This is a genomic window from Pseudomonas sp. GW823-FHT06E10 (genome assembly GCF_058794995.1).
This window is the reverse complement of sequence record NZ_JBXAHJ010000003.1, coordinates 169,451-393,623: the sequence shown is the minus strand read 5'-3', so window position 1 is coordinate 393,623 and position 224,173 is coordinate 169,451. Positions and strand designations below refer to the sequence as shown.

Below are 224,173 nucleotides of genomic sequence, written 5' to 3'. Positions count from 1 at the left end.
GCAACTGCCTGCCGTACTTCAAGCGCGCCGAGAGCTACGAATCGGGCGGCGACAGCTACCGCGGGCAAACCGGGCCGCTGCACACCACCAACGGCAACCACATGAAAAACCCGCTGTACGGTGCCTGGGTCGAAGCCGGCGCGGAAGCTGGCTACATCAAGACCGAAGACTGCAACGGCTACATGCAGGAAGGTTTCGGTGCCATGCACATGACTGTGAAGAATGGCGTGCGCTGCTCCACCGCCAACGCGTACCTGCGCCCGGCCATGGGCCGTCCGAACCTGACGGTGATCACCCATGCGATGACCCGGCAGGTCATCCTCGAAGGCAAGCGTGCGGTGGGGGTCATGTATGACCACGGCGGCCAGACCCACCAGGTGTATTGCAACCGCGAAGTGCTGATCTCGTCCGGGCCGATCGGTTCGCCGCACCTGCTGCAACGCTCGGGCATCGGCCCGGCGGACGTCCTGCGCAAGGCCGGGATCGGCGTGCGCCATGACCTGCCGGGAGTAGGGGAGAACCTGCAGGATCACGCCGAGGTGTACATCCAGTTCGGCTGCAAGGAACCGGTGACCCTCAACAGCAAGATGGACCCGCTGAGCAAACTGATGATCGGTCTGCGCTGGCTGCTGTTCAAGGACGGCCTGGGCGCCACCAACCATTTCGAGGCCGGTGGTTTCATTCGCTCCGAGAAGGGCCTGCGCTGGCCGGACATCCAGTTCCACTTCCTGCCGGCGGCGATGCGCTACGACGGCAACAAGCCGATCAAGGGCCATGGCTTCATGGTGCTGACCGGGCCGAACAAACCGAAAAGTCGTGGTTATGTGCGCGTGCGCTCGGCTGATCCGTACGAGCATCCGGAAATCCGCTTCAACTATCTGGAGCGGGAAGAGGACCGCGAAGGTTTCCGCCGCTGCATTCGCCTGACCCGCGAGATCATCGGCCAGAAAGCCATGGACCGCTTCCGCGACGGCGAGATCGCCCCGGGCGCCCAGGTGACCAGCGACGAAGACCTCGACGCCTTCGTGCGTGACAACCTGGAAAGCACCTACCATCCGTGCGGTTCGTGCCGCATGGGCGAGGACGACATGGCGGTGGTCGATTCCGAATTGCGCGTGCGTGGTATCGCCGGTCTGCGGGTGATCGATTCGTCGGTGTTCCCGACCGAGCCGAACGGCAACCTCAATGCGCCGACCATCATGCTCGCCGAACGGGCATCCGACCTGGTGCGTGGCGTGCAAATGCTGCCGTCGGCGGATGTGCCGGTGGGGCTGGTCGAGGGCTGGGAAAGCAGCCAGCGTACTTCGCTGCCGGGGCGTAATGTGCGGGTCTGACCGCAATCCGCGATCCAATGTGGAAATCTAATGTGGGAGCGAGCTTGCTCGCGATGGCGGAGTGTCAGGCAGCGTCAATGTCGACTGATCCACCGCCATCGCGAGCAAGCTCGCTCCCACAGTGGACGGCGGTGCTTTCAGAAAATTTTACGTCGCTGTTGCCTCGCCATTGCTAGTCTGTAATTCCTTGAGACCGCAATGGAGCACCCTCATGGCTATTCAGGCCCTGCGCGCCGACGCATCGCACATCGACCAGATCGCCCCTTTGTTTGACGCCTACCGGATGTTCTACCAGCAGCCGTCGAACCTTTCGCAATCGCGCGCTTTCATCGCCGAGCGCCTCGCCCGGGATGAATCGGTGATTTTTCTTGCCCGGGACAGCGATGGTGAAAACCTCGGCTTCGTCCAGCTGTTCCCGACCTTTTCCTCGATCGACGCCCATCGCACCTGGCTGCTCGGTGACCTGTTCACCACGCCCGCCGCCCGGGGCAAAGGCGTCGGCACCGTGCTGATGAACACAGCCCGGGATTTTGCGAAGCTGGCCGGTGGCAAAGGCATGACCCTGGAAACCGCCACCGACAACTTCACCGCCCAGCGCCTGTATGAATCCCTGGGCTGGGTGCGCGACCCCGGTTACTACACTTATTGCCTGGATCTGCAAAAAGGCTGACTCAGCGCGCCTGCTCGCCAAACACCGGCCGCATGAATGAACGCTCGTAGCTGAGGATGAATTTCTTCTCCTCGGCGTACTTGAAGGCTGCGATGCACTCTGGATCGTTCATCGACTGCTGCCGGTAATGTTCGTACGCCGCCAGGCTGGGGAAGGTGAACAGCGCCAGGGCGATATTGTTGGCACCCTCCGATGGCAAAAAGTAGCCGTGGTGCTGGCCGCCGAACTTTTCCACCAGGGGAATCCACATCTTGCCGTAGTGCTCGAAAGCGTCGAGCTGGTAGGGGTCGAGCACGTATTTCAGGTAGCAAGTGACCATTGTTTCTCTCCTTGATAAAGCTTCTGACTATCCGCTGATTGCAGCTGTCGCCACAGCAATGTATGCGCCATAGACCGGTAAATTTGCGCCAACTGAACACTATTGCTGTGGTCAGCTTCAAGGGTGATATCAATGAGGCATCATTTTCGCTAGGATGCGCACCGCCCGAGAATTGATCTCGGGCGTTCCCCCTCTGGAGTTGTTCAGTGAAATACCTCAGTAAAGTGGCTGCCGTTACCCTGTTCGGTCTGGTACTGGCCGGTTGCAACAGTGCCCCGATGAATACCCAGCATTACGACAGCAGTCAGTACACCGTGCTGGGCCACAGTGAAGCGAGCGCCACCGGCCTGTTGTTGTTTGGCATCATCCCGATCCGTCAGAACAGTCGTTTTGTGCGCGCACAGGACGAGGCAATCAAGGCCAAAGGCGGCGATGCCATGATCAACACACAGGTGCAGGAGCGCTGGTTCTGGGCGTGGGTCCTGACGGGTTACACCACCAAGATTTCCGGTGATGTGGTTAAGCTGAAGAACGTTCAATAAACGCAATACCTGTCGCCTTGACGTGAAAAGCCCGGTCGAGCCGGGCTTTTTTTCGCCCGCGGGAACCCCGCCGCCACACTATTGGTTCAATCAATAGTCACCATCAAGAATCGCAAGTTCTGTTTTGTGCGCAAAGGCGGAAAATTGCCTGCATTGAACACGCTGCTCAAGGAACCTGCGCGATGAAAATCTTGACCCGACTGGCTGTGATTGCCCTGTTGCTGGGCAGTGTTGCGTCCACCGCATCGGCCTTTGCCGAAGATGCACGCGCCTGCCATCTGCCGCCGATCACTGGCGGTCACAGCGGGCTGCAATACGGTCAGACGGTCGGGGTGCTCTACAGCGACAACACTGTGGAAAACCTGCAATACCTTGAGCAATACCACTCGGTGGCCGTCAACGGTGCGAAGAACGCACTGGATACGCGGATTCGCCAGGCGTTCGTCAACAGTTCCGATCCGGACCTGGCCATCGACTGGCTGATGGGTTCGTTGCACCACACTTTTCTGTCGGTGACGGTCTACGACAATCTCGAGGCCCTGGTGCAGGCCCATCCCGATGTGGTGGTGATGCTCGATACCCACAACCAGTTGCTGACCCAGCGTAACGACCGGGTCGAGGCGCGTTTCGCCGCGCGATTCTACGACGCCAACCTGCAGTACATCGGCAAGGCCGAAGGCGCGGTGGAAAAACAACTGCCGTCGGTATGGGTGCATGACAAGACCGCGCCCGAGATCGCCGCGCAAATCGAACAGCAACGCGACCTGCAACTGACCGCGCTGAAACAGTTCGATGCGTCGTTGAAGGCGCTGGTAACCGCCGGATTGACCGCAACAACAAATTAACAAGCCCGACGTCCATTGAACGGCGGGCAACCCGATCCACCGTGGATCTCTATTCAGGACCTGATACATGCGCACTGTTTTTGCCCCGAGCCTGGCCTTCGCTTCGCTGCTGCTGGCCGGTTGTGCCACGCCGAACGATCCGACCATGACCTTGCAGACCAGCAAGTCGCCGGAGGAGTACACCCATTGCGTGGTGCCGAAGTTGCAGCACGATGCGCTCAACCCAACGGTGTCGCAGACCCAGCGCAGCTACCGGATCGTCGTATCAAGCAAAGTGTCTGCGGACAACGTGCTTGAAACCTATAAAGCCTCGAACGGCGGCAAGGTGTTCCTGTACGAGCGCAAGCTGCTGGCGTCGACCTTCGTGCCGTCGACGTTCGAGCGTGCGGCGCAGGAGTGTTTGTAAGGGCAATTTCAGGCAAAAAAAAGCTGCCGGGACTGGCAGCGGAAAGTTAAAGCACGCATTGGATGGACTGAGTATGGCGCTCGGTTCATGACGATTCGATGACAGCTTCATGGCCATCCATCAGGATGCCGAAAATCCTGCCACTGTTGTGGCGTGGGTCAGAACTCCAGGCCTGTCATCCGGGTGTCATCGAAGCAATGGCAAGATCCTCGCAATCCGTCTTGAGTGACTGGCGGCCGTCAGTCCGCCGGCAGATGAATGTGCAAGGAACCCCATATGAAAGACGCCCCGCTGTTTGCCGCCATCGACCTGGGTTCCAATGCGTTTCGCCTGATGATTGGCCAGTCGGTGAGACGGAACCAGCAGATGGTCATCCAGGAAGTGAAAACCCTGCGTGAACCGGTGCGTCTGGCCGAGGGCCTGCAGGGCGGGGCGCTCGATGAATTGGCGCTGGACCGTGGCTGGCAGGCGCTGGCGCGATTCGGCAAGAAACTGCGCGGCTTCGAGGCCGGGCGCGTGCGGGCGGTGGCCACCAGCGCGGTACGCGAAGCGGACAATGCGCCGCTGTTCCTGGCCAGTGCCGAGCGGCACCTGGGCTTTCGCATCGACGTCATTTCCGGTCACGAAGAGGCGCAACTGGTCTACGCCGGCGTCGCCCACACCTTGCCGGCGCAAACCACGCGGCTGGTGGTGGATATCGGCGGTGGCTCCACGGAAATGATCATCGGCCGTGGCGACCAGTTGCTGGTCACCGAGAGCATTGCCATCGGCAGCGGCACCTTCGGTGCGCATTACTTCCACGGCGGGCGGATCGTGGCCGAAGCGCTGCTGGAGGCCGAACGTGCAGCCACCGTGCAATTCGAACGCATTGCCCGCCGCTATCGCGCCATGGGTTGGCAGCAGGCGATCGGTTCTTCAGGGACGGCGCGGATGCTGGCCAAGGTGCTCAAGGCCAATGGCCTCAATGATGACGGCCAAGGCGGCATCACCTACGGTGGCCTGTTGCGCCTGTCGTTGCGCCTGCTGGAAGTCAAACATGTGAAACACCTCAAGTTGGCCGGTTTGCCCATCCACCGCCTGAGCATTCTGCCCGGCGGTCTGGTGGTGATGCTGGCGGCATTCAAGGTGTTCGGGATCACGCACATGATTGCGTCTGAACCGGGTCTGCGGTTCGGCGTTCTGCATGGATTGATGAGCAAACACTAAAAACCTGCCAGCCGAGGTAAACCCATGACCGACCCCCGTCGCGTGCTGTTCGTCTGCGCCCGAAACGATGTCCGCTCACCCATGGCTGAAGCCCTGCTTCGCCACACCGATCCTGCCGATTTCCAGGCCTTCAGCGCCGGGCTTGAGGCCAGCGAGATCGACCCGCGCACATTCGAATCCCTCGATCACATCGGTGTCGATGCCAGCGGCTTGCGCAGCAAGTCCCTCGAAGATTTCGAAGGTCAGGAATTCGACTACGTCATCACCCTGTGCGACAAGTCTTGCGAAGAGGCCTCACGCATGCCGTTTACCGGTGAAGTGATGGTCTGGAGCTTCGAAGACCCGACCACCAGCGAAAGACACGACCCGTTCCGCCATACCCTCCAGGAAATCGGCGACCGCATCAAAATGTTCGTCACCGTGAAAACCCGCCCCGTGCCCCAGGCGCCGTCAGTCAGTGATTCCTGACAAGCCTCGAACACCGTCTACCCTCATCGGTCACAACCATCATGATGAGCACAGGCCCCCTGTGGGAGCGGGCTTGCTCGCGAAGAGGCCTTCACATTCAACATCGTAGGTGGCTGGACTACCGCTTTCGCGAGCAAGCCCGCTCCCACAGGGATTGCGTCCATTTGACCACTTGGGATATCCCCGGCCCGCATGTTCCAATATCCATCCGGCAACACCCGACTGGAAACGGAACATGAAGAAACTCGCAGCACTGACCCTCGCCTCGGCGCTCATCGCGGGCCTGTTCAGCACACCCACTCTTGCTGCGGGCGATGTCCAGGCCGGGGAGAAAGTGTACAAGCGCCTCTGCAGTGGCTGCCATCAGATCGGAGAATCGGCTCGTGCCTTCTTTGGCCCGCAACTCAATGGCGTGATCGGTCGCCATTCCGCCGTCACCACGGACTACGTGTATTCCGACGCGATGAAATCCGCCAACCTGGTCTGGGACCGCGAAACCCTGATCGCCTACCTTGAGGCGCCGAAAAAAGTCGTCCCCGGCACCCGCATGATTTTCTGGGGCCTCAGTGACCCGGAAAAGATCGAAGACCTGTTGGCCTACCTGCAAACTTTCCCGGCGCAATGATCACGCCGCGGTCTGCTGCTCGGCCGCCAGGTTGTCGACCAGCCACTGGGTAAAAGCCCGGGCCATCGGGATGTTCTCGCTGTCACGGTGGGTCAGCAGCGCCCAGTTCGGGCCGCGGATGGTTTGCTCCACCATCGGCTGCAACAGCCCGGTGGCCCGTGCCTGCCGACTCAGCAACTGGCTCACCAGCGCAATGCCCAGTCCGGTACAGGCTGCGTCCAGCAGCAAACCCGGATCGGAAAAATTCAGCCCCTGATCCATCTGCCCCACATCTATGCCCGATTCCACCGCCCAGTGGCTCCAGTCCATTTCCCGCTCGCCATGCAAGGTGGTGCGCTGTTCCACGGGCACGGCCAACAGGCTCGGGTGACACGCCGGGTAGAGGCGGTCGGCGTGCAGCACCTTGAAACTGCATTCGGCCTGGGAGCTGATGTCGTCGCGCACCGCCAGGTCGATGGTCTGGCTGGCCATGTCCGGCACTTCATCGGTGCTGAAAATCCACAGATCGACCTGCGGATGCTGTCGGCGGAAATCCCCCAACCGTGGCAACAACCAGTGCCGGGCAAACGCCGGTGTGGTGTTGAGCACCAGTTGATTGGGCTTCTGGTATTGCCCCAAGCGGCGAATGCCCACCGCCAGTTGCTGCAACAACGCCTGGGTGGTGCTGAGCAAGTCGTGACCGGCATCGGTCAGGCTGACGCTGCGCCCGCTGCGATGGAACAACGGTTGCTCCAAGTACGCCTCAAGGCTGCGGATCTGCTGGCTGATCGCCGATTGGGTGAGGTGCAACTCGTCGGCAGCCTTGTGAAAACTGCCCAACCGGGCGGCGGCTTCGAAGCCGCGCAGGGTGCTCAGGGGCGGCCAGTGTTTGAGCATATCGATAAGCTCCTCTAATCAGTTGTCTGGAAAATCCATCGTTTGTTTGCCTGTTTTTCCAGCCGTAGCATGCATGCCAAGACCGCCAAGGCCGTTTTCATTGAACACAATGACTTAACTCAGAGGTGCTTGTCATGCAGCAGAACGTAATTCAAAACAGCGGTTGGACGATGCCGGCCGAGTGGGTCACTCACGCCGCCACCTGGATGGTCTGGCCGCACAACAAGACCCTGTGGGAGTCAGGCTGGCGGGTGACACTGCCACAGGTTCAAGAAGATTTCGCCCGGGTGGCCAACGCCATCGCCCGCTTCGAACCGGTGAAACTGGTGGTCGATCCTTCAGCTGTCGCCAGCGCCAAGGCGTTGTGCGGGCCGAACATCGAGTTGATCGAACTGGCGGTCAACGACAGCTGGTGCCGCGACTCCGGCCCGAGCTTCGTCTGCCACCCGCAGCGAGGCCTGGCCGGTGTGAGCTGGCGCTTCAATGCGTGGGGCGGCAAGTCGGCCCACGATCTGGACGAAAGCCTGGCCCGCCGTGCGCTCAATCATTTGGGGCTGGAGTGTTTTGGTACGGCGCTGAGCAACGAGGGCGGCGCGATTCATGTGGACGGCGAGGGCACACTGATCACTACTGAATCGGTGTTGCTCAACCCCAATCGCAACCCGGGCGTGACCAAGGCCGAGATCGAAGAGATCTTCACCCGCCTGCTGGGTGTGAAGAAAACCATCTGGCTGCCGGGCGATCCCGACTATGTGACCGGCGACATGACCGACGGCCACGTCGATGGCGTGTGCGCCTTTGCCCGTCCCGGCGTGTTGCTGGTGGACGCCACCCACGACAAGCAATCGGTGTACGCCGAAGTGGCCCGGGAGAACCGCCGCGCCCTTGAACTGGCCACCGACGCCCAGGGCCGCCAGTTCGAACTGATCGAACTGTTCGAAGCCACCGATGCGGTGGACACCGAGGCCGAAGTGTTCTGCGCCTCCTACACCAATTTCTATATCGCCAACGGCGCGATCATCATGCCGGCCTACGGCATCGATGCCGACAAGGTCGCTGCCGAAGTGCTGGCGCAGGCGTTCCCCGGTCGTGAAGTGGTGCCGGTGCGGATCAACCATCTGGCCCATGGCGGTGGTGGTGTGCATTGCATCACCCAGCAACAGCCGGCCTGGCCGGTGCGGGGTTGATGCCATGACACTGCTGACCATCGCCACCACCCAGATGCCCTGCACCTGGGACCTGAAACACAACCTCGACCAGGCCGAGCAACTGGTCCGCGAAGCGGCGACCAAGGGCGCGCAGGTCATCCTGTTGCAGGAGCTGTTCGCCACGCCGTATTTCTGCATCGAGCAACACCACAAACACCTGGCACTGGCCGAGGAGTATCGCGAAAGCCACGTGCTCCAGCGCTTCGCCGCATTGGCGAAAGAGTTGGGCGTGGTGCTGCCGCTGAGCTGGTATGAGAAGGCCGGCAACGCCTACTTCAACTCACTGAGCGTGGCCGACGCCGACGGGCGCCTGTTGGGTGTGTACCGCAAGACCCACATCCCCAACGCCATCGGCTATCAGGAGAAAGAATACTTCAGCCCCGGCGACAGCGGTTTCCGGGTCTGGGACACCGCGTTCGGGCGCATCGGCCTGGGCATCTGCTGGGATCAGTGGTTCCCCGAAACCGCTCGCTGCCTGGCGTTGATGGGGGCCGAAGTGCTGCTGTTCCCGACGGCCATCGGCTCCGAACCGGGTTGTGCCACTCTCGATTCCCGGGATCACTGGCAGATGACCATGCGCGGCCACGCCGCCGCCAACCTGCTGCCGGTGGTGGCGGCCAACCGGGTCGGCCGGGAAGCGGCGACCACCGACCCGACTCTGCAAATGAGCTTCTATGGCTCGTCGTTCATCTGCAACCACAAGGGCAAGTTGCTCGCCGAAGCCGACCGTGACAGCACCGGCGTGCTGGTCCACAGCCTGGACCTGGCGGCCATGCGCGAGGACCGCCTGACCTGGGGTATCTACCGCGATCGCCGTCCGGAAATGTACGGCGCCTTGTTGACCCAGGACGGTCGTCAGATCCATTCACGCTGGGCAACCCAAGGGGTGTGACATGAACACGATCAACAAGCTGTGCCTGGCCATGGGGCTGGCGCTGAGCTGTGCGGTGCCTGCGTTGCACGCCGAGGAGAAAACCCTGCGGCTGTACAACTGGGCCGACTATTTCGCCGAGAACACCTTGAGCAAGTTCACCGCCGAAACCGGGATCAAAGTGATCTACGACGTGATGGACGGCAGTGAAACCCTGGAAGCGAAAATGCTCGCTGGCGGCAGCGGCTACGACCTGATCTTCCCCGGTGACACCGTGGCCGAACGCCTGATGCGCGCCGGCAGTTTGCAGCCCTTGGATCAGTCAAAACTTACTGCTCTGAACGACGTCGAGCCGGGGTTGCAGAAATTGCGCTCGCACTATGAGCAGTCGCGCCAGGCCACGGTCCCGTACACCTGGGGCACCATCGGCCTGACCTACAACGCCGGGCAGATCGCCCAGCGTGCGCCGGATGCGCCGGTCGACAGCCTGGACATGCTGTTCAAACCGGAACTGGCGGCGAAATTCGCCGACTGCGGCATCTCGATGATCGACTCGCCGGACGAAGTGCTGGCCGTGGTGCTCAATTACCTGGGCCGCGACCCGCGGAGCGCCAAACCGGCGGACCTGGCGGCGGCCAGTGACTTGCTGATGAAACTGCGGCCGTACATTCGCAAATTCCAGTCGCAACCGGTGACCGACCTGGTCAACGGCAACCTGTGCATGTCCCTCGGCTACAGCGGTGACATGACACAGGCGCAACGCACGTCTGACAGTGCCGGCAAGAAAACCGCCTTCCACTACCGCATCCCCCGCGAAGGCACCACGGTGTGGATGGACACCATGGCCATTCCCGTCGACGCCCGGCATCCGGAGTACGCCTACGCGTTCATCAACTTCGTGATGCGCCCGCAAAACATGGCAGCCATCAGCAACTTCACCGGCTACCCGACCTCCAACGCCAAGGCACGACCGGATGTCGATGCCGCGATGCGCAACAACCCGGACATCTACCTCGATGATGCCACCTACGCGCGGCTGATTCCCGGTAAGGACATTCCCCAGGCCGACATGCGGGCACGCATGCGCACCTGGACCAAGTTCAAGACCGCTACAGTCAAATGATCATCGGCCGGCCCGAGGGCCGGCCAAACCTCGATTTCAGGAAATCACATGCCGACACGTCGAACATTCATCAAGCAGGTATCGGTCGCTGCCGGACTGGGCGCGCTGGCGTCCATAGGATTGGGCTTTGCCTCCCTGCCGGTGCGAGCGGCCGGCAAAGGCAACTGGTACATGCCCGATGAAGGGGACAAACACCAGCGGGCCTTCATCGCCTTCGGGGCACAGGCCGCGATCTGGGAGGACTTCACGCCCCACGTGCAAGACGCCCTTGGCCGGATCGCCCGCAGCATTGCCCAATACGAGCCGGTCACCGTGTTCTGTCGCCAGAGCGAACGGCGCCTGGCCGAAGCCAAATGCGGCAGCCACAACACGACCTTCGTGATCACCGAACTGGATGACATCTGGATGCGCGACATCGGCGCCAATTTTGTCGTCGACGGAAGCGGCGGCCTTGCTGCCGTGGACTTCAACTTCAACGGCTGGGGCAACAAACAGCAGCATGCGGACGATGCGCAACTGGCCGCCCTGGTCGCCGAAAACGCCAAGGCGGATTACCAGCGAAGCGAACTGGTGGGCGAGGGCGGTGGCATCGAAGTGGATGGCCACGGCACAGGGATAATGACCGAAAGCAGCTGGATCAACCGCAATCGCAATCCGGACTGGAGCAAGGCTGAGGTCGAAGAGGAACTGAAAGAACGGCTGGGCCTGCGCAAAATCATCTGGCTGCCGGGCATCAAGGGCAAGGACATCACCGACGCCCACGTCGACTTCTATGCGCGCTTCGTCAAGCCCGGCGTGGTCATCGCCAACCTCGACAACGACCCCGAGTCCTACGACTACAAGGTCACTCGCGCCCATCTGCAGATCCTGGAAAACGCCACGGATGCCGATGGCCGCAAGTTGCAGGTGCATACCGTGTCGCCGCCGCTCAACCCGCGCAACAGCCGGTTCAGCAACGACAACCCGGATTTCGCCGCCGGCTACATCAACTACTTCGTGATCAATGGCGCGATCATCGCTCCGCAATTCGGCGACGAAGAAGCCGATGCCAAAGCCTTCGACCTGCTGTCCGAACTCTACCCGCAGCGCAAGGTGGTGCAACTCGACATCGACGCGATCTCCGCAGGCGGTGGCGGCATTCACTGCGTGACCAGTCACCAGCCGATGGTGTGATGACTTCCGGTTTTACACAAAACCTGTAGGAGCGAGCTTGCTCGCGATGGACTCAAGAGCGCCGCGTTTAGCCAGCAAGCACGCGTTTTCGTTGACGACCATCGCGAGCAGGCTCGCTCCTACAGGGGGGGGGGGATCAGGACATCAGGCCTTGCTGGCCTTCAGGTAAGCCCCCAACCGCCGCCCCATTTCCTCACCCAGCGCCTGCAAGCCACTGAGCGGCCGCACCATCACTTCAAACTCGACAATCTTGCCCTGTTCGTTGAAGCGGATCATGTCGATGCCCTTCAGCTCTTTCTCGCCGACCCTGGCGCTGAATTCGAGAATCACGTTCAAGCCATCCGCCGTCGCCAGCTCACGGTGATAGGCAAAATCCTCGAACACGTCCATGACCGTATTGAGGATCATCGACACCACCGGCGCTCCCGGATACGGCGTGTGCGCCATCGGCGAACGGAACACCGCCTGCGGATCGAGCATTTCGGGCAAACCGCTCAAGTCGCGATTGTCGAGCATCGCGTGCCACTGCTTCAGGGACGCTGCGACATTGGGGTTCAGTTTCAGCTCAGACATCTTCAACTCCTGTTTTTATTGTTGTGGTGCGAAAGCGTTGGTCGATCACCCTGGCGGCATCGTCGGCCCATTGACGATAAAGCATCGGCCCCGGATGAAAACCATCGCTGGCCATCAATCCCGGTTCGGGCGCCAGCGGGGTGGTCAGCATCGTACATTGATCCAGGCGTGCGGCCAGATCCGCAAGATGTGCATTGAACCGCCGCGCCCTGAAACCCAGAAACCAGCGCAGCGGCTGGGGCAGCGCGGGGAACAAATGCATCGGCGGAAGCGGCGACACCACGATCTGCCTCACCGCGTATTTATCGCACAGCAGCGCCATCAAGCGCCGTTGCCGAGCGAGCCACTGATCCAGGGTGAGAGAGCTGGTGACATCGTTGACGCCAATCGACAACAGCGCCACATCGAACGGCTCGGGGGCGTGCTGTTCGAGCAGCTCCAGCAACCCTTGTGAATCCAGCCCCGAGTGCGCCCAGAGTTTCCACGACAACTGGTAATCATCGGCCAGGCGCGCGACCAGCCGACCACTGAGGGCTTCACCTTGAGTCGCCGCACCCACCCCCGCTGCGGCGCTGTCGCCGACAATCAACAAGCGCAGCACGTCACCGCTGCCGGCCTCGCCCTGGCGGTCACCTTCGGCCTCCGGCAACTTGGGCGTCACCCGCCGCGTATACAGGCCCTGCGCCAGCAACAACGGGCCGAGCAGGATTTTGGCGAGGGTTTCAATGTGGCTCATTTGACGTTATCGCCCTGCAATACACAGCTCCCCGGTCGCACGAATCATCGCCTGGCCATGCAAATAATCCTTGATCAGCGCGGAACGTTCGGTGGCCAGCCATTGCGGGCAGTTCGGGTCGTTGCGGTAGGGCAGGAACGCGGCGTACTGCGTGAGCAGCAGGTTCAGCAGGTTGTCGAGCTTGGGCCGGATGTCGTTGCCCAGGTCTGGCCGTGGCGTGTCCGGTGCCTTGTGCGCCGCTTGCCATTGTGCGAGCCGGCCGTATTGCACCAGTTTGCTGGCTTCAATCTGGGCGGCGATCAGGACGGCGACATCGTCGGGGTCAAGCTGGCGTTCAGCCGCCTGCTTCCTGGCGTTGGCGATGACTTGCGCTTCCCGGGTGTTGTCCTGGACCGGTTTGCCGCTGTCCCACTTGGTCAGCGCCACCAGTTCGCTGATGTTCAACCGCTCATTCATCGTCGCCAGCAAGGGCTGCAAGGCATCGGGCGCCGGGGGTGTCGTGCCGGCCTGGGCGCTGCCAGCGAGCAAACCGAGCAGGGTGCAGGCCAGCCAGTGCGGCAGGCGCAGGGAACGGGGCATGGGCAGAACCTCCTTGGACGCGAAAATCACTCCGGCTTGTGTATCACAAGTGCGGCCAGGGAACGACAGGTTGCGAAAGATTCAGGCCAGCAGCCGTTCAATCTGCGCCAGCTCCCAGGTGCTGAGCAAACTCACCGGGTCGGTGCCGAAGCGCTGCCCGTTGTCGAACACATATTCTCGGCCATCGGGGCTTTGGCCGTGCAGGCAGTGGCGCAGGTGACCGGCGTCGACGTCGAGCGTCAGGCGCCAGCCGTCGATGTCGACCTGTACATGGTCAGGCTCGCAGGCGTCGTCGACTCGCTTGAAGGTGCAGATGCCTTGAGCGGCATCGCGCAACGGCTGGTAAACCTCGCGGGCGGTGAGGACGGGCACTGGCGTCTCCGGGGCTGAATCGGGGAGGCACAGGATAGATCATCAGCCTGCAAAAAAGCCCGGAAACGCCAAATAACCTTGCTCGCGATTAGGCCGGACATCCAACATCAATGGCGCCTGACACACCGCCATCGCGAGCAAGCTCGCTCCCACAGGTTAATCAGCACTCGCCTATTTCCTGTCCAACGCCGCCTCCGCCGCGGCAATTTCAGCCTGGCGCTTGACGATCATGTCGCCCACCGGTGGCCCCTGGAAGCGCCGGGCTTCAAAACCGAACCAGACGATGGCCGTCAGGATCAGGAAACCGATGGTGATGTACAGCGCCCAATCGTTCGGTGGCTGGATGCCGATGACGAAAATGATGATCATCGCCAGGATCGAGAGGATGGCGAACACCGAGTACCAGAAACGCCCCATGTTCCACGGCCCCATGGTCGGCCACTTCGACGTACCAAAGGTAAACAGGCCGAGCGCGATGGGAATGGCGAAGGAGAAGAACAGGAAGATCACCGTGCAGGACACCACGATGGTATAGACCGGCGTTGTCCCGATCGAGATCACCGACGATCCCCAGACGAACAACACCGCTAGGGTGGCGCCGGTCCAGATGGCCGCTACCGGGCTGCGATGGGTCGATGAGACCGAGGACAGCGCTTTTGAGCAGGGCAGGCCTCCGTCCCGGGAGAACGCGAAGATCATCCGTGAAACCGAGGTGACGGTGGCCAGCCCGCAGAGCACCTGCGAAATGAAGATCGCCACGAAAAGCACCAGTTTCAGTGTCGGGTCGACCTGGGTGTTCATGGCCCAGAAAAACACGTTCCAGCCTTGCTTGGCCGCCTCGTCCATGTTCGGCAGCATCAGCACGAACGCGCTGAGCATCAGCCAGCCGAACAGCAACGACCAGACCACCGACATGACCATGCCGCGCGGCACCGACATGGCCGCGTTGCGGGTTTCCTCGGAGGTATGCGCAGAGGCGTCATAGCCGGTGATGGTGTAGATCGGCAACAACAGGCCGAGCATGAACACCCAGCCGTTGGAGACCTGCGGCCAGACGCTGCCACCCGCTTCGCCGGAATAATTGCCGAAGGTCCACAGCCGTGCGAATTCATAGCTGGGTGCCGATATCAGGCAGACGATGGTCAGGGCCAGCGCCGTGGCGAAGATCAGGTAACCTGAGAAGTCAGTGAGCTTGGCGGTCAGGCCGATCCCCAAGTGGTTGCACAAGGCCTGCAGGCCGGTGAGGATCGCCAGGAAAATCACCCTGACCGTGGTCGTGTCTTCCATGCCCAGTGCCGGCCCGAAGGCACCGAAAAAGAAGTAATAGGTACCGACGTTGATCGCGCCCAGCACCGTGACCAGCCCCAGCAGGTTGAACCACGCGGTCAGCCATCCGGTGAAGCGGTTACCGAGGATCGAGCCCCAGTGGTACAGGCCGCCAGCGGTGGGGTAGGCCGAGGAAATCTGCGCCATGGCCATGGCGAATACCCCGGAGATCAGGCAACCGATTGGCCAGCCGATCCCGATGGATGCCCCGCCCGCGCCCGAGGTGCCCTGGGCCAGGGAGTTGATGCCACCCGAGAGGATGCAGATGATCGAAAAGGAAATGGCGAAGTTGGAGAAAACCCCCATTCGTCGTGAGAGTTGCTGGGCATAGCCCATGCTGTGCAGCACCTTGACGTCATCGTCGTGCGTTTCGGTGCCCGGCTGGCTTGCTGGGTTCATGATGTGTGCCCCTTTTCAGGTTTTGGACAGGCCGAACTAAGCCGCCGTAGGCTCGACCTTGGTTTTCTGTAGGAGCGAGCTTGCTCGCGATGAACGTCAACGATGACGCGGGGAGCCTGCCCCCCCGCGTCATCCTCAAGTCCATCGCGAGCAGGCTCGCTCCTACAGACGGCCGTGAAGTGCCGCGTCGAAAATCTTTGCCACGCCGTCCCGGGTCAATGGCAGCGGGTTGCCGCCAGCGGAAGGGTCGACAATCGCCATGTCGGCGATCAGGTCGGCCTGCCGGTCATCCACGCCCAGTTCAACCAGGGTATGGGGCACGCCGATGTCCTTGCGCAGCTTGAGGACGAAGGCCAGGAAACTGTCGAACCCCGGGGAGGGCAGGCGCAGGTACGCCGCCAGGCGGGTGATGCGCTCCTCGATGGCCGAGCGATTGAAGTGCAGGACATAGGGCATGAAGGTGGCATTGGTCATGCCGTGATGGGTGTCGTACAACGCACCCACCGGATGGGAGAGCGCATGCATCCCGCCCAGGCCTTTCTGGAATGCCGTGGCGCCCATGGCCGCCGCCGCGAGCATTTGTGCGCGGGCCTCAAGGTCCGACGGCGTGTGTACCGCCTTCACCAGTGAGTTGGCCACCAGGCGCATGCCTTCCACGGCAATGCCATCGGCCAGGGGGTGAAAGCCGGGGGCGCAGTACGCTTCCAGGCAATGGGACAGCGCGTCCATGCCGGTGCCTGCGGTGATTTTGGCGGGCATGCCGACGGTGAGGGCCGGATCGCTGATCACCACGCGGGGCATCATTTTCGGGTGGAAGATGATGCGTTTGGTGTGGGTGCGCTCGTCGATGATCACCGCCGCACGGCCGACTTCGGAACCGGTTCCCGCCGTGGTCGGCACGGCAATGACCGGGGCGATGCGGCTGTCGTCGGCGCGGGTCCAGTAGTCGCCGATGTCTTCGAAGTCCCAGACCGGACGGGTCTGGCCGCTCATGAAGGCAATGAGCTTGCCCATGTCCAGGCCACTGCCGCCACCGAACGCGATCACGCCATCGTGCTGGCCGGCACGCCAGGCATCGAGCCCGCCGGCGAGGTTGGCTTCCACCGGATTGGGCTTGAGGTCACAAAACAGCGCCACGCCAAGACCGGCGGCGCGCAATGCGTCCAGTGCCGCCGTGGTGATCGGTGCGCGCGCCAGGCCGCTGTCGGTCACAAGTAAAGGTCGCTGGATACCCTGGCTGCGACAGACCTCGGCCAGTTCGGCGATGCGCCCGACACCGAAACGAACGCTCGTGGGGTAGTTCCAGTTTCCTGTCAGGTTCATGGTCTACACCTCGTGACGCAGATGAAAGGATTTGGCCCGGGTCAGGTGCTCGTAGCCCAGTGGCGACAGGGTGACGCCGCGACCGCTGTTCTTCACGCCGGTCCAGGCCAGTGCCGGGTCCAGGTAGTCGCAGCGGTTCATGAACACCGTGCCGGTGGCGATCTCGTTGCCCAGGCGTTCGGCCGCTGCGAGATCCCGGGTCCAGATGGAAGCGCTGAGCCCGAACTCACTGTCATTCATCAAGGCGATGGCTTCTTCATCGCTGGCCACCGGCATGATGCCGACCACCGGGCCAAAGCTTTCGTCGCGCATGACCGACATTTGATGGTTCACGTCCACCAGCACTTGCGGTGCCAGGTAGGCGCTGCCCGGCACGTCGGCGGGAAAGGACTTCGGATCGATCAGCGCTTTGGCGCCCTGGGCCAGCGCATCGGCAATCTGGCCGCGAACGAAGAATGCGGCGCCCGGTGTCACCAGCGGACCGAGGGTGGTGGCTTCATCCAGTGGGTTGCCCAGCACGTACTGGCGGGTCAGTTCGGCGAAGCGCTCGACAAACACCGGGTAGATTTTCTGGTCGACGTAGATGCGTTCCACGGCGCAGCAACTCTGCCCGGAATTGAAGAAACTGCCGTCCACCAGATTTTCCACCGCCTGTTCAAGGTAGGCGTCTGCCCGTACATAGGCCGGGTCTTTTCCGCCGAGCTCCAGGCCCATACCGAGAAATTGTCCGCTGGCGACGCTTTCCATGACTTTTCCAGCCTCCACGGAACCGGTGAAGTTCACTTGCTGCACGCGCCCGCAAGCAATGATCGCCCCGGTCGACACATGGTCGAGCAGCAGATTCTGGAACAACCCCTCGGGCAGTTTTGCGCGACGCATGGCCTCGGCGAAACGCTCGCCCACCAGCAGCGTTTGCGAAGCATGCTTGAGGATCACGCTGTTGCCGGCCATCAGCGCCGGGATAATCGTGTTCACCGCCGTCAGATAGGGGTAATTCCACGGAGCGACCACCAGCACCGTGCCCAGCGGCTCGCGCTTGATATAGCGGCGAAATCCCGTGACAGGCTCGGGTTCTACCCGGCCAAGGACCTGCGGTGCGATAGCGATCATGTGCCGGGCGCGTTCGGCGAAACCGCGCAGTTCGCCGGCGCCATAACGCACCGGGCGGCCCATCTGCCAGGCCAGCTCCGGCACGATGTCGGCCTGCATCGACAGCATTGCGTCCACCGCGGCAGTGCAAAACGCCGCGCGTTCGCTCAGTGAGCGGCGTTGCCATGCCGCCTGTGCGCTGGCAGCGGCCGTCAGCGCCTGCTCGATCTGCGCCGCATCGGCCACCTCGCGCTCGGCGTACACCCGGCCATCGACCGGGGAGATCAATTGAACCTTCGCAGTCATGATGTTCTCAATAGCGCTCGAAACCGCGCTGCAATTCCCAGTCGGTGATTCGCCGGTCGTACTCTTTCTGCTCCCACTCGGCGGTGTGCACGTAATGATCGACCACCTCATCGCCGAACGCCTTGCGCAACATGCCGGAGGCCTTGAGTGCGGCGCTCGCCTCGCGCAGTGTCTTGGACACTTCCGGCAAATGCTCATCCAGGTAGGCGTCGCCTTCGAACGGCGGCGCCAGATCGAGCTTCTCGTCGATACCGGCCAGGCCCGCCGCGATCAATGCGGCGAAGGCCAGATAGGGGTTGAGGTCGGCTCCACCGATGCGGCATTCGATGCGGATGGCCTTGCTGCCTTCGGCACACAGGCGAAAGCCGGCGGTGCGATTGTCGCGGCTCCAGACCGCCCGCGTCGGCGCAAAAGTGCCAGCCTGGAAGCGCTTGTAGGAATTGATGTAGGGCGCGAGAAAACAGGTGATGTCGTTGGCGTACTTGAGCTGGCCGGCGACCCAGGAACGCATCAGTTTCGACATGCCGAACTCGGCTTTCGCGTCGAAGAACAGCGGCTTCTTGGCGTTCTTGTCCCACAGCGAATTATGGATGTGACTGCTGGAGCCGGCAGCGTCGTAGCGCCACTTGGCCATGAAGGTGATCGCCTTGCCCTGCAATTGCGCGATCTCTTTGCAGGCGTGCTTGATGATGACGTGGTGGTCGGCCATGGTCAGGGCATCGGCGTAGCGGATGTTGATCTCTTCCTGGCCGGGGCCCCATTCCCCCTTGGAGTTTTCCACGGGAATGCCCGAGGCCTGCAAGTGCTTGCGAATCGCCCGCAGCACCGGCTCTTCGCGGGTGGTCTGGAGGATGTTGTAGTCTTCGATGTAATGGCCGGCGGTTTTCGGTTTTTGATAGTTGCGCTTGTGGATCGCCTCGTAACTCTCATCGAACAGATAGAACTCGAGCTCCGAGGCAAACATGCCGGTGTAACCACGCTCGCGCAGGCGCTCGACCTGTTTTTTCAGAATGGCCCTTGGGCTGTGGGGCAGGTCCTGGCGATGGTGATGATCGAGCACGTCGCACAGCACCAGCGCCGTGCACTCAAGCCAGGGCACGCGCCGCAGGGTGGACATGTCGGGCTTGAGCACGAAATCGCCGTAACCCTTGCTCCAACTGGCCGCGGCGTAACCCGGCACCGGCTCCATGTCGATGTCATCGGCCAGCAGATAGTTGCAGCAGTGGGTTTCTTCGTGGCCGCTGTCGATGAAAAACTCGACCTGGAATCGCTTGCCGACCAGGCGTCCCTGCATGTCGACCATGCAGACCAGTACGGTATCGATTTCGCCGGCAGCCGCGGCGCGCTTGAGTGCATCAAAGCTGAGGAGGGGCTCTGTCATCACGGCAATCCTGCGTGAAAGGTTTGGGCCAGTCTGGAATAGCTGTTGCAGACGCTCTCCAGAAAAACCCAAAACCTGCAGAACCGAGCATCATGAGCAACGAGTTGATCAAAGCTTAGCCTACGTTGTAGGAGCGAGCTTGCTCGCGATGAACTTGAAGACACCGCGTTTAATCAGAAAACCCGCGTCATCGTTGACGACCATCGCGAGCAAGCTCGCTCCTACAGGGTGGTCGTCTTCACTCCGGTAGCCCGGCCAGCCGCAGTCCATCGACGAAACGGGCGAAATCCTCAGGCCGTTGAATGGGCAGCCAATCCTTGAGGGTGCACAGACGCAAAGAAGGATCCAGCTTTTGCAGACGCTGCATCGCCAGATTCGCTTTTTCCATTCGACCGCCGAGCGCATCACTGGCCGCCACCAGCGCCGCCGCGACCAGCAGACTGGGCAGGTTACCCAGGGCCTTTTCCGCCCACTGCGCAGCGGCATCGAAGTGCCCGGCGAAGAAATGCGCGAGCGCCATCCCCACCTGCATCCTGAACATTTCCGGATCCAGCGGACTCAAGCGAACGGCATGGTTCAAATGCTCGATGGCGGCGTCTGTTTCACCGTGCAGTGCCCGCAGGATACCGCCCAGAAACCAGGCGGGGGCGAGGTTGGGATTGAGCAGGCGCGCCCTGTCGAGCAGCGCAATCCCGCCGTCGACTTCGCCGGCGAGATGAGCAAGCGCATGTCCGCCCCGGGTCAACGCGACGGCATCGTCGCGGCCGAGGGTCACCGCCAGACGCGCCAGGCGTATGCCCTCGGCGATTTCTGCGGGTCGATCGCTCATCCAGCCATTGAGCTTGCGCCAGAAGTGGCACCAGGCGGCCATGCCATAGGCCGAAGCAAATTCCGCATCGAGTTCGATGGCCTGGTAGAACATCGGCAGCGCCTGCTCGATGGCTTCCCGGCTGCCGCTGTGCAGTTTTGCCATGGCCCGCAGGTAGTAGTCGTAGGCGTCCAGGCTTTCCGTCGGCTTGCGCTTGGCGCGTTCGATTTCTGCCCGCTCCAGTTGCGGTGCGATGGCACCGACGACGCTTTCGGTGATTTGGTCCTGCAGCTCGAAGAGGTCGTCGAGCAGGCCTTCGAAGCGCTCCGCCCAGATATGCGTCCCGCTTGTCGCGTCGATCAGTTGCCCGGTAATGCGCAGCCGGTTCCCGCACTTGCGCACGCTGCCTTCGAGCACATAGCGCACGCCCAGTTCCTGGCCGACGCCCTGGGCGTCCACGACCTGGCCCTTGTAGGTGAAGCTCGAATTGCGCGCAATGACGAACAGCCAGCGGATACGCGACAGGGCCGCGATGATGTCCTCCACGACGCCATCGGCGAAATACTCCTGCTCCGGATCGCCGCTCAGGTTCTGGAAGGGCAGGACGGTAATCGAGGGTTTGTCCGGCAGGACGAGCGTAGGGGAGGGGATTTGTTTCGGGGCAGCGCTTGCGCGTTCGTCGAGGTCAGGCTGTGGTGGTGTTTGCCCGCTCAAGTCGTCGTTGATCCGACCAACGAAGCGGTAGCCCTTGCGGGGGACGGTGCGCACCAGGCGCTGCTCCTCACCGGTATCACCAATGGCCTTGCGCACCGCATTGATGTGGCTGGTGATCGTCGATTCCGAAACGATCCGGTCGCCCCACACCGCCTTGAGCAACTCGTCCTTGCTGACGACTCGGTCGGGATTGTTGACGAACAGCAGCAACAGATCGAAAACCTGCGGTCCGACGGCCACGATTTGCCCGCGCAGGGTCAGCTCCCGGCGCTCCTGATCGAGTACGTAGTCTTCAAACGTGAATGGCAAATTGAGCATCCCCTGGCGAAGCGCCCTCAACTCCGTGTCCCAGGCGGCTGGCGGTTGGTAACTGAGGCAGATGATACGGCAGCTCGACACCCGCTGCACCGTCTGCGGCAAGGGCGGCTGGACGAACGTCAATAGCTTTGGACATAAATCCAAGCACTCGCCAAGGCAAACCCAAGCCCGGCGCAAGGACTTGCCTGGTGCGCGCAGGCACTCTTTCTACACCGACGCAATGGTTGCAGTCGACAAGTGGAGAAAAGTCATGAAGATCGTCGTCATCGGAGGCTCCGGCCTCATCGGATCGAAACTTGTGAACACCCTGCGCGAGCGCGGCCATGATGCGCTCGCCGCCAGCCCCAGCACGGGCGTGAACAGCATCACCCGCGAAGGCCTGGCCGAAGCGATGGATGGTGCTGATGTGGTGGTCGACGTGGCGAACGCGCCGTCGTGGGAAGACCAGGCCGTTCTCGATTTCTTTGAAACGTCGAGCCGTAACCTGCTGGCCGCCGAAGCCGCTGCCGGGGTTCGTCATCACGTAGCCTTGTCGATTGTCGGCAGCGAACGGCTTCCCGATACCGGCTATTTCCGGGCCAAGGTCGCGCAGGAAGCCCTTATCAAGGCATCCGGCGTTCCTTACACCATTCTACGTGCCACGCAGTTCTCCGAGTTTGCCGGCGGCATTGTCCAGTCGTTCGCCGTTGGCGAGGAAATTCATGCTTCGCCGGCGCTGATCCAGCCGATAGCGTCCGACGACGTGGTAGCGGCGCTGGCCGATGTCGTGCTGGCAGCACCGGTCAATGGCACCGTTGAAGTCGGCGGCCCGGAAACCATGCCGATCGACGAACTGGCCAGGCGTTATCTGCGGGCGACCCAGGACAACCGCAAGGTCGTGCCGGATGTACATGCCCGTTACTTCGGCGCCGTGCTCGACGATCAATCGCTGGTCACCGGCAAGAACGCACGCCTGGGGGCGATCCGCTTCGACGACTGGCTGGCCCGGTCGACAGCGCAGTAACGAATCGCACCCGCACATTACCCTACGAATCCAGGAGAAAGCCCATGGTTACCCGTTTGCTAATGGCCGCTGTCTTCGCAGCGCTCTCGATCAGCGCCGCATCAGCCGCCGAGCCGCCCCCCGGCAAGGTGACGGTGGTGTTCGACCGTCCCATTCCCAACATCCCTGGCAAGAGCATGAGGGGCGTGGTCGTCGAGTATGGGCCGGGTGCCGCGTCGCCGGCCCACACCCATCCGAAAACGGCCTTCATCTATGCAACGGTGCTGGAGGGTTCGTTCCGCATCCAGGTCAAAGGCCAGCCGGAAAAGATCTACAACGTCGGCGAAAACTTCGTAGAGGAGCCGGGCTCCGTGCACCTGGTCAGCGCCAACGCCAGTGACACCCAACCTGCACGCCTGTTGGCGGTGTTCGTCCTCGACACCGAGGAAAAGGTACTCGTAACGCCTATCAAACAGTGAGCCGATCACGCGCTCATGAAGGCTCGACCGCCGGGCGGCAGACCACTGTCGCCCAGTGGCTGAGTCAGTTCTTGGCACTGAACAGGAAATGAAAAAATGAACTCGCTCCTGGACAAGGCCGCCATTGCCACCAGCGCAAGTAGCGGCACGCCTGTGGTCGTGGTGCGGCGAAGCAAGCGCAAGACCATCGGCCTGTTGCTGTGCGTCGCGGCCTTGATGGTCGTGGCGGTTTGGGGAGCCATGGCGTTTTCAGGTGGCGTGACCTCGACCGACAACGCGTATGTCCGCGGGGACGTCACCTCACTGGCCGCCAAGGTCGCCGGCTATGTCACGGCGGTCGAGGTCCGGGACAACCAGGCCGTGCGTGCCGGTGATGTGCTGTTTCGAATCGATGACCGCGACTACCGCGCCAAACTTGCGCAAGCCGAGGCCAATGTCAGCGCCGCCCAGGCGCGCCTGACCCATGTCGACGCACAGATCCAGCTCCAGCATGCGCTGATCAGGCAGGCCGAAGCTCAAAGGCGTTCAGCCTCCGCCGACATGAGCCTGGCGGCCAAGACCCACGACCGCAGCCGCAAACTGATCGTCAGCAATGCGGTGAGCCAGGCCCTGGTCGATGAAACCGGCACCGCGCAATCCAGAGCCGCGGCCTCGGTTTCGGCCGCTTCGGCAACGGTCGAGGCGCAACAGCAGCGCATCACGGTGTTTGTAGCCGAGCGCGAGGCTGGCGTGGCCGCTGTGAGTCAGGCAGAGGCCGCACGTGACCTCGCCCGGATCGATCTCGAGCACACCGTGGTACACGCCCCTGTGGATGGCGTGGTCGGTAACCGTCAGGTTCGCCTCGGTCGTTTCGTCACACCGGGCGTTTCCTTGCTCGATATCGTGCCGGTCAATGATGTATGGGTCGTGGCGAACTTCAAGGAAACCCAACTGGAACATATTCGCCCCGGTCAGCCGGTGCGCGTCACGGTCGATGGCTACCCCGATGCGGCACTCGATGGCGTGGTCGACAGCTTTGCACCAGGCAGTGGCTCGGCGTTCAGCCTGCTGCCGCCCGACAACGCCACCGGGAACTTTGTGCGTGTCGTGCAGCGCGTCCCGGTGAAGATCCGCCTGGCTGAAAACCCCCTGCCGGGGCGCATCGTGCCGGGCCTGTCCGCGCGGGTGGAAGTTGCACAAGGGGCAGGCTCATGAGCCGCGTTGCCTGCGCCACGCCGAGCAGCGCCAGGACAATGAACGGCGTCCTGCTCATGGTGGGCATCGTGCTGGCGACGTTGACGGAAGCGATCGCCAGCACCGTGCTGGCCCTCGGTCGCGGCGACATCATCGGCGACACCTATGCCACGCCTGACGAGTTCGCCTGGCTGGATGTCGGCTACATCGCGTTCAAGCTGATCGGGTTCATGCTCGCCCCTTGGCTGATGCAGCGATTTTCTGCGCGCAACGTGATCATCGGCGCCACCCTGGTCATGGGCCTGGCGTGCTGCGTGGCTGCCGTTACCGCCTGGCTGGAACTGCTGATCGCATTACGCATCCTGCAAGGCTTCGCGGGAGGTGCTTTGCTGGTGGCGGGCCAGGCGATCATCTTTCGCGGCTATCGGCGCGCGCTTCAGCCGATCCTGCAAGCCCTGTTCGCCATGGCGGCGGTGGTCGCGTCGGCGACCCTCGCGCCAGCCCTGCAAGGGTGGTTGATCGACAGCCAGTCCTGGACCTGGATTTTCTTCAGCGTGGTGCCGCTGGCCCTGGCGGCGACCGGCCTCTTGCTCATCGCCGACCACCCCATGCCCGCCAGGGTCCGGCAACATTCGTTCGACTGGCTCGGGTTCTCGCTGCTCTCTGCGGCCCTGTTCTGTTTCACCTACGTGCTCAGCCAGGGCAGCCGCTGGGACTGGTTCGAGGAACCGCGCATCCTGGCACTGACGGTGATCGGTGCCGCCGCGCTGCTGGCCTTTCTCGGTCAACAGGTGTTGGCCAACGGCCAGGGGTTGCTCGATTTCAGCCTGTTCAAAACAAGCGATTTCACCTTTGCCTTTATCGTCAGTTTCGTCGCCGGTGCCGCCCTGTTCGGCAGCGCCTACCTGATCCCGGCGTTCGCCCTGTCGGTACTCGCGTTCACGCCGACCGATGCCGGCCTGCTCCTGTTGCCCAGTGGCGGTTTTTTTGTCGGTTCGCTGCTCATCGCCGCCTATCTGTTCAGCGTGCGTCGCGTGCCGCCGGTGGCGACCGTGCCGTTGGGTATCCTGCTGATCATGGGGGCGATGTGGATGCTGTCCGGCTCCAACAGCGAAAGCGGCACCGACGACATGATGGCGGCCATCCTGTTGCGCGGCCTGGGCCTTGGTTTCCTGTTTCTGTCGATCACGCTGATTGCTTTCAGCCACCTCAACAGCCGCAACCTGGCCAGCGGCATCGGCCTGTTCAACACAGGGCGCCAGTTGGGAGGCTTGATGGGCGTCGCCGGGCTGCAGACCTTGATTGACCATCAGGTTGTCAGCAATGGCGTGGTCCTCGGCGCCAACGTCACCCCAGGGGGACACGCGGTCATCGAACGGCTGATGACCACAACCGCGATGCTGGCAGGGAAGGGCATGGATCAGGTGGCCGCTGGCCGGGCAACCACGAGCCTGCTGGGCAAGGCGGTATCAGGTCAGGCCACGGTGATTGCTTTCGATACGGCGTTCTTCGCCGTGGCCCTGCTGTTCGTCTTTGCCGCGCCCGTGCTAGTCGGCATCAAGATTGGCCTCTCGCGATCCGCGAAAGTGCATGAACAACGGGCGAATTGATAACCCCCACGAAAAAGCCCGGCTGATGAGGCCGGGCTTTTCGTTGAGTCCTGCGGTCAAGCACTGCATTCAGACAGCGCGGCTTTCGATCAAACGATCCGAACCACCTTCAGCGACGCGGTTTTGCAGGAGCTTGTCGGAGCCACCTTCAGCGACGCGGTTTTGCAGGAGCTTGTCGGAACCACCTTCAGCGACGCGGTTTTGCAAGAGCTTGTCGGAACCGCCTTCGGCGACGCGGTTTTGCAGGAGCTTATCGGAACCGCCTTCGGCAACACGGTTTTGCATCAACTTGTCGGAGCCACCCTCGGCGACGCGGTTTTCGATCAGGCGATCGGAACCACCCTCGGCCACACGGCTTTCAATCAGACGATCCGAGCCGCCTTCAGCGACCACAGGTTGAGCAGAGGTAGCGGCGAAAGCGTTAACTGCGAAAACCGAGAAAGCGATGCTGAGGAGGGTTTGGCGTTTCATGATGGTGTGCTCCGGAGTGCTTATGGGTTGGTATGGAGCAGATGTTACGCCGGGGAATTTTTAAGAGAACTTCATTGAAATGATGGTGACTATCGATGCGCTCAATGGATCGCAGATCCCACAGGTTTTCATGTGCCTGACAACGGGGCTCAAGCCTCACTGATCTGACTGACACTGGTGATCTGCCCATTCCAGACCATCTCGTAATGCGCCGTCTGCACAATCGACGAAACCGGCCTCGGCGTCATCAACGCCCAGCAATGACTGCCCGGCATCCGCACCGAGTGATAACGCAAACCGGGGCAACCGGCATCGCGCACCGCCTGCCCCAACACACGGGAGTGGCTGTAGTCGTCCGGCGCATACACCGGATCGCTCATCGGCAGGGCCGTGGCGTCCTTCATCCCGCCATCGCCAAATGCACAGGCCAATCCACGAAACACAAAGCGCTCATAGTTCAGGCTCGGCACCCTCGACCAATACAGCGCCTGGTGATGCCGCACCTCGGCCAGCGCCGCGTCCATCGACTCCGCCAGGTACAACACCCCAAAACGGCCATCGCTGAAACGCGAGCCCGCCGGGTTGACGTGGGTAAACGGCGCAATGGCGTAGGAGCAACCCGGAATGCCGAACGGGATCTCGCGGCGCGCAATCAACTCCAGCTGACCCACCTCATTCTTCAACCGCGGATTGGTCAGCGCCTGAATCTCGAACAACACCTCGAACTCAGCCGCATCCGCCACATCATCAAACAACGCAATGGGCGGAAACTTCGAATTGACCAGGCGATAAGCCTGCAACGACTGACCGGCAAACACCGCCAGCTCACTCGCCATCACCATTGCGCACCCCGCAGCATGTCGATGCGGCGGAAGGTTTCGTACAGCGAAATCATGTCGCCCTGGGCCATGATCTCCAGCGGCGAACGCCCGTTGAAAAACTCGTTGTCATTGGCCATCGAGGCAAAGCCGTACACGTTATCCGGGTTGTCGAACACCAGCCGCAACGTCGCGTGAATGTTCAACACAAAACTGATGCGCTGCATCTGGTCCGCATCCAGCGCCACCGCCCAGTCCGGGTCCCGCTGCCGGGCGCGGGTGTAGGTGCTGCGGGAAATACGCAGGATGCGACAGGCCTGGTCACTGTTGGCCTTCCACTTTTCCAGAATGCTCACGGCGGCACGCAGGCCGGTGACGCATTGGTTTTTGCTGAAGGATTGGGGTTGCAGGGGGACGGCCATGATCAATACCTATCTTGACTCCATAGACTCAAAGATAGGTTTGTTGAGTCTGTAGAGCAAATCGGTTCGACCAACGGAAAACTTCTCCCGTCGAGCATCATTGATGAAACGTCCGCCCCAACGCATCCAGCCGGGTCGCAATGGGCGGCAAGCGCCGACTGCTCAGCGCCAGTGTCTCCACATCATCCGCCGTGTTTTGCGCAATGCTCTGCACCGACTGCAAGCGCCCGACAATCTCGAAACTTGCCGAGGACTGTTCGCGGGTCGTCGTGACGATCCGCCCATTGAGCTCATCGATCTGCGAGATGTCGCTGCCGACGGCCTGCAACATTGCAGCGGCCACCTGACTGTCCTCGACGCAGCGCACTACACCTTCGCGGCTGTCCTGCATGGCCTCCACGGCTTTGCGGCTGCCTTGCTGCAAGGCTTCGATGATGGTGCGGATTTCCTTGGTGGACACCGCCGTGCGTTGCGCCAGGCTGCGCACCTCATCGGCCACCACCGCAAAGCCCCGGCCTTGCTCGCCGGCGCGCGCCGCTTCAATCGCCGCGTTGAGTGCCAGCAAGTTGGTCTGTTCGGCAATGCTGCTGATCACCTCCAGCACCGTACCGATCTGCTGCGCCTGCCCGGCCAGTACCTGCACGGTCTGGTTGGTGCCTTCCAGGCGTGAGGCCAGTTGAGTGATTTCCTGCCGCGCACGGTTCACGCTTTCCTGGCCGCGAGTGACTTGCGCGCTGGCCTGGCCGGCATGGACAACGGCATGCTCGACATGCACCACGATGTGCTCCATCGCATCGCCCATGCGCTGCATCGACCCGGTCATCTGCGCGATTTCCGTCAACTGATGCTTCGCGCCTTTCTCCAGCGTATTACTGGCCTTGGCCAACTCCTGCCCCAACTGACCCAAACCCTGAGAGTCACGCACCACCCCGTCCACCAAGGCGGTGATCTGCATCAAAAACTGATCGAAGCGCTGTGCCAGCGACACATGCACTCGCGCCTTGTCACCCTGGCCGGCACCCGCGGTGAACTGGGATGTGGTAGCGAGCATCTTGTCCAGCATGTCCTGGCTCTCCACCGCATCGGCCTGGCTGTGCACCGCCAGATAGAGCAGCGCGACCGTCTCCATCACCACATAAAAAGCGTGAACGAACACCATCGTCCAGCCACCGTGATGGGCCATCACAAACACCGGAAAACCCTGATGCTGCAGCGCATGAAACACCACGTGATGCAGCGCAATCGTCACCGCCGCCACCAGAATCGGCAGCCAGTCCCGATAAAACGTCAGCACTGCCAACAACGCAAAAATCCCGAAGTGCGACTCAATGACCCCCTCGGCCTGATTGATATGCAACGCCGCCATCACCATCAAACCCACGCCCAGCAGACAACGCATCAACCGCGTTCCGCCGATGGCTCGATACAACAACGTCAACAACACACTGGTGCCACCGCCCACTAGCAGCGCCTGCTTCAACGTGTCGTGCCAGAACGCCAGGCCGATAGCGAACGCGAACATCAGCCAGATCAGGCCCAGCATGATGCGGTCGGCTTTGCGGTAGTGGTCGAGGAAACGAGGGGGGAAGGGCATGTACGCTTACTCCATGTAAATGAGCCAGAAAAAGCAGGGTTTATGGCAACACGGGACATCGCGAAGGCTTGGGTTCGTTAAGGGGCAGACGTTTTCAGAGTCAGGGATGCGAATCTGTTGGCGGCATGGTCGAGCTGTATTTGAGATGCCGTGGAGAGCGTAGCGTTTGGCCATCATTCTAGGCAGCTACGACGTCGCTCTTGGAAAACAATGTCCGATATAGAGGCAAGTAATGCTGAAGTGACGGGGGAGTGCGACAGACTCCGTTGCAAAGCCTGTCGTACACCCGAGGCAATTACGACTTCTTCGGCGGATAGTTACCGCGCAAGCCACCGGACTTGTTGCCGGTTTTGCCCGGCAGGTTCGGCACCAGCGGACGGGATCTGGGCTGGGGGTTGGAGCGGCTTTGGGGTTGCGGTTGTTTGCTCATGTTCGCCTCCTGAGTTTTCAGGGATTCGCGAAGTGGTATTACTGATGAAGTTTAGCTAATCGACTGTCGGTCGCTTCGTTTAGCACTTGCGCATATTTATGGCCGTAGAAATGCGTAGCCCGCCCCCGACCGCGACCCGCGCTACTCTGCTGCCGTTCGGCATCGGTGCCGCCCTGGCACTGATAATCTTTGCCGCCGCCGCCATAGTCGTCCGACTGCTCTAGTCTCTTGTCTTCAGCCCTGATGGCTGGGGCGTCTTGTTGATTCATGCGAATTGAATCGAGCAGACGAAAAAAAGCCCGCGATGGGGAGAGCGGGCTGGAAATCACAAAGGAGCTGGATCCACCGTATGCCAATGGATGTGAAAATACTGTGATGGATGGCTGATTACTTGCTCGCGCAGAAATCGGGATTTCGTCTGGCGAATGTCATTTTGGAAGTTGCTCGCAGGCAAATCGTCAAGCGCTGCAAGGCTCGGCGCTGTTCCTGACCAATCTGGTGCGAGCTTGGGTTTGCGCTGCCTTAGAAGCGATACTTCGCCGAAGCTGTGATGCTGCGCGGCGCACCATATGTGAGGGCACCATAGGCATCGAAGATGTCGAAGTACTTCTCGTCGGTGACATTGTCGGCATTCACCTGTGCCGAGAGGTTTTCGGTGATCTCGTAGCGAGCCATCAGGTTGACCAGGGCATAGGCATCCTGCTGGATCTTCTCGGAGTTGCCTGCCGGGTTGATGGCGTAGGTGTAGATCGAGTCCTGCCAGTTAACCCCGCCGCCAATGGTCAGCTTGTTGAAAGCACCGGGCAGACGGTAGGTGGTAAAGGTACGCAGCAGCTTGGTTGGGTACAGGGTGTTTACGTCGTCGCCCTTGGCATCTTCGGCGGTGAACTGGGTGTAGCCCACTGTTGCATTCCAATCGGTCGCGAGCTCGCCGGACACTTCCAGCTCGAAGCCCTTGCTGGTTGCGCCTTCACTGGCCTCGTAGGCGTAACCGCCGACGGGGTTCGAAGGATCGATCAGCACGCCGGTGCTTTGACCCAGATTATCCTGCTTGATCTGGAAAATCGCAGCGGAGGCGTTCAAACGGCCACCGAAGTACTCACCCTTCAAACCGATTTCACTGCTCTGGCCAACGATGGGCTCCAATTGCTGGCCACTGCTGTCGCGTACCGACTGCGGCAGGAAGATTTCGGTGTAGCTGGCATAGGCCGAGAGGTTATCGGTGAGGTCGTAGACGACGCCTGCATAAGGGGTAAGTTCGTGATCGACATCGATCTTGCTCACCTCCGAGTAGATGTCATCGCTGGTCTTCTCGTACCAGCTCTCACGTGCACCAAGAATCACTTTCAAATCGTCGGTCACATTCAAGCGAGTGGCGGCGTAAAGCCCTTTCTGCCGGGTTTCGCTGTAGCCGTAGTCTGTCCGCGGGCCCCAGATCGGTTCCGGGAAATCGCCGTTGTAGGCATCGAAATTGGCAACACCGTCAAAGCCGGTTTGCGCATTGAGTGCATCGGCGTCGAATTTCTGCTTGCTGTCTACATAACCGAAGGCCGCTTCATGCTCACGGCCCAACAGCGAGAACGGGCCATTGAAGCGGATGCCGTAGTCGTCCTGGGTGGTCTTGGTCTTGTAGGTCGCCGGGAACGAAGACATACCGGCACTACCGTTCTGGCCTGGATTGCCAGAAAGGTACAGCAGGGAAGAGTCGCCGGTTCGCTCGCCACGGTTGTAGCTGAGGTTGACTTGCCAGTCGTTGGCGAAGGTGTGATCGAGATTGACGAAGTAGGTATCGTAGGTGGTGTCCCACTTGCTCCATTTGGCGGAGGTTGTCTTCGAGCGGCTCCAGTTTGTGCGGCTACCGTCTGCGTACCAGACCGGCAGGCCGCCCCACATCGGCGAGTCGGCGTTGTTTTCCTGGTGGCTCAAGCCGAACCACAGCGTGGTGTCGGGTGTCAGGTCGATATCCATCGTGCCGTAGAGCGTCTGGCGCTTGTTGGAGTTCATGTCGATCCAGGTATCGCCTTCGTTGGTTTCCCCGACCAGCCGCGCGCGAATGGTGCCTTCCTCATTCAACGCCGTGGACACATCGGCCTCGACGCCATAGGTGTCCCATGTGCCGGCGCTCAGTTCTACTGACCCCTTCAAGTCAGTGCTGTAGGCGCGCTTGCGTACCATGTTGATGGATGCGGAAGGGTCGCCCGCGCCGGTCATCAAGCCGTTGGCGCCACGGACCACTTCAACGCAGTCGTACATGGCCAGGCTGCTGAAAACCTCCCCCGAACTCCAAGGCTGCTCAAAGATGGTAGGTACACCGTCGATCATCAGCGAGTTGAGCTCAAAGCCGCGGGCGTTGAACTGTGCCCGGCTGGTCTCGTAGCGGTTGACCGACACACCCGTGGCATTGTTGACCACATCGAGGATCGTACGCAGATCCTGGTCCTGAATGCGCTGCTGGGTGACGACACTGACTGACTGCGGGGTTTCGCGCAGCGACATGCTCAACGGTGTCGCCGTGCGCGCAGCGTCAGTGGTGTAAGAGTGGGTGTCTTCGGTGACGCCGGTTCGCGCTTGAGTGGCGGTCTCCGTGATAGCGATAGGCGCCAGGGTCAAAGAACTTTCAGTCTCACTCTGATCAGCCTGTTCCGCCGCCTGTAGAGGTGGAGCAGCGACAGTGATACCGACTGCAAGCATGTGCACTGCGAGGGCCAGAGGCCGGAGTGCCAGGGGCGAGCGCGGGGTAACGGTGTTTTGTGCACACGGGAGGGCTAGGGCGGACATGCGGACTCACATAGGATCTGGTGTTATTGAGAATAACTATCATACGCAAGTGTTACTAGGTGTGGAATGGGTTTCATACGCATTTGAGAGTGTTTATCATGTGTGATAGCTTCCGGCACATCCCCTCACAAGATCGTTTCCCGCTGATGGCCTCCTGTAAATCCCCGACACTGACCCAGCTGGTAGAGAGATCCACTACGAGGAACTCAAGGCCTATATCCAGCGCAGAGCGGGCTCATCGTTCATTGCGTCGGATATCGTTCAAGAGACGTGGCTACGCGCTGCCAGGCACTCGACGAAGCAGCCGGACAAGCCACGGGCCTGGGGCGATGTACAGCTTTTCCAAAGAGGATCATGTGTTTGTGAATGCGTACTTCGAACAGGACGTCGAGAATCGTCCTGAAGGTAGTCGTGTGCAAGTGCGGTATGTCCATCACTTTTAAGACCGCCACAGTCATTGTGCTCCATAGCTTCGATTACTTTGGTCTTCTGCCTGCCCCTGGGGGGCGGGCTTTTTTTGGGGTCCCTCTACCGGGACCCTTTCTTATTGCGCAATGGTTTGGAGGTCACTTCATTTTCGACTCGGACGCGGTCTCGTGCAGGAGCTGGCTCATACAGTTTCCCGGGATTGGATGAAGAACCTTTTTTTTCCTTTTCGGGACCTTCAGCCATGTCGGCATCTCCTGCTGCTTCTGACCATGTTGATTGCCCTGGTTGCAGAAGAGCGTCGCCTGCAAAGCACATTGTCACGAATAGGGACGACTGGGGCGTCGTAGAACAGCAGGTGGTTGAGCTTGCCCGGTTGATCCAGGGCGAAACCCTGCGCCTCGAACGTCGACGCGATGAAACCGACTTGTCGGTGACCGCCCTCAGCGAATTGGGCTCCACCCTTCAGGAAGTTGCCAGCAACGTTCAGGCCGCCCATCCAGACAAACCAATCTACTGGCTGTGAACGCGGCTATTGAAGCAGCTCGCGCCGGCGAAGCGGGCAGGGGGGCAGTGTCGTTGCCGACGAGGTACGGCAACTGGCAACTCGGACTCAGGAAGGATTGGCGAGGATCTGCTCGTTCAGGCCAAAGCGCTACGGCATTTGGCAGATCGTTTTGATCGCCGAGAGTTCGACGGTGGGGTATTGATCAGCAGCGTCGGTGGATGAGGAAAAAGCACAGGAATATCTGGTCTGCACCAGATATTCCTCATGCAATCTCAATGCTTGGAATTGCTCTCGATGAATTTTTCGTAATACATCTGGAACCGCTCAATCTTCTGATCGCTGAACCAGGTTTTAACCGCTTCGACCATCGGCGGGGGACCGCACAGGTAAATGTCGAATGGATTGGCTTCGAACGACTGGCGGTCGAAGTGATCAGGAATCCAGCCGGTTTTACCTTTCCAGTGTTCTGATGGTTTCGACACCACCAGATGATAATCAAAGTTCGCGATTTTATCGCGATAATCAGCCAGGCGTTGAGTTTCGCAGAGGTCATTATCCTGCGTGACGCCATAGAACAGTTGGATCGGGTGTCCGCAACCACCTTTTTCAGCAATGGTATCCAGCATTCCGAGGAAGGCCGAAAGGCCGGTTCCTCCTGCCACCAGGACGAGAGGCTTACTGACCTGGCGTAGATAAAAACTACCCAAAGGCGCCTCGAACTCGAGCACTTCTCCGGGGCGGCAATGCTCACGGATGAAGTTGCTCATCACTCCATCAGGCAACAGCCTGATGAGAAACTGAAGCTGGTTATCGGGGTTGGGTCGGTTGGCGAATGAGTAGGAGCGCCACTCATCGGTGCCAGGTACATGCAGTCGAGCGTATTGCCCCGGAAGAAAATCCAATTGCCGGGGGTGGGAGCAAGCGTCCAGATGAAGGATCGCCGTGGTGGCCGAAACCTGCTCCACACCGGTAATCACCGCTTGCAACAATTGAGTTGCCCCAGCGTTGCACAAGCTCGAATCGAAATCGAAATAGAACGACGCATCCGATTGCACGCGGGTCTGGCAAGAGAGCATCTTGCGTTGCGCCAGATCCTGTTCGGACAGGGCCTCGTCATCGACGTAATCTTGAGTGTATCGGCCTGATTCGCAGCGCCCCTGGCAGGTCCCGCAAACTCCTTCGCGACAGTCCAGCGGGATGTTCACGCCATTGCGCAGCGCGGCGTCGAGCAGCAACTCGTTTGGCTTGACCTCGAAGAACGAGGTCTTGCCATCGGCGAAGCTGAAAGCGACTTTATGATTCATGACAGCGTGCTCCACAGCTCACAGGTGATAGAAATCAAGCACCGAGTTGATGGTGTCGTTGAGCAATACGATGTGCTTGCGAGTGATCTTCCAGCTGTCCGCGACGGGTCTGAGGTGGTAGGTCACATGGCCGTAGAACTGCTCGGACAACCCTTGTCGCGTGAAGAGCGTGACCCAGGCTGCCTTGACTTCAAGCAGTCCGTTATCGAGTTCGTTGATGCGCACATTGCTGATTTGATGCAAGGTGCGCGGCATCGGCGTTGAAGCAGCCGACTTACCCGTGCGCAAACGAAACACGCGATCTTCCAGGCCGGAGCGGTTCGAGTAGTAAATCAGCGACATGCTGCGCTTGGGGTCGGTGGTGTACACATGCTCCGACTCCCATTGCGGCAGGTGGAACTCACTCTGCTCATCAAACAGGGCGATATAGGCGTCCCAGTCCTGTTGATCACACAGCTCGGCTTTACGGTAGAGAAATTGTTCGATGGAATACTGTAGTGCGCTCATTTCACACCTCCTTCAACTTCAGGGCTTTTTGTTCCAGACCTTGCAAAAGGAAGCGCTGCCAGGATCCGTGCTGATTGATGTAGAGCCCTTCATGGGTGAACTCGGTGCCGGTCAGTACTGGGTTGATACCCAGAACCTCGCTGTTGGGGGTGGGACCTTCGACCCACTTTTCACTGCCGCGAGACACTTCGTTCCAGCGCTCGAGGCGCGCCTGGAATCCGCGCTGGGCTTCGCGAAACTCAACCAGGTCGTCCGGGGTTCCCATGCCGGAAACGTTGAAGAAGTCCTCGAACTGGCGAATCCGGTTTTCCCGGTCGGCGTCGGATTCACCCTTGACGCCGATGCACTGGCTGGTGATCTCTGTCTTGTTCCAGGCCACCGGGCGCACGATACGCAGCTGTGAACTGATTTGATCCATGAAGAACAGGCTTGGATAGATGTTGAGGTTGCGCAGGCGGTGCATCATCCACTCGGCTTGCTGCTGGCCATACTCCTCGATCAGACGCGGCATGACGGTGGCATAACCGGCGCGCACCGTTGGATTAGGCATGTCGCTGAACAAGAGGCTGTGGCCATTTTTGAACGAGAACCAGCCGTCGTCGGTTTCTGCATCGCCGGCGCCCAGTTTGCTGTAGTCCAGGGTGTCGGAGACGCCGCCATTGGCGGCATTGACTTGCTGGCGATGTTGTACCGTGGAGACGTAGTTGTAGTGCACGGTGCTGACGTGATAGCCGTCCAGACCGTTTTCGTGCTGCAGCTTCCAGTTACCGTCGTAGCTGTAGGTCGACTTGCCGGGCAATATTTCCAACTCGCCCGTAGGGGATTGCGCGACCATCATGTCGAAGAACACTTTGGCATCGCCCAGGTAGTTTTCCAGCGAATCGCTGCCATTGACGTCCAGGCTAATGAACACGAAGCCTTTGTAGCTTTCGATCCGGGCCTTCTTCAGGCCGCGGGTTGCCTTGTCGAAGCCTTCCGGATATTCGCCCGGGGCCTTGACCTTGACCAGGCGGCCATCACTTTTGTAGCACCAGGCATGGAACGGACAGGTGAAGGTCGACTGATTGCCTTTGCTGACGCGAGTCAGGGTCGCGCCCCGGTGCTGGCAAGCATTGATCAGCGCGTGGAGCTGATTGTTGCCATCGCGGGTGATGATCATGGGCTGACGACCTGCACGTATCGTCAGAAAGTCATTGGGGTTGGCGATTTCACTCTCGTGGCAGGCGTAGATCCAGTTCTTCTCGAAGATCAGTTCCATCTCCAGGTCGAACAGTTCCGGCTCGGTGAACATGTCACGGGCGACGCGGTAAATACCTTCGGCCGGCCGGAAATCCAGACAGCCTTGAATGTATTCCTGCCACTGAGTAATGCTTTTAGCGCTGTTCATCAGGTACACCCTTTTGTAGTTTTAGGCTCACCCCGATTGAAAGCCTTTCCGGGCGGTGCATCTATCCGGATTCGAGGCGATATCTATCCGTTTCTGAGGAGGGCGGGGCGTGCTTTTTCCGAGGGCCATACGGCGAGGTGTTTTTGTGCGTTTTCTTGATCATTACTGCATTATGCGGATAGCAGTCCCGAGGCCTGGGAAGTACGTTTGTAGCCAATCCGTAACCATTGTGGTGCTGCGATGAATCTGCAAACTCATGCGGGGACCGATGTTGAATTTCAAGACATCCATGCAGTGCGTCATGACCTGCAGAGTGCGCAGGCCTGGATGTCGAACATTTGCGGCCCCCACGAGCTCAAGGCCTCGTACCCCCAACGCATGCATTTTCAACATGCCGGAAATGTCTTGAAGTCGATGTCCACGGTGATCGGGTATATCGAATATGGTACCGATGTCACTATCGATATTGATGCGTCGGTGCTCAATAGCTATAGCATCAGTCTACCCATCAGTGGCGAACAGGAACTGCGAAAATCAAATGGCTTACTGATGTCCGATAGCGATAACGGATTGATCGTATCGCCTTATGATCAGCAAGAGCTTTCTATTACCGGTAATTGTCGAAAAATTCAGGTCGCAATAAAATGTGCAGCGATGCGCCAAGTGTTGGAGGAACTGTTACAGCGTCCGACCCAACAACCAATTGTCTTCGAAACGAGAGTAGGTGCAAGTGAGGGCGCGCCCGCAGCCTGGTGGCGGCTGGTCAAATACCTGCTAGCGGAGATGGAGCAGGCGCGTAACTTTTTTGGTCATATTTCCATGGCTCGCGATATTGAAAAAGCGCTAATCAAGGGTTTTATATTATCGCAGCCTAATAATTACTCGGACGAGTTGGTTGGTCTTTCGCAAAGTCGGTGTCCTGAGTATTTATTTAAAGCCAAACAATTTATACATGAGCATGCCTGCGATGAAGTCGACTTGGACGAATTAGGTCGCGCGGTCGGAGTGTCCCGCTTCAAACTATATGAAGACTTCAAGAAATACTTTGGCCTTACGCCAACTCTGTATTTGAAGCGTTTTCGGCTTGAGGCCGTAAGGCAAGCGTTGCTGGAGGGGGGCTCCAACGAAAATATTACTGCAGTGGCAATGCGCTGGGGGTTTAATCACTTGGGGCGTTTCTCATCCGATTACAAAAAAATGTTTTTAGAAGTGCCATCGAAGACGGTTGAGCGAAGTCGAAAGCTTTAATTTCAAGCAAGCACCGTGTACGCGGTTTTACCATTGAAGCGTGTTGATACACGATTTCAACAGATTCCTATATTTAATTTTTTATTTTAACGAATTTACTGTTTGTCTTTTTTATGCCGATTCAAGCGCCCGGCAGCGGATGCTTGCATTAAACAAAAACAAGAGAGAGCCATTATGAAGACGGTTGCGCAGCTGCTTTGTATAAAACCCGAATATAACCGGAATGTTCACACCATTGCACCGGAACAGATGGTTCTGGAGGCAGTCAGGACCATGGCTGAACGGAATGTTGGTGTACTACCTGTCGTAGAGGACGGAGTCGTAGTTGGTGTTATCAGTGAGCGAGATTACGCGCGCAAGATGGTACTGAAAGGGCGCTCCTCGGCGGGTACACCCGTTAGGGATATTATGAGCTCGCCAGTGATAACGGTGGACTCTCGTCAGAGCATTGAGGATTGCATGGGTATTATGACCGATAATCATCTTCGTCATCTGCCAGTTGTAGAAAACGAAAAGCTGCTTGGGTTGCTATCGATAGGCGACCTGGTGAAGTCAGCTATTGCAGAACAAGCTGATCTGATATTGCAACTTGAACGGTATATTCGCGGCCATTAGTTCTTGTTCCGCGTCTGGTACGGTCTGTCCCAGTCCGGGGCATAAGATGCTGGGACGGCTCATCGCTTCGGTCTCGTCAGACAAAAAAACGGGCAGACGTAAGATCCGTGTTGATGAAACTTCAGACCTTTCACCTCACGTCGCTGGAAATATAAACACAGACCTGAGATGTTCACGGCCCCTTGGATTCAGCCACCCACGCTATCCTTAATCATCGCTCCGGCCGTCGAGATGGACCTTCCCGAATGCAGACCCCAAACCCCCAACGCCCCCTCTGGAAAACCTACCTGCTGTTCCTCGCCCCCATGGTCCTGTCGAACTTCCTGCAATCCATGTCCGGCACGGTCAACAGCATCTACATCGGCCAGATGCTCGGCACCCAGGCCCTGGCGGCGGTGTCGGGGATGTTCCCCATCGTGTTTTTCTTCATCGCCCTGGTGATCGGCCTCGGTGCCGGCGCGGGGGTGTTGATCGGGCAGGCGTGGGGGGCACGGGAGACGCATCTGGTGAAGGCGATTGCCGGGGCGACGTTGTTGTTGGGGGTGTTGATCGGGTTGGTGGCGGCGGTGGTGGGGAGCGTGTTTGCGCGGTCGGCGCTGGTGGGGTTGGGGACGCCGGCGGATGTGCTGGACGATGCGGTGGCGTATGCCCATGTGATGTTGTGGATCATGCCGTCGCTGTTGGTGTTCGTGTTGTTCACGCAGTTGCTGCGCGGGGTGAGCGATACGTTGTCGCCGTTGTTGGCGCTGGTGGTGTCGACCTGTGTGGGGCTGGCGCTGACGCCGGCGTTGATTCGCGGGTGGCTGGGTTTTGCACCGATTGGGATTCAGAGTGCGGCGATTGCCGGGTTGGTGGGTAACCTGGTGGCGATGGGGTTGCTGGCATGGCGCTTGATCGGCAAGGGCCATCCGCTGGCGCCGGATCGCGAGTTCTTTGCGGCGATGAAGCTGGACGTGGCGATCCTCGGCAAGGTGCTGCGCATCGGTTTCCCCACCGGGTTGCAGATGGTGGTGTTGTCGCTGTCGGAGTTGGTGATTCTGGCGCTGGTGAACCAGCACGGGTCCCAGGCGACGGCGGCGTATGGCGCGGTGACGCAGATCGTCAATTACGTGCAGTTCCCGGCGCTGTCGATTGCGATCACCGCGTCGATCCTTGGGGCCCAGGCGATCGGGGCGGGGCGCATCGAACGCATCGGGCCGATCCTGAAGACCGGGCTGATGATCAACGTGTGTTTGACCGGTGGTCTGGTGGTGCTCGGGTACTTGTTGTCGAGCTGGTTGCTGGCGTCGTTCCTCACTGAGGAGGCGACACTTGGCATGGCCGAGCACTTGTTGCACATCATGCTCTGGAGCCTGCTGGTGTTTGGTTTCCAGGCGATTATCGGCGGCATCATGCGCGCCAGCGGTACGGTGATGGTGCCGGTGGCGATTTCCATTGTGTGCGTGGTGGGCGTGCAGTTGCCGGCGGCGTATCTGCTGGATGCGAAGTTTGGATTGCAAGGGGTGTGGATGGCGTTTCCGGTGGCGTATCTGGGGATGCTGGTGTTGCAGACGCTGTATTACAAACTGGTGTGGCAGCATCAGAAGATTGAGCGGTTGGTGTAGGCGGAACGCTGAGGGAGGGGCATGCTGTTCACAGGTCCCTTGCCACAAAGCCCCTCGCCACAAAAGGACGGTGTGACTGAAAAAGACAGGCGCCATCGCCTGGGGAGGTTTTCAAATGAGCCCCTTGTCCCATTCCATCCTGCAAGACCGACCAGCAGCCGGGCGGCGTTTGATTGAGCCGTTGCTGCCTTACGCCAATCGCCCCGACGTCATCGTTCTGGCCTTGCCCCGTGGCGGCGTGCCGGTGGCTTATGAGGTGGCCACGGCGCTGAAGGTTCGCCTGGACCTGATGCTGGTGCGCAAGCTCGGCGTGCCTTCCCACCCGGAGTACGCCATGGGCGCGATTGCCAGCGGTGGTATCCAGATTCGTAATGAAGAGGCGCTGCGGGTGCACCCGATTGATCGCGCCGCTTTCGACGCCGTGGTCGAACGGGAAAGCCGCGAGTTGCTACGCCGCGAGCAGGTCTACCGAGGCACGCGACCGGCGGTGCAGCTCAAGGATCAGGTGGTGATCCTGATCGACGACGGCCTGGCCACCGGGGCTTCGATGAGGGCGGCGATCCAGGCGCTGCGGGCGCAGGCCCCATCACGCATCGTGGTGGCGGTGCCGGTGGCGCCGATCGAAACGGTGGAGGCGTTGCGCAGCGAGGTGGATGAGTTGATCTGTCCGCTGATGCCCGAGTGGTTCACATCGATTGGTCATTGGTACATGGATTTTTCCCAAACCTCGGATGCCGAGGTGATCGACCTGTTGCGGCGGGCGTGGCAACGCGTGGAGTGCGGGTAGCGCTGGCGGCCAGCGGCAGGTGGTCGCAAATCAACGGGTGAGGTGGAATAAACGCCGGTTGTTTGCTTTAGTCCATCTGATACCACCCGACTTGTGCGGCACGCCAACTCAGGACGGGATCCCTCCCGGAGAGCGTCATGAACCTTCGATCCGCGCGTTGCGTCGCTCTGGCCGGCACGTTGGTGTTCGGCCTGGTGCCGTTTGCTGGAGCCGTGGAATACAAGGATGTGAACGCCAGGGCCAGCACTTTGAGTTTCACCTATGAGCAGATGGGGTCGAGAGCCTACGGCACCTTTGGCAAGTTCAAGGCCAAACTGGACTTCGACACCGATAACCCCGGCGCCGCCCGTGCCTCGCTGACCATCGACCTGAACAGCATCGACGCCGGCAGCAGCGACGCCAACACCGAGCTGCAAAAACCGGCGTGGTTCGACACGGCGACTTATCCGGTGGCGACCTTCGAATCGACATCCATCAAGGCCCTGGGCAATAACCGCTACACCATCACCGGCAAGCTTTCCCTGCGGGGGCTTACTCGGGAAGTGAGTGTACCGGTGCTGCTCAAATCCGAGAGCGCCATCGGCATCTTCGAGGGCCAACTGGTGCTCAAGCGTGACGACTTCAAGATCGGCGAGGGCGAGTGGGCGGACAGTGTGGTGTCCAACGAGATCAATATCCGCTTCCGGATGGTGGCGCCGCAGCGGTGACTGGGACCCCATCGATAGTTCGTCGGCCAATCATGTGACCATGCTGCTGGGGGGATGGAATGTGGTTTGTCTGATAGACCGAGGTGCCGCCATCGCGGGCAAGCCCGCTCCCACAAGGATCTTCAGCGAGCCTGTAAATTATGCTCGACGCAGACCCCCTGTGGGAGCGGGCTTGCCCGCGATGGCGGTGTAACAGTCAATACAAAGGCTGAGATCCATCAGGCACTTTGCGGATAGAGCGGACAGTCAACAAAACCCACCTCGGTCCCACCGCACGCTGCACAAAAGAAAAACGCCCGATCCACATTGCATGGGCCGGGCGTCGATCAATCCGCTCTAGTTCGCCTTTATCGGCACCGTCACGGTTTTGCCGAAGGCCGATTTGATGGTCGCCGTCGGGCTAGGCGAGGGGCCGCTGCCGGCGGTCGTCACCGCTATGTTCCAGCGTGCGCCTGTCGGTGTCAGCGTCAGGACGGCGGCGCCAAGGTTCACCGTACCGGTTGTGGTCGTGGCCGTTGCCGTGATGGTATTGCCCGTGCCACGGGAGGTGGTGCCGGACAGGACCCAATACCAGCGGCTGTTGCTGCGGGCGGTGACGGTGGCGCTGGTGACGATCAGGCTCTCGTTGACCGGTGCCGAGACCGCCACGGACACCGTCGCCGGTGCCGACTCGGCGCCCTTGGCATCGGCGGCCCTATAGGTAAAGGTCGCGGTGAACGGCGCGGGGACCGTGGCCGGTGGTGTGTAGGTCACGCGCAGGCCATCGGTGCTGACCACGCCCTTGCCGGAGTCCGGTTGCTCCAGGCCCACCACTTTGAGTGGCACGTTACCGTCAGGGTCGCTGTCGTTGGCCAGCACGTTGATGATCACCGGTTGGCCGGTGTTACTGATGGCGCTGTCGGCGTTGGCGACCGGTTTTTGGTTATCGGGGTCCTCGACACGTTTATCGCCAGTGCGGAAGGTCGGCAGCGCGGCGGAATTGACGTAGGTGACGCCGTCCCAGCCGGGCAGGGGGGTTGGCATCAACTGGAACTGGCCCGGATTCTCGACATCCCAGCGCAGGAGCATGGAGGTGTCCTCGTGCTGGGTGTTGTGGCAGTGCTCCATGTAGGTCCCGGCGAATTCGCGGAAGCGGATCGCTATCTCCACGTCCACCGAACTGTCGACTTCTTGACCAATCCGATAGACGTCCTTGCGCGCCCATTTTTCCCATTCCGGCGGTGCCTTGCCGTCGCGCTTGAGGACGATGCCTTCTTCAAAGTGCACGTGCACCGGGTGGCTCCAGCCGTTGCCGCCGTTGATGATTTTCCACACTTCCAGGGTGCCGTCGCCGGAGAAGCCGGCAGCGGTCGGGCCGGTGGCCAGTTGCGGAGCGGCGCTGATGATCCGAGGGTCCATCTGGTAGCCGAAACCGCCGTCGGTCTTGATGGTCCAGGGTTCTTCGTCGGTGCCGTCGGAGCGGCCGAAGGTGAACTCGCGATGGCGCGCCGCCTTGAGCGTGGCTTGCACCGTCGGGTCGTCACGGTTGAGGGTCAGCGGGATCATGCTTTTACCCACCGGCTGGCCTGGCTTGGCGGGTTCGTAGTCGGCGGGGTTCATGCTCACGTCCTGGCCGGCATAAGTCTGCACCACCATCTGCATGAACTTGCCCACCACTGGATCGCCGTTCTCCCATTCCAGCCCTTTGCTGCCCAGCTTGAGCACTGCCTTGTACCTGCCGGACAAGACATCGGCCAGGCTCTGCGATGCAACCTCCGGCCCCTTGCCGTCGTGGTGCTCCATCAGGTTGACGAAGTACAGCTTGTCGCCGGTCTTGATCCCGTGTTTCGAGAAGTTGACGATGATGTCGTAACGCTCGGCGATGGCCAGGGTGGGCAGGATGGCGTTGTGGTCCTGCACATCGCCGTCGGCGTCCAGGTCCATGCTGCCGTCGAACGGCACGGCGTGTTCCATGAGATTGCCGTCGTTGGCGATCATATGGAACGGCACGCGGGTATAGGACAGGCCGGAACCTGTCGGGCCGGGGAATTCGCCACCGGTGCCGGCGATCTCACGCACCAGCGCGATCTTGAAGTAGCGCGACACCGAGCCATTGAGAATGCGGAAGCGATAGCTGCGCGCCCGCACGTTCAGGCGTGGCTGGTACTGCCAGTTGACGAGGATCTGGTCGCCGAGAAAACCATCGGTGTTGAACGGGTTGAACCACAGCTGGCCATTGGTATCCCAGGCCTTGTCGGCAATCATCAGGTTGACGTCATAGTCGCGGTTGCCCCAGGGCAATGCCGAACCGCTGGGCAGACGCAGGTTGACGCCGTCTTGCAGCGCTTCGTTGCCACGATCCATGGCGCTGTAGTAGTTCATCATCACCGCATTGCCCTTGTAGACGTTCTGCGCGGTGAAATCGAGCATGTGGTCGTGGAACCAGTGGGTGCTCATGGCTTCGCGCCAGTCGCCACGGATCTTGATGCTGCCGTTGTCGCAGGTCTTGAAGCCCGGCGTGGCATCGTTGACGAACAGGGTTTCACCCGGCGCGCAGGGGAACGCCGCGCGCGGATCCTGAGCGCTGGTGTTGATGGAGTCGTAACCGGCCAACTGGATCGGCCAGCGATAGTCGTAGTACTGCCCCGGAAAGAAAAACGCATTGGAATAGCCGTCGCTTTCGGCCGGGGAGTGGCCGTTGTGTTCGTGGGTGCTGAGGGTGTGCAGGCCGAACCCCATGTTGGCCGACGGATCGATCGGCAGGGCGTTGTAGTGGCGCATCAGCACCGGTTGGCCGTACCGCACCATCAGCAGTTTTGGCGGAAAGGTGCCGTCGAAAGTCCAGAGCGCCTTGTGGTTCTGAATCGGCATGTTGGGGTGAAAGCGGGTGTCGATGCCTTTGGTGGTGCCCGCGATGATCGGGGTGTCCGAGGTCTGGTTGTAGAGCCCGCCCGGCCCGAACTCACCGACGGCGTAGTTGTGCAACTGCCGGCGGTCGCGCATGCCGCCGTTGAGCTTGGCGCCGGCTTGAGCGGTCTTGAAGGCGACCTGTGGGTAGAACTCGTTCCAGCGCTGGTGCGACCAGCCTTTTCCTGGCGGACGACCTTCGGCCGGCGAGCCGACCGGATGGCGGTTGAGGAAGGCTTCGATCTGCGCTTTCCACGGGTTGCGGTCCAGCACGTTGGAATACTGCGCCGGAAACGGGTACAGCCCCGGCTGGCGCATGAAGGCTTCCAGCGCCGCGGCCGAAGGGCCGCTGCGGGCGATGTTGTTCGGGTCCTGCGTGGGCGCAGGGCCGACGATCGGAACCGGGAAAGTCAGGGGCGGTGCCGGCAGTGTCGGGTCGAGTTTTTCCGTGCCGAATTCTTCGAACAGCAGCAGTTGCTGAGTGTACGGCTGGGCCCCGAACAACGGGCTGGGCTTGCCGTTGGTGGGGATTTTGAAGGATGTCTGCAGGGCTGGCGGCAGCACGTTGTCGGTCGTTGGCGTGGTGCGGGTGCCGTACACACCATTGGGCAGGGCGTAGGAGCCCTGGTTGGTGGGAGGCATGGTCTCTATGGCATCCAGCGCGCCCTGGGGGTCGGCCGGCGGGTTGGTATACGCCGACGGATCTGTCGGCGGCGGCGGGCTGACATCGTCGAGCGGTGCTGCATTGACGATGCCGAGGCTGACGTTGATCAGCATCACAGCGGCGATGCCCGGTTTGCTGAAAAAGCCGAGCGATTTGAGGTCAGTTTTGTTTTTCATCTTGTTTCCTCGGGACGCGTCGGTGTGGCTGACGTTTGCAAAAACGCTCGATGCAATAGGTGCGCCAATCGCGGGGAAATTTGGGGGAAACAAAAACCTGTTTGATATCAAAAGGCTGGCGGTTTGGGTTTTGGTCCTGATGGCGCAGTAGGTGGGAATCCTCAACGTTGGGGGCTTTCACCCACCCGTTCTCCCCCGTTCATACCCGAGGTCGGTGTGGTGGTAACCGCTTTCGCGAGCAGGCGAGCTCCCACAGCAGATTGAGGTGTGGGCAATACCGCTGTCCCCTGAAGGAGCGGGCCTGATCGCGAAGAGGCAAGTTCATCCAGCACAATGTGTGCCGGACTCACTGTTGTCGGCCTTGAAAATGATGCGCATGGCTCAAGGAGGGTGGATGTCTGTCCATCACCTTCGGACCGGACGTGCCGGGCGCGCTATGATAGGCGGCCCTTGCCTCCCGGAGCCTGTCACCGCAATGCCCCTGATCAGCCATTTCAAGACCCCGTGCCCCGAGCACATCAATAGCCAGATCCTGCAGATGGTGGTCGACAACCTGACCGACATCAGCATGGTCGCGATCCCGCCCAGCAACCTGCTGTACAACCTCTATCAATACGCGATCGGCTATGAGGTGCACCTGTATCTGGAAGCGCTGAACGGTGAAAAAGGCATTGCCGTGGAGTTGATCGTCGCCACGGACGAAGACGACCCGCAAAAGGTAACGGGCTTTGTGCTGTACCTGCCGGTGCAGGACGACCCCGAGGCCTGCGGCGTGGCGTACATGGCGGTGCAGGCCGAGTATCGGCGCCAGGGCGTGGCCCGGCGGATGCTGCGGGATATGGTCGGTCGCTACCCCCATGCCGAGCTGACGTGCGCGGTGGCCAAGGTGCCGTATTTCGAGGCGATGGGCTTTGAGGTGGTGGGTGTGCGTGCGACCCAGGTGTTGATGAACACTCGCGACCACGCTACCGCTGGCTTGATGGCGCTGCTGGATGTGGCGTCGATCTACAGCTCGCTGGAAGTGCGGCAGATTCATACCTACCTGCTGCAAAAGCATGGCAAGCGGGCCATGACCGACGCGGAAAAACAGCGCGACCGGCATCTGGACCAGTTGACGCGCAAGGCCCAGGCGTTTGTGCGGGGGCGGTTGGGTGACGATGCGGTGCCGGCCGCTGGCCCTCGATTGCGCCTGGTCTGATCGCACTCTCCTGAACCCCCACAAATCCCCCTGTGGGAGCGAGCTTGCTCGCGATAAGGCCGGGTCAGTCGACATTTACTGTGGCTGACCCCACCGCTATCGCGAGCAAGCTCGCTTCCACAATGAACAGTGTTGGTTTTCAGAGGTAAAAAAAGAGCCTCAAAGCTCTTGATGGGGAGGAAGTGGAGCCGTGAGGCTCAAGATGCGCATGAAACAAGTGGTGAGCTTGGTAGGGGTTCAGTTCACTCACCACCTACGCAGCGGCTTGCGCAAGCAAGCGGCTGCGTAAGTTCATCCTAAAAAGACCGAGTGTTTCACTCAAGTACCGCTAGTCGCATCCCCCGGCCAGCCGGCGCGGCGCAACGCCTTGAGCAAGGTTTCGGCATCCAGCCCCTGCACCCCATGCCCGTTGCCTTCGGCGGTGTCGGCGGCGAGCAGGGCATTGATGATGGCTTCTTCCACGGCTTCGGTGGCGGCCAGGAACAACTCGCTGATGTGGTCGTTGTTGACCATGCTCAGGTTGTGGGTGGTCGGTGCTTTCTTGCTCTCGTAGGCAGCCGGTGGCACGTGATCGTTACCGGTGGCGAAGGCGATGAAGATGTCGCCGCTGTGGTCTTCATTGCCGCCGCCGGTGCGGGCCAGGCCGAGGCTGGCGCGCTGGGCCAGGCGTGTGCACTGGTGCGGCAGCAACGGCGCATCGGTGGCCAGGCAGACCACGATCGAACCCATGCCCGGATGGGGCAACGAGGCCTTGAGGAACGGCGAATCGACCTGTTCCATGTAGCGCCCGACCGGGTAGCCATCGACGCGCAACTCATTGCGAATGCCGTGGTTGGCCTGGACAATCGCCCCCACCGTCCAGCCGCCCTGGGCACTGTTCAAGCGGCGCGACGCGGTGCCGATGCCGCCCTTGAATTCGTGGCAGATCATGCCGCTGCCACCGCCGACATTGCCTTCGGCCACCGGACCGCCCGCCGCCGAACGCACAGCCTGGGCCACGTGTTCAGGTTTCACGTGAAAACCGTTGATGTCGTTGAGCAGGCCGTCGAAGGTTTCCAGCACCACTGGCATATTCCAGTAGAGGCGCCCGTCATCCGGCTGCTGCTCGCGGTCGAGCACGATCAGCGCGTCGCGCACCACGCCCAGGCTGTGTGTGTTGGTGAAGGCGATGGGGCTGGTCAGCAAGCCTGCCTCGCGTATCCACTCCAGCCCCGTGGCATCGCCGTTGCCGTTGAGCACATGCACGCCGGCAAAGCAGGGTTGCTGACTGGTGGAACCGGCGCGCGGTTCGATGACGGTGACGCCAGTGAGGATGTCGCGGCCATTGGCCGTGCGGCCTCGTACGTCGCTGTGGCCGACCCGTACGCCGGGGACGTCGGTGATGGCATTGAGCGGGCCGGGTTGCAGTTGGCCGATCGGGATGTTCAGGTCGCGGGCGCGTGGTTTCATGGTTTTTCTCATCTTCGATTCGTGGCAGAAAAAATATTCTTTGGACACCACGGACACTGTGGGAGCGAGCTTGCTCGCGATGGGGTCGCTAAATTCAGCATCCATGGCGACTGATCCACCGCTATCGCGAGCAAGCTCGCTCCCACAGGGTTTTGTGGTGTCCGGTCATTGACCGTTTTTGACCTTGCTCCAGATCCGCGTGCGCACGCGCTCGGTAGCGGGTGGCAGTGGCTGGAGGGTGAACAAGGTGGCCATGGCTTCGGCGGGCGGATAGACGGCCGGGTTGCTGCGGGTCGCTTCGGCCACCAGTGTGGTGGCGCTGCGGTTGCCGTTGGGGTAGTTGAGGTGGTCACTGACCGGGGCGATGACTTCGGCGCGCATCAGGTAGTCGATGAAGGCCATGCCTTGTTCCGGGTGCGGAGCGTCCTTGAGCAGCACCAGGGTATCGAACCATACCGGCGCGCCTTCCTTCGGCAAGCTGTAGGCGATCTTCACGCCGTTGCCAGCCTGCTCGGCGGTGGATTTGGCTTCGAGCATCGCGCCGGACCAGCCCACCGCCACGCAGATGTTGCCGTTGGACAGGTCGCTGATGAACTTCGACGAGTTGAAGTAGGCGATGTGCGGACGCAGTTTCAGCAGCAGCGCTTCGGCCTTCTTGTAGTCCTCGGGGTTGGTGCTGTTGGGCGGCAGGCCGAGGTAGTGCAGGGCAACCGGCAGCATCTCCGACGGCGAGTCGAGCATGGCCACGCCGCACTCGCCGAGTTTCGCCAGGTTCTCCTCCTTGAACACCAGGTCCCAGGAATCCACCGGCGCCTTGTCACCCAGCAGCGCGCGCACTTTGTCGATGTTGTAGCCGATACCGTTGGTGCCCCACAGGTAGGGTACGGCGTACTGGTTGCCCGGATCGTTGTTGGCCAGTTTCGCCAGCAGTTCGGTGTCCATGTTCTTGAAGTCCGGCATCTGCGCACGGGGCAGGGGGGCGAGGGCGCCGGCCTTGATCAGCGTGGGCAAACTGAAGTTGCTGGCCACCACCACGTCGTAGCCGCTGCGGCTGGTGAGCAACTTGCCTTCGAGCACTTCGGCGCTGTCGAAGGTGTCGTAGACCGGTGCAATCCCGGTGTCACGCTTGAAGTCCTGCAGGGTGGTGGGACCGATGTAGTCGTACCAGTTGTACACGTGCACCGTCGGGGCTTCGACCGCAAAAGCCGACAGCGAAACCGCCAGACAGGCACCCAACCCCAGATTGAAATACAAGCGGTGACGACTCATGATGCGGCACTCCTGGCCTGTTGCGGCCGGTGGTAATCAGGAGTTTGCAGCGTATCGACCAGGGTGGCCTTCACCCATTCCCATCATGGGTTACTCAAAAGGGGTAGTGCGTGGACGCGTTGTTGAAAGAGTTGCCGGTGCATCAGGGGCTGGCGCGGGTCTTTACGGCGGTCGGGCAGGACAGTTTCTGGCGTGCGCTGGTCGATACCCTGCGCTTGCTGGTGCCGCTGGATAACGCGCTGGTGGCGCTGATGCGTCCGGGGCATGTGCCGCGCCTGCTGATTGACTTCGATGCCAAGGGCAACAGTGATGAGCAGGAAGAACTGGCGGACTACCGCGCCGGCATGTACCTGCTTGATCCGTTCTATCAAGCCGCTTGCGCCGGCATCGCCGACGGTTTGCACAGCCTTGATTCGGTGGCCCCCGACCAGTTCCAGCACAGTGAGTACTACCTGAGTTACTTCAGCACCGTGGTCGGTGGGGATGAATTGCAGTTCATGGTCAACGTCGATGGCGCCGTGCTCGGCCTGTCCCTGGGGCGTTCGACACGCTTCAGCCTCGAGGAGCAGGGCTGTCTGCTGTGCGTGCGTGACTGGGTGCTGGCGGCGATGCGCCGACACCTGGATTTGCTGCCACTGGAAGGGCCGGTCGCCGAACCACCGGCCGGCGATCTGGCGACCTTGCTCGATCGCTTCGACGCACGCCTGACCCTGCGGGAAATCGAAACCGCGCGCCTGATTCTCCAGGGGTTCTCCAGCAAGGCCATCGCCCAGCAAATGGGCATCTCCCCGGAGACGGTGAAGGTGCATCGGCGCAACCTCTATCACAAGCTCAACGTGAACGGGCATGGCGAGTTGTTTGCACTGGTGTTGCGGCCGCGTTGAACGGTCATGCAGCGGGCTGTTGCCAATGCGCCTTGAGGTATTGGATGAACACTTTCACCTTGCGCGTATTGCGCCGGTGGGCCAGGTACAGCACGTAGACCCACGGCCCGAACGCGCTGGGTTCACGCCAGTACTGGGGCATCAACTCGACCAGCTCACCGCGCGCCAGATAGGGCGCGGCACTCCACTGTGGGATGAACTGCAAGCCCTGGCCATCGAGCAGGCAGGCCAGCAGGAAGTCGTAGTTGTCACTGGCCACCCGTGGCGTCGGCTGTGTCAGGCGTATCCGTTGCTCGCCTTGCTTGACCCACCAGAAATGCCGATTCAGTAGCGGATGGCGGAATATCAGCCAGTCATGCTGCTGATAATTTTCCAGTGAAACATCCTCGCCTTTGCGCGCCAGGTACGTCGGGCTGGCGCACAGCAACATCTGGTTTTCCACTACCGGCTGCGCGATCACCCCGGGCAGGTCGATGGGGCCGTCGCGCAGGGCGAGGTCGTAGCCGCCGTCCACCGGGTCTTCGAAGTTATCGCTCAGGTCCACTTCCAGTTTGACCTGCGGATGCGCGGTCAAAAAGCGACAGCACACCTGATTGAGAAACGCCGGCGCGAACGAGGGCGGGGCGGTGATCCGCAAGTCACCGCGCAGTTCATGTTGCAACTGCTCCACGTCTTCGGTGGCCAGTTGCAGTTGCATCAGCGCCTGGCGTGCACCTTCCAGGTAGATGCGGCCCGCTTCGGTCAGCGCCATGCGCCGGGTGGTGCGGTCGAACAGGCGCGTGCCGAGTTCTTCCTCCAGTTGGGCCACGGCCTTGGTCAGGGCCGAAGGGGTTTTGCCGAGCAGGTCGGCGGCGCGGCTGAAATTACCCTGTTCGGCGGTGGCGACGAACATGGTCAGGGCACTCATTTTGTCCATTTATCTATTCCTGATAGGCACAGAAGTTGTGCGGGAGCAGGCATTCAGTTCCCGATTCGGCTTGGATAGTCTTGGCTGCAGCCCAACAAAAATAAAGAGTCATCCCATGAAACAGATTCTGACCTTGGCCGCGTCACTTGTTCTGGCCTGTTCCTCGATGGAAAGTATGGCCTCTGTCGATCTCATCCTGCACAACGCCCGGGTGTACACCGCCGAACCTGGCGAGCCCTTGCAGCAGGCCATTGCGGTCGAGAACGGCAAGGTCTCGGCGGTGGGTTCCGATGCACAAGTGCTGCGGCTCAAACAGCCGGACACGCGCATCATCGACCTGGGCGGCAAGGTGCTGATGCCAGGGTTTATCGACTCGCACTCGCACACGGTGAAGGGCGGCCTGCAATTGCGTCAGGCCAATCTGGACGGCGAGTTGCTGCCGCTCGATGAGCTGGAAAAGCGCCTGCGTCAATGGCGCGAAGACGGCAAGGCCAAACGCGGTGATGTCCTCAGTGTCGGCGGCTTGCCATCGACTTACTGGAACCGGATCGAGGCGCTTGAGCAGCGCTTCAATCAGGGGGAATGGGCGGATACACCCATTCTCTTTCTGGGCTGGGACCTGCACACGGGGTGGGCCAACCGGGCCATGCTCCAGCGTGCCGGCGTCGATGCCGCGCGGGTCAAGGCGCTGAAGGACGAGGAGCAGGCCACGATAGGGCATCACTCCGATGGGCGTCCGAATGGCTTCCTGGTCGACGCCGGCCTGTATCCGGTGCAGGCCTTGCTAGCAGCCCCGACCACCGAGGAGTTGATGGCGGGCGGGCGCGCAGCACTGGACTACTACAAGAGCCTGGGCATCACTGGCTGGATGGACCCGATCGCCAATGAAATCCCCGGCGGCGATGTGAACAATCAGTCGGTGGGGGTGCTGCCCATCTACAAAGCGCTGGCCGAACGCGGGGAGCTGACCGCTCATGTGGCCGCACTGCTGATGGCGGACTCGAAAGCCACGCCGGCCGATCTCGATGAGCTGGACAAGGTGCGTCAGCAGTTTCTCGGCGTGCCCAACCTGACCCTGCCGGGGATCAAGGTGTTTGCCGACGGCGTGGCGGAAGTTCCGGCACAAAGCGCCGCCATGCTGGAGCCCTACAAGAACTCGAAGAAATCCGGCGAGTTGCTGATCGACCCGGCGCACTTCGGCGAACTTGTCAGCGCCGCCGACGCCCGCGGCTGGCTGGTGCACATCCATGCGATTGGCGACCGCGCAGTGCGTGAGTCGCTCAACGGCATCGAGCAAGCGCGCAAGGACCGGAAAAGCGGGATTGCCCATTCCATCACGCACGTGCAGATGGTCAATCCGAAGGAATTCGCCCGCTTCAAAACCCTCAACGTGATTGCCTCGATGCAGCTGTATTGGGCCATGGCCGATGAGTCGAGCGTGGACCTGGTCAAGCCCTATGTCAGCGCCATGGCCTTCATGTATTCGTACCCGGCCCGCTCACTGCTGAAGAACGGCGCGACCATTGCCGGTGCCAGCGACTGGCCGATCACCACGCCGGATCCGTGGAAGGCGATCTACCAGGCGGTCAGCCGCAAAGGTCCCAAAGGCGTGCTCAACGCTGACGAAGACATCGACCGCCAGACCATGTTCCAGGCCTACACCCTCAACGCCGCCCGCACTTTGCGCCTCGAGGATCAGATCGGGTCGCTCAAGCCGGGCAAACAGGCCGACATGATCGTCCTCGACCGTGATGTCTTCACGGTCAAGCCAGAGGCCCTGCGCGATACCCGGGTGCTGCAGACCTGGTTCGCCGGCCGCGAAATTTTCGCCCGTAAATCCTGACCCCCCCCACAACCCGGAACCTGTAGGAGCGAGCCTGCTCGCGATGACGTCATCACATCCAACATTGATGTCGACTGACCCACCGCTATCGCGAGCAAGCTCGCACCCACAGGCTGAATGCCAACGCAAAAAAAGGACCACCGCTCGTGAAACTGCATTGCTTCGTCACCGACACCCAAAACCCGCAAGTCCGAGGCCAGCAAATTGGCGAAACCTGGGGCGCACAGATCGGCAAGACGGTGGCGCTCTATCTCGATTTTTTCAATCAGGTCGGTGTTACGCCCGAGCAGGTGCGCTCGATCGGCGAAGCCAGCCTGCAAGCACTCACCGACTGGAGCCCAAGCCTGGCCCGGGAGCTGGAGGCCACGGCCGAAGGTGCCGGGATTGCCCTGTGGCAACTGGCGAGCCTGAATGCCCGTACGGAAATTCTTGCGGTGATGCCAGCCTCGCTCGAAGGTGAATGTTCGACGGCGGTGCATGCGCCAGCGGGGGCTGATGCGCCCAGGACCATCCAGACCTGGGACTGGCACGATTCCCTGGTGCCCCACGGCATGCTGTTGCAACTCACGGCCAGCTCCGGACTCACCGTCAAGCTGTTCACCGAGTTCGGCATGCTCGGCAAGATCGGCGTGAACAGCGCAGGCATCGGGCTGCACTTCAACATCCTGCACCACGCCAGTGACAACGCCGTGGCCGGGGTGCCAGTGCATGCGATTGCCCGGCGGATTCTGGAAGAGGCCACCAGCGTAGAAGAGGCGATTGCCCTGGCGCGATCGGCGCGGGTCAGTGCCTCGACGGTGCTGACGGTGTTCTCCCGCAGCGATGCATCGCCACGTGCGGCGAGCATTGAAATGTCCGCCGCCGGCACCGCCGTGGTCCTGCCCGGTGAGGACGGCTGGATCACCCACACCAACCACTTTCTCGACGCGGCACTCAGCCTTGGCGAGCGGACGCCGGACGCTTCGACCACCTACGCACGCCTGGCTCATGTCAACGCAGCGCGGGTCGACATGAGCCATGGCGACTTGAATCGCCGGGCGGCGGCCATGTGCGGTGCCGCCGGCGACGAGGCGCCGATCTGTTTCCATCCGGACCTGAGCATGCCGGCCACCGAGCGCTGGGAAACCCTGCTGACCATCGGCATCGACAGCGAACACGGCGTCCTCGAATACGCTGCCGGCAACCCGATGCAACTGGCCCGCGACGGCTTTCAGCGGTTCTGAACCGGCGTCCTCCATAACAACAAAAAGAGCACTCGATATGGCTAGTAACGGTCATTCCACGGCGGGTTCGCAATCCGCCCTCAGAACCTTCTTCGTCTCCGGCATGGGTACCGCGCTGGAGTTCTATGACTTCGTCATCTACGGCACGGCGGCGGCGCTGGTATTTCCCAAGGTGTTCTTTCCGCAGATGGACCCACTCACCGCCACGTTGTTTGCCTTCGCGGCCTTTGGCGCGGGCTTTTTTGCCCGTCCGTTGGGCGGCATGATCTTCGGGCACTACGGTGACAAGATCGGCCGGCAGAAAATGCTGGTGATCACCCTGTTGCTGATGGGCCTGAGCACCTTTTTGATCGGCTGTCTGCCGGGCTATTCGTCGATAGGCCTGGCAGCACCGGCACTCCTGGTGCTGCTGCGGTTGATACAAGGCTTCGCCGCTGGCGGCGAGTGGGGCGGGGCGGCGCTGTTCGGCATCGAATCGGCACCACCCGGTCGACGAGGACTGTGGGGCAGTTTCACCAGCATGGGCATCGGCATCGGTGGCATCCTGGGGGCGGCGGTGTTCGGCATCGTCAGTGTCGCCTCGAACGATAACCTTGCCGATTTCGCCTGGCGCATCCCGTTCTGGCTCGGTGGTGTGCTGGTGTTGATCGGGCTCTATGCGCGGCTGCAAAAACCGGTGGCACAGCCAGTCGAACACAAAACGCAGGCACGCATTCCCTTGGTCGCGGCACTGCGGGCACGCCCGAAGGAAATGCTGCTGTGCACCGGGATCGCGTTTGGCTACGTGACCATCGCCTACATCGGCAGCACGTTCTTTTTGTCGTATGCCACCCAACTCGGCTACAGCAGCACGGACGCGCTGATCTTCGACTTTTCGTTGTCGGTGGCCATCGTGGTGACAGCTCCGCTGTTTGCCCTGCTGTCCGACCGGGTCGGCCGACGCAAAGTCATGATCCTCGGCGCAATCATCATGGCCATCGGGTTCTTTGCCTTCTTCCCGTTGGTCGGCATGAAAAGCCTGTGGGTATCGACCCTGGCGTACATCGCGGTCGGTGCATTCATGGGGGCGACCCAGGGGCCGATTCCAGCCTTTCTCGCAGAGCAGTTCCCCCGGGATATGCGCTATTCGGGGATGTCCGCCGCCTACCAGATCGGCGCTGCTCTGGGCGGCGGTACGGCGTCGAGCGTGGCCACGGCGATCCTGATTGCCACCAACCACAATGCAGTCGGGGTTGCAGTGTATGGCTCGGTGGCGCTGGCGATCGTGGCGGTTTGCTCGTTCTTCCTGAGGGAAACGGCACACTTGAGCATGGCGCAGATTGATGAAGTGTCGAGGGATGAGGGCGTGCTGCCCGCAGCAACGACGGTCAGTCGGTCAGGCGCTGCTTGAACACCAACGCCTTCAACCCACACTCGACATCCGCATCCGGAAACTCCGGCGGGTTCTCCAGCCGTTGTTCGAACCGCAGGCTTGGCGCTTCGCGGGTCACGCCGTCGATCAGGAAGTCGGCACCGAACGCCGGGTCGTTCATGCACGCCAGCACGGTACCCTGGGGGCTGAGCAATTCCGGCAATCGGCGCAACACTCGCTGGTAGTCCTTGGTCAGCAAAAAGCTGCCTTTCTGGAACGACGGCGGGTCGATGATCACCAGGTCGTACGGGCCTTTGCCGATCACCTTGCCCCAGGACTTGAACAGGTCGTGGCCGAGGAAACCGACCTTGCTCATGTCGTGGCCGTTGAGCCGGTGGTTGTCACGGCCACGGTTCAAGGCCGGGCTCGACATGTCGAGGTTGACCACGAGGCTCGCGCCGCCTTCGATGGCCGCCACCGAAAAACCGCAGGTGTAGGCGAACAGGTTCAACACCCGCTTGCCCTCGGCATTGGCCCGCACCCAGTCGCGACCGTAGCGCATGTCGAGGAACAGCCCGGTGTTCTGTTTGCGGCCCAGGTCCACCCGGTACTTCAGGCCACCCTCGGTGATGGTCATTTCCTCGATGACGTCCCCCAGCAGCCACTCGGTGGTGCTTTGCAGCAGGTAGCGATGTTGCAGCAACAGGGTGTGGGCGCCGGACTGGGCCCATTGCGCTGACTCGGTGATCGCCATCAGCAACTGCTTCAGGTCTTCCAGCTGCGCCGCTTCCGGTTCCTTGAACAGCGCCACGAGCACGACGCCCTGCAACCAGTCCACGGTCACTTGCTCCAGCCCTGGCCAGCAGCGGCCACGGCCGTGGAACAGGCGGCGGGTTTCGGTGGGGGCTGCCGCGAGGGCGGTCAGCAGGTGCTGGTTGAGAGTGGCGAGGGCTTCAGGGTTCATCGGGTCGGTTCGGTGGCGTGAAAGGGGCAGCATTCTAAACCCAATTGCCCCCTCAACGAACCGTTAGCGCAAGCGTTTACCAGTCCACCGAATAGCTGACGGCCAATCGACGTCCTTCGGCATTCGGGTATGGCGCGGCTGCATTGGCTTGCATGTAGAGCGTTTGATAGTTGCGGTCGCTCAGGTTGTAGATGCCCAGGTCCAGTTTGCCGACCGGTAGCGCCACGCCAGCCAACAGATCGACCGTGGTGTAGCCTTCGATTTTACGACCGTTCCCGTCCTGGAATCCGGCGTCGTAGCTTTCCAGGCGAAGGGCCTGCAATCGCAGGTTGTAGTCGCTCTGCTCATAGGCGATGAAGGCCGTGGTTTTGGCGGGTGAGATGCGGGTGGCCGGCAGGTCGCGCCATTCGCCGTTCTGATGGGTTTCACCTTTGGTCCAGGCATAGGTTCCGCCCAGCGACCAGGCATCGTCCAGGTGATAGGCAAGACTGGTCTCGATGCCACGCACGCGTTCTTTCTGGTCGATAAGACGCTGCGCACGTGTGACGGAATCGTAGTACTGAGTCACGTCGGAACGGTTTTCGAACACGGTGATGTTGCCTTGCAGCGAGTCCCAATCCCCACGCCAGCCCAGTTCGTAACTGTCAACCTTGATGGCCTGGGCGTTGAGGTCCTGGATGTCATAGCTGCCGCGAACATCACGCAGGAAACGCTGGACATCGGGCAACGAGAAACCCTGGCTGAAATTGACGAAAACATCCTGCGCACTGCTGATGTGATAGACCGCGCCAAGGTTGTAGAGGGTGTCTTCGTACTTCAGCGTGCCGCCCGGCAGCACCTCGGTCACCCCCGCTTGCCAGATGCCGCCAAAGGCAATGCTGTCGGCGACGTCGCTGTGAATCCATTCATGCCGTGCACCGCCGCGCAGTGTCCAGTCGCCGATGTCCCAGCTCGACTGGGCAAAGAGCGCGGTGGTGTTGGTTTCGATGTCGGGGCCAAATGCATAGCGCTGACCCGTCGGCGTATAGACCAACCCATCGACGCTGTAGCGGTCGCCGTGCTGGCTGATGCGTTCATTCTCGAAGTCGGCACCCCAGACCAGGCTGCCGGTGGCGCTGCCAATCGAGGGCAACGCACTGTCCACGGCGGTGCGCACGCCATAGACATCGGCCTGGCTTTCGGAGGCGACGACCCCGGCATTGGCGCCCCAGTTGTAAGGGAAGAAACGTGCCTCTTGTTTGCGCCAGTAGCTTTCCACCTGCAATTGCTGGCCGAACAGATCCTGATCGCTGTAATTGAAGTTCACCGCCTGATTATGGGTAAACGGCTGATCACTCAGCTGCAAGCCCTTGACCGCCACTGACTCACCATTGCGAACGCCGGCCACGTAACCGGTGTCTTGCTTGTCCTCGTATTCCTGCAAGGAAAGGCTCAGGCGTCGATCGTCATCCAGATCAAAGCCGAATCTGGCGTGCAGGTCATGGCTTTCGGTGTCCATGTTGCTGCCCTGAAAAGCTTCCTGGGCGATGCGATTACCGTTGCCGTCGAATTGATCGTTGCGTTGCAACAGGTCGGCCGACAGGTACCAGTCGAAGGCTTTCTCACGCCCGGTCACGCTCTGGAAGACATCGTAGGCAAAGCCTTTGCTATTGAAATTGTCGGCGCTGCTGATGCCCACGCGACTGCTCAATGCCAAGGGTTGTCCTTCGTTGCGTTTGGTGATGACGTTGATGATCCCCCCGGAAGCGCCGGCACCGTAAAGGCTGCTGGCGCCTGAGACCACTTCGATGCGCTCGATGCTCGATGGCGCGATGCTGTTGAGTTGGCGTGACACATCGCGACTGGCGTTCTGGGATACACCATCGATCAGCACCAGCACGTTACGTCCGCGTATGGTCTGGCCATAGTTGCTCATGGTCCCGGAGGAGGGCGCCAAACCCGGGACCAGCGTACCGAGAATGTCGGCCACGTTGCGCCCGGCAGCGGACTGTTGCGCAATGTCTTTTTGCGATATCAGCTGCACGGTGCCGGGAATCGAGGCGATGCTGGCTTCGCTGCGGGTGGCGGAAACCACCGTGTCGGACAACGCCAGCGGACCGTTACCCAGTTCCATCGGTGCCGGCGCCGGTTGCAGGATGACGCTGTTGTCCCCGCTGAAGCGCCATTGCAGGCCGCTGTCGCGTAGCACGGCATTGAGCGCCTGTTCAACGTTGTAGTCACCTTGCAGCGACGGCGCCGATTTGCCACGCAGCAGTGCCGCGTCGACACCGATGGAGAGCCCGGTTTGAGTGGCCAGCGCCGTCAGCGCGGTTTCCAGCGGCTGGCTCGCCAGCTCGAAGTGCCAGGTGTCTGTCGCGGTGTCGGCGAAGGCCGGTGCGGCGCAGCTCAAGGCCAGTGCCAGAGCGCTCAGGCGAAAGAGGGAAAAGGTCTGGTTGGTCATTGTTGTTGCCCATGGAATCGACTGTATTAACTCCAATGACCGGGCTGAAATGAAATCGGGCAGTTGTCTTGAAGATTTTTTTCGAGGCTCTTTCCAGAGACTCAGCGTTTGCGCACCTGGATTAGCAATTGGCTGTAACTCTCGACGCGTATCGGCAAGGCCGCCTGCAACAACGCCAGTGCGGCATCGCTGTCTTGTGCCGGCAGCACGCCCGTAAAGCGCAGGGCCTGCAATTGCGCATCCGACACCCAGATAATGCCCCGACGATGCCGTTCAATTTCGGCCAGTACCTCGGGCAATGGCCTGTCATGGAAGATCAGTTGGGCGCGGGGCGACATCGGTGCCTGCGTGCCGGGCGCGATCCAGGTTTGCACCGGCAGGAACTGGGCGAGGGCGATTGCCGCCGGTAACACCAGTGCTGCGCCAATCAGGCGAGTGCGACGAGGCCGGGTTTTCGCGGGCGGTGACAGCGATTGCCACAGTTGCTGGAGTTGTTCGAACAGTTGCGCATGGCGTGCATCCGCGTCCCGCCAGGCGTTAAATTCGGCCAGTTCGGCAGTCGTCGGGTTCTCGTCCAGACGCACCAGCCACAGTGCCGCCTGCTCGCGGATCTGCTCCTGAACAAGGCCGTCAGTCATCGTTCAATCCATCGGGCAGGGCGTCGAACAGACGGGCGTGGCAGTGCGCAAGCGACTTGGCCAGGTACTGCTTGACGCTGCTTTCTGAGACCTTGAGATGCCTGGCGATCTGGGCATAAGAACAGCCATCGACACGCGCCATCAGGAACGCCTGGCGCGGTTTCTCCTCCAGTTCTTCCAGCAAGAGCAGCAGGACTTTACCGAGCAACTGGTTTATCGCATTGATCCGTTCCGGGCCTTGCTGGGTCTGTTGATCAAGCAGGACAGCCATGCTGCGCAGGGTTTCCGCTTCGACCTGGCGGCGATGGTACTGATTGATCAACAGGCGATTGGCCGCCACCAGCAGATAGGCCCGCGGCTCCTGCAACGTCGGCAGCACGTCCAGGCCCAGCAATTTGACGAAGGTGTCATGGGCCACGTCAGCCGCGTTTTCGGGACAACCGAGCTTTTTACGCAGCCAGCCGAAAAGCCAGCCGTGATGCCCACGGTAAAGCTCGGAAAGGGACGAAGCGGACTGGCCCGACACGACGAAACCTCGAATGAAGATAATTCGCAAATGGGAAGTTGTTGCAGTTGCGAATGCTGTCATGTCGCAACGCGCCGTTCAAGTCCGTTGATGACGAGGTTGATTGTCGGGAGGCAGAAAGCGGGGCGCGTGTCCCGAGAGTTATCACGTTTAATTTAACTTTGCGTGAGGATTTGGCGATCTTCCGGCTTCCATACTCGGCTCCAACGAACAACAACAAACGGGAGCCGGACATGTCGCAGACAACTGCTTCACCCAAGGCCAGCCATCCACGCTGGCTGCGGCTGACCCATTGGCTCAACGCCCTGGCGGTGCTGGTGATGGTCACCAGCGGTTGGCGCATCTATAACGCCTCGCCGCTCTACGATTTCAGCTTTCCCAATTCGATCACCCTTGGCGGCTGGCTGGCAGGCGCGCTGCAATGGCACTTCGCGGCGATGTGGTTCCTGGCGATCAACGGTCTGATTTACCTGGCCTTCAACCTGTTCAGCGGGCGCCTGAAGCGGCGTTTCTTCCCGGTGTCGCCCAAAGGCGTGTTGCACGACCTGTGGGCCGCCTCGCGGGGAAAACTCGGGCACGCCGACCTCAATCATTACAACCAGGTGCAGCGTTTTGCATACCTGTTCGTGATGGTCGACATCCTCCTGCTGGTGCTCTCCGGGCTGGTGTTGTGGAAGTCGGTGCAGTTTCCGCTGCTGCGTGAGTTGCTGTTCGGCTACGAGGGCGCACGCCGCGTGCACTTCTTCGCCATGGCATTGCTGGTGGCCTTCGTGGCGGTGCATCTGGTGATGGTCGCACTGGTTCCAAAAACGCTGTGGGCCATGATCGTCGGCCGCAAGGAGCAGGTATGAAAAAGCGCATTCAGGTAGCCGGGCTGGACGAGGATTCGATCCTCACCGATGCCCGCAAGATCCTCGCGCCACAGATCGAGGACCGCTCGCGCCGCTCGTTCCTGTTGCGCGGCCTGACCCTTGGCGGCGTGGCGATGCTGTCCGGCTGCAACATCACTGACAACGACAGTGTTGAGACTGCGCTGTCGTCCATGTCGCGCTTCAACGACCGGGTGCAAGGCTGGCTGTTCAACCCCAACGCGATGGCGCCGACCTATCCCGAATCGATGATCACCCGGCCGTTTCCCTTCAATGCCTTCTACGGCATCGACGAAGCGCCGACGGTGGAGGAGGAGGGCTATCGCCTGGAAGTCACCGGCCTGGTCGCCGACAAGCGCAGCTGGCGCCTCGAAGAGCTAAGGGCCATGGCCCAGACCGAGCAGATCACCCGGCACATTTGCGTCGAAGGCTGGAGCGCGATCGGGCGTTGGGGCGGCGTGCGCTTCAGCGATTTCCTCAAGCGCATCGGCGCCGACACCGATGCCAAATACGTCGGTTTCAAATGCGCCGACGACTACTACACCAGCATCGACATGGCCACCGCGCTGCATGCGCAAACCCTGTTGGCGCTGACCTGGGACGGCGCGGTGCTGCCGCGCGAATACGGCTTCCCGATGAAGCTGCGCATGCCCACCAAGCTTGGCTACAAGAACCCCAAACACATTCAGGCGATTTTCGTCAGCAACACCTACAGCGGCGGCTACTGGGAAGACCAGGGCTACAACTGGTTCGGTGGCAGCTGATGAACGTCCGAAACATTCACCGTCCGCAAACCCGTGCTCCAAGGAGATCCATCATGAAAAAGTTGACCACTGTTGTTCTGTCCATGTGCCTGGCCGTTGGTGCTGCCTCTGTGTTTGCCGCTACTGCTGTTGATAACGGCAGCATGAGCAAGGACAGCATGAGCAAGGACTCGATGTCCAAAGACGCCATGTCCAAGGATGCGATGAAGAAGACCGATTCGATGTCCAGGGACGCCATGTCCAAAGACGGCATGTCCAAGGATGCAATGTCCAAGGACGCGATGAAGAAAGATGCCATGTCCAAGGACAGCATGAGCAAAGACGGCATGTCGCAATAATCAAAGGCAACACAAAACCTGTGGGAGCGAGCTTGCTCGCGATGAGGGCCTGACAGTCGAATCCCTGTTGACTGGCACGCCGCCATCGCGAGCAAGCTCGCTCCCACAGGTTTTCCTATTGTCGATCTGCTGTATCAAAAATGAATTTCCACCGATTCCGCTGCTCATACCTTTTAGGTGGCGGATCAGAACCCGCGAAATCATCGAGGCAATCAGGGAGCGGCACGGTCATGAGTCGAGTACCGACGGCGGGTGGGGATCTTCCTGGCGGGTTGATTCTGGTGGTTGAGGACGACCCGCTGATCCTGGAGTTTCTCTGTGAAATTCTTCAGGAGGAAGGTTTTGTCGTCGAGCCGCAAATCAGCGCGGACGCGGCAGCGATTTATCTGGAACAGCATGCGCCACAGGTGGGCATGCTGCTGACAGACATCACCATGCCCGGCACGCTCAACGGCGCGGACCTGGCCAACCAGTTCGGCGATCGCTGGCCGGACAAGCCGATCATGATCATGTCCGGTTTCGAAACCCCTGAAAGCGCAGGCGTGCGGCACGCGGTCTCGTTCATCAAGAAACCCTGGATGATTGGCGGGCTGCTCGATTGCGTGGACCAGACCTTCAAGTCCAAACGACTCAACTGACCAGCGCGCAGATGCTACATTGCCGGGCAAATCCGTCCGGCACCTGCGAGGTTCTTTTCCTTGTCCGATCACTCTGTATTCAACTCGACTTACCGAGCCTTTCTGTTCGATATGGACGGCACCGTCCTGACGTCCATTGCCGCCGCCGAGCGGGTCTGGACCACCTGGGCCGTGCGCCATGGTGTCGATGTCGACAGCTTCCTGCCGACCATTCACGGTGCCCGCGCCATCGATACCATCAGGCGCCTGGATTTGCCCGGGGTGGATGCCGAGGCCGAAGCCGCGTGGATTACCGAAGCGGAGGTCGTCGACGTCGACGGGGTATTGGAAGTGGCTGGCGCGGCAAAATTCTTGCGGTCCTTGCCAGCCGGCCAATGGGCCATCGTCACTTCCGCCCCGCGGGAACTGGCGTTGCGGAGGATGGCGGCGGCGGGGATACCGGAGCCTGACGTCATGATTACGGCCGAGGACGTCACGGTCGGCAAACCCGATCCGGCGGGGTACAAACTCGCGGCCCGGCGCTTGGGCGTCGAGCCTGAGCAGTGCCTGGTTTTTGAGGACGCCACGGTGGGGATTCTGGCGGCCGAGGCGGCGGGGGCTGACTTGATGATTGTCACGGCGACCCATGAGCAGCCGATCGAGACGTTGCATGCGACGTTGGCGAGTTATGAATCTGTGCGGGTTCTGGTGGATGCCGAAGGTCTGCATCTGCACGCCGTCTAATGTGGGAGCGAGCTTGCTCGCGATAGCAATTTTCCAGTCAAATCAATAGCAAACAGGTAGACGCTATCGCGAGCAAGCTCGCTCCCACAGGGGCCTGCGTTTCTTCAGTAAAGCCCGGGGATCAATCGCCAGGAGCGGGCGCAATAGGCCTCGTATTCGCTGCCGAACTGCGCCCTCAGCAAGGCCTCTTCCGAGTGAATGCGCGCAATCAGCGGGATCAGCGTCAGCGCCACCAATATCAGCCCGACACCAGAACGAAAGGCCAGTGCCCAACCGATGCCGATGACCATCATCCCCAGATAACTGGGGTTGCGCAGGTTGCGGTAGATTCCCTCGGTGACCAGTCGATGGCCCGGCTGAATGGCCACCAGCCCACTGAAGCGCTTGCCCAGCACAAACACCGGCCACAACCGCAGCGCGCCGCCGACGATGAACAACAGCGCCCCAAGCCAGCGCACGCCTTCACCGCCAAAGGTCCAGAAATCGATGCGGTCGGTATAGGCCGGCAGAAAGCCGCTCAGCAACCCGATCACCCCGAAGGCCGGAATGACCCAGCGATTGGCCCGGTCTTCGCGTTCCCCCGAACTCAGGTTGACCTCGGTGAACAGAGACGCGACAGCCATGATCAGGGTGGCCAGGGCAATGACGAGCAGTGAACCGTGGCTGAAATAAGCCGCGAATCCACCGATTCCCCAGATCGCCAGGCCAAGGTAGGCGAGGGTGCTGACCACGGCGAAAAACGCCAGTATGGCCGAGATTTTCATAAGTGACTCACACGCGAAAGTGCCTCCCTTCATTGTAGGAGCTGGCTTGCCAGCGAAGGCGCTTGAAGACTCGACACAGGCTTCAGAGGCAATCGCCAGCAAGCCGGCGCCTACACAAACTCCTCCGCTCTCGCATTGCGCCGAATCACCTGTGGCGGTTGACCGAACACCCGCAGGAACGTTTCGCGCATGCGACGGCGGTCTGTGAACCCGGTTTCCTGGGCGATCTGGTCGAGGGTCAGGCGTCCGCGTTCAAGCATCTGTCGCGCCGCTTCCAGACGCAGGTTCTCGATGGCCTTGGCCGGGGACTGCCCGGTTTCGGCGCGAAATGCCCGGCTGAATTGCCGGGGGCTGAGGTTGGCCACTTGCGCCAGTTGCTCCACCGAAAGAGGCTGGGCGAGGTGTTCCCGGGCGTAGCCGAGCACGGTTTGAATACGATCGGATTTCGGCGCCAGCTCCAGCAGCGCCGAGTGCTGCGACTGGCCGCCGGCGCGGCGGTGGTACATCACCAGTTTCTGCGCCACGGCCCGGGCCAGCTCGGCGCCGTGGTCCTTTTCCACCATGGCCAGGGCGAGGTCGATGCCCGCCGTCATGCCGGCGGAGGTCCAGATCGAACCGTCGATCACATAGATGCGATCAGGCTCGACCTTGATCGCCGGAAACCGTGCCTGCAGTTCCCGGGCGTAGGCCCAGTGGGTGGTGGCCCGCCGTCCGTCGAGCAAGCCGGCCTGGGCCATGACGAACGCCCCGGAGCAGATCGACGCCGTGCGGCGTGCCGAATTGATACTGGCCCGCAGGTAATCCAGCACGGCTTCGGGCGCCTGTTCGATGATCGAGTCGCCGCCGACCACGATCACCGTGTCGAACACGCGCTCGTCGAATGCCTCGGTGCCGACGCTCAAACCGCCGGAGGCACGCAGGGTGTGACCGTTTTCGGACAGCACGCGCACGTCATACAGCGTCTCTGCGGCACTGAAATTGGCGTACTCGAACACCGGCATGGCGGCCAGCGCCATGGACTGGAAACCCTCGAAAACCACGAACGCCACGTTGATCATGGGGCTGCCCTCAAATGCTCATGTCCGAAAAACGTACTTTAAACGTCATTTGAGACAGTCGTAAGTCCCTTTATAACGGTCTGCACCCGGCGAATCTCTCGCCTCACCGTAGAGGAATTGCACCATGGCGCTCTCATCCAAAGGTACTGCACTGATCACCGGCGCTTCTTCGGGCATTGGCGCGGTGTATGCCGATCGTCTCGCCCGGCAGGGTTACGACCTGATTCTGGTGGCGCGCAGCCGGGCCAGGCTCAATGCCCTGGCCAATCATTTGAGCGACCAGACCGGGCGCACCGTGGAAGTGGTTGTCGCGGACCTGAAGAACAAGGCGGATTCGCTGCGGATCGAACAGATCCTGCGCGGCGATGCCAGCATCACCCTGTTGGTCAACAACGCCGGAGTCGGTGGCGTCATGTCGCTGCTAGGAAGTCCCGTGGACGACATGGAAGCGATGATCAACCTCAACGTGACAGCATTGATGCGCCTGGCGTATGCCGTGGTGCCGGGCTTCGTCGCCCGGGGCACTGGCACCGTGATCAATATCGCCTCCATCGTCGCCATCGCCCCGGAAATCCTCAACGGCGTGTACGGCGGTACCAAGGCGTTCGTCTTGAGCCTGAGCCAGTCGATGCAGCATGAACTGGCGGACAAAGGCGTGCGCATCCAGGCTGTGTTGCCGGGGGCAACCGCCACTGATTTCTGGAGCGAGGCCGGCAACCCGGTGGAAAACCTGCCGCAGGAAATCGTGATGTCGGCCGAAGACATGGTCGATGCCGCGCTCGTTGGCCTGGCGGCCGGCGAAGTGGTGACCATTCCCGGCCTGCACGATGCCAGCCAGTGGGACCGTTACGAAGCCCAGCGGCAGACGCTGTCCGGGTTGTTTGGCAACTCCGTGGCGGCGCCGCGCTATCGCTGAGGCGGTCGCCCCGAGGTCGGGTGAACTAAGCTTGGGAGAGAGGACCGTTCACCACCGGCTCGTGCAAGCTCGACGGGCCGGTGGCGTGTAACAGGAGCCCATATGCTTCACATCCGAACGCCTTTGATCCTGCACCCTGGCCTGTCGACCCCGACCCGCCGCATCTGGCTGAAACTGGAAAACCTGCAACCTGGCGGCTCGTTCAAAATACGCGGCATTGGCTTGCTGTGCAGCCGGGCGGCGCAGCAGGGCAAGCGCAAGGTGGTCTGTCCCTCCGGCGGTAACGCGGGACTGGCCACGGCCATGGCCGCTGCATGCCTGGGGCTCAAGGCATGCATCGTGGTGCCGCACACCACCCCTCAGAGTACCCGGGCGCGGATCAGCAATACCGGCGCCGAGGTGATCGTGCACGGCAAGGTCTGGGACGAAGCCAATCAACGGGCGCGGGAACTCGCCCAGGACCCGCGCACTGAATTTGTGCCGGCCTTCGACCACCCGGTGTTGTGGGAAGGGCACAGCACCATGGTCGATGAAATCCTTGAAGACTGCCCGCCAGTGGATGTGCTGGTGACATCGGTGGGCGGCGGTGGCTTGCTGGCGGGGCTGCTCACCGGCCTGATTCGTCATCGGCGCACCGATTGCCGCATCGTTGCCTGCGAAACCGAAGGCGCGGCATCATTCGCCGCGGCGGTGGCGGCCGGGCATCCGGTCAGACTGCCGAAAATCGACACTGTCGCCACGTCCCTGGGCGCCGCACAAGTGGCCACCTGGCCGGTCAAGCACATCGGCGAATTCCCCCATGAGTGCGTGGTGCTCAGTGATGATGAGGCGATCATGGGCGTAGTGCGTTACGCCAATGATTTGCGTCAGCTGGTCGAACCTGCGTGCGGGGTTTCATTGGCGATTGCCTACCTGGATCACCCGGCGATTGCCGACGCCAATGACGTGGTGATCGTGGTGTGCGGCGGGGTGAGTATCAACGCCCAAATCGTGGCCGGGTGGGCACGTTTGTCCACTGGCACGCACGCCAGGTAGGGCTGGAAACGCTATCCCGGTGTCACAAGCCCCACCGCTGGCGATGACGATCTTCAGTGATCGGTGGCAACGCCGTCCTGGACGAGAATGGCGCGGGCCAGGTCTTCGTCGCTTGCATTGTTGAGGGCGGGATTGTCCTGGCGGACCTTTTTCAACAGTGCCTCCAGGTAAGCACCACGAATCGCACCGCCGCTGGCGACGAAGCTGGAAGCGTCATCCCGGGCGGGAATCATGAGTTTGTCGTCTTTGAACGTCGAGTACAGCGAGGCGGAAACCCCGGCGGAAGTGGCGACGTCACCCGCATCCACATCGGCCAGAGCCGAGCCGAAGGGTAAACAAAGTACCAGGGAAGAAATGATAAATATGCGGCGCATGACGGTGTCCTCCGACAGCATGAAGCATAAGGTAAGTACCACATAGTTTAGGATGCGTGACGGTCGCCGAGAGTTCCCTGGCATTAGCGAGGAACGGGGTGAGAGGGAGGCAAGGTCGTTGAACGTCGATATTCAAAGCGTGGTGATCGGGGCCGGCGTGGTCGGCCTGGCGGTGGCCAGGGCCCTGGCCAGGAACGGGCGGGAAGTGCTGGTGGTCGAGGCGAGTGAGGGGATCGGCACGGGCATCAGTTCGCGTAATTCAGAAGTGATTCACGCCGGCATCTATTATCCGGACGGCAGCCTCAAGGCGCGGCTGTGCGTGGAGGGTAAGCAGCGTCTCTACGCCTATTGCGATGAGCACGGTGTCGATTACCGGCGCGTGGGCAAGCTGATAGTGGCCACCGACGAGCAGCAGCACGCGGCTTTGCAGCGCCTGTTGCAGCAGGGGCGTGCCAATGGTGTCGATGACCTGCAATGGCTGGATGGCCCGCAGGCCCGGGAGCTTGAACCGGCGTTGTCCTGCGTCGCGTCGCTGTGGTCGCCGTCTACCGGCATTGTCGACTCCCACGGGCTGATGCTGGCGCTCCAGGGCGATGCCCAGAGGTTCGGCGCCACGCTGGCCTTGCACACGCCGCTGCTGTCTGCCCGTTGCATCGAACAGGGTTTCGAGCTGCACATGGGCGGCAGTCAACCCATGACGCTGTGCTGCCGCGAACTGATCAACTGCGCGGGGCTGTCCGCTCCCGAGGTGGCGAGCAGCATCGTCGGACTGCCTGGGGCATTCATTCCCCGGGCGCATTTGTGCAAGGGCAGTTATTTCAGTTTCAGCGGCCGGGCGCCGTTTCGCCACCTGGTGTATCCGGCTCCGCAGAGCGCGGGACTGGGTGTGCACATGACCCTGGACCTGGGCGGGCAGGCGCGCTTCGGGCCGGATGTTGAATGGGTTGAGCACATTGATTACCTCGTCGAGCCCAATCGGGCCGAGGGGTTTTATCAGGCGATCCGCCGCTATTGGCCGGGGTTGCCGGACAACAGCCTGCAACCGGCCTACAGCGGCATTCGCCCGAAAATCAGCGGGCCGACAGAGCCGAGCGCCGACTTTCTCATCAGCGCTCGCGCCGAACATGGCGTGCCGGGGCTGGTGAATCTGTTCGGCATCGAGTCACCGGGGCTGACCAGTTGCCTGGCGCTCGCCGAGTTGGTGGTGAAACACCTGGACGACCGATGATCAGGGCTGGCGCTGCTTTGTGGCCATCGGGTCTATGCTAGGGGATGCGCTTACTGCCATCGGAGAACTCTGATGATCACCGTACGCACTGCCTGCCTGCTGGCCGATTACAAGCGCTGGGCCAATCAGCGCCTCTTTGACAGCCTCGCGGCGCTCCCTCCGGGCGAAGTCAAAAAAGAACGGGTGTCGGTGTTCAAAAACATGATTGGCACCCTCAATCACGTGTACGTGGTCGATTGCATCTGGCAGGCGCACCTCGAAGGCCGGGGGCATGGCTTCAAGACTTCACACGACCTGCTGCATGCCGATCTGTCCGAACTGCGCATGGCGCAAAAAAACATCGATCGCTGGTACTGCGACTGGAGTGCCCGGCAAACCGATGCCTCCCTGGACAAGCCCCTGGAATTCACCTTTGTCTCAGGCGAAAGCGGCACCATGAGCGCCGGCGCGATGCTGATGCACGTGGTCAACCACGCCAGCTATCACCGTGGCTGGGTGGTGCAGATGTACTTCGAGATTCCGGCCATGCCACCGGTGACCGACATGCCGGTGTACCTGCGCGAGTCCGAACCGGTGCTCCTGCAGTCGATCAATGCCCCGATAGTGGCGCCGCCATGTGCTGTGCAATTTTCGAGCGCAACCAGCGTTCTGCCGGATCGTTATCGTTGACCCCGTTCCAGACCATCGACAGTTCGGACAGGTTGATATCAAACGGTGCATCGTCCGCCCGTAACTGACTGCTGCCTTCGATCAACGCATTGGCCGCGTAATCCGGCACGGTGGCGAGCATGTCGGTGCCCGCCAGCAAGGCCCGCAACCCCGCGAACTGTGGCACCGCCAGCACCACCCGGCGCGAACGGCCGATCCGCGCCAGGTCATTGTCGATGGCACCGCTCAGGTCCCCGGAAAACGACACCAGCGCGTGAGGGCGTTCGCAGAACTCGTCCAGGGTCAACGGGCCGGGGCGGTCATCGCCACGCAGGATCTTCACGCTCAAGTCGCGCAATTTCTTGCGCTTGGCATTGGCCGGCAATTCCGTGGTGTAGCTGATGCCGACGGAAATCTCGCCGCTGGCCAGCATCGATGGCATCAGCAGAAAATTCACTCGGCGCACCACCACGACCACGTTCTGCGCTTCTTCACGAATCTGCTTGAGCAGTGGCGGAAACAGTCCGAATTCGGCGTCGTCGGACAGTCCGATACGAAACACATCGCGGCTGGTGGAGGGTTCGAAATCCTTGGCCCGGCTGACCGCCCCGGAAATGGTGTCCATCGCCGGCTGCAATTCCTTGAGAATCTGCAATGCCCGCAGGGTCGGCTCCAGGGTGCGTCCATTGCGCACCAGCAACGGATCGTCGAACAGATCGCGCAATTTTGCCAGCGATGCGCTGACGGCAGGCTGGCCGAGGAACAGCTTTTCCCCGGCCCGGGTCAGGTTCTTCTCGAACATCAGGGTTTCGAAAATCACCAGCAGGTTCATGTCCACGCGGCGCAGGTCGTTGCGGTTCATGGTGATGGCTCGGTGGGGTTGGGTTTTTTCAGTAAAGCACCAAACCCTGTAGGAGCGAGCTTGCTCGCGATAGCGGTGTGTCAGCTACATAAATGTTGAATGTGCTGCCGCCATCGCGAGCAAGCTCGCTCCTACAGGTACAGCGTTGTATCTCCAGTTTCTGCAGAGCATCGAACCCGTCGTTGATCCAATTCTGGAAAAATGGCCCGTCCGGCGTGGCACGTTAATAAATCAACCAATTGGTGAGTGGTGCATTTTTCATTTAGATGGCTGCAAGGGTTAGTTCAAAAAGTGCGCCTCTCTAATGGACTGTATGCGAGCTTTTAATTCGTCATGGCGAGGGTTTTTTATATTATGAAGTTCATGCCAGTATGCATTTGCGGATTCAGGAGTTGGTAGTTTGGAGTGCGGTATTGATGGGCTGAAGTTTCCTTTGCGAGCTTCAAGTAGGTTTTTCCAATGGATGGGGCCGGGCTGGTCGATGGTTGCTCCGTACTTGTTTATATCTATGTACTCAAGTAATTTGTGTCGTTCGCTTGTGGCGTCGATGTTCTTTAGGGAAGATTTTAAGCCGGGCGGAAGTGGGAGTTTGTCTATGGGGTATGATTTTGATTGAAGATGTTCAGTTGTGATTTTTTGTAGATTTAGTCTGTTGTTTCTAAGGGCTTTCAGTTCTTTTAGGTATTCCATGTTTTGGTAGGTCTCATGCAAACTGGCAAGCGATAATTTATCCATGTCATTGATGGCTTTAATTGCTTGCGTTGTCGAGATTCCCGGTTTTAAATTAAATGTGTGTGGAAGGTAGTCTGCTATTTGAGTAGTTATGGTCCTGGCTGCCGAAGCTAAGATTTTTACTGGCGTGAAATGGCCGGTAGGGTCGCTTCGATTTATCGGGTTTCCCCCACAATACGCATATGCATTAAACCCACCTTTCCCAAAAGGACTCCAACTGTCCGGACTATTAAATCGCATCAACACCGGATTAAAAGCCCGATACCCGTTCCCCAATAAATAATGCCCGGTCACCGGGTCGGGTCGTTCACCATTGAACCCCAAAAGACTAAGCCAGCCATTTTCAGGGTGGCGATGGCCGTAGGGCGAATAGGTGATGGGTTTTGAGTGAAGGTTCGCATCGAGTGTGTTTATAACTGAACGCTGTTGGTCAGTAGCCAGCAAGTGGGCATTGCGTTCATTACCTTCGCGCTGTTGCTGTGCAAGCAGCAAGTCGCCGTGCTGAATGATGGAATGCTGTATCGCGCCCTGTATTTCGGTCGCAAGGCGGCTTTTACAGTAGAAGCGCTGAAGTTGTGGTGTTTGCTGTGGACTACTTTCGATCAACCGGTCGAGGGCATCGTAGCGATACTGGCAGAGTACGGTTTTGTGTGGCGATAGCATGGGTGGGTGCTCCGAGGGACCGAAGTGCAGGCGTTCAGTATTGGCGGTTATGCAACCGGTTGGAACTATCAGAACTGATAGGTAGGCTTTGTGGTGCGTAGGGATTTGTTGACGGTAGCCTGCTTCAATCCCGCTGGGCAGCAGTCGCAAGTTTGGCCCGAGAGATGACCAGGACAGTCAGGAAGTGCGCGCAACCTGTGGGAGCGAGCCTGCTCGCGATAGCGGTGTGTCAGTCACTTAAATGTTGGATGTGCTGCCGCCATCGCGAGCAAGCTCGCTCCCACACGTACGGAGCTTTACTCAGGCGGATCAAGTCGATCCAGCGCCCGGTTCACCGCCAATTCACCCAGCATGATGACCTGTGCAATACCCAGCAGCGTGTTGCGGTGCGAGCCCTCAAGAAAACCCGCCAGATCGTTGGTCATCACATTGGCTGAGGCCAGCGACTCACAGGCGTGGGCCAGCAGGGTTTCGGTGTCGATGTCGGGGTTGATGGTGAACATCGTGGACGGTTTGTGGGGCGTGGCCATGATGTTGGCGGCGGGGTTGAGGTAGTGATTGAGGGCGCGTTCGGCGGCTTCGTGGAATTGCTTTGAGTCGGGGCTTTCGTAGGGGGAGGCGGGATCTGTTACCGGGGGGTTGGGTGTTGGTTTGATCATCGATAGAACTCCAGTACTGTAAAAATTGGAGCCATCACTTTCGCTACCAAACGAAGGGCGGTGGCCATGCACAGGTTGGTAGACCGGAGTACTGGAACCGGCGCCCCCGAAGAGGCCCTGCGCATGACAACCATAAAAGCAGCAACTGCTTGAAGTGGCGCTACGCGCAGTACTCCGGGCTACCAAACCCGATCGCTGTTTTTCAGCGACCGGCTAACGATAATGCCCGGACTCAAGGCGCGTAAGCCGGCGGATTCTGGCGTAACCGTAGGCAATGGCGCAAGGCGTTGTAGCTTTCATCAAGTTACGCTGACAGCCGTTAAACATGTGCTTTAAACAGGCACCGCCATCGCGAGCAGGCTCGCTCCCACACTGGATTCCAGTGAGCAAAAATGCTGCGTACGACATCAATCAACTGTGGGAGCGAGCTTGCTCGCGATAGCGTAGTGTCAGGCGAATCATCATTGCCTGACGGATCGCCATCGCGAGCAAGCTCGCTCCCACAGGTTTTGTGTCAGTTCAGGCAGATTTTTATCAGGCCGGGGGAATCAGACTCTCCCGACAATCAAGCACCAGCCGCGCGCCACCCAGTTCGCTGCTGCCCACTTCCAGGGTAAACCCATGCAGACTGACAATCGCCGCGACGATGGATAGCCCCAGCCCGAAGCCGCTTTTGTGATTGCCCGCCTCGGCGCGATAGAAGCGCTGGAACACCGCTTCACGTTCCGCTTCGGGAATGCCCGGGCCGGAGTCGAGTACTTCGATTCGCGTGTGCCCGCCATCATTGATCCCCCGCAGGATCACTGCGCCGCCGGGCGGGGTGAATTTGATCGAGTTGCTGAGCAGGTTCGCCACCGCTTCGAACATCAGCGCGCGGTCGCCATTAAGGGGCGGCAATGACGCGGGCAGGTGAAGTTGGAACACCAGATCGTCGTCTTCCGCCAGGGGCAGGTAGAACTCATGCAGTTCTTGCAGCAACGCCACCGGGTCCACTTGGACGAAACCGGAGCGACGCTGACGATCTTCCAGCTCGGAGATCCGCAGCAAGCCTCGGAAACGTGCCATCAGCGTATCGGCCTCGGCCAGCACCAGGTCCAGTTGCATGGCCTGCGGCGAGCCTTCGCCGGCTTGTTGCTGCATGCGGTAAAGCTGCGCGCGCAGACGGGTCAGGGGCGTGCGCAGGTCATGGGCGATGTTGTCGCACACGCCCTTGACCTCGTTCATCAAGCGCTCGATGCGTTCGAGCATGGCGTTGACGATGGCGGCGAGCATGTCCAGTTCGTCACGCCGATTGGACAGTGGCAAGCGTCGGCTCAGGTCGCCGGCGACGATGGCCTCGGCACTGGCCTGAATCCCGCGAATGCGCCGCAATGGGCGGCGGCGCAGCAAATACCAGCCGACGATGCCCGGCACGATAGTCAGGGTCACACCCCAGAACAAGGCGTGAAGGATGATCCGGGTCACGGCAAACAACGAACCGTTGTCGCGCACCAGCACCAGCCAGCGGCCGTCGAGGGTGCGGGTCGCCACGGCGTCACAACTGTCGGCGGGCAGCGTCTGCTCGTCGCTGTCGTCGGAGGCATCGCAATCGCGCAGCATGTGGATCTTGCCATCGAGTGGCAAGCCGTTCGGAATGTAGCGCAGGGCGCCGCTGAGGTAATGGTGCCGGGCATCGAACAGGCCGTAGGCGTCGATGCCGCGGATGTCGAAGGTCATGCTGACGGCGAGGGCGTCCACCAGTTGCTCGCCGGAGAAGCGTGAAAACAGGTGCTGGCGTTGCATCAGCGAATGCTTGGCCAGGTTGTCCAGGTAAGCGGAAACCTCGTAGTACATGACCCCCATGAGAATCCCGCTCCAGATCACGAACAGCGAACTGTAGAGCGCCAGCAGACGGCTGCTGGAAGAGCGCCAGCCTTTAGACGGGTTCGGCAATGACATATCCCGAGCCTCGCACGGTCCGAATCAGTGGGGCATTGCCAGGCGGGTCGATCTTCTTGCGCAGACGGCCGATGTGTACGTCGATCAGGTTGGTGCCGGGATCGAAGTGGTAACCCCAGACCTCTTCGAAAATCATCATCCGCGAGAGGATTTGCCCGGTGTTGCGCATCAGGAATTCCAGCAGTTTGTACTCGGTGGGCAACAGCGTCAGCAGCTGACCGTCGCGACTGGCTTCGTGGCTGATCAGGTTCAGTTCCAGATCCGCCACCCGCAAAGTGGTGGCCTGGGCAGTCACGGTGTTCTGCCGGCGCAGCAGGACTTCAACCCGGGCGGCCATTTCATCGGTGGCGAAGGGTTTGGTCAGGTAGTCGTCGCCGCCGGCGCGCAGGCCGCGCACGCGCTCATCGACGTCGGACAGCGCGCTGATCATCAGGATCGGCGTGGCCACGCCCATGGTCCGCAGCGTGGTGACGATCGCCAGGCCATCGAGCTCGGGCAACATGCGGTCGAGGGTGATCAGGTCGTAGTTGCCGCTGACCGCACGCTCCAGCCCTTCGCGGCCATTGTCGACCCAGTCGACGTCCAGGCCGTGGCTACTCAGTTCGGCGACAATCTCCCGGGCGGTCACGGCGTCGTCTTCGATGGTCAAGATGCGGGTCATAGGGCTGGCCTGATAAGCAGTTCAATACGAAGTTGCGAGCATTTTGCCAAGAATTGCCCGCGACTTAATAAATTAACTTTCATCTAGCTCGCGATAGCGGGCTGACAGGCAATTCATGTGTCGACTGACACGACGCCATCGCGAGCAAGCTCGCTCCCACAACGGATTGATGTCGAACACAAAGCCCGCGTACGAAGAAAATTACTGTGGGAGCGAGCCTGCTCGCGATGACGGCAGATCAGGCAAAACGAATCTGTCAGTCAATCGGCGTACTGACAAACACCTCTAGTTCCTCGGCATACTTCGTGAACGCTGCGATCCGCGGAAACTGCGCCGCACTCACCTGGTCCGGCACCACCAGATTGGTGAAGCTCCAGGCCACCGCCAGCGTGATGCCGTCCTGCTCAATCGGACCGTCAGTCTTCAGCGGCTGCTTTTCCAGCTCCCGCTCCAGCGCTGAATAGGCCGCCGTCAGCTGTCCTTCGACCCGCTGCACCCAGGGTTCGAATTGAATCTCTGCCGGCCGCAGGTTGCGCTCGTAGTAAAGCTGCACGGACTTTTCGCTGGCGGCCAACGCCAGGCCGATCAGGCGCAGCGCGCGCAGGCGTTGACCCGGTTCGGCGGGCATCAGGCTTTTTTGGGCCAGGGTTTCCAGGTAGTCGATGATGAGTGTCGAGTCCATCAACACTTCACCGTCATCCAGCACCAGGGTGGGCGCCTTGACCACCGGGTTGATCTGCTGGAATTGTTCGAAGTGGCGGAACACCGAGACCGATTGATGCTCCAGCGTGATTCCCAGGCATTTGGCAGAAATGGCGGCGCGCCGTACATAGGGCGAATCCAGCATACCGATCAGCTTCATGGTCCTTTCCTTTATATGGCCATTTCGGGAGGGACAACCTTAGCTGAGGTTCGCAGCCCTGCAAATGACAGTGAAAAATGCCCGGTCCAGGCCGTTTGTCATCTATATACAGCCGCTCGATTGAATTTCTTGCTATAAACGCACTCCGATTACCGCCTCAAAGCCTGCCGTAGAGCATTTTCAGGGCTTTGTCGGACAAATTCGCTGTCTTTTCAGTTGCTGAGGCCTCAAGTCGGCCTTAGACTGCCGCCCCTCGTAAATTGAGTGCCGGGTGGCGCTTGGAACAAACGGCGCCTTTCCGATGGCCTGCCCAGGCCTGCCGGAACGCTCCCTTATTCGCCTTAATGCACGTTTTTTTATAGAGATATCAATGACAAAGGACAAGTTGCTGGCCATGCCGGCGGATGACTACATGAATGCCGAGCAACATGCTTTTTTCTCCGAGCTGTTGCAGAACATGAAAGTCGAAACCCATGAGCGCATCGAACAGAACCGCATCGCCATCGAAAGCCTGGACACCCCGGCCGATCCGGCAGACGCGGCTTCGGTCGAAGAAGAGCGCACCTGGCTGGTGAATGCGATCGATCGCGATCAGCGCATGCTGCCTCAGTTGGAACAAGCCCTTGAGCGTATCAAGGAAGACAGCTTCGGCTGGTGCGACGACAGCGGCGAGCCGATTGGCCTCAAGCGCCTGCTGATCAGCCCGACCACCAAGTACTGCATCGAAGCTCAGGAACGTCACGAGCAAATCGACAAGCACCAGCGTCAGGCCTGATTCTGTGGGGCAGCCCCGTTAATCCGGGCTGCCTTGAAAAGATCGCAGCCTGCGGCAGCTCCTACGCAATTGAAGTAGGGCGCTGTTGCAGGCTGCGATCTTTGTTTTCTGCCGCCTTCGATTTCCCGGTTCTTCTATTGATCTGCTGCAACGTTCGCGACTAAAGGCTCATGGATAATGGCTTTATGGTGGCGTTTAATGCGAAGACAACAATTAGAAGCTTTACGGGGTGACGATGATGACGCAAGACGGGTCTCTGGTTGCGGCAGTGCCCGCACCCGTGCTGTTGCCGAAAAACCGCTGGCTGATGCCAACGCTGCAAAGCATCGCCCTGATGCTGTTGTTAAGTGGCATGACACTGGGCGACGGGTCGCTCTACCTTGGCCTGCCCCTGGCCATATTGATTATCTGGCTGCCTCGTTTGCGTTCGCGCGCGACCCCGCAGGCGGCTTGCCCCGACAACCCCGATGCCATCGGCGCGTTGACTCGCGATCTTTCCTGCACCACCAGCCATAACGCACTGTCGGCCGCCGGTGTGGCGTTTTCGGTTCGGCAACTGGCGGACAAACTGCAATCGCAGCTCACGTCGGCGGCACAGATCGTCAGCAATGCCGAGGTCATGATCACCACCGAACAGGCCACCTCGACACTCAGTCGCCAGGCGCTCAGTGCCGCCAGCGAGGCCCATCAAAGCGGAGTGGTCGGGCGTACGGAATTGATCGAGTCCATTTCGCGCATGCATCAGCTCAGCCAGCGCGCCAGCAACAGCCGTGAACTGATCGAAGCCTTGAGCCTGCGCAGCGACGATATCCAGCGAGTGACCCTGGTGATTCAATCCATCGCCAGCCAGACCAATCTGCTGGCATTGAACGCTGCGATAGAAGCGGCGCGGGCAGGGGAGCACGGTCGCGGGTTTGCAGTGGTGGCCGACGAGGTTCGCGGGCTCGCCGCACGCACGGCGACCGCCACGGGGGAGGTGGGCGAGATGGTGGCCGACATCCAGCATCGCACGGCGCAGGTGGTGGAGCAGATCCGCCAGCTGTCCAGCGACCTTGACTCCGGTGTGGAGCAGGTAGAGCGGACGGGGCAACATCTGGAGAACATTGCCCGTCTCGCGGCCAGTGTCGAGTCCCAGGTCGGGGAGATCGCCCAAGGGGCAGACACCAACCGCGAACAACTCGACAGCCTGTTTCACGCCATCGAACAGATGCGCAGCGATCTGGTGGTCAGCGACCAGCAGACTCAGCGCCTGGCCCATGCGGCGGTGCAAATGGAAGGGCAAGCCGAAACCATCAGTGAGCGTCTTGCCGAAGTGGGGCTGGATGACTATCACCAGCGGATCTATGACCTGGCCCGAGACGCCGCGAGCCAGATTGCAGCGCGTTTCGAAGCGGATATCGATGCCGGTCGAATCAGTCTCGACGATCTGTTCGACCGTAATTACCAGATCATCCCCAATACCAGCCCGGCCAAGTACCAGACGCGTTTCGACCGTTACACCGATCAGGTTTTGCCAGCGATTCAAGAACCGTTGTTACCGCGTCACGAAGGATTGGTGTTCGCCATCGCCTGCACCCAACAGGGTTATGTGCCGACCCATAACAAGGTGTTCAGCCAGCCGCTGACGGGGGAGGCGCAGGTCGATGCCTTGCAGAACCGGACCAAACGCAAATTCGCTGACCGCACCGGGATTCGCTGCGGCAGCCATCAGAAGGCCGTGCTGCTGCAAACCTATACCCGTGATACCGGAGAGTTGATGCACGATCTTTCGGTGCCGATCATGCTCAAGGGCCGGCATTGGGGTGGTTTGCGCCTGGGTTACAAGCCGGAAAAACCGCGCTAGAAACGCCGTACTGCCGGGTGATTGTTGCAAGTTCTGCAATTAACCTGTGCAGGGTTTTGCTGTTTCCTCGCTGAAAAACTAATTAACATACCTACTAATTAGGTTGCTAATGAAGTTCGGGGGCAGCATGCAAGGCAAAGTTGATGTCGCGGTCATGATCGGCAGCGGAGTACCTGCCAGTCTTCGTTCCATGGGACGCAAGGTTTGCTGGGTAGTGTTGCTCAATGGCGAGCGCCGGGGCACGGCGTTCTCCAGTCGCGACGAAGCGGAGGAGTGCAAGGCTGCCTGGCTGGCGCAATTGAGCGCCGAAAATCCTGGCAGCCTGCATTGAAGTTGTCAGTGGGTCTGATGCATGCGCAGGTTCAGGTCGTCGACCACCCGCGCCCAGTCAGCGTCTTCGCGCAATTGTTCCTTGAGGAAGCCGGCCTGTTGCGGTGACCAGAACTCGGCGTCGATGAGTTTCTTGTCGTCAGGCAGGGAATGGCCTGCAATGAAGTCGTCGATCGCTTTCTGGCTGGAGTCCAGGCCGAGTTGGTCGAACAGGCCTTTCAAGTCATGGGTCGGTGATTCCATCTTCATCTCCTTGCAGGTCATCGGTCGGGTCGAGGGACGAGGCGCACCCTGGATTCGAGGGCGCCGCACCGGTGGAGTTCGATCGCAATGTTCAAGTGCAACAATGAGCATAGACCGCCAACCCGACCATCAGGCTTTCAATGCGCCCGCATCGACCGCGGCCTTGAGTTCCCTGGCCGATTCCTGGGCCGCGATGGCGGCGACATCCGGGGTTTTGAACCAGCGATCCTTTTCGACCTGGTGATACGTCACGGTCTTGAGCGGTGGTTTGGCCCGCATGACAATCACGGCCTGGAACTCACCCTCGACTTCTCTGGCTTCACCCCGGATAAAAAACTCGCCGATATCAAATTCCGTCACGTTGCCGACTTCCCTTGGAAATACATTGTTGTTGTCAACGCACCCGATTTTCTGCGGATCCGTTTTATTGGGCGGGCAGTATGGCAGTAGTTGCCCGTCGACGGCTGAGATAAGTCGACGGGCAGACGAAACGTCGATGGAAGCGAGTGCAGTGGGCTAGTCAACCGTGTGATTCAAGAAACCGGGCGAGGGCACAGGCTTCGTTATGATTGGCTCGGAAACCTCTTACGCAGCCTGTAGAAATATCCTTTATGTGAAAGAAGGCAATGCCCGCCATTACCACCTGAAATCGCGGGCGGGTCGAGGCATCGGGAGCTGGTTCATGGAGGCAGAACCGTGTCGGGTGCGGGGTTGGTGCTGTTTTCGAGTCAGGCACCAAGGGATAGGCAAAGTGGGTCAGCGTGCACATATGAAGTCCTTTTCATTGTTTACCGACGTATGTACGTCGTTTTGGCTAGTCTCCAAGAGCATCGCTGCTCTAGAATCACCCTCACTGGTGGGTGAATGACGTTTATCTAAAGCAATTTTTTGCGGACGATATGTAGGAAAAGTTTTTTTCTTGATGAGATTTTTCCCCGAAGTTGATAGTCCATAATTTTCTGGCAGCAGGAAGGGTGTTTTCCTTCAACCTGTGACGAACGCCAGTCAGGACGACGTGAGTGACGTTCCAGTAGTCTTCTCAAGCTTCGTGATGAATGAGTGCACTGCTCATTCAGGACCTCAACCCGGGTTCTTTGGCTACACCTTCGGCATTGCCGCTTTTTTGGCTGTGCGTTCATTTTTCGCGCACGGCACCATTATTCAGATGTGGGGATGTTTCCTTGGCAGTAAGTAATCTCGATATGCATGCTTTGTTCGTGCTGGGTGATTTGCGTGCAAAGCTGGTCAAGCAGTTTCAGTCACGTTTCGTTTACATCACCGAACAGAACGCAGAAGGCATTTACATTGCCGAAATCGACACCGAGTCAGCCCTGGTTGTGGACGACAAGCCCGGACTCAAGCTCAAGGTCGGCGATCATTTCAGCGCGTCCGTGCTGCCCAGTCGCGAAGGCGGCAAGCTGGACATCAGGTTCCGCGACATCAAGCTGACGGTCTACGGAATAGGCGATTACGCCTTCGTGACCACGGCCGACGGTCAGGGGATCGTGTTCAAGGAAGGTCACAGCGTGGTGATGGTGTTCGCTGCCCATCAACAGTTGCAGGAAGGCCTGACCAAGACCCTCAAGGCCGTGACCGCCAAAGCGGCCAAGTGGCGCAAGGGCGAGCTGGTGACCTTCAAGGCCAGCGAGTGATGACCCTGACCCGCGCCGATTTCCACGAACAGAACCTGGCCAGTGCTCAAGACGAAGCGCGGCGGCTGTTCGGGCAGAAGACCGTTCTGCAGGGAGCCTGGCTGAATTGGGTGGCGTCACAGCTTTACCAACTGCAACCGGCACCCTACGCCAGCATGGTCAGACGAGAGCTGATGCGTTTGCAGGAAACCTGCGAAAACTGACCCATGCACCTCGAAAGCAGGAACCTCTACTACAGTCAATGGACTGAGTATTCAGAGGCTTCGCGGTCTACTGCCAGGCCACCCTGCTATTGCTGTGAACAGCACGAGGTGCAAAAGCATGAACGGATTTCGACGGTTGCTGGCTGCGGTCCTGGCCACTTTCGGTTTGCTGGCGACGCCCGCCCCGGTGTCTGCCGCCCAGGCACCGATCCACTTTGCCGACCTGAACTGGGAAAGCGGCAGCCTGATTACCGATGTCCTGCGCATCATTGTCGAGAAGGGCTACGGGCTGCCGACCGATACGTTGCCGGGCACCACCATCACTCTGGAAACCGCGCTGGCCAACAATGACATCCAGGTCATTGGCGAAGAGTGGGCCGGTCGCAGCCCGGTGTGGGTCAAGGCGGAAGCCGAAGGCAAGGTCGTCAGCCTCGGCGATACGGTCAAGGGGGCTACCGAAGGTTGGTGGGTGCCGGAATATGTGATCAAGGGCGACCCGGCCAAGGGCATCAAGCCGCTGGCGCCGGACCTGCGCAGTGTCAGCGACCTGCCGCGTTACAAAGACGTGTTCAAGGATCCGGAAGCCCCGACCAAGGGACGTTTCCTCAACAGCCCTATCGGCTGGACCTCGGAAGTGGTCAACAAGCAGAAACTCAAGGCGTATGGGCTGGACGACAGCTACGTGAATTTCCGCAGCGGTTCGGGCGCGGCACTGGATGCGGAGATCAGTTCGTCCATTCATCGTGGCAAGCCGGTGCTGTTTTACTACTGGTCGCCCACGCCGTTGCTCGGCCGCTTCAAGCTGATTCAACTCGAAGAGCCACCGTTCGACGCCGAAGCCTGGAAGACCCTGACCGACGCCGACAACCCCAATCCCAAGCCGACCCGTTCCCTGGCCTCCAAGCTGTCGATCGGTGTGTCCACCCCCTTCCAGAAGCAATATCCGCAGATTGCCGAGTTCTTTGCCAAGGTCGACTTTCCGATCGACCCGCTGAACAAGGCACTGGCCGAGATGAGCGAGAAACATACACCGCCGCGCCAGGCGGCAGAGGCGTTCATGAAGGCCCATCCGGACGTCTGGCGGGCCTGGCTGCCCAAGGACGTGGCAGATAAAGTCTCCGCCGCCCTGTAGGCGCTGCCGCAGGTCGGGATCTTTTGATCTTTGTCATGGAAATGCAAAATCAAAACATCGCAGCCTGCGGTAGCTCCTACAATGTTCAGTTCATTTCCCTTTCAAGGATCTCTGAACCATGACCCTGGTGTTGGCTCAATCGCTGGTGACGATCTTCGCCGCGATCAGTCTGGTGCATGTGTATTGGGCGTTGGGTGGCGAGTGGGCGGCGGTGGCGGCGGTCCCGCAAGTCCCGCAGGCGGGCAGCGCGCAACTGCGACCGGCATTTAAACCGCGAGGCTGGATCACGCTGGTGGTGGCCGGGCTGTTGCTGTTGATTGCCGTGTTGGTGTGCTTGCGGGTGGGTTGGTGCCTGCCACCCTTGCATCACTGGTCGTTGCAGTGGGTGCTCAGTGCGATTGCGATCTTGCTGTTTGCCCGGGCCATTGGCGATTCGGATCTGGTGGGCTTTTTCAAAGAGGTCAAAGGCTCGAAATTTGCCCGGCTCGACACCTGGGTTTACTCGCCGTTGTGTGTGGTGCTGGGGGCGGGGTTGTTGGCGGTGGCCTGGGTCTGATCAAGCGACGTTTCTGTAGTGAAAATACTGGCCTCATCGCGAGCAAGCTCGCTCCCACAGGGATTGCGCTGAACCCTGTGGGAGCGAGCTTGCTCGCGATGAGGCAACACAAATCTTTGCTCTAACTACCGCTCTCCGTCCGCCGGCTGCTCACCTCAGCCGGCACATCATCCCCGGCCATGCGTTTACGAAACAGCGCCGCCCGGGCCAACAGCAAGGTGGTCACCGGCACGGTAATCGCCAGCAGGATCGGAATCAGCCAGGCGTGCAATACCGGCGCGGACTTGAGCGCCGAAAAATAGATGATCGAAGCCAGCGCCACGCACCAGGTCCCGAGCGTCGAGGCCAGGGCCGGTGGGTGCATGCGCTGGAAGTAGTCCTTCATGCGCAGCAGGCCCGTGGCGCCGATCAAGGCAAACAGACTGCCGAGCACCAGCAGGATCGCCACCGGGATCTCCACCCACATCGACATTGGCGTATTCATTCGATCACCTCACCACGCAGCAGGAATTTCGCCAGGGCGAACGAGCCGACGAAACCGAACAGGGCGATCAGCAACGCCGCCTCGAAGTAGGTGTCACTGGCATAACGTATACCCAGCGCCAGCATCATCAGCATCGCGACGATGTACAGGTAGTCCAGCGCCAGAACCCGATCCTGGGCCGACGGCCCCTTGAACAGGCGGATCAGGGTCAGGATCATCGCCAGGGAAAAGAAGAACAGGCTCAGCAGGATCGCGTTCGACAGCAAGGGGCTCATTCGAAGATCTCCATCAGCGGACGTTCGTAGGTCGCCTTGAAGTGCTGGATGAACAGCGCCTCATCGTCCAGGTCGAAGACGTGCAACAGCAGAATGCTGCGGTCCAGCGCCAGCTCCGACCAGACTGTACCGGGCACCACCGTGGTGATCATCGACAGCGCGGCCAGGCCGTTGGCGTCACGCAAGTCCAGCGGCACCTTGATGAATTGCGAGCGAGGCGGGCGGCGACCGGCATTGAGCACGCTCCAGGCCACGGCGAGGTTGGACACCAGCACATCGCGCCCGACCACCAGGATCAGGCGCAGGACTACCCAGGGACGACGGATGCGCACCGGCAGCGGACGCAGCCTGCGCATCATCAATGGCGCACAGAATCCCAGCGCGGCACCCAGCAGCAGGTTGCCGGGGCTGATCGACAGGTTCAGCAACAGCCACAGCAGCCACAATGCCAGCGATAGCAGCGGTGCCGGAAACTGGCGCTTCATGGCTGCACCTCCTGCGGGGCCGCTACGGCCGACGGGTTCGGTACGACGCGTGTGTCGAGCACCGCCATCACGTATTGCTGCGGGTTGTACAGGGCTTCGGCGGCGGCCTGGGTGTAGCGCAGCAGCGGATCGGCCTTGAAGGTCAGCGCAATGCTCAGGCCCAGCAGGGCGAAGATCGGTACGCATTCAAGGCGTCGCAACAGGGGCGATGGTCGTTCCGCAGGCGTCCAGAAACGCTGGATGCCCAGGCGCGAGAACGCGATCAGCGATGCCAGCCCAGACACGATCAACAACACCAACAGGCCCCACGCGGCGTTGGAAACCGGTGTGTCGCCGCTGTTGCCCAGGCCTAGCGGATTGAGCAGGGCGCCGATCAACCCGAGTTTGCCGATAAAGCCAGAGAGCGGCGGCATGCCGATGATCAGCAAGGCGCAGGCGATGAAGCTCAGACCGAGAAACGCCATGGTCCAGGGAATCACCTGGCCGACCACGGCTTTCTGGTCGTCGTCGAGGTTGGTGCCTTTGGGCGGATACAGGGATTCCAGTGGCCGCGGCAGCAGTTCGGCTTCATCTTCGAGCAGGACTTCGTTGGCCGAGCGCGAGCGCTCGATCAGCTCGGCCAGCAGGAACAGGGCGCTCAACGCCAGGGTCGAGCTGAACAGATAGAACAGCGCAGCGCCGACCAGGTTCGGCTGGGCGAAGCCGATGGTCGACAACAGAATGCCCGCCGACACCAGGATGCTCAGGCTGGCCATGCGCTCCAGGCGTTGCGCGGCGAGGATCGCAATGGCAGCGCAGACGATGGTCGCCATCCCGCCGTAGATCAGCCAGTCGCCGCCAAAGAACGCCGATGCCCCGGCCTGGGCGGAGAACAGCAGCGTCCACAGGCGCAGCAAGGTGTACACGCCGACCTTGGTCATGATCGCGAACATCGCCGCCACCGGCGCGCTGGCCGAGGAGTAGGCCGGCACCAGCCAGAAGTTCAGCGGCCACATGCCGGCCTTGGCCAGGAACGCGATGGCCAGGATCCCCGCGCCAGCGTGCAGCAAACCGCGATCAGCTTCGGACACCAGCGGGATTTTCACCGCCAGGTCGGCCATGTTCAGCGTGCCGGTGACCCCATAGATCAGCGCCGCGCCAATCAGGAACAGAGACGAGGCCAGCAGGTTGATCGAGATGTAATGCAGCCCCGACGACACCCGAGCCCGGCCAGAACCGTGGAGCATCAAGCCGTAGGACGCGGCCAGCAGCACCTCGAAGAACACGAACAGGTTGAACAGGTCCGCGGTGAGGAACGCGCCGTAAAGGCCCATCAACTGGATCTGGAACAGCGCGTGAAAACTCGAACCGGCGCTGTCCCAGCGGGCCATGGCGAACAGCAGGGCACTGACGCCGATGATGCCGGTCAGCACCAGCATCAGCGCCGACAGGCGATCGACCACCAGTACCAGGCCGAACGGTACTTGCCAGTTGCTCGGCAGATACACACCGATGGAGCCGGGCACGCCGGTGGTCTGTGTCCATTGCAACAACGCCACGGCAATGCCCAGCCCGAGCAGGCTGGAGAACAGATTGATCCTGGCCTTGAGCGGCCGGTGCTTCTCGCCGAGCATCAGCATGATCGCGGCGGTCAGCAGCGGCAGCAGAATGGGTGCGACGATCAGGTGAGTCATCGCCATCATTCTTTGGGCTCCCGGCCATCCACATGGTCGGTGCCGGTCAGGCCCCGGGAAGCCAGCAGCACCACCAGGAACAGCGCGGTCATGGCAAAGCTGATGACGATCGCCGTCAACACCAGTGCCTGCGGCAGCGGGTCGGTGTAGTGCAACAGGTCCTGCGGCACGCCGTCCTTGATGATCGGTTCCTTGCCGATGAACAGGCTGCCCATGCTGAAGATGAACAGATTGACCCCGTAGGACAGCAGGCACAGGCCCATGACCACCTGGAACGTCCGTGGGCGCAGGATCAGCCAGACGCCGGACGCGGCCAGTACGCCGATGGCGATTGCGATGACTTCTTCCATCAGACGGCTCCTTTGGCGGCAACGGATCTGGGCTGGGCGGCGGTTTTGTGGCCGCGCACCGATTGGTGGGCGAGGGCGGTGAGGATCAACAGGGTCGAGCCGACCACCACTCCGTACACACCGATGTCGAAGAACAGCGCGCTGGCCAGGTGAATGTCACCCAGCAGCGGCAACGAGAAATGCCAGGTGTGGGTGGTCAGGAACGGATAGCCGACGACCATCGCGCCCAGGCCCGTGGCCGTGGCAATCATCAGTCCCGTGCCCATCCAGCGCAGTGGCCGCAGGCTCATTTGCGCCTCAACCCACTGCGTGCCGGCGACCATGTATTGCAGGATGAACGCCACCGACATCACCAGCCCGGCGACAAAACCGCCACCCGGTTGATTGTGCCCGCGCATGAACAGGTAGAACGAGACCACCAGCGCCACCGGCAACAGCAGGCGCACCAGCACCGCCGGCACCATCATGAAACCGAGCGCGGTGTCGCTGGCGTGACGCGGGTTGACCAGGTCGGTCACCACATCCGGCGCGAGCAAGCGTTGCTGGGCCGGCAGTTGCAGGCTTTCTTTGGGCGGGCGGAAGCGGCGCAGCAGGGCGAACACGGTCAGGGCCACGGCCACCAGCACGGTGATTTCACCGAGGGTGTCGAAACCACGGAAGTCCACCAGCATCACGTTGACCACGTTGCTGCCGCCGCCTTCAGGCAAGGCGCGACTGAGATAGAACGAGGAAATATCGTTGGGGGTCTGGCGCGTCAGCATGGCGTAGGCCAGCAACGCCATGCCGACACCGACCGAGGTCGACAGCAGCAAGTCGCGGATACGCCGCACCCGCGCCCGGCGCAGGCTGCCCGGCAACGGCGAGACCTCCTCGATCCGTCGTGGCAGCCAGCGCAGGCCCAGCAGGATCAGCACCGTGGTCACCACTTCGACCGCCAGTTGGGTCAGGGCCAGGTCCGGCGCGGAAAACCAGACGAAGGTAACGCAGGTCATCAGGCCGCAGACGCTGACCATGGTCAGGGCCGCGAGACGGTGGTACTTGGCCTGATAGGCCGCGCCAAGGGCGCAGGCGATGGCCAGCAACCACAAGGTGACGAAGACGATCGACCCCGGGATTTTCGGCCGGTCACCCCAGTGAAGGCTGCTGTGCAGCATGGGAATCAACCCGGCCAGCACGGCAGCAAGCACTACCAGGAACAACTGCATCTGCAGGCGCCGGGTACCAATCCGGGGCTCCAGGCGACGGGCCAAGCGCATGATGGCGACCAGTCCGTATTCGAACAGGCGCTTGCCGTCCAGGCGACCGATGACGGGCGGACGGTTGAAGTTTCCGCGCTTGAATTGATTGCGCAGCAGCAGATAGAGCACGGTGCCGCAGGACAAGGCGATCAGGCTCATGATCATCGGTGCGTTCAGGCCGTGCCAGATGGCCAGGCTGTACTCGGGCAGCGTGCCGCCGACCACCGGTTGCGCCGCCGCCGCGAGCAGCGGGCCGACTATCTGGGCCGGGAAAATTCCCACCAGCAGGCAGGCGAACACCAGCAACTCGACCGGCGCGCGCATCCAGCGTGGTGGCTCGTGGGGTGTGTGTGGCAGGTCGGTTGCGGGCGGGCCGAAAAACACGTCCACAGTGAAACGCAGGGAGTAAGCCACGCTGAAGGTACCGGCAATGGTTGCCACGATCGGCAAGCTCAGTTCGATCCAGCGCGTGGCATTGATGAACACGGTTTCGGCGAAGAACATTTCCTTGGACAGGAAGCCATTGAGCAACGGCACGCCGGCCATCGAGGCGCTGGCGACCATGGCCAGGGTGGCGGTAAACGGCATCAGCTTGTACAGGCCGCTGAGTTTGCGGATATCGCGGGTACCGCTTTCGTGGTCGATGATGCCGGCGGCCATGAACAACGAGGCCTTGAAAGTCGCATGGTTGAGGATGTGGAACACCGCGGCGACGGCGGCCAGCGGGCTGTTCAAGCCAAGCAACAGGGTGATCAGGCCCAGGTGGCTGATGGTCGAGTAGGCCAGCAATCCCTTGAGGTCGTTCTGGAACATCGCGCAATACGCCCCGAGCAACAGGGTGCAGGCGCCGGCGCCACTGACGATGTAGAACCATTCTTCACTGCCCGAAAGCGAAGGCCATAGCCGTGCGAGCAGGAAAACCCCGGCCTTGACCATGGTCGCCGAGTGCAGGTACGCCGATACGGGCGTCGGCGCGGCCATGGCGTGGGGCAGCCAGAAATGGAAGGGGAACTGTGCGCTTTTGCTCAAGGCGCCGATCAGGATCAGGGGTAATAGAATCGGGTAGAGGGCATGGGCGCGAATCAGGTCGCCGGCGGCCAGGACCTTGTCCAGGTCATAGCTGCCGACCACATGGCCGAGCAGCATGACCCCCGCCAGCAGGCACAAACCGCCCGCACCGGTCACCATCAGTGCCATGTAGGCGCCGCGCCGGGCATCGGCGCGATGGTGCCAGTAGCCAATCAACAGGAACGAGAAGAGGCTGGTCAGCTCCCAGAAAAACACGATCTGGATCAGGTTGCCGGAGATCACCAGCCCGAGCATGGCGCCCATGAAGGCCAGGAAAAACGCGAAGAATCGCGGCACCGGATCGTTCGGCGACATGTAGTAGCGCGCGTACAGCGAAACCAGGGTGCCGATGCCCAGCACCAGCATGGAGAACAGCCAGGCGAAACCGTCCATGCGCAGGACGAAGTTCAGGCCCAGGCTGGGTAGCCATGAAAACTCTTCGCGAATGACGCCGCCATCGGCGATCTGCGGGTACAGGAAGGCGACCTGAACGGTGCCGATCAGGGCGATCAGGCCAGCCAGCAGGGATTCGGCGTTACGGGCATTGTGCGGCAACACGGCCGCCAAACAGCTGCCTATGAAAGGCAGAAGCAGTAGAACTATCAGGGACATAGGCTTCTAATCTGCGGAAGTTTGTGAAGCATCATACGTGCCAGCTCCCGGATCACCAAACGCCAAGCTGTCGCAGAATCCTACACGGTAGACGGAAACGCCCTGATTCACGTGGTTTCAGAGAGAGGTCGGGGAGCCAGTTCCGGCCTCTCGCGAGCTAGCTCGCTCCCACAGGGTATGAAGGTGTACACACAATCTTGTGTTCAACCCAAGACACTGTGGGAGCGAGCTTGCTCGCGATGGCGGCCTATCCGGCAATGCAAAGTTTGCGACTTATCACTGTGTTTCCCGCTCCAGCTCTTCCTCAGGCGCCGCAGCCTTACCCTTGGTCTTCAACTCACTGACAATCACCGCCGCCACAATCAACCCGGCCCCGACCAAGGCAATCGCCGGCAAGCGTTCCCCGGCAATGCGCCCGACAATCCCGGCCCATACCGGCTCACCGGCATAGATCAGCGTGGCGCGGGTCGGTGACACGCTTTTCTGTGCCCAGTTCATCGCCACCTGAATCGCCGCGCTCGCCGCCCCGAGCCCCAGCGCGCTGCACAACAGCAACCAGGAGAAGTCCGGAATCGTCTCGTTGGTCGGCACCACCATCAGGAACGACAGCACCGAAGTGACCGCCAGTTGCACCACCGTCACCCGGCGCACATCGACCTGGCCGGCATAGGTGCTGATCAGGATGATCTCGGCCGCAATGGCCACGGCGCTGATCAAGGTGGCGATTTCACCGGGACTGAAATTGAACGACGCACCTGACGGCCCGGACAGCAGCATCAACCCGGTAAAGGCCAGCATGATGCCGATGCTCGGCATCAACCCCGGACGCCGCCCCAGCACCAGCCATTGCAGCAACGGCACAAACGGGACGTACAGCGCGGTAATGAATGCCGATTGGCTGCTGGGAATGCTCTGCAACCCGACCGTCTGCAAGCCATAGCCGAGCATGATCGCCACGCCGATGAACGACCCGGCCTTGAGTTCGAACAGGGTCAGGTCGCGCAGGTGACGCCAGGAAAACAGGGCGACGATGCTCGCGGCGGCGGCAAAGCGCAGGCCGACGAAAAACATCGGGCCGCTGACGGTCATCGCATGCTGTACCAGCAGGAAGGTACCGCCCCAGACCATCGTGATCAGTACCAGCACGCATTCGGCCTTGCTGAACCTTGTAAAACGGGAGGAAGCCTTTGGGGAATTCACCGACGTCATGACCTTGCACGCTACTGGAGGGGGACGCACAATGCGTCGAATGTTGCGCAGTATACTGCCCAACCCCACTCAGTGAGCAATATAGTGCACAAAGATTCTACCCAGCGGGCTTCGGTCCTCCAGCACGTCAGTCAAAACGTCCGTCGTTTACGTCATGCCGCCGACCTGAGCCAGACCGCGCTGGCCGAAAAGTCCGGAGTCAGCCGTCGAATGCTGGTGGCGATCGAGGCAGGGGAAAAGAACGTCAGCCTGACCACCCTCGACCGGGTGGCCGAAGCCCTGGACGTTGCCTTCAGTGATTTGATCCAGGCCCCCGACGCCCGCGATCCCAGCCGTATCAATGAGCTGGCCTGGACCGGCACGATCCCTGGCAGCAGGGCGGTGTTGCTTTCCAAGGCCCAGGCCAGTCGTGAAGTCGAGCAGTGGGAATGGTGCCTGCAACCGGGCGAGGTGTATCCGTCGGAGCCGGACGCCGATGGCTGGAGCGAGCAGATTTATGTCTTCGAAGGGTGCCTGACCGTTATGCTCGGCGACCAGCCACAGCATATCGCGGCGGGTGAATTCTTTATGTTTGCCAGCAACCAGCCACACTGTTATCGCAACGACGGGGTGGTAGCGGCGAAGTTTGTACGTAATGTGGTGATCTGAACAGGGAGTGCATGGATGGGCCAGACCTTGAACAATGACGCCGACATCCTGATTGTCGGTGGCGGCCTCAGTGGCGCGATGTTGGCGGCGCAGTTGATGCGTTTGCCGGGCCGGCGCCGGGTGCTGGTGATCGAGCCCCGGGCCGGGTTGGGGCGGGGTGAAGCCTATAGCGCGGTGGAACTGGGTCATACGCTCAACGGCAATGCGGCGCGGATGAGTGTTGACCCGGACAACGCCGACGACCTGACCCAATGGCTGACCGAGTACATCAAGGCGGGCGGCTGGCCGGAATCGGATCAGCAGCATGTGCCGATCAGCGAGTTGTTTCCGCCTCGGGGCGTTTTCGGCCTGTACGCCCGGCAGCGCCTGGCAGAAGCGCAGGCGGTGGGCGCCTTGGTCGGTTCGACGGTCGAGCATGTGCAGGCCGAAGTGGTCGATTTGCAAACCGATGCAGACGCCGTGCGCTTGACCTTGAGCGATGGCCGATGCTTGCAGGGCGCTTTTGCGGTGCTGGCCACCGGGATGTTTCCCGCCGCGCGCACCCCGCAAACCCGGTCCAGCGGCTTGAATGCGGCCGCTCTCGATCCGTGGGACGTGGCGGCGATGCGGCAACTCGATCCGCAATCGACGGTCATGATCATCGGCTCGGGCCTGACCATGGTCGATGCCGTGGTGTCCCTGGAACAGGCCGGGCATCGTGGGCCGATCGAAGTGTTTTCCCGCCATGGGCTGCTGCCCCATGTGCGTCGCCAGCCACCGGCCTGGGTGGATTTTCTCGCGCAGGATCAGAGCATCCGCACACCTCGCCAGTTGATGCGCGAACTGCGTCGGCACTGCCGGGACGCCATCGCCCAAGGTATCGACTGGCAGGCGCCGCTGGACACGGTGCGGGCACACATCGGCCGCTTGTGGCATCAGGCGACCGACGTGCAGCGTCGGCAGTTCGTGCGGCATGTGCGGCCGTGGTGGGAAAGCCATCATCACCGCTCGCCACCCTTGAGTGCCGAGCTGGTTGAGCGCTTGTATAAAGAAGGGCGGTTACGTATTCACGCAGCCTCTTACCAGGGCCTCGAGCCATCGCTGAATGGCGAGGTGAGTATTCGCCTTCGACGGCGGGGCGAGGCGCAGACCTGTGTGGTCAGTGGTGTCGCCCTGATCAACTCCAGCGGTATCGAATACGACTGGCGCCGGGTCGCGCGACCGCTGCCCCGGCAACTGCTCGCCCGAGGCCTGGTCCGGCCCGGGCCGTTGGCCTTGGGCATCGCGGCAGAGGTCGATGGTGCGGTTCTGAACGCCGAGGGTCAGCCCGCCAGCCGGTTGTTTGCCATGGGTCCGCCGTTGCGCGGTATGTGGTGGGAAAGTACCGCCGTCACCGATGTGGCGAGCCAGGCCAAGGCGTTGGCCGAGCGGCTGTCGATCAGGTTGGGGGGCTGAGTACATATCCGTTGCTGCGGTAATGGCGGCTGGCGGTTTCGCCCTTACGGCGAGTCCCTTTTGGCAAACGCCCCAAAAGGAACCAAAAGGTCTCGCCCCTTACGTACGGCCCCTCGCTTAGGCTCGGCGTTCCTTCGCTCCGGTATTCATCCGGGGGCATCGCCCTCCGGTTGGCTTCGCTGGCACCTACATGCGATGTGTTCGACTGCGTCGAACGGCGCTGCGCGCCAATCCCCGGATGAACACCTCCACTCAGCCTTCCGAGGGGGCGGGTGGATCAAGATCAAAAGCTGCAGGCGAGCTAACGCTCGGCCTGATGAGTGGTGAAGAGCGTGGTGTACGCCGCTCTGTCTTTGCTCTTCTGTGGGAGCGAGCTTGCTCGCGATGGCGGCCTGCCAGCCGACCGAAATCTTTCAGATGTACTGAGTACCTGTGGGAGCGAGCTTGCTCGCGATGGTGGTCTGCCAGCCGACCGAGATCTTTCAGATGTACTGAATACCTGTGGGAGTGAGCCTGGTCCGGGCACCGCTCCAGTGATGGCAACCAGACTACCGCTGGATTGCTCCCATCAATGCACCCGGCAAAAAACCGCGGCCCCCCACCCGAGGTCGCGGTTTTCCATAGGGTTGAAGCCGGCCCCATCAACCTGCGTGGCTAATGGGGCGCGGGCTCAGTTGGCGATCACCGGCACCGTGCGTACGGAGCCTTGGGACGAGGTGATCGTGGCGGTCGGGTTCGCCGACGGAACGACCGTGGTGGTGTTGTTCACGGTCAACCGCCAGCGTCCATTCGCCGGTACGGCGGTGGTGCCCAGGGTGACCAGCCCGGTCGCAGTGGTGACCTTGATGGTGATGGTGTTGCCGGTGGTCACCGATGAGGTGCCGGCAAAGTCCCAGGTGAAGCGGTTGTTGGAGCGGGCTCTCACCGTTGCGGTGGTCACGGCGAAGGTTTCCGCAGCAGGCCGTGGCGAGACCTGCACCGTGACTGTGGCTGGCGACGTCGATTGGGCGCCGAAGCTGTCCCGGACAAAGTAGGTGAAGGTCGTGGTGAAGGCCGTGGTGACGGTGGCCGGTGGGGTGTAGGTGAGCACCGTGCCGTTACTGCTGACGGTGCCGCGACCTGCCAGCGGTTGAGTGAAGCCGGCGACGGCTAGCGGCACATTGCCTTCAGGATCGGTGTCGTTGGCCAGCACGTTGATTGGAATCGCCACACCCAGTGTCGTGACGGCATCGGCGACGGCCACCGGAGGCCGGTTAGGCGCCACGGTCATGCTCACGGTTGCCGCTGTCGTCGAGGCCAGGCCTTTGACGTCCTGGGCCTTGTAGGTGAAGGTCGTGGTCAACGGCGCGTTGACGACAGCAGGAGGGGTGTAGACCACCGCCGTAGTGCCGCTCAATGCCACCGTGCCCTGGCTGGCGGCCGGTTGGGTCAGCGCGGTAATGCTCAGCGGCGTATTGCCGTCCGGGTCCCTGTCGTTGGCCAGCAGGTTAAGGGTGATCGGCACGCCGAAGCTGGTGCTGCCGGTATCGGCGACGGAGATCGGTGCCTGGTTCGCGCCGGTGTCCGGTGCAGTGCCGACGACTACGACCGGCTCGATGTCACTGCCGCCGGCAGCGGATTTGACCGTCACGGTTGCAGGGGGTTGGGTCAAGTCAGCCACCGTCAGGCGTTGCAGGATTCCGGTTTTCGACAGCCGCCCGTAACCCTGGGCGACCATGTCCGGTACCACCACTTCGTCTGTGGAAGTGGCCTCGATCAGCAGACTGTGGTTGCTCCAGCTGTAACGGGCGGTCTGGATTTTCACCACGTCCGATAGCTTGCTCGACACCGCAGTCGGGCGGGTGGTCCCGGCGGGGTTGGTGGCGGTGACCACCACGACCGGCGGCACCGTTGCGTTGGCCAGCAGATTCTGGGCGAAGAACACGCCGTTGTTATCGCTCACCATGTTGGTCTGGCAAGGTGACACAGGCGGGCCGGGGACCAGGGCGATGCTTTCGCGAAAGCACAGGGTCGAACCGTTGGCGGCTTTGGCAAACACTTCGACCCGGGTGGTGTTGCTGCCCGTGCCGGCTATGCGGCGGTAAGTGGCACGGGTCATGTCCACCGCGGTCTGCGCGCGGTTGTCGAGCACCTTGCCGGACAGGGTGAAGAGGTTGGTCTGGATGGTCCCGGCCGGACCCTGGATGCGCACGAAGTTGGTGTTGTTGGGGCTGCCGGTCACGGCTTCGGTGAGGTTGGGGTCGCCGACGAAGGTTTCGATGGCGCCGGTGTCCGGGTTCACCTCGGTGTAGGGGCCGTTGACGCTGCGCAGGAACGGCCCGATCGCACCGTTGACCGCACCGCTGAAAACCCCCGGCGCACCGATGCCGACGTCCCGGGTGATGTTGATCGCCCGGCGCCCGGTGGTGGTGACGTTGACCGTTTCCACGCCATAGGGGTGGGTGATGGTGTAGGTCCCGGCAACGGGAATGTTCACCCGCAGACGAATCCGCGCGAAGCTGATCTGGTCGCCATCGAGCGGGTTGCCACCGGCAAATGCAGCCTCGATCCCGGCGACATAGACGTCCATGCCATAGCCGGCGGTGTTGTTGGGGATGCTGGTCTCGGCAAGGAACCAGAAGGCTTCGTCTGGCCAGTTATCCGGGAACACCATTGGCAGGGTGTCGTCGAAAATGCCCGGTGTCGGCAGCAGGGTGCACATGTAGGCCGGTGGCACGCTGGCTGCCACCCGCGAGCTGGCGGCGCGGGACTGGCACAGCTCCATCGACAGTTGATTCTTGTCCTGATACCAGATCGGGAATTTCCCGGTGGCAAAGGTGTAAGGACCGGGATCGACGGCGGCGAGTTGCGCGAAAGCACTGCCGGTCAGCGACAGAGTCAGTCCCAGGGCGTTGAGCGCCAGGCGTGGCCATTTGTTCATGATGCCTCCTGATGAGGATCCGGGCATGTGGGCGTTCATTGCACGATGACCACTTCTTCGGTATCGCTGCCGCCATTGGAGGACGACACACGAACCTGGGCTGGCGGAATCGGCGAGATGCCGGTGGCCAGGCTTTTCACGGCGCCATCACCACTCAGGGCGCCGATGGCGATACCGGTGCCGGAGGTGGCGGTGAGCACCGGTGGCGACGTTTCATCGCTGGTCGAAGCCACGATGGTGATTTGCCCGGTGCTCAGGCTGTACTCGGCGCGTGAGATCGTCACCAGGTCGGTCAACGGCATGGGCAATATGGTCGGCGCGCTGCTGGCGATGGCCAGGTGGTTGTCGGCGGTCACCTGCAAGGTGCTCGGCAACGTCGGATTGTTCGGCGACTGTGCATACCAGTGGCCGGTGGTATTGGCTTCGGTGAAGTTCAGCAGCGGATTGTTGCTGTCCAGGGTCACGGTGGCGGGTGGCGGCGGGGCCATCACGAACACGTCCTGCTGGGCCACCGGGGCGCTGGTGCCGGCCTGTCGCGAGTAGGTGCTGCGCTCGGCGATCACCGGGGTCGGACGGACCACCGACGACAACTTGCCGGAAACAGCGAAGAGGTTGGTGCGCAAGTCCAGGCCATTGGGGCCCTCGATGCGCACGTAGTTGGTGTTGAACGGGCTGCCGGTGACGGCTTCGGTGAGGTTCGGATCGCCGACGAATTGTTCGGCCTGGCCCGTGCTCGGGTTGGTCTCGGTGTAGGGGCCATTGACGCTGCGCAGGAACGGCCCGACGTCGCCCTTGAGCGCGCCGTTGTAGGTTTTTGGCGCGCCGATGCCAATATCCCGGGTCATGTTGATCGCCCGACGGCCGGGGGTCTCGACGTTGAACACTTCGACGCCGTAAGGGTGGGTGATGACATAAGTGCCGGCGGTGGCCACGTCGATGCGAACACGGATACGGGCGAAGCTGATCTGGTCGCCCTCCAGTGGATCCCCACCACTGAAGGCTGCTTCGAGCGCCGAGACATAGGTCAGGTCGATGCCTCGGGCGGCATCGACGATGGTTGTTTCGCCTGTTGCCCAGAACGCTTCGTCGGGGAAATTGGTCGGGAAGACCAACGGTTGCGTGTCATCGAAAATGCCGGGATTAGGGATCAGCGAGCACATGTAAGTCGGGGCGCCCGGCGCGCTGGCAACCCTGGAACTGACAGCCTTTGATAAACACAGGTCAAGGGTTCGGCCGTGGCTGTCTTGATACCAGGCGGCGAAATTGCCATTGGCTGGCAGGTAGGGGCCGGGGTCTACGGCAAACAGCGCGGCCTGGGCAATACCTTGGGCTAGAGCAGTCACAACCAGGGCGGACGCGGTTTTGCACAGTAACGGGTGCATGAGTGTTCCCTCTGTCGAAGTACCTGCCCCTTGGGGATGGGGCAGTTGGCAGGGAGTTCGGCAACTTCCATACCAATCGGCGAAAACGCCCGTGAGACGCCCGCAGTAAAGGTGTTGGCGCGGTCGCAGGCGGCAGGCCGGGAAGTTATGGCACGGGCAGCTATCCCCGACTTTGGGGGTGACGGGGCCGCGGGGCGGGTGGGGTATCGCAGTCCCCAGGCTCGGTCAAACGGCCATGGCTGGGCTATAAACCTATAGGGGGTTTCCGGGAACCGTGTCCATGACCACAATCGCCAAAGTACTTGCGACCGACAGCGAAGTTCGCTTGAACACGCGCAAGGAGCCCTTCAATCTGCTGCGCTGGTTTTCACTGGTCAGCATGCTGGTGATCGGCACGGTGGCGGTGGCGCTGGGGGCGGTATCCACGCGCTTCGTGATTACCGAAAGCGTGCAGCGCGATGCGCTATTGACCTCACAATTCATTCAGGCGATTGCCTCGGCCGAAGTGCACCATGTGTCGATTCCCAACGTCAGGACCATGGGCGAGTTGCTCGACCCACGAAAAGACATGGACTTTCCTGATGTCGACCCTCTGTCCCGTGCCAATGCCCGTGGTGAATTCCTCGACCATATCGCAAACTTGCCGGACGTGATTCTGGTCAACATCTACGCCCTCGACCGCATGGTGATCTGGTCGACCAACCCGGCCTTGATGGGCATTACGATCCATGGCAATGAAGACCTCGATCGGGCATTCAACTCGAAAATTTCCGTGTCGACCGCTTACCACGGTGTGGATAGATCCCGCATGGAGCAGAAGTTCCTGGAACCACCCAAATACGCCTTCATCGAAAACTACATTCCCTTGTTCGACGCCGATGGCAGCACCGTCACGGCGATGGTCGAGATCTACAAGGAACCCCAGGACCTGATCAACCGCATGGAGCGCGGCCTGGTGCTGATCTGGCTGGCAACCGCCCTGGGCGGCGGTCTCATTTACCTGGGGCTGTACTGGATCGTGCGGCGGGCGGCGATCCTGCTGGCGACGCAGCAGAAGCAATTGATCACCAACGAAACCTTTGTGGCTCTGGGGGAGGTGTCCTCGGCGGTCGCCCACAGTCTGCGCAATCCGTTGGCGAACATCCGTTCAAGCGCCGAGCTGGCGATAGAGTTCGACAGCGGTCCGGCACACGGGAACATCAACGACATCATTGGTCAGGTCGATCGCATGTCGAAATGGGTACGGGAGTTGCTCCAGTCCCTGCGACCGCTCAATGACGAGGCCGAACCTGTGAACCTGGTGGCGGCCCTGCATGACAGCCTGATGGCTTACGAGCATCAGATCAACAAGGCCAAGGTCAACGTGGTGTTCGAGCCGGACCAGACGCCCATGGTGCTGAGCCAGCACGTACAACTGACCCAGCTCCTCAGCAGCCTGCTGTCCAATGCGGTGGAAGCCATGGACGGCGGCGGCACCCTGACCATCCAGATCGAACCGCGCGATGCCCAGCACGTCAGTGTGAGGGTGAGCGATACCGGCAAAGGCATGAGCGAAGAAGAGCGCACTATGGCCTTCCGGCCGTTCTTCACCACCAAACAGGGCGGGCTGGGAGTCGGGCTGGTGCTGGTCGAGCGGATCATGGAGCGATTTGGCGGTGCGGTGACCCTCGACAGCAGTGAAGGCGAGGGCACCACTGTGCGCCTGTCCTTTGTTCTGGCCCCCTGAAAACGGGGATGATCTACCCCCAATAACGGGTATTAATCCCCGGTCATTTGCCCGGTCGTTGCACATTGATTTTGATAAATCACTGTTTTGTCGAGTGTTAGTACGTTTTTATAAAAAAACACATGATTGGCGAGGTCCTTGCAAAACCACCATAACCCCCCTTCACCACATCGAGGCGGCTGGTGATGGAAAAAAAAGAGATGCATTCACCACGCTCGCGAGCCCTGGGCATGCACCTGGTGCTGATGCTGGTGACCGGTTTGCTGGCCAGCCAGTTGCTGGTCGCCAGCCAGCCGACGTCGACGCCTGCACCTGCTCCGGCATCCACTGCCGAACCCGCTGTCGTTGAAGCCGTCACCCCGTGGGGTGCCGACTATTTCCCCAACACCCTGCTGACCGACCAGGACGGACAGCAGCTGCGTTTTTTCGATGACTTGATCAAAGACAAGGTGGTGGTGATCAACTTCATCTTCACCTCGTGCAGTGACTCCTGCCCCCTGGAAACCGCGCGCATGCGCCAGGTGCAGAAACTGCTGGGGGATCGGGTCGGCAAGGACATCTTCTTCTACTCCATCAGCATCGACCCCTTGAGTGATACCCCCGAGGTGCTCAAGGCCTATGCGCAACGCTTCCAGGTCGGGCCCGGGTGGAAATTCCTCACCGGGGAATTCGCCGACGTCACTGACCTGCGCAAAAAACTGGGGCTGTTCATCGAAGGCGTCGATAACGGGCGCAACAAGGACCACAACCTGAGCCTGATCGTCGGCAACCAGGCAACGGGCCGCTGGATGAAAGCCTCGCCGTTCGAAAACCCGTGGATTCTGGCCGACCAACTGGCCAATACCCTGCATAACTGGAAACAGCCAAGTGTGGAGGAAAGCTACGTCGAGGCCCCCGAAATCCGTCCGCCGAGCAATGGCGAAGAGCTGTTTCGCACCCGCTGCGCGTCTTGCCACAGCCTCGGTCCGCTGGACGGGCAGGGCATCGGCCTGCGCAGCATCGGCCCGGACCTGATCGGCGTGACCTATCAGCGCGATCCGGCCTGGCTCAACCGCTGGATCCGCGAACCTGACCGCATGCTCGCGGAAAAGGACCCGATTGCGATGGAGCTGTTCGAGCGCTACAACAGGATCTCGATGCCCAACTTGCGGCTGGATGCGCGTTCCGCCCAGTCCCTCATCGATTTCCTGAAAGAAGAAACCGACCGTCAACATCCGCCAGCGGCGCCATTGGCCAGTGGTAACGAAGAGCCTGAACAACATCATTCGGTCGCGCACCCCGAGACACCCCGGTTGCAATAGTGTCAAAAAAATTACGCGGGCCAGTCGGTGGCTATCAATGCCACCTACACTGATCCTGAAAGCGGCTGAACAGGCTCGATTTCAAGTACCCAGGACACAGCCATGCAGATACTCGAACAACAAAAAGTAGCTGCGCCGCAGAATCCGGCAGCACAACGCAAGGGGTGGCGACCGCAGTTCAATTTGCTGCGCTGGTTCTCCCTGGCGAGCTTTCTGATCATCGCTGTGGTGGCGCTGGGGCTGGGTTACATCTCCACCCGCTTTGTTGTCGATGAAAGTATCGAGCGTGATTCGATGCTGACCGCGCAGTTCATCCAGTCCATTGGCGAGGCCGAAATCCGGCATGCCGGCATTGCCCCGGGGCGAACCATGGGTGAAATGCTCGACCCGCGCATGGACGATGCCTACCCCGACGTCAACCCCGTATCCCGGGCCGCCGCGCGCGTTGAGTTTCTTGACCATGTGAAGCATCTGCCGGACATCCTGCTGGCGACGGTGTACTCCCTGGACCGCACCGTGGTCTGGTCGACCAACCCCGAGTTGATCGGCGTGCGTATCGAAGGCGACTTTGAGCTGGACGAATCCTTCGAAATGAAATCGCCGGTGTCCACCAGTTACCACGAAATCGATGAGGAGCGTCCCGAGCAGCGCTTGCTGCGCGAACCGGAGTACCTGTTCGTCGAGAACTACATTCCGATGTTCAACGCCGACAGAAGCAAAGTGATTGCCATGGTGGAAATCTACAAGGAGCCGGTGGATCTGGTGGCGCGCATCCAGCGTGGCTTCAAGGCAATCTGGCTGGCCACGCTGATCGGCGGGGCAGCCATTTACCTGGGGCTGTTCTGGATCGTGCGACGCGCGGCGACGCTGTTGCAGAGCCAGCAGAAACAACTGATCGCCAACGAGACCTTTGTCGCCCTTGGCGAGATGTCCTCGGCGGTCGCCCACAGCTTGCGCAACCCGCTGGCCAATATCCGTTCCAGCGCCGAACTGGCCCAGGACATAGCCAGCCAGACCGCACAGAAAAACATCGGCGACATCATCAGTCAGGTCGACCGCATGTCGCGTTGGGTCCGTGAATTGCTGGTGTCGTTGCGGCCGATGAATGACGACTGTGAAACGGTCGACCTGGTGCTGGCCCTCGAAGACACCCTGAGTGCCTTTGAGTCCCTGATCAAGCGTTCGGACGTTGAAGTGCGCTTCTCCCCTGTCAGCGTGCCACCGGTCGTCAGCCAGCAGGTGCTGCTCACGCAAATACTCAATAGCCTGTTTGCTAATGCACTGGAAGCCATGCCCAAGGGTGGCGTGCTGACGATCGAGATCGATTCCTCGGTGTCCGGCGACGTGAGAATGACATTGACCGACACCGGCAAGGGCATGTCCAAACAACAGCAGCAAATGGTCTTCAAGCCGTTTTTTACCACCAAACAAGGTGGATTGGGTGTGGGCCTGGCCCTGGTCAAACGAATAATGGAGCGTTTTGACGGCTCGGTCGAACTGACCAGCCGGGAGCAGGAAGGAACCCGTGTTTGTCTCAATTTCAAAGTGGCAACGGGAGGGGTATATGGAGCACAGCATTCTGCTGGTCGAGGATGACGAAATCCTCGCCGAGAATATTCAGACTTACCTGGAGCGCAAGGACTTCGAGGTGACCGTCTGCCACTCGGCTGAAGATGCACTGGAGCAATTGGGTTCTTTCGCGCCTGACGTGGTACTGACCGACAACTCGTTGCCGGGCATGAGTGGTCACGACCTGATCCAGAAGCTGCGCATCAGCGCTCCGGATCTGAAAGTGATCATGATGACCGGCTACGGCAATGTCGAAGACGCCGTGGTGGCGATGAAAGAGGGCGCCTTTCACTACGTCACCAAACCGGTGGCCCTGCCAGAGCTCAAGTTGCTGCTGGACAAGGCCCTGGCCACTGACCGCATGGAGCGTACGCTGTCGTTTTACCAGGAGCGCGAGGCCCAGAAGTCGGGAGTGCAGGCACTGATTGGCGAGTCGGCACCGATGGCGTACCTCAAGGGCACCATCACCCAGTTGCTCGACGCCGAACGGCGCATGGCCAACAGCGATCTGCCGCCGGTGCTGGTGGAAGGCGAGACGGGCACCGGCAAGGAACTGGTGGCCCGGGCCTTGCACTTCGATGGCCCGCGCGCCAAAGGCCCATTCATTGAATTCAACTGTGCTTCGATCCCGTCCAATCTGGTGGAGTCGGAACTGTTCGGCCACGAGAAGGGCGCCTTCACCGACGCCAAGGATCGTCGCATGGGGCTGGTGGAAGCGGCCGATGGCGGCACGCTGTTCCTCGATGAAATCGGTGAGATGGACTTGCTGCTGCAAGCCAAGCTGCTGAAACTACTGGAAGACCGGACCATTCGCCGGGTCGGTTCAGTGAAGGAGCGCAAGGTCGACCTGCGGGTGATCAGCGCCACCAACTGCAATCTCGAACAGATGGTCCAGCAAGGCAAATTCCGTCGTGACCTGTTCTTCCGCCTGCGCATCATTTCCATCAAGGTGCCGCGACTGTATACCCGTGGCGCCGATATCCTGCTGCTGGCCCGGCACTTCCTGGGGCTACATGGCAAACGCTACGGCAAGCCGAACCTGCATTTCAGCAACCAGGCCGAAGAATTGCTGCTCAGCTACAGCTGGCCGGGCAACGTGCGTGAATTGCGCAACATGCTGGAGCAAACCGTGTTGCTGGCGCAAAGCGACACTATCGCCGCCCATCAGTTGAACGTCTGCCTGAGCCTGATGGATGAGCCACCGATGTTTCATCACGAGCCGTCACACTTCAGCGAACCGCGTCCGTCCTTCAGCGGCAGCGACTCCATGAACCTGCCGGAAGTGGAGCGCGACATGGTGCGCAAGATGCTCGACAAGACCGACTGGAACGTCACCAAGTCGGCACGCCTGCTGGGTCTGAGCCGTGACATGTTGCGCTACCGGATCGAAAAACTCGGCCTCGCCCGTCCGGACAAGCGCCAGTGGTAAGGCTCACTGCAACACCGGGCCCTGCCTCAGACAGGACAGCATGCAGCTGGGGTTCTCGACTTCCTGGTTCACGTACACACCACGCTCCGGATCGTAGGAGCGGATAAACACCCGAACCGTGGCGTCGGCCACTGTCGGCAGGCGCGAATCGGAAAACACGTGCTCACTTGAAACCGGAATGAATTCCCTGGGCGCGGTCGGGATGTACGAACCCGGTGGCACAATGTTCATCGACGGTGGTACGGGGTGCGCGAAGGGTTGGTCGGCGCCGTAATAGTTGAATTCGCTGCTGTAGTTGGTGGTCGGCATGTCGTCCGCGTGGACGACAGCGGTTGCGCCCAGGCAGACGGCGAGCAAAAGCGTCAGGTCGGTCTTTTTCATGGCAACACCTGCTAAATCGGTTTAACCACATTCCTCCCAAGGTCTTTAACTATAGCTGGCGCCGTGCACAGCCGTCGCTGCCGCGCGGATTACAAGTTCGCAACACCTGCCAGGATGGGGTTGATCTAGACTTCGCCGGTCAAATCGACGACCCGGACCCTGGAGCGTGCAATGGAACTGCCGACAAAAGAACAAGCCATCGCCAGTAACCGCGAGGCATGGAATGACTCCGCTCGTCACCACAAGGACTCCAGCGAATGGCAAGCCTTGTTGAAGGGCGTGGAACACGCGGATTTTTCCTGCCTGGACGACACCCTGACCGCCTTGCTGACCCAGACAGGTATCGACGGCAAGGACGTGGTGCAACTAGGCTGCAACAACGGTCGTGAAAGCCTGTCGCTGTTCGCCATGGGCGCGCACAGCGTGGTGGGCGTCGACCAGTCTGAAGCCTTTCTCGGGCAGGCACGGGAACTGGCGTCCCGATCGCCCCACGCGCCGCAATTCATCGAAGCGGACATTCACCACTTGCCGGCCGGACTGCAGGAGCGCTTTGACCTGGCGCTGATCACCATCGGGGTCTTGAACTGGATGCCGGACATCGGCGAATTCTTCCGCCATGTGGCGCGCACGCTGAAGCCGGGTGGGGCGCTGGTGGTGTACGAAACCCATCCGTTCCTGGAAATGTTCGACCCCGAGGCAGCCGATCCTTTTCGCCCGGCCAGCTCATACTTCCGCCGCGAACCGTTCGTGCAGCACGAACCGATCGTCTACGAAGGCAGGATCGAACAGCCGGCCGCGCCGTCCTACTGGTTCGTCCACACCCTGGGCGACCTCTTCAGCGCCGCCATTGCGGCAGGGCTGCAGATCCGTCACTTCAGGGAATACCCACACTCCAACCGCGAAGAGCTCTATGACCGCTATCAGCAGCAGGCAGCGCAGTTGCCGTTGTGTTTTACGTGGGTGGTGGTGAAACCAGCCACATGACGCGGAAAAATCAGTTATAGATTTGAGTGATTGACGGTGTGTCCTGGTTGCGCGCAGAGATCTATGCCCAGGGCATGAATGACCTTCAGGACCGTATCGAAACGAGGTTTTGCTCCCGGCGCGAAGGCCTTGTAGAGGCTTTCGCGACCCATTCCAGAGTCTTTGGCTATCTGTGTCATGCCACGGGCTTTCACCACATAGCCGATAGCGCGCAGAAACTCCTCATTGTCACCGTCTGCCAGTACCTGAGAGAGATACTCGCTAATGGCTTCATCACTGTCGAGCAGCGCCGCCATGTCGAAAGTCGTCAAAGTCTGGCTCATGGTTAAACCTCCTTTGCCATTTTTTTTGCGCGTTTGATATCGGCGGTTTGAGATGACTTGTCACCTCCGGCCAGCAGGACAATGACGGCACCGCCTCGCATCGTAAAGTAAACCCGGTATCCGGCACCTACGTCCACGCGCATTTCAGAAACGCCATCACCGACAGGCTTGTAGTCGCCAAGATTACCCGCAGATGCGCGGTCAATGCGACGAGCGATAGCTAGCCTGGCTCGCAAGTCGCGAACCGAGGCGTGCCATGCTGCGAAAGTAGCGGTTTGCTGGACAAGATAATTCATTGCTCGAATGTATCCAAATGGATACGGATGAGCAGTCAGACATTTCCGCGATCAGAGGGTTTTTTCCGAGGAAGATGTAGGCAACCCCATCGCGAGCAGGCTCTCTCCAACAAGTGCGGGGTGAGCTATTCCAGAACGGCCTGCGCACGGCGAGGTGCGGCGTCTCCCGCAGCGGTATAGGCCACCCGCGGCACACCCGGCAAACGCTGTTCCAGCAACGCGCTCAATGACTCTCCCGGTTCCAGGTAGGCATCGCCGAAGTCGGCGCCGAGCTGGTTCGGGTGGGCGACGATTTCCAGCAATCCATCGGGTGGCGGCTCGGCGTTGCGCAGATCCACCGGGGTGCACACGTAGTCGGCGGTGGCACCGGCCAGATTGCTCAGGCGACGGTTGAGCAGGTCCTTGAACACGCGCTTGGGCAGGCTGAGGTTTTGCCCCAGATTGCGCGCCAGACGCACCGGCACCCCCTGGCGGGCGGCGAAGCGCGCGACGATCTCGCCGATCGGCCAGATATTGTGCACGTGTTGATGGGAGTCCAGGTGGGTGGGGCGCAGGCCGTTGTCCAGGCAGCGCTGCCACTGGGCTTCGAGTTCTTCCAGTACGGCGTTGCGATCCCGGCGCCCGAGCCAGAGGTGGGTGCGGGGCAGGTTGAGGTCGAACACGCCGGCCCCGTCGCAAAACGTCGGGCGCTGCGCAATGCTCTGGCTCAACGGACGGCCGTAGGTCAGGTTGAAGTGCAGGCCGATTCGGCCTTCGAGCAATGGATGCCGGGCCAGGACGCAGGCCGCTTCGAACGCCGGCATGTTGGCCATGGCGGTGGCGGAGCTGATGAGCCCGGCCTGGAACGCGCCAAGGATCACCGCGTTTTCGCAGGCACTGAGGCCGAAATCGTCAGCGTTGACTATCACTTGCCGAGGCATGTGCACCCTCCTTGAGTTTTTCCGTAGGCGCAGGCGTGTGGACCGCGGGTGTTGCGACTGCGGCCGCCGCGCGTCGGGTGCGCCATTGCTGCAATCGGGGTTTGAAGCGTTGCCAGACCCGCAAGGCCAGCCCCAGCACCAGACCGCCTGGACGCCAGGAGTAAAAACTCCAGCGCCAGTGTTCCAGTTGCCCGGTCATGCGTTCGTGCAGTTGATGGCTGGAGTTTTCCAGGCTGACCCGCGACGCATCGATCCAGCACCAGTTGTCTTCCAGGCCCCAGCGAATCCACTCTTCGAGCAGCACCCGGCCGCTGCCAAGGTCGGCATATTGCGGCAGGAACGCCAGATTGTAGTCGTACAATCGACCCTGTTCCAGCAAGCCAAGGCGATAGCTGATGCAGCGCCCCTCCAGCTCCAGCACCACCACGCGCACCAGGCCTCGGGCCGCCAGGGCGGTGAAGGCGCGGTCCATCCACTGGCGATGGCGCGCATCGGAAAAGATCCCGACGCCTTCATCGCCTTTCCAGCTCACCGCTTCGACCTCACTGATTTCCTGCAACAGCGGCCCCATGGTCAGGGCGTCGGGAGTAATCCGCCGCACCTGGGCACCGCACGCGGCGATGCGTTTGCGTGCGCGGCGCAGTTTGTAGCGCGGGTCGCCGGAGACCTCCTGATGGTCGGCCTCGCTGATCAGGTGCACCGGTACTCGACAGCTCAGGCGATGTTCGGCGGTCGAACTCAGCGCCTGCCACGGTGTCAGGGCCTGTACCTGGGCCGTGGAACCGGCCAGTTCGTTGAGTTGCAGCACGGCATGGGGCAGGCGTTGACGGATCAACGTCAGCGCCTTGCGTAAATTGTCGTCGTCCAGCCTCGTCAGCAGTGCGAGGCGGTCGGCGAGGGGATAGCCCAAATGATGCAGGACCCGAAACGGCAAACGCGCAAAGCGCTCCATGGACGCCACCAGCGGCAGGCACAGCGCCAGTTCGTCACCCTGCCAGCCGAGCAGCACGTGCAACTGCTCGCCGGGTTTGAGTGCCAGTTCCGAGGCGTATAGCCAGGCCAGGGTGTTGAACGGCGTGTGGTCCGTTACGCGCTGGCGCAACGCTTCGTAAGCCTCTACCGGAAAGTCGTGGGTGCACAGCGAAGTGCGCCATTCGAATCGTGCAGACATAAGATCAGCTCGCCTCGGCTGGAACAGGAGAGGGTGCCGGTTTGCGCAAGGCATCCAGGCGTGAACCGCTGTAGCGGGTTTCGCGGAACAAGCGCCAGCCGAACAGGTGGTAGATGTTCATGATCCGCCCTTGCTCGCGATACCCCATGCGGATGTGCAGCTTGAGCGCGGGAATGTTGTGGGACTCGCAGATATCCACCACTTTGTTGCAGCCCTGATCAGCCATGGCTTTCCACAGGTTCAGCTGGAAATCGACCGACAGCGTGGTGCCCCGGTAGGCAGGAATCTGCTCGAGAGCGAACTCGAAGAACTCGCCTGGCTTCACCGGAAACATGCAGCCGTAGTAATGACGGTCGAGATAATCGCGTGTGCTGCCCCAGATAAAGGCCACGGTATCGCCGTTTTCATCCAGGTACATGTGCCCGGTGTACCCTTCGGACGCCAACTCGGCCATGGTGCCCACGCGATCACCGAAGTGCCTGGCGAACGCTACGGCGTTTTGTGGGGTGATGGTTTCCAGTCGCAGCGGTGAATAGGGCCGAAGCTTGTGTGGCGGTACCGGGCTCACCAGGTCGCGTTCCATCCACAACAGTTCTTCGTGGAAAAACACGTAGTGTTTCCACAACTTGCCGACGGTGGCGCGCAGGCCTTTTTGCTTGATGTGATCGCTGAGCTTTTTCAGAGCATTCATGTTTTTGACTCCCGACGGTGTTGGCCGTGAGTGGCGTGACTCAATGCGCGACGAATCGTCCACGCGGTAAAAAATCAATGGCGTTCATGAGGTGCTCCAGCTGAGGGAAAACAGGGTTTCTCCTGGTAAATCGAAGCTGATGCGACCCTCCAGGCATTTGAAGGATGCGTCGCGACTGCGGTTGTCGGCGCCGAAATAGCGCAATGATCCATGGGGCAATGGACATTGCGCGCCAGCCAGGCTCACACGCTGCAAGCGTGATCCTTTATTGACGCCCAGCAGGTTGCGTTGGTGCCCGGCAGACATGGCCAGCACGTCAACCTCGAAGGCGTCGTTCTCCAGGCGCATGACATCGCGTAGCCAATGCTGGCGGATAAATTGCTGCGCCAGGCCCACGGGCTTGAGCTCGAACTCATCCTTGCCGAGCACGCGCAACATACCCTTGGGATACTCAGGTTCGTCGGCAGCCTGGAACCAGCCGAGCATATCGAGCAAGCCGTCCTGGGAAGCATTGATGATGACCGAGGCCCACCATAACGAGGCGTAGTGGGTTTCCTGATCGTAAGGGCTGAGGCTGGCCCCGCTGGACATGTTGGTCTGGTCCAGCAACAAGGCTTTGCGCGGTCGTCCCTGGGCGTCGAACCCCACCAGCTCTGCCGCTTTGCGTACGCTATCGCGGTAGACACGGGTCGCCAGCAGGTCGCGGACCATCCATTCGTGCCAGGCCAGCGCATCGATCTTGTCGCCGGACTCGGCCAGCAGGCGTCGGGCCCAGTCGATGCCGCGCTTGTCGGCGGCATGGTCGACGAACGGACCATTGACGAACCGGGAGCTGGCCGGCATGGCGATGCGTACGCCGGCTTTGGCGTTATCCGGGTTGCTGCGCACTTGCCAGGCCATGCTGTTGAAGATGCGCTTGTAGCTGGCGTAGTCCGGGTAGTTGAGGTTCGGTTCGTCGGCAAAACCGATGTAGTGTGTGCCCTTGCCGCCGAGTGCGCGTGTGGCGGCGAGCCAGGCGTCGAGGCCGGCGTTGCTGGTGGTGTCGGCGCGCAGGTAGGCCAGGCGCTGTCTGCCGGCCAGCAGGGTGATGTCCTGAGTGATGCCCAAGCGATCCTGATACAGCCGGCGGAACACGTCTTCGTAATGCGGCCGCGTCGCCATGATGTCGACCAGGCTGTAATAGGTTCCGGCCTGTGGTTGCAGGGCATCGAGCACGGCGAAACCGGAATCCGGCAGTTGCGCATAGGGCAGGGCGATACCCAGGTTCGGGGTCTTGCCGAGCACGTCGTTGTGCAGCGTCAGCCGTGTCTGGCCTTCGTCTTCGCGCAAGGGCTTGAGCTGTTGCGGGTTCTGGGCGAACAGGTTGGCCGTGCCATCGAGCCAGAATGCGACCTTGCCACTACCGCGCAGGTGCAGGCGCCAGACTTGATCGGTAGTTGCAACGGGCAACTCGACTTTGTCGAACTGCCAATAGACGGGGTACGGCTTTAGAGAAAGTGAAAGTTGTTGGCCGTCACTCACGCGTTGCGCTTGCAACGCGCCGACGCCGCCGTGGAATTTACCGGCCAGCACCGCGTGCTCACCGGCCGCGACCTTGAAATACAACTCGTCACCGTCCCGGGGCTCGGCGCTGAAATGCACCTTGGCCGGGGCGAACAGTGCGACGGTGCGGTCGTCGTGCTCAACCGTATAACGGCGGAAGCTGTAGCCAGGAATTTCCAGTCGATAACTGGCGGCGTCCGGCGCCAGGTTCCAGCGTTGACTACCGCGGGGCTCATTGGCGGCAATCAGTCGTTCGCTCTGGAGTTTGCCCCGGCCGTCGAGCAAGTAGAGGTGTTCTTCGTTGGCTTCAGCCTGCCACACCGGGGTCCAGAGCACGGTCAGGGTGTCGGGGCGGTCCGTTTGCAGGTACAGGCTGCCGTCGCGGATATCGGCCCAACGCATGGGCGCAGCTTCGGCGCTCAGCCCGAGTCCAAGACTCACCAGCAATAACAGGTGTTTCATGCCGATTTCCGTTGCAGCATCAGCAGCATCGGCGCGATGTCGCCGGGCAGGACGATGAGCGTTTGCCAGACCGGCACGTGGCTCAACCGGCAATACACCACCAACAGCGCCAGGGTCACGGCCAGGTACGCGATAGAGGACGCCGCTGCTGCGCCGACGATGCCGTAGGTCGGGATCAGCAGCACATTGAGCGCCAGGTTGAGCAGGGCGCTGAGGCCCATCAACAACGAAATCGTGCCGGGCCGGTTTTTGCCCAGCAGGTCCAGGCGCAGAATGCTCGCATAGCACAGGCCCAACAGGCCTGGCAGCAGCGCCAGCAACGCCGGGTATGCAGGCTGGTAGGCCTCGCCAAACAGCGTCACGATCAACCATTCACCCACCACAGCCATGCTCAGGCAAGCGCCGATCATCACCGTAGCGGTCAAGCGCAAGGCCAGTGGCGTGACTTTTTCGATGCCTTCTTCCTGTTGCAGCAGGCGCTTCATCAGCGGTGTGGTCACTGCTTCCGGAACGATCAGCAGCAACTCGGCGGCTGCGCTGGCCATGGCGTAGTGACCCAGTGCCGTGGTGCCGAGCAGGGCGCCGATGATCAGGTAGTCGGAGCGCAGGATCACTTGCTGGAACAGCAGGTCCGGATGGCTACGGGCGCTGTAGCGCAGCAATTCGTTTTGACAGGCGCGGTCCCATTGCAGGCTCAACGGATGCTCACGCTTGAGCCAGACCCAACCGGCCAGCACCACCAGGCTGATCCCCGTCAGCCAACTGATCAACGCCGCTTCCAGGGCCGCGCTTTTCCACATCCAGAACAGGGCAAGGAACATCAGCAGCGGCGCCAGCGACTCGATCAGGCGCAAGGCATTGAAGGCGACCACGCCGCCCGAGGCGTTGTGCAGGGTCAGCAAACCGCTTTTGAGCACGGTCAGCGGCACCGCCAGCAGCAACAGCCAGGCGAGCAGGCCCAATTGCGTAGTGATCTCCAGTTCACTGCCGAACTCGCGGGTCAGCGCCACCACCGCCAAGGTCAGCAACGCCGCCAGCAGACAACCGAACAGCAGCACCTGGCTGAGCAGCAAGCCCATCGGTCGTTGCTTGGCCGCCTGATAGCCTACCGCTGAATTCAAGCCGCCGCTGGTGGCCGCGCTGATCAGGTCGGGCAGGGCGCTGAGCAAGGCAAACAACCCCCGTTCGCTGGGGCCGAGAATTCGCGCCAGCAACACGTTGCGCAGCAAGCGCAGGGCGATCATCGCCAGTTTGGTGCCCATGCTCAGGGCCAGGTGCTTGAGGTAGTTGTTGCCGCTCATGGGCGTGCACCACGGTAGATGCGCCAGGACAGCAACCCGGGATTGCGTGCGGTACGCTGGCTGACGCCGAAGCGTGGCAGGGCCAGTGGATCTTCGGCCCCTCGATAAATGCCGGTGCCGGTACCCAGGGCAAACGGGAAGTCATGCCTGGCCACCTGTTGGCGCACCCGCGCATCGTTGTCGCCATTGGGGTAGCAGTAAACCGGCAATGGCTGGTTGCAGCCGTGGAGCAGCGCCTGGCGACTGCGGCTCAGCTCTTCATCCAGGCGTTGATCGTCGAGACCGGTGAGGATGGCATGGCTGGCACCGTGGGGGCCGAAGCGTACCAGGCCGGATGCTTCCAGGTGGCGCACTTGCTGCCAGTCCAGCGCCTGGGGCAACGACTCGTGCGGGCAGTCGTCGGTCAGGCGATTGAGGTCCAGCGGCGACAGGGTTTTCAGGCTCTGCAAAAAGTTCAGCAACGCCAGGCTGCGGCGTTGCCGATCCGGGTCATCGCACCGTGTCGGCAACGGGCGCCCCAGGTGCTGCAAGCGTTCGATCAGTTTCTGCCGTGCCTGTTCGCCATGGCTGTTCCACAGGGTTTCGCCGATGCTTTCCCACCAGAACCGCTGGCGGCTGCCAATGAAGTCGGTGGACAGAAAGATGCTCGCCGGCACCTGGTGTTTTTGCAGCAGCGGGAAGGCATTCAGCGCGTTGTCGCGCCAGCCGTCGTCGAAGGTCAGCGCCACTTTCGGTCGCTCCGAGCGCGCACCCGGTTGCAGAATGTCCATCAGTGGCACGCAGTCGAAGTGTTTTTTCAACCACACCAGCAAATGTTCAAACGCTTTTGGCCCGACGCACAGTTCATTGCGGTGGGGCAGTTCGGCGGCCTGGTCGCTGGCCAGCACCCGGTGCAACATCAGGATCACACCGGCGCCGTGCAGTTGCTTGCGCCCCACCGGGGAGTTGAGGTACAGCCAGCCACTGGTGCGTTTCAACAGTTGTTTGATCGCCACGGCACGCACCTCTCATCGATTTTGCTCGGGATTCCATTGGGCGTAACGCTGACCGCGCAGGAACTGCCACAGGCCGATGCTCATCCCGGCAAGGGTCACCAGGAGGAACGCGGCCAGGCGAAAGGGTTTGGGCAAGCGGTGTTGCGAATCCAGCAGGCCGGCAATGGCCATCGTGTAACCGAGCAGTTGTGCGATCAGGCTCAGGCGATAAAAGCCGTGATCCTCCCACAGCCAGAAATTGCTCAGCAGCAACGGCAGCAACAGGATCGGCGCCAGCCGCCGGATCAGCTTGTGGCTGATCAAGGCAATCGCATACAGGCCGTGGGTCAGCGGATTCAGCAACTCCCGGCGCTGGGCCAGGCTTTGCAGGCCACCCACCGTGACCCGCTGACGGCGACGGAATTGCTTGTCGGCTTCGTCCACACCCTGGTCGATTACCCGGGCCTGGGGCACGTAGACAATCCGCTTGAACGCGACCGGCGCGCAGGTGCTGATAAAAAAATCGTCGTTGACCTCCGCCGGAACGTTCTGGAACAACTCGCGGCGCAAGGCGAGCAATGCGCCGTCGGCGGAGACCATGCAGCCGGTGCGATTTTCCACGTAGCGCAGCCAGCCTTCATAGTGCCGATACAGGCTGTCGCCAACGCTCAAACCCTTGCCGGTCACCGGGATCACCATGTGCCCGGCGCAGCCACCGACCTGCGGGTCGTTGAGCGGCGCGAGCAAATGGCCGAGGGTGTCGGTGGACCACTGGTTGTCGGCGTCGGTGAACACCAGGATCGCGCCGCTGCTGATCGCGACCCCGGCATTGAGCGTCGCCGCCTTGCCCTGGCGGGGCAGATCGAGCACGGTGATGCGCGGGTCCTCGACCCGGTGCGCGCAGGCCACTGTGTCATCGGTCGAGCCGTCACTGGCGAGGATGATTTGCAGTGAGCGGGCCTGATAATCCTGAGCCAGCACAGTGCGCAGTTTTTCTTCGATATGCCGCGCTTCGTTGTGCGCGGCAATCACGATGCTCACGTCCATCGGTTGTGCCGGTCCTTGGCGCGGTGCCGGGTAAAACGGTGCCAGCAACGTCAATAACAGGGGATAACCGAGGTAGGCGTAAACCGGTAGCAACAGGCACAACCAGAAAATGAATTCAGCCACGGGCGGGCCTCCTGGCATTCCAATGACAAAGGCTGAGGATGAGCCCGGCGCCCGCCAGGTGCAGGCGTACCCAGTGCAGGCCCCAGAGTTGCAGGGTCAGGAGCGTGTCGCGGTGCCTGGCGCTCTGACGCAGGCTCAGTGCCAGGGCGGGCAGGACGGTCAGCAGCAGCATCAGCAGCGAATGATGGGGGAACCCGTCGAACAGGGCGGAAATGGCCATGAAATCGATCAACCAGGCGGCAATCGACAGCAGCGGAAAACGCAGCAAGCGCAGGCTCGGGCCATGGGTGCGCAGAAGTTGCAGATGACTGCCCTGACGCCACAATTCCTTGCCCATCCATTCCCGCCAACTGCTTTCGTAACCCCAATGCAGCGCCACGCTTTGGTTGACCGCGACTAGTTTCGCGCCCGCGTCGACCAGGCGCATGGTCAGTTCCTTGTCCTCGCCGGTGCGCAGTTGTTCATTGAAACCACCGACCTTGTCGAACCAGCGACGGCGCATCAGCAGGTTGCAAGTGGGCAGCCATTGCACGACATGCAGCGGCTGCGTATCGGGACGCAAGGTGCGCCGCTGCCAGGCGTCGGCGTACCACGGCGCTTCGGCCGGGGTGTGCAGGTCAAGGCCGATGACATCGGCCTGGCCGCCGGACTCGAGGTCGAACAACAGCTTGAGCCAGTTCTCGGGCATCTCGACGTCAGCATCGATAAAGGCCAGCCATTCGCCGCTGGTGATCGCCGCTCCGCGATTGCGCAATGCACCGATGAGCAGGCCGGGCAGGACCAGCACCTGGGCGCCGAACTGTCGGGCAATGTCCGGGCCCTGGTCATCGGAGCCGTTGTCGACCACGATCAACTCGCATTCGACGTTGGCCGCCTCGGCGGCATGTCGTGCCGCTTGCAGGGTCCGGGCGATGTGCCGGGCCTCGTTGTACATCGGGATGATGATGCTGATGCGGTTCATGCCCTGACCTCCGTCGGCGGGGGTTCTTCGGCTTTAGTGCGCAGCACGCTGGTCAACGCGAGCATGATCCACAGGTACTTGTGATTCGGTGCGCTGAGGAACATCAGGAACAACGTCAACGACAGAAAGCTCATGCTCAGGTGGGTCATCAGATCAGCCTGATGCCCAGTTCCTCGCAATAGCCAGGCGCGGCGGGCGCGGATCAGGTTGTACAAACCCAGGGCGAGCATGCCGACGAACATCAGGCCGGCGGGAATCCCCAGTTCACTGAAGATCTCCAGGTAGGTGTTGTGGGCGCGACGGTACAGGTCATCGGTCTTGCCGGTCATGGCAAAGGTCTTGGCATAACCGGTGGTAGCGTAGTGCAGCGGGAACGTGCCGGGGCCGGTGCCAAGCAAGGGGTTCTCGGCGATCATGGCGCTGCCGACCACAATGTAGGAGGCACGACGGCCCAGTGACGGGTCCTGACTCTTGGCCCCGGAGCTGAGGATGCTCAGCGACTGGATGCGTTCCACGTAACCGGCCGGCATCGCATAGAGCCCCAGCGAAATCACAATCGCCAGGCCGAGCATGGCAAAGCCCAGGTAGCGTGGACGAATATGTGGCAACTGCGCGCGGTAGTGCCACGCGCCGATCAACAGGCTGAGGAGCAACACCACCAGCCCCGAACGGGATTCGGTCTTGGTCATGCCGCCCAGCAGCAAGAGGGTACAGCCCCCCCAGAACAACCGGTGCAACCGGTTCGGGCTGCGGACCACCAGCAACAGCGCCATGGGTACGGCGAAGGCGATCATCAGGGCAAAGTCGTTCGGGTCATTGAGCATCCCGGATGCACGGCCATCGTCCTGGTATTTGGCAGAGAACATCGCCATGGCGCAGGTCGCCGCGACACTGATGGCAACCAGTTTGGCGAACATGTCGAGGTTCAACTCACGCCCGACCAGCAGGGTGATGACAAACAGAATCAGGCCGACGCTCAATTCGCGCAGGTGGCCCAGGGAGAAGCCCATGTCGTCGGTGTTCAACAGGCTCAGCAGGTACAGCACCATAAACCCGACCAGGAAACGCCAGATATTGCTGCGCAGGCGCTCGCTCGGCAGTTGGTGAGTCGCCAGTTGCAGCATCAGGATCAGCGCCAGCGAAGCCCCGAGGAATTTGGAGCCCGACAGTGAGCTGTCCTTGAACAGACCTTCGAAAGGCAGGATGGCGACAATGCCCAACAGGCCCCAGGCCGGCTTGCGGTACAGCACCGCGACACCCACCAGGCCCAGTACCGCTCCCGGCGCCAGATACGGATAAGGGCTGGCCAGCAAACCGAGGCAGACCAGGCCGAGCAAACTGACGATCGAGAGCGGAACAATCACGGGTGTGCCTCTCGTGCAGTCCGGATGTAAAGCTGCGACCAGCGTTCGGCCAGGACCTTGAGGTCGTAGCGATCCCGTTGCGTACGTTTTGCGTTGTCGATCAACTCCCCGGCCAGGGCCGGGTCACCCAGCAGCGTGCCGATCTGGCGGGCGAGGGCGGTACTGTCGGTGGGCGTGGCCAGCAGGCCGTTGTGGCGGTCCTGCAAGACATCGGGAATCCCGCCGACGCCGAAGGCCACCACCGGCACTCCGGCCTGCATCGCTTCGAGCAGAATCATGGGCGTGCCTTCGGTGCGCGAGCTGATCACCAACGCATCGAGTTGCCGCCACCAGGCACGCATATCGGTCTGGTAGCCCGGCAGTGTGATGCGCGCCTGCAAGCCTGCCTCGTCGATCCGCGTCTGCAGGCTTTCGCGCTCCGGCCCGTCGCCGAGCATCACTGCATCAAGTTGCGGGTACTGCTGACACAACGGGATCAGCGCATCGAGAAACAGGTCAGGGCCTTTTTCGCTACTCAGGCGCCCGACGTAACCAGCCAGCCAGCGTTGATGCTCGCCACTGTGCGGCAGCAAATCGTGGGCCGCTGGCAGGCCGTTGGGGATCACCTGCAGTTTGTCCGCGCGCACATTGGCCTGACGGTGCAGCGCGGCAATGCTTTCGGCGACACACACCACCCGGTTCACCGAGGCCGTGCGGCACAGTTGCAGGCTCAGCCAGGTGTAGAACTTCTGCTTGCGACTGCGCGGGGTGAAGCCGTGCTGGGTGATCACCAGTGGCAGGCGCAACAGCGTAGCGCCGATCCAGCCGAACAACAGGCCCTTGAAGTTGTGCGTATTGATCAGTGGCCGCTGGTTCCGTCGCTGGCGCAAATGCCCCAGCAACGCGACCAGGCCTGCACAGCCGAGGCAATCGACACCGGCCTCGCGAAATCGCGCGATCAGTTCTGGCGGCGCATCGAGAAACAGCACCTGGTGCTGCCCCGGTGTCGCCAGGCAATGATCCAGCAGCATCCGCTCGGCCCCATAGAAGCCGCCGCTGCTGAGCAAATGAATGATCGGCAGGTCGTGGGTGGTGCCGAGCGGCGCGTTCAATTGCGCACCCAATGTACGAGGGCCGGTACGCTCCAGCTCTTGTGCGGATTGTTTGGCAGGGTGCTTTGATCATTGATCACCAGCAGCACCGGCAAGCCCAGTTCATGGGTGATTTGCGCAGGGTGCTTGAAGCGGTGGTCGAAGAACTCACGCACATAGACCAGGGCAATCGCCAGCAGCAAACCGGTGAACACTCCGAACGGAATGATCAGCATCGGCTTGGGGAACGCCGCTTCGGTCGGCTCGAACGGCGGGCTGAGTACCCGTGCGTTGGACAGGTCGTTGTCCAGTGCGCGCGCGGTGCTGCTTTCGGCGAAGCGCTGGGCATAGGTGGCGAACGCCTTGTGCAGCGCGTTGATTTCGGTGTCCATCTGCCGCAGCTTGCTCCGGGTTTCCTGCAACTGGTGGATACGATTCTTGAACTCGGCAATGCGCGCGGTTTTCTGCTCGATGACCGAGCTGATCGTCGCCAGGTCGCTGGTGCGCTCCTGAATCCGGTTGCTGACAATCTTCAGGAATTGCCCACGGGCCCGGATGATTTGCTCGCGGGTCATTTGCATCGGCTCACTGCCGGGCTGAAAGACCGCCAGGTCGTCCATATAGCGGCTGACCAGGGTCGTCAGTTGCTCACCCAGTTGCTTGATCTCGCGGTCTTCGAAAGCGACGCTGTCGACCGTGGTGGTGAAGGTGTAGGGGAAGGTGTAGTCGGTGAATCTGGCGTTGTTGGCGGTCGCCAGGCTGGTTTTCAGGTAATCGAGCCAGCGCTGGCTTTGCAGCAGTCGGTCCTGATACAGGTTGAGCGCCTGCTCCTCGGTGTTGATCGCGTTGAGGCGGAACGTGATTTCTTCCTTGGGGTCGGACGAACCGATGCTTTCGAGCAAGGCCAGGCGATTGGCTTCCAGGCCATCGAGACGCACCTGGTACTGCAACTTCTTGGTTTCGTAGAAGCTCTGCGGCAGGTCGATCGATTGCATTTCCTGGCGGCTGACCAGGTAGTTCTGCAGCAGGGCGGTGACGAACCGGGTGCCCTGGGCCGGGTCAGGGAAGCGGTAGACGATCGAGATCACGTTGGAGCCGGGCAAGGTTTCCACCTTCAGGGCAGAGGACGCTTGCTGCGTGAGGGCATCGAGCACGGTGTCGCGTACCGGATCGGTCTGCAGTCCGAGCAGGTTGCGAACCGGGTTGGTCACGTGTTCGCGAACGGGATTGGTGACAAACCGTTTGAACGGCTGCACCAGCAGTTTGTTGAAGGCGCTCACGGGTAGCGTGTACTCACCCTTTTCGCGCAACTCGCTGATGGTCTGGCGGATCAAGGCCGGCGAACGCAGGATGTTGCTCTCGGTCTCCATGTCCGCCAGCGACGGTGGAATGAAGGAAGCGTTTTCCTGATTGAGGGTGCTGGTGGCATCCCCCTGGGAGATTTTCTTGGACTGCACGATCACCTGGGCGGTGATATCGAAACTCTGCTTGAGCAACAGCGGCAAGACCACGGCGATCACGGCAAAGACCAGGAAAACTCGCTTCACCAGCTGCTTGTTGGCGAAGAAGATCCTGAAGAACTCATGCAGGTAGTTTTCCTTTGGATTCATTGGCCACCTGAGAGTTAGTTGCTGTTGTCGTCTTTGTTGTCGACGCGGTAGCTGAAGCTGAGGCCCATGCCCTGGAACAACACGACGTCCGCCAGTTGCCGCGCGAGCTCACCGGCGCTGGCCAGTTTGGTCTTGGGCACGTACAGCATGTCGTCCGCTTGCAGGTAGGCGATCTGGGTGGCGTCGCCGGACAAGGCTTTTTCCACGTCGTAACGATGCGCGACCACCTGGTTGCCGTTGCGCCGCATGATCATTACCGAGTCCAGGCGTGCCTTGACGTTGGAACCGCGGGCCAAGGTCAGGGCTTCGAGCACCGACACCGGGCGGCGGATAGGGTAGGAGCCCGGCTGGCCGACTTCACCCAGTACATAGATTTCGTTGCCGGCGGTGGCCTTGAGCAGCACGTCCACGGTCATGCGCCCCGGCAGGGTGGCGTAGCGTTTATTGAGGTAGGCCTCCAGCTGGTTGATGGTCATGCCTTGCAGCGGTACGGCACCGATTTCCGGGAAGCTGGCGTAGCCGTCGGTGCCCACGGTGATTTCCCGACTCATGCCGGTGCCGGGGTGGTTGAGCACGGACTTGAGGTTCCACTCATTGGCCAGCGGGCTCACTACCATCACTGACAGCTGATTGCGGTTGGGCTGGAACAGCTGTTTGCGATCGTAGGCGCGCTGAATCGCGTCCCGTGCTTCATCGCGGGTCAGGCCCTCGATTTTCACCGTGGTGTGGGCCCCCGGCAGTTCGATGGTGCCATCGGGCAGCACCAACTGGTTGCCGTTGAACTGGCTGGCGGCGGTGAAGTTCAGCGCGATCGTGTCCCCGGACTGCACGCGATAGGCAGCCGAGCCACTGGTGCTGATGTGGAAGATCACGTCCAGCACATCCTGTGGGCGCAGGGTCTGCTCGACCTTGGGCACGTCAGTGGCCTGGGCGTTCGCCGGTGGGGCCGTGAGGATTTGCACCGGCATGCTTTGGGATTCGTCGGAGGAAGTGCTGGAGCAACCTGCAAGGGGCAGCAAAAGCAGGACAAGCATCTTGGCGTTCATGGCGTCATCCTTGTCTGACTGCTCACAGGTTTCTGTACAGCCATTCGGGCATGTAGTACTTGCGTCGGTTGAACACGCTGCCGACCAGCTTCGCTCCCGCCTGGCTCAAGCGCTGGGCCGCGGCCTGGGCCACCTCCCAGCGGGTGTCTTCCGAGCGCACGACCAGGACCACGCCGTCCACCTGGGTGCTGATGACCAGGGTGTCGGAGGCCGAATACACCGCGTCGCCGTCGATCACCACGAAGCGGTACCGGATGCCGAGTTGATCGAGCAGCGGGCTCAGGCGCTCGGGTGTCAGGTGTTCGTTGCCACGGGAGTAGCGGCCGAATGGCAGAACGTGAAAGGGCAGGCTGGAGACGTCCACCACGCAGTCCTGCAACAAGGGCGGGCTCTGGGTGTTGAACAACAAGTCGCGAAACCCCCGTTCCTTGCTCAGCCCCAACTGTTGCGTGAGGTTGGTCGCCGACTGGCTGGCATCCACCAGCAGCACCAGGCCGCTGCTCATCTTCGCCAGTTGACTGGCCAGCGCCAGGGCGCTGGTGGTGGTGCCTGCGCCGGGGTTGGCGGCGGTCAGGAAAAGGATCCGCAGGTTCTGGTCGAGCACGGTCGATGTCAGATTGGACTCGCTCGGGCTGGCAATGCTGAGGCTTTTAGCCGTTGAGCCGTCCATTTAACTCGCTCCGTGTCCGCTGAAAACTTTTAAAGGGGTTTTCAACAGAATCCTCAAATCAAGCAGCGGGCTCTGCTGGGAGATGTAGGTGAGATCCAACTCAACGCGCTGGTCGAAATCGATATTGCTGCGCCCGGAGATTTGCCACAGGCCGGTCATGCCGGGGTAGATGCTCAGGCGCACAAGGTGTTTGTTCTTGTAGCGGTAGGCATTGAACGAAGTCGGCCTGGGGCCTACCAGGCGCATGTCGCCGGTCACCACGTTGAACAGGTTCGGCAGCTCATCGAGACTGGTGCGCCGCAGGAAGCCGCCGATACCGGTGATGCGCGGGTCCTTGTCGATCTTGAAATCGATGGCGTCGGTGCCGTGCTTGTTCAGGTGCCGCAGGGACTCCTTGAGTTCCTCGGCGTTGGTGACCATGGTGCGGAATTTGTACATGCCGAACATGCGGCCGCGGTAACCGGTGCGCTTTTGCACGAACATCACCGGCCCCGGGCTGGTGAGTTTGATGGCCAGCGCCAGCCCCAGCAGCACCGGGGAAATCAGCACCAGGATCAGCAGCGCGCCGAAGCAGGCCAGGACGCGGTTGGTGCGCGACAGGGTCCATGGCCGGCCACCTTCGCGACCGGTTATCCAGCCACAACCCTGCATGTGGATCGCGGCATCCATGCGCATGCGCTGTTCGGGGTCCAGGCGCTTTTCTCTACGCAAATTGCCAAGTGGCACACTTTTTTCGTGTTCAGACATAAATTCTCCGCAGAGTTCAGCCGTGTGCGGTATGGGGGACGCAGTCAGTAGTAAGAGCGGAACCAGGCAACGAAGCGCCTCAGTCCCTCGTCCAGTTCGATACGCGGTTGGAAATCGGTAGCGCGGGCCAGCTCACTGGCATCGGCGCAGGTGTTGAGGACATCGCCGGGTTGCAGGGGCAGCAGTTCGATCCGGACTTTTTGCCCCATGTGTTTTTCCAGCAATGCCAGATAGTCCTTGAGCTCTACCGGGTGCTGGCCGCCGATGTTGAAAATCCGCCAGGGTGCCATGCTCGTGGCCGGGTCTGGCTGTTCGCGGTCCCATTGAGCGTTGGCTTGCGGTGGGCGGTCGATCAGGCGTGTGATGCTCTCGATAATGTCGTCGATGTAGGTGAAGTCCCGCTGGTGCTTGCCGTAGTTGAACAGCTTCAGTGGCCGTTCTTCGGCGATGGCCCGGGCGAACTGGATCGGCGACATGTCAGGCCGTCCCCAGGGGCCGTACACCGTGAAAAAGCGCAGCCCGGTGCAGGGAATACCGAACAGGTGGCTGTAACTGTGGGCCATCAATTCGTTGGACTTCTTGGTCGCGGCGTACAGCGACAGCGGATGATCCACACCATCGTGCACCGAGTACGGTGTGTGCTGGTTGGCGCCATACACCGAACTGGACGAAGCGTAGATCAAGTGTTTGACCGGGTGGTTGCGGCAGCTTTCGAGGATGTTCAGGAACCCGCTCAAGTTGCTGTCCAGGTAGGCCCGGGGATTTTCCAGGGAATAACGCACCCCGGCCTGGGCCGCGAGGTGGATCACGATCTCCGGTTTTTCCCTGGCAAACAGTGCCTCGATGGCCGGTGTATCGGCCAGGTCAACCATTGAGAGCGGGAAAGGGCGTGCCTGCTCCTGCACCCAACGGACGCGATCGTGCTTGAGTTGCGGATCGTAGTAGCTGTTGAAGTTGTCGAGGCCGAACACCTGGTGTCCATCGCGCAACAGTCGCAGCACGCAATGGGCACCAATGAAGCCGGCTGCTCCGGTGACGAGAATCTTCATGGACGGACGGCCTCGGGCGTGATGCGGCGCAAGCCGATGCCACTGTAATGCAGGCCGGCGGCCGCCACCTGTTCCGGGCTGTACAGGTTGCGTCCGTCCACGATCACCCGTTTTCGCAGTTTGCTCGCCAGCCTGTCGAAGTCGACCACGCGAAAGTTCTTCCACTCGGTGCAGATCACCAGGGCATCGGCGTCTTCGAGTGTGTCATCGCGGGTGGCGCACAGATGCAGGTCGTCGCGGTAGCCGTAAATACGCCGGCATTCGGACATGGCTTCCGGGTCGTAGGCTTGCACGCTCGCACCTTCGGCCCAGAGCGCCTCCATCAGATTGCGGCTCGGTGCTTCGCGCATGTCATCGGTGTTGGGTTTGAACGCCAGGCCCCACACGGCGATGGACTTGCCGGCCAGTCCACCGGGAAATTGCGCCTTGAGTTTGCTGAACAGGATATGCCGCTGGTGGTCGTTGACGTCGGTCACGCTACGCAGCAACTTCAGTGACATTCCGGCGCGTTCGGCGGTGTGCAGCAGAGCGCGCAGGTCCTTGGGGAAGCAGGAACCGCCGAAGCCGCAACCGGGGTAGATGAAGTGGTAACCGATGCGCGGGTCCGAACCGATGCCTTTGCGCACGGCTTCGATATCTGCTCCCAGTAACTCGGTGAGGTTGGCCAGTTCGTTCATGAAACTGATGCGCGTGGCCAGCATCGCGTTCGCTGCGTACTTGGTCAACTCGGCGCTGCGGTTGTCCATGAACATCAATTTGTCGTGGTTGCGGCAGAACGGCGCGTAGAGCTCGCTCATCTGGCTGCGGGCTTCATCGTCAGCGGTACCGACGATGATCCGGTCCGGGCGCATGCAATCGGCCAGGGCACTGCCTTCCTTGAGAAACTCCGGGTTGGACACCACCCGTATCTTCAGCGAACCTTTGCCGCTGCGCTGCAACTCTTCAATGGCAGTGGCACTGACCTGGTCCGCCGTGCCTACCGGCACCGTGGATTTGATGATCAGGGTGCGGTCGGCCTTCATGAAACTGGCAATCTGCCGGGCCACGTTCAGCACATGGCTGAGGTCGGCCGAACCGTCTTCGTCGGCGGGCGTACCAACGGCGATGAAGATCAGCTCGGCGTGCTCTACCGCATCGCTGGCCTGGGTGGTGAAGAGCAGGCGACCAGCCTTGATGTTTTCTTCAAGGGTGCCGCAAAGCCCCGGCTCACTGATCGGTGGCACGGCCTGTTGCAGTTGTCGGATCTTGTTCGGATCGATGTCGACACACAGGACGCGATGTCCGACATCGGCCAATGCAGCTGCTTGTATCAGGCCAACATAGCCCGTACCAAATACGCTCACGTCCATATCAGCGTGCCTCGTAAAACGGTGGAGAGTTGCAAAACAAGACTGTCAAAAGGGGGTATAGACCAGCCTCGGCAAACCGTGTCAGCGAACCAGTATGTTAAAGGGGCAAGACGCCCCCAAATGTGGGGCTATTGCCATCACTATTGGGTTTCACCCCTCCCGATTTTGACTGTTTGGCGAAAATCCAAAGAAAGCAACAGCCTGCCGCAAGCCTTGAAATACAAGGGTTGTAGCTGCTTGGGGGTGTCAGGTTTGAGCCACCGGTTTAATGACGACTGTTCACCGCGTCTGACAGTTCTTACGCACAGATGGCGCAATGCGAATGTTAAAAAATGTCCAACAATCTATTGAGCAAGTGCCTGTCGAGTCATAGCAAATTCAATGATGCTGTCTTTGTCAGCCAGCCGCCTGTGAGCGGCTACGGGCGTTCATTCAATGGGCCGCCTAGGGTTCGCACGCGTGTGGTTTTTTATCGACCTTGCCGGGTTCGCCAGGCACCCGGTGCGCACCCCAGCCACCGCAGGCAGGCACGATTGAAGCTTTGCACATCGCTGTAGCCCAGGCGGTCGGAAATCTCCACCAGCTCCAGGTCCGTTCCCTGCAAAAAGTCTTCGGCCCGGTAGCGACGGTATTCGTCGAGCAACTCTGAAAAACTCCAGCCCAACGCCTTCAAGCGTCGGGCGGCGGTGCGCTCGAGCACGTGCTGGGTGGTACAGAATTGCTGCCAGTTGGCTTCGGCGAGGTTGCCGATCAAATGGTCGCAGACTTGCTCCAGCAAGGTCGGTTCGCTGTTGCGTCGGGTCTGCTCCAGCAGCTCGATCAGCGTGTGTTCCAGTTCATGATTGCCCGGCGTCAACGGGATGACGAACAGCTGTGGATCGAGGTGGATCGAGTGCTGCGCCTGCCCCCATTGCACCGGTGCGCGAAAGGCTTGTTGATGTTCCTGCGCATTGGTCGTGCAAGCGCCGACCAGCCCGACGCCCAGAACCGGATCACGCTCCAGGCCGCTGGCGAGGAATTTGCGTCGCAACATGCTGCACAGGCTGATGAGAATGTAATCGGCGGTTGCCGCGCTGGTTTTCACACTGCCGCAATCGAGCAGGTGCAATTGGACGCTGTCGTCGCCGCGCACGATCCGCGCCTGGAAGTGCCCGTTGAAAAACGGAAAGAAACGCACGAAATACTGGCAGGCGCTGTCCAGTGAGTCAGCCACGTCGAACAGGTACGTCAGGCCATTGGTAGCGGTGGAAACGAAACGCCGGCCAGCCGCCAGGCCGATCAGCGGGTCGCCGGTCTGCTCCAGGGCAAACGCCCAGAAGCGCCGCGACATGAACAGCGGAATGCGCATGAACGGCGTGCGCAACTCGAACAGGCTGCGACGAAACAGGCCTTCGATACTGTCCCGGTCCACGCCACGGGCCAGCAACTCTTCGATGGCCGGCAGCAGAGTCGGCGCATAGAACGCATTGGGTATCGATTGATCGCGCAGTGGCTGATCGCTTTTTGTCATGTAGGGCTCACAGCTTGTTCCGCAACACTGGTTAGGCTGCCCGACGTTAAGCGATTTGCCGGAGCAAGACCATGCTTGATTTACGCCAGCTCGATTTGAACCTGTTGCTTGCCTTCGATGCGATTTATCAGCAGCGCAGCGTCACCCGTGCGGCCGAGGTGATGTGCCTGTCGCAACCGGCCATGAGCAATGCGTTGCGTCGCCTGCGCGAGTTGTGCGGCGACCCGCTGTTCATCAAGAGTCGCCTGGGGGTGACGCCGACACTGGTCGCCCATCGTCTGGCCGACTACGTGCGTGCAGCGCTGGAGTCACTGCGCGATGGCTTGCGCATGATTCCCGCCGCGCGGCAGAACAATCCACTGCTGCGCGTCAGTTGTCTGGATTGCCTGCAACCGGTGTTGCTCGATGCCTTGCTCGAGTCGCCCCACGCCGATTGGCAGGTGCGTTATTTCCAGCCCCGGCGCCGCGACGCCTTGCAGGACCTGGCCAGCGGCAAGCTGGATATCCTGATCGACCTCGACCAACCGCTGGCCGGGCTTGCCGGCCTGCACAAACAGGCATTGCCCGCCGACCATTATGTGTTCGCCTATGGCGCCGCGCTCAAGGAGCCGCCGCGCACCCTGCAGGAGTATCTGGAGCAGCCGCAGATCCAGGTGTCGAGCCGCCGCGACGGGCTCAGCCCGGTGGACTTGCAGCTTGGCTTGAAAGGCCTGCGCCGGAATGTGGCGATGAGCACCCAAAGCACCCTGGCCGCGAAGCTGATCGCCGATCGCCAGCCGTTCGGCATCAGCCTGCCAAGCCGGGTCGCCAACGTGCTGGGCCTGCAACACGTGCCGCTGCCCCTGGACGAACCCGTGGAATTGAAACTGGCGCTGTACATCGAGTCGCGCTATCGCTTCGAGCGCAGCCGCGAGGAGGCGATGCACTGCCTGCTGCGCGCCCTCGGTGAGCCCCGGGCCTTGCAGTCGCTGGCGCGGCGTGCGTGATCTACCCCTGTAGGAGCGAGCTTGCTCGCGATGGAGTGTCATTCACCGCTGTGTCGACTGATACACCATCGCGAGCAAGCTCGCTCCTACAGGGATTTGTGTGTGTTTCAGATGCGCCTAGTTCGACGCCAGCAAACGTTGGTCGACCGTCAGCACAGCATCGACCATCGCCAGCGCGGCCGGTGTCAGGGAATGCCCGGCACGGCTGACGATGCCGTAATGCAATTGCAGGCCGGGATCCTCCTTGGGCACGTCGGTAAACTCCAGCAGCCGGATCAGGCCCTGGTCCACCAGTTCGGCCAAGGCCTCCATGGTGGCTATACCCACCGCATCGGAGCGCATCACCACGCGGCGGATCGCATCGAATTGCGCGCACTCCACGCTCGGGTTGAAGTCCGCCTCGCCCTGCACGTCGGCGAGGATCTTGCGGATCATCGGCGGTATTCGCGTGCCGACCACCGCGTAGTCGAGCAGGGCGCGCAGGGACAGGTTCTGCTGCTGCACCAAGGGATGTCCGACACGGCAAAAGAACCGCCCACGTCGAGGGCGCAACAGCTGAACCTGGTATTGCGGGTCGCCAGTGAAGTACCGCGCGTCGGCCACGAGGAATTCGATCTGCTGTTCGCGAAGCCAGACCGCCAGTTGCTCCCAGTCGCCCTGGTGGAAGCTGATGCGGATCGCCGGGTGAGCCTGGATGAATTCCGCCAGCGCCTCGGGCACCAGCACCTGGGCCGGGTACGGGCCACAGCCGAAGTGCAACTCGCCACCGGTCAGGCCGTTGTATTGCGTCAGTTCGTTTTGCAGGGCCTGGCTGCCGGCGAGCAGGCGCCGGGCATGTTGCAGTACCAGTTCACCCTGGCCAGTCAGACGGAATTCGCGGCTGCTGCGTTCTACCAGCGCGCAGTCGAGGTCGCGCTCCAGGGTCTGGATGCTGCGACTGAAGGCGGGTTGGCTGAGGTTGATCGCCTCGGCGGCACGGCCGAAGTTGCGGTAATCGGCCAAGGCGACAAGGTGGCGGAGTTGTCGTAGGTCCATCATGCGTCTCCTGCATTTGTCGGATACTTTTAATGCATTGGATCGATATCACAGGGGCTGGCATAAGTACACGCCTGTCTTCTCGCCGTAACCTGCCATGACCAGCCAACCGTTCATTTCCAGCGCCTTCACCCGTACCATTCTCAGCCATGCCCGGCAGTCCGGACTGTGCCAGGACCAACTGCTGCAACGGGCCGGCATCTGCCAGTCGTTGCTCGAAGGGCAGGACCTGCACGTGCCCGCGCACCTGGTCGAACGCCTGTGGAATGAATGCGAACGTGCGGGCGCCGGGGTGTCGTTTGGCTGCGAACTGGTCAATGGCATGGCGACTACCACGTTACGGGGTTTGAACATTCTGCTGGACTCCGCCGCGACCCTTCGCGCGAGCCTGGCGTGTTTCACTGATTTCCTGCCGCGCGTGACCAACTACGTAGTGGCGGAACTGGAGGAGGGTGACGGGCAGGCTCGCTTGCATTTGCGCAGTGTTGACCAGCCGCCGCATTTTTTTGGTCTCGATGCGGCGACCCTGACGTTGGTGCGCAACATCGCCCGACGTTTGGGGCGCGCGCCGGCCGAGGTGTTCGTTGCGGTCCACTTGACGCCGCAACAGGCTGCCGGGAAGTGGCTGCGTAGCATGGGTGTCGAGGTGCTGGAGGGTTCACATCCGTGTCTGAGCCTGCCAGCGGCCAGTCTCGATGAGCCTTTGCTGGGGGCCAATGGGTTTTTGCATCAGAGCATGTTGCGGCACTGGCAGACTGCTGCGGCGCAACACAACCGTAGCGATAGCCTGGAGTTGGCGCGGCACTGGTTGACGGCGGGGGATCAGCCGATTGAGCGGATTGCCGAGCGGTTGGGGTATCGGCAGCCGAGCAATTTCATTCGGGCGTTTCGCAAGCAGTTCGGGATTACGCCTAAGCAGTTTCGCCTTGGTTTGTAGTCTTGGTTGAGTGCATATCCGTTATTTAGGTAACGGCGGCCTATGGTTTCGCCCTTACGGCGAGTCCCTTTTGGCAAACGCCCCAAAAGGAACCAAAAGGTCTCGCCCCGAACGTACGGCCCCTCGCTGAGGCTCGGGGTTCCTTCGCTCCGGCATTCATCCGGGGGCATCGCCCTCCGGTTGGCTTCGCTGGCACCTACATGCGATGTGTTCGACTGCGTCGAACGGCGCTGCGCGCCAATCCCCGGATAAACACCTCCGCTCAGCCTTCCGAGGGGGCGGGTGGATCAAGATCAAGAGCTGCAGGCGAGCTAACGCTCGGCCTGATGAGTGGTGAAGAGCGTGGTGTACGCCGCTCTGTCTTTGCTCTTCTGTGGGAGCGAGCTTGCTCGCGAAGGCGGCCTCACAGTCGACCGAAATCTTGCGGATGTACTCAGTACCTGTGGGAGCGAGCTTGCTCGCGATAGCGGCCTGCCAGCCGACCAGGTACATCACAGACGAACGACCCCAGCAAACAGGCCGGCCGGTAGGCCGCCTCGGGCGCTGTTGCGGTACACGCCCCCTCGTGAGGCCGAGCGGAGGTTCTGCGCAGTGGGCAACCCGGCATGGATGCCGGGTTAGCCGCCGCCGGCCATGGATGGCCGATGGCGGCGGGCCCACGGAGCAGGACCGGAGCGAGGGCATGCCGAGCCACGGCGAGGCACCGAACGTAAGGGGCAGAGCGCTTTGGTTACTTTCGCGCTCTTCGAAAGTGACCCGCCGTCAGGGCGGAACCAATAGTGGCCGTTACCGCAGAAACGGATATGTACACCCTCAAAAATCCATGTCGCCGGCCACGCAACCACCCCGATGATTATTTTTTGTCGGCCATCGCTTGCGTGTCGGGGCCGATAGTTGGGCACCGTGTCCGGGCTGAGCAAACCTGACCGGAGCCTAATAATGATAAAAAAACGCTCGGCCACAGCCGGAGTCCGCCAACGGCTTCACCGGCTTGGCCACACTCGCCCGCAACCCCTTGCGCTGGCGATTTTTGCCGTACTGACGGGGCCAACCTACGCCACCACATTTGACCTCAACGAAGACTGGAGCCTGTCGACCAAGACCAGCCTGAGCCTGGGCAGCAGCTGGTCGACACAAAACCCCGACAAGAGCCTGATGACCCGCGCCAACGCCCTGCAGGCCCAGGGCGTAAATGCCAATGGCACCAGCGTCAGCGCCGACGACAACCGGCTGAACTTCAAGAAGGGCGACCCCATCTCGCAACTCTTCAAGGGGCTCACCGATATCAGTCTCGATGGCCAGGGCCAGGGCGCGTTCATTCGCTTCAAGTACTGGTACGACCATGCCTATGAAACCGGCAATGGCCGCTTCAAGGATTTCGACGATTCGGGCTGGGACGACCTGTCAAAATTCAAGGGCTTCGAGGTGCTCGATGCCTACGTCTGGAAAGACTTCCAGGTGGCCGAACATCCGCTGAACGTAAAGGTCGGTAACCAGGTGTTGTCCTGGGGCGAAGCGCTGCTGATCCAGAACGGCATCAACGTGATCAACCCGTTGGACATCTCGGCGTTCAACCGTCCCGGTGTGGAGATCAAGGAAGGCCAGTTGCCGGTGGAGATGGTCTCCTTCAGCTTCGGCCTGACCGACACCACCAACCTCGAAGGTTTTTACCAGTACAACTGGCGCCCCAGCGTACTCGACGGTTGCGGCACCTTCTTCGCCAGCAGTGATGTGATCCAGCCGGGTTGCGGGCCGCTGTACCTGAGCCAGGTGCAGACCGATCAACAGATGCAGGCCGCTGGTTTGTTCGCTACGTCCCGGGGCAACGAATCGCCGTCCGACAACGGCCAGTTCGGCTTCGCCTTGCGCCAGATGATCCCGGCGCTCAACGATGCGGAAGCGGCGATCTACTACATCAACTATCACTCGCGGTTGCCGTACTTCACCATTAACGCCAGGAACACCGCCTTGCCCGGTACCTTCCCCGGTGGTATCCAGGGGCCGAGCTATGCGGCGGCCTTCCCGGAAAACATTCGCCTGTACGGCATCAGCCTCAACGGCGTCGAGCCTGTCACCGGGATCTCCCTGGCCGGTGAGTTGAGCTACCGGCCGAACATGCCGATCGCGATCAACGCGCCCGACGTCAACGTTGCGGTGATTTCCGGACCGGGGGGCAGTTCCTGGTTGCAGTTGCCGCCCGGCTTCAGCACCACCAATGGCAGCCAGTTCGATGCGTGGGAGCGCAAGGGCGTCTGGCAGTTGACCGGTTCGGCCACCCAGGCCATCGACAACGTGCTGGGCGCCACGCGCCTGAGCCTGTTCGGTGAGGCCGGTGTCGTGCACATCGACGATCTGGGGGACGAGCGCCTGGGCCGTAACGCCGCGTTCGGCCGCAGCGCCCCGCGCAACGGCACGCTGTGCAACACGGTGGCTTCAGGTGTGACCAACCAATACTGCACCGACAAGGGCTTTGCCACCGATTGGTCGTGGGGGTATCGCCTGCGCGCCAGCCTCGAATACAGCGATGTGTTGCCAGGCATCAACCTGATTCCGGCCGTCAACTGGCGGCATGACGTCTCGGGCTATTCCTACGATCCGCAAGGGCCGTTCCAGGAAGGCCAGCAAGCGCTGGGCGTGAGCCTGACCGGCGTCTACATGAACGATTACAGCGTGGAACTGGCCTACAACACGTTCTTCGGTTCCAACGACTACAGCACCCTCGACGACCGCGATTTTGCATCCGTCAGCTTCAAGGCAGACTTCTAAGGAGAACCGTTATGCGTATGCAATTGTGCGTGCTGGCCCTGGCCTGCACCGTCGGCCTGGCCCAGGCCAAAGGCACCGATTCGGCGGCACTGGGCAAGACCCTGACCCCCATGGGCTCGGAAATGGCGGCCAATGCCGACGGTAGCATTCCGGCCTGGACCGGTGGTCTGGCGAGCAACGCCGGCACCGTCGACAGTAAGGGCGGCTACAGCGATCCGTATGCCGCCGAGAAGCCGTTGTTCACCGTCACAGCGCAGAACCTGACGCAATACCAGAAGTTTCTCAGCCCCGGGCAAATCGCGTTGTTCAAGCGTTTTCCCGACACCTACAAGATGAACATCTACCCGAGCCATCGCAGCGCCAACCTGCCCAAGGAGGTACTGGCGGTCAGTCGTGAGAACGTCGCCAAGACCAGCATGGCCGACGGCGGCAACGGCTTGCACGACTATGCCAGGGGCATTCCGTTTCCGTTGCCCACCGAAGGCCTGGAGGTGATGTGGAACCACATGACCCGTTATCGCGGTGGCAGTTACGAGCGCATCAGCAGCGCCGCACTGGTGCGTGAAAATGGCGCCACCAGCTACGTGCGCAACCAGTCTTTGATCAACTTTGCCGACACCGTGGGCGGGCTGGAACCGGGCTCGAACATCCTGTTCATGTTCAAGAGCCGGGTGCTGGAACCGGCGCGTCTGTCCGGTGAGGCGGTGCTGGTGCACGAGCCGATCGACCAGGTCGCCGAGCCGCGTTCGGCCTGGCAATACCTGCCAGGGCAACGTCGCGTGCGCCGTGCGCCGATGATCGCCTACGACAACAGCGCCCGTTACAGCAACGGCCTGATCACCGCCGACAACATCGACGGCTACAACGGCGCGCCGGACCGTTTCGACTGGAAACTGGTGGGCAAGCAAGAGCTGTTCATCCCTTACAACAGCTACAAGATCGGCAGCCGCGACCTCAAGTACGACACCGTGATCAAGCCCAACCACGTCAATCAGGACCTGGCCCGCTACGAGAAGCACCGCGTGTGGGTGGTCGAAGCGACCCTCAAGCCCGGTGCCCGGCACATCTACGCCAAACGTCGCTTCTATGTGGACGAAGACAGCTGGCAGATCGCCCAGTCGGACCAGTACGACAGCCGCGGTGAACTGTGGCGCAGCGGTGAACTGCACGCGATCCAGCAGTACGACCACGGCTTCACCTACAACGTGCTGGAAACTTCGTACGACCTGATCTCCGGACGCTACTACGCCGGTGGCCTGGCCAACGAAGAGACCGAGCCGATGCGCGTGGGCTTCGCCGCCAAGACCGACGACTACACCCCGTCGGACCTGCGGCGTTGGGCCAAGTAAACCGGGAGGCACCGTAAATCCCTTGTGGGAGCGAGCTTGCTCGCGATGGCGGCGTGTCAGACGACATCAATGTTGGATGTTCCGGCTTCATCGCGAGCAAGCTCGCTCCCACAGGGATCAGTGTGTGTTGATATTTATCTACCAGGAGATCTGCCATGCGCTACTGGATATCCGCTCTGGCCCTGGGCGCGAGCCTGGGTACTGTTCACGCCGCAACCCTCGACCAACAGCAAGCCAAAGACCTGGCGCAGGAGGCCTACGTGTTCGCCTACGCCACCGTCGAACACGACAAAGTGCTCAGCGCCATCGCCGCGAAACTGCCGTTCAACCGTCTCTACAGCGAACCGCGCCTGCTCGGCCCGCAAGACAACAAAGTGGTGTCGCCCAACAACGACACCTTCTATTCCCGTGCCTTGCTGGACTTGCGCAGCGAACCTGTGGTGCTTGACGTACCGGCCGTGCAAGGTCGCTACTACAGTTTCCAGCTGGTGGACATGCGCACCGACAACCTCGACTACATCGGCACTCGCGCCACGGGTGACAAGGCGGGGCGCTACCTGATTGTCGGGCCGGACTGGAAGGGGCCCGCGCCATCGGGGTTCAGCGCGGTGATTCGCTCACCGAGCCGGCTGGTCTTCCTGTTGGGACGGACCGAGGTCAAGGGCGAAGCGGATCAGAAAGACGCCGCGCAAGTGCTGAGGGGCTACGCCTTGCAACCGCTGTCCAAAGTCAATGGCAGCGCGCCCCCTGAACCCCTGGCACCGCTGCAACTGCCAGCGTACACGGACACCAGGCACGGGCCGGCGCAGGTGTTGTTCAGCACCTTCAACGCGCTGGCCCCCTTGCATCAATGGACCGCCGGCGAACAAAAGAAACTGGCCCGTTTCGCCGCCATCGGGGTGAAGCCGGGGGCCGGATTCCAGGCCCCGGCGGACTTGAACGAAGCCGTCGCACAGGGCGCCGAAGCCGGTCGCGAACAGGTCCGCGCAGCCTCCAGCCAACTATCGGTGGAACAGCAGGGCTGGTTGCCGTCGCCGCCCAACGTCGGCAAGTTTGGTGACGATGACCTGACCCGTGCCGCAGTCGCCTGGCGCTACATCTACGCCAACGATGCGGTGGAAGCGCTGTACCCGATGGCGTTGCACGATGCAAAGGGGCAGGAGCTCAACGGCCAACACGCCTATCGCCTGCATTTTCCCGCCGGGCAATTGCCGCCGGTGAATGCGTTCTGGTCGCTGACCCTGTATGACGGCAAAACCCAGTTGCTGGTGGCCAATCCGATCCAGCGTTACGCCCTGGGCGACCGCAGCCCTGGTCTACAATACGATGCCGACGGCGGCTTGACCCTGATCCTGCAAGCCGATGCGCCCAAGGCTGCGCCGCAGGGCAACTGGCTGCCGACGCCGCAAGGTCCGTTCAACCTGCTGTTGCGCCTGTACCTGCCCAAGGGCGGGGCATTGGACGGGAGTTATCAGTTGCCGACGATTGCGAGGATCGAATCATGAACCTGATTTTCAGTCGCCGCCGGTTGCTGGGCGGCATGGGGGTGTTGGGAGCAAGTCTGATGTTTCCACGCCGGCTGCTGGCCGGTGATTCCGATGACCCTCGACAGATTGCCAAAGAGGCGTGGATTTACGCGTACCCCATGCTCATGCATTACCAGACCATGGAAAAACAGGCGCTCAACCCGGACGTGCCGGAGTACGTCGGCGGCTTCAACCGCTTTCGCCATTACAGCGAGTTGTTTACCCCGAACAACCGCGACATCGTCACGCCGAACAACGACACGCCGTACTCCTGGGCGTGGCTTGACCTGCGCAGCGAGCCGCAGGTGTTGAGTGTGCCGGCCGTGCCTGACGACCGCTATTACGTGCTTCAACTGGTCGACCAGTACACCCACAACTTTGCCTATGTCGGCGTGCTCAGCACCGGTCGCGATGCGGGGAATTACCTGATCGCCGGACCCCACTGGCAAGGCCCGACACCGGACGGCGTCAAGGCTGTGCTGCGCAGTGAAACCGAAATCGTCATGGTGCTTGGGAGAACGGGCCTGAAAAACGCCGGGGACCTGCCGGCGGTGCGTGCCTTGCAGCAGCAATACGGTTTGCGTTCGTTGCATGAATACATCGGCAGTGCGCCGCCTGTGGCTGCGCCAGCCATTGACTGGCGCCCCTGGGACAGCAAGACCGGGTTGGGGCTGGAGTTTATCCCGGCGCTGAACCAGATCCTCAGCCTGTGCCCCACGCAACCGTCCGAACAAGCCTTGCGCGCGCGCTTTGCACGGATCGGCATCGTGCCCGCCCAGGGTTTCGACCCGGTGACGTTGCCGCCAGCAACGCGCCAGGCACTGCTCGCCGGGATTCAAGACGCCCAGGTGCAACTGCAAACCGCGGTGAGCCAGGTACGCACCACCCTCGGGCTGTTCGGCACTCGCGAAGCGCTGAACGGCAATTACCTCAACCGTGCTGTCGCGGCGAATGTCGGCATCTACGGCAACAGCGTGGAAGAGGCCTTCTACACTGGCACTCGCCTGGATAATCAGGGGCAACCTTTGCAGGGTGGGCGAAGCTATCGCCTGCGTTTCGCACCGGATCAATTGCCGCCGGCCAGCGAGTTCTGGTCGCTGACGCTGTATGACTTGCCGGACCGGCAACTGGTGGCCAACCCGATCAATCGCTACTGCCTGAGCAGCCGGGATCAGTTGCAGGAAGATGCGGATGGTGGGTTGACGTTGATCCTGCAGAACGTCGCTCCGCCGGAGCAGAGCAACTGGTTGCCGACGCCTGCAAGCGGAGCGTTCACCCTGGTCCTGCGCCTGTATGGACCTGGGCAGCAGGTGGTCAATCAACGCTGGCGAATGCCGGTGGTTGAAGTGGTGTCTGCCTGAACCGCATCGCGAGCAAGCTCGCTCCCACAGAGGATCTGTGTCGTTCACAAATGCTGTGAACAACCCGGCCCCCTGTGGGAGCGAGCTTGCTCGCGATGGCGACCTGACAGTCAATCAGGTACTCACAGACGAACGAACCCGGCAAACAGGCCGGCCGGTAGGCCGCCTCGGGCGCTGTTGCGGTGCACGCCCCCTCGTGAGGCCGAGTGGAGGTTCTGCGCAGTGGGCAACCCGGCATGGATGCCGGGTTAGCCGCCCCCGGCCATGGATGGCCGATGGCGGCGGGCCCACGGAGCAGGACCGGAGCGAGGGCATGCCGAGCCTAGGCGAGGCACCGAACGTCAGGGGCAAGAGCCCTTGGTTACTTGGGGCCGGGCGGCGCTCCGCTTTTCCAAGTGACCCGCCGTAAGGGCGGAACCCTGAGTGGCCGTGACCGCAGCAAGGGATATGTACACCCACAAAACAATCATCGCCTGACACAAAGCCATCGCGAGCAAGCTCGCTCCCACAGGGGATCGGGTTGTTCACAGCATTTGTGAATGGCACAGATCCAGTGTAGGAGCGAGCCTGCTCGCGATGAAGGCGACGCGGTTTCCCGCGTCATCCGGTCAAGGCGTGACGATATTGAACTGCGGCGCAAACGTATCGAGGCTGCTCATCAACTCCCCAAGCTTCTTGCCATTGCCTTGCAACTTGATCAGACCTTTCTGGATTGCCGTCGGAATATCCAGCTGCTTGAGGCTGATCTGTTCCAGGGTGGCCTTGCTCATGGTCACGCTGGCATCCGCCTGAGCATTGAGCCCTGCACGGTGGGTCAGCACGCCATTGCGCAGGGTCAGGTTGAAGTCCTTGCTCAGGTCATCGAAGGTCCAGTTCAGGGTCAGGTCATGGCCTACGGCCTTTTCACTGTCCAGGCGCACCGCCAGGAAGTCGAAGAACATCTGCGGGCTCATCGCCCGCACCATGTCCACCGATACCGAAGTGCCCGCATGGGGTGGCACGCCGTTGCGCAGTTCCATGGCACCGGTCAGGTACATGTTGCGCCAGGTGGCGTTTTCACTTTGATAGCCCATTTGCTCCAACGCCTGGGCCTGGGCTTTGCGGGCGTCACCGTTGTCCGGGTTGGCGAACAGCACCTGATTGCCCAGTTGCGCGGCCCAGCGGTATTCACCCTTGGCCATCGCCGCCTGCATTTTCTCAAGCACTGCCGTTTCGCCGCCCATGGCCTCGACCGAACGCTTGGCCGTTTCTACCGGCGGCAGCGGATTGAGGTTGGCCGGGTTACCGTCATAGAAACCCATGTAGCGCTGATACACCGCCCGGGTGTTGAAACTCAGTGAGCCGTAGTAGCCACGGGTGTACCACTTCTGGTCGAGGTTGCCGGGCAGTTTCTTGATCGAATCGGCGATTTCCAGCGGCGTCAGGCCCTGGTTCAGCAGGTGCAGGGTGCGGTCATTGAGGAAGGCGTACATGTCGCGCTGGTCGGCGAGGAAGGTGCGGATGCGTTCGCCACCCCAGGTCGGCCAGTTGTGCTGGGCGAACAACACGTCGCTCTTGTCGCCGTAACGCGCCAGGCTGGCGTCGAGGTACTCGGCCCAGGCCTTGGCGTCACGCACTTGCGCGCCGCGGGGGGTAAGGATGTTGTGCATCATTTGCGTGGCGTTTTCCGCCATGCACAAGGCGCGCAATTGCGGCAGGTACAGGTTCATCTCTGCCGGCGCCTCGGTGCCCGGGGTCAACTGGAACTCTACCTCGAGACCGGCGATGGTGCGGGTTTGCAGTTCCTTGTCGATCAGGTCGGTGGGCGGGATCAGGGTGACAGTGCCGCCGCTCGGTGTGCTCTTGCCCAGGCCGGCGTCGACCTGGCCTTTTTCGCCACGGGGCAGCAGGCTGCCGAACTGGAACTGTGCGCGGCGGCTCATGGCATTGCCGGCGTAGACGTTCTCGCTCATCACGTGTTCCATGAACCCGACGGGGGCGAACACCTTGACCTTGCCGGCCTTGACGTCGGCTTCGTCGATGACCCCGCGCACGCCACCGAAGTGGTCGACGTGGGTGTGGCTGTAGATCACCGCCACCACCGGTTTGCGCGGACGGTTCTGGTAGTACAGGTCCAGTGCCGCCTTGGCGGTTTCGGCCATGGTCAGCGGGTCGATGATGATCAGCCCGTCGTCGCCTTCGATGATGGTCATGTTGGCCAGGTCGAGGCCGCGCACCTGATACAGCCGTGGGCTGACTTCGAACAATCCGGCATGGGCGCTGAGTTGGGCCAGGCGCCAGAGGCTCGGGTTGACCGACTCCGGGGCCTGGTCTTTGGCGAGGAAGTCATAGGCCTGGATATCCCAGATGACCTTGCCCGAGGCGTCCTTGACCTGGCCCTTGAACGGCGCGATCAGACCCTTGGTGACCGACTCGTAGTCGGTGCGGTCGGTGAAGGGCAGTTGTTGCAGCACGGCGGCGTTACTGGCCGTGGTTTGCGGGCTGGCTGCGACCGGTTCATCGGCGGCGACCACCGATTGCGCAAGGCAGGCAGTGATCAGGCAAGCGAGCAGCCCACGAGGGCTCAAGGTGAAACGAGGCATGGCGTCTCCGTTTTTTATCGTTATGGTTAGACCAGCTTCGAGGGTAGGGCGGGGCGCGGGCGGGGCGATCATCAGCAACGGACAAAAAACATTCAGGACCGCTATCCTTGAGCCACGCCTATCCAGCAGGTTGACCCATGCTTGAAGTCCATGGTGTTTTCAAAAGCTACGCCACGCCGCAGGGGCCGCTGCCGGTGCTGCAAGGCGTCGACCTGACGCTCAGGCCCGGCAGCAGCCTGGCGCTGATGGGCGAGTCGGGCAGTGGCAAAAGCACCTTGCTGCACCTGATCGCCGGGCTGGACAAGGTCGATCGCGGCAGCATCCGCAGTGGCGCACATCGCCTGGAACAGATGAATGAAGGGCAACTGGCGAACTGGCGCCGTACGGAAATCGGCCTGGTGTTCCAGCAGTTCAACCTGATCGGCAGCCTGCGGGTCGAAGACAACCTGGCGATTCAGGCGCGGCTGGCGGGGCGTCATGACCCACGCTGGCAGGCGCACCTGGTGCGACGCCTGGGCCTGGGCGAGCTGCTGCGGCGCTACCCCGAGCAGCTGTCCGGCGGCCAGCAGCAACGGGTCGCGCTGGGCCGGGCGCTGGCGTCGCGTCCGCCATTGTTGCTGGCCGACGAGCCCACCGGCAGCCTCGATGAAACCACCGGTGCCGAGGTGTTGCAGTTGCTGCTGGAATTGCTCGACGACAGCCCCACCAGCCTGTTGATGGTCACCCACAGTCCCGGCGTCGCGGCACGGCTGGCGGAAAAAGCCCTGCTGTGCGGCGGTCGCCTGGCCGCTGCGGGCGAGCGCTGACATGCGCATCTTTGGCGAAACCCTGCGCGCACTGCTCAGCCACTGGCGGCAGCATCCGGTGCAGTTTTTCAGTGTGCTGACCGGGTTGTGGCTGGCCACCAGTCTGTTGACGGGCGTCCAGGCACTCAACAGCCAGGCCCGCGACAGCTATGCCCGCGCCAGTCAGTTGATCGGCGGCGAACCTCAGGCCAGCCTCGGTGCGCCCGGTGGCGGCACGTTCCCCCAGCAATGGTTTATCGATCTGCGGCGCGCGGGGTGGCCGGTGTCACCGGTGCTGCAAGGCCGGGTCACGCTCAAGGAGCATGAAGAGCAGCGCTTGCAGTTGATGGGCATCGAGCCGGTGTCGCTGCCGACGGGCGCAGCGGTGGTCGGGCAGGCCTTGGCGATTGAACAGGTGGTCGGCTTTTTCAGTCCGCCGGGCAGCACCTGGATATCGTCGCAGACCTTGCAGGCACTGGGTTTGCGCGAGGGTGACCGGCCACTGAACCTGGTGGGCGTGGCCCTGCCGCCGCTGCATGTGCAGGCCGATATGGCGCCCGGCGTGCTGCTGGTGGACATCGGTTTTGCCCAGCAGATTCTGGGGTTGCCGGAGCAACTGTCGCGGCTGCTGTTACCGAAGGATTTCACCGCGCCGTTGCCGGAGCCGTTCAAGGGCCAGTTGCAACTCAAGCGCGCCGGCGAAGAAAACAACCTGAGGCGCCTGACCGAAAGCTTTCACCTGAACCTCGATGCCCTGGGGGTGCTGTCGTTCGTGGTCGGCCTGTTTATCGTGCATGCCGCCATCGGGCTGGCGCTGGAGCAACGGCGAAGCTTGCTCCGAACCCTGCGTGCCTGCGGTGTGAGTGCGCGGATGCTGATGGCCTGTCTTGCCGTCGAATTGGGTGGATTGGCCCTGATCGGTGGTGTGGCCGGGGTGGTCAGCGGCTACCTGCTGGCCGGCGTGCTGTTACCCGATGTCGCCGCCAGCCTGCGTGGCTTGTATGGCGCCGAAGTGGCGGGGCAGTTGAGCCTTGGTCTGTCGTGGTGGTTCAGTGGTATCGGCTTGAGTCTGATCGGCGCGTTGCTGGCCGGGGCCAACAGCCTGCTGCGGGCGGCGCGTCTGCCATTGCTGGCGCTGGCTGATCCGCAGGCCTGGCATCAAGCCCATGCGCACTGGTTGCGACGCCAGGGTTGGGTGGCGGCCATGGCCGGGATGATCGCGTTGCTGGCGTTGATCCTCGGCGACAGCCTGATCAGTGGCTTCGTATTGATGGCGGCGCTGTTGATCGGTGCCGCGCTGGCCTTGCCGGTGGTGCTCAGCGCGCTGCTCAGTCTCGTTTCGCAGCGCAGTCGCTCGGTGCTCGGCCAGTGGTTTGTTGCCGATTGCCGCCAGCAACTGCCGGCGTTGAGCCTGGCCTTGATGGCGCTGCTGTTGGCCATGGCGGCGAACATCGGTGCCGGCAGCATGACCGCAGGGTTTCGCCAGACCTTCAGCAACTGGCTTGAGCAGCGGCTGACGGCCGAGCTTTACCTCAATCCACAAAACCCGGCCCAGGCTCGGGAGCTGCACAGCTGGCTCAACCAGCAGCCGCAACTGGCGGCCGTGCTGCCCAACTGGCAGGTTTCGATTCAATTGCAGGGCTGGCCGACGGACCTGTCCGGGATCATCGACCATCCGACCTATCGCCAGCACTGGCCACTGCTCGAAGCCTTGGGCGACAACCCTTGGGAGCGACTGGCCAAGGACGATGCGGTGATGCTCAGCGAACAACTGGCCCGGCGCCTGCGAGTGCAACTGGGCGATCACCTGACGCTGCCGACGCCCACCGGCCCGTGGTCGCCACGGATCGTCGGGATCTACGCCGACTACGGCAATCCCAAGGGCCACATTCTGGTGAACATCCGCCACCTGTTGCGCGGTTGGCCGCAACTGACTCCGAACCGCTTCAACCTGCGCATCGAGCCGGCGTCGATCCCGGTGTTCGTCGCGGCATTGCAGGCGCGATTTACCCTGGACGACAGCCGCATCGTCGATCAGGCGCGGCTCAAGGGCTGGTCCACGCAAGTCTTCGAGCGCACCTTTGCTGCCACCGCCGCACTCAACAGCCTGACGCTGTGCGTGGCGGGGGTGGCGCTGTTCATCAGCCTGTTGACCCAAAGCCAGAGCCGTCTCGGGCAACTGGCGCCATTGTGGGCGTTGGGCGTGACGCGTCGGCATTTGATGTTGCTCAACCTCGGGCAAACCTGGCTGCTGGCGATATTGACCCTGGTGCTGGCGTTGCCGCTGGGCATCGCCCTGGCGTGGTGCCTGGACGCGGTGATCAACGTGCAGGCCTTTGGCTGGCGACTGCCGTTGCGAGTGTTTCCATTGCAACTGTTGCAATTGATGGGGCTGGCGCTGGTGGCGACGTTACTGGCCTCGGCCTGGCCGTTGTACCGTTTGTACCGCACACAACCGGCGGACCTGCTGCGGACGTTTGCCCATGAAGATTAAAGTCGGCGTGTTGCTCCTGGCGCTGCTGGCGAGCGGTTGCGATCAACCGGCACCGGTGGAAAAAGGCTTTGCCGGGTTGGGCAACCAGGCCGCTGCGTTCACCCCGGTGGTGCCCGGTCGGGTGTTCAGCTTCCCGGCGGATCACGGCCCGCACGACGGCTTTCGCATCGAATGGTGGTACGTCACGGCCAACCTGAAGGACGATCAGGGGCATGAGTTTGGCGCGCAATGGACCTTGTTCCGCAGTGCCTTGAAAGCCGCCCCCGAGGTGCTGGGCTGGCAGAATCAGACGATCTGGCTCGGCCACGCGGCGGTGACATCGGCGACGGCGCATCACGCGGCCGAACGTTATGCCCGTGGCGGCGTCGGTCAAGCCGGTGTCAGCGTCGCGCCGTTCAACGCGTGGATCGATGACTGGCAATTGAGTAGCCAGACGACTGCCGACGACCCGTTGGCCGACCTGCAGCTCAGTGCCAGCGACCGGCGTTTCAGCTATCGGCTGCGGTTGACTTCGACAGGTCCGCTGGTGCTTCAGGGGGACCGGGGCTTCAGCCAGAAATCCGAACAGGGTCAGGCCTCTTATTACTACAGCCAGCCGTTTTTCCGGGCCAGCGGCACCCTGGACATCGACGGCAAGACCTTTCAGGTCAGTGGCCCGGCCTGGCTCGACCGGGAATGGAGCAGCCAGCCCCTGACGAGCAACCAGACCGGTTGGGACTGGCTCTCCCTGCATCTGGACAGCGGCGAGCAGGTGATGCTGTATCGCATGCGGCAAAAGGACGGCGAGCCTTACCTCACCGGCACCTGGATCGACGCCCGGGGCCAGACACAATTGCTGCACGCCCGCGACATCAGTCTCACGCCGCAAGACACCGCCCGGGTTGCCGGGCGTGAGATGCCCATTCGCTGGTCGATCAAAATCCCTGCAAGACACCTCGATATAACCATTGCCGCGCTCAATCCCCAGGCCTGGATGGACTTGCGCATTCCGTACTGGGAAGGCCCGGTGCGCCTCAGTGGCAGCCATGCAGGGCAGGGCTATCTGGAAATGACCGGGTACTAGGCGCTCGTGTCAGGAAAATCACCGCTGCGGCGCGACCACTCGCTGAACAGCGTCTATGCTCACTCGCACACATGGCGTTGAGCCCGGTTTCAACGCCGTCTGTTGCCATCTATCACAGGGAATGTTCTGCCTATGAAACGCCACGCACTGAGCAAAGCCATCACCCTCGCAACCTTGCTGTCTGTCGCCAGTTTTGGCGCGGTTGCCGCCGAACTCCCGTTGTCCGAAGTTGTGGTGGTTGACCAGGTCACCACCAAAGTCGTTTCGGTAGATACCGCGAACCATTCCGTGGTCCTTAAAGGCCCGCAGGGTAATGAGTTCCCTGTGCAGTTGACCGACAAGGCGAAAAACCTCGACAACCTCAAGGCGGGCGATACGGTCGACATCAGGGTTACCAGCGCCGTTGCAGCCTTCCTCGACACCGATGTCGACAAAGGCCTGCCCGGCACCGCCGAAGCCACCGGCGAAATGCGCACAGCGCCAGGTAGCCCCAACCCCGGCGGCGAAGCGTACCGTCAGGTGAAAGTGCAGCTGAAAATCACCAGCATTGACCTGAAGAAAAACCAGGTGACCTTCGAAAACCCGGAAGGCAAGTCCAAGACCGTCGACGTCAAACGACCTGAAGTCCAGGCCAAACTCAAGGACTTGAAAGTCGGACAAAGCGTCAACGTGGTTTATACCGACATATTGACGGTGACCAGCAAGCACTAATATTGAGTATTGGTGTTATACGGGCCGATTGTTTTTGTGCAAGTTTTGTATAGAAATAATCAGCTCGTAATGGTCGAACTGGTGAGTTTGAGATGCCGTGTTGCATAGTATTTAAATCGACATCTTGTTAAACATTGTGTCGATAAATTTCATTTTTGCGTACGGACATATTAATCCGCTTCTACTAAAATACGTTCCGTTCGCCCAGTGTCAGGGCTCTTTACCAGTGCATGGATTGCCGAGGCCATTGCACTGGGCGAACACTTTATTTGCTGTATAGAACGTTTCGGATATAAAAAAACGGGCGACCTGTAGGTCGCCCGTTTTTATTGAGTTGTGACAAATCATTCAATCATGTTTTTTATTGACTTGACGCAACATCGGCCAACGCGGCGAAACACTGTTCGATCGAACGCCGCTGGCTCTCGGCGTACAGTTCCAGCTCATCGATCGTCGAACGCCCCAGGGCCTGTTCGAACGCTTGCTGGTTGGCATGGGCGCCGTAACGGGTTTGCGCCGCGTCCCCCAGGTTTGACTGAAAAATCCCCGCCGCGCTGACGGGCAGGAAGTCTTCGTACACCAAGGGTTCTACCCGCAGGTAACCGTCGCTGAGCAGGTCTTCCAGGGGCGCGTTTTTCAGGTCGCCCGCCGCCAGGCCCTTTTCCGTCACGAAGTAGCGAAAGTAAGCCAGGCCCTGTTGGCGCATGCCTTCCCAGGTGTCAGGGAACTCGCTGAAATGCTGCGCCATGAGGGCGTTATAGCGCGCAGCGTTGGCTTCGTTGGGGAAGTCCTTGAGTTCGTCCCGCGCGGCATTGAGCAAACGGTCGTAGAGTGCGCGGCCTTTGGGCGTGAGGGCGGCACCGCGTTGTTCGATCTCGCCGAACCGGGCACTGTGGCTGCCGCGAGCCTCGCTTTGATCGGTGAAGGCAATCGGCTCGTCCAGAGCCTTGAAGCTGGTCTGGCGCAGCAGGATCGGGCACTGGCGGCGAGGCGGGCCTTCGATCACCGCTTTGGGGGTGATGCCATGGGCTGGCATCTGCGCCTGGACGATGTCGATGTCCAGGGTCCGTGGTGTCAGGTGGTTGATGTGCGGGCCCTTGAACGCCACCACGTCGGCGATCAGACGATGCTGGGCGCTGAGCTGTTGATACTGTTCGGCGGTGACGGTGGCGCTGTGGTGCCAGCGAAACGTTTCCAGTGCCTGCTCGACGAAGTCCAGGGCTTGCTGCTCGGTCAGGCCACCCCGGGATTCGGCGAGTTCGATGAGCGTGAGGGCCGTGGGGGTGAAGATCGAACGCTGGTCGAGCATCGACTGGGCGAACGCTCGCAGCTCCAGGTCTTCGATCAATTCCAGGCGCAATAGCGACGTGAACACCCGGAACGGGCTGACCTGCAACGACGCTTCATGCACCGCGCGAAACGCCGTGGAATGCACCGGCACGCCGGCCGGTGTCAGGTCGTAGTAACCCACCGGTTGCATGCCCATCACCGCGAACAGGCGGGCGAGGGTCGCCAGTTCATCGGCCGTACCAACGCGAATCGCCCCATGACGTTCCAGGTCCAGGCGTTCGATTTCGCCGGTGCTGGTGAGCTGCCGCAGGATTTGCGCATCGTTGTCCAGCACGTGACGGTTAGTCTGTTCCACCAGTTCCATCAACGCGCCGTACAACGGCACTTCCTCGCGGTACATGTCGGACATCGCTTTGGAGAAGCGTTGGCGGATCAGGTCAGGGCTGACGAAGTTCGGGTGGTTCATGAACAGGATTCCTGGCGCGGTGACGTAAAGGATGGACGAAAGATCGCAGCCTTCAGCGACGCCGACAAACGAAGTTTCTGACGAACTTCATTCTGTTAAGGACTACATACCTAATGCAGTCGTTGATCCTGTGGGCTCTCCGAGCGCAGCGATGCCAAAAACTCGCGATACAGGCGCGCCGAACCGTATGGCGCTTCCACCATGGGCATGTGCCCGATGGCGTCCCAGATATGCACGCGCAGGTCGGCGATGCCCTTGCTCCAGACCGCCACGCTGCTGACGTCGATCAGCCGGTCCTTGCGCCCCCACAGCAACAGCGCCGGGGCGGTGATGTCAGGCAGGTGCGGTTCCATCGGCGGGCTGGCACGGAATTCGCGGAAGATTTCCTCCAGTTCTTCGCGGGACTGTTCATAGCGCTGGGCGACGGCATCGAGCACCAGCTTCGGTACCCAGGGTGGCGAAGCCATGGTCATGGCGTAGAAACGCCGGAATTCTTCGCGCGAGTGAATCAGAAACGGATTGTGGCCCTTGGCCAAATGCCGCTCAAGGTCACTGGGCTCGGGGGCGGTGACCCCGGCCGGGTCGACCAGGGCCACGGACACAATGCGTTCCGGGTAAGTGGCCGCGAGCCACGCCGCCATGTAGCCGCCCATGGAGTTGCCGATGACATGGACTTTCTCCACCCCGCAAACGTCCAGCAGCTGGATCATGCGTTTGGCCTGCAGCGGGATGTCGTAGCCGCCGCCCGCCTTGAAGCCGGTTTCGCCATGGCCGGCGATGTCCGGGATGATCACCCGATGGCTGCCGACAAAGTGCCGGGCGAAACGCAGCCAGAGGTTTTTGTCGGCGCTGAAGCCATGGAGCATCAACACACTGCTGGTGGCCTCGTACGGCCCGCCTTGCCAGGTCGAGACGGTCATTTCGGGGATGGGCACGACGATCTTGTGCAGCCGGTACAACTTGGCCTCGGCCGCCATGCTCAAGTCATAGAGCCAGTAGCCGATGGCCGGGTAGGTCAGCCAGCTCCAGGCAACGAACACTGCGAGAACGACGAACAACAAAAGCATCACGCGTCTCCCTTCTATCTGCTCAGGACAAAATGTGATCGGCGGGTTTCAGCGCTCGGGTCAAGCGATGAAAGCTGAAGCTGAATCCCGGAAACATGGCAATCACATGACCGCTCTTGCTTTGATACCAACTGTGGCAACCACCGGATTTCCACACGGTGCGTTCCATTTCCCGGTGGATCATTTCAGTGTAGGTACGTTCCGCCTCATGGCGAACTTCGATGCTGCGTAAACCTTGAGTCTTCAAGGTGCGAATGCAATCGAGGATGTAATTCATCTGGGATTCGATGATGAACAGTGCCGAGGTGTGACCGATCCCGGTGTTCGGTCCAGTGACGATGAACAGGTTGGGAAAGTCGGGCAGGGCGGTGCCGAGGTAGGCCCGTGGGTACTGCGCCCAGACTTCCTTGAGACGGGTGCCTTTTTTGCCCGTTACCGGGTAAGAAATCACCCCGTCGGTGGCATCGTAGCCAGTGGACCAGACGATCAGGTCCAGGTCGATGTGCTGGCCGTCCAGTGTCACGATACCGGTCTCGTCGATGGACGCGATGCCTTGCTCGCGGCTGTGCAGCGTCACGTTGTCGCGCGCCAGTGCCGGGTACAGCGTGCTGGACAGAATCACCCGTTTGCAGCCGATGGTGTAGTCCGGCGTCAGTTGGCGCCGCAGTTCGGCATCCGGCACCTGGCGTTTGAGAAAACGCAGGGCCTGGCGCTGGACCATGTGCACCGCCGGTTTCGAATACTTGAAGGCAATCACCCGGGTTTCGAATTGCCAGTAGATCCCCCAGCGCAGCAGCTTGTAGGCCGGCTTGAACCCCAGCAGCCAGCGCTGGAAACGGCCAAAGCTGCGGTCAGCCCGGGGCAGGACCCAGTGGGGCGTGCGCTGGAATACATGCAAGTGCCCGACGTCCGGGGCGATGGCCGGAATGACCTGGGCCGCACTGGCGCCGCTGCCGACGATGGCCACGCGTTTTTGCCGGTAGTCGTAGTGATGATCCCAGTTGTTGGTGTGAAACGCTTTACCTTGAAAACGCTCCTGTCCGTCGAAGCGCGGAACAACCGGTTGACTCAGCGGCCCGGTCGCGTTGATCAGGAACTGTGCGCAAAACGTGCCTTTGCCGGTGGTGTACACCGTCCAGCGTTTGTGGGCGTCGTCCCATTCGACGCGCTCGACATTGGCGCCCAGTTCCACTTTGTCCCGCAGGCCGAAGTGCTCCACCACGTGGCGGGTGTAACGGTGCAGTTCGGCCTGTTCGGCGAACATTTGCGTCCAGCGATACGGCGCAAAAGACAGGGAGTACAGCGGCGAGGGCACGTCGACTGCCGCGCCGGGGTAGGTGTTCTGGCACCAGGTGCCGCCGAAGAAATCACGCCGCTCCAGCAGGCGAAAATCGTCGATGTCGGCCTTGAGCAAATTGATTGCTGCACATTGGCCGCCAAACCCGCTGCCGATGATCAATACTTGAAAGGTCTGCATGGGCCTCCTCTTATGGTCATTGATCAACCCCTTCTTTCATGTATAGCCGTTAATGGGGGGAGGCTTTTGCTTTTATGTGAGCCTGATGTCGCGATTTTCAGCCCGTTAGTCGGTGATGGCTATTTAATGCCACCCTGATAGACTCCAGCGCATAGGCACAGGCTGTAATCGCATTCCGTGGAGTGGCAAAGAGGTCCTATGGCAAAAGCGGGAGGAAAGGGATCTTCATTGGCCAGGAGGCTCTATACATCGCGGATCCTGGGGTTGGCCCTGGGGCTGGTGTGTGTGAGCGCGGCAATGTATCCACTCGATCCTGCACCTTGGGTCTGGGGCTTCATGTGGTTCAATGGCCTGGTCTGGCCGCACCTGGCTTACCAATGGGCGCGCCGGGCCAAGACGCCCTATCATGCCGAACACCGCAATCTGCTGATCGATGCCTTTCTCGGCGGCTTCTGGATTGCCGCGATGCAATTCAATCCACTGCCCAGCGCGACCACCATTTCCATGATGGCCATGAACAACGTGGCCATAGGCGGCTCGCGCTTTCTACTGGCCGGGACAGCCTCGCAAATCCTGGGCGTGGGCGTTGGCATGCTGATTTTCGCCCCGGCGTTCATTCCTGCCACCAGCGCGGTGCAGCTCTATGCCTGTTTGCCGTTGCTGTGCCTGTATCCGCTGGCGCTGGGCTGGATCTGCTTCCGCCAGGCTCATACTCTGGGCTGTCAGAAGCGTGAACTGCTGGCACTGAGCCGCACCGACAGCCTGACAGGCCTGCTGAACCATGGCACCTGGAAGGACCAACTGGAGATCGAGTTCCAGCGTTGCAATAGCCAGCAAAAAGGCGGAGCGATCGCCCTGATCGACATCGACCATTTCAAAGCCATCAACGACACCTACGGCCATGTTGCCGGCGACATCGTCTTGCGTCAGTTGAGCAAAATGCTCAAGCAGAACCTGCGAGCGACCGATGTGGCAGGGCGCTACGGCGGCGACGAGTTCTGCGTGATCCTTCCGGACCTGCCCCTGAACCGCGCCGCTGCCATCATGGATGCCCTGCGCGCTCGCTTCGCCATCTTGGGCTACGAGCAGAACCCGGCGCTGAAAGTCAGCCTGAGCATTGGCCTGGCGTCATTCAACCCAGCCCATGCCGACGCGATGCTTTGGCTCAATGATGCCGATCATGCGTTGTACGAAGCCAAGACCACCGGGCGTAATCGGGTGATCTGCTGCGGTAACGGGAAACCCCATCGCGAACTGCTCGACTCGGTGTGACCCTTCACCGCAAAACCTGTGGGAGCGAGCCTGCTCGCGATGGCGGCGTGTCAGGCGGCAGGGATGTTGGCTGTGATGGCCTCATCGCGAGCAAGCTCGCTCCCACGGGATTCCGGGTGAATACAAGATTTGTGTTCAACAGAAATCCACTGTGGGAGCGAGCTTGCTCGCGATGGCGGCGTGTCAGGCGGCAGGGATGTTGGATGTGATGGCCTCATCGCGAGCAAGCTCGCTCCCACAGGGACTCCGGGTGAAAACAAGATTTGTGTTCAACAGAAATCCACTGTGGGAGCGAGCTTGCTCGCGATGGCGGCGGGTCGGTTTAAACCGTCATTCCTTCACGCTCATGAACTCCTCCGCGAAGCGGATGTATTCCTCGGGTTGCGTATAGGTGTGCGTCAGCTCGGTGGCGCTCAGGTCCGACGTCTGGGTGAGGATCTGGCGTTGTTCGCGCAGGCTGTCGTAGGTCGCCTTGATCGCGGCGAAGTACGCGCCATGGCCGTCGATGGTCACGCGCACACCCAGTTCGGCCAGGCGTTTGTCATCGCGCAGCAGCGGGTTGCCATAGGTCACCAGCATCAGCGGCACGCTCAGGTGCTCGGCGATCTGCTCCAGATGGTCGAAGTCCTTGATGCCCACCATGCAGATCCCGTCGGCGCCGGCGCTCTGGTATTGCCGGGTGCGGCTGATGATTTCCTGCACCGGCAGAATCCCGGCATGGGTGCGGGCGATGATTGCCATTTCCGAATCGCAGCGGGCTTCGAGCGCCGCGCGGATCTTGCCGACGCCTTCGGCGACCGTGATCAGGTCGGTGGATTTACGGCCGAACTGCGCGGGCAGCAGGGTGTCTTCGATGGTCAGCGCAGCCACGCCCGCACGTTCGAGTTCGACGATGGTGCGCATGACGTTGAGCGCGTTGCCGTAGCCGTGGTCGGCGTCGGCAATCACCGGCAACTGGGCGACACGGCCGATGCGGGTGGCCTGTTCAGCGAATTCGCTGAGGGTGATCAAGGCAAAGTCGGGGGCGCCCAGCACTTGCAGCGATGCGACCGAACCCCCGAGGATCCCGACTTCGAAGCCCAGGTCGGCGGCGATGCGGGCCGACATCGGGTCGAAAACCGAGGCCGTGTGGTAGCAGGTGTTGGAGGCGAACAGTTGGCGAAAATTGCGGCGCAAATCTTGATGGGAAAGCCTGGACATATGAGTTCCACCAATGGAATGGAAGGGCTTGAGCAAAAGTGTCAACGCCGAAGAAATAAAAGGCTATCACGCGCGCAAGGGGAGAATGATGACGAATTTGCTGGGTCAGGCCGATTGACATCGCCGCGATGGAACTGATAGGTCACGCCGCCACGGCCTGTTGCCGCTGGTCAAGCAGCGGCACGGCGCGCACCGAGTCTCCGGGTTGCAGTTGCAAGCGCTTGGCGGTCAGGCGATCAACCACCAGGCTGTTGCCCACCTGTCGGGCCGGGGCGCAGGTAATGCGACAGTTTTCCCGGCGGCGGTTGTGAATCAGCCAGAGGGGCGCTTTATCGTCCGGCGAGCCGATGGCCAGTGACAGCTGTCGGCTGTCGCGCACGGTGCGGATTCCGGAAACCGGGGCTTCGATGACCGGCCCGCCGTCAAAAATATCGATGTAGCCCTGGTGGGCAAAGCCCTCGGCGCTGAGGATTTTCAGGGCCGGCTCGGTATTGGGGTGGGCCTTGCCGATCACCGCCTGGGCCTGTTCGGTGAGCAGGCAGGTGTACAGCGGCTGGCGCGGCATCAGTTCGGCGATGAACGATTTGTTGCCCAGCCCGGACAAGTGATCGGCGTGGCTGAAATCCATCTTGAAAAAGTGCCGGCCGAGGCTGTCCCAGAACGGCGAGCCACCTCGTTCATCAGCGCTACCGCGTAATTCGGCGATGAGCCGGTTGCCGAACAGCTGGGTAAACTCGGCCACAAACAACAAGCGCCCGAGGGAAAGCAAACGGCCGTTGCTGCCCTGGCGCTGATCGGGGCGCAGGTACAACGAGCAGACTTCCGATTGCCCGGTCAATTCATTGCTCAGGAACAGGGTCTGGATCTGGCGCTGGATACCCAGGTCCGCCGAAGCGCTGACCGTCAGTCCGACCCGGTAGTTGTACCAGGGCTCGCGCAGACCGACGCCCCCCGTCAGGGCGCTGACGCCCACCACTTGCTGCTCGTCATCCTCGAGCACGAACAGGTAATCGGCATCGGCCCGGTCGACCTGTCCGGCGAAGGTGCGTTGGGCCCAGCGAATCCGGTAGGCCAGGCGTTCTTCATCGGCCGGCAGGCTGGTAAGCCCCGGAATGGCCTGCCGCACCAGCGTGAACAAGGCGGGCAGGTCGGTGATCTGGACCGGACGGACAATCATGGGGCGGTTCCTTGTGCGCGGGTGCTCGGGCGTTGAATCTGGCGGGTGTTCACAGGGCCACCAGCCGGACGGGGCTGCCCTCGGTCACCTTCAGCGCCGTGCACATGGCGGCGTCAAGGGTCACGGGTTGTCCGGGGATGTAATCAAGATCGGCGACGATGGCTCGGTAATCCTTCAAGGACTCGTTGCTCACCAGAAAGCGGCCGCGGGTGTCGATCACCGGGCCAGGCTGCGTTATGCCGCACTGGCTGTGGGCGATGGAGCGAATACCCGAGGTACGCGCATAGAGCGTCGGGCCTCCATCGAACAGATCGATGTAACTGTTGGTTTCGAAGCCTTCCCGTTCGAGGATATCGAAGGCTTCCTGGCCATCGGGGTGGATGCTGCCGATGCAGTCCTGTGCCGCCTGGGGCAGCATGGGCACGTAGATCGGATACTGCGGCATCAGTTCGGCGAGAAAGGTGCGGCTCTGCAGACCGCAAAGCCGTTCGGCCTCGACGTAGGGCAAGTCGAAGAAATGCTTGCCCACGGCGTCCCAAAATGGCGAGTGGCCTTCATCACTGCTGTAGCCGACAATCTCGGTGATCACCGTTTCGGAAAAACGCCGGGCGTGGGCGGCGATGAACAACAGGCGCGCCCGCGACAGCAGTTCGGAATGCGCGCTGCGCACTCGCGCGGCATCGATATGAAAGCCCCGCAGCAAGGTGTGACCACTTAGGTCGTGACACAACGACAAGGCCGGTACACCGTGCTCGATGTTCAGTTCCCGCGAGGCACTGGTGAAGTGCCGGTTGCGCAGGCTGTAGAACGGCTCGTTGTAACCCGCCGTGGCGAGGATTTCCGAGCAGCCGGCCAGGTGCCGTGTCGTCAGGTCTTCGAGTACAAAGAAGTAGTTTTCCGGGCCATGAGCCTGCACGTCCTTTTCGAACGAGGCACAGGAATCGAGGATTTTTCCGCGCAACCGTTCGCTATCGTCGGGCAGGGACGTGACGCCCACGAGGCTTTCACGGGCCAGCCTCTGCAACTGGGGCAGGTCGGCCAACTCGACTGGACGCAAGACCAGCATGGAGACACTCCTGTATCAAACGATTCGGCGGCTTGAGCCGAACCTGACTATCACTGTCGGTTTTTCCACACATTAAATCGGTGGTCATCTGAACGTTGTCAGGCGCCACGCTTTTTCTTATCGGATGTTTCTTGGGATGGACCGCATTAAACGAGGAGCAGGCGGTTCGGTCGGAGGTGGTGCCTGGCCAGGCGCGTTGATCGGGTGTTCGAGTAAAGGCATCCGGGCTCCTGCTGGATGAGTGTGGCACGTGTTTTAACAATCCGTTGAAAGGAGTATTTAATCATCGCGTACTGCCTGTCTAGTGAATTTTCGCGTGGTCTGCTCGTGCCCGAAAAAGGTGCGAAGTGCCTGTACTACGGGGCTACGCCGATGTCGTAAAGTCTTGTAGGCGATTGCCTGCATTGCGGTCAGCCATGACAGAAAGTCTTGCAGGAAATGACTGAAGGAATCCGTTTCAAACAGGAAAATTAAACACCACCCGGGCCTGCTTTCTTGCGGCACAATTGCGCGATGGCGGTCACCTGACGCCGTCGTTCCTTTCCATCCCTGGAGTGATTGCTGGTGCAGGCAACCCGTTTAACCCTGATTTGCCACGCTCGAACCGTCGCACAGAAATTGGCGCGCTTTCCTCTGGACGAGCCTCTGGAGATGGATTGGCAAGCGCTCAGGCTTTCCCGTCGCAATCAGTTCAAGGGCGCTCCACGCCTTGTCTGTGGTCCGGAGTTGCGCACCCGGCAAACCGCTGGACTGTTCGCCAGCGCGCCGCAGATTGTCGACGCCTTGAGGGACTGCGATTTCGGGCGCTGGGGCGGTGAGCGCATCGGTGATCTGCAAAAAACCGAAGCCCAGGCGCTCCAGCATTGGCTGGACGACCCGGCTTCGGCCCCCCACGGTGGTGAGTCGCTGGTGCAACTGGGCGAGCGTGTGGGCGCCTGGCTGACAACCTTGCAATCGACGCCGGGGCACATCGTTGCCGTTACCCATCCCTTTGTCATCCGCGCCGCGCTGACGCAAGTGTTGCAGGGGGGCGCGTCCAACCTGATTGATGTCGAACCCCTGTCGGCCGTCGAGTTGAGGTTCCATGACCGCTGGCGACTGCGCTTTCCGGGCATCGATCCCGAGGAGCTGTTGTGATGAAAAAACTCCTGGTCATCGGCATCGGTGCCGGCAACCCCGACTACATCACGATGCAGGCCGTGAAGGCGCTGAATCAGGTCGATGTTTTTTTTCTCATGGACAAGGGCCAGAGCAAAGACAAACTCATCGATCTGCGCCGCGAAATCTGCGAGCGCTACATCACCGGCCACGACTACCGTTTTGTCGAAGCCCACAGCCCCGAGCGTGAGCGCGGTGAGGTGGACTACAAGAGCTGTGTCGACGACTTGAACCTGGCCAAACAACAGACCTTCGAACGGTTGATCAATGAAGAGCTGTCCGACAGCCAGTGTGGTGGTTTTCTGGTGTGGGGCGACCCTGCGCTGTACGACAGCACCATCCGTATCCTTCAGGCGATCCAGGCGTCGGGCGCCTGTGGGTTCGAGTTCGAGGTGATTCCCGGGATTACCAGCGTCCAGGCATTGGCGGCACAACACAAGGTGCCGCTCAACCAGATTGGCCGCTCCGTTGAAATCACCACCGGCCGACGCCTGGCGGCAGGGCAGGTGAGCGATGCCGACAGCCTGGTGGTGATGCTCGATGCCCAGGATGCTTTCCATCAGGTGGTGGATCAGGACACCGAGATTTACTGGGGGGCCTATCTGGGGACGCCGGATGAAATCCTGATCAGCGGCAAGCTCAAGGATGTCGCGGATGAAATCGAACGGGTGCGCAAGGCGGCGCGGTTGGCCAATGGCTGGATCATGGATACCTATCTGCTGCGAAAGCCGTGATCAGTCGTTGACCGGGCTGACGCCTTCGCGAGCAAGCCCGCTCCCACAGTGGATCTTCAGTGTTCACACCATCGGTGTGGGAGCGAGCCTGCTCGCGATTGGGCCTTGAAGGTCAACCGAAGGTAAAGTGTTACCCCCACGCCCAAACCGCTCCCGATACACCGAAGGCGGCACGCCAACCACCGTTCGAAACGCAACCCGGAAACTTTCCACCGAGCGATAACCACAGCGTTCGGCAATCTGCTCGGTGTTCTGGTCGCTGCTTTCCAGCAGTTCACGGGCGCGGCCCAGACGTTCGTGCTGCAACCAGGTTTTCGGTGACTGGCCGCTGGCTTCGGTGAAGCGGCGCAGGAAGGTGCGTTCGCTCATGGCGGCTTCGCTGGCCAGGTCGCGCACCTCCAGCGGCTCGTGCAAACGCTCACGTGCCCACTGCATGACGCGGGAAAGATCGTTGCGTGGTGCAGGACTGACCGGCGTCGGAATGAATTGCGCCTGACCACCGCTGCGTTGCGGCGACATGACCAGGCGCCGCGCCACGGAGTTGGCCACCTGGGTGCCGAAATCCCGCGCCACCAGGTGCAGGCAGGCATCGATGCCTGCCGCGCTGCCGGCGGAGGTGATCAATTGGCCGGAATCGACATACAGCACGTCCGGGTCCACGAGGATGCCGGGAAACCGCTCGGCCAGTTCCGAGGTATAGCGCCAGTGCGTGGTCGCACCGTGCCCGTCGAGCAACCCGGTGGCGGCGAGGACGAAAACACCGGAGCAGATCGACAGCAACCGCGCCCCCCGGGCATGGGCCTGGCGCAAAGCAGCGATCAGTTCTGCTGGCACCGTGGCGCTGCGGTCGCGCCAACCGGGGATGATGATGGTGCGGGCATCGGCGAGCAATTCCATGCCGCCATCGGCCAGTACCTGGATGCCGCCCATGGCCCGCATCGGACCTTGATCGACCGCGACAATACGATGCTCGTACCACGGAAAATCGAATTCAGGTCGTGGCAGGCCGAAGATCTCCACGGCAATGCCGAACTCGAACGTGCACAGGCCGTCGTAGACCAGAATCGCGACCATTCCTGGGGTGGGTTGCATTTGGCGGAAAATTCCCGGTGAGTGTCTTGTACGCCACTGTAGCCGCAAGTCGCTGGCGGATAAAGTCTTTCCACACCCACCATCTCTTTGGAGTACAGCCCATGACCAGCCTGGTTCGCGAAATTCCCGCCGCCCCATCGGCCATCGCCCTGATGCATTTCAGTAACCGTCTGACGTTCGAAACCGATTGTTCAGACGTCTACGGCAGCCAGCAGGCTGGCGAAGTCGATTTCATTCTGGTGGATGTTCGGGGGCCGCTGGCGTTCGACCGCGGGCATGTACCGGGAGCGATCAACATTCCCGGGCGCTTGCTGAACGCCGAAGGTTTGGCGGGTTATCCGAAAAACAGCCTGTTTGTGGTCTATTGCGCCGGGCCTCACTGCAACGGCGCCAACAAGGCGGCGGTGAAACTGGCGGCCCTGGGTTATCCGGTCAAGGAGATGATCGGCGGCGTGACAGGGTGGCTCGATGAAGGGTTTGAGTTGAGTGTCGGGGTGCCGCGGCCGGTGAAGGCTGTGATCGGTTGTGAATGCTGATATCCAAACAGCATTGATCATTGTGGCGAGGGGGCTTGCCCCCGTCGGGTTGCGCAGCAACCCCGGAATCTCTGAAATAGTCGAGAGTGTCGGGAGCGCTTCGCACTCCAACGGGGGCAAGCCCCCTCACCACAGGTATGTATTTCAGCGCAAGGAAGCGGCCGCCCACCACTCATCCAGTGTCGCCTGCAACCACGCCAGCACATCGGCGTAGGCCGCATCGTCCTGCGGCCCTCGGGGCAACGGCGACTCATCGCCAAAATGCGCATTGAGCAGGGTCACCGACTCGGCGTTCCACTCCGGATGAAACTGCAGACCCAGCCGCGCCGGCCCGGCTCGGTACATCTGCTGCACACAGTGCTCGCTGCTGGCCAACAGCTGCGCCGCAGGCGGCAGGTCGATGGCGTCTTCGTGCCACTCCAGCACCTTCAGCGTTTTCCCATCGATAAAGGTCACGGTGGTCCATCCGGTTTCGGTCCGGTCCATCCGCCGTACATTCCCGCCCAGGCTCAGCGCCAGCAACTGTGCCCCCAGGCATATGGCGAACACGGCCGCGTCCTGATCCAGCGTGCCTCTGAGCCATTGCCGTTCGGCTTCCAGCCAGGCCGGGCCGGCATCGGATTCATAAGGCCCGCCCAACAGGATCACGGGATCGGCGCTGACGGGCGGCAATTGGCCGAGGTCGGCGCGAAACACCTTCAGCGTCAGCCCTCGGGATTCGGCCCAGATGGCGATGGCGCCCGGACCTTCGGCGCAGTGGTGCTGGATCAGGTTCAACGTGGGCATCACGCTACTCTCGATGGGACGCAAGGGCGCTCAATGTGCCGCAAAACACCGGGCATCGCCAGCCGTCCCGTTCTGTCGGATGGAGCCGGAAAACCTGTAGGTTTGCTCTGAAAACGCGGTATGTCTGACAGACTTTGCACCGTCATGGCGCGTTCACCTCGATGCCTCTCTCCGGGTGCCACTTTTCTATAAATATTTGTCGCCTTGGCGTAATTTACCCTCCTGTAGCCGCTCTAGACTGCCGGCCACTTCGGTTTCCGCTCACGAAGCGATGACCGAACGCTGCCAATCGAAGCTGCCAATAAAAGCCTCCGCACACAGGAGTTATAAATGAAGAAGCTAGTGATGTTCGGTGCCCTGGCACTGTCGATGTTGTCCCTGACCGCCGTGGCCGAAGACGCCAAGCCGATTCGCATCGGTATCGAAGCCGGCTACCCGCCATTCTCGATGAAAACCCCTGACGGCAAACTCACCGGTTTCGACGTGGATATCGGCGATGCGCTGTGCGAGCAGATGAAAGCCAAGTGCACCTGGGTCGAACAAGAGTTCGACGGCCTGATCCCAGCGCTGAAGGTCAAGAAAATCGACGCCATCCTGTCGTCCATGACCATCACTGACGACCGCAAGAAGAACGTCGATTTCACCATCAAGTACTACCACACCCCGGCGCGCTTCGTGATGAAGGAAGGCAGCGACGTCAAGGACCCGCTGACCGAACTCAAGGGCAAGAAAGTCGGTGTGCTGCGCGCCAGTACCCACGACCGCTTCGCCACTGAAGTGCTGCAACCGGCGGGGATTGTCCTGGTGCGCTACGGCTCCCAGCAGGAAGCCAACCTGGACATGGTTTCCGGCCGCATTGATGCGCTGCTGGCCGACTCGGTCAACCTGGACGACGGTTTCCTGAAAACCGACGCCGGTAAAGGTTTTGCCTTCGTCGGCCCTGAGTACAACGATCCGAAATACTTCGGCGGCGGAGCAGGCATTGCCGTGCGCAAGGGCGATAAGGAACTGGCGGACAAGTTCAACACCGCCATCACCGAAATCCGCGCCAACGGCAAGTACAAGCAAGTGCAGGACAAGTACTTCAAGTTTGACGTTTACGGCGAGTAAGCGAGCCGTTCAAGAAAGTGGTAGCCGTTGACGCGGCTGCCACTTTTTTTGTGCAATTTTTTCAGCGAAGAAGATACCTGTGGGAGCGAGCTTGCTCGCGATAGCGGTGGGTCAGGCAAAATGGCTTCGACTGAATGAACGCCATCGCGAGCAAGCTCGCTCCCACAGGTTTCTCTGTTTTCAGGAGTTTATATGCAACGCATCGACCACCAACTGCCCTGGAGCCACCTGGGCAGCGAGCGCACCCTGAGCGTGTTTCGTTATGGCGCGGGCACGCGCAAGGTGTACATCCAGGCCAGCCTGCACGCCGACGAATTGCCGGGCATGCGCACCGCCTGGGAGTTGAAAAAACGCCTGGCCGAACTTGAACAACAGGGACAATTGAAGGGTGTGATCGAACTGGTGCCGGTGGCCAATCCCATTGGCCTCGACCAGCACTTGCAAGGCAGCCACATGGGGCGTTTCGAGCTCGGCAGCGGCAAGAATTTCAACCGCTCGTTCGTCGAACTCAGTGCGCCGGTGGCCGCGTTGATCGGTGATCGTCTCGGCAGCGATGCCCAGGCCAACATTGCGTTGATTCGCCAGACCATGGGCCAGGTCCTCGACAGCTTGCCGGCAGCGGCATCGCAGCTGGAAGCCATGCACCGCCTGTTGCTGCGCCATGCCTGCGACGCCGACATCACCCTCGACCTGCATTGCGATTTCGATGCGGCGATCCACATCTACGCGTTGCCGCAGCACTGGCCGCAGTGGCAATCCCTGGCGGCGCGTTTGCAGGCCAGCGTGGCGTTGTTGTGTGAAGACTCCGGCGGCAGTTCGTTCGATGAATCCTGTTCTTCGCCATGGTTGCGCCTGGCCAGGGCGTTCCCGGCGGCAGCGATTCCACCGGCCAACCTGGCGACCACCCTGGAACTGGGCAGCATGGGAGACACCCGCGTCAATCAGGCCCAGGCCAATTGCGAGGCCATTCTCGGGTTCCTCGCCGAGCAGGGATTCATCTCCGGCACCTGGCCGGCGGCACCGGCCGAATGCTGTGAAGGCATGCCATTCGAAGGCACCCAATACCTGTTCGCCCCGCATCACGGCGTGGTCAGCTTCCTGCGCGAGGCCGGGGAGTGGGTGGAGAAGGGCGATGCACTGTTCGAGGTGGTCGACCCGTTGAACGACAAGGTCACCACCGTGCAGGCCGGCACCAGCGGTGTGCTGTTCGCCATCGACCGTGGGCGCTACACCCAGCCAGGCAGCTGGCAGGCGAAGGTCGCCGGGCGCGAGCCGATTCGGGTGGGCAAGTTGATCAACGACTGAGCCAGGTACTTCGCCGTCTGTTCTGGCCTCTTCGCGAGCAAGCCCGCTCCCACAGGGTTTACGCGTTCCCTGTGGGAGCGGGCTTGCTCGCGAAGGCGGCATCGGCCACGCCTGAGATGTTCCTGTCTACTGCACAGTGTTAGGCTCTTGCGCGAATCCTGCATTCAGTGAAGGAAGACCCATGTTGAAGATTCTCGCGCTGCTCACGCTCCTGGTATCCACCGCTGTCCACGCCCAAACCCCGCTGCAAACCGACTTGCCGCTCAAGTATCTGGAGCAGGCCAACGCCGATTCGAACCATCAACCCCTGGTGATTTTCCTCCACGGTTACGGCAGTAACGAGCAGGACCTGTTCGGCATCAAGGATGACTTGCCCGCGTCCTACACCTACCTGTCGGTGCGGGCACCCTTGGTGATGGAGGCGGGGAGCTATCAGTGGTTTCGCAAGAAGGGCGAAGGGGCCTACAACGGCGAGACCGATGATCTGAAGTCCAGCGGCCAGTTGTTGCTGGATTTCGTCGCACAGGCCACGAAGAAATATCACACCGAACCGGAGAAGGTGTTCCTGGTCGGTTTCAGCCAGGGCGCGATCATGACCTACGAAACAGGCCTGCGGCATCCCGAGGCGCTAGGCGGGATCGCTGCGTTGAGCGGACGGATTCTGCCGGTGCTCAAGTCCGAGCTCCAGCCGGATGAAAAACGCCAGTCACTGGCTATTTTCATCGGGCATGGCGAGCAGGACAAACGCCTTCCCTACAGCGACGGTACTGAAGCCAACAGCCTGCTGCAGAGCGTGTCACTCGAACCCGAGTTCCACGGCTACCCCGGTGTCGGTCACAGCATCAGCGCCGACGAGATACAGGACTTGAGCGCCTGGTTGCAGCGTCTCAACCCCTGACATTCATTTTCCGCTGACGATCTGCTTGACCAGGGTTTCGTGGGCCGCCATGTCGCCGGGGCGGGAAATCACCTGGATTACCGCCATGCGTGTGCCGGAGGCGGCCATTAGCGTGGTGGTGAGGGTCATGCCACCGCCCTGCGTGGCGGTGCCGTCGATCTGGCGCAGGCCCAGCCCGGTTTTCTGGGTCAGGGCTTTCTCGCTGAGCTTGTTGTAGTCGGGCAGGGATTTGTGTTGCGCCGCATCGAAATCGGCCACGGTGCCGTCGAGGAACCCGCCGTCGTTGTCCTTGACGCTGATACCGTTGGGTAGAGTGTTTTCAGCGGCGATCACCACGGTCTTGGTGGTTTCATTGCTGTAGAGGGTGCCGCTGGCACCGTCCGGGCTGGCCGGCAGCGGGTTGGCGACGAAACCCTTGGGCAGGTTGAAGGTGAACTTGCTGCCGAGCATGGAGACTTTATGGGCGGGCGCATCGCTGGATGTGGCCTTGGCGGCCTGCGCATTCAAAGCCCCAAGGCCGGTAGCGGCTGCCAGCAGCAGTACAAGGGCTTTTTTACTCAACAATGACATCGGAATCTCCAGGGATGTGCGCGCGGTGGGGCGCGATCATCCCATGGAGGTTGCGATGCATTCCAGTGTGCTCTACCCAGCGGTCACCTTGGCTGAACACCCACCTATGCTGAGGGCCGCTCGATGAGCTGAGGCAGCTTAGCGTTTGATGGCTGCTCTTTGAGTGTCAGTCGCCGGGCCGGCTGGCCGCGCCAGCAGGCGTTTGGTCACGCCCAACATGGCCACCGACACTGCGACGCCCAGCACAAAAGCGTTCATTCCCATCGTCGGCAGGGCCAGGGCCAACACCAGGCAGAAGGCGGCGAACGAGTACATGCCGGTGGCGGTGGCGCGCAGCAGCGCGGCGGTAAAGGCCGGGCCACGGGTTTGCTGGGAGAACACCGCCATCACGCTGCCCAATACGGGGAACACTGCCAGCAGGCCGCTCCAGCGGTCACCGACGGTGCTGGCCAGCAGTGTCACAACCAGGGTGAGCAATGCACCGGCCACCATGCGCAACAGAAGCTTGTCGGATTTCGGCGCCGGGCCACTGAGCACGGGTTGCACAGTGGGGAACAGGTACGGTGCGGCGAGCAGCGCGGTGGCGGCGGCGCACACCGAAAACACCAGGGAGGCCGGGATCAACGACAGGACAACCGCCACCAGTGCCCAGACCGACAGCGAGATCAACAGCGTCAGCGGCCATCCGGCCCGTTGTGCGACCTGGGCGTAGCTCACGCAAAACGCAATCATCGCGAACATGGCTGACAGCGCGGCGGTGGCCGATTGTGCAGCGAACGCCTGGCCTTGTTCGAGGGCGAGGAACAACAGGATCGGCCCGACCACCACCGGCAACCCCGATAACCAACCTGCCACGCTCGGCCCCCAGCGTTTGCCAGCCAGGGAAATCAGCAGCAGGAAGCCTGGGATCACCAGCAGTTTGAGGATCAACACGCGCACGTCTCCGACCTTGTGAGGTGGCAACGGTAACATTGCAGCGGGTAGATTGCTTTATGTGCATGTAAGTTTTGTATACAAAATAGAGATTTTCTCGAGTTCTACGAAAGGCTCTTTTGCGCAAACGTTTTATCAAGGCATCCCACGATGAGGACAGCTCACCTTGAAACGCCAACGTTCACCCCTGCGCCATGGTCTGTGGCTGCTTGTCCTGATGAGCTGCCAGGCCCTGGCCAATTGGCAGGACTCGCTGCCTGGTGCGCAAATCCTCGGCAGTGGTGAGTTTCGCAAGTACGGCTTCGATGTCTACAGCGCACGGCTCTGGAGTACTTCGCGACCCCTGGCGAGCGATCAGCCGTTCGCCCTGGAGCTGATCTACCAGCGCAGCATTTCCCGTGATGACCTGGTGAATGCCAGCGTCAGGGAAATCAAGCGACTCGCCGGCACTTCGGTCAGTGCCGAGCAACTGGCGTCCTGGCAGGTGCAGATGCAACAGTCGTTCGTCGACGTACAGGCCGGCACGCGGCTGACCGGTGTCTATCTGCCGGGGCAGGGCGCGCGGTTTTTTCTCGGCCAGCAGCTGCTGCGTGATGTGAAGGACCTGCAATTCGCCAAGGCGTTTTTTGCCATCTGGCTCGATCCGCGTACCGGCAACCCCGAGTTGCGTCAGCAGTTGTTGGGCGTGGCGCCGTAAACTTTGCGATGATCCGGGCCTCATCGCGAGCAAGCTCGCTCCCAGAGTGTTTGGCGGTGTGGCTCCATTTTTTGAACAGTACAAAAACCTGTGGGAGCGAGCTTGCTCGCGATGAACGATAACGCGGTCCATCTGAAAAAACGCAGGCAAAAAAGAACCCGGTGCGACTTGCATCGCACCGGGTGTTTTTCCAGGCGGTCACGGATCTTCGTGGGTCCCCGCGCCGTCTGTTGAACGCTGTTGGCTTAAGCCCGTTCGAGCGCCAGTGCCACGCCCTGACCACCACCGATACACAGGGTGGCGAGGCCTTTCCTGGCGTCACGCTTGAGCATTTCATGCAGCAGGGTCACCAGCACGCGGCAACCCGAGGCACCGATCGGGTGACCCAGGGCGATGGCGCCGCCGTTGACGTTGACCTTGTTCAAGTCCCATTCCAGGTCCTTGGCCACGGCCAGCGATTGCGCGGCGAAGGCTTCGTTGGCTTCGATCAGGTCCAGCTGGTCGATGGACCAGCCGGCCTTGTCCAGGCAGCGGCGGGTGGCCGACACCGGGCCGATGCCCATGATCGCCGGGTCGACGCCTGCGTTGGCGTAGGCGGCGATTTTTGCAAGGACTGGCAGACCCAGGGCCTTGGCCTTTTCGGCGCTCATCAGGATCACGGCCGCGGCACCGTCGTTCAGCGACGAAGCGTTACCGGCGGTCACCGAACCGTCCTTCTTGAAGGCAGCTTTGAGTTTGCCCAGGGATTCGGCGGTGGTGCCGGCCCGTGGCTGCTCGTCGGTGGCGAAGGACAGCGGATCGCCCTTGCGCTGCGGGATCAGGATCGGCGTGATTTCATCGACGAAGCGCCCGGCTTCGATGGCGGCCACGGCTTTCTGCTGCGAGGCGGCGGCGAACGCGTCCTGCTGCTCGCGGCTCAGGCTGTATTTCTCGGCCAGATTCTCGGCGGTGATACCCATGTGGTAATCGTTGAACGCATCCCACAGGCCATCGCTGATCATGGTGTCGACGATTTGTGCGTGCCCCATACGCAGGCCGGTGCGGGCACCGGGCATGACGTAGTTGGCCAGGCTCATGTTTTCCTGGCCACCGGCAATGATCACCTCGGCATCGCCGCAGCGAATCGCCTGGGCACCCAGGTGCAGGGCCTTGAGACCGGAGCCGCAGACCTTGTTCAGGGTCATGGCCGGCACGGCGAAGGGCAGGCCGGCCTTGATGGCGGCCTGGCGCGCAGGGTTTTGCCCGGCGCCGGCGGTCAGCACCTGGCCCATGATCACTTCATCGACTTGCGCAGGATCCAGGCCGGTTTGCGCCAGCAATTGGCGGATCACCGCAGCGCCCAGGTCGACGGCGGACACATTGGCCAGCGCCCCCTGGAAACTGCCGATCGCGGTGCGCGTGGCGGCAACAATGACGACTTCTTGCATGGAATGATTCCTCACTGGGCAGCGAACTGCATTTCCGGCACGTGGTCCGGCACGATCAGTTTACCTGCGGTCTTGGCGACGATCTCCTCGACGCTGACGCCCGGCGCACGTTCTTTGAGAATGAACGCGCCGTTTTCGATTTCCAGGTAGGCCAGGTCGGTCAGTACACGCTTGATGCACCCGGCGCCGGTCAGCGGCAGGCTGCATTGGGACAGCAGCTTGGACTCACCGTCCTTGGATGCGTGGGTCATGATGACGATGATGTTGTCTGCGCCGGCGACCAGGTCCATCGCGCCGCCCATGCCCTTGACCAGTTTGCCGGGGATCATCCACGAGGCGATGTTGCCTTGCACGTCCACTTCAAAGGCGCCCAGCACGGTCAGGTCGACATGACCACCGCGGATCATCGCGAAAGACTCGGCCGAGGAAAAGATCGAAGCACCGATGCGTGCGGTCACGGTTTGCTTGCCGGCGTTGATCATGTCGGCATCGATGGTGTCTTCAGTAGGAAAAGGACCCATGCCCAGCAAGCCGTTTTCCGACTGCAGCATGACTTCCATGCCTTCAGGGATGTAGTTGGCGACCAGGGTCGGAATGCCGATGCCCAGGTTCACGTAGAAGCCGTCCTGCATTTCGCGGGCGACGCGTTGAGCCATTTGTTCGCGGGAAAGTGCCATTGTTTTTATTCCTTCATTCGGTCCGGGGGCAGGGGATCACTTACGCACGGTGCGCTGTTCGATGCGCTTCTCGAACGTGCCGCAGATGATCCGGTCGACGTAGATGCCAGGGGTGTGGATCTGCGCCGGGTCCAGCTCGCCGGGTTCGACGATTTCTTCGACTTCGACCACGGTGATCTTGCCGGCGGTGGCCGCCAGCGGGTTGAAGTTCTGGGCGGTGTGGCGATAGATCACGTTACCGAAATGGTCGGCTTTCCAGCCTTTGACGATGGCGAAGTCGCCGGTGATGGATTCTTCCATCAGGTACTTGCGACCATGGAATTCGCGGACTTCCTTGCCGTCGGCGACAGGCGTGCCAACGCCGGTGGCGGTGAAGAACGCCGGGATGCCGGCGCCGCCTGCGCGCATTTTTTCCGCGAGGGTGCCTTGGGGGGTCAGGGTGACTTCGATTTCGCCCTTGAGCAGTTGCTCTTCGAACAGCTTGTTTTCGCCGACGTAGGACGCGACCACTTTGCTGATCTGGCGGTCGGTCAGCAGTACGCCAAGGCCGAAACCGTCGACGCCGCAGTTGTTGGAAACCACGGTGAGATCGCGGGTGCCCTTGCGCTTGATCTCGTTGATCAGGTTTTCCGGGATCCCGCACAGGCCGAAGCCGCCGGCGATCACGGTCATGCCGTCTTCAAGACCTGCCAGAGCTTCCTCGTAGGAACTCACGCGCTTGTCGAAACCTGCCATATGCACCTCTTTTATTCTTTGTGGGCGGCTGGCTAGCCGAATGGGATGGAGTGTCTCGCTGTCAGATTAATTTGTTAAGTTGTTTTTTAGAGCGGATTGATTGATAAAGCTCAATAATGTGCTGTCCAGTCTCTTGCAGCTTAGAACCTGTAGCTTACAACCGGAGCGTTGCCCCATGACCGTCAAGCAGATCCGCGCCTTTCTGGCCGTGGCCCAGAGCCTGAGCTTTGCCGTGGCCTGCGAGCGCCTGCACCTGTCGCAATCGGCCCTGAGCCTGACCATCAAGGCGCTGGAGGAGGGCCTGGGCGGGCGCTTGTTCACCCGCAACACGCGTAACGTGGCGCTCACCGCCGAAGGCGAATCCCTGGTGCCGCTGGCGCGCCGGTTGATCGCTGACTGGGACAATGCCGAGGATGAACTGCGTCAACGCTTCACCCTGCAGCGCGGTCGCGTGACCCTGGCGGCGATGCCGTCGTTCGCCGGCAACCTGCTGCCACCGATCCTCAAGACCTTCCGCGCCCGTTATCCGAATGTCAACGTGACGGTCAATGACGTGATCAACGAGCAGGTGCTGGAAATGGTCCGTGACCGCCAGGTGGAGCTGGGAGTGGCCTTTGAACCGACCCAGAGTTCGTCGCTGCAATTCACGCCGTTGTACATCGACCGTTTCGTCGCGGTGGTGCCTCTGGATTCGGCACTGGCCGAACTCGATGACATCGACTGGCAGACCCTGCTCAAGGAGCCGTTCATTACCTTGCAGCGTCCGTCCACTGTGCGAGTAATGCTTGAAGAGCATCTGCAGGCCCGCGGCATGAAGCTGCCGGTGGAATTTGAAAGCCATCAACTGGCGACGGTCGGGCGCATGGTCGCCAGTGGCCTGGGCGTGAGCGCGGTGCCGGCCTTGTGCGCGGGGCAGATGCGTGAACTGGGGGCGCGTTGCATCACCTTGCGCGACCCGGTGGTGGAGCGGGCGCTGGGGGTGTTGACGTTGCCGGGGGGCGAGTTGTCGGCGGCGGCGCAGGCGATGTTTGATGTGCTGAAAGCGGAAAACCTTGGGCAGCGATTTTCGTGAGTTGTATGGGGGACCTTGTGGGAGCGAGCTTGCTCGCGATGAGGTCAGCACATCCAGACAGTTTATTGGCTGATCCACCGTCATCGCGAGCAAGCTCGCTCCCACAGGGATAGGGTTTCGTCAGTTGCCAAGTAGCTTCGCCAATGTTGGTAACAGCTGCTCGCACGACCCTTCGATCTTCAAATCCAGAATCTCGTCCGCCCGGGTCTTGCCCAGGTTGATCGCAATCAACGGCTTGCCCTGATCCACCACCGCCCGGCACAAGCGAAACGCCGAGTAAGCCATCAGCGACGAGCCGATCACCAACAGCCCGGCAGCCTGTTCGACGGCGGCCATCGCTTTCGCCGCCGTGGCCTGTGCGACGTTCTCGCCAAAAAACACCACATCCGGCTTCATCCGTTCCCCGGCGCAATGCGGGCAGTGCGGGACCTGGAAGCGTGCCTCAAAGGCCGGGTCGAGCAAGGTGTCGCCGTCCGGCGCTTGCACCGCGTCGACGCCGGCCAGGTAGGGGTTCTGTGTTTCCATCAAGTGCTGGATCGAATCGCGCCCGCTGTGCCGGCCGCAATCCAGGCACAACACCCGGTGCAGGCTGCCGTGGAGTTCGATCACGTCACGGCTGCCGGCCTGGTCGTGCAGGGTGTCGACGTTCTGGGTGATCAGCCCTCTGATCTGTCGCGTGTCTTGCAAGCGAGCCAGGGTGTCGTGGGCTTCGTTCGGCTGCGCCAGACGCACCCTCGGCCAGCCGAGCATCGCCCGCGCCCAGTAGCGTCGCCGGGACTCCGGGGCCGAGAGAAACTCCTGGTACATCATCGGCTGCCGGCCCCGTCGCACGCCCTGGCTGTCGCGATAATCCGGAATGCCCGAAGGCGTGCTGATGCCGGCCCCGGTCAGCACGGCAAACGGCTGCTCCGCCATGAGCTGATGGAGGCGATCGAGCTGTTCATGGATCAGATTGTCGAACATGCTGTGCAGGCCTGTAGGAGCGAGCTTGCTCGCGATGGTCGTCAATGATAACACTGTAAGCCTGACACCCCGCGGCGTGATCGCGTTTATCGCGAGCAAGCTCGCTCCTACAAAAAGCAGACAGTATTTATTTACGCGCCTCCAGGATCAGGTTGAACGGTGTTTCCGTGGCCCGCCGGAAACGGGTGAAACCGGCCTCGCTGAACACCTTGCGCAAACGCGCTTCACCGGCCTGGGCACCGAGGCCGAGGCCGACTTCCTGGGACAGCGAATTGGGCGTGCAGATGAAGGTCGACGCCGCGTAGAACAGGCGTCCGATCGGGTTGACGTTGTCGTCGAGCAAGTCGTTGGCGTAGGGCTCGACCAGCAGCACCGTACCGTCGTCCTTCAACGACTCATAGGCATGCTTGGCTGCGCCCACCGGGTCGCCCATGTCATGCAGGCAATCGAAGTAGCAGATCAGGTCGTAGTCGCTGCCGGGGTAGCTTTTGGCAGTGCCCTGGAAGAACCTGGCCCGGCTGGATACGCCCCCTTCTTCGGCCCGTTGGGTGGCAACGGTAACGGACGGCGCGTGGTAGTCGAAACCGACGAAGCGCGAATCCGGAAACGCCTGGGCCATGATCACCGTCGAGGCACCATGGCCGCAGCCGATGTCCGCCACTTTGGCCCCGGCTTCCAGTTTGGCCACTACGCCGTCGAGGGCCGGCAACCATTCGGCGACCAGATGAGCTTTGTAGCCGGGGCGGAAGAAGCGTTCGGTCCCGCTGAACATGCACGGATGGTGATCGCCCCAGGGCAGGGCGCCGTTGCCGCGCATGGCGTTGACCAGTTTGTCCTTGTCATGGAAAAACGACGCGACCACGCCGATCCCGCCCGCCACATAAACCGGTGAGTCTTCTTTTGCCAAAGCCATGGCTTGTTCTTCGGGCAGGCGGAACTGGCCGTCCTGGTGTTCCATGTAGCCTGAGGCGGCGTGAGCACTGAGCCATTCGCGCAGCAGGCGGGTGTTGCAGCCGGTTTTCTCGGCAAGGGTTTCAGGGGTGATGGGCTGACTGTCGGCCATCGCCCGGTACAGGCCGAGTTCTTCGCCGAGGATGACGTTGGCGAGCATCGCCGCGCCGCCCATGTCATTAACCAGTTTGCCCATGAAATCGTTGAGTCTGGCCTCGTCCATCATGTGTGCTCCTTCAGCAGGATCACGGTCCAGAGGCGTTGTCTGGCGAGGGGATCGCCACTGGGCGGTGGTCGTGGGAATGTACAGGGCACCAAGCGGGCCCTGTGTGCAGTAAGTTTAGTTCGGGCCTTGTACCGCGCGGTCTGGCGCGACGAAAGCAACGTTTTTTCTGCCGGTACACGACCCTGTGGGAGCGGGCGTGTATCCCACTGTATCCAGACCCCTTTTCGACACAGTGACCTCTAATTCCGGCCCCAGCCGAACACAGTCCTGATACACCCCTTCGATTAACTCTGTCTCATGGCGGGCACCGGCTCGCGTCCTTGAACATCTTGTGAGATCGACACCATGCAGACCTCCATTCCCCCCGTAGCCAAGGCCAGCGCAGGGCTTGGCCTGCGTCGCGGTTTACTCAAAGACCTCCAGGCCGCACCAGCAGGCGATTTCGACTTTCTGGAAATCGCACCGGAAAACTGGATCGGCATCGGCGGTGCCCACGGCGCGGCATTGCGGGCCCTGGCGGAACGCTATCCATTGTCCTGTCACGGTTTGTCCCTGTCCCTCGGTGGGCCGTCGGCGCTGGACGTCGGTTTTTTGCAGGAAGTCCGGGGTTTTCTCGATCACTACAACGTGCCGCTGTACAGCGAGCATTTGAGCTATTGCAGCGATGACGGTCACCTGTACGACCTGTTGCCGTTGCCTTTTACCGAAGAGGCGGTGCACCACGTCGCCGCGCGTATCCGTCAGGCCCAGGACATTCTCGGGCGACGCCTGGCGGTGGAAAACGTCTCTTACTATGCCGCGCCTCAACAGGACATGGACGAGGTGACCTTCACCAATGCCGTGCTGCGCGAGGCCGATTGCGACCTGTTGCTGGACGTCAACAACGTGTACGTCAATTCGATCAACCACGGCTTCGATCCGCAGGTGTTCCTGGCTGGCATCGATTCGGGGCGGGTGGTGGCGATGCACATTGCCGGGCATTTCGATGAGTCTGACACCTTGAAGATCGACACCCATGGCGCTTCGGTCAAACCGGCGGTGTGGTCGTTGCTGGCCCAGGCTTATGCCCGGTTCGGTGCGCAACCGACCTTGCTGGAGCGGGATTTCAACTTTCCCGTCTTCGCTGAACTGGTGGCGGAATTGCAGACCATTCGCCGCCTGCAACAGGAGGGCGTGAACCGTGGGTAAGTCGAGTCTTTTGCATCAGCAAACCACCATGGGCCTGTACCTGCGCGACCCTGAACGCAACGGGCCACCCACGGAAATGGACCCGGCGCGGGCCCTGGTTTATCGCGACCTGGTGTTCGCCAACCTGTCTTCGCTGCTCAGTGGCACCTTTCCGGTGTTGGTGAAGATTCTGGGTGACGAGCACTGGCGTTCGCTGGTGCGGATCTTTCTGCGGGACTACCGCGCCCGCACGCCGAAATTCGGTGAGATCGCCCAGGAGTTTGTCGAGTTTCTCGCGGCTGGGCCTCAGGCGTTGAGTGATGGGCCGTGGCCGCCGTTCATGGTGGAGCTGGCGCATTACGAGTGGGTGGAAATGGCGCTGCAACAGTCTGACGCCGAGCTTCAGGTGGGTGGTGATGCCGCGTTGCTGCTGGATCGGCCCTTGCGGGTGTCGCCGCTGGCCTGGCCGTTGGCGTATGCCTGGCCGGTGCAAAGGGTGGGGCCGGATTACCAGCCTGATGTGGCGCCTGCTCAGCCGACCTTGTTGCTGGTGCGTCGCGCCGAGGACTGGAGTGTGAGGTTTTCTGAATTGAGTCCGTTGGCGTGGCGGTTGTTGCTGCGAATTGGCGAGTTTCCCGAGTTGACCGGGCGTGAGCAGTTGCAAGGATTGGCGATCGAGGCGGGGGCGGTGAGGGCTTCGGAGTTTCTGGAGGGTGGGGTGGTGTTGTTGCGGCAGTTGCATGGGGAGGGGGTTGTTGGTGTTGGTTGATATTCTTTGACCTTGGCGGCCTTTGGGCCGACCAGGTTCTTGGTTGATTGAGTACATATCCGTTGCTGCGGTAACGGCGGCTGGCGGTTTCGCCCTTACGGCGAGTCCCTTTTGGCAAACGCCCCAAAAGGAACCAAAAGGTCTCGCCCCTTACGTACGGCCCCTCGCCAAGGCTCGGGGTTCCTTCGCTCCGGCATTCATCCGGGGGCATCGCCCTCCGGTTGGCTTCGCTGGCACCTACATGCGATGTGTTCGACTGCCTCGAACGGCGCTGCGCGCCAATCCCCGGATAAACGCCTCCACTCAGCCTGCCGAGGGGGCGGGTGGATCAAGATCAAGAGCTGCAGGCGAGCTAACGCTCGGCCTGATGAGTGGTGAGAAGCGTCTGTGTACGCCGATCTGTTTTTGCTCTTCTGTGGGAGCGAGCTTGCTCGCGAAGGCGGCCAGCCAGCCGACCGAAATCTTGCAGATGTACTCGATACCTGTGGGAGCGAGCTTGCTCGCGATGACGGCCTGACAGCTGACCAATGTCTCAAAGGTGCACCCGATCCCCTGTGGGAGGCTCGCTCCCACAATGAATCGCTTTTCAGGGTTGGCCGCCACTGGCACTCACGCGTGGTTGCTCGTTTGTTGCATTCACCCCCTTGTCCCAAAGAGCAACCAACCCACCGAAAGTCCCGACATAGGCCGTGCCGTCCGGCGCCAGTGTGATCGGCGACCAGTTGTTGTCGAAGGCCTGGCCGACCCCGCTCAGCGCCTTGAATCGGGTCTGGCCGCTGTCGAAATCCAGCGCCATCAGGTACCAGGCGTTCTCGCCGTCGGGCTGCGGCTCGAAGGTGTAGAAGTACAGCAGACCGTTGCTCACCGAGAGTTTGGGGACCACCGATGGCGAACGTTCCTTCGATTCCCAGATTCGGTCGCAGCCCGACTCATCGGTGCGGATGTCGATGCGGCTGATGCCGCCGTGCACGGCCTGCCAGTCCTTCTGCGCGAAGGCGCTGGTGTAGCCGGCGTTGTTCTCGAGGATGATCGAGCGACCCCAGCCGATGGCCGAGTTGTCGGTGGCCGAGGCGTTGTTGTCGAACACCGGCAGCTTGCAGATCAGGCGATTGCCGGCGTAGTCCTGCTCGCGACGGTAGACCAGCAGGTTGATGCGTCCGTCGCTGTTGTCGGTGATGGTGACGTAGCGCTCGCCGAGCAGGGTCGGGGTGGTACCGCTGCCCTGATTGATCGCGCCGACCTTGCGCCCGGTGCCGCGGTCATAGACTTCGCGCCAGCCTTGCACGGGCTTGCCCTCGGCATCGGCGACGAAGCGGTACATGGCGTGGTCGGACACCAGGTAGACACCATCGGCCGCCACCGACATGCCGTTCTGGATTTCTTCGTGGGCCAGTTGAATGCCCTGGACCTTGCCGGTGTCGGGGTTCAGGGTGCCGATGCGGCCGCGCCGGGTGATCCACCAGATCAAGCCCCGGTGATCGGGCATGACCCCGGTGACGGGGTCGCATTCGCCTTTGGGGAACCAGTTGGCAGGCTTCACACAATCGTGGGGGACCTTGTCGCTCAGGTCCCAGTTGTCGACCGCTTCGAACGACCACGCACCGGACTCATCCTGACGATGCACGACGCGCTGGATGTGCTGCTCGGCATCGGCGATGACCACGCGATTCTGTTCGTCGACATAGAAATAGGCGCCGGAGGTGTCGGCCATGATCTTGTCCGGGTCCAGGGTAATCAGCGCGTGGAAAGTCGACGGACGCGGCGGCAGCGGATAGCGGGCCAGCAGCTTGAGGGTGCGTGGTTCGAGCAATTGCAGTTCGAACTGCATCAGGTTGGCGCACAACACCACCAGGCGACCCTGCTGATCGAAGGTATGAATCGGGCACATGCCGCCGGGCTTGCGGCTGCCATCGCGACTGTTCACCTGAACATCCCGGCCCAACGGACCGGGCCCCGGGTGCGTGTCGGAGCTGTAGCCATCGGAATGCATGTAGCTGCTGCCGTTGCTGGTCATGTAGGGGTTGGCGGGAATCGTACCGTTCAGCGGTTGCGCGACAGCGGCGCTACCGATCAAGGGTGTGGCGCTGCCGTTGCTGGCCAGCGGTTGCGGTTCATAGGGTTCGGAACAGGCACTGAGCAGGCCGAGCAGGGGCAGGGCAAGCAGGAGTGGAGCACGCATCGAAGCCTCGCGATCTTGTTATTGGTGTGTTGCGCAATAGGCAGCAACGAGGCTGCCCGGGCATCGGCTGTTTGGACTAACCTCGGTGAAAGGCCTCGCACCGCTGATCAAAGCGGACATGTATTTTGGCCATTTCGATCTCCTTTTGGCCTGCCTCACGCTGTGAACCGGCGACGCCGTCAGCAAGAATCAGACGCGGGTGGCTGAGTCGGCAACCCAAGGTGAAAACCACAACCAGACGCTTCACTTCCTTGCCCTTGGCTGTTTTCAAGGCTGCTGCCGTGTACAGAACATAAAAACCATCGAACTCACGCCACACTTGGGGAAATGATCCATGGACTCAATGAAACGCATACTGGGCGCCACCGTTTGCGGACTGTCGCTGCTGGCCAGCGCGGTGCATGCCGAACAGCGCGAATTGCGGGTGTACAACTGGGCGGACTACATCCTGCCGTCCGTGCCCAAGGATTTCGCCAAGGACACCGGGATCAAGGTGACCTGGGACACCTTCGACACCAACGAGTCCCTGGAAGCCAAGCTGCTGACCGGCAACTCGGGCTACGACCTGGTGGTGCCGTCGAACCAGTTCATCGAAACCCAGATCAAGGCGGGCGTGTTCCAGAAACTCGACAAGTCCAGGTTGCCGAACTGGTCGCACCAGGACCCTGCATTGCTCAAGTTGCTGGACAAGAACGACCCGGGCAACCTGTACGGCGTGCCCTACATGTACGGCACTGTGTTGATCGGTTTCAACCCGGCCAAGGTCAAGGCGGCGCTGGGCGAGAATGCACCGGTGGACAGCTGGGACCTGGTGTTCAAGCCCGAGAACATGGAGAAGCTCAAGGCCTGTGGCGTAGCGATGCTCGACTCACCGTCGGAGATCCTGCCGCTGGCCCTGCATTACCTGGGGCTGGATCCGAACAGCCAGAACCCCGATGACTACGAAAAAGCCAAGGCATTGATGCTCAAGGTTCGCCCCTACGTCACCTATTTCAACTCCGCCAAGTACATGACCGACATCGCCAACGGCGATATCTGCGTGGCCATCGGTTACTCCGGCAGCTTCTATCAATTCGGCAATCGCGCCAAAGAGGCGGGCAACGGCGTGGTCGTCGACTGGCGCCTGCCGAAAGAAGGCGCGCCGATCTGGTTCGACACCTTCGCCATCCCGAAAAGCGCGAAGAACGTCGCCGAGGCCCACGAATTCCTCAACCACCTGCTGGACCCGAAAGTCATCGCGCCGATCAGCGACTTCCTCGGTTACCCGAATGCCAACAAGGACTCGCTGGCGCTGATCAACAAGGACATCACCGGCAACCCGAACCTGACACCGACCAGCGAGGCATTGAAGACGCTGTACGTCGTGCAGCCACTGCCGCAAAAGCTTGAGCGGGTCCGTACCCGGGTCTGGACCAGTATCAAGTCCGATCAGTAACACCGGGATATTTATGTGAAATCCCTGTAGGAGCGAGCCTGCTCGCGATAGCGACCTGACAGTCAATGCAGGTGTCGACTGACCCGGCGCCATCGCGAGCAAGCTCGCTCCCACAGGTTTTTATGTCGAGCACAGGTTTTGTGTATACCCATGGCCCCTGTGGGAGCGAGCTTGCTCGCGATGGCGGACTGACAGGCAACAGAGGTGTACGGTGTTGGACTCAGCGAAAAAACTCCCCCGGTGTTTCGCCGAACTGCTGGCGGAAGGCAGCGATAAACGCTGACGTCGAATCGTAGCCGCAGGCCAACGCGACGTCGGTCACTCGCTCGCCCTGTTCCAGTGGCGTCAGGGCGCCGAGCAGACGCAAGCGCTGGCGCCAGGCGCGAAAGGTCAGGCCGGTGTCGCGCAGGAACAGGCGACTGAGGGTTTTTTCGGTGACGCCGAATTGGTCGCTCCAGTGGCTGAGCGTGGTCTGTTGCTCCGGGTGCGACTCCAGGCTTTGCGCGATTTGCCGCAATCGACTGTCCTGGGGCAGCGGCAGCATCAAGTCGATCTGTGGCGCCTCGGCCAACTGATCCAGAATCACCTGGGCCAACCGACCATGCGGCCCGTCCTGATCGTATTCCACCGGAACCTGACTGAAGGCGCGGATCAACTCGCGCAACAAATCACTGACCCCCAGTACATGACAGCCCGGCGGCGCCCACGTCGAGACACTGCAATCGATGTACAGGCTGCGCATTTCCGTGCGTGGCGAACTGAACACCCGGTGCGGCATGCCCGCCGGAATCCACACCGCACGCTCCGGCGGGGCCACGAAACGCCCGACGCCGGTCTGTATTTCGAGCACGCCCGCAATCGCGTAGGAAAGCTGCACCCACGGGTGGCTGTGGCGCCGGGTCAGTGCGCGATTGGGCAGCGATTCGGTACGGCCGTAGAGCGGTCGTGGCAGGCTGGACAGCCCGGGAATACTGCGTCGAACACTCTTGTCATGTCCTTTAGGCGGCATCAGCTGGCTCATCGGCGTTAGTCGGTAATTCCCGGTCACGTTAGAGTCACTTTCATGTACTGGCAACCCCCGGATGATCAACCCCATGACTCGCCCCCGTTTGTTACCCGACAACTTCACCCTGACCCTGATCGGCGTAGTGACGCTCGCCAGCCTGCTGCCCGCCAGCGGCCAGGTCGCGCTCGGTTTTGGCTGGCTGACCAACATCGCCATCGCGCTGCTGTTTTTCCTGCATGGCGCCAAGCTGTCCCGCGAGTCGATCATTGCCGGTGCCGGGCACTGGCGCCTGCATTTGCTGGTGTTCAGCCTGACCTTCGTGCTGTTTCCGTTGCTCGGTCTGGCGCTCAAGCCGCTGCTGTCGCCGCTGATCGGCAATGACCTGTACATGGGCATGCTCTACCTGTGCGCGCTGCCCGCCACGGTGCAGTCGGCGATTGCCTTTACTTCCCTGGCGCGGGGCAACATCCCGGCGGCGATTTGCAGCGCGGCGGCGTCCAGCCTGTTCGGGATTTTTCTCACGCCGTTGCTGGTGACCCTGCTGCTGAATGTCCACGGCGAAGGCGCCTCGACCCTTGACGCCATCCTCAAGATCAGCGTGCAGTTGCTGCTGCCGTTCATTGCCGGGCAGATCGCGCGGCGCTGGATCGGCAACTGGGTGGCGCGCAACAAGAGCTGGTTGAAGTTCGTCGACCAGGGTTCGATTCTGCTGGTGGTCTACGGCGCGTTCAGCGAAGCGGTGATCGAAGGCCTCTGGCAGCAGATTCCGTTGTTGGATCTGCTTGGGCTGGTGCTGGTCTGCTGCATCGTTCTGGCGCTGGTGTTGGTGGCCTCGACCGTACTGGGCAAGGCATTCGGCTTCAACCAGGAAGACCGCATCACCATTCTCTTCTGCGGTTCGAAGAAAAGCCTGGCGACCGGCGTGCCGATGGCGCAGGTGCTGTTTGCCGGTAGCACCATTGGCTTGCTGATCTTGCCGCTGATGTTGTTCCACCAGATTCAACTGATGGTCTGTGCGGTGCTGGCACAGCGTTATGCCAAGCGGCCGGAATCGATTCCCGAGCTGATGGCCCAGGTTGATCCCTGATGATCCCGGGAAACTGTAGGGGCCGGCTTGCCGGCGATGGACTCAAGTGCGTCGCGTTCATCCAGCTCAAACGCGTCATCGTTAACGACCATCGCTGGCAAGCCAGCTCCCACATTACCGCTTGTCAGCGACCAATGGCGGGGTACGCGGCGGGATCATGCGTTTGCTGCCGGTCGATTCGAACGCCGACGCCAGCTGCAGCAGCGACGAGTCGTCATAGGCGCGCCCGGCAAACGTCAGGCCGACCGGCATGCCGATGTCCGGCATCACGCCCATCGGTACGGTGACCGTCGGCACACCGAGATGACGGATGGCGAGGTTGCCATTGGCGACCCATACGCCGTTGCTCCAGGCGATATCCGCCGATTGCGGATCGACATCGGCATTCGCCGGACCCACATCGGCCACCGTCGGGAACAGCACCGCGTCGAGGCCCAGGCGATCCATCCAGTCTTCCAGATCGATCTTGCGGGTCTTTTCCAGGCCGCGCAGGCCGTCCGGCACCGTGCTGATCTGATCCCACGGCGTGATGCCGCGTTCGGCCATGCGCACGTATTCGTCCATGCCGGCGGCCAGGTCACCCTCGCGATTGGGCAGGGTGCCCGGGTCATGAGGGAAGATCTGCGGGCCGTCGACATCGACGAGGCGATTCAGTTTGGGATCGCCGTTCGCTTGCAGGAAATCATCGAAGGCCCAGGCGGACAGGTCCCACAGTTCATGGTGCAAAAATTCCTTGGAGACGATGCCGCGATTGAACACGGTCGGCGCACCAGGACGATCGCCCTCGCAATTGGAGACCAGCGGGAAGTCGACTTCGAGCACTTCGGCGCCCGCGGCTTCGAGGGCCTTGCGCGCCTGTTCCCAGAGCCCGATCACCGAAGGACGGGTGTTGATGCGTTGGCCAGTCGGGCCACCGATGCCCGGTGCTTCGGAGGTGCCGGCTTCAGGGTCGGCGTTGATGTACATGCGCGGGATGCCGAATTTCTTGCCTTTGAGCGCATCGCTATTCGCGGCCAGCGCGGCATAGGACTCAGGGCGTACCGAAGAAGATTTCGGGATCGGTACCCAGGGCTGCAGGCGCCACAGGTCGCCACGGGTGTCCGGGTCATCGGCCACCACTACGTCGAGCACTTCGAGCAGGTCGGCCATGGTCCGGGCAAACGGCACGACCACATCCATGGTCGGGGTCAACGGCCAGTTGCCGCGCACCGAGATCACGCCGCGCGAAGGGGTGTAGGCGCACAAGCCATTGTTCGAGGCCGGTCCACGGCCGCTCGACCAGGTTTCTTCCGCCAGGCCGAAGGCCGAGAAACTGGCCGCGGTCGCCGTGCCGGCACCGTTCGACGAGCCGGAGGCGAAAGGGGCCGTGAGGTAGTCAGCGTTGTACGGGCTCTCGGCGCGGCCGTAGACACCACGCTGCATCCCGCCGTTGGCCATTGGCGGCATGTTGGTCTTGCCCAGGCAGATGGCCCCGGCGGCGCGCAGGCGTTCGATGGTGAACGCATCGCGATAGGCGACCAGGTCCTTGAAGGCCGGGCTGCCGGAAGCGGCGGTGAGGCCCTTGACCAGATAGCTGTCCTTGGCGGTGTAGGGGATCCCGTCCAGAGCTCCCAGCGTCTGGCCCTTGGCGCGACGAGCGTCGGACGCCTGGGCTTCGGCGAGCACCTCGGGGTTGCGAACCACGACCGCGTTCAGCGCGGTAGGCGTTTCGGGGCCGTCAAAGGCGTCGATCCGCGCAAGATAAGCCTGGACCAGTTCAACCGAGGTGGTCTGGCCGGATTCGAGCGCGGCGCGCAGCTCGGCAATGGAAACTTCGGTAACTTCGATCATGCTGCCACCGCCGCTTGCAGGTGGAGGGTCCCAAACACTTCACTTTTCTCGAAATGGACTTTCATATCGTTATTCTCGTTGCACTGTGTGGCACGACAGGGTCGGGCGTTAAAAATACTGAGCACTATTTAGCATTAAACCGTGATTTTAGGAATCCGTTGTCCAATTTATCTTACAGATGACAGAAAAAAGGTTCTTCATGCAATCTCGGGGGAAACTGTAGGAGCCGGCTTGCCGGCGATGGACTCAAGTGCGCCGCGTTTATCCATCTCACACGCGTTATCGTTAACGACCATCGCTGGCAAGCCAGCTCCTACAAGAGACCGCGTCCAGGTCGAAAATGATCTGAACTCCAAACCAGAGAACGAACCAGAAAAAAGGCCACCACAACCCGACGTTGTGGTGGCCCGAGGGTGACTCATTATAGTGGCCCGCGCGCGCAGGCCAATGGATCAGTGAGCGCCGGCGGCCTTGTTCAGGTCGCTTTCGGCCCATTCGGTGTAGACGCAGGCATCCGCGGTAGCCCAGCGCACCCGCACCGGGTCACCGGACTTGAGCGGCATGCCGGCGGCGGACAGCGCCTTGACCGTCATCGAGGTGCCGCCAGCGGTGACCACGCTGCACGTCTGGCTTTCACCCAGAAACAGCACTTCCACGACCTTGGCCGAGACTTCGTTCCAGCCGGCAGCCAAGGGTTCGGCAACGGCCTGTTCATTGCTCAGGGCCAGGGCTTTTTCCGGACGCACCATCAGCAACACGTTCTGATCAGTTTGCAGGCCGGCCGTGAGTCGGATCGACAGCGGTTGCCCTTCGAAGGTCGCCACCGCATTACCCTGGGCCTTGAGTTTGAGGAAGTTGGAGTTGCCAAGGAACGAGGCGACAAAAGCATTCGGCGGATTCTGGTACAGGTCATAGCCGCTGCCCAGGCCGACGATCTTGCCGTGGCTGAAAATCGCGATGCGCTGGGACAGGCGCATGGCTTCTTCCTGATCGTGGGTCACGTAGACGATGGTGATGCCCAGGCGCCGATGCAGCTGACGCAGTTCATCCTGCAAGTCTTCGCGCAGTTTCTTGTCCAGTGCACCGAGGGGTTCGTCCATCAGCAGGATGCGTGGCTCATAGACCAGCGCCCGTGCAATGGCGACTCGTTGCTGCTGGCCACCGGACAATTGCGAAGGGCGGCGATGGGCAAACTGCTCAAGCTGCACCAGCTTGAGCATTGCATCGACCCGGCGTTCGCGTTCGGCGGCGGCCAGTTTGCGGATGGCCAACGGGAAGGCGATGTTGTCGCGTACCGACAGGTGCGGGAACAGCGAATAGCGCTGGAACACCATGCCGATATCGCGTTTGTGCGGCGGCACATTCACCAGCGACTGGCCGTTGACCAGGATCTCGCCGCTGCTCGGGGTTTCGAAACCGGCGAGCATCGACAGCGTGGTGCTTTTGCCCGAGCCGCTGGAACCGAGGAAGGTGAGGAATTCACCGTCCTTGATGTCCAGCGAGATGTCGTCCACGGCGGCAAAGTCGCCGTAGTATTTGTTCAGGTTGCGCAGGCTCACCAGGGGCTTGTCATTTTGCTGCGCGGAATCTTTGATCACTGCACTCATGTCGTACTCCTGCGCGCTCAGGCGCTGATTTCATTGCGCCGGCGCAGTGCGGCGGCGATCACCATGACCAATACCGAGAGGCCGATCAGCAGCGTCGAGGCGACGGCGATCACGGGCGTCAGGTCCTGGCGCAGGGTGGTCCACATTTTCACGGGAAGGGTTTGCAGGGTCGGGCTGGCCATCATCACGCTCAGCACCACTTCATCCCAGGAGACGAGGAAGGCGAAGAGGGCGCCGGCCACCATGCCCGGACGAATCGCCGGGAAGGTCACCTTGAACACCGCTTGCAGGCGCGAGGCGCCGCAGATCACCGCTGCATCCTCGATCGACTGATCGAACAGCTTCAGCGAATTGATGATCGAGATGATGGTGAACGGCAGCGCGACGATGACGTGGCTGACCACGAACGCGAACATGGTCCCGGTGTAGCCCAGTTTCAGGAACAGCGCGTACACCGCCACGGCGATGATCACCAGCGGCACGATCATTGGCAGAGTGAACAGACCGTAGAGCATTTCCCGGCCGGGGAAGCGGCCACGCACCAGGGCGAAAGCTGTGGGCAGACCCAGCGCGACGGCGAAGAACGTGGTCAGCACCGCGACCTTGAGGCTGGCCATGGCCGCGCTCATCCAGTCGGCGTTGGAGAAGAACTGGCCGTACCATTTCAGCGTCCAGCCCGGTGGCGGGAACACCAGCCATTGCGACGAGCCGAACGACAGCAGCACGATGAACACAATCGGCAGCAGCAGGAACAGACCGATCAGCCCGGTGGTGGCATACAGGCCGAAGCGCATGCGCCGGCTCATGGCATTGGGGGTCAGGAGCATGACGGCTTACCTCGCGTTGCTGGCGCCAACCGGGGATTCCGGCTGGAGCTTCAGGTAGAAGTAGAACAACACCAGCGTGATCACGATCAGCAGCGCGGCGCCGGCGCTGGCCAGGCCCCAGTTGAGGAACGACTGCACCTGCTGAATGATGAACTCGGGCAGCATCATGTTCTGCGCACCGCCCAGCAGCGCCGGGGTCACGTAGTAACCGAGGGACATCACGAAGACCATCAGGCCGCCGGAGAACAGCCCCGGCCGGCACAGCGGCAGGAACACCCGGAAGAAGTTGGTCCACGGACTGGCGCCGCAGATCGAGCCGGCCTGCAGGATCATCGGGTCGATGGCCTGCATGGTCGCCTGCAACGGCAGCACGATGAACGGGATCATGATGTAGCTCATGCCGATCACCACGCCGGTGAGGTTGTGCACCATCTCCAGCGGTTGATCGATGATGCCCATGGCCATCAACGCCTTGTTGATCACCCCGGAGGCTTGCAGCAACACCAGCCAGGAGTAGGTGCGGGCGAGCAGGCTGGTCCACATCGACAGCAGCACGATATTCAGGATCCAGCGCCCCCAGCCGCGCGGCACCAGGGTGATCGCCCAAGCCAGCGGGAAGCCCAGCAACAGGCTGAACAGCGTCACCAGGCCGGCCACCGAGAAGGTGTTGAGCAACACCCGCGCATAGGCCGAGTTGGCGAACAGTTGCTCATAGTTGCCCAGGCCCGGCACCGGTTCCAGCACGCCGCGCAACAGCAGGCCAATCAGCGGCGCGAGAAAGAACAGGCCGAGGAACAGCAGGGCGGGGATCAGGTTGCTCGATCCGCGCCAGCGTTGCGCCAGGGTAGGGGATTGCGTCATCGCAGCCGCCTTGCCGACAGCGCCGGAGGCGCTCCCGACTGGCGTGGATGGACGGGACGCGGTTACCGTCATTTTCATTTGACCAGCCATTCGTTCCACCGTGTCGCGATGGCCGGACCGTTCTTGGCCCAGTACGCGAAATCAAGAGTGATCTGATCCTTTGCGTAGGCGGTCGGCAGGTTCGGGGCCAGCGCCGAATCCAGGCGCGCCACACTGTCGACGTTGACCGGTGCGTAGGCGGTCAGGTTGGAGAAGTCCGCCTGGCCCTTGGCACTGCTGGCGTTGGCCAGGAACTTCATCGCCGCGTCCTTGTTTTTCGAACCCTTGGGGATGACCAGGATGTCGGCCATGACCAGGTTCTGCTTCCAGCTTACGCCGACCGGGGCGCCGTCTTCCTGCAGGGCATGGATCCGGCCGTTCCAGAACTGGCCCATGCTCGCCTCACCGGAGGCCAGCAGTTGCTGCGACTGCGCGCCGCCGCCCCACCAGACGATGTCTTTCTTGATGGTGTCGAGTTTCTTGAAGGCGCGGTCCAGGTCTAGCGGATAGAGCTTGTCCGCCGCTACACCGTCGGCCAGCAGCGCCAGTTCAAGCACGCCTGGGCTTGGCCATTTGTAGAGGGCGCGTTTGCCGGGGTAGGTCTTGGTGTCGAACAGTGCGGACCAGTCCTGAGGCTTGTTGGCGCCGAGCTTGCCTTCGTTGTAGCCGAGGACGAAGGAGAAGAAGAACGAGCCGACGCCGTGATCGCTGACGAAGCGCGGGTCGATCTTGTCGCGTTCAATGACTTTGAAATCGAGGGGTTCGAGCAAGCCTTCGGCGGCGGCGCGCAAGGCGAAGTCGGCTTCGACGTCGACCACGTCCCACTGCACGTTGCCGCTCTCGACCATGGCCTTGAGTTTGCCGTAGTCGGTCGGGCCATCCTGCACGACGGTAATGCCGCTGGCCTTGCTGAACGGGTCGGCCCAGGCCTGCTTCTGCGCATCCTGGGTGCTGCCGCCCCAACTCACGAAGTTGACGCTTTCAGCCGCCAGCAATGCCTGGCTGGTCACGCTCAGCAGTCCCGCAAAAAGAACTGCGGTCGCACGTTTGTTCAACACCATTTTCACGCCCTCATTGTTGTGTTTATGAGCGGGGCTTTGGAGTGCCCGCCTATCGGGAGCAGTAGGTCCGTCGAGTCAGTGCTGACTGTCCGGTCTATGGAATATCATATTATGGTATTCCAAACTTTGTGCAAGCATTTTGCCGTACCGGCTATCAGCCAAAAGGTGTTTTTTCTGTGGATCTGAACTTCGTCCGGCGACGCAATCCCCTGTGGGAGCGGGCTTGCTCGCGAAAGCGGTGTGTCAGACAACTTTGGGTCGACTGACACTCCCTCTTCGCGAGCAAGCCCGCTCCCACAGGGAATTGTGTTAAACCAAGAGTCACTCGGTGAAAGGAATACTCTCCACCACTTCCAGGTCATACCCGGTCAAACCGGCATATTTCAGCGGCGGCCCGAGATGGCGCAGCTTGCCGACACCCAGGTTCTGCAGGATCTGCGCACCGGTGCCCACCTCCGAATAAATCCGCGACTGCGAACGGCTGAACTGTCGGGGCGTCTGGGTCAATTGCGGTACGCGTTCGAGCAACGCCTGGGAGGATTCGTGATTGGCCAGCACCACCACCACGCCGTGACCTTCGGCGGCGACACGCTGCAAGGCGGCCCACAAGGTCCAGTTGGTCGGCCCGCTGTACTCGGCACCGACCAGATCGCGCAACGGGTCAATCACATGCACGCGCACCAGCGTCGGCTCATCACGGCGCAGATCGCCCATGACCATGGCCATGTGGACACCGCCTTCGATGCGATCCTCAAAGGTGATCAGACGAAAGGTGCCGTGTACGGTGGGCAGATCACGTTCACCGATGCGCACGATGGTGTGTTCGGTGCTAAGGCGGTAGTGGATCAGGTCGGCGATGGTGCCGATCTTGATCCCGTGCTTGCGCGCAAACACTTCCAGGTCAGGGCGCCGGGCCATGGTGCCGTCGTCGTTCATCACTTCGACGATCACCGAGGCCGGGGTATGGCCGGCCAGGCGGGCCAGGTCGCAACCGGCCTCGGTATGACCGGCGCGGGTAAGCACGCCGCCTTCCCGGGCACGCAACGGGAAGATATGGCCGGGTTGCACGATGTCGGCAGGGCCGGCGTTGGCAGCGACGGCGGCGGCCACGGTGCAGGCACGATCGGCGGCGGAGATACCGGTGGTCACCCCGACGGCGGCCTCGATGGACACGGTGAAGGCGGTGCTGAACACGCTGCCGTTGCTCGGCACCATCTGCTCCAGGCCCAGGCGCTTGCAGTGCTCGTCGGTCAAGGTCAGGCAGATCAGGCCACGGGCTTCGCGGGCCATGAAACTGATCGCCTCGGGCGTGCAGCAGTCGGCGGCCAGCAACAGGTCGCCTTCGTTTTCCCGGTCTTCGTCGTCGACCAGCAGGACCATTTTGCCGAGGCGGTAATCTTCGATGATTTCTTCGATGCTGTTGAAGGCCATGCTGGAGTCTCAGTGTTTGTTGGATGAGTATTGTGGTATACCATAATACAAAACAAACCGAGAGGTCACTATGAAGGCGTACTGGATTGCTCATGTGGATGTCACCGACCCCGATCAATACAGCCAATACACCCAGCGGGCGCCGAAGGCGTTTGCTCAGTATGGCGGTCGGATTCTCGCGCGGGGCGGGCGCAGCGAGGCGATGGAAGGCCGGCCTACGCCGCAACGCAGTGTGGTGATCGAGTTTGATTCCTATGAGCAGGCGGTGGCTTGCTATCACTCGGCGTTGTATCAGGAGGCCAGGGGACATCGCGAAGGCGTGGCGAAGGCAGAGGTCATTATCGTCGAGGGCATGGCGCCGCTCTGACCAACACCGCTTGACCCTGTAGGAGCGAGCCTGCTCGCGAAAAACGTTAGAGCAACGCGTTCGGTCAGTCAGCACGCGTCATCGTTGACGACCATCGCGAGCAGGCTCGCTCCTACAGGGGGAATGGGGTTTTTTCAGCGAATGAAGTGAATCTTCCCGCTGTCGTCATTGCCCATGTAGATGCCATAAACCCCGGCCTGACGCTCCTCGATATAGCGCTCAAGGATCTGCCGGATCGCCGGATAGTAGATGCTGTCCCAGGGAATGTCCTCGGGCGCGAAGAACTTGTAGTCGAGGGTTTCCGGGCCGTACTGCCCGGTAATCTCCAGCGCGATGGCGCGGAAGATGATGTACACCTCGCTGATCTTCGGCACGCTGAAGATCGAATAGGGCGAGACGATTTCGGCACGCACGCCGCTTTCTTCCCAGACTTCGCGCAAGGCCGCCTGTTCGGTGGTCTCGCCACTTTCCATGAAGCCTGCCGGCAGGGTCCAGGTGCCCGGACGCGGCGGAATCGCGCGTTGGCACAGCAAATACTTGCCGTCCTGCTCGATGATGCAGCCGGCTATGATTTTCGGATTGACGTAATGGATGTAGCCGCAACCGCGGCACATCAGGCGCTCGTGCGTATCGCCCGGCGGCAACTGTGACCTGAGGTCTGCGCTGCCGCACTTGGGGCAAAAGCTCGGGCTGAACATTTCAGCGACCTATGCGCGGTTCTTTCAGCGCGATGGGCAAGGTAATCGCCGGGATGTCGCCGGTTTCTTCCTGCTTGCGCTTGAGGTAGTCCAGGGCCACGGCAGCGGCCGCACGCACGTGGTCGACGCAAGCCTGGTGGGCGGCCAGCGGATCACCGCCCTTGATCGCCTCGACCATGCGTTCCATTTCCTGGTTACTGGCGCCGCGACGGTTTTCCTGGGACACCGAGGTCGCGCGCAGGTAGCTGATGCGTGCCTGCAACTGGCGCAATTGAGTGGCCGCGACATGGTTGCCCGAGCCTTCGAGCAGCACATCGTAGAAACCTTGCACCGAGTCGATGACCTGTTGCAGCTCACCGTCCTTGAGCGCCTTGCGATTTTCTTCGAGGGCTTTTTCCAGGGCCTTGATGTCCTTGGCCTTGGCGCGCAGGGTGAACAGTTGCACGATCAGCCCTTCGAGTACGCAGCGCAACTCGTAGATGTCCACGGCATCGGCCAGGGTGATGATCGCGACACGCGGGCCCTTGGCGTCGGCGAATTCCACCAGGCCTTCGGATTCCAGGTGACGCAAGGCTTCGCGCACGGAGGTACGGCTGACGCCCAGGCGATCGCACAGATCGCGTTCGACCAGACGGTCTCCCGGCAGGAGCTGGAAGTTCATGATGGCGCTTCGCAGTTTATCCAGCACGATTTCGCGCAGGGTAACGGGGTTGCGATTGACCTTGAAGCTGTCGTCGAGTGGCAGGCGTTTCATGGGGTCCGCTCTGATTGTGGCTGTCCATGCAAAAAAGAGCACTTCGATTACGGGAATCTGGGTGCCCGGTCAGATCAAACAGCCAAGGGTTAACTGGAGGCCTCGGCATCGGCTTCGGCGAAGGCTTCACGGGCGAGCCGGAAACTGTCTACGGCAGCGGGGACACCGCAATAAATGCCGACCTGAAGCAATATTTCGCGTATTTGCTCACGACTCAGGCCGTTACGCAAGGCGCCGCGTACATGCAGTTTGAGTTCATGGGGCCGGTTGAGGGCCGAGATCATCGCCAGGTTGATCATGCTGCGCTCCTTGAGCGACAAACCCTCACGACCCCAGACATGACCCCAACAATACTCGGTGACCATTTCCTGCAACGGTCGGGTGAAGTCGTCGGCGTTCTCGATGGAACGATTGACGTAGGCCTCACCCAGCACCTGGGTACGGATCTTCAGGCCTTTTTCATACTTTTCGTTGTTCATTTGCGTAGCTCCCGCGGGCTCAAAGGCCGCCCATCAAGGTGTATTTGAGTTCCAGGTAATCCTCGATGCCGTACTTCGACCCTTCACGGCCCAGCCCTGAGGACTTGATCCCGCCGAATGGCGCGACCTCAGTGGAAATCAGCCCTTCGTTGATCCCGACCATGCCGTACTCCAGCGCCTCGCTCATGCGCCAGGCGCGGCCCAGGTCGCGGGTGTAGCAGTAGGCGGCGAGGCCGAATTCGGTGTCGTTGGCCATCTCGACGGCCTGGGCCTCGGTGTCGAAACGGAACACGGCGGCCAACGGGCCAAAGGTTTCATCCCGGGCGACTTTCATCCGGGTGGTGACGCCGATGAGAACGGTCGGCTGGAAGAATCCATTGCCCAGCGCATGGCGTTCGCCGCCGCACAGCAGTTGTGCTCCGTGGGCCAGAGCGTCTTGCACGTGTTCTTCGACCTTGGCCACGGCGCGCTCGTTGATCAGTGGCCCTTGGGTGACGCCATCATCGAAACCGCTGCCGACCTTGAGTTGCGAAACCCGATCGGCCAGGCGTGCGACAAAGGCGTCGTGGATGCCGGCCTGCACCAGGAAGCGATTGACGCAGACGCAGGTCTGCCCGGCGTTGCGGAATTTGGCGATCAGCGCGCCGTCGACGGCGCGTTCCAGATCGGCATCGTCGAAGACAATGAACGGCGCGTTGCCGCCCAGCTCCAGCGAGACTTTTTTCAGGGTCGGCGCGCACTGGGCCATCAGCAGTTTGCCGATGGCGGTGGAGCCGGTGAACGAGAGTTTGCGCACAAGGCTGCTGCCGGTCAGCTCGCCACCGATGGCGATGGCATCGCCGGTGATCACGTTGAAAATGCCCGCCGGAATCCCGGCCTGTTCCGCCAGCGCAGCCATGGCCAGTGCCGAGAACGGAGTTTCCGGAGCCGGCTTGACGATGCACGGGCAACCGGCCGCCAGTGCCGGGCCGGCCTTGCGGGTGATCATCGCCGCCGGGAAGTTCCACGGCGTGATGGCCGCGACGACGCCAATCGGCTCCTTGCTGACCACGATGCGCGCATCGCCCTTGTGGCTGGGAATGGTGTCGCCGTAGATGCGTTTGGCCTCTTCGGCGAACCACTCGATGAAGCTCGCGGCGTAGAGGATTTCGCCTTTGGCTTCGGCCAGTGGCTTGCCTTGTTCGAGGGTGAGGATGTGTGCCAGGGCGTCGGCGTTTTCCAGCATCAAGGCATGCCAGCGCTTGAGCGTATTGCTGCGCTCCTTGGCGGTCAGCGCGCGCCAGGCCGGCCAGGCCTTGTTGGCGGCCTCGATAGCCAGGCGCGCATGCTCGGCACCGAGGTTCGGCACCTGGCCGATCAGTTCACCGGTGGCCGGGTTGAAGATGTCCTGACAGGCGCCATCCGGCGCGTCCAGCCACTGGCCGTTGATGTAGGCCTGTTGGCGGAACAGTTGCGAGGCTGCTGGGCTCATGCCGGCTCCTGGAAAGAATGAAGACTTAACTGTCTGGTGCAGTACCTGTGGGAGCGAGCTTGCTCGCGATAGCGGACTGACATTCAACATCCATGTCGACTGATACACCGTCATCGCGAGCAAGCTCGCTCCCACAGAAAAGCAGTGTCAGGCCAGGGTGGGCAGGGGGCCCAGTTTGCCTTTGTGGTAGATCATCGGCGTCACCGGTTGGTCGGGCAGGATCAGGTTCTTCACCGCGCCGACGATGATCGCGTGATCGCCGCCGTCGTATTCGCGCCACAGTTCGCACTCGATGATCGCCGTGGCCTTGGCCAGGATCGGGTTACCCCGTTCGCTCAAGTGCCACTCGATCCCTTTGGCCTTGTCCTTGCCTTTACCGGCGAAGGCATAGGCCTCGGCGGTCTGGTCGGCGGACAGCAGGTGAATTGCGAACTGCTTGCTGTCGCGCAGCACCGGGTAGGTGTCGGAGCCGTAGTTGGGGCAGAACAGCACCAGTGCCGGGTCGATCGACAGCGCACTGAAGGCGCTGGCGGTGATGCCGACGATGCCGCCGTCCGGGTCCAGGGTGGTGACCACCGTGACCCCGGACGGGAACGAGCTCATCACGTCTTTGTAAATGCCGGGTTCGATCATTTTCCAGGACTCCTAGCGCATCACGAAGGGATCAGGCATCGGTGCCTGGGACAGGTTGATCCACACCGTTTTCAGCTCGGTGTAGGCCAGCACCGAATCGATGCCGCTTTCGCGTCCATAGCCGCTGTTCTTGAAGCCGCCGATCGGCGCCATGGCCGAGACCGCGCGGTAGGTGTTGACCCAGATGATCCCCGAACGCACGTCCCGGGCCAGGCGATGGGCGCGGCCCAGGTCGCGGGTCCAGATGCCGGCGGCGAGGCCGAACTGCGAGTCGTTGGCAATTGCCAGCGCTTGGGCTTCGTCCTTGAAACGGATGACCGAAGCCACCGGACCAAAGACTTCTTCCTGCATGATCTTCATCGAATTGCGGTCGCACTCGAACAGCGTCGGTTCGTAGAACCAGCCGTCACCCAGATTCTCTGGACGCTTGCCGCCCAGGCGCAGGCGCGCGCCTTCGGCGATGGCATCGGCCACCAGGCCTTCGACCACGGCCAGTTGCTGTGCGGTGGCCATCGGGCCCATTTCGCTGCTGTCGTCCTGCGGGTTGCCAATGCGGATGCGCTTGGCGCGTTCCACCAGACGACCGACGAACTCATCGTAGATTTCGTCCTGCACCAGCAAGCGCGAACCGGAGACGCAGCTTTGCCCGGAGGCGGCATAGATCCCGGCGATGGCGCCGTTGATCGCGCTGTCGAGGTCGGCATCGGCGAAGATGATGTTCGGCGATTTGCCCCCCAGTTCCAGCGACAGCTTGGCAAAGTTCTCGGCACTGCTGCGCACCACATGCCGAGCCGTCGCCGCGCCGCCGGTGAAGGCGATCTTGCGGATCAGCGGATGGCGGGTGAGGGCGGCGCCGGTGCTTGGGCCGTAACCGGTGACGACGTTGACCACCCCCGGCGGAATCCCGGCTTCCAGTGCCAGGCGCGCCAGTTCAAGAATCGTTGCCGAAGCGTGTTCCGACGGCTTGATCACGATGGTGTTGCCCGCGGCAAGCGCCGGGGCGAGTTTGATCGCGGTCAGGTACAGCGGGCTGTTCCACGGAATGATCGCGGCAACCACACCCATGGCTTCGTGCACGGTGTAGGCAAACAGATCCGGCTTGTCCAGCGGCAGGGTGCCGCCTTCGAGCTTGTCCGCCAGGCCTGCGGTGTAGTGGAAGAACTCCGGCAAATAGCCGACCTGGCCACGGGTTTCGCGGATCAGCTTGCCGTTGTCGCGGCTTTCGAGCTGCGCCAGTTGTTCTTTGTTCTCGGCGATCAGGTCGCCCAGGCGTCGCAGCAATTTGCCGCGAGCGGTGGCCGTCAAACCGCGCCATGCCGGGCTGTCGAAAGCCGTCTGCGCAGCCTGCACGGCACGCTCGACATCGGCTTCGTCGGCATCGGGCAGTTCAGCCCAGGGTTCGGCCAACGCCGGGTTGAGGCTTTCGAAGGTCTTGCCGGACAGGGCATCGACCCATTCACCGCCGATGCACATCTGGAAGCGTGCGAGTGTCATGCAACGATCCCCTTGATCTGGTTTTGTTTGGAGTGCGCGGTCTGCAGAAACTCCAGCAACAGCTGGTTGACCAGGCGTGGCGACTCTACCGGCATCATATGCCGTTGCTCGGCGAGTACGGCAACGGTCGCGCCGGGAATGCGTTCGGCCAGTTGCCGGGCCATTTCCGGGGTTGAGCCGGGGTCCAGTTCGCCGGTGGCGATCAGCGTCGGCACCTGGATGCTGGCCAGGTCGTCGGCGCGGTACATGTCCTGGGTGGCGAACAGTTCATATGTGGTCAGGTAACCCTGGGGATCATTGCCGGCCAGGGTCTGGCGAATCGCGGCGATCTGCGCCGGGTTCGCGGCCTGGTATTCACGGCTGAACCAGCGCGACAGTGCGGCTTCGGCATTGGCGTCCGGTCCGTGTTCGGCAGCCTGGCTGGTGCGGGCGATGACCCCGGCACGCTGTTCGGCACTGCGGTTGAACACGCTGTTGAGCACCACCAGGCCTTCCAGGCGTTGCGGGTAGTGCAGGGCAAAGGCCCGCGCCACCAGCCCGCCCATGGAAAAACCGATCACCGTTGCCTTGGGCAATTGCAGGTGGTCGAGCAGCTCCAGCAACTGGTCGGCATAGCCGAGCAGTTGCGTACCGTTCTCCGGTCGCGGGCTGGCGCCATGGCCGAGCATGTCGTAGGCGATGACGCGGTACTTCGTGGCCAGGCCAACGATCTGGCCGCCCCACATTTCTTTGTTCAGGCCCACGCCGTGGATCAAGACCACGGGCTGGCCTTGGCCGGTCGCCAGGTAACTGGTGCCAGCCGGGGTGAGTTCAGCGGTGAGCCGAATCATGGAGCGCTCCTGCAATGCCTTCTTGTTGTCGTTCTGCTGGCCGGTTACTGGGCTTTTTCGGCAGCCAGTTCTTCCAGGTCGATGTAGCGGTTGCCGATGCGCGGGTGCAGGCGGCCGCCGTCGGCGCAACCCAGGACCACGACGATTTCGTCGGCACGCGGCGCGTCTTCGATCTGCATTTCCAGGGTGATGTAGTGCGAGCGCAGGCCTTCGTCGTCCTTGTGCATCATCGGGATCTGAATCGAGGTGCCCGGGCCGCCGCGCTTGTTGGTGAAGCTCAGGTAGCTCTTGGCCTTGACCGCCTCGCGGTAATGGTTGCCGAAGCGCAGGGTGTGGATCACCGCCGAAGCGTGTTCGATTTCGCCATCGGCGCCGACCACCGCAGCCTTGCCGTACGCCTCGATTTTCTCGGCGCCGCCAATGATGCCCACCAGACGCTCGACCATCAGTGCGCCGAGGTCGGAGCAGTTGGCGCGGATCTGTGGTTTCAGGTCTTCGACGAAACCGTTGCCCAGCCAGGGGTTCTTCATCACCACGGCCAGACCGACCATGGTCACAGGCTTATCGGTGGCTTTGCCGCCTTCAATAAAGGTTTCTTCGACATAGCTGACGATCTTGCGGATTTCGAAACTCATGAGCTGCTCCGTAGAGGTTTGGGTGTCTGTGCGTCTGATGGTATACCATAATACCGGAAGCACAAGTCCCCGAACGGAGTTTCTGGCTGGATGGCGATAAAAGGGGGGCGGGCGAGGCGCTATGCGTGGCGGGAAGGACTTATAAAAGACGTAAAAAAACCCGGCTGATGAGGCCGGGTTTTTCGTCGAGTCCTGCGGTAAAGCACTGCATTCAGACAGCGCGACTTTCGATCAGACGATCCGAACCGCCTTCGGCTACACGGTTTTGCAGCAGTTTGTCGGAACCGCCTTCAGCGACGCGGTTTTGCAGGAGTTTGTCGGAGCCGCCTTCAGCGACGCGGTTTTGCAGGAGCTTGTCGGAGCCGCCTTCGGCAACACGTTTTTCCAGCAGGCGATCCGAACCACCTTCGGCGACACGATTCTCGATCAGGCGATCGGAACCACCCTCGGCCACACGGCTTTCAATCAGACGATCCGAGCCGCCTTCAGCGACCACAGGTTGAGCGGCGGTAGCGGCGAAAGCGTTAACTGCGAAAACCGAGAAAGCGATGCCGAGAAGGGTTTGGCGTTTCATGATGGTGTGCTCCGGGGTGCTGATGGGTTGGTATGGAGCAGATGTTACGCCGTGGATTTTTTAAGAGAACTTCATTGAATCAATGGTGACTATCGACGCAGTCAATGGTGGATTCGATGCCTCTTGTGGGAGCGGTACTAGCGGGAAATAAGCCCGTGATCGATGGCGTACTTGACCAGCGCCGCCGGCTTGTCGATGTTGAGCTTGCGCCGGATGCTCAAGCGGTGTGTCTCCACCGTGCGCACGCTGATGTCCAGTTCCCGGGCCATTTCCTTGTTGTTCAACCCCTGCGCCATCTTCGACAACACCTGGCTTTCCCTTGGGGTCAGTTCGTTGTCGGTGTTCCTGTCGGCGATCAGCCGCTGGGCGATTTCCGCGCTGTAGAAGGTTCCCCCGCTGGTGATGGCCTCGATGGCGGCGATGATTTCCCGTGACGGGGCGTTCTTCAGCACGTAGCCGCTGGCACCGGAGCGCACCGATTCACTGACGTATTCGTAATTGTCGTACATGCTCAGCACCAGCACCTTGAGCGACGGGTACTGGCTGCGCAGCACGCGGGTCAGTTCCAGGCCGTTCATGTCCGGCAGGCTGATGTCGACCAGCAGCAGGTCCGGCTGGCAACGTCCGACCATCTCGATGGCCGCGGCGCCGTTTTCCGCTTCGCCGACCATTTCCAGGGGCGACATCACGGCCAGCAGCGCCTTGATGCCGTCGCGGACCAGGGAGTGATCGTCGACCAGGGCGACGCGGATCGGGGAGGGCAGGTTCATCGCAGCTATTCACTCTTTTAGTTTTGGGCCGGGTCAGCGTTATGCGTCTGGTTTCATTGGCAACAGTACGTCCAGCTCACTTCTGCCCGGCATCGAGATCAATTCGAAGCGCCCGCCAAAATGTTCGACGCGTTCGCGGATATTACGCAGGCCAATGCCAGCCTGACGACGTTCGACCTGGGCGACGTTGAAACCGATACCGTCGTCGACCACCGTCAGCCGCACGGACTCGTCGCAGCCGCGCAGTGTAATGGACACGTTCTTCGCCCAGGCGTGGCGTTCAATATTGGTCAGGCCTTCCTGGACGATTCGGAACAGCGAAACAGCCGCGCCGTCGACCAATTGGCAGTCGAATTCATTTTCGTCATAGGTCACGGTCAGCCCGCTGCGCTGTTCGAATTCGGCAGCCAATTGGCCGATGGCCGCTGGCAGGCCGAGGGTGTCGAGCAGGGAGGAGCGCAGATCATGGGAGAGGCTGCGGACTTCGCCGATGGCATCGCCCAGGCGCTCGGTGGCGTCTTTCAGCGTACTCAAGCCCTTGTCGGGGGCCTGTCCGCGTTCCAGCAGGTGGCTGGCCAGTTCGAACTGGAACTTGATCGAGACCAGCACCTGGCTGATGCCGTCGTGCAACTCGCGGGACACCCGTGATCGTTCCTCTTCCTGCAGGCTGACGATGCGCTGGGTCAGGCGCTGCAGTTTCTTGTCCGCCAGCCGATGTTCGCTGACGTTGAGGGTCATGCCGGTGGCGAATACGAACAGCACCGCGACGAGGGCGACCACGGCAATCGCCATCATGGTCTTGCGGATGCCCATGGCCACTTCGGCACGGGCCTGCTGAGTGGCGCGTTCGACATCCTCGAGGTAGATGCCGGTACCGAGCATCCAGCCCCAGCGATCGAGCATCACCACGTAGGCGAGCTTGTCGGTCACCTGGCCGGAGGAGGGTTTGTTCCAGGCATAGCGTTGAAAACCTTCGCCCGATTGCGCGCTTTTGAGCAGCGCCTGGATCACCGGCAGGCCGTGGGGATCTTTCATGTCCCACAGGTATTGGCCCACCAGTTCCGACTGGCGCGCATGCATCAGGCTGCGGCCTTCGTGGTCGTAGACGAAGAAGTAGCCGTTGATGCCAAAGCTGAGCTTGCGCAGTTCTTCCAGCACTTGTTGTTGGGCACGGGCATCGCCGTGGCCGTCGTCGTACAGCGGCGCGATCAGGCTCTGGGCCATTTCCACGTAGTTTTTCAGCTCCGCGCGCTTGCTCGCCAGAATGCTGTCTTCGATCAGTTGTGCCTGCTGATCGCCCAATTGGCGATTGAGGGAAATCACCAGCGCGCAGATGACGGCAATGGCCAGCACCAGCGGCAGAATCCCGAGGGCGACGATCTTGTGTTTGAGCTGCATGTTGACTCCTGCCCGCGCGAAGGCTCGGGATCATATGCCAAAGAGGTGTTCGGCCAGTAGCGTTGCTGGACGGAATGACCGGCGGCCGGGATGCCATTCAGTTGAAATACAGAACCTGTGGGAGCGAGCTTGCTCTCGATGAGGGCGGCACATTCAACATTGATGTGTCTGACAGCCCGCTATCGCGAGCAAGCTCGCTCCCACATTTGATCGGGGATGGCCCCCGGGTCCGGTGGTGAACCCACATGAGATCGGCGTCGTCTACGTAGAACTACGTAGACGCCACGTACGTAGTAACGCGGATTTATTTGTGGACGACATGCGCAGATATTGGGCCAGCTCCGCACTGCGGACACAATTATAAAAATTACCGCCGCAGTCACTGGCTGTCGGCAGGAGACACGCTATGCCCCGTCTGGCTAAACACCTCGCCTGGTTTGCCGTGGCTGTCCTGGGAGCGATTGCGCTGAGTGTCGTGGCCCTGCGCCGCGGCGAAGCGATCAACGCCCTGTGGATCGTAGTCGCAGCCGTCGCCATCTACCTCGTTGCCTACCGCTACTACAGCCTGTTCATCGCCAACAAAGTGATGCAACTCGACCCCAATCGAGCCACTCCGGCTGTGCTCAATAACGATGGTCTGGACTACGTGCCGACCAACAAACATGTCCTGTTCGGTCACCACTTCGCGGCCATTGCCGGTGCAGGTCCGCTGGTCGGCCCGGTATTGGCGGCGCAGATGGGCTACCTGCCCGGCACGCTGTGGCTGATCGCCGGCGTGGTACTGGCCGGTGCCGTGCAGGACTTCATGGTCCTGTTCATGTCCACCCGCCGCAACGGTCGTTCCCTGGGCGACATGGTCCGTGAAGAAATGGGCCGCATCCCCGGCACCATTGCACTGTTCGGCTGCTTCCTGATCATGATCATCATCCTCGCGGTGCTGGCGCTGATCGTGGTGAAGGCCCTGGCCGAAAGCCCTTGGGGCATTTTCACGGTAATGGCGACCATCCCGATCGCGATGTTCATGGGCATCTACATGCGCTACATCCGCCCGGGTCGCATTGGTGAAATCTCGGTGATCGGCGTGCTGTTGCTGCTGGGCTCGATCTGGCTCGGCGGGCAGATTGCCGCGGATCCGGTGTGGGCCAAAGCCTTTACCTTTACCGGTATCCAGATCACCTGGATGCTGATCGGTTACGGTTTTGTCGCGGCGGTATTGCCGGTGTGGCTGATCCTGGCGCCCCGTGACTATCTGTCCACCTTCCTGAAAATCGGCACCATCGTTGCCCTGGCCATCGGCATTCTGGTGACCATGCCCGAGCTGAGAATGCCGGCCCTGACCCAGTTCGTCGACGGCACCGGTCCGGTTTGGAAGGGCGGTCTGTTCCCGTTCCTGTTCATCACCATCGCCTGTGGCGCGGTCTCGGGTTTCCACTCGCTGATTGCTTCCGGCACCACGCCCAAGCTGCTCGCCAGTGAGGGGCATGCCCGTTACATCGGTTACGGCGGCATGCTGATGGAGTCGTTCGTCGCCATCATGGCCATGGTTGCCGCGTCGGTGATCGATCCGGGTGTGTACTTCGCCATGAACAGCCCGGCCGCTGTAGTCGGTGCCGATGCGGTGACCGTTGCGCAAACCGTCAGCAGCTGGGGCTTCGCCATTACCCCGGAAGCCCTGCAAGCGGTGGCACATGACATCGGTGAAACCACCATCCTGGCCCGTGCCGGTGGTGCGCCGACCCTGGCGGTCGGGATCGCGCAGATCCTGCACAGTGTTCTGCCGGGCGAGAACACCATGGCGTTCTGGTACCACTTCGCGATCCTGTTCGAAGCGCTGTTCATCCTCACCGCAGTGGATGCCGGTACCCGTGCCGGTCGCTTCATGCTCCAGGACTTGCTCGGCTCTTTCGTCCCGGCGCTCAAACGCACCGAATCCTGGACCGCCAACCTGGTGGCCACCGCAGGCTGCGTGGCCATGTGGGGTTATCTGCTGTACCAGGGCGTGATCGATCCACTGGGTGGCATCAACACCTTGTGGCCGCTGTTCGGCATCTCCAACCAGATGCTGGCCGGTATCGCGCTGATGCTCGGCACCGTGGTGCTGATCAAGATGAAGCGCCAGCGTTATGTGTGGGTGACCTTGCTGCCGGCCGTATGGCTGCTGATCTGCACCACCACCGCCGGCTTCATCAAGCTGTTCGATGCAAACCCGGCGATCGGCTTCCTGGCCCTGGCCAAGAAATACAGCGATGCGCTGGCCAATGGTCAGGTGCTGGCCCCGGCCAAGAGCATCGACCAGATGCAGCATGTGATCTTCAACGCCTACACCAACGCGACCCTGACTGCGCTGTTCCTGTTCGTGGTGTTCAGCATCCTGTTCTTTGCGCTCAAGGTCGGCATCGCTGCCTGGGGCACCAAGGAACGCACGGATAAAGAAGCGCCATATCAAGCGCTGCCGGATGCCTGATCATGTTCAATGACCTGAGTCGCCTCGGTAAATACCTCGGTCAGGCCGCGCGCCTGATGGTCGGCATGCCCGACTACGACAACTACGTCGAGCATATGCAGACCAAGCACCCGGACAAACCGGTGATGGACTACGAGGCGTTCTTCCGCGAGCGCCAGGAGGCCCGTTACGGGAGTAAAGCCGGACCGAAGTGCTGTTGAGTGACATAAAAACCGGCTGAAAGGCCGGTTTTTTATTGAATACAGGAATGCCCTGATGACAACGTCCTTGCAGCCAATGCTGCTCATCCACTGTGCAACTCGTTACTGATTTGAACTGTTTATCAGCTATCTCCAAAGATGAAGCGACAGTTTCCCCGACCGGGACTTTAATGGAGGGTCTGGAGCGACTGATCGCGGGGCTGTCATAGCCTCAAGGCTATGGATCCCATACCGAAAAGCTATTTCATCAATCGGTGATCCGGAGCCACGCTCAAAGGTGGTTAGCTGAAAACAAAATCAAGAGGAGATGCCATGTCAACTGAATCGAAATGCCCGTTCAATCACGCCGCTGGCGGTGGCACGACGAACCGCGATTGGTGGCCGAACCAACTGAACCTGAAGATCTTGAGTCAACACTCGCCCAAGTCTGACCCGCTGGGAGGCGACTTCAACTACGCCGAAGCCTTCAAGAGCCTGGACTTCCAGGCGCTGAAAAACGACCTGACTGCGCTGATGACCGATTCCCAGGATTGGTGGCCGGCGGACTTCGGTCACTATGGGCCTTTCTTTATCCGCATGTCCTGGCACGCCGCAGGCACCTATCGCACCGGTGACGGCCGGGGTGGCGCCGGCTCCGGCCAGCAACGTTTTGCACCCCTCAACAGCTGGCCGGACAACGTCAGCCTCGACAAGGCCCGTCGGCTGCTCTGGCCGATCAAGCAAAAGTATGGCAACAAAATCTCCTGGGCCGACCTGATCGTCCTCGCCGGCAACGTCGCACTGGAATCCATGGGCTTCAAGACCTTTGGTTTTTCCGCTGGCCGCCCCGATGTCTGGGAACCGGACGAAGACGTCTACTGGGGGGCTGAAGGCAAGTGGTTGGGTGGCGACGTGCGTTATGGCAAGGATGCCGGGCAAAATCCCGTAGAGCGCACTCTGGAAACCCCCCTCGCAGCCGTGCAGATGGGCCTGATCTACGTAAACCCGGAGGGCCCTGAAGGCAACTCCGATCCGGTTTCCGCCGGGATAGATATCCGTGAAACCTTTGCGCGCATGGCAATGAACGATGAGGAAACCGTCGCGCTGATCGCGGGCGGTCACGCCTTCGGCAAAACCCACGGTGCAGGTCCCGTCGATCATGTCGGACCTGAGCCCGAAGCCGCCGGCCTCGAGCTGCAGGGCCTGGGCTGGAAGAGCACGTTCGGTACCGGTAAAGGTGGCGACACCATCTCCAGCGGCCTGGAAGTCACCTGGACCACCACGCCAACCCAGTGGAGCAACAACTACCTGGAGAACCTGTTCGGTTACGAATGGGAACTGACCAAGAGCCCGGCGGGGGCAAACCAGTGGAAGCCGAAAAACGGCGCGGGTGCCGGCACCATTCCGGATGCACACGATCCGTCCAAACGGCGCGATCCGACCATGCTGACCACGGACCTGTCGCTACGCTTCGACCCGATCTATGAACCGATTTCGCGGCGCTTCCTGGCCAATCCAGACCAGTTGGCCGACGCCTTCGCCCGTGCCTGGTACAAGCTGATTCACCGTGACATGGGTCCGCTCTCACGCTACTTCGGCCCGGAAATGCCGAACGAAGAACTGCTGTGGCAAGACCCGATCCCTGCCGTCGATCATCCGCTGGTCAATGACAGTGACGTGGCGGGCCTGAAAAGCAAGGTGCTGGCGTCCGGCCTGTCGGTCTCGCAGCTTGTATCTACAGCTTGGGCGGCGGCTTCCAGCTTCCGTGGCTCCGACAAGCGCGGCGGTGCCAACGGCGGGCGTCTGCGCCTGGCACCGCAAAAGTCCTGGGAGGCCAACCAGCCAGAGCAACTGGCCAATGTGCTGGCCAAACTCGAAGGCATCCAGAACGAGTTCAATAGCGCGCAAACCGATGGCAAGAAAATCTCCCTGGCCGACCTGATCGTGCTCGCCGGTGGCGCGGGTGTCGAACAGGCTGCGAAAAACGCCGGCCACAGTGTGACGGTGCCGTTCAGCCCGGGACGCATGGACGCCAGCCAGGAACAGACCGATGTCGAGTCCTTCGGATTCCTTGAACCGATTGCCGACGGCTTCCGTAATTACCTGAAGCAACAGTACCGTGTACCGGCCGAAAAATTGCTGATCGACAAGGCACAACTGCTGACGCTCAGTGCGCCGGAAATGACGGTATTGCTGGGTGGCCTGCGCGGGTTGGACATCAATGTCGGCCAGAGCAAACACGGTGTGTTCACCACGCGTCCGGAAGCCTTGACCAACGACTTCTTCACCAACCTGCTGGATATGGGCGTGGAGTGGAAGCCCGTGTCGGATGCCCAGCAAGAGTATGAAGGGCGTGATCGCAAAACCGGTGCAGTGAAGTGGACGGGGACGCGGGTTGACCTGGTCTTTGGTTCCAATGCGCAGTTGCGTGCGTTGGCTGAAGTCTATGCCTGCGCCGATGCGCAGCAGAAGTTCGTCAAGGACTTCGTCGCTGCGTGGACCAAAGTGATGAACCTGGACCGATTCGACTTAAACCGCACTGTCTAGAGGGGATGTTGTCATAACGCTGGTTGTTGATGTTTGGTGGGCTGGCATGGGTAGTTTTAATGTGGTTCCTGCAAGCTATGATCGATACACACACTCAACACAAAAACCCGGCCACCGTGCCGGGTTTTTTGTTGCCCGTTCATCTGCTCGAATGCACCCTGCAATCCACACAGCTTCAAACCAATACGACTTGCGCTGTGACAAGACGCCCGGTGGGATCGATCGGCGAGCCAAGTAAGTCGCGACACGTTTCGCGAATCGCAAGTGTCTGGCCAAGGCATGATGGTCACCTTCCGACAAGAGAAAGCGAGCTCTCTCCTGTCAGTCCCTTTCCTACATTGGAGCTTGTCAGCGCTCGGCAAAGCTGTGCCCGAATGATCGCGCCCTGTGATTTACGATAATGGCGGGATTACTTCTCGACCAGTATTTTCGGGTTGGCGCTGCCCCAGACGGTATAGAGGTCGGCCAGTAGCGCACCGTTGATCTCTTCGACTTCAGCCTGGCTGACTTCGCTTGCGCCTTGTTTGCCAAACAGCACTACTTCATCACCCGCCTTGACGTCGGGTGCATCCGTGACATCGACCATCACGGTGTTCATCGAAACCTTGCCCACCACCGGCACGCGATGACCATTGATCAACACCACGCCTTTATTGGTGAACACGCGGCGATAACCATCGGAGTAACCGACCGTGATGTTGGCCAGTTTCGAATCACGTGACAGGGTGAATGTACGGTCGTAACCCACGGTGTTTCCAGCGGGATAGCTATTGACCGAGGCCACATGCGACTTGAACTGCATCACGCGCCGATACTCAGTGCGCGAGATGACGGTATCGCCAAACAACGCGCCGCCCGTGCGCACCATGTCCAGGCGCGATTCGGGAACTTCCAGGGTGGCGAAGGAGTTGGCCGCGTGCAGGGTGATTTTCTTGCGATCGAGCTGGGCCACGTCCATCAGCCAGGCCGCTTGTTCGTTGAAGGTTGCCAGGCCCTTGCGTACGTCGTCCTTATCCTCCACGGCGAAGTGGGTCATGATCGCAACCACTTCGACATTTGGCAGTTTGGTGATCGCCAGCGCGTCTTGTTTACCCTGCTCGGTAGCCATTTCCACGCCGTTACGGCTCATGCCGCTTGAGTTGAGACCGATGTGCACCTGCAGTTTGCGACCGTGTTTATGTGCAAGATCGGCCGCCTGGCGGGCGAAATCGAGGTTGCCAACCAGTTCCTCGATGTTGTACTGCAGAGCATTTTCCAGCTCCCCCAGGGAGGCGGTGCGAACACGGATTAACTGGCCTTTAAAGCCGCTTTCGCGAACCACTCGCGCCTCTTCGTTACTGGCGACCGCCACACACGGTACACCCAGCGCGATCACTGAAGGCATCACCAACCCGATACCATGACCATAAGCGTCGGCTTTCAGTACCGCACAGAGTTTCGACTTGCCGGCGAGCTCGGCTTGCAGGGTACGGATATTGTGCTCTAACGCGGTCTTATTGATTTCTATCCAGGCATTACTGATTTGCGCAGTCAGCTCGGAGTTGCCGTTAGCGAGCGACAGCGGCGCCGCCGCCTGGGCATTGCTCTGTAAAAAAACCAGGCCGAGGGACAACGCTAGAACAGTACGGGTAAAGGGCATCTGAAACTCTCCATGTAATCGGTCTTTTTATTATTCCGGTGCCGATTATTGGAAGGCGATGTAAGTTGCCGTTGTACGCCGGGTTCGAAGATGTAAAAACATGTAAGGAATTTGTTCGCGCTCAGCTTGACCCCAAGCGATGGCATCAGGAAGGTTTGTCGCCAGAACGGTTACCGCACAACAGAAATTCATGTCGCGACATTGGAGAGGGCATGACCAACGTCACTCGCCTGCACGCTCAGGTGCAGACCAACATCATGGTGAAGTGAACTGTTCAATGCTGTGGATTCATCTGCCTGCACCAGCTACTTTGAGATTTCACGCAAGGAGTTCGGACATGGCAGATAAATATGTTGGAAAAATAGTTGGGGTTGGCACAGATAACCTGGAATACGTGATTAACATCTATCAGGACGAGACCATTGAGCGCTCGCCAAACGGCATGGTTCGACATGAAGGTCTGAAGCATTTCGAAATGCAATTTGGTGGTGCCGTGAATAAAATTTCCGAAACTGAGTACGAGATTGTCGCTACGGGAGTTAGGGTCACTGTGCATGATGGTGAAAGCTAAGAGGGTCGGCCTCTCATGCCTGACGGTGAATGAGTTCGGCTTCAGCATTGCCTGGTCATTCGCAACGGCTGGCTTCATCGGCGTGCTCGGCGTAGAGCAGGCTCGTCAGCTTGGCAAGCGCTGGGCTGAGCGAAAGGCAGACGAGAGCTAATTCGCGACACGTTTCGCGAATTAGCAAATTGTGCCGCGGATACCGGGAAGGCTCGAGTGATGTTCGCGAAGCTATCTGCCATCAATCGAATACTTGCCAGGACCAGTAATGCCCAGCAGCAGCAAACCGCCCATGATACTGAGGTTCTTGAAATATTGGGTCATGTTGGCTGCGCGCTCTGGGTCAACCATAGTCCAAAAGTGATGTCCGATTAGAGCAGTACCGAGTACGAACAAGACGAAGAGAAATGCGAGTGGGCGGGTGTAGAAACCCACGACTATCGCTATAGCGACAAAGAACTCCATGACGACCGCAATCCCCGCAGCGACCATGGGCATGGGCACGCCGAGAGAGCTCATGTAAGTAGCGGTACCGTCAAAGTTGGTCAGTTTGCTCCAGCCGGAAATGATGAAAAGGATCATCAGAAGGATGCGCGCGAGCAGGATGATCTCGTTTCTCTGATTCTCGAACAGGTTGTATCTCATGACTACCTTCCTTTTGTGATGGGCAGTTTTATATTAGCTGCCGCCTGGAAGTTCGCCTGGGCACGACAACGCACTCTCTTCTGGTAGGACTCTGAAGGATTCCCATGACAACCAAGCAACCCGACTGGGAGGCAATTGAACGTGCCTACCGGGCCGGATTGCTTTCCACCCGTGAGATCGCATCTGCCCAGGGCATCACCCACGGTGCAATCAATAAGCGCGCCAAGCGTGATGGGTGGGAGCGAGACCTCAAGGTGCCGGTCAACTGCATCACTCACCGGCCTGTGCCAGCGCGGCAACCAGTTCATCGGTGGTCAGGATGGCGTGAGCGAAGGTCGGACCGTTCAGCTCATGGGCCGAATGCATCATCTCCGGCTTGAAGGCCGCGGTCGCATCCCGCACCAGGGTGACGTGATAGCCGAGTTCCTGAGCGTAACGGGCGGTTGCCTCGATGCAGGTATTGGCCAGCAGGCCGACGATGATCACGTGGGTGATGCCCTTTTGCTTGAGGCGAAAATCGAGGTCGGTATTGGCAAAACCGCTGGAGCCCCAATGTTCCTGCACGACGATGTCACCGTCCTTCGGCGCGAAGTCGGGGTGCCATTCGCCGCCCCATTCACCCCGTGCGAAGTGATGCATATGCATGACCTTGCACTGGGTGGGGCTTGGGTGATCCCAGTTTTCGTAGTCGCCTTTTTCCCAGCGGCGGTGCGGTACGATGACCACCGGGATGTTGAGCGCGCGAATGGTGCGATCAAGCGTGCGCAGGTTGTCGAGCAGGCCGACTTGCTTGGCCATTGGCTCGATCAAGGGGTAGATCTTTCCGCCCTCCGACAGAAAGTCGTTGTAGGGGTCGACCAGCAGATAGGCAGTCCGGTCAAGAGGGTAGGTGGCGTTGGGCATGACGGTTCTCCGCAAAGCAATCCGTGGATGGTGAAGTGTAGTTGCTCAGAATCTACGTTAATATGATAATCATAGTAACTAGGAAAGAGGCAATACCGCATGTCGGTGAAAACAACCGTTTCTGAAACCCTGTGTCCGATTTCCCGGGCCGAAGCCATCGTTGGCGACCGCTGGACGGTGCTGGTGTTGCGGGAGTTGTTCATGGGTAGCCATCGCTTTGATGACATCCAGGCGCAGACCGGCGCTACGCCGCAAATGGTCGCGGCGCGCTTGAAGAGCATGGAGGCCGACGGGCTCGTAGAGCGCCGCGCTTATAGTGAGCGGCCAAAACGCTACGAATATCACCTCACGGAAAAAGGCGACGCGTTCTACTCGGTGGTCCTGGCGTTGCGGGCCTGGGGTGAAACCTGGTGCAAGTCGCCCGAGGAAGGCCTGGCGGTGGTCTATACCCACCGCAGTTGCGGCGAGCCGGCCGGACTCGGACCGCTTTGCGCCCATTGCGGGCAGCCCTTGCGCCGCGCGGACCTGATCAGTGAGCCGAGTGCCGCCTATGTCGCCGAACGCAGCGCCCGGCGCGACGCTTTCAAGGGCAGTCGCGGGGCGGCGGGGGAATAAGACCAACGACGTGCCCGCAGTTGCGGGTTTGTATCCGCAGGTATCCGCAACGCCCGCCGTTACCGGGGCATACAAAACCGCCGTTTCCCGACACCTGGGCGATACACGGCGGCCTTCAAATGGAACCACCGGCACCGCGCCACTTTCGGCGCGGCCTGGCGTGGTTCAACTGGAGGAAAGACAATGTTGCGTATCCACACCCGTCACACCCTCGGCAAGCTTGGTCTGGCTCTGGCCGCCGCAGGGCTCGCCACTGTAGCGAGTCTCTCTCAAGCCCAGGAAACACAGCCGGCCCCGGCGATGAAAAGCTGGCAGCAGGGCCTGCATCGCACCGACCTGGTACGCGAAGACCTGGGCGCCGCCGATCGCGAAGTCCTTCAGGTGCTCGTGGACTTCGATCCGGGCGTGACTTCGCCCAAACATGCTCACCCGGGCGTAGAGGTGGCGCACGTGATCAGCGGTACCTTTGAGTATCAACTGGAAGGTCGGGCACCGGTGACGCTCAAGGCCGGTGATTCGTTGTACATCCCTGACGGCGTCGCCCATGTGGCGAAGAACGTGGGTGGAGGCAAGGCCTCGGAACTGGCGACCTACATCGTGAAGAAAGGCGAACCGCTGCTGATCCTGAAGGAATAGTAGGAGCGAGCTTGCTCGCGATGGTCGTTAACGAAAACGCGCGCTTGCTGGCTATGCGCGGCGCTCTTGAGACCATCGCGAGCGAGCTCGCTCCTACACCTACAGCAATTGCGGTGCTCAAAAAGCCTGGCCTGACCGGTATCAAGACGTCAGGCCAGGCTTTTCTGCATCGGTCAAACCAGATTGATTTCGACGTCGATGTTGCCGCGGGTCGCTTTGGAGTACGGGCAAGTCTGATGCGCCATTTCCACCACCTTGCGTGCGATGGTCGGGTCCAGGCCCGGCAGGCTGACATTCAGACGGGCTCGAAGGAAGAAAGCGTTTTCGGACTTGCCCAGATCGATTTCGGCATCCACCGCAACGTCGTTCGGCAAGGCCACGTTCAGCGCGACGGATGCCTTGCCCATCGCCCCGATGAAACAAGCCGACCAACCCGCCGCCAGCAGTTGCTCAGGATTGGTGCCGGCACCTGAAGAGCCGGGAGGCGAAAGCTTGATGTCCAGACGTCCGTCGGTGCTGCGCGCCTGACCGTCGCGGCCGCCGGTGGTGTGAGTCTTGCCGGTGTACAGCACGGTATCGATTGCATTGATCATGGTGGTTTTTCCTGTCAGTGGGTCGCTGGAATGCTCGGAAAACCTGCGCTTTCCGATGCGCCACACTTTTTCATTTCCATGTACTGCACATATGTCCTGAACCTGGCGGATTTGTATCGCTGTGTAAGGTGTCCGGGGGGAAGTACAGTTCGATACAAACCGCTTGAATGCCTTCGACTGGGGAGGGTGTGGCGGTCAAGCTTGGCGTTCCACACTCAGTTTCCCGGTGGTGTTATTGACTGCAAACCTCCCACACACAACCGCGCAGCCAGCGATGCGCCGGGTCGGCGTCCATGCGCGGGTGCCACAGCATCGAAACCGTGATCGCCGGCGTGGGGAACGGCAGGGCAAAGCAATGCATTCCCTGGCACAGGTTGCCGACGTGCCGCTGCGGTACGCTGGCGACCAGGTCCGAAGCCCGCGCCAAAGCAATCGCCGAAGAGAAGCCAGCGACAATGGTGGCGATGTCGCGCGTCAGTCCCAGCTCATTCAAGGCATCGTCCATGACGCCTTTTTCGTGGCCCCGACGCGAGACCAGGATGTGCCGGGCGGCGGCATAACGAACCGCTGTCATCTCGCCTCGAGCCAGTGGATGACCCTTGCGCACCACGCCAATGAACCGGTCGCGAAACAGCATCCGGGTCCGCACTTCCGGGCTGGTCGATTCGCCGATCACACCGGTTTCCAGGTCCACCGAGCCGTCGCGCAGCAGGGTGCTGTCCTTGTTCAGCTTCTGCACGAAATTCAGGCGGACACCGGGTGCTTCCTGGTGGAGGCGGGCGATCAGTGGTGGTCCGAAATTTTCCACGAAGCCATCGCTGGTGCGCAGGGTGAAGGTGCGCGCCAGTTGATTGAGGTCCAGTGCCTCGGCGGGGCGCAGGACGGCTTCGGCTTCCTGTACGAGCGCGCCGACGCGCTCACGCAGCTCCAGCGCCCGGGGCGTGGGAACCAGTCCGCGACCGGCCCGCACCAGCAGCGGATCACCCGTAGTTTCGCGCAACCGCGCCAGCGCCCGGCTCATGGCTGAGGGGCTCAGGCGCAAACGCTGCGCGGCGCGGGCCACACTGCCTTCTTCGAGCAACACGTTCAGGGTGATCAACAGATTCAGGTCTGGCATCGAATCAATTCCTGTGGGAGCGAGCCCTGTGGCGAGGGGGCTTGCCCCCGTTGGGTTGCGAAGCAGCCCCAAAATCTCTGATGCACCAAAGATCTTGTGAGTGCTACGCACTCAAACGGGGCGGTGCGGCGTTCCGACAAGCCCCCTCGCCACAGGGCTCGCTCCCACATTTTTGAGTGTGGCGTTGTATGCACGTATAAAGTGCAAATGCTGCGTCTTCCGCCATGTTAGGTGCGGGCTTAGGCTCGAGACAACCTATTTGCGGAGTCGCGAGAAAATGAAGTCCATATCGATTCGGGGCGCCTTGGCCAGCCTGTCGTTATCCATGTTGCTGTCGTCCCTGGGCACCAGCATCGCCAACGTTGGTTTACCGACACTGGCCGCAGCGTTCTCGGCCTCCTTCCAGCAAGTGCAATGGGTGGTGCTCGCTTACCTACTGGCGATCACGGCGTTGATCGTCAGTGTCGGGCGGCTCGGCGACATCATTGGCCGTCGGCGATTGCTGCTAATCGGCATTGCGGTGTTCACCGTCGCCTCGTTCCTGTGCGCCCTGGCGGCCAGTCTTTGGTTGCTGATTGCCGCAAGGGCCTTACAGGGCATCGGCGCGGCCATCATGATGGCGTTGACCATGGCGCTGGTGAGCGAGGCGGTGCCCAAGGCAAAAATGGGCAGTGCGATGGGCCTGCTCGGCGCCATGTCGGCGATTGGCACATCGCTCGGCCCGACCCTCGGTGGTTTTTTGATTGCCAATCTGGGGTGGCAGGCGATTTTTCTGGTCAATGTGCCGTTGGGTGTTTTGGCGATTGGGCTCGCGCATCGTTTTTTACCGAAAGATTGCCGTGAGAAAAGGGCGGATCGAGCGGGTTTCGATGTCCTCGGCACCCTGGTACTGGTCTTGACACTGCTGGCCTATGCGCTGGCGATGACCCTCGGGCGTGGCAGTTTTGGTCCGCTGAACACGGCACTGTTGCTGGTGGCGATGGTCGGGGCGGGCGTGTTTGTGTTCGTCGAGCGCACAGCCGAGTCACCGCTGGTTCGACTGACGATGTTCCGCAATCCTCAGTTGAGCGCAGGTTTCGTCATGAGCATGCTGGTGACGACCGTGGTCATGGCCACCCTGGTGGTGGGGCCGTTTTATCTCACCGGCGCACTGGCGTTGAATGCAGCGAGCGTTGGCCTGGTGATGTCGACGGGGCCGCTGGTCGCCGCACTGGCCGGGGTTCCGGCGGGTCGATGGGTCGACGGATTGGGCGCACATCGATCCAGCATGCTCGGATTGATTGCCATGTTGACCGGCGTTTGCATCCTGCCCGCCGTGCCGACGGGCTTTGGTGCGCTCGGCTACATCGTGCCACTGGCGGTCATTACCGCCGGTTACGCGCTGTTCCAGGCGGCCAACAATACCGCCGTCATGTCGAATATTGCGACGCCGCAGCGTGGCGTGGTGTCCGGTTTGCTCGGGTTGTCGCGCAATCTTGGCTTGATCACCGGCGCTAGCGTGATGGGCGCAGTGTTCGCCTTCGGTTCGGCCAGCAACGATGTTTTGCAAGCGCAACCCGAAGCCATCGCACAGGGAATGCGGCTGACGTTCGTGGTCGCCGCCGGGCTGATCCTCGTCGCCCTGGCGATTGGCGCAGTCAGCAAAATCGTTTCACGTCGCCTGATCGCGCCGTGCTGAAAAACGGCGCGACTGTCGTGAAAGCGACCTGTTTGCGCTGAACGCGAAGCCTCGCGAGTTTTCTGTTGAACGAGTGTTCAGTCTGGACTATGTTGAGGGCCACCTTCCCCCGGCTGGTTGCGGGCTTGCGTTTCTTCAATTCGAACGAGGCACTGGCATGCGGTTTTCACCCTTTGTTGAACGGATCAGTGGCCAAGGCGTTGCTGCCTGGGATATCCACTACGCGGCCAACGCTGCGCAGCGCAATGGCGAGGACGTGATCATCCTCAGCGTCGGCGACCCGGATTTCCCCACTCCCGATTTCATTACCGATGCCGCCATCCACGCCCTGCGCGAAGGGGATACCCACTACACCGAAATCGCCGGTCGCCAGGCCCTGCGCGAGGCCATTGCCGGCCGCTACAGCCAATTGATCGACCGCGAACTGCAGGCGACCAACGTCATTCTCACGGCAGGTGCGCAGAACGCCTTGTTCGCCACCTCGATGTGCCTGCTCGGTGCCGGCGACGAAGTGATTGCCTTCGATCCGATGTACGTCACCTACGAAGCGACCCTCAAGGCGTCCGGCGCCACGCTGGTGCGGGTGCCCTGTGCGGCGGACTCGGGTTTCCGCCTCGATGCCGCCGTGTTGGCCAAGGCCATTACCCCGCGCACCCGGGCGATTTTCTTCTCCAACCCGAACAACCCCACCGGTGTGGTGCTGGGTCGTGAAGAGCTGCAAGCCATCGCCGACCTCGCCATTGCCCATGACCTGTGGGTGGTGGTGGACGAGGTCTACGAGAGCCTCGCCTATGAGCGTGAACACCAAAGCCTGGCAGCGTTGCCGGGCATGGCCGAGCGCTGCGTGGTGATCGGCAGCCTGTCCAAATCCCATGCCATGACCGGTTGGCGCATCGGCTGGGTCGTGGCCAATGAAGCCCTGGTCAACCATGTCGAAACCCTGGTGTTGAGCATGCTGTATGGCCTGCCCGGGTTTGTCATGGAAGCGGCGCTCAAGGCCGTGCAGTCCCATGACGAAGTCACCCACGGCATGCGCGAGATCTATCGTCGGCGCCGCGATCTGGTGGTGTCCGGGTTGGCGGATTGCCCGGGCATCAGCGTGCTCAACCCCGATGCCGGCATGTTCGTGCTGGTGGATGTGCGCGGCACCGGCCTGACCTCGCTGGAGTTCGCCTGGCGCCTGCTGCGCGAAGCCGGTGTCTCGGTGCTGGATGCCGAGGCATTCGGTGAGCCGGCCCAAGGGTTTGTGCGGCTTTCATTCACCCTGAGTGACGAGCGACTGGCCCAGGCCTGCCAGCGTATTCGCGGCTTTGTCCAGGTACTCAATGGTGAAGCGCCCAGGCCGGTGATCGGCACGGTGACCAGCACCGCGACCGTCGAACCGGCCGCGGCCAGGACCATGATCGAAGTCGATGGCCTGCACAAACGCTTCGGCAATATCGAAGTGCTCAAGGGTGTTTCCCTGACCGCCCGCGAGGGCGAAGTGATCTCCCTGATCGGTGCCAGCGGCTCGGGCAAAAGTACCTTGCTGCGCTGCATCAACATGCTCGAAGTGCCGGACCAGGGACGCATCCTGGTCGATGGCGAAAGCATTCACCTTAACCAGAATCGTCCCGGCGCACCGCTGGTGTCGGACGCCAAACAGCTTGTGCGCATCCGTTCCAGCCTGGGCATGGTGTTCCAGAACTTCAACCTCTGGCCCCATCGCACGGTGCTGGAAAACCTCATCGAAGCGCCCACCCAGGTCCTGCGTGAAAGCCGTGCGGAGGCCACTGAACGGGCCGAAGCCCTGCTCGAACGCGTCGGGCTGGCGGCCAAGCGCAACGAGTACCCGGCGTTTCTCTCCGGGGGACAGCAACAACGGGTGGCCATCGCCCGGGCCTTGGCCATGCGGCCCAAGGTCATGCTGTTCGATGAACCCACCTCGGCACTCGACCCGGAGCTGGTCGGGGAAGTGCTGCGGGTGATCCGCTCCCTCGCCGAAGAAGGCCGGACCATGATCCTGGTGACTCATGAAATGGCGTTCGCACGCGATGTCTCTTCCAAAGTCGCCTTTTTGCACCAAGGGCTGATCGAGGAAACCGGTTCGCCGGACGAAGTGTTCGTACACCCACGCAGCGAGCGTTGCCGACAATTCGTCAACGCTCATCAGACTCGCTAACTCATCATAAAAAGACGGGAAAACAACATGGGAAATCGACGTTTTGCAAACTGGTTGACCGGTGCGGCCTGCGTATTGCTGGCCGGCATGAGCGCGGCCCAAGCGCAACCGATCAGGTTCGCGGTGGCAGCCGAACCCTATCCGCCATACACCGAAAAACAGGCCAACGGTGAGTGGAAGGGCTTTGAAGTCGACCTGATCCACAAGCTGTGCAGCGAAATGAAAGCCGATTGCGAAATCAAGGAAGTGGCGTGGGACGGCATCATTCCGTCGTTGCTGGCGAAGAAGATCGACGTGATCTTTTCCTCGATGTCGGTGACCGAAGAACGCGAGAAACAGATCGCCTTCAGCAAGGCCTACTACGATTCGGCGATTGCCGTCGTCGGTCCGAAAGAGGCGTCGGTGAAGAAGTACCCGGATGACCTCAAGGGCAAGATCATCGGCGTGCAGAACTCGACCGTGAGCGCCAGCTACCTGAAGACCTACTACGAAAAAATCGCCGATGTTAAGTACTACGACACCCAGGACTCGGCCAACGCCGACCTGATTGCCGGGCGCATCGACCTGATGATGGCCGACGGCACTGCCATGGCCGCATTCATCAAGACCCCGGATGCCAAGGACCTGGCCTACCTCGGCACCGTGCCTTATGACCCGATCTTCGGCAAAGGCGTGGGTGCCGGCCTGCGCAAGGACGACACCGAACTCAAGGCCAAACTGGACAAGGCCATCCAGGAGCTGTTGGCGAGCAAGGACTACGACGACCTGTCCCAGAGCTACTTCGGCACCAGCGTGAAGCCTGCGTTCTGACAGCCAGGTCGAACGCGAACCCTTGGAAAACGCAAATCCTTGTGGGAGCGAGCTTGCTCGCGATGAGGGCATGACAGTCAACATCCAAGTTGACTGAACCACCGCAATCGCGAGCAAGCTCGCTCCCACAGGGTCTGGCGGTGCTTTCTAACCGCCAACTGGAGACTGAAATGCCGGCAATGTTCGATCTGATCAATTTCACTGAGCAGGGATGGGGCAGTGCGCTGTTGAAGGGGCTCTGGATGACCCTGCAGATTTCCGCCGGGGCCTTTGTCCTCGGGCTGGCTATCGGACTGGTGGTGGCGTGTCTCAAGCTCGGCGCGCCAAAGCCGATTGCAGCGCTGATGCGCGGCTACACCACGTTGTTCCGGGCGGTTCCGGAATTGCTGTTGATTCTGCTGCTGTACTACGTCGGCTCCATGCTCCTCAATTCTCTGATGACCCGACTCGGCTACGGCGTGGTCAATGTCAGTGGCCCGCTGGCGGCCATCGTGGTGCTGGGGCTGGTGCAGGGCGCCTATGCCTCGGAGATTTTCCGCGCGGCGATCCAGGCGATTCCCTTCGGCCAGATCGAAGCGGCCAAGGCGTTCGGCCTCAACGGTTTTGGGCTGTTTCGCCGGGTTACGCTGCCGATCATGGCGCCGTATGCGATGGCCGGGATGGCCAACCTGTGGATCAACCTGATCAAGGACAGTGCGCTGATCAGCGTGGTCGGCACCAACGAGCTGCTGTACACCGCCAAGCAAGGCGCGGGGTCGACGCGCCACTATCTGTTGTTCTACCTCACGGCTGCCGCGTTGTATTACGCGGTGACGCTGGCGTCGAACTATCTGTCGGGTCGGCTTGAGCGACGTATTCGTCGCTGGATGCCTTTGGCTGAGTGATTGAGATGATTCCAGCGTGGATAGTTGAATACGCGGCACTGTTGGGCCGGGGGCTGCAAACCACCCTCGTCATTCTGTTGGTATCGAGTGTGTTCGGTTACCTGCTGGCGGTGCTGGTGGCGCTGGCACGGATCTCGAAAAACAAGGTGATCGCCAAGGTCAGCCTGTTCTACACCAGCGTGACGCGCGGCACGCCGTTGCTGATCCAGATCTACATCTACTACTACGGGCTGGGCAGCCTGTTTGCCCAGTTCCCGCTGATTCGTGGCAGCTTTCTCTGGCCGTACCTGCGTGATGGCTACTGGTACATCGTGTTCGCCCTGGTGGTGTCGATGGGGGCCTATGTCGGCGAAGTGATTCGCGGTGGCCTGCTGGCGGTGCCCAAGGGTGAAATGGAAGCCGCGTCGGCCTTTGGCATGACCGCGCGCCAGTCGTTGTTGCGAGTGCGCTTGCCCCGAGCCCTGCGCCTGCTGTTACCGACCCTGGCCGGGGAAACCGTGATGCTGCTCAAGTCCACGGCACTGGCCTCGACCATCGCCGTGATCGACCTGCTCGGCGCCGCCAACGTGGTCCGCGCGCAGACCCTGCAAGTGTACGAACCCTTGTTGCTGGTGGCCGCCGTCTACGTCTGCCTGACGTTCCTGATCGAAGCGCTGTTTGCCTTTGCCGAACGGCGCGGGACGCCCGTGCGCAGGTCAACCTGATGAGTTCGCCAACGGTTGACCGCTCGCTGCAGGGCATTGGCCTGTGCACCCTGGGCTACGCGTTCCTGACCTTGCAGGACGCGGTCATCAAATGGCTGGTGGCCGATTATTCGGTGGTGACCATCCTGTTCTGGCGCAGCCTGGTGGTGGTCGCCGCGGTGTTGCTGGCGGGGCGCCTGCGCCTGGTCCAGCGGGCCTGGCGTTCACCGAGCCGGCGCTTGCTGGTGGTGCGCGGTTTGCTGTCGATCGTCGCCTGGGTGCTGTACTACACGGCGGCCAGGGACCTGACCCTGGCCGAGATGACCACCCTGTATTTTTCCGCGCCGATCATGGTCACGGTGCTGGCGGCGGTGATCCTCAAGGAGCGCGCCAGCGGTTGGCAGTGGTTCAGCCTGATCATCGGTTTTGTCGGGGTGGTCATTGCCTGTCGCCCCGACAACATGACCGATCCGTTGCCGATCGTCCTGACCCTGCTGGCGGCGATGTGCTGGGCGTTCACCTACATCCAGTTGCGTCAGGTGGATGAGCAGACCTCAGTGCTGGAGCAGATGCTGATCACCAACGTGGTGTTCGTGATTTGCATGGCGGTTGCCCTGCCGTGGACCCACACGCCATCACCGACGCCCGCCTGGCTGGGCATGCTCGGCGCCGGCCTGGTGGGTGGCATCGGCCAGTTCCTGTTGTTCGCCAGTTTCCGCCGCGCCACCGCCACCTTGCTTGCACCGTTCGAATACACCGGGCTGATCTGGGCGTTTGCGCTGTCGAGCCTGGTCTGGGGCACGCTGATGGACATGTCGCTGATGATCGGCGCCGGGCTGATCGCCGTCAGTGGCACCCTGGCGATGATCTTCGGCCGGCATTCTTCACAGGATGTCGTCGGTGCTGAATGCTCCGTGACGCAGCCCCTTTATCCAGCAACGGCAGATGTGGAGTCCGTTGGCGGCGCTGAAGGTCTCGGGGTTCAGGCACCACTCGAGCCAGAGCCCGTCGAGCATCGCCGATAAGCCGATGGCGGCCAGGCGGGTGTCGTGAATCACGAAGCCTTCGCTGGCGGCCAGCCCGTCGAGCAACTGGCGGATCAGGTCGAGGTAGGCGCGGTAACTTTTTTCGTGGGACTGGCTGACGTGTTCGGAGTGACGGATCAGGCTCCAGAACACCACCCACACGCCGAGCAGTTGCGGGTCCATGACCCTGGGCGAGAACGAGCCTTCCAGGAAGGCATCGATCTTTTGCGCGGGTGTCTGGGCCTGTTCGATTTCCTGGAGCAGGGCGGTGGTCAGTTCGTTCGCGAGCCGCTGATAGGTGTCGGCGATCAGTGCCTCGATGCTGCCGAAATGGTGGTTGAGCAACCCCACGGACACGCCGGCTTCGGTGGCAATGCGCCGTACGGAAATCCCGGCGTGACCGTCGCGGCCCAGGCAACGCAGAGTGGCGGCCACCAGCATTTCGCGACGGTCATCGGGTTCGGCGCGGCGGTTTTTCGGGGCATCGGTTGTCACAGGGTTGTCCTTGGGTGAGGTTCCACGATTCCGAGCTTAGTTGAACGTCTGTTCAATCACCAGCTACAGCAGCGATACCACGTTTTTCAGCATTCATGACGGGAGGAAAGCCAATGCCGCAGGATATTTCGTTCAGTGTTCGCAACAACAATGGCGATGCCGTGCGGGTCGGTGCCTGGCGTTATGCAGGCGACGGCAGCGGGCCAAACGTGCATCTGCAAGCCGGCGTACACGCCGATGAAATCGCCGGGATGCTGGTCCTTCACTTGCTGATGCAACGACTGCACACCGCCGAAACCCAGGGCCGGCTCAAAGGCAACATCACCGTGGTGCCGCAGGCCAATCCGCTGGGCATCGGGCAGTTTCGCCAGGGGCGGATCCTTGGTCGTTATCACGACGCCACCGGGCATAACTTCAATCGCTCGTTCGACCAGTCGACGGCCATGGAGCGACCTTCGACCTGCGTTCAGCAATGGCAAAAGAAACTGGTGCAACTGGCCGCCCCGGCCGATGTGATGCTTGACCTGCACACCGATGACGAGGCGCTACCGTACCTGTACGTGCACCGCAGTTTCTGGCCCCGTGGCCGCGAACTGGCGGCGGCGATGAAGATGGACGTGGCGATCATCTGGGATGACGGCGGCGATGGCTCCTTCGAGGAAACCATCATTGCCCCATGGATACGCGACGGAGTCACAGCGGGGCGCATGGCTGCGACCCTGGAGCTGCGCGGGCAGGGCGATGTCAGCGACCGTTTTGCCGAACAGGATGCCGCAGGGCTGTACAACTGGCTGTGCGGTTGCGGTGTCATCGATGAGTCAGTGGCGCCTGCAGAATGGCCCGTCGAAGCCGTGGAAATGGGCCACATGGAAACCATCCTCGCCCCGCAACCCGGGGTGCTGATCTTCGAAAAAGAGCTGGGGGATTTCGTCGAAGAAGGGCAGCGCTTTGCACGGATCCTCAGGACCCCGGGCGACCCATCTTCCGAAGTGGTACTGCACGCCGAGCAAGCGGGGCGCCTGGTGACGCGCTATCGCGACCGCCTGATATCCCAGGGCATGGGTGTGGCGAAATTTACCGGCAGCCGGGTGTCGCGCAACTGGAGCGGCGGGTTGCTGGACCCGAACTAAGCCTCACCTTCGCAATAGTAGTGTCATGACATTTGTGGCGAGGGGGCTTGTCGGAACGCCGCACCGCCCCGTTCGGCGGCGAAGCCGTCGCAAAACCTGCCTGCACTATCTGACTGAAGAAAAGCGGGGGCCGCTTCGCAGCCCAACGGGGCGGTGCGGCGTTCCGACAAGCCCCCTCGCCACAGGTTCGGTGTAAGCCTCAGCCAACATCAGCCCGGCTCAGTTGTCAGGGAATGCTGAGGGTAATCAGGTAGCTCCCCGAGCGGACAGGGGAGCCTGCATCATCCACCAACGCATACTGCTGATCGAAATAGCGACCTTCCCGACTACTGTCAGCGAGCAGTTTGACGTTGACGCTGGATTGACCAACGGCGCTCACACTGGCGGTTGGCGCGATGGCGTCTGCCTCAATCCCCATCCTGCGACTCTGGGCCGGGCATTGGTAAAGTTCGAATGTGCCGTGCGTACCCACGCGTGACTGACAGCCCGGCTCCACAATGCTGCCTTGAAACCTGATGGTGCCCGGCGCCGCCAGGCACGCACCACTGAGCGCGAACAAAAGACTCAATCCCGCTGCTATACGTTTGCCGTTCATGCTTAACGCTCCTTGAGTTGTAAGGTCTAGGTCGTCAATGAACTCTAGAAGCTTGAGGCTTTTGTTGTATCGCCGTGTATCAGGGCGCCACATCTTCGTACGGCCATACAAAACCAGCTCCCCACGGATACAGCCCGGATACACCACTGGGGCCAAATGGATCTGCCAAAGCGAGAGGCACAACGCAGCTCGCAACCAGGTTTATCAACCCTTGTGGCACGACCAATAGTGGTCCAGCCGCGCAAATGATCCGGAGTATCAACATGTCTCGTATCCAGTCGAACAAAACCCGTATTGGCCTGCTCGCTGTTGCACTGGTCGGCGGTATCAACTTCGCTTCCACTGCGTTTTCCGCTGAAGCCTTGCCTCAGGGCTATCAACTGGCCTCTGCGGAAAAGACCAGCGAAGGCAAGTGTGGCGAAGGCAAGTGCGGTGCCAGCGAAGCCGGCGCGCAAAAGACCCAGGCCGAGGGCAAGTGCGGTGAAGGCAAGTGCGGCGATGCTTCTTTCGCGCGCACCGACACCGATGATGACGGCCGCGTGTCGCTCAAGGAACTGCTGGCGGTGGCGCCCAAGGGCACTGAGGAATTCAAGGCGATGGACACCAACGGTGATGGTTTCCTGTCCGAAGGTGAGGTGTACAAGTTCCGCACCAACCAGTTCACTTCCAACGGCAAGAAAGTACCGACCGAACTGTTCACCAAGTTGAGCCAGGCTAAAGACTGATCGGCCGCAAACAAAAAACCCTTCCTGTGTTGAATCGCAGGAAGGGTTTTTTTGCGTGGGCAGTACTGTATGGGAGAACGTTGTGAAAGTTCACTCAAGGAAGACTTATGTGTTTCTCAATATTTCATTACTTCACCGGGCAATAACCGCTTTTCAACCCCTCCTGCCCTGGAACTCTGGAGCTAGCCATGTTGCAGCGGTGGAGGGTTGGCGAATGCTACAGGGCTCATCAACACGCGGCTGCATTCGCGATAAACGGTCAGGTCAAAGTGGCGCACTTGCGTTCCCTTGGAGTTGTCTAATTAGCCTCAACCCGCTGTAACGCAGTTCACGCTTACCATCTCCATCAACGGAGGGTAGAACCATGGCTATTATCCCTGGCACCCTGGGTGATGACTTTCTGCTCGGCACCGAGGAAGACGACCAAATAACCGGCCTGGCCGGCAACGACAGCGTGTTTGCCCTTGGCGGCAACGACAATGTCGACGGCGGTGACGGCAACGATGACCTCTTCGGCGACCTCGGCAACGACACACTTCTCGGAGGCAACGACAACGATACTCTCGACGGCGGATCAGGCGCCGATATCCTCACCGGCGGTGCCGGCATCGACAGCTACTTCTGGACCGTGGAAACCGGTAACGAGTCCAGCTCCCTGAGCCAGGACCGCGTCACCGACTTCGAAGGTGCAGGTCAGGTCGGCGGCGACATCCTGCGGCTCTCCAGCTTCCCCAACCGCCTGGTCTTCCAGGGCGCTCGCAACGACGTACCCACGGTGGGAACCAGCCTCGGTTTCGGCAATAACGGCTTCACCGAAGTCTTCTTCGCCCTCGGTGCCGCCAGCACCCTGCTGTTCGCCGACTCCAACGACAACGGCATCTTCGACGCCACTGACTTCGCTGTGCAGCTGGACGGCATCCACAACCTGACCAGGAGCGACTTCGGCACCACCGCCTTCGTCCTGCGCGGTACTGAAGGCGGCGACGTGATCAATGGCACCAACGATCCCGACACCATCTTCGGCTTGGGCGGCGGCGATGTGATCAATGGCAATGGCGGCAACGACATCATCAATGGCGGCGACGGTAACGATACCCTGAACGGTGACGCGGGCATCGACCGGATCTCCGGTGGTACCGGCAATGACATTATCAATGGTGGCGCCGACCGCGACCTTCTGACCGGCAATGAGGGCAACGACATCATCAACGGTGGCGCCGGCAACGACACCACTCTGTCCGGCGGCGCAGGCAACGACGTCGTCAATGGCGGCGAAGGCAACGACACCCTCGACGGCGACGACGGCAACGACGTCCTCAATGGCGGCGTGGGCAACGACGACTTCTTCGGCGGCGACGGCAATGACCAGATCTTCGGCGAAGACGGCAACGACGAACTGTTCGCCGGCCCCGGCAACGACATGCTCAATGGCGGTGCCGGCAACGACCTGATCATGGGTGAAGGTGGCCAGGACAGTCTCACCGGTGGCGCCGGCGACGACGAGTTCGAGTTCTTCACCGGCTTCAACCCCAGCTCGCCCTTCGCCACCTTCGATACCCTGGTCGACTTCCAGGGCGCAGGCGTAGTGGGCGGCGACACCCTGGAACTCAACAATGAGTTCTTCTTCCGCGGCCAGTTCAACGTCAATCCGCAACTGGGCGCGGTGCTGGTGGGTGGTGGCAACGGCGTGACCGACCTGTTCTACAGCCTGCGCCAGGGCAACACCTGGCTGATCGCCGACGAAAACGACGACGGTGTGCTCGACAGCCTCGACTTCACCCTGCGCCTGCAGGGCACGCACAACCTGACGGCGGGCGACTTCGGTCGTAACACGAGCCTCATCACCGCCGGCACCGAGGGGAATGATGTGCTCACCGGCACCGATGGCGACGATCGCATCTTCGGCCTGGGCGGTAATGACCAGATCTTCGGCCTGGAAGGAGCCGACTTCCTCGACGGCGGCAGCGGTGACGACGTCATCGATAGCGGCCTGGGCTTCGACGAGCTGCTCGGCGGTTCCGGCAACGACACCCTGATCGTCCAGGAATTCGCCAATGCCAGTGGCGGCGATGGCGACGACCAGCTGTTCGGGGGCGACGACCCCTTCGGCTTCCAGTCCAACCTCGACGGTGACGCCGGCAACGACACCCTGACCGCGGGCGCCAGCGGCGCCGTCATGGAAGGCGGCGTAGGCGCCGACGTATTGGTGGGCAGCAGCGTCGACGACTTCATGGTCGGTGACGTTTTCTTCGAGCCGAGCCTCGGTGCGGACAAGTTCCAGTTCGGTGCGGTGTGGGGAACGGACACCATCTTCGACTTCGAGGACGGCACTGATCTGATCGACCTGAGCAATAGCGGTTTCACCTTCGCGAGTCTCGATATTGGAGAACAGTTCGGTGAGGCATTCATTACCGTCGCTGGCCAGCCGGATGTGGGAAGCATCACCTTGACCGGCGTCCCACAGGCCGCGATCACCGAGGCGGACTTCGCCTTTACCTGAGTGATCGGCGCATGCTCACGCCGGGGGATGGCGTGAGCATGCGGAGTCGCGAAACCAGAAGGGGAAAGGGGACTGATTTTATTTTTTACTCCGAATGTCGGGTCGATTTCAGCCGGTCGAGGAAGGCAGAAGTCGGCCAGAAGCGGACGTTCGGGAATGGCGGCTAACGATCCGAAACGGGCATGAAACTTCGAAGCTGAAACGTTTCGGCCTATCGGGAGAACCTTCAGATCCGGCCAGGTTGCGAGCCAGTTTTTTGAGCGCAGGCGGTTCAGATAGACCTGCCGTTTATCTGCTCGGAACTTCACCGTAGGTCGGACGACAAGGTTAAAGAGATCGTCTAAGCCGAGTGGTGCCGCGACCTCGACCACACCCTCTACTCCAAGCCGTACAGCTACCTTGAAACCTCAGGGTCAGGTCTTGTCTTTTGCGATCGCTATTATGCAAAAGGCAAGACCTGACCCCGCATTGCTTTGAGAAATACGAAAACCCCTGATTTCGAAAGAGATCGGGGGTTTTTGCTTTCTGGCTCCCCGGGGCCGTGTCGAAAAAGTGTCGAAGCCCCTAGAGCGCCCCAAGTGGATTGAGCCTTACCGCATCCTGCATCCAACGCCGGCTCGCCAAACTGCGAGCCGCGCACTCAAGCAATACATGAGGACGGAAGGTTGAACCGCGGCTGTGTGTCGGTAACCGGCGTCGTCTAGGCTCAATTTCTCGGTCATATTCCATCTTGGAGACCGTGTTCCCGCAGGAGGACTGCACATGCACATCACGACTTTCACTCTCACCTTACCGACTGCCCTGTTGGCAATAGCCTGCAGTTTCGCCAGTCAGGCCCAGCAAACGGACATGACCTTCTTTGTCACTAGCCTCGGCATGGGCAAGGGCGCCGATCTAGGTGGTCTGAGCGGCGCCGATAGGCACTGCCAGACGCTGGCCTCCGCCGTCGGGGCGGGCCAGCACACCTGGCGTGCTTACCTCAGCACCAGTGCCGTCGGCAGTGCGGGGGCGGTCAATGCCCGTGATCGCATCGGCCAGGGCCCTTGGCAAAACGCCAAGGGGGTCGTCATCGCCCGCGACGTCGCGCAACTGCACGGCGACAACCAACTGACCAAGGAAATGGCCCTGGACGAACACGGGGCGCTGGTTAAGGGGCGCGGCGACACGCCGAACATGCACGACATCCTCACCGGCTCGCAGGCGGACGGAACTGCGTTCGCCGGTAGCGATGACCATACCTGCAGCAACTGGACCAGCAGCGGCGAAGGGACGGCCCAGGTCGGTCATCATGACCGAATAGGACTGCGTGACGATGCGGCGGCACGCTCGTGGAACTCCTCGCACCCCTCGCGTGGCTGCAGCAGCGAAGCCCTGGCCGGCTCGGGCGGGGCGGGGCTGCTGTACTGCTTTGCCGCAGAATGACGGGCGATGCCGCTGCGGGGTCGCAAGTTGCAAGCGGGCCAGGCCGAGTAGAGTGGCCGGGGTCGCCGCATTCCTAGGCACGGCGGATCAGTGCAGAAAGTCTGTGAAACCTCAGGGTCAGGTCTTGTCTTTTGCCATCGCTATTATGCAAAAGGCAAGACCTGACCCCGTATTGCTATCCTTGCACCAGACGGAGTATCCGCCATCGATGACGTATTCAGTACCAGTAATGGAGCTTGCAAGCGGCGAGACGAGGAATGTGATGAGATCGGCTACTTCCCTTGGTTTAGCGGGTCGTCCGATCGGGATGCATCCCAGTGAGCCCATTACGATTTGGCGGCCACCCTCATAATCGGTGCCGTTCTGCCTCGCAATCTCCTCTACAAAGGCGACTGATGCCTCCGTCTCCACTCATCCCGGTGAAACCCTGGCTGACTCAACTACGCTTTAAGTGAAAGTTGCAGGCTGCCGAACCGGCAACTGGGAGGGGCCGTGAACAGTCACTGGTGGTGCCGCCTGCTCTTGCTGATGATACTGGTCGGATTACCGACGGGTTCGGCGACGGCCGCGGGCAGTGTCGTGGTCCTGACCGTCAACGATGCCATTGGTCCAGCCAATGCCGACTACGTGGTGCGCGGCCTGACGCGTGCGGTGACCGAGGGCGCACAGTTGGTGGTCATCAACCTCGACACTCCCGGTGGGCTGGACACTTCGATGCGCTTGATCATCAAGGCGATTCTGGCCAGCCCCCTGCCAGTGGCCAGTTTCGTCGCCCCCAGTGGCGCACGCGCGGCCAGCGCCGGCACCTATATCCTGTATGCCAGCCACATTGCCGCCATGACCCCGGGCACCAACCTGGGCGCCGCTTCGCCGGTGCAGATCGGCGGCCTGCCCGGAACCGCGCCCGAACCGCCGCGCCCACCTACCACCGACAAGAACTCCCCGCCCGAGCCGCTGGACACCCTGACTCGCAAACAGATCAACGATGCGGCGGCTTACATCCGTGGCCTTGCGCAATTGCGCGGACGCAATGCCGACTGGGCCGAACAAGCGGTACGCGAAGCGGCCAGCCTGTCTGCCGACGAAGCACTCAGACTCAAGGTGGTCGATTATGTGGCCAATGACGTGGCGGACCTGCTCAAGCAACTGGACGGCAAGAGCCTGAATGTCGCCGGTCAAACGCTGAAACTGAGCACCGCCGGGGCTACTCTCATCGAGCATGCGCCTGATTGGCGCACGCAACTGCTGGCGGTGATCACCAACCCCAGTGTGGCCTTGCTGCTGATCATGATCGGGGTCTATGGCCTGATGTTCGAATTCATGAACCCGGGGTCGGGCGTCGGTGGGGTACTCGGTGGCATCTGTCTGTTGCTGGGGCTGTATGCCCTGCAACTGTTGCCGGTGAATTACGCCGGGGTCGGGCTCATTCTGCTGGGGCTGGCCTTTATGATCGCCGAGGCGTTTCTACCGAGTTTCGGTGTAATCGGCTTCGGTGGGGTGGTTGCCTTTGTAGTCGGCGCAGTGATTTTGATGGACACCGATGTGCCGGGCTTCGGCATTCCGTTGACGCTGATCATCGGCATGGCACTGACTAGTGCCCTGTTGCTGATGACGCTGGTCGGCATGGCGCTTAAGGCCCGACGCCGCGCCCTGGTCAGCGGCGATGCGGGTCTGGTCGGCAGCCTGGCCACGGTGACGGGGCTGCTGCCGGGCCTGCCGATGAGTGGCTGGGTGCAACTGCAGGGCGAAAAATGGCAAGTGCGGAGTAACTCGCCCCTGCGCCTGGGCCAACAGGTCCGGGTGGTGGCGCGCAAGGGCGTGCTGCTGGACGTCACTGTGCAGGATGAAACTCCACCGCTAGAAGATTAATCATGTTTGGCGAATTGGGTTTTGGCGCGCTGATAGCGCTGTTCCACGTGTTGGTGGTCCCGGCCTTCCGGATTCTGCGCGACTACGAGCGCGAGGTAGTGTGTACCAACTCGCCAATTCGGGTGCTTCTGGCAGGTCAAGGGGCCGGGATTGATTCTGCTGATTCCGATGGGGCAACAGATGGTTCGCGTGGCTGGCCGGGGGAGCGACAACTAGCCAGACATGGAGGGAAAGTGAAAAAAGTAAGTCCGTGCCCTATTGCTTGAGCGTCCGCAATGGGTCGGTTGCAGCCCCTAGCGACAGGCAGGAACAGGCCAAAATCACTGTTTGTTCAGCTCTAATCAAAAATCCGCCCTATTAATACGAAAACTGCTGCTAACAAGAACGAAACCGGCACAGGCAATATCGCCTGTACCGCATTCAAACGCCTACCCGTTCGCCGAGTGAACATCCTTGCCGCGCCAACGACCAATACGAAACTTAGAACGAGTGCCCATCCAAAATCACTCATGAAAATCACCTGCCCCTACTTCATTGGAGTCCAACACTAGCACCCTAGACAGTGCCCGGAAAACACTGATGATTCTCCTCTGTTTTTACGAATGTAAAGACCGACAGCTATGGGTCGTTCTCTGCCGGTCGCCGATCCTGATCCCTCTATGCAGTCTGTGCGCGTGGGCTACACTCAAAGGTGCGCCGATTTAATCCTACTTGCGGGGGCGCTTGAGAAATACTCGCTAAAGCGGAGTAGCTACCATGCCTACTCTTTCGATTGATTCACACACCCGTCTGCTTATCGCCAAAGCCATCATCTCGACCACAGGTGAAGCCGAAGCTATTCGTATCGTCCCGCTGCCGGACGGCGGTCAACTATTGCTGATGTTCAACTGCGGGCATGTCGCCGTCGATCTCGTATCGGATCAGGACGATCTGTTCGACAACCACCGCCTCGTGTTCGACGTATCTGCACAGGTCATTGCCGACATGGAAAGCCATCGCGGCGAATAGGTCGGGTTGTTTTTTGCTGCGAAAACCATGGTCGACTTTTTTAACAGAATCAACCGATTTCTGCCTGTCGCCACCGTCAGCTTTGGGTCGTTTTCTGTCGGTCATAGCCATAAAACGTGGTAGTCAACTCCATACAAATGGTTGCTCAGCTCGAATGCAATCAGGTGAGCAAATCCATGCAATCCCCCATCACGCCTTAACCCAACGCTGCCGACTCCAACTACTCAACCCATCAACCGCAAACACCAGCACCAACATCGCCAGGATCACAGTACTAGCCTGGGCCTCCTGGAACAGGCTGAGGCTGACATAAAGCATCTGCCCCAAACCACCGGCACCGACAAAACCGAGCACGCTGGCCATGCGGATGTTGTTTTCCCAGCGGTACAGGATGTACGCCAACAGCTGCGGAAACAGGTTGGGCAGGGTGCCGTAACAGAAGGCCCAGACGACGTTGCCGCCCTGCAGACGGATGGCTTCGGCCGGTTGCGGCGGGGTGTTTTCCAGCGCTTCGGCGAACAATCGACCCAGCACCCCGGTGGTGTGCATCGCCAATGCCAGGGTCCCGGCGTTGGGGCCGAGTCCGGCTGCCAGCACCATCAGCGCGGCCCACACCAGTTCGGGAATGGCGCGCAGGGCGTTAAGCACGAGGCGCGACGCACTCTGCAGTGGCCAACCGAAACGACCGGCCGCTGGCAAAGCCAGCACCAGGCCGAATACCGCCGCGAGCAGGGTGCCGAGGGCAGACATGGCCATGGTTTCCACGGCGCCACGGCCGATGGCTTGCAGATGGCCGGCGCTCAGGTCCGGGCTGAGAAAACGCAGCACGTAGGCGCCCATCTGCTTCAGGTTACCGCTGCCCGTCAGTTCGCCGAGGTCGATGCCCAGGTAGCTGAACGAAGCGACGACCGCTGCACCAATGCACAGGATCAGCAGCAGGTTGAAAAGGCGATTCATGCGAACCTCCAGCGCAACAGGCGGCTGATCTGATCGGCGAACAGCACCAGGACGAAAAAGGTCAGCAACATGCTCGCCACTTCACCACCGGCGAACATGCGCAACGACAAATCGATCTGCTGGCCCAGCCCGCCGGCGCCGACGAAGCCCATCACCACCGACGCGCGGATCGCGCATTCCCAGCGATATACCGTGTACGACAGCAGCTCCGCCGCGACATTGGGCAGGATGCCGTAGCAGAACGCCGCCAACCGGCTGCTGCCGGCTTGCATCAGTGAGTGGGCTGGGCGCTGGTCGACCGACTCGAAAATCTCCGCGTAGACCTTGCCCAGCATGCCGCTGTAGGTGATGGCAATGGCCAGCACCCCGGCCGTCGGGCCAAGGCCGACGGCGCGCACGAACAGCAAGGCCCAGACGATTTCCGGGACGCTACGCAGGAAAATCAGCAACCCGCGCACCGGCCAGCGCAACAACCGGCCCAAGGCACTCGGGCGACCGCTGCGCGAAGCCGCCGACAACGAGAGCGCCCGGCTGGCCAGCAGGCTGGCGGGGATAGCCAATAGCAAGGCCAGGGCCATGCCGGCGGTGGCGATGGCCAGGGTTTGCAACGTGGCTTGCCACAGCAACTGGAGGAACTCTTCGCCATGGGCCGGTGGCCAGAAGGCCGAGACAAACCGGCCCATCTCACTCTGGCTGTCAGCCTGGAGCAGCACACCCAGGTCCAGTTCGCTGAAATGAATACCGGGCCACAACAGGGCAAGCGCCAACAAACTGAGCAGCAGGCGGGGCAGGGTGGCCGGGTCTCGTGTATCGCGGGTCAGCATCGTGGAATCTGCAGGCTCAAGGGCGCCACCGGAACGGGCGGCGATTGCAGTTGCTCGTTGGCGTAGAGCTTGTCGAGCAAATCGTGGTCTACGTCGCTGGCGGGAAGATCGAACAGGATCTGTCCTTCACGCAATCCGATGATGCGCGAGAAGTGCGCCAGGGCCAGTTCCACCGCATGCAGGCTGGCGACCAGTGTCACCTGGTGTTCCCGGGCGTGGCGGCAGAGAACTGACAGGGTGTGCCCGGCCAGCACAGGGTCCATCGCCGACACCGGCTCATCGGCCAACAGCACTTCGGGCGCCTGGTACAGCACCCGGGCAATGCCCACGCGCTGCAGTTGGCCGCCGGACAATTGCTGGCACTGGGCGAACAGCTTGTCACCCAGGTCCAGCTTGAGCAGTGCCGCCCGCGCGCCTGGAACATCCACCGGATGCAACAGGCTCAACAGGCTTTTGGCAAAACCCCATTGCCCCAGCTTTCCGGCCAGCACCGCCGTGACCACCCGTTGCCGGGGGGGCAGAGGTGGTGCCTGATGCACCAGGCCGATGCGCGCCCGCAACTGCTGACGCCGACGCGCGCCGAGCTGCCAGGCGTGTTCGCCGAGCACCTCGACCGCGCCGTCGTCCGGGCGCAGGGCGGTGGCCAGCACGTTGAGCAGGCTCGACTTGCCGGCACCGGACGGGCCGATGATTGCGACTTGCTCACCGGCGCCGATGTGCAGGTCGACCTCATGCAGCGCACGCACGCCGTTGCCGTGGGTGAGGCTGACCCGGTTCAGGTGCAAGGTCATTTCAGCAGGTCGGCAGCGCGCGCGGCTTCCTCGATGCCCTTGTAGTTCTCAGGCTTGGTCTCGATGAAGCGGCTGGCGGCTTGCAGATCCAGAATCGCTTTTTGCTCCGGGTTGGCCGGGTCGAGCGCGAGGAAGGCCGCCTTGATTTTGCCAGCCAGGGCCCGGTCGAGGGTGCCGCGCACGGTCCAGTTGTAATCGAAGTAGGCCGGCGTGGTGGCGAACACCTTGACCTTGTCGGTGTCGACCTTGCCGGCCTTGACCAGTTTTTCCCAGACGCTGGCATTGAGTACGCCGGCGTCCACTTTGCCAGCCTGAACCCAGGCGACCGTGGCGTCGTGGGCGCCCGAGTAACCGACGCGACTGAAATAGGTTTCCGGCTTGATGCCGTCCTGCAGCATGAAGTAGCGCGGCATCAGACTGCCCGACGTCGATGAGACCGAACCGAAGGCAAAGGACTTGCCCTTGAGGTCGGCCAGCGACTTGACGGCCGGGTCGGCGGTGATGAATTTGCTGGTGAACTGGGCGTCCTGCTCACGCTGTACCAATGGAATGGCATTGCCGGTTTTCAGCCGCGCCTGCACGAAGGTGAAGCCGCCCAGCCAGGCCATGTCGATACGGTCTGTGGCCAGAGCCTCGACCACCGCCGGGTAGTCGGACACCGGCACGAACTCTACCTTCATGCCCAGTTGCTTCTCCAGATACTCGCCCAGGGGCTTGAACTTGCGCAGCAATTCGGTGGGGGCTTCATCAGGAATGGCGCTGACCTTGAGGGTATCGGCGGCCTGTGCCAGCAGGGCGGAAAAGGATAGGGACAGGCCGACGGCCAATGCCAGGGTACGTTTGAGCATGGAAGTTCTCCGGTTCAATAGCGGAAAAATGTCGATGCGCCCCGCACAAGCTGATTGCTGCACGACGCTTCGTGAGGGTAGACGAAAATGGCGCGATTATAGGGGCTCTTGCGTGCTTGACCAGCGTTGCAACAGGGCTTCAGGCAAAAATGAAACTGTAGGAGCGAGCTCGCTCGCGATGGTCGTTAACGATACCGCGTGTTTACTGACTGAACGCGGCGCTCTTGAGTCCATCGCGAGCGAGCTCGCTCCTACAGGTTTTGCAGTG

General features: G+C 61.2%; 211 protein-coding genes and 6 pseudogenes (1 of these 217 only partly in view). 97 read left to right on the top strand and 120 right to left on the bottom strand.

The genetic code is table 11. From position 1 onward, the window contains the following. Together betA and AC1Q6Y_RS07455 are read left to right on the top strand one after the other, a co-directional pair. Positions 1–1,334: the 3' portion of a choline dehydrogenase gene (gene betA / locus AC1Q6Y_RS07460; protein ID WP_090457955.1), read on the top strand. Its footprint begins 355 nt before the window's first position; 1,334 of the gene's 1,689 nt are visible here — the last part of the coding sequence; the start codon falls outside the window, past its left edge; it ends in the stop codon at positions 1,332–1,334. A 211-nt stretch (positions 1,335–1,545) separates the two neighbouring features. Continuing rightward, positions 1,546–2,004: a GNAT family N-acetyltransferase gene (locus AC1Q6Y_RS07455; protein ID WP_218496250.1), complete on the top strand. Its 459-nt coding sequence runs from the start codon at positions 1,546–1,548 to the stop codon at positions 2,002–2,004. A gap of 1 nt (position 2,005) precedes the next feature. On the opposite strand, the gene AC1Q6Y_RS07450 is transcribed toward AC1Q6Y_RS07455, so the two are convergent. Continuing rightward, a complete protein-coding gene (locus tag AC1Q6Y_RS07450; protein ID WP_102670496.1) occupies positions 2,006–2,323 on the bottom strand; it encodes an NIPSNAP family protein in 318 nt (105 codons plus the stop codon). 206 nt (positions 2,324–2,529) lie between these two features. Here AC1Q6Y_RS07450 and AC1Q6Y_RS07445 point away from each other — a divergent pair, with 206 nt between their 5' ends. The 6 genes from AC1Q6Y_RS07445 (at position 2,530) to AC1Q6Y_RS07420 (ending at position 6,415) form a co-directional block, all read left to right on the top strand. Beyond that, on the top strand, positions 2,530–2,865 hold the full coding sequence (locus tag AC1Q6Y_RS07445) for a hypothetical protein (protein WP_090456550.1): 336 nt from the start codon (positions 2,530–2,532) through the stop codon (positions 2,863–2,865). A gap of 182 nt (positions 2,866–3,047) precedes the next feature. Next, entirely contained in the window at positions 3,048–3,710 is a 663-nt protein-coding gene (locus tag AC1Q6Y_RS07440; RefSeq protein ID WP_492624296.1) for an ATPase, read from the top strand. 67 nt (positions 3,711–3,777) lie between these two features. Next, a complete protein-coding gene (locus AC1Q6Y_RS07435) occupies positions 3,778–4,116 on the top strand; it encodes a hypothetical protein (RefSeq protein WP_492624295.1) in 339 nt (112 codons plus the stop codon). Between the two features lie 276 nt (positions 4,117–4,392). Further along, positions 4,393–5,322: a Ppx/GppA phosphatase family protein gene (locus AC1Q6Y_RS07430; RefSeq protein ID WP_090456546.1), complete on the top strand. Its 930-nt coding sequence runs from the start codon at positions 4,393–4,395 to the stop codon at positions 5,320–5,322. 24 nt (positions 5,323–5,346) lie between these two features. Continuing rightward, positions 5,347–5,790 (top strand): arsenate reductase ArsC, encoded by a 444-nt coding sequence (locus AC1Q6Y_RS07425; RefSeq protein WP_218496262.1) that lies wholly within the window; start codon positions 5,347–5,349, stop codon positions 5,788–5,790. Between the two features lie 235 nt (positions 5,791–6,025). After that, positions 6,026–6,415 (top strand): c-type cytochrome, encoded by a 390-nt coding sequence (locus AC1Q6Y_RS07420; protein ID WP_489338812.1) that lies wholly within the window; start codon positions 6,026–6,028, stop codon positions 6,413–6,415. On the opposite strand, the gene AC1Q6Y_RS07415 is transcribed toward AC1Q6Y_RS07420, so the two are convergent. Beyond that, complete coding sequence (locus AC1Q6Y_RS07415; RefSeq protein ID WP_223503333.1) at positions 6,416–7,291, bottom strand: LysR substrate-binding domain-containing protein; 876 nt, start codon at positions 7,289–7,291, stop codon at positions 6,416–6,418. A gap of 134 nt (positions 7,292–7,425) precedes the next feature. Here AC1Q6Y_RS07415 and AC1Q6Y_RS07410 point away from each other — a divergent pair, with 134 nt between their 5' ends. From AC1Q6Y_RS07410 to AC1Q6Y_RS07395, 4 genes are read left to right on the top strand one after another with little or no spacing between them, the layout of a single operon-like run. Next, on the top strand, positions 7,426–8,478 hold the full coding sequence (locus AC1Q6Y_RS07410) for an agmatine deiminase family protein (RefSeq protein WP_492624294.1): 1,053 nt from the start codon (positions 7,426–7,428) through the stop codon (positions 8,476–8,478). Between the two features lie 4 nt (positions 8,479–8,482). Further along, positions 8,483–9,391 carry an N-carbamoylputrescine amidase gene (aguB, locus tag AC1Q6Y_RS07405; RefSeq protein ID WP_492624293.1) on the top strand — a complete coding sequence of 303 codons (909 nt, stop codon included), beginning with the start codon at positions 8,483–8,485 and terminating at the stop codon, positions 9,389–9,391. A gap of 1 nt (position 9,392) precedes the next feature. Further along, the gene (locus tag AC1Q6Y_RS07400; protein WP_492624292.1) at positions 9,393–10,493 is read left to right on the top strand and encodes an extracellular solute-binding protein; all 1,101 of its coding nucleotides are present in this window, start codon (positions 9,393–9,395) and stop codon (positions 10,491–10,493) included. 48 nt (positions 10,494–10,541) lie between these two features. Further along, positions 10,542–11,666 (top strand): agmatine deiminase family protein, encoded by a 1,125-nt coding sequence (locus AC1Q6Y_RS07395; protein WP_492624291.1) that lies wholly within the window; start codon positions 10,542–10,544, stop codon positions 11,664–11,666. A gap of 144 nt (positions 11,667–11,810) precedes the next feature. Here AC1Q6Y_RS07395 and AC1Q6Y_RS07390 read toward each other — a convergent pair whose 3' ends face one another. From AC1Q6Y_RS07390 to AC1Q6Y_RS07350, 9 genes are all read right to left on the bottom strand, one after another. Beyond that, positions 11,811–12,239: a nuclear transport factor 2 family protein gene (locus tag AC1Q6Y_RS07390; RefSeq protein ID WP_154947871.1), complete on the bottom strand. Its 429-nt coding sequence runs from the start codon at positions 12,237–12,239 to the stop codon at positions 11,811–11,813. Continuing rightward, on the bottom strand, positions 12,232–12,975 hold the full coding sequence (locus AC1Q6Y_RS07385; RefSeq protein WP_090456531.1) for an SGNH/GDSL hydrolase family protein: 744 nt from the start codon (positions 12,973–12,975) through the stop codon (positions 12,232–12,234). The genes AC1Q6Y_RS07390 and AC1Q6Y_RS07385 overlap by 8 nt, the downstream gene beginning before the upstream one ends. Before the next feature lie 6 nt (positions 12,976–12,981). Next, a complete protein-coding gene (locus tag AC1Q6Y_RS07380; protein ID WP_154908717.1) occupies positions 12,982–13,554 on the bottom strand; it encodes a chorismate mutase in 573 nt (190 codons plus the stop codon). 81 nt (positions 13,555–13,635) lie between these two features. Further along, positions 13,636–13,926, bottom strand: a complete 291-nt coding sequence (locus AC1Q6Y_RS07375; protein ID WP_492624290.1) for a DUF7693 family protein — start codon at positions 13,924–13,926, stop codon at positions 13,636–13,638. Positions 13,927–14,097: 171 nt separating this feature from the next. Next, positions 14,098–15,651, bottom strand: a complete 1,554-nt coding sequence (locus AC1Q6Y_RS07370) for an amino acid permease (protein WP_223503343.1) — start codon at positions 15,649–15,651, stop codon at positions 14,098–14,100. A gap of 162 nt (positions 15,652–15,813) precedes the next feature. Further along, the gene (locus tag AC1Q6Y_RS07365) at positions 15,814–16,974 is read right to left on the bottom strand and encodes an iron-containing alcohol dehydrogenase (RefSeq protein ID WP_090456528.1); all 1,161 of its coding nucleotides are present in this window, start codon (positions 16,972–16,974) and stop codon (positions 15,814–15,816) included. A gap of 3 nt (positions 16,975–16,977) precedes the next feature. Further along, complete coding sequence (locus AC1Q6Y_RS07360; protein WP_492624289.1) at positions 16,978–18,369, bottom strand: aldehyde dehydrogenase family protein; 1,392 nt, start codon at positions 18,367–18,369, stop codon at positions 16,978–16,980. Positions 18,370–18,376: 7 nt separating this feature from the next. After that, positions 18,377–19,750 (bottom strand): glutamine synthetase family protein, encoded by a 1,374-nt coding sequence (locus AC1Q6Y_RS07355; protein ID WP_489847500.1) that lies wholly within the window; start codon positions 19,748–19,750, stop codon positions 18,377–18,379. Between the two features lie 238 nt (positions 19,751–19,988). Beyond that, positions 19,989–21,581 (bottom strand): winged helix-turn-helix domain-containing tetratricopeptide repeat protein, encoded by a 1,593-nt coding sequence (locus AC1Q6Y_RS07350; protein ID WP_492624288.1) that lies wholly within the window; start codon positions 21,579–21,581, stop codon positions 19,989–19,991. Between the two features lie 259 nt (positions 21,582–21,840). Between AC1Q6Y_RS07350 and AC1Q6Y_RS07345 the strand changes: the two genes are divergently transcribed. The 4 genes from AC1Q6Y_RS07345 (at position 21,841) to AC1Q6Y_RS07330 (ending at position 25,834) form a co-directional block, all read left to right on the top strand. After that, positions 21,841–22,593, top strand: a complete 753-nt coding sequence (locus AC1Q6Y_RS07345; RefSeq protein WP_492624287.1) for an SDR family oxidoreductase — start codon at positions 21,841–21,843, stop codon at positions 22,591–22,593. 44 nt (positions 22,594–22,637) lie between these two features. Further along, positions 22,638–23,051 carry a cupin domain-containing protein gene (locus AC1Q6Y_RS07340; RefSeq protein WP_090456521.1) on the top strand — a complete coding sequence of 138 codons (414 nt, stop codon included), beginning with the start codon at positions 22,638–22,640 and terminating at the stop codon, positions 23,049–23,051. 96 nt (positions 23,052–23,147) lie between these two features. Continuing rightward, positions 23,148–24,245 carry an HlyD family secretion protein gene (locus AC1Q6Y_RS07335; RefSeq protein ID WP_492624286.1) on the top strand — a complete coding sequence of 366 codons (1,098 nt, stop codon included), beginning with the start codon at positions 23,148–23,150 and terminating at the stop codon, positions 24,243–24,245. Next, positions 24,242–25,834 carry a DHA2 family efflux MFS transporter permease subunit gene (locus tag AC1Q6Y_RS07330; RefSeq protein WP_492624285.1) on the top strand — a complete coding sequence of 531 codons (1,593 nt, stop codon included), beginning with the start codon at positions 24,242–24,244 and terminating at the stop codon, positions 25,832–25,834. Before AC1Q6Y_RS07335 ends, AC1Q6Y_RS07330 begins: the two co-directional genes overlap by 4 nt. A gap of 69 nt (positions 25,835–25,903) precedes the next feature. Here the strand turns inward: AC1Q6Y_RS07330 and AC1Q6Y_RS07325 are convergent, their stop codons facing one another. The 7 genes from AC1Q6Y_RS07325 to AC1Q6Y_RS07295 all read right to left on the bottom strand — a co-directional run bounded on the left by AC1Q6Y_RS07325 (position 25,904) and on the right by AC1Q6Y_RS07295 (position 32,179). Then, positions 25,904–26,305, bottom strand: coding sequence for a hypothetical protein (locus AC1Q6Y_RS07325; RefSeq protein ID WP_407515584.1), 402 nt, complete (start codon positions 26,303–26,305; stop codon positions 25,904–25,906). Between the two features lie 149 nt (positions 26,306–26,454). After that, a complete protein-coding gene (locus AC1Q6Y_RS07320; RefSeq protein WP_057714234.1) occupies positions 26,455–27,147 on the bottom strand; it encodes an RES family NAD+ phosphorylase in 693 nt (230 codons plus the stop codon). Next, positions 27,141–27,545, bottom strand: a complete 405-nt coding sequence (locus AC1Q6Y_RS07315) for an antitoxin Xre-like helix-turn-helix domain-containing protein (RefSeq protein WP_090456513.1) — start codon at positions 27,543–27,545, stop codon at positions 27,141–27,143. Before AC1Q6Y_RS07315 ends, AC1Q6Y_RS07320 begins: the two co-directional genes overlap by 7 nt. 97 nt (positions 27,546–27,642) lie before the next feature. Further along, positions 27,643–29,139 (bottom strand): methyl-accepting chemotaxis protein, encoded by a 1,497-nt coding sequence (locus tag AC1Q6Y_RS07310; RefSeq protein ID WP_492624284.1) that lies wholly within the window; start codon positions 29,137–29,139, stop codon positions 27,643–27,645. Positions 29,140–29,434: 295 nt separating this feature from the next. Further along, the gene (locus AC1Q6Y_RS07305) at positions 29,435–29,569 is read right to left on the bottom strand and encodes a hypothetical protein (protein ID WP_349735644.1); all 135 of its coding nucleotides are present in this window, start codon (positions 29,567–29,569) and stop codon (positions 29,435–29,437) included. A 38-nt stretch (positions 29,570–29,607) separates the two neighbouring features. Then, on the bottom strand, positions 29,608–29,838 hold the full coding sequence (locus AC1Q6Y_RS07300; RefSeq protein ID WP_340313925.1) for a hypothetical protein: 231 nt from the start codon (positions 29,836–29,838) through the stop codon (positions 29,608–29,610). Between the two features lie 253 nt (positions 29,839–30,091). After that, positions 30,092–32,179 carry a TonB-dependent siderophore receptor gene (locus AC1Q6Y_RS07295; RefSeq protein ID WP_492624283.1) on the bottom strand — a complete coding sequence of 696 codons (2,088 nt, stop codon included), beginning with the start codon at positions 32,177–32,179 and terminating at the stop codon, positions 30,092–30,094. A 328-nt stretch (positions 32,180–32,507) separates the two neighbouring features. Here AC1Q6Y_RS07295 and AC1Q6Y_RS07290 point away from each other — a divergent pair. From AC1Q6Y_RS07290 to AC1Q6Y_RS07275, 4 genes and pseudogenes are all read left to right on the top strand, one after another. Beyond that, a pseudogene (locus tag AC1Q6Y_RS07290) lies at positions 32,508–32,612 on the top strand (hypothetical protein); the annotation flags it as partial. Then, a complete protein-coding gene (locus AC1Q6Y_RS07285; protein WP_492624320.1) occupies positions 32,593–32,790 on the top strand; it encodes a transporter in 198 nt (65 codons plus the stop codon). The pseudogene AC1Q6Y_RS07290 and the gene AC1Q6Y_RS07285, both read left to right, overlap by 20 nt. 341 nt (positions 32,791–33,131) lie before the next feature. Beyond that, positions 33,132–33,299: a hypothetical protein gene (locus AC1Q6Y_RS07280; RefSeq protein WP_492624282.1), complete on the top strand. Its 168-nt coding sequence runs from the start codon at positions 33,132–33,134 to the stop codon at positions 33,297–33,299. Next, positions 33,272–33,408, top strand: a pseudogene (locus tag AC1Q6Y_RS07275) (methyl-accepting chemotaxis protein); the annotation flags it as partial. The gene AC1Q6Y_RS07280 and the pseudogene AC1Q6Y_RS07275, both read left to right, overlap by 28 nt. A gap of 145 nt (positions 33,409–33,553) precedes the next feature. Here AC1Q6Y_RS07275 and antC read toward each other — a convergent pair. The 3 genes from antC to antA are packed head-to-tail and all read right to left on the bottom strand — an operon-like array spanning position 33,554 to position 36,479. After that, positions 33,554–34,585, bottom strand: coding sequence for an anthranilate 1,2-dioxygenase electron transfer component AntC (gene antC / locus AC1Q6Y_RS07270; protein ID WP_492624281.1), 1,032 nt, complete (start codon positions 34,583–34,585; stop codon positions 33,554–33,556). Between the two features lie 18 nt (positions 34,586–34,603). Next, on the bottom strand, positions 34,604–35,092 hold the full coding sequence (gene antB, locus AC1Q6Y_RS07265) for an anthranilate 1,2-dioxygenase small subunit (RefSeq protein ID WP_492624280.1): 489 nt from the start codon (positions 35,090–35,092) through the stop codon (positions 34,604–34,606). A 1-nt stretch (position 35,093) separates the two neighbouring features. Continuing rightward, a complete protein-coding gene (gene antA, locus AC1Q6Y_RS07260) occupies positions 35,094–36,479 on the bottom strand; it encodes an anthranilate 1,2-dioxygenase large subunit (RefSeq protein ID WP_492586049.1) in 1,386 nt (461 codons plus the stop codon). Between the two features lie 240 nt (positions 36,480–36,719). Between antA and AC1Q6Y_RS07255 the strand changes: the two genes are divergently transcribed. The 5 genes from AC1Q6Y_RS07255 to AC1Q6Y_RS07235 all read left to right on the top strand — a co-directional run bounded on the left by AC1Q6Y_RS07255 (position 36,720) and on the right by AC1Q6Y_RS07235 (position 41,440). Then, entirely contained in the window at positions 36,720–37,727 is a 1,008-nt protein-coding gene (locus AC1Q6Y_RS07255; protein ID WP_492586047.1) for an AraC family transcriptional regulator, read from the top strand. 174 nt (positions 37,728–37,901) lie between these two features. After that, a complete protein-coding gene (locus AC1Q6Y_RS07250) occupies positions 37,902–38,342 on the top strand; it encodes a CBS domain-containing protein (protein ID WP_492624279.1) in 441 nt (146 codons plus the stop codon). Between the two features lie 245 nt (positions 38,343–38,587). Beyond that, entirely contained in the window at positions 38,588–39,946 is a 1,359-nt protein-coding gene (locus AC1Q6Y_RS07245) for an MATE family efflux transporter (RefSeq protein ID WP_492624278.1), read from the top strand. A gap of 115 nt (positions 39,947–40,061) precedes the next feature. Continuing rightward, on the top strand, positions 40,062–40,733 hold the full coding sequence (locus tag AC1Q6Y_RS07240) for a phosphoribosyltransferase (protein ID WP_492624277.1): 672 nt from the start codon (positions 40,062–40,064) through the stop codon (positions 40,731–40,733). A gap of 137 nt (positions 40,734–40,870) precedes the next feature. Further along, a complete protein-coding gene (locus tag AC1Q6Y_RS07235) occupies positions 40,871–41,440 on the top strand; it encodes a YceI family protein (RefSeq protein WP_492624276.1) in 570 nt (189 codons plus the stop codon). A 336-nt stretch (positions 41,441–41,776) separates the two neighbouring features. On the opposite strand, the gene AC1Q6Y_RS07230 is transcribed toward AC1Q6Y_RS07235, so the two are convergent. After that, positions 41,777–45,166, bottom strand: coding sequence for an Ig-like domain-containing protein (locus AC1Q6Y_RS07230; RefSeq protein WP_492624275.1), 3,390 nt, complete (start codon positions 45,164–45,166; stop codon positions 41,777–41,779). Between the two features lie 475 nt (positions 45,167–45,641). On the opposite strand from AC1Q6Y_RS07230, the gene AC1Q6Y_RS07225 reads away from it, so the two are divergent. After that, positions 45,642–46,364 (top strand): GNAT family N-acetyltransferase, encoded by a 723-nt coding sequence (locus AC1Q6Y_RS07225; protein WP_492624274.1) that lies wholly within the window; start codon positions 45,642–45,644, stop codon positions 46,362–46,364. Positions 46,365–46,682: 318 nt separating this feature from the next. Here the strand turns inward: AC1Q6Y_RS07225 and AC1Q6Y_RS07220 are convergent, their stop codons facing one another. Beyond that, positions 46,683–47,813 (bottom strand): DmpA family aminopeptidase, encoded by a 1,131-nt coding sequence (locus tag AC1Q6Y_RS07220; RefSeq protein ID WP_154862071.1) that lies wholly within the window; start codon positions 47,811–47,813, stop codon positions 46,683–46,685. A 165-nt stretch (positions 47,814–47,978) separates the two neighbouring features. After that, positions 47,979–49,082 carry an extracellular solute-binding protein gene (locus AC1Q6Y_RS07215; protein ID WP_154862070.1) on the bottom strand — a complete coding sequence of 368 codons (1,104 nt, stop codon included), beginning with the start codon at positions 49,080–49,082 and terminating at the stop codon, positions 47,979–47,981. A 110-nt stretch (positions 49,083–49,192) separates the two neighbouring features. Between AC1Q6Y_RS07215 and AC1Q6Y_RS07210 the strand changes: the two genes are divergently transcribed. Beyond that, positions 49,193–49,966, top strand: a complete 774-nt coding sequence (locus AC1Q6Y_RS07210; protein ID WP_492624273.1) for a helix-turn-helix transcriptional regulator — start codon at positions 49,193–49,195, stop codon at positions 49,964–49,966. A 4-nt stretch (positions 49,967–49,970) separates the two neighbouring features. Here the strand turns inward: AC1Q6Y_RS07210 and AC1Q6Y_RS07205 are convergent, their stop codons facing one another. Further along, positions 49,971–50,882 carry a LysR family transcriptional regulator gene (locus AC1Q6Y_RS07205; RefSeq protein ID WP_218496328.1) on the bottom strand — a complete coding sequence of 304 codons (912 nt, stop codon included), beginning with the start codon at positions 50,880–50,882 and terminating at the stop codon, positions 49,971–49,973. A 106-nt stretch (positions 50,883–50,988) separates the two neighbouring features. On the opposite strand from AC1Q6Y_RS07205, the gene AC1Q6Y_RS07200 reads away from it, so the two are divergent. From AC1Q6Y_RS07200 to AC1Q6Y_RS07190, 3 genes are all read left to right on the top strand, one after another. Further along, positions 50,989–52,716, top strand: a complete 1,728-nt coding sequence (locus AC1Q6Y_RS07200) for an amidohydrolase (RefSeq protein WP_492624272.1) — start codon at positions 50,989–50,991, stop codon at positions 52,714–52,716. Positions 52,717–52,862: 146 nt separating this feature from the next. Then, positions 52,863–53,939, top strand: a complete 1,077-nt coding sequence (locus AC1Q6Y_RS07195; protein WP_492624271.1) for a C45 family autoproteolytic acyltransferase/hydrolase — start codon at positions 52,863–52,865, stop codon at positions 53,937–53,939. A gap of 37 nt (positions 53,940–53,976) precedes the next feature. Beyond that, a complete protein-coding gene (locus AC1Q6Y_RS07190) occupies positions 53,977–55,329 on the top strand; it encodes an MFS transporter (RefSeq protein WP_492624270.1) in 1,353 nt (450 codons plus the stop codon). Here AC1Q6Y_RS07190 and AC1Q6Y_RS07185 read toward each other — a convergent pair. The 4 genes from AC1Q6Y_RS07185 to AC1Q6Y_RS07170 form a co-directional block, all read right to left on the bottom strand. Continuing rightward, positions 55,307–56,254 (bottom strand): class I SAM-dependent methyltransferase, encoded by a 948-nt coding sequence (locus tag AC1Q6Y_RS07185; RefSeq protein ID WP_492624269.1) that lies wholly within the window; start codon positions 56,252–56,254, stop codon positions 55,307–55,309. The genes AC1Q6Y_RS07190 and AC1Q6Y_RS07185 overlap by 23 nt on opposite strands. 76 nt (positions 56,255–56,330) lie before the next feature. Then, positions 56,331–58,694 carry a TonB-dependent receptor gene (locus AC1Q6Y_RS07180; RefSeq protein ID WP_492624268.1) on the bottom strand — a complete coding sequence of 788 codons (2,364 nt, stop codon included), beginning with the start codon at positions 58,692–58,694 and terminating at the stop codon, positions 56,331–56,333. 101 nt (positions 58,695–58,795) lie between these two features. Next, positions 58,796–59,332 (bottom strand): FecR/PupR family sigma factor regulator, encoded by a 537-nt coding sequence (locus AC1Q6Y_RS07175; protein ID WP_492624267.1) that lies wholly within the window; start codon positions 59,330–59,332, stop codon positions 58,796–58,798. Continuing rightward, positions 59,325–59,921, bottom strand: coding sequence for a sigma-70 family RNA polymerase sigma factor (locus tag AC1Q6Y_RS07170; protein WP_492624266.1), 597 nt, complete (start codon positions 59,919–59,921; stop codon positions 59,325–59,327). The genes AC1Q6Y_RS07175 and AC1Q6Y_RS07170 overlap by 8 nt, the downstream gene beginning before the upstream one ends. A gap of 170 nt (positions 59,922–60,091) precedes the next feature. On the opposite strand from AC1Q6Y_RS07170, the gene AC1Q6Y_RS07165 reads away from it, so the two are divergent. The 5 genes from AC1Q6Y_RS07165 (at position 60,092) to AC1Q6Y_RS07145 (ending at position 63,190) form a co-directional block, all read left to right on the top strand. Next, complete coding sequence (locus AC1Q6Y_RS07165) at positions 60,092–60,709, top strand: cytochrome b/b6 domain-containing protein (protein ID WP_492624265.1); 618 nt, start codon at positions 60,092–60,094, stop codon at positions 60,707–60,709. Continuing rightward, positions 60,706–61,491, top strand: a complete 786-nt coding sequence (locus tag AC1Q6Y_RS07160) for a molybdopterin-dependent oxidoreductase (protein ID WP_090456473.1) — start codon at positions 60,706–60,708, stop codon at positions 61,489–61,491. The genes AC1Q6Y_RS07165 and AC1Q6Y_RS07160 overlap by 4 nt, the downstream gene beginning before the upstream one ends. Positions 61,492–61,544: 53 nt before the next feature. After that, the gene (locus AC1Q6Y_RS07155; protein WP_492624264.1) at positions 61,545–61,829 is read left to right on the top strand and encodes a pentapeptide MXKDX repeat protein; all 285 of its coding nucleotides are present in this window, start codon (positions 61,545–61,547) and stop codon (positions 61,827–61,829) included. A 230-nt stretch (positions 61,830–62,059) separates the two neighbouring features. Continuing rightward, positions 62,060–62,467: a response regulator gene (locus AC1Q6Y_RS07150; RefSeq protein ID WP_349736983.1), complete on the top strand. Its 408-nt coding sequence runs from the start codon at positions 62,060–62,062 to the stop codon at positions 62,465–62,467. 60 nt (positions 62,468–62,527) lie between these two features. Further along, entirely contained in the window at positions 62,528–63,190 is a 663-nt protein-coding gene (locus tag AC1Q6Y_RS07145) for an HAD-IA family hydrolase (RefSeq protein ID WP_429521561.1), read from the top strand. A gap of 104 nt (positions 63,191–63,294) precedes the next feature. Here AC1Q6Y_RS07145 and AC1Q6Y_RS07140 read toward each other — a convergent pair whose 3' ends face one another. Together AC1Q6Y_RS07140 and AC1Q6Y_RS07135 are read right to left on the bottom strand one after the other, a co-directional pair. Continuing rightward, on the bottom strand, positions 63,295–63,954 hold the full coding sequence (locus AC1Q6Y_RS07140) for a methyltransferase family protein (RefSeq protein ID WP_492624263.1): 660 nt from the start codon (positions 63,952–63,954) through the stop codon (positions 63,295–63,297). A 110-nt stretch (positions 63,955–64,064) separates the two neighbouring features. Continuing rightward, the gene (locus AC1Q6Y_RS07135) at positions 64,065–65,012 is read right to left on the bottom strand and encodes a GlxA family transcriptional regulator (RefSeq protein WP_090456464.1); all 948 of its coding nucleotides are present in this window, start codon (positions 65,010–65,012) and stop codon (positions 64,065–64,067) included. A 124-nt stretch (positions 65,013–65,136) separates the two neighbouring features. Here AC1Q6Y_RS07135 and AC1Q6Y_RS07130 point away from each other — a divergent pair, with 124 nt between their 5' ends. Then, positions 65,137–65,928 (top strand): SDR family NAD(P)-dependent oxidoreductase, encoded by a 792-nt coding sequence (locus tag AC1Q6Y_RS07130; protein ID WP_492624262.1) that lies wholly within the window; start codon positions 65,137–65,139, stop codon positions 65,926–65,928. A gap of 102 nt (positions 65,929–66,030) precedes the next feature. Continuing rightward, a complete protein-coding gene (locus tag AC1Q6Y_RS07125) occupies positions 66,031–66,963 on the top strand; it encodes a pyridoxal-phosphate dependent enzyme (protein ID WP_090456460.1) in 933 nt (310 codons plus the stop codon). Positions 66,964–67,016: 53 nt separating this feature from the next. Here AC1Q6Y_RS07125 and AC1Q6Y_RS07120 read toward each other — a convergent pair whose 3' ends face one another. Beyond that, positions 67,017–67,337, bottom strand: a complete 321-nt coding sequence (locus tag AC1Q6Y_RS07120; protein ID WP_090456459.1) for a DUF2388 domain-containing protein — start codon at positions 67,335–67,337, stop codon at positions 67,017–67,019. Between the two features lie 118 nt (positions 67,338–67,455). On the opposite strand from AC1Q6Y_RS07120, the gene AC1Q6Y_RS07115 reads away from it, so the two are divergent. Both AC1Q6Y_RS07115 and AC1Q6Y_RS07110 read left to right on the top strand, forming a co-directional pair. After that, positions 67,456–68,565, top strand: coding sequence for an NAD(P)/FAD-dependent oxidoreductase (locus AC1Q6Y_RS07115; protein ID WP_492624261.1), 1,110 nt, complete (start codon positions 67,456–67,458; stop codon positions 68,563–68,565). A 72-nt stretch (positions 68,566–68,637) separates the two neighbouring features. Further along, on the top strand, positions 68,638–69,234 hold the full coding sequence (locus AC1Q6Y_RS07110) for a DinB family protein (RefSeq protein WP_090456455.1): 597 nt from the start codon (positions 68,638–68,640) through the stop codon (positions 69,232–69,234). Here AC1Q6Y_RS07110 and AC1Q6Y_RS07105 read toward each other — a convergent pair. The 6 genes from AC1Q6Y_RS07105 to AC1Q6Y_RS07080 form a co-directional block, all read right to left on the bottom strand. Further along, positions 69,155–70,075: a LysR substrate-binding domain-containing protein gene (locus AC1Q6Y_RS07105; protein WP_154862318.1), complete on the bottom strand. Its 921-nt coding sequence runs from the start codon at positions 70,073–70,075 to the stop codon at positions 69,155–69,157. The two genes, AC1Q6Y_RS07110 and AC1Q6Y_RS07105, sit on opposite strands and share 80 nt — an antisense overlap. 279 nt (positions 70,076–70,354) lie before the next feature. Then, positions 70,355–71,470 carry an RHS repeat-associated core domain-containing protein gene (locus AC1Q6Y_RS07100; protein ID WP_492624260.1) on the bottom strand — a complete coding sequence of 372 codons (1,116 nt, stop codon included), beginning with the start codon at positions 71,468–71,470 and terminating at the stop codon, positions 70,355–70,357. 296 nt (positions 71,471–71,766) lie between these two features. After that, positions 71,767–72,129, bottom strand: coding sequence for a DUF6124 family protein (locus AC1Q6Y_RS07095; RefSeq protein WP_492586017.1), 363 nt, complete (start codon positions 72,127–72,129; stop codon positions 71,767–71,769). Between the two features lie 534 nt (positions 72,130–72,663). Then, complete coding sequence (locus AC1Q6Y_RS07090; protein ID WP_492586015.1) at positions 72,664–74,067, bottom strand: sensor histidine kinase; 1,404 nt, start codon at positions 74,065–74,067, stop codon at positions 72,664–72,666. Further along, positions 74,045–74,728 carry a response regulator transcription factor gene (locus tag AC1Q6Y_RS07085; protein WP_090456447.1) on the bottom strand — a complete coding sequence of 228 codons (684 nt, stop codon included), beginning with the start codon at positions 74,726–74,728 and terminating at the stop codon, positions 74,045–74,047. The genes AC1Q6Y_RS07090 and AC1Q6Y_RS07085 overlap by 23 nt, the downstream gene beginning before the upstream one ends. Positions 74,729–74,984: 256 nt before the next feature. Beyond that, positions 74,985–75,590, bottom strand: coding sequence for a glutathione S-transferase (locus AC1Q6Y_RS07080; protein ID WP_489338771.1), 606 nt, complete (start codon positions 75,588–75,590; stop codon positions 74,985–74,987). 370 nt (positions 75,591–75,960) lie between these two features. On the opposite strand from AC1Q6Y_RS07080, the gene AC1Q6Y_RS07075 reads away from it, so the two are divergent. From AC1Q6Y_RS07075 to AC1Q6Y_RS07065, 3 genes are all read left to right on the top strand, one after another. After that, positions 75,961–76,365 carry a TraR/DksA family transcriptional regulator gene (locus AC1Q6Y_RS07075; RefSeq protein WP_007935965.1) on the top strand — a complete coding sequence of 135 codons (405 nt, stop codon included), beginning with the start codon at positions 75,961–75,963 and terminating at the stop codon, positions 76,363–76,365. A gap of 235 nt (positions 76,366–76,600) precedes the next feature. Continuing rightward, positions 76,601–78,208: a methyl-accepting chemotaxis protein gene (locus AC1Q6Y_RS07070; protein ID WP_492624259.1), complete on the top strand. Its 1,608-nt coding sequence runs from the start codon at positions 76,601–76,603 to the stop codon at positions 78,206–78,208. 127 nt (positions 78,209–78,335) lie between these two features. Continuing rightward, the gene (locus AC1Q6Y_RS07065; protein ID WP_492624258.1) at positions 78,336–78,539 is read left to right on the top strand and encodes a hypothetical protein; all 204 of its coding nucleotides are present in this window, start codon (positions 78,336–78,338) and stop codon (positions 78,537–78,539) included. A gap of 5 nt (positions 78,540–78,544) precedes the next feature. Here the strand turns inward: AC1Q6Y_RS07065 and AC1Q6Y_RS07060 are convergent, their stop codons facing one another. From AC1Q6Y_RS07060 to AC1Q6Y_RS07050, 3 genes are all read right to left on the bottom strand, one after another. Beyond that, a complete protein-coding gene (locus tag AC1Q6Y_RS07060) occupies positions 78,545–78,781 on the bottom strand; it encodes a DUF2789 domain-containing protein (RefSeq protein ID WP_007973758.1) in 237 nt (78 codons plus the stop codon). 129 nt (positions 78,782–78,910) lie between these two features. Next, positions 78,911–79,141 carry a hypothetical protein gene (locus AC1Q6Y_RS07055; protein ID WP_007973761.1) on the bottom strand — a complete coding sequence of 77 codons (231 nt, stop codon included), beginning with the start codon at positions 79,139–79,141 and terminating at the stop codon, positions 78,911–78,913. Positions 79,142–79,301: 160 nt separating this feature from the next. Then, positions 79,302–79,550, bottom strand: a complete 249-nt coding sequence (locus AC1Q6Y_RS07050) for a hypothetical protein (RefSeq protein WP_090456444.1) — start codon at positions 79,548–79,550, stop codon at positions 79,302–79,304. Between the two features lie 433 nt (positions 79,551–79,983). Here AC1Q6Y_RS07050 and AC1Q6Y_RS07045 point away from each other — a divergent pair, with 433 nt between their 5' ends. The 4 genes from AC1Q6Y_RS07045 (at position 79,984) to AC1Q6Y_RS07030 (ending at position 82,324) form a co-directional block, all read left to right on the top strand. Continuing rightward, entirely contained in the window at positions 79,984–80,433 is a 450-nt protein-coding gene (locus AC1Q6Y_RS07045) for a hypothetical protein (RefSeq protein ID WP_172435400.1), read from the top strand. Beyond that, positions 80,433–80,636, top strand: a complete 204-nt coding sequence (locus tag AC1Q6Y_RS07040) for a hypothetical protein (protein ID WP_492624257.1) — start codon at positions 80,433–80,435, stop codon at positions 80,634–80,636. The genes AC1Q6Y_RS07045 and AC1Q6Y_RS07040 overlap by 1 nt, the downstream gene beginning before the upstream one ends. 118 nt (positions 80,637–80,754) lie before the next feature. Next, positions 80,755–81,768: an ABC transporter substrate-binding protein gene (locus tag AC1Q6Y_RS07035; protein ID WP_090456440.1), complete on the top strand. Its 1,014-nt coding sequence runs from the start codon at positions 80,755–80,757 to the stop codon at positions 81,766–81,768. Between the two features lie 118 nt (positions 81,769–81,886). After that, positions 81,887–82,324 (top strand): DUF3995 domain-containing protein, encoded by a 438-nt coding sequence (locus AC1Q6Y_RS07030; RefSeq protein WP_090456439.1) that lies wholly within the window; start codon positions 81,887–81,889, stop codon positions 82,322–82,324. A 121-nt stretch (positions 82,325–82,445) separates the two neighbouring features. On the opposite strand, the gene AC1Q6Y_RS07025 is transcribed toward AC1Q6Y_RS07030, so the two are convergent. The 7 genes from AC1Q6Y_RS07025 to AC1Q6Y_RS06995 form a co-directional block, all read right to left on the bottom strand. After that, positions 82,446–82,808: a Na+/H+ antiporter subunit G gene (locus AC1Q6Y_RS07025; protein WP_008052566.1), complete on the bottom strand. Its 363-nt coding sequence runs from the start codon at positions 82,806–82,808 to the stop codon at positions 82,446–82,448. Next, the gene (locus AC1Q6Y_RS07020) at positions 82,805–83,083 is read right to left on the bottom strand and encodes a K+/H+ antiporter subunit F (RefSeq protein ID WP_007986253.1); all 279 of its coding nucleotides are present in this window, start codon (positions 83,081–83,083) and stop codon (positions 82,805–82,807) included. The genes AC1Q6Y_RS07025 and AC1Q6Y_RS07020 overlap by 4 nt, the downstream gene beginning before the upstream one ends. Beyond that, positions 83,080–83,568, bottom strand: a complete 489-nt coding sequence (locus AC1Q6Y_RS07015; protein ID WP_492624256.1) for a Na+/H+ antiporter subunit E — start codon at positions 83,566–83,568, stop codon at positions 83,080–83,082. The genes AC1Q6Y_RS07020 and AC1Q6Y_RS07015 overlap by 4 nt, the downstream gene beginning before the upstream one ends. Next, on the bottom strand, positions 83,565–85,250 hold the full coding sequence (locus AC1Q6Y_RS07010; protein ID WP_492624255.1) for a monovalent cation/H+ antiporter subunit D: 1,686 nt from the start codon (positions 85,248–85,250) through the stop codon (positions 83,565–83,567). The genes AC1Q6Y_RS07015 and AC1Q6Y_RS07010 overlap by 4 nt, the downstream gene beginning before the upstream one ends. Then, entirely contained in the window at positions 85,247–85,591 is a 345-nt protein-coding gene (locus AC1Q6Y_RS07005) for a Na+/H+ antiporter subunit C (RefSeq protein WP_007986256.1), read from the bottom strand. Before AC1Q6Y_RS07005 ends, AC1Q6Y_RS07010 begins: the two co-directional genes overlap by 4 nt. Continuing rightward, complete coding sequence (locus tag AC1Q6Y_RS07000) at positions 85,591–88,509, bottom strand: monovalent cation/H+ antiporter subunit A (RefSeq protein WP_349736967.1); 2,919 nt, start codon at positions 88,507–88,509, stop codon at positions 85,591–85,593. The genes AC1Q6Y_RS07005 and AC1Q6Y_RS07000 overlap by 1 nt, the downstream gene beginning before the upstream one ends. A gap of 276 nt (positions 88,510–88,785) precedes the next feature. After that, entirely contained in the window at positions 88,786–89,718 is a 933-nt protein-coding gene (locus tag AC1Q6Y_RS06995) for a DMT family transporter (protein WP_224795421.1), read from the bottom strand. 84 nt (positions 89,719–89,802) lie between these two features. Here AC1Q6Y_RS06995 and AC1Q6Y_RS06990 point away from each other — a divergent pair, with 84 nt between their 5' ends. Both AC1Q6Y_RS06990 and AC1Q6Y_RS06985 read left to right on the top strand, forming a co-directional pair. Next, entirely contained in the window at positions 89,803–90,366 is a 564-nt protein-coding gene (locus AC1Q6Y_RS06990) for a helix-turn-helix domain-containing protein (protein WP_090456428.1), read from the top strand. A gap of 15 nt (positions 90,367–90,381) precedes the next feature. After that, complete coding sequence (locus tag AC1Q6Y_RS06985) at positions 90,382–91,800, top strand: FAD/NAD(P)-binding protein (RefSeq protein ID WP_349736965.1); 1,419 nt, start codon at positions 90,382–90,384, stop codon at positions 91,798–91,800. Positions 91,801–92,470: 670 nt separating this feature from the next. Here AC1Q6Y_RS06985 and AC1Q6Y_RS06980 read toward each other — a convergent pair. Both AC1Q6Y_RS06980 and AC1Q6Y_RS06975 read right to left on the bottom strand, forming a co-directional pair. Next, positions 92,471–94,720 (bottom strand): Ig-like domain-containing protein, encoded by a 2,250-nt coding sequence (locus tag AC1Q6Y_RS06980; protein ID WP_492624254.1) that lies wholly within the window; start codon positions 94,718–94,720, stop codon positions 92,471–92,473. A 35-nt stretch (positions 94,721–94,755) separates the two neighbouring features. Further along, positions 94,756–96,102, bottom strand: coding sequence for a hypothetical protein (locus AC1Q6Y_RS06975; RefSeq protein WP_090456420.1), 1,347 nt, complete (start codon positions 96,100–96,102; stop codon positions 94,756–94,758). Between the two features lie 280 nt (positions 96,103–96,382). Here AC1Q6Y_RS06975 and AC1Q6Y_RS06970 point away from each other — a divergent pair, with 280 nt between their 5' ends. The 4 genes from AC1Q6Y_RS06970 to AC1Q6Y_RS06955 all read left to right on the top strand — a co-directional run bounded on the left by AC1Q6Y_RS06970 (position 96,383) and on the right by AC1Q6Y_RS06955 (position 102,127). After that, positions 96,383–97,828, top strand: a complete 1,446-nt coding sequence (locus AC1Q6Y_RS06970; RefSeq protein WP_492624253.1) for a sensor histidine kinase — start codon at positions 96,383–96,385, stop codon at positions 97,826–97,828. 200 nt (positions 97,829–98,028) lie between these two features. Further along, on the top strand, positions 98,029–99,129 hold the full coding sequence (locus AC1Q6Y_RS06965; protein WP_492624252.1) for an SCO family protein: 1,101 nt from the start codon (positions 98,029–98,031) through the stop codon (positions 99,127–99,129). A 102-nt stretch (positions 99,130–99,231) separates the two neighbouring features. Next, entirely contained in the window at positions 99,232–100,725 is a 1,494-nt protein-coding gene (locus tag AC1Q6Y_RS06960; protein WP_090456415.1) for a sensor histidine kinase, read from the top strand. Further along, positions 100,694–102,127 carry a sigma-54-dependent transcriptional regulator gene (locus tag AC1Q6Y_RS06955; RefSeq protein WP_090456413.1) on the top strand — a complete coding sequence of 478 codons (1,434 nt, stop codon included), beginning with the start codon at positions 100,694–100,696 and terminating at the stop codon, positions 102,125–102,127. Before AC1Q6Y_RS06960 ends, AC1Q6Y_RS06955 begins: the two co-directional genes overlap by 32 nt. A gap of 3 nt (positions 102,128–102,130) precedes the next feature. Here the strand turns inward: AC1Q6Y_RS06955 and AC1Q6Y_RS06950 are convergent, their stop codons facing one another. Next, positions 102,131–102,508 (bottom strand): hypothetical protein, encoded by a 378-nt coding sequence (locus AC1Q6Y_RS06950; protein ID WP_150815249.1) that lies wholly within the window; start codon positions 102,506–102,508, stop codon positions 102,131–102,133. A 171-nt stretch (positions 102,509–102,679) separates the two neighbouring features. Between AC1Q6Y_RS06950 and AC1Q6Y_RS06945 the strand changes: the two genes are divergently transcribed. Further along, entirely contained in the window at positions 102,680–103,492 is an 813-nt protein-coding gene (locus AC1Q6Y_RS06945) for a class I SAM-dependent methyltransferase (protein ID WP_492624251.1), read from the top strand. Between the two features lie 14 nt (positions 103,493–103,506). Here AC1Q6Y_RS06945 and AC1Q6Y_RS06940 read toward each other — a convergent pair whose 3' ends face one another. The 19 genes from AC1Q6Y_RS06940 to AC1Q6Y_RS06850 all read right to left on the bottom strand — a co-directional run bounded on the left by AC1Q6Y_RS06940 (position 103,507) and on the right by AC1Q6Y_RS06850 (position 123,718). Continuing rightward, a complete protein-coding gene (locus tag AC1Q6Y_RS06940) occupies positions 103,507–103,815 on the bottom strand; it encodes an addiction module antidote protein (protein ID WP_057397260.1) in 309 nt (102 codons plus the stop codon). 2 nt (positions 103,816–103,817) lie between these two features. Further along, complete coding sequence (locus AC1Q6Y_RS06935; protein WP_492624250.1) at positions 103,818–104,111, bottom strand: type II toxin-antitoxin system RelE/ParE family toxin; 294 nt, start codon at positions 104,109–104,111, stop codon at positions 103,818–103,820. Between the two features lie 125 nt (positions 104,112–104,236). Continuing rightward, the gene (locus AC1Q6Y_RS06930) at positions 104,237–105,031 is read right to left on the bottom strand and encodes a ChbG/HpnK family deacetylase (RefSeq protein WP_218496388.1); all 795 of its coding nucleotides are present in this window, start codon (positions 105,029–105,031) and stop codon (positions 104,237–104,239) included. Then, the gene (locus AC1Q6Y_RS06925; RefSeq protein ID WP_407516526.1) at positions 105,003–106,202 is read right to left on the bottom strand and encodes a GNAT family N-acetyltransferase; all 1,200 of its coding nucleotides are present in this window, start codon (positions 106,200–106,202) and stop codon (positions 105,003–105,005) included. The genes AC1Q6Y_RS06930 and AC1Q6Y_RS06925 overlap by 29 nt, the downstream gene beginning before the upstream one ends. Positions 106,203–106,206: 4 nt before the next feature. Then, a complete protein-coding gene (locus tag AC1Q6Y_RS06920) occupies positions 106,207–106,893 on the bottom strand; it encodes an N-acetyltransferase (protein ID WP_492624249.1) in 687 nt (228 codons plus the stop codon). Positions 106,894–106,977: 84 nt separating this feature from the next. Further along, positions 106,978–108,897: a hypothetical protein gene (locus tag AC1Q6Y_RS06915; protein ID WP_492624248.1), complete on the bottom strand. Its 1,920-nt coding sequence runs from the start codon at positions 108,895–108,897 to the stop codon at positions 106,978–106,980. Next, complete coding sequence (locus tag AC1Q6Y_RS06910) at positions 108,894–110,198, bottom strand: lipopolysaccharide biosynthesis protein (RefSeq protein WP_492624247.1); 1,305 nt, start codon at positions 110,196–110,198, stop codon at positions 108,894–108,896. The genes AC1Q6Y_RS06915 and AC1Q6Y_RS06910 overlap by 4 nt, the downstream gene beginning before the upstream one ends. After that, positions 110,195–111,193: a polysaccharide deacetylase family protein gene (locus AC1Q6Y_RS06905; protein WP_090457946.1), complete on the bottom strand. Its 999-nt coding sequence runs from the start codon at positions 111,191–111,193 to the stop codon at positions 110,195–110,197. The genes AC1Q6Y_RS06910 and AC1Q6Y_RS06905 overlap by 4 nt, the downstream gene beginning before the upstream one ends. Positions 111,194–111,205: 12 nt before the next feature. Next, positions 111,206–112,342 (bottom strand): glycosyltransferase, encoded by a 1,137-nt coding sequence (locus AC1Q6Y_RS06900; RefSeq protein WP_090456401.1) that lies wholly within the window; start codon positions 112,340–112,342, stop codon positions 111,206–111,208. After that, on the bottom strand, positions 112,335–113,303 hold the full coding sequence (locus tag AC1Q6Y_RS06895; RefSeq protein WP_492624246.1) for a glycosyltransferase family 2 protein: 969 nt from the start codon (positions 113,301–113,303) through the stop codon (positions 112,335–112,337). Before AC1Q6Y_RS06895 ends, AC1Q6Y_RS06900 begins: the two co-directional genes overlap by 8 nt. Continuing rightward, the gene (locus AC1Q6Y_RS06890; protein ID WP_492624245.1) at positions 113,300–114,667 is read right to left on the bottom strand and encodes an O-antigen ligase family protein; all 1,368 of its coding nucleotides are present in this window, start codon (positions 114,665–114,667) and stop codon (positions 113,300–113,302) included. Before AC1Q6Y_RS06890 ends, AC1Q6Y_RS06895 begins: the two co-directional genes overlap by 4 nt. Then, positions 114,664–115,758 carry a glycosyltransferase family 4 protein gene (locus tag AC1Q6Y_RS06885; RefSeq protein WP_492624244.1) on the bottom strand — a complete coding sequence of 365 codons (1,095 nt, stop codon included), beginning with the start codon at positions 115,756–115,758 and terminating at the stop codon, positions 114,664–114,666. The genes AC1Q6Y_RS06890 and AC1Q6Y_RS06885 overlap by 4 nt, the downstream gene beginning before the upstream one ends. Beyond that, a complete protein-coding gene (locus tag AC1Q6Y_RS06880; RefSeq protein ID WP_349736949.1) occupies positions 115,755–117,347 on the bottom strand; it encodes a GumC family protein in 1,593 nt (530 codons plus the stop codon). Before AC1Q6Y_RS06880 ends, AC1Q6Y_RS06885 begins: the two co-directional genes overlap by 4 nt. 14 nt (positions 117,348–117,361) lie before the next feature. Further along, on the bottom strand, positions 117,362–118,393 hold the full coding sequence (locus AC1Q6Y_RS06875) for a polysaccharide biosynthesis/export family protein (RefSeq protein WP_218496405.1): 1,032 nt from the start codon (positions 118,391–118,393) through the stop codon (positions 117,362–117,364). 22 nt (positions 118,394–118,415) lie between these two features. Continuing rightward, positions 118,416–119,063: a CpsD/CapB family tyrosine-protein kinase gene (locus tag AC1Q6Y_RS06870; protein ID WP_090456392.1), complete on the bottom strand. Its 648-nt coding sequence runs from the start codon at positions 119,061–119,063 to the stop codon at positions 118,416–118,418. Continuing rightward, positions 119,064–119,810 carry a sugar transferase gene (locus tag AC1Q6Y_RS06865; protein WP_218496407.1) on the bottom strand — a complete coding sequence of 249 codons (747 nt, stop codon included), beginning with the start codon at positions 119,808–119,810 and terminating at the stop codon, positions 119,064–119,066. Between the two features lie 44 nt (positions 119,811–119,854). Further along, a complete protein-coding gene (locus AC1Q6Y_RS06860; RefSeq protein WP_349736948.1) occupies positions 119,855–120,859 on the bottom strand; it encodes an NAD-dependent epimerase in 1,005 nt (334 codons plus the stop codon). Then, complete coding sequence (locus tag AC1Q6Y_RS06855; protein ID WP_218496409.1) at positions 120,856–122,208, bottom strand: UDP-glucose dehydrogenase family protein; 1,353 nt, start codon at positions 122,206–122,208, stop codon at positions 120,856–120,858. Before AC1Q6Y_RS06855 ends, AC1Q6Y_RS06860 begins: the two co-directional genes overlap by 4 nt. 469 nt (positions 122,209–122,677) lie before the next feature. Continuing rightward, positions 122,678–123,718 carry an AraC family transcriptional regulator ligand-binding domain-containing protein gene (locus AC1Q6Y_RS06850; protein ID WP_492624243.1) on the bottom strand — a complete coding sequence of 347 codons (1,041 nt, stop codon included), beginning with the start codon at positions 123,716–123,718 and terminating at the stop codon, positions 122,678–122,680. Between the two features lie 71 nt (positions 123,719–123,789). Here AC1Q6Y_RS06850 and AC1Q6Y_RS06845 point away from each other — a divergent pair, with 71 nt between their 5' ends. Then, on the top strand, positions 123,790–124,704 hold the full coding sequence (locus tag AC1Q6Y_RS06845) for a LysR family transcriptional regulator (RefSeq protein ID WP_159389695.1): 915 nt from the start codon (positions 123,790–123,792) through the stop codon (positions 124,702–124,704). A gap of 117 nt (positions 124,705–124,821) precedes the next feature. Here AC1Q6Y_RS06845 and AC1Q6Y_RS06840 read toward each other — a convergent pair whose 3' ends face one another. Further along, positions 124,822–125,739, bottom strand: coding sequence for a LysR family transcriptional regulator (locus AC1Q6Y_RS06840; protein WP_218496523.1), 918 nt, complete (start codon positions 125,737–125,739; stop codon positions 124,822–124,824). 97 nt (positions 125,740–125,836) lie between these two features. On the opposite strand from AC1Q6Y_RS06840, the gene AC1Q6Y_RS06835 reads away from it, so the two are divergent. From AC1Q6Y_RS06835 to AC1Q6Y_RS06815, 5 genes are all read left to right on the top strand, one after another. Next, a complete protein-coding gene (locus AC1Q6Y_RS06835; protein ID WP_492624242.1) occupies positions 125,837–126,676 on the top strand; it encodes an AraC family transcriptional regulator in 840 nt (279 codons plus the stop codon). A gap of 939 nt (positions 126,677–127,615) precedes the next feature. Next, positions 127,616–129,442 carry a DUF1302 domain-containing protein gene (locus AC1Q6Y_RS06830; RefSeq protein ID WP_492624241.1) on the top strand — a complete coding sequence of 609 codons (1,827 nt, stop codon included), beginning with the start codon at positions 127,616–127,618 and terminating at the stop codon, positions 129,440–129,442. Positions 129,443–129,453: 11 nt separating this feature from the next. Next, positions 129,454–130,791 carry a DUF1329 domain-containing protein gene (locus tag AC1Q6Y_RS06825; protein WP_154910589.1) on the top strand — a complete coding sequence of 446 codons (1,338 nt, stop codon included), beginning with the start codon at positions 129,454–129,456 and terminating at the stop codon, positions 130,789–130,791. Between the two features lie 155 nt (positions 130,792–130,946). Continuing rightward, positions 130,947–132,296 carry a DUF1254 domain-containing protein gene (locus tag AC1Q6Y_RS06820; RefSeq protein ID WP_492624240.1) on the top strand — a complete coding sequence of 450 codons (1,350 nt, stop codon included), beginning with the start codon at positions 130,947–130,949 and terminating at the stop codon, positions 132,294–132,296. Continuing rightward, on the top strand, positions 132,293–133,678 hold the full coding sequence (locus AC1Q6Y_RS06815; RefSeq protein ID WP_492624239.1) for a DUF1254 domain-containing protein: 1,386 nt from the start codon (positions 132,293–132,295) through the stop codon (positions 133,676–133,678). The genes AC1Q6Y_RS06820 and AC1Q6Y_RS06815 overlap by 4 nt, the downstream gene beginning before the upstream one ends. A 608-nt stretch (positions 133,679–134,286) precedes the next feature. Here AC1Q6Y_RS06815 and AC1Q6Y_RS06810 read toward each other — a convergent pair. Then, positions 134,287–136,260, bottom strand: coding sequence for an alkyl/aryl-sulfatase (locus AC1Q6Y_RS06810; protein WP_492624238.1), 1,974 nt, complete (start codon positions 136,258–136,260; stop codon positions 134,287–134,289). Positions 136,261–136,397: 137 nt separating this feature from the next. Between AC1Q6Y_RS06810 and AC1Q6Y_RS06805 the strand changes: the two genes are divergently transcribed. From AC1Q6Y_RS06805 to AC1Q6Y_RS06790, 4 genes are all read left to right on the top strand, one after another. Next, on the top strand, positions 136,398–137,066 hold the full coding sequence (locus tag AC1Q6Y_RS06805; RefSeq protein ID WP_090456368.1) for an ABC transporter ATP-binding protein: 669 nt from the start codon (positions 136,398–136,400) through the stop codon (positions 137,064–137,066). A gap of 1 nt (position 137,067) precedes the next feature. Beyond that, positions 137,068–139,539: an ABC transporter permease gene (locus AC1Q6Y_RS06800; RefSeq protein WP_492624237.1), complete on the top strand. Its 2,472-nt coding sequence runs from the start codon at positions 137,068–137,070 to the stop codon at positions 139,537–139,539. Next, positions 139,529–140,602, top strand: coding sequence for a lipocalin-like domain-containing protein (locus tag AC1Q6Y_RS06795; RefSeq protein WP_492624236.1), 1,074 nt, complete (start codon positions 139,529–139,531; stop codon positions 140,600–140,602). The genes AC1Q6Y_RS06800 and AC1Q6Y_RS06795 overlap by 11 nt, the downstream gene beginning before the upstream one ends. A gap of 132 nt (positions 140,603–140,734) precedes the next feature. After that, entirely contained in the window at positions 140,735–141,313 is a 579-nt protein-coding gene (locus AC1Q6Y_RS06790; RefSeq protein ID WP_090456364.1) for a hypothetical protein, read from the top strand. A gap of 361 nt (positions 141,314–141,674) precedes the next feature. On the opposite strand, the gene hglS is transcribed toward AC1Q6Y_RS06790, so the two are convergent. From hglS to AC1Q6Y_RS06775, 3 genes are all read right to left on the bottom strand, one after another. After that, positions 141,675–143,069 carry a 2-oxoadipate dioxygenase/decarboxylase HglS gene (gene hglS, locus AC1Q6Y_RS06785; RefSeq protein ID WP_407516544.1) on the bottom strand — a complete coding sequence of 465 codons (1,395 nt, stop codon included), beginning with the start codon at positions 143,067–143,069 and terminating at the stop codon, positions 141,675–141,677. Between the two features lie 110 nt (positions 143,070–143,179). Continuing rightward, positions 143,180–144,136, bottom strand: a complete 957-nt coding sequence (locus AC1Q6Y_RS06780; protein WP_090456361.1) for an alpha/beta fold hydrolase — start codon at positions 144,134–144,136, stop codon at positions 143,180–143,182. 22 nt (positions 144,137–144,158) lie between these two features. Beyond that, positions 144,159–145,613, bottom strand: coding sequence for a flavin-containing monooxygenase (locus AC1Q6Y_RS06775; protein WP_090456359.1), 1,455 nt, complete (start codon positions 145,611–145,613; stop codon positions 144,159–144,161). A gap of 198 nt (positions 145,614–145,811) precedes the next feature. Here AC1Q6Y_RS06775 and AC1Q6Y_RS06770 point away from each other — a divergent pair, with 198 nt between their 5' ends. Next, positions 145,812–146,885: a diguanylate cyclase gene (locus AC1Q6Y_RS06770; protein ID WP_090456357.1), complete on the top strand. Its 1,074-nt coding sequence runs from the start codon at positions 145,812–145,814 to the stop codon at positions 146,883–146,885. A 330-nt stretch (positions 146,886–147,215) separates the two neighbouring features. Here AC1Q6Y_RS06770 and AC1Q6Y_RS06765 read toward each other — a convergent pair whose 3' ends face one another. The 3 genes from AC1Q6Y_RS06765 to AC1Q6Y_RS06755 all read right to left on the bottom strand — a co-directional run bounded on the left by AC1Q6Y_RS06765 (position 147,216) and on the right by AC1Q6Y_RS06755 (position 150,328). Then, positions 147,216–148,085: an isocitrate lyase/PEP mutase family protein gene (locus AC1Q6Y_RS06765; protein ID WP_046043248.1), complete on the bottom strand. Its 870-nt coding sequence runs from the start codon at positions 148,083–148,085 to the stop codon at positions 147,216–147,218. Positions 148,086–148,227: 142 nt separating this feature from the next. Beyond that, on the bottom strand, positions 148,228–149,262 hold the full coding sequence (gene astA / locus AC1Q6Y_RS06760; protein ID WP_492624235.1) for an arginine N-succinyltransferase: 1,035 nt from the start codon (positions 149,260–149,262) through the stop codon (positions 148,228–148,230). A gap of 49 nt (positions 149,263–149,311) precedes the next feature. Continuing rightward, a complete protein-coding gene (locus AC1Q6Y_RS06755; RefSeq protein ID WP_150815008.1) occupies positions 149,312–150,328 on the bottom strand; it encodes an arginine N-succinyltransferase in 1,017 nt (338 codons plus the stop codon). Between the two features lie 564 nt (positions 150,329–150,892). On the opposite strand from AC1Q6Y_RS06755, the gene AC1Q6Y_RS06750 reads away from it, so the two are divergent. Next, entirely contained in the window at positions 150,893–151,465 is a 573-nt protein-coding gene (locus AC1Q6Y_RS06750; RefSeq protein ID WP_492624234.1) for a histidine phosphatase family protein, read from the top strand. Beyond that, positions 151,465–152,220: a precorrin-6A synthase (deacetylating) gene (gene cobF, locus AC1Q6Y_RS06745; RefSeq protein WP_492624233.1), complete on the top strand. Its 756-nt coding sequence runs from the start codon at positions 151,465–151,467 to the stop codon at positions 152,218–152,220. Before AC1Q6Y_RS06750 ends, cobF begins: the two co-directional genes overlap by 1 nt. Positions 152,221–152,283: 63 nt before the next feature. On the opposite strand, the gene ftrA is transcribed toward cobF, so the two are convergent. Next, positions 152,284–153,312: a transcriptional regulator FtrA gene (ftrA, locus tag AC1Q6Y_RS06740; RefSeq protein WP_492624232.1), complete on the bottom strand. Its 1,029-nt coding sequence runs from the start codon at positions 153,310–153,312 to the stop codon at positions 152,284–152,286. Positions 153,313–153,413: 101 nt separating this feature from the next. Between ftrA and AC1Q6Y_RS06735 the strand changes: the two genes are divergently transcribed. Then, positions 153,414–153,848 (top strand): rhodanese-like domain-containing protein, encoded by a 435-nt coding sequence (locus AC1Q6Y_RS06735; RefSeq protein ID WP_492624231.1) that lies wholly within the window; start codon positions 153,414–153,416, stop codon positions 153,846–153,848. Between the two features lie 144 nt (positions 153,849–153,992). Here the strand turns inward: AC1Q6Y_RS06735 and AC1Q6Y_RS06730 are convergent, their stop codons facing one another. Continuing rightward, complete coding sequence (locus AC1Q6Y_RS06730; RefSeq protein WP_492624230.1) at positions 153,993–154,634, bottom strand: type 1 glutamine amidotransferase; 642 nt, start codon at positions 154,632–154,634, stop codon at positions 153,993–153,995. A gap of 330 nt (positions 154,635–154,964) precedes the next feature. Between AC1Q6Y_RS06730 and AC1Q6Y_RS06725 the strand changes: the two genes are divergently transcribed. From AC1Q6Y_RS06725 to AC1Q6Y_RS06715, 3 genes are all read left to right on the top strand, one after another. Continuing rightward, the gene (locus AC1Q6Y_RS06725; RefSeq protein ID WP_090456345.1) at positions 154,965–155,744 is read left to right on the top strand and encodes an ABC transporter substrate-binding protein; all 780 of its coding nucleotides are present in this window, start codon (positions 154,965–154,967) and stop codon (positions 155,742–155,744) included. Positions 155,745–155,936: 192 nt separating this feature from the next. Further along, the gene (locus tag AC1Q6Y_RS06720; RefSeq protein ID WP_492624229.1) at positions 155,937–157,049 is read left to right on the top strand and encodes a succinylglutamate desuccinylase/aspartoacylase family protein; all 1,113 of its coding nucleotides are present in this window, start codon (positions 155,937–155,939) and stop codon (positions 157,047–157,049) included. A 181-nt stretch (positions 157,050–157,230) separates the two neighbouring features. Further along, positions 157,231–157,947, top strand: coding sequence for an alpha/beta hydrolase (locus AC1Q6Y_RS06715; protein WP_223504861.1), 717 nt, complete (start codon positions 157,231–157,233; stop codon positions 157,945–157,947). Positions 157,948–157,950: 3 nt separating this feature from the next. Here the strand turns inward: AC1Q6Y_RS06715 and AC1Q6Y_RS06710 are convergent, their stop codons facing one another. Together AC1Q6Y_RS06710 and AC1Q6Y_RS06705 are read right to left on the bottom strand one after the other, a co-directional pair. Then, positions 157,951–158,517: a DcrB/PsbP domain-containing protein gene (locus AC1Q6Y_RS06710; RefSeq protein WP_154862058.1), complete on the bottom strand. Its 567-nt coding sequence runs from the start codon at positions 158,515–158,517 to the stop codon at positions 157,951–157,953. A 138-nt stretch (positions 158,518–158,655) separates the two neighbouring features. Beyond that, the gene (locus tag AC1Q6Y_RS06705; protein ID WP_492624319.1) at positions 158,656–159,450 is read right to left on the bottom strand and encodes a hypothetical protein; all 795 of its coding nucleotides are present in this window, start codon (positions 159,448–159,450) and stop codon (positions 158,656–158,658) included. A 166-nt stretch (positions 159,451–159,616) separates the two neighbouring features. Between AC1Q6Y_RS06705 and AC1Q6Y_RS06700 the strand changes: the two genes are divergently transcribed. Continuing rightward, complete coding sequence (locus AC1Q6Y_RS06700) at positions 159,617–160,147, top strand: chalcone isomerase family protein (protein ID WP_492624228.1); 531 nt, start codon at positions 159,617–159,619, stop codon at positions 160,145–160,147. 245 nt (positions 160,148–160,392) lie between these two features. Here the strand turns inward: AC1Q6Y_RS06700 and AC1Q6Y_RS06695 are convergent, their stop codons facing one another. Genes AC1Q6Y_RS06695 through AC1Q6Y_RS06685 form a run of 3 tightly spaced genes read right to left on the bottom strand, consistent with a single transcriptional unit; the run spans position 160,393 to position 162,986 of the window. Continuing rightward, complete coding sequence (locus tag AC1Q6Y_RS06695) at positions 160,393–161,574, bottom strand: acetyl-CoA C-acetyltransferase (protein WP_492624227.1); 1,182 nt, start codon at positions 161,572–161,574, stop codon at positions 160,393–160,395. A gap of 11 nt (positions 161,575–161,585) precedes the next feature. Further along, positions 161,586–162,251, bottom strand: coding sequence for a CoA transferase subunit B (locus AC1Q6Y_RS06690; RefSeq protein WP_008021761.1), 666 nt, complete (start codon positions 162,249–162,251; stop codon positions 161,586–161,588). 36 nt (positions 162,252–162,287) lie between these two features. Then, positions 162,288–162,986: a CoA transferase subunit A gene (locus AC1Q6Y_RS06685; RefSeq protein WP_034150336.1), complete on the bottom strand. Its 699-nt coding sequence runs from the start codon at positions 162,984–162,986 to the stop codon at positions 162,288–162,290. Positions 162,987–163,161: 175 nt separating this feature from the next. Between AC1Q6Y_RS06685 and AC1Q6Y_RS06680 the strand changes: the two genes are divergently transcribed. Next, positions 163,162–164,058, top strand: coding sequence for a LysR family transcriptional regulator (locus AC1Q6Y_RS06680; RefSeq protein ID WP_090456332.1), 897 nt, complete (start codon positions 163,162–163,164; stop codon positions 164,056–164,058). A gap of 120 nt (positions 164,059–164,178) precedes the next feature. Here AC1Q6Y_RS06680 and AC1Q6Y_RS06675 read toward each other — a convergent pair whose 3' ends face one another. After that, entirely contained in the window at positions 164,179–165,021 is an 843-nt protein-coding gene (locus tag AC1Q6Y_RS06675; protein ID WP_492624226.1) for an NAD-dependent protein deacetylase, read from the bottom strand. A gap of 127 nt (positions 165,022–165,148) precedes the next feature. After that, positions 165,149–166,195 (bottom strand): class I SAM-dependent methyltransferase, encoded by a 1,047-nt coding sequence (locus AC1Q6Y_RS06670; RefSeq protein WP_154862055.1) that lies wholly within the window; start codon positions 166,193–166,195, stop codon positions 165,149–165,151. Between the two features lie 348 nt (positions 166,196–166,543). Between AC1Q6Y_RS06670 and AC1Q6Y_RS06665 the strand changes: the two genes are divergently transcribed. Together AC1Q6Y_RS06665 and AC1Q6Y_RS06660 are read left to right on the top strand one after the other, a co-directional pair. Then, positions 166,544–167,386: an HvfB family MNIO-type RiPP peptide maturase gene (locus AC1Q6Y_RS06665; RefSeq protein WP_407516557.1), complete on the top strand. Its 843-nt coding sequence runs from the start codon at positions 166,544–166,546 to the stop codon at positions 167,384–167,386. Continuing rightward, the gene (locus tag AC1Q6Y_RS06660; RefSeq protein ID WP_492624225.1) at positions 167,379–168,134 is read left to right on the top strand and encodes an HvfC family RiPP maturation protein; all 756 of its coding nucleotides are present in this window, start codon (positions 167,379–167,381) and stop codon (positions 168,132–168,134) included. Before AC1Q6Y_RS06665 ends, AC1Q6Y_RS06660 begins: the two co-directional genes overlap by 8 nt. A gap of 586 nt (positions 168,135–168,720) precedes the next feature. On the opposite strand, the gene AC1Q6Y_RS06655 is transcribed toward AC1Q6Y_RS06660, so the two are convergent. Next, on the bottom strand, positions 168,721–170,313 hold the full coding sequence (locus tag AC1Q6Y_RS06655) for a hypothetical protein (protein WP_492624224.1): 1,593 nt from the start codon (positions 170,311–170,313) through the stop codon (positions 168,721–168,723). A gap of 76 nt (positions 170,314–170,389) precedes the next feature. Then, entirely contained in the window at positions 170,390–170,632 is a 243-nt protein-coding gene (locus AC1Q6Y_RS06650; RefSeq protein ID WP_090456324.1) for a hypothetical protein, read from the bottom strand. A gap of 15 nt (positions 170,633–170,647) precedes the next feature. On the opposite strand from AC1Q6Y_RS06650, the gene AC1Q6Y_RS06645 reads away from it, so the two are divergent. After that, complete coding sequence (locus AC1Q6Y_RS06645; protein ID WP_090456322.1) at positions 170,648–171,748, top strand: polyamine ABC transporter substrate-binding protein; 1,101 nt, start codon at positions 170,648–170,650, stop codon at positions 171,746–171,748. Positions 171,749–171,968: 220 nt separating this feature from the next. Here the strand turns inward: AC1Q6Y_RS06645 and AC1Q6Y_RS06640 are convergent, their stop codons facing one another. Further along, a complete protein-coding gene (locus AC1Q6Y_RS06640; RefSeq protein ID WP_223503793.1) occupies positions 171,969–172,757 on the bottom strand; it encodes an AraC family transcriptional regulator in 789 nt (262 codons plus the stop codon). An 85-nt stretch (positions 172,758–172,842) separates the two neighbouring features. Between AC1Q6Y_RS06640 and AC1Q6Y_RS06635 the strand changes: the two genes are divergently transcribed. After that, positions 172,843–173,841 (top strand): bile acid:sodium symporter family protein, encoded by a 999-nt coding sequence (locus AC1Q6Y_RS06635; protein WP_150814359.1) that lies wholly within the window; start codon positions 172,843–172,845, stop codon positions 173,839–173,841. Between the two features lie 114 nt (positions 173,842–173,955). On the opposite strand, the gene AC1Q6Y_RS06630 is transcribed toward AC1Q6Y_RS06635, so the two are convergent. The 6 genes from AC1Q6Y_RS06630 to ribBA all read right to left on the bottom strand — a co-directional run bounded on the left by AC1Q6Y_RS06630 (position 173,956) and on the right by ribBA (position 181,497). Then, complete coding sequence (locus AC1Q6Y_RS06630) at positions 173,956–175,671, bottom strand: amidase (protein WP_492624223.1); 1,716 nt, start codon at positions 175,669–175,671, stop codon at positions 173,956–173,958. Positions 175,672–176,123: 452 nt separating this feature from the next. Next, positions 176,124–177,278 carry an ABC transporter ATP-binding protein gene (locus AC1Q6Y_RS06625; protein WP_090456316.1) on the bottom strand — a complete coding sequence of 385 codons (1,155 nt, stop codon included), beginning with the start codon at positions 177,276–177,278 and terminating at the stop codon, positions 176,124–176,126. A gap of 17 nt (positions 177,279–177,295) precedes the next feature. Next, positions 177,296–178,105: an ABC transporter permease gene (locus AC1Q6Y_RS06620; protein WP_090456315.1), complete on the bottom strand. Its 810-nt coding sequence runs from the start codon at positions 178,103–178,105 to the stop codon at positions 177,296–177,298. A 6-nt stretch (positions 178,106–178,111) separates the two neighbouring features. Then, a complete protein-coding gene (locus AC1Q6Y_RS06615; protein ID WP_173677950.1) occupies positions 178,112–179,044 on the bottom strand; it encodes an ABC transporter permease in 933 nt (310 codons plus the stop codon). Continuing rightward, positions 179,041–180,066 (bottom strand): ABC transporter substrate-binding protein, encoded by a 1,026-nt coding sequence (locus AC1Q6Y_RS06610; protein WP_095967714.1) that lies wholly within the window; start codon positions 180,064–180,066, stop codon positions 179,041–179,043. Before AC1Q6Y_RS06610 ends, AC1Q6Y_RS06615 begins: the two co-directional genes overlap by 4 nt. Before the next feature lie 321 nt (positions 180,067–180,387). After that, positions 180,388–181,497 (bottom strand): bifunctional 3,4-dihydroxy-2-butanone-4-phosphate synthase/GTP cyclohydrolase II, encoded by a 1,110-nt coding sequence (gene ribBA / locus AC1Q6Y_RS06605; RefSeq protein WP_150814362.1) that lies wholly within the window; start codon positions 181,495–181,497, stop codon positions 180,388–180,390. Positions 181,498–181,567: 70 nt separating this feature from the next. Here ribBA and AC1Q6Y_RS06600 point away from each other — a divergent pair, with 70 nt between their 5' ends. After that, positions 181,568–181,864 (top strand): DUF1330 domain-containing protein, encoded by a 297-nt coding sequence (locus tag AC1Q6Y_RS06600; RefSeq protein ID WP_102671434.1) that lies wholly within the window; start codon positions 181,568–181,570, stop codon positions 181,862–181,864. Between the two features lie 134 nt (positions 181,865–181,998). Here the strand turns inward: AC1Q6Y_RS06600 and AC1Q6Y_RS06595 are convergent, their stop codons facing one another. The 11 genes from AC1Q6Y_RS06595 to AC1Q6Y_RS06545 all read right to left on the bottom strand — a co-directional run bounded on the left by AC1Q6Y_RS06595 (position 181,999) and on the right by AC1Q6Y_RS06545 (position 191,600). Next, positions 181,999–182,562 (bottom strand): NUDIX hydrolase, encoded by a 564-nt coding sequence (locus AC1Q6Y_RS06595; protein ID WP_150814365.1) that lies wholly within the window; start codon positions 182,560–182,562, stop codon positions 181,999–182,001. Position 182,563: 1 nt separating this feature from the next. Next, positions 182,564–183,316 (bottom strand): GntR family transcriptional regulator, encoded by a 753-nt coding sequence (locus AC1Q6Y_RS06590; protein WP_015095667.1) that lies wholly within the window; start codon positions 183,314–183,316, stop codon positions 182,564–182,566. Between the two features lie 89 nt (positions 183,317–183,405). Continuing rightward, entirely contained in the window at positions 183,406–183,795 is a 390-nt protein-coding gene (locus tag AC1Q6Y_RS06585; RefSeq protein WP_007991919.1) for a carboxymuconolactone decarboxylase family protein, read from the bottom strand. Positions 183,796–183,814: 19 nt separating this feature from the next. Next, entirely contained in the window at positions 183,815–185,266 is a 1,452-nt protein-coding gene (locus AC1Q6Y_RS06580) for an NAD-dependent succinate-semialdehyde dehydrogenase (protein ID WP_492624222.1), read from the bottom strand. A gap of 147 nt (positions 185,267–185,413) precedes the next feature. Further along, a complete protein-coding gene (locus AC1Q6Y_RS06575; RefSeq protein WP_150814367.1) occupies positions 185,414–185,899 on the bottom strand; it encodes a flavin reductase family protein in 486 nt (161 codons plus the stop codon). Positions 185,900–185,911: 12 nt separating this feature from the next. Continuing rightward, positions 185,912–187,393, bottom strand: a complete 1,482-nt coding sequence (locus AC1Q6Y_RS06570; RefSeq protein WP_090456300.1) for an aldehyde dehydrogenase — start codon at positions 187,391–187,393, stop codon at positions 185,912–185,914. Next, a complete protein-coding gene (locus AC1Q6Y_RS06565; RefSeq protein WP_090456298.1) occupies positions 187,390–188,223 on the bottom strand; it encodes an alpha/beta fold hydrolase in 834 nt (277 codons plus the stop codon). The genes AC1Q6Y_RS06570 and AC1Q6Y_RS06565 overlap by 4 nt, the downstream gene beginning before the upstream one ends. Positions 188,224–188,267: 44 nt before the next feature. Next, positions 188,268–188,858, bottom strand: a complete 591-nt coding sequence (locus AC1Q6Y_RS06560) for an amino acid synthesis family protein (RefSeq protein ID WP_007978708.1) — start codon at positions 188,856–188,858, stop codon at positions 188,268–188,270. 211 nt (positions 188,859–189,069) lie between these two features. After that, positions 189,070–189,432 (bottom strand): hypothetical protein, encoded by a 363-nt coding sequence (locus AC1Q6Y_RS06555; RefSeq protein ID WP_492624221.1) that lies wholly within the window; start codon positions 189,430–189,432, stop codon positions 189,070–189,072. A 137-nt stretch (positions 189,433–189,569) separates the two neighbouring features. Continuing rightward, positions 189,570–190,202 (bottom strand): response regulator, encoded by a 633-nt coding sequence (locus tag AC1Q6Y_RS06550; RefSeq protein WP_090456295.1) that lies wholly within the window; start codon positions 190,200–190,202, stop codon positions 189,570–189,572. A 39-nt stretch (positions 190,203–190,241) separates the two neighbouring features. Further along, positions 190,242–191,600, bottom strand: coding sequence for a cache domain-containing protein (locus AC1Q6Y_RS06545; protein ID WP_492624220.1), 1,359 nt, complete (start codon positions 191,598–191,600; stop codon positions 190,242–190,244). Between the two features lie 406 nt (positions 191,601–192,006). On the opposite strand from AC1Q6Y_RS06545, the gene AC1Q6Y_RS06540 reads away from it, so the two are divergent. The 3 genes from AC1Q6Y_RS06540 (at position 192,007) to katG (ending at position 196,790) form a co-directional block, all read left to right on the top strand. Further along, the gene (locus AC1Q6Y_RS06540) at positions 192,007–194,064 is read left to right on the top strand and encodes a carbon starvation CstA family protein (protein WP_492574075.1); all 2,058 of its coding nucleotides are present in this window, start codon (positions 192,007–192,009) and stop codon (positions 194,062–194,064) included. Positions 194,065–194,066: 2 nt separating this feature from the next. Then, positions 194,067–194,264 carry a YbdD/YjiX family protein gene (locus AC1Q6Y_RS06535; RefSeq protein ID WP_007976534.1) on the top strand — a complete coding sequence of 66 codons (198 nt, stop codon included), beginning with the start codon at positions 194,067–194,069 and terminating at the stop codon, positions 194,262–194,264. 312 nt (positions 194,265–194,576) lie between these two features. Further along, a complete protein-coding gene (gene katG / locus AC1Q6Y_RS06530) occupies positions 194,577–196,790 on the top strand; it encodes a catalase/peroxidase HPI (RefSeq protein ID WP_090456289.1) in 2,214 nt (737 codons plus the stop codon). A 409-nt stretch (positions 196,791–197,199) separates the two neighbouring features. Here katG and alr read toward each other — a convergent pair whose 3' ends face one another. Next, entirely contained in the window at positions 197,200–198,429 is a 1,230-nt protein-coding gene (alr, locus tag AC1Q6Y_RS06525) for an alanine racemase (protein ID WP_090456287.1), read from the bottom strand. Between the two features lie 337 nt (positions 198,430–198,766). Here alr and AC1Q6Y_RS06520 point away from each other — a divergent pair, with 337 nt between their 5' ends. Continuing rightward, entirely contained in the window at positions 198,767–199,000 is a 234-nt protein-coding gene (locus AC1Q6Y_RS06520) for a hypothetical protein (RefSeq protein ID WP_090456285.1), read from the top strand. Beyond that, a complete protein-coding gene (locus tag AC1Q6Y_RS06515; RefSeq protein ID WP_407516494.1) occupies positions 198,984–199,151 on the top strand; it encodes a hypothetical protein in 168 nt (55 codons plus the stop codon). Before AC1Q6Y_RS06520 ends, AC1Q6Y_RS06515 begins: the two co-directional genes overlap by 17 nt. 71 nt (positions 199,152–199,222) lie before the next feature. On the opposite strand, the gene AC1Q6Y_RS06510 is transcribed toward AC1Q6Y_RS06515, so the two are convergent. Together AC1Q6Y_RS06510 and AC1Q6Y_RS06505 are read right to left on the bottom strand one after the other, a co-directional pair. Continuing rightward, entirely contained in the window at positions 199,223–199,636 is a 414-nt protein-coding gene (locus AC1Q6Y_RS06510) for a DoxX family protein (protein ID WP_218496475.1), read from the bottom strand. 270 nt (positions 199,637–199,906) lie between these two features. Continuing rightward, complete coding sequence (locus AC1Q6Y_RS06505; protein ID WP_154862036.1) at positions 199,907–200,539, bottom strand: cysteine hydrolase family protein; 633 nt, start codon at positions 200,537–200,539, stop codon at positions 199,907–199,909. Positions 200,540–200,638: 99 nt separating this feature from the next. Between AC1Q6Y_RS06505 and AC1Q6Y_RS06500 the strand changes: the two genes are divergently transcribed. After that, complete coding sequence (locus AC1Q6Y_RS06500; RefSeq protein WP_349736730.1) at positions 200,639–201,154, top strand: winged helix-turn-helix transcriptional regulator; 516 nt, start codon at positions 200,639–200,641, stop codon at positions 201,152–201,154. 183 nt (positions 201,155–201,337) lie between these two features. Then, positions 201,338–201,790, top strand: a complete 453-nt coding sequence (locus tag AC1Q6Y_RS06495; protein WP_090456280.1) for a cupin domain-containing protein — start codon at positions 201,338–201,340, stop codon at positions 201,788–201,790. Positions 201,791–201,963: 173 nt separating this feature from the next. Here AC1Q6Y_RS06495 and AC1Q6Y_RS06490 read toward each other — a convergent pair whose 3' ends face one another. Next, positions 201,964–202,383, bottom strand: coding sequence for an organic hydroperoxide resistance protein (locus tag AC1Q6Y_RS06490; RefSeq protein ID WP_349736731.1), 420 nt, complete (start codon positions 202,381–202,383; stop codon positions 201,964–201,966). Between the two features lie 232 nt (positions 202,384–202,615). After that, positions 202,616–203,500 carry a LysR family transcriptional regulator gene (locus tag AC1Q6Y_RS06485; RefSeq protein WP_492624219.1) on the bottom strand — a complete coding sequence of 295 codons (885 nt, stop codon included), beginning with the start codon at positions 203,498–203,500 and terminating at the stop codon, positions 202,616–202,618. A 259-nt stretch (positions 203,501–203,759) separates the two neighbouring features. On the opposite strand from AC1Q6Y_RS06485, the gene AC1Q6Y_RS06480 reads away from it, so the two are divergent. The 6 genes from AC1Q6Y_RS06480 to AC1Q6Y_RS06455 all read left to right on the top strand — a co-directional run bounded on the left by AC1Q6Y_RS06480 (position 203,760) and on the right by AC1Q6Y_RS06455 (position 210,741). Beyond that, positions 203,760–205,178 (top strand): MFS transporter, encoded by a 1,419-nt coding sequence (locus AC1Q6Y_RS06480; RefSeq protein ID WP_492624218.1) that lies wholly within the window; start codon positions 203,760–203,762, stop codon positions 205,176–205,178. Positions 205,179–205,335: 157 nt separating this feature from the next. Continuing rightward, entirely contained in the window at positions 205,336–207,339 is a 2,004-nt protein-coding gene (locus AC1Q6Y_RS06475; RefSeq protein WP_492624217.1) for an aminotransferase class I/II-fold pyridoxal phosphate-dependent enzyme, read from the top strand. A gap of 27 nt (positions 207,340–207,366) precedes the next feature. Then, positions 207,367–208,149, top strand: a complete 783-nt coding sequence (locus AC1Q6Y_RS06470; protein ID WP_090456270.1) for a transporter substrate-binding domain-containing protein — start codon at positions 207,367–207,369, stop codon at positions 208,147–208,149. Between the two features lie 170 nt (positions 208,150–208,319). Beyond that, on the top strand, positions 208,320–209,033 hold the full coding sequence (locus AC1Q6Y_RS06465) for an ABC transporter permease (protein ID WP_057396652.1): 714 nt from the start codon (positions 208,320–208,322) through the stop codon (positions 209,031–209,033). 5 nt (positions 209,034–209,038) lie between these two features. Then, a complete protein-coding gene (locus AC1Q6Y_RS06460; RefSeq protein WP_492624216.1) occupies positions 209,039–209,737 on the top strand; it encodes an ABC transporter permease subunit in 699 nt (232 codons plus the stop codon). Next, the gene (locus tag AC1Q6Y_RS06455) at positions 209,737–210,741 is read left to right on the top strand and encodes a DMT family transporter (protein ID WP_492624215.1); all 1,005 of its coding nucleotides are present in this window, start codon (positions 209,737–209,739) and stop codon (positions 210,739–210,741) included. The genes AC1Q6Y_RS06460 and AC1Q6Y_RS06455 overlap by 1 nt, the downstream gene beginning before the upstream one ends. Here the strand turns inward: AC1Q6Y_RS06455 and AC1Q6Y_RS06450 are convergent. Further along, positions 210,697–211,182 (bottom strand): annotated as a pseudogene (locus AC1Q6Y_RS06450) (TetR family transcriptional regulator C-terminal domain-containing protein); the annotation flags it as partial. The gene AC1Q6Y_RS06455 and the pseudogene AC1Q6Y_RS06450 sit on opposite strands and share 45 nt — an antisense overlap. Positions 211,183–211,349: 167 nt before the next feature. Between AC1Q6Y_RS06450 and AC1Q6Y_RS06445 the strand changes: the two are divergent. Next, positions 211,350–212,366, top strand: coding sequence for a M14 family zinc carboxypeptidase (locus tag AC1Q6Y_RS06445; protein ID WP_492624214.1), 1,017 nt, complete (start codon positions 211,350–211,352; stop codon positions 212,364–212,366). 226 nt (positions 212,367–212,592) lie between these two features. On the opposite strand, the gene AC1Q6Y_RS06440 is transcribed toward AC1Q6Y_RS06445, so the two are convergent. Beyond that, positions 212,593–212,961 carry a type 1 fimbrial protein gene (locus tag AC1Q6Y_RS06440; protein ID WP_492624213.1) on the bottom strand — a complete coding sequence of 123 codons (369 nt, stop codon included), beginning with the start codon at positions 212,959–212,961 and terminating at the stop codon, positions 212,593–212,595. Positions 212,962–213,224: 263 nt separating this feature from the next. Here AC1Q6Y_RS06440 and AC1Q6Y_RS06435 point away from each other — a divergent pair, with 263 nt between their 5' ends. Then, entirely contained in the window at positions 213,225–213,686 is a 462-nt protein-coding gene (locus AC1Q6Y_RS06435; RefSeq protein WP_090456262.1) for an HvfA family oxazolone/thioamide-modified RiPP metallophore, read from the top strand. A 364-nt stretch (positions 213,687–214,050) separates the two neighbouring features. Then, on the top strand, positions 214,051–216,186 hold the full coding sequence (locus AC1Q6Y_RS06430) for a calcium-binding protein (RefSeq protein WP_407516485.1): 2,136 nt from the start codon (positions 214,051–214,053) through the stop codon (positions 216,184–216,186). 218 nt (positions 216,187–216,404) lie between these two features. Here AC1Q6Y_RS06430 and AC1Q6Y_RS06425 read toward each other — a convergent pair. After that, a pseudogene (locus AC1Q6Y_RS06425) lies at positions 216,405–216,584 on the bottom strand (nucleotidyltransferase family protein); the annotation flags it as partial. A 364-nt stretch (positions 216,585–216,948) separates the two neighbouring features. Here AC1Q6Y_RS06425 and AC1Q6Y_RS06420 point away from each other — a divergent pair. Beyond that, positions 216,949–217,608: a hypothetical protein gene (locus AC1Q6Y_RS06420; RefSeq protein ID WP_090456259.1), complete on the top strand. Its 660-nt coding sequence runs from the start codon at positions 216,949–216,951 to the stop codon at positions 217,606–217,608. A gap of 198 nt (positions 217,609–217,806) precedes the next feature. Here the strand turns inward: AC1Q6Y_RS06420 and AC1Q6Y_RS06415 are convergent. Beyond that, positions 217,807–218,049 (bottom strand): annotated as a pseudogene (locus tag AC1Q6Y_RS06415) (SDR family oxidoreductase); the annotation flags it as partial. 51 nt (positions 218,050–218,100) lie between these two features. Between AC1Q6Y_RS06415 and AC1Q6Y_RS06410 the strand changes: the two are divergent. The 3 genes and pseudogenes from AC1Q6Y_RS06410 (at position 218,101) to AC1Q6Y_RS06400 (ending at position 220,485) form a co-directional block, all read left to right on the top strand. Next, complete coding sequence (locus AC1Q6Y_RS06410; RefSeq protein WP_492624212.1) at positions 218,101–219,477, top strand: NfeD family protein; 1,377 nt, start codon at positions 218,101–218,103, stop codon at positions 219,475–219,477. Positions 219,478–219,479: 2 nt separating this feature from the next. Further along, positions 219,480–219,669 (top strand): annotated as a pseudogene (locus AC1Q6Y_RS06405) (slipin family protein); the annotation flags it as partial. 564 nt (positions 219,670–220,233) lie between these two features. Next, a complete protein-coding gene (locus AC1Q6Y_RS06400) occupies positions 220,234–220,485 on the top strand; it encodes a hypothetical protein (protein ID WP_090456258.1) in 252 nt (83 codons plus the stop codon). Between the two features lie 189 nt (positions 220,486–220,674). Here the strand turns inward: AC1Q6Y_RS06400 and phnE are convergent, their stop codons facing one another. From phnE to AC1Q6Y_RS06380, 4 genes are read right to left on the bottom strand one after another with little or no spacing between them, the layout of a single operon-like run. Continuing rightward, positions 220,675–221,442 (bottom strand): phosphonate ABC transporter, permease protein PhnE, encoded by a 768-nt coding sequence (gene phnE / locus AC1Q6Y_RS06395; protein WP_492624211.1) that lies wholly within the window; start codon positions 221,440–221,442, stop codon positions 220,675–220,677. Next, positions 221,439–222,266, bottom strand: coding sequence for a PhnE/PtxC family ABC transporter permease (locus tag AC1Q6Y_RS06390; protein ID WP_090456254.1), 828 nt, complete (start codon positions 222,264–222,266; stop codon positions 221,439–221,441). Before AC1Q6Y_RS06390 ends, phnE begins: the two co-directional genes overlap by 4 nt. Further along, positions 222,260–223,057, bottom strand: coding sequence for a phosphonate ABC transporter ATP-binding protein (locus AC1Q6Y_RS06385; protein ID WP_492624210.1), 798 nt, complete (start codon positions 223,055–223,057; stop codon positions 222,260–222,262). Before AC1Q6Y_RS06385 ends, AC1Q6Y_RS06390 begins: the two co-directional genes overlap by 7 nt. After that, positions 223,054–223,905 (bottom strand): putative selenate ABC transporter substrate-binding protein, encoded by an 852-nt coding sequence (locus tag AC1Q6Y_RS06380; protein WP_492624209.1) that lies wholly within the window; start codon positions 223,903–223,905, stop codon positions 223,054–223,056. Before AC1Q6Y_RS06380 ends, AC1Q6Y_RS06385 begins: the two co-directional genes overlap by 4 nt. Between the last annotated feature and the right edge of the window lie 268 nt (positions 223,906–224,173).

Excerpts from the sequence above, each read along its gene's own strand:
- AC1Q6Y_RS07455 (WP_218496250.1), top strand. The coding sequence starts at position 1,546 with ATGGCTATTCAGGCCCTGCGCGCCGACGCATCGCACATCGACCAGATC.
- AC1Q6Y_RS07450 (WP_102670496.1), bottom strand. The coding sequence starts at position 2,323 with ATGGTCACTTGCTACCTGAAATACGTGCTCGACCCCTACCAGCTCGAC.
- AC1Q6Y_RS07440 (WP_492624296.1), top strand. The coding sequence starts at position 3,048 with ATGAAAATCTTGACCCGACTGGCTGTGATTGCCCTGTTGCTGGGCAGT.
- AC1Q6Y_RS07435 (WP_492624295.1), top strand. The coding sequence starts at position 3,778 with ATGCGCACTGTTTTTGCCCCGAGCCTGGCCTTCGCTTCGCTGCTGCTG.
- AC1Q6Y_RS07430 (WP_090456546.1), top strand. The coding sequence starts at position 4,393 with ATGAAAGACGCCCCGCTGTTTGCCGCCATCGACCTGGGTTCCAATGCG.
- AC1Q6Y_RS07425 (WP_218496262.1), top strand. The coding sequence starts at position 5,347 with ATGACCGACCCCCGTCGCGTGCTGTTCGTCTGCGCCCGAAACGATGTC.
- AC1Q6Y_RS07420 (WP_489338812.1), top strand. The coding sequence starts at position 6,026 with ATGAAGAAACTCGCAGCACTGACCCTCGCCTCGGCGCTCATCGCGGGC.
- AC1Q6Y_RS07415 (WP_223503333.1), bottom strand. The coding sequence starts at position 7,291 with ATGCTCAAACACTGGCCGCCCCTGAGCACCCTGCGCGGCTTCGAAGCC.
- AC1Q6Y_RS07410 (WP_492624294.1), top strand. The coding sequence starts at position 7,426 with ATGCAGCAGAACGTAATTCAAAACAGCGGTTGGACGATGCCGGCCGAG.
- aguB (WP_492624293.1), top strand. The coding sequence starts at position 8,483 with ATGACACTGCTGACCATCGCCACCACCCAGATGCCCTGCACCTGGGAC.
- AC1Q6Y_RS07400 (WP_492624292.1), top strand. The coding sequence starts at position 9,393 with ATGAACACGATCAACAAGCTGTGCCTGGCCATGGGGCTGGCGCTGAGC.
- AC1Q6Y_RS07395 (WP_492624291.1), top strand. The coding sequence starts at position 10,542 with ATGCCGACACGTCGAACATTCATCAAGCAGGTATCGGTCGCTGCCGGA.
- AC1Q6Y_RS07390 (WP_154947871.1), bottom strand. The coding sequence starts at position 12,239 with ATGTCTGAGCTGAAACTGAACCCCAATGTCGCAGCGTCCCTGAAGCAG.
- AC1Q6Y_RS07385 (WP_090456531.1), bottom strand. The coding sequence starts at position 12,975 with ATGAGCCACATTGAAACCCTCGCCAAAATCCTGCTCGGCCCGTTGTTG.
- AC1Q6Y_RS07380 (WP_154908717.1), bottom strand. The coding sequence starts at position 13,554 with ATGCCCCGTTCCCTGCGCCTGCCGCACTGGCTGGCCTGCACCCTGCTC.
- AC1Q6Y_RS07370 (WP_223503343.1), bottom strand. The coding sequence starts at position 15,651 with ATGAACCCAGCAAGCCAGCCGGGCACCGAAACGCACGACGATGACGTC.
- AC1Q6Y_RS07365 (WP_090456528.1), bottom strand. The coding sequence starts at position 16,974 with ATGAACCTGACAGGAAACTGGAACTACCCCACGAGCGTTCGTTTCGGT.
- AC1Q6Y_RS07360 (WP_492624289.1), bottom strand. The coding sequence starts at position 18,369 with ATGACTGCGAAGGTTCAATTGATCTCCCCGGTCGATGGCCGGGTGTAC.
- AC1Q6Y_RS07355 (WP_489847500.1), bottom strand. The coding sequence starts at position 19,750 with ATGACAGAGCCCCTCCTCAGCTTTGATGCACTCAAGCGCGCCGCGGCT.
- AC1Q6Y_RS07345 (WP_492624287.1), top strand. The coding sequence starts at position 21,841 with ATGAAGATCGTCGTCATCGGAGGCTCCGGCCTCATCGGATCGAAACTT.
- AC1Q6Y_RS07340 (WP_090456521.1), top strand. The coding sequence starts at position 22,638 with ATGGTTACCCGTTTGCTAATGGCCGCTGTCTTCGCAGCGCTCTCGATC.
- AC1Q6Y_RS07335 (WP_492624286.1), top strand. The coding sequence starts at position 23,148 with ATGAACTCGCTCCTGGACAAGGCCGCCATTGCCACCAGCGCAAGTAGC.
- AC1Q6Y_RS07330 (WP_492624285.1), top strand. The coding sequence starts at position 24,242 with ATGAGCCGCGTTGCCTGCGCCACGCCGAGCAGCGCCAGGACAATGAAC.
- AC1Q6Y_RS07325 (WP_407515584.1), bottom strand. The coding sequence starts at position 26,305 with ATGAAACGCCAAACCCTCCTCAGCATCGCTTTCTCGGTTTTCGCAGTT.
- AC1Q6Y_RS07320 (WP_057714234.1), bottom strand. The coding sequence starts at position 27,147 with ATGGTGATGGCGAGTGAGCTGGCGGTGTTTGCCGGTCAGTCGTTGCAG.
- AC1Q6Y_RS07315 (WP_090456513.1), bottom strand. The coding sequence starts at position 27,545 with ATGGCCGTCCCCCTGCAACCCCAATCCTTCAGCAAAAACCAATGCGTC.
- AC1Q6Y_RS07310 (WP_492624284.1), bottom strand. The coding sequence starts at position 29,139 with ATGCCCTTCCCCCCTCGTTTCCTCGACCACTACCGCAAAGCCGACCGC.
- AC1Q6Y_RS07305 (WP_349735644.1), bottom strand. The coding sequence starts at position 29,569 with ATGAGCAAACAACCGCAACCCCAAAGCCGCTCCAACCCCCAGCCCAGA.
- AC1Q6Y_RS07300 (WP_340313925.1), bottom strand. The coding sequence starts at position 29,838 with ATGAATCAACAAGACGCCCCAGCCATCAGGGCTGAAGACAAGAGACTA.
- antC (WP_492624281.1), bottom strand. The coding sequence starts at position 34,585 with ATGAATCATAAAGTCGCTTTCAGCTTCGCCGATGGCAAGACCTCGTTC.
- antB (WP_492624280.1), bottom strand. The coding sequence starts at position 35,092 with ATGAGCGCACTACAGTATTCCATCGAACAATTTCTCTACCGTAAAGCC.
- antA (WP_492586049.1), bottom strand. The coding sequence starts at position 36,479 with ATGAACAGCGCTAAAAGCATTACTCAGTGGCAGGAATACATTCAAGGC.
- AC1Q6Y_RS07255 (WP_492586047.1), top strand. The coding sequence starts at position 36,720 with ATGAATCTGCAAACTCATGCGGGGACCGATGTTGAATTTCAAGACATC.
- AC1Q6Y_RS07250 (WP_492624279.1), top strand. The coding sequence starts at position 37,902 with ATGAAGACGGTTGCGCAGCTGCTTTGTATAAAACCCGAATATAACCGG.
- AC1Q6Y_RS07245 (WP_492624278.1), top strand. The coding sequence starts at position 38,588 with ATGCAGACCCCAAACCCCCAACGCCCCCTCTGGAAAACCTACCTGCTG.
- AC1Q6Y_RS07240 (WP_492624277.1), top strand. The coding sequence starts at position 40,062 with ATGAGCCCCTTGTCCCATTCCATCCTGCAAGACCGACCAGCAGCCGGG.
- AC1Q6Y_RS07235 (WP_492624276.1), top strand. The coding sequence starts at position 40,871 with ATGAACCTTCGATCCGCGCGTTGCGTCGCTCTGGCCGGCACGTTGGTG.
- AC1Q6Y_RS07230 (WP_492624275.1), bottom strand. The coding sequence starts at position 45,166 with ATGAAAAACAAAACTGACCTCAAATCGCTCGGCTTTTTCAGCAAACCG.
- AC1Q6Y_RS07225 (WP_492624274.1), top strand. The coding sequence starts at position 45,642 with ATGCCCCTGATCAGCCATTTCAAGACCCCGTGCCCCGAGCACATCAAT.
- AC1Q6Y_RS07220 (WP_154862071.1), bottom strand. The coding sequence starts at position 47,813 with ATGAAACCACGCGCCCGCGACCTGAACATCCCGATCGGCCAACTGCAA.
- AC1Q6Y_RS07215 (WP_154862070.1), bottom strand. The coding sequence starts at position 49,082 with ATGAGTCGTCACCGCTTGTATTTCAATCTGGGGTTGGGTGCCTGTCTG.
- AC1Q6Y_RS07205 (WP_218496328.1), bottom strand. The coding sequence starts at position 50,882 with ATGGACAAAATGAGTGCCCTGACCATGTTCGTCGCCACCGCCGAACAG.
- AC1Q6Y_RS07200 (WP_492624272.1), top strand. The coding sequence starts at position 50,989 with ATGAAACAGATTCTGACCTTGGCCGCGTCACTTGTTCTGGCCTGTTCC.
- AC1Q6Y_RS07190 (WP_492624270.1), top strand. The coding sequence starts at position 53,977 with ATGGCTAGTAACGGTCATTCCACGGCGGGTTCGCAATCCGCCCTCAGA.
- AC1Q6Y_RS07185 (WP_492624269.1), bottom strand. The coding sequence starts at position 56,254 with ATGAACCCTGAAGCCCTCGCCACTCTCAACCAGCACCTGCTGACCGCC.
- AC1Q6Y_RS07180 (WP_492624268.1), bottom strand. The coding sequence starts at position 58,694 with ATGACCAACCAGACCTTTTCCCTCTTTCGCCTGAGCGCTCTGGCACTG.
- AC1Q6Y_RS07175 (WP_492624267.1), bottom strand. The coding sequence starts at position 59,332 with ATGACTGACGGCCTTGTTCAGGAGCAGATCCGCGAGCAGGCGGCACTG.
- AC1Q6Y_RS07170 (WP_492624266.1), bottom strand. The coding sequence starts at position 59,921 with ATGACAGCATTCGCAACTGCAACAACTTCCCATTTGCGAATTATCTTC.
- AC1Q6Y_RS07165 (WP_492624265.1), top strand. The coding sequence starts at position 60,092 with ATGTCGCAGACAACTGCTTCACCCAAGGCCAGCCATCCACGCTGGCTG.
- AC1Q6Y_RS07160 (WP_090456473.1), top strand. The coding sequence starts at position 60,706 with ATGAAAAAGCGCATTCAGGTAGCCGGGCTGGACGAGGATTCGATCCTC.
- AC1Q6Y_RS07155 (WP_492624264.1), top strand. The coding sequence starts at position 61,545 with ATGAAAAAGTTGACCACTGTTGTTCTGTCCATGTGCCTGGCCGTTGGT.
- AC1Q6Y_RS07150 (WP_349736983.1), top strand. The coding sequence starts at position 62,060 with ATGAGTCGAGTACCGACGGCGGGTGGGGATCTTCCTGGCGGGTTGATT.
- AC1Q6Y_RS07140 (WP_492624263.1), bottom strand. The coding sequence starts at position 63,954 with ATGAAAATCTCGGCCATACTGGCGTTTTTCGCCGTGGTCAGCACCCTC.
- AC1Q6Y_RS07135 (WP_090456464.1), bottom strand. The coding sequence starts at position 65,012 with ATGATCAACGTGGCGTTCGTGGTTTTCGAGGGTTTCCAGTCCATGGCG.
- AC1Q6Y_RS07130 (WP_492624262.1), top strand. The coding sequence starts at position 65,137 with ATGGCGCTCTCATCCAAAGGTACTGCACTGATCACCGGCGCTTCTTCG.
- AC1Q6Y_RS07125 (WP_090456460.1), top strand. The coding sequence starts at position 66,031 with ATGCTTCACATCCGAACGCCTTTGATCCTGCACCCTGGCCTGTCGACC.
- AC1Q6Y_RS07120 (WP_090456459.1), bottom strand. The coding sequence starts at position 67,337 with ATGCGCCGCATATTTATCATTTCTTCCCTGGTACTTTGTTTACCCTTC.
- AC1Q6Y_RS07110 (WP_090456455.1), top strand. The coding sequence starts at position 68,638 with ATGATCACCGTACGCACTGCCTGCCTGCTGGCCGATTACAAGCGCTGG.
- AC1Q6Y_RS07105 (WP_154862318.1), bottom strand. The coding sequence starts at position 70,075 with ATGAACCGCAACGACCTGCGCCGCGTGGACATGAACCTGCTGGTGATT.
- AC1Q6Y_RS07100 (WP_492624260.1), bottom strand. The coding sequence starts at position 71,470 with ATGCTATCGCCACACAAAACCGTACTCTGCCAGTATCGCTACGATGCC.
- AC1Q6Y_RS07095 (WP_492586017.1), bottom strand. The coding sequence starts at position 72,129 with ATGATCAAACCAACACCCAACCCCCCGGTAACAGATCCCGCCTCCCCC.
- AC1Q6Y_RS07090 (WP_492586015.1), bottom strand. The coding sequence starts at position 74,067 with ATGTCATTGCCGAACCCGTCTAAAGGCTGGCGCTCTTCCAGCAGCCGT.
- AC1Q6Y_RS07085 (WP_090456447.1), bottom strand. The coding sequence starts at position 74,728 with ATGACCCGCATCTTGACCATCGAAGACGACGCCGTGACCGCCCGGGAG.
- AC1Q6Y_RS07080 (WP_489338771.1), bottom strand. The coding sequence starts at position 75,590 with ATGAAGCTGATCGGTATGCTGGATTCGCCCTATGTACGGCGCGCCGCC.
- AC1Q6Y_RS07075 (WP_007935965.1), top strand. The coding sequence starts at position 75,961 with ATGACAAAGGACAAGTTGCTGGCCATGCCGGCGGATGACTACATGAAT.
- AC1Q6Y_RS07070 (WP_492624259.1), top strand. The coding sequence starts at position 76,601 with ATGATGACGCAAGACGGGTCTCTGGTTGCGGCAGTGCCCGCACCCGTG.
- AC1Q6Y_RS07065 (WP_492624258.1), top strand. The coding sequence starts at position 78,336 with ATGCAAGGCAAAGTTGATGTCGCGGTCATGATCGGCAGCGGAGTACCT.
- AC1Q6Y_RS07060 (WP_007973758.1), bottom strand. The coding sequence starts at position 78,781 with ATGGAATCACCGACCCATGACTTGAAAGGCCTGTTCGACCAACTCGGC.
- AC1Q6Y_RS07050 (WP_090456444.1), bottom strand. The coding sequence starts at position 79,550 with ATGTGCACGCTGACCCACTTTGCCTATCCCTTGGTGCCTGACTCGAAA.
- AC1Q6Y_RS07045 (WP_172435400.1), top strand. The coding sequence starts at position 79,984 with ATGCATGCTTTGTTCGTGCTGGGTGATTTGCGTGCAAAGCTGGTCAAG.
- AC1Q6Y_RS07040 (WP_492624257.1), top strand. The coding sequence starts at position 80,433 with ATGACCCTGACCCGCGCCGATTTCCACGAACAGAACCTGGCCAGTGCT.
- AC1Q6Y_RS07035 (WP_090456440.1), top strand. The coding sequence starts at position 80,755 with ATGAACGGATTTCGACGGTTGCTGGCTGCGGTCCTGGCCACTTTCGGT.
- AC1Q6Y_RS07030 (WP_090456439.1), top strand. The coding sequence starts at position 81,887 with ATGACCCTGGTGTTGGCTCAATCGCTGGTGACGATCTTCGCCGCGATC.
- AC1Q6Y_RS07025 (WP_008052566.1), bottom strand. The coding sequence starts at position 82,808 with ATGAATACGCCAATGTCGATGTGGGTGGAGATCCCGGTGGCGATCCTG.
- AC1Q6Y_RS07020 (WP_007986253.1), bottom strand. The coding sequence starts at position 83,083 with ATGAGCCCCTTGCTGTCGAACGCGATCCTGCTGAGCCTGTTCTTCTTT.
- AC1Q6Y_RS07015 (WP_492624256.1), bottom strand. The coding sequence starts at position 83,568 with ATGAAGCGCCAGTTTCCGGCACCGCTGCTATCGCTGGCATTGTGGCTG.
- AC1Q6Y_RS07010 (WP_492624255.1), bottom strand. The coding sequence starts at position 85,250 with ATGATGGCGATGACTCACCTGATCGTCGCACCCATTCTGCTGCCGCTG.
- AC1Q6Y_RS07005 (WP_007986256.1), bottom strand. The coding sequence starts at position 85,591 with ATGGAAGAAGTCATCGCAATCGCCATCGGCGTACTGGCCGCGTCCGGC.
- AC1Q6Y_RS07000 (WP_349736967.1), bottom strand. The coding sequence starts at position 88,509 with ATGTCCCTGATAGTTCTACTGCTTCTGCCTTTCATAGGCAGCTGTTTG.
- AC1Q6Y_RS06995 (WP_224795421.1), bottom strand. The coding sequence starts at position 89,718 with ATGACGTCGGTGAATTCCCCAAAGGCTTCCTCCCGTTTTACAAGGTTC.
- AC1Q6Y_RS06985 (WP_349736965.1), top strand. The coding sequence starts at position 90,382 with ATGGGCCAGACCTTGAACAATGACGCCGACATCCTGATTGTCGGTGGC.
- AC1Q6Y_RS06980 (WP_492624254.1), bottom strand. The coding sequence starts at position 94,720 with ATGAACAAATGGCCACGCCTGGCGCTCAACGCCCTGGGACTGACTCTG.
- AC1Q6Y_RS06975 (WP_090456420.1), bottom strand. The coding sequence starts at position 96,102 with ATGCACCCGTTACTGTGCAAAACCGCGTCCGCCCTGGTTGTGACTGCT.
- AC1Q6Y_RS06970 (WP_492624253.1), top strand. The coding sequence starts at position 96,383 with ATGACCACAATCGCCAAAGTACTTGCGACCGACAGCGAAGTTCGCTTG.
- AC1Q6Y_RS06965 (WP_492624252.1), top strand. The coding sequence starts at position 98,029 with ATGCATTCACCACGCTCGCGAGCCCTGGGCATGCACCTGGTGCTGATG.
- AC1Q6Y_RS06960 (WP_090456415.1), top strand. The coding sequence starts at position 99,232 with ATGCAGATACTCGAACAACAAAAAGTAGCTGCGCCGCAGAATCCGGCA.
- AC1Q6Y_RS06955 (WP_090456413.1), top strand. The coding sequence starts at position 100,694 with ATGGAGCACAGCATTCTGCTGGTCGAGGATGACGAAATCCTCGCCGAG.
- AC1Q6Y_RS06950 (WP_150815249.1), bottom strand. The coding sequence starts at position 102,508 with ATGAAAAAGACCGACCTGACGCTTTTGCTCGCCGTCTGCCTGGGCGCA.
- AC1Q6Y_RS06945 (WP_492624251.1), top strand. The coding sequence starts at position 102,680 with ATGGAACTGCCGACAAAAGAACAAGCCATCGCCAGTAACCGCGAGGCA.
- AC1Q6Y_RS06940 (WP_057397260.1), bottom strand. The coding sequence starts at position 103,815 with ATGAGCCAGACTTTGACGACTTTCGACATGGCGGCGCTGCTCGACAGT.
- AC1Q6Y_RS06935 (WP_492624250.1), bottom strand. The coding sequence starts at position 104,111 with ATGAATTATCTTGTCCAGCAAACCGCTACTTTCGCAGCATGGCACGCC.
- AC1Q6Y_RS06930 (WP_218496388.1), bottom strand. The coding sequence starts at position 105,031 with ATGCCTCGGCAAGTGATAGTCAACGCTGACGATTTCGGCCTCAGTGCC.
- AC1Q6Y_RS06925 (WP_407516526.1), bottom strand. The coding sequence starts at position 106,202 with ATGTCTGCACGATTCGAATGGCGCACTTCGCTGTGCACCCACGACTTT.
- AC1Q6Y_RS06920 (WP_492624249.1), bottom strand. The coding sequence starts at position 106,893 with ATGAATGCTCTGAAAAAGCTCAGCGATCACATCAAGCAAAAAGGCCTG.
- AC1Q6Y_RS06915 (WP_492624248.1), bottom strand. The coding sequence starts at position 108,897 with ATGAAACACCTGTTATTGCTGGTGAGTCTTGGACTCGGGCTGAGCGCC.
- AC1Q6Y_RS06910 (WP_492624247.1), bottom strand. The coding sequence starts at position 110,198 with ATGAGCGGCAACAACTACCTCAAGCACCTGGCCCTGAGCATGGGCACC.
- AC1Q6Y_RS06895 (WP_492624246.1), bottom strand. The coding sequence starts at position 113,303 with ATGAACCGCATCAGCATCATCATCCCGATGTACAACGAGGCCCGGCAC.
- AC1Q6Y_RS06880 (WP_349736949.1), bottom strand. The coding sequence starts at position 117,347 with ATGAATCCAAAGGAAAACTACCTGCATGAGTTCTTCAGGATCTTCTTC.
- AC1Q6Y_RS06875 (WP_218496405.1), bottom strand. The coding sequence starts at position 118,393 with ATGAACGCCAAGATGCTTGTCCTGCTTTTGCTGCCCCTTGCAGGTTGC.
- AC1Q6Y_RS06870 (WP_090456392.1), bottom strand. The coding sequence starts at position 119,063 with ATGGACGGCTCAACGGCTAAAAGCCTCAGCATTGCCAGCCCGAGCGAG.
- AC1Q6Y_RS06865 (WP_218496407.1), bottom strand. The coding sequence starts at position 119,810 with ATGTCTGAACACGAAAAAAGTGTGCCACTTGGCAATTTGCGTAGAGAA.
- AC1Q6Y_RS06860 (WP_349736948.1), bottom strand. The coding sequence starts at position 120,859 with ATGAAGATTCTCGTCACCGGAGCAGCCGGCTTCATTGGTGCCCATTGC.
- AC1Q6Y_RS06855 (WP_218496409.1), bottom strand. The coding sequence starts at position 122,208 with ATGGACGTGAGCGTATTTGGTACGGGCTATGTTGGCCTGATACAAGCA.
- AC1Q6Y_RS06850 (WP_492624243.1), bottom strand. The coding sequence starts at position 123,718 with ATGACAAAAAGCGATCAGCCACTGCGCGATCAATCGATACCCAATGCG.
- AC1Q6Y_RS06845 (WP_159389695.1), top strand. The coding sequence starts at position 123,790 with ATGCTTGATTTACGCCAGCTCGATTTGAACCTGTTGCTTGCCTTCGAT.
- AC1Q6Y_RS06840 (WP_218496523.1), bottom strand. The coding sequence starts at position 125,739 with ATGGACCTACGACAACTCCGCCACCTTGTCGCCTTGGCCGATTACCGC.
- AC1Q6Y_RS06835 (WP_492624242.1), top strand. The coding sequence starts at position 125,837 with ATGACCAGCCAACCGTTCATTTCCAGCGCCTTCACCCGTACCATTCTC.
- AC1Q6Y_RS06830 (WP_492624241.1), top strand. The coding sequence starts at position 127,616 with ATGATAAAAAAACGCTCGGCCACAGCCGGAGTCCGCCAACGGCTTCAC.
- AC1Q6Y_RS06825 (WP_154910589.1), top strand. The coding sequence starts at position 129,454 with ATGCGTATGCAATTGTGCGTGCTGGCCCTGGCCTGCACCGTCGGCCTG.
- AC1Q6Y_RS06820 (WP_492624240.1), top strand. The coding sequence starts at position 130,947 with ATGCGCTACTGGATATCCGCTCTGGCCCTGGGCGCGAGCCTGGGTACT.
- AC1Q6Y_RS06815 (WP_492624239.1), top strand. The coding sequence starts at position 132,293 with ATGAACCTGATTTTCAGTCGCCGCCGGTTGCTGGGCGGCATGGGGGTG.
- AC1Q6Y_RS06810 (WP_492624238.1), bottom strand. The coding sequence starts at position 136,260 with ATGCCTCGTTTCACCTTGAGCCCTCGTGGGCTGCTCGCTTGCCTGATC.
- AC1Q6Y_RS06805 (WP_090456368.1), top strand. The coding sequence starts at position 136,398 with ATGCTTGAAGTCCATGGTGTTTTCAAAAGCTACGCCACGCCGCAGGGG.
- AC1Q6Y_RS06800 (WP_492624237.1), top strand. The coding sequence starts at position 137,068 with ATGCGCATCTTTGGCGAAACCCTGCGCGCACTGCTCAGCCACTGGCGG.
- AC1Q6Y_RS06795 (WP_492624236.1), top strand. The coding sequence starts at position 139,529 with ATGAAGATTAAAGTCGGCGTGTTGCTCCTGGCGCTGCTGGCGAGCGGT.
- AC1Q6Y_RS06790 (WP_090456364.1), top strand. The coding sequence starts at position 140,735 with ATGAAACGCCACGCACTGAGCAAAGCCATCACCCTCGCAACCTTGCTG.
- hglS (WP_407516544.1), bottom strand. The coding sequence starts at position 143,069 with ATGAACCACCCGAACTTCGTCAGCCCTGACCTGATCCGCCAACGCTTC.
- AC1Q6Y_RS06780 (WP_090456361.1), bottom strand. The coding sequence starts at position 144,136 with ATGCTTTTGTTGTTCGTCGTTCTCGCAGTGTTCGTTGCCTGGAGCTGG.
- AC1Q6Y_RS06775 (WP_090456359.1), bottom strand. The coding sequence starts at position 145,613 with ATGCAGACCTTTCAAGTATTGATCATCGGCAGCGGGTTTGGCGGCCAA.
- AC1Q6Y_RS06770 (WP_090456357.1), top strand. The coding sequence starts at position 145,812 with ATGGCAAAAGCGGGAGGAAAGGGATCTTCATTGGCCAGGAGGCTCTAT.
- AC1Q6Y_RS06765 (WP_046043248.1), bottom strand. The coding sequence starts at position 148,085 with ATGTCCAGGCTTTCCCATCAAGATTTGCGCCGCAATTTTCGCCAACTG.
- astA (WP_492624235.1), bottom strand. The coding sequence starts at position 149,262 with ATGATTGTCCGTCCGGTCCAGATCACCGACCTGCCCGCCTTGTTCACG.
- AC1Q6Y_RS06755 (WP_150815008.1), bottom strand. The coding sequence starts at position 150,328 with ATGCTGGTCTTGCGTCCAGTCGAGTTGGCCGACCTGCCCCAGTTGCAG.
- cobF (WP_492624233.1), top strand. The coding sequence starts at position 151,465 with ATGAAAAAACTCCTGGTCATCGGCATCGGTGCCGGCAACCCCGACTAC.
- ftrA (WP_492624232.1), bottom strand. The coding sequence starts at position 153,312 with ATGCAACCCACCCCAGGAATGGTCGCGATTCTGGTCTACGACGGCCTG.
- AC1Q6Y_RS06735 (WP_492624231.1), top strand. The coding sequence starts at position 153,414 with ATGACCAGCCTGGTTCGCGAAATTCCCGCCGCCCCATCGGCCATCGCC.
- AC1Q6Y_RS06730 (WP_492624230.1), bottom strand. The coding sequence starts at position 154,634 with ATGCCCACGTTGAACCTGATCCAGCACCACTGCGCCGAAGGTCCGGGC.
- AC1Q6Y_RS06725 (WP_090456345.1), top strand. The coding sequence starts at position 154,965 with ATGAAGAAGCTAGTGATGTTCGGTGCCCTGGCACTGTCGATGTTGTCC.
- AC1Q6Y_RS06720 (WP_492624229.1), top strand. The coding sequence starts at position 155,937 with ATGCAACGCATCGACCACCAACTGCCCTGGAGCCACCTGGGCAGCGAG.
- AC1Q6Y_RS06715 (WP_223504861.1), top strand. The coding sequence starts at position 157,231 with ATGTTGAAGATTCTCGCGCTGCTCACGCTCCTGGTATCCACCGCTGTC.
- AC1Q6Y_RS06710 (WP_154862058.1), bottom strand. The coding sequence starts at position 158,517 with ATGTCATTGTTGAGTAAAAAAGCCCTTGTACTGCTGCTGGCAGCCGCT.
- AC1Q6Y_RS06695 (WP_492624227.1), bottom strand. The coding sequence starts at position 161,574 with ATGCAAGAAGTCGTCATTGTTGCCGCCACGCGCACCGCGATCGGCAGT.
- AC1Q6Y_RS06690 (WP_008021761.1), bottom strand. The coding sequence starts at position 162,251 with ATGGCACTTTCCCGCGAACAAATGGCTCAACGCGTCGCCCGCGAAATG.
- AC1Q6Y_RS06685 (WP_034150336.1), bottom strand. The coding sequence starts at position 162,986 with ATGGCAGGTTTCGACAAGCGCGTGAGTTCCTACGAGGAAGCTCTGGCA.
- AC1Q6Y_RS06680 (WP_090456332.1), top strand. The coding sequence starts at position 163,162 with ATGACCGTCAAGCAGATCCGCGCCTTTCTGGCCGTGGCCCAGAGCCTG.
- AC1Q6Y_RS06675 (WP_492624226.1), bottom strand. The coding sequence starts at position 165,021 with ATGTTCGACAATCTGATCCATGAACAGCTCGATCGCCTCCATCAGCTC.
- AC1Q6Y_RS06670 (WP_154862055.1), bottom strand. The coding sequence starts at position 166,195 with ATGGACGAGGCCAGACTCAACGATTTCATGGGCAAACTGGTTAATGAC.
- AC1Q6Y_RS06665 (WP_407516557.1), top strand. The coding sequence starts at position 166,544 with ATGCAGACCTCCATTCCCCCCGTAGCCAAGGCCAGCGCAGGGCTTGGC.
- AC1Q6Y_RS06655 (WP_492624224.1), bottom strand. The coding sequence starts at position 170,313 with ATGCGTGCTCCACTCCTGCTTGCCCTGCCCCTGCTCGGCCTGCTCAGT.
- AC1Q6Y_RS06645 (WP_090456322.1), top strand. The coding sequence starts at position 170,648 with ATGGACTCAATGAAACGCATACTGGGCGCCACCGTTTGCGGACTGTCG.
- AC1Q6Y_RS06640 (WP_223503793.1), bottom strand. The coding sequence starts at position 172,757 with ATGCCGCCTAAAGGACATGACAAGAGTGTTCGACGCAGTATTCCCGGG.
- AC1Q6Y_RS06635 (WP_150814359.1), top strand. The coding sequence starts at position 172,843 with ATGACTCGCCCCCGTTTGTTACCCGACAACTTCACCCTGACCCTGATC.
- AC1Q6Y_RS06630 (WP_492624223.1), bottom strand. The coding sequence starts at position 175,671 with ATGATCGAAGTTACCGAAGTTTCCATTGCCGAGCTGCGCGCCGCGCTC.
- AC1Q6Y_RS06625 (WP_090456316.1), bottom strand. The coding sequence starts at position 177,278 with ATGAGTGCAGTGATCAAAGATTCCGCGCAGCAAAATGACAAGCCCCTG.
- AC1Q6Y_RS06620 (WP_090456315.1), bottom strand. The coding sequence starts at position 178,105 with ATGCTCCTGACCCCCAATGCCATGAGCCGGCGCATGCGCTTCGGCCTG.
- AC1Q6Y_RS06615 (WP_173677950.1), bottom strand. The coding sequence starts at position 179,044 with ATGAAAATGACGGTAACCGCGTCCCGTCCATCCACGCCAGTCGGGAGC.
- AC1Q6Y_RS06610 (WP_095967714.1), bottom strand. The coding sequence starts at position 180,066 with ATGGTGTTGAACAAACGTGCGACCGCAGTTCTTTTTGCGGGACTGCTG.
- ribBA (WP_150814362.1), bottom strand. The coding sequence starts at position 181,497 with ATGGCCTTCAACAGCATCGAAGAAATCATCGAAGATTACCGCCTCGGC.
- AC1Q6Y_RS06600 (WP_102671434.1), top strand. The coding sequence starts at position 181,568 with ATGAAGGCGTACTGGATTGCTCATGTGGATGTCACCGACCCCGATCAA.
- AC1Q6Y_RS06595 (WP_150814365.1), bottom strand. The coding sequence starts at position 182,562 with ATGTTCAGCCCGAGCTTTTGCCCCAAGTGCGGCAGCGCAGACCTCAGG.
- AC1Q6Y_RS06590 (WP_015095667.1), bottom strand. The coding sequence starts at position 183,316 with ATGAAACGCCTGCCACTCGACGACAGCTTCAAGGTCAATCGCAACCCC.
- AC1Q6Y_RS06585 (WP_007991919.1), bottom strand. The coding sequence starts at position 183,795 with ATGAACAACGAAAAGTATGAAAAAGGCCTGAAGATCCGTACCCAGGTG.
- AC1Q6Y_RS06580 (WP_492624222.1), bottom strand. The coding sequence starts at position 185,266 with ATGAGCCCAGCAGCCTCGCAACTGTTCCGCCAACAGGCCTACATCAAC.
- AC1Q6Y_RS06575 (WP_150814367.1), bottom strand. The coding sequence starts at position 185,899 with ATGATCGAACCCGGCATTTACAAAGACGTGATGAGCTCGTTCCCGTCC.
- AC1Q6Y_RS06570 (WP_090456300.1), bottom strand. The coding sequence starts at position 187,393 with ATGACACTCGCACGCTTCCAGATGTGCATCGGCGGTGAATGGGTCGAT.
- AC1Q6Y_RS06565 (WP_090456298.1), bottom strand. The coding sequence starts at position 188,223 with ATGATTCGGCTCACCGCTGAACTCACCCCGGCTGGCACCAGTTACCTG.
- AC1Q6Y_RS06560 (WP_007978708.1), bottom strand. The coding sequence starts at position 188,858 with ATGAGTTTCGAAATCCGCAAGATCGTCAGCTATGTCGAAGAAACCTTT.
- AC1Q6Y_RS06555 (WP_492624221.1), bottom strand. The coding sequence starts at position 189,432 with ATGAAACGCCAAACCCTTCTCGGCATCGCTTTCTCGGTTTTCGCAGTT.
- AC1Q6Y_RS06550 (WP_090456295.1), bottom strand. The coding sequence starts at position 190,202 with ATGAACCTGCCCTCCCCGATCCGCGTCGCCCTGGTCGACGATCACTCC.
- AC1Q6Y_RS06545 (WP_492624220.1), bottom strand. The coding sequence starts at position 191,600 with ATGCAGCTCAAACACAAGATCGTCGCCCTCGGGATTCTGCCGCTGGTG.
- AC1Q6Y_RS06540 (WP_492574075.1), top strand. The coding sequence starts at position 192,007 with ATGCCCCGTCTGGCTAAACACCTCGCCTGGTTTGCCGTGGCTGTCCTG.
- AC1Q6Y_RS06535 (WP_007976534.1), top strand. The coding sequence starts at position 194,067 with ATGTTCAATGACCTGAGTCGCCTCGGTAAATACCTCGGTCAGGCCGCG.
- katG (WP_090456289.1), top strand. The coding sequence starts at position 194,577 with ATGTCAACTGAATCGAAATGCCCGTTCAATCACGCCGCTGGCGGTGGC.
- alr (WP_090456287.1), bottom strand. The coding sequence starts at position 198,429 with ATGCCCTTTACCCGTACTGTTCTAGCGTTGTCCCTCGGCCTGGTTTTT.
- AC1Q6Y_RS06520 (WP_090456285.1), top strand. The coding sequence starts at position 198,767 with ATGGCAGATAAATATGTTGGAAAAATAGTTGGGGTTGGCACAGATAAC.
- AC1Q6Y_RS06515 (WP_407516494.1), top strand. The coding sequence starts at position 198,984 with ATGATGGTGAAAGCTAAGAGGGTCGGCCTCTCATGCCTGACGGTGAAT.
- AC1Q6Y_RS06510 (WP_218496475.1), bottom strand. The coding sequence starts at position 199,636 with ATGAGATACAACCTGTTCGAGAATCAGAGAAACGAGATCATCCTGCTC.
- AC1Q6Y_RS06505 (WP_154862036.1), bottom strand. The coding sequence starts at position 200,539 with ATGCCCAACGCCACCTACCCTCTTGACCGGACTGCCTATCTGCTGGTC.
- AC1Q6Y_RS06500 (WP_349736730.1), top strand. The coding sequence starts at position 200,639 with ATGTCGGTGAAAACAACCGTTTCTGAAACCCTGTGTCCGATTTCCCGG.
- AC1Q6Y_RS06495 (WP_090456280.1), top strand. The coding sequence starts at position 201,338 with ATGTTGCGTATCCACACCCGTCACACCCTCGGCAAGCTTGGTCTGGCT.
- AC1Q6Y_RS06490 (WP_349736731.1), bottom strand. The coding sequence starts at position 202,383 with ATGATCAATGCAATCGATACCGTGCTGTACACCGGCAAGACTCACACC.
- AC1Q6Y_RS06485 (WP_492624219.1), bottom strand. The coding sequence starts at position 203,500 with ATGCCAGACCTGAATCTGTTGATCACCCTGAACGTGTTGCTCGAAGAA.
- AC1Q6Y_RS06475 (WP_492624217.1), top strand. The coding sequence starts at position 205,336 with ATGCGGTTTTCACCCTTTGTTGAACGGATCAGTGGCCAAGGCGTTGCT.
- AC1Q6Y_RS06470 (WP_090456270.1), top strand. The coding sequence starts at position 207,367 with ATGGGAAATCGACGTTTTGCAAACTGGTTGACCGGTGCGGCCTGCGTA.
- AC1Q6Y_RS06465 (WP_057396652.1), top strand. The coding sequence starts at position 208,320 with ATGCCGGCAATGTTCGATCTGATCAATTTCACTGAGCAGGGATGGGGC.
- AC1Q6Y_RS06460 (WP_492624216.1), top strand. The coding sequence starts at position 209,039 with ATGATTCCAGCGTGGATAGTTGAATACGCGGCACTGTTGGGCCGGGGG.
- AC1Q6Y_RS06455 (WP_492624215.1), top strand. The coding sequence starts at position 209,737 with ATGAGTTCGCCAACGGTTGACCGCTCGCTGCAGGGCATTGGCCTGTGC.
- AC1Q6Y_RS06445 (WP_492624214.1), top strand. The coding sequence starts at position 211,350 with ATGCCGCAGGATATTTCGTTCAGTGTTCGCAACAACAATGGCGATGCC.
- AC1Q6Y_RS06440 (WP_492624213.1), bottom strand. The coding sequence starts at position 212,961 with ATGAACGGCAAACGTATAGCAGCGGGATTGAGTCTTTTGTTCGCGCTC.
- AC1Q6Y_RS06435 (WP_090456262.1), top strand. The coding sequence starts at position 213,225 with ATGTCTCGTATCCAGTCGAACAAAACCCGTATTGGCCTGCTCGCTGTT.
- AC1Q6Y_RS06430 (WP_407516485.1), top strand. The coding sequence starts at position 214,051 with ATGGCTATTATCCCTGGCACCCTGGGTGATGACTTTCTGCTCGGCACC.
- AC1Q6Y_RS06420 (WP_090456259.1), top strand. The coding sequence starts at position 216,949 with ATGCACATCACGACTTTCACTCTCACCTTACCGACTGCCCTGTTGGCA.
- AC1Q6Y_RS06400 (WP_090456258.1), top strand. The coding sequence starts at position 220,234 with ATGCCTACTCTTTCGATTGATTCACACACCCGTCTGCTTATCGCCAAA.
- phnE (WP_492624211.1), bottom strand. The coding sequence starts at position 221,442 with ATGAATCGCCTTTTCAACCTGCTGCTGATCCTGTGCATTGGTGCAGCG.
- AC1Q6Y_RS06390 (WP_090456254.1), bottom strand. The coding sequence starts at position 222,266 with ATGCTGACCCGCGATACACGAGACCCGGCCACCCTGCCCCGCCTGCTG.
- AC1Q6Y_RS06385 (WP_492624210.1), bottom strand. The coding sequence starts at position 223,057 with ATGACCTTGCACCTGAACCGGGTCAGCCTCACCCACGGCAACGGCGTG.
- AC1Q6Y_RS06380 (WP_492624209.1), bottom strand. The coding sequence starts at position 223,905 with ATGCTCAAACGTACCCTGGCATTGGCCGTCGGCCTGTCCCTATCCTTT.